At 34.6% G+C, this 230,686-nt stretch carries 212 protein-coding genes and 5 tRNA genes (2 of these 217 running past the window's edge); 105 read left to right on the top strand and 112 right to left on the bottom strand.

Annotated features, from left to right (window positions below; all coding sequences use genetic code 11):
• The 10 genes in view from murC to mraZ are tightly spaced (at most 56 nt apart) and all read right to left on the bottom strand, a layout consistent with a single transcriptional unit that may run on beyond the window.
• Window positions 1–365, bottom strand: the beginning of a protein-coding gene (gene murC / locus WHC90_RS09950; RefSeq protein ID WP_229664900.1) for a UDP-N-acetylmuramate--L-alanine ligase. Its footprint begins 982 nt before the window's first position; the window shows 365 of its 1,347 coding nt (coding positions 1–365); it begins with the start codon at window positions 363–365; its stop codon lies beyond the left edge, outside the window.
• Between the two features lie 33 nt (window positions 366–398).
• On the bottom strand, window positions 399–1,493 hold the full coding sequence (murG, locus tag WHC90_RS09945) for an undecaprenyldiphospho-muramoylpentapeptide beta-N-acetylglucosaminyltransferase (protein ID WP_188598321.1): 1,095 nt from the start codon (window positions 1,491–1,493) through the stop codon (window positions 399–401).
• Window positions 1,494–1,541: 48 nt separating this feature from the next.
• Window positions 1,542–2,729 (bottom strand): FtsW/RodA/SpoVE family cell cycle protein, encoded by a 1,188-nt coding sequence (locus WHC90_RS09940; protein WP_188598320.1) that lies wholly within the window; start codon window positions 2,727–2,729, stop codon window positions 1,542–1,544.
• 11 nt (window positions 2,730–2,740) lie between these two features.
• Window positions 2,741–4,078, bottom strand: a complete 1,338-nt coding sequence (murD, locus tag WHC90_RS09935) for a UDP-N-acetylmuramoyl-L-alanine--D-glutamate ligase (RefSeq protein WP_188598319.1) — start codon at window positions 4,076–4,078, stop codon at window positions 2,741–2,743.
• On the bottom strand, window positions 4,079–5,305 hold the full coding sequence (mraY, locus tag WHC90_RS09930) for a phospho-N-acetylmuramoyl-pentapeptide-transferase (RefSeq protein ID WP_188598318.1): 1,227 nt from the start codon (window positions 5,303–5,305) through the stop codon (window positions 4,079–4,081).
• Window position 5,306: 1 nt separating this feature from the next.
• Window positions 5,307–6,767 carry a UDP-N-acetylmuramoyl-L-alanyl-D-glutamate--2,6-diaminopimelate ligase gene (locus WHC90_RS09925; protein ID WP_188598317.1) on the bottom strand — a complete coding sequence of 487 codons (1,461 nt, stop codon included), beginning with the start codon at window positions 6,765–6,767 and terminating at the stop codon, window positions 5,307–5,309.
• A 5-nt stretch (window positions 6,768–6,772) separates the two neighbouring features.
• Entirely contained in the window at window positions 6,773–8,704 is a 1,932-nt protein-coding gene (locus WHC90_RS09920) for a penicillin-binding protein (RefSeq protein ID WP_188598606.1), read from the bottom strand.
• Window positions 8,705–8,760: 56 nt separating this feature from the next.
• Entirely contained in the window at window positions 8,761–9,093 is a 333-nt protein-coding gene (locus tag WHC90_RS09915) for an FtsL-like putative cell division protein (protein ID WP_188598316.1), read from the bottom strand.
• 1 nt (window position 9,094) lies between these two features.
• Window positions 9,095–9,991, bottom strand: a complete 897-nt coding sequence (gene rsmH, locus WHC90_RS09910) for a 16S rRNA (cytosine(1402)-N(4))-methyltransferase RsmH (protein ID WP_188598315.1) — start codon at window positions 9,989–9,991, stop codon at window positions 9,095–9,097.
• The gene (gene mraZ / locus WHC90_RS09905; RefSeq protein WP_188598605.1) at window positions 9,978–10,445 is read right to left on the bottom strand and encodes a division/cell wall cluster transcriptional repressor MraZ; all 468 of its coding nucleotides are present in this window, start codon (window positions 10,443–10,445) and stop codon (window positions 9,978–9,980) included. The genes rsmH and mraZ overlap by 14 nt, the downstream gene beginning before the upstream one ends.
• A gap of 206 nt (window positions 10,446–10,651) precedes the next feature.
• Here mraZ and WHC90_RS09900 point away from each other — a divergent pair, with 206 nt between their 5' ends.
• Genes WHC90_RS09900 through WHC90_RS09875 form a run of 6 tightly spaced genes read left to right on the top strand, consistent with a single transcriptional unit; the run spans window position 10,652 to window position 15,912 of the window.
• The gene (locus WHC90_RS09900) at window positions 10,652–11,416 is read left to right on the top strand and encodes an alpha/beta fold hydrolase (protein ID WP_188598314.1); all 765 of its coding nucleotides are present in this window, start codon (window positions 10,652–10,654) and stop codon (window positions 11,414–11,416) included.
• A 2-nt stretch (window positions 11,417–11,418) separates the two neighbouring features.
• On the top strand, window positions 11,419–12,030 hold the full coding sequence (gene yihA, locus WHC90_RS09895; protein WP_188598313.1) for a ribosome biogenesis GTP-binding protein YihA/YsxC: 612 nt from the start codon (window positions 11,419–11,421) through the stop codon (window positions 12,028–12,030).
• Between the two features lie 6 nt (window positions 12,031–12,036).
• On the top strand, window positions 12,037–12,723 hold the full coding sequence (locus tag WHC90_RS09890) for an RluA family pseudouridine synthase (RefSeq protein ID WP_188598312.1): 687 nt from the start codon (window positions 12,037–12,039) through the stop codon (window positions 12,721–12,723).
• A gap of 33 nt (window positions 12,724–12,756) precedes the next feature.
• Window positions 12,757–13,788, top strand: a complete 1,032-nt coding sequence (locus WHC90_RS09885; protein WP_188598311.1) for an alkane 1-monooxygenase — start codon at window positions 12,757–12,759, stop codon at window positions 13,786–13,788.
• A gap of 3 nt (window positions 13,789–13,791) precedes the next feature.
• Complete coding sequence (locus WHC90_RS09880) at window positions 13,792–15,168, top strand: aldehyde dehydrogenase (RefSeq protein ID WP_188598310.1); 1,377 nt, start codon at window positions 13,792–13,794, stop codon at window positions 15,166–15,168.
• 9 nt (window positions 15,169–15,177) lie between these two features.
• Complete coding sequence (locus WHC90_RS09875) at window positions 15,178–15,912, top strand: nitroreductase family protein (protein ID WP_188598309.1); 735 nt, start codon at window positions 15,178–15,180, stop codon at window positions 15,910–15,912.
• An 8-nt stretch (window positions 15,913–15,920) separates the two neighbouring features.
• Here WHC90_RS09875 and WHC90_RS09870 read toward each other — a convergent pair whose 3' ends face one another.
• Window positions 15,921–18,302, bottom strand: a complete 2,382-nt coding sequence (locus WHC90_RS09870) for a penicillin acylase family protein (RefSeq protein WP_188598308.1) — start codon at window positions 18,300–18,302, stop codon at window positions 15,921–15,923.
• Between the two features lie 74 nt (window positions 18,303–18,376).
• Between WHC90_RS09870 and WHC90_RS09865 the strand changes: the two genes are divergently transcribed.
• From WHC90_RS09865 to WHC90_RS09850, 4 genes are all read left to right on the top strand, one after another.
• Window positions 18,377–19,525 carry a DegT/DnrJ/EryC1/StrS family aminotransferase gene (locus WHC90_RS09865; RefSeq protein ID WP_188598307.1) on the top strand — a complete coding sequence of 383 codons (1,149 nt, stop codon included), beginning with the start codon at window positions 18,377–18,379 and terminating at the stop codon, window positions 19,523–19,525.
• 11 nt (window positions 19,526–19,536) lie between these two features.
• Entirely contained in the window at window positions 19,537–20,550 is a 1,014-nt protein-coding gene (gene galE, locus WHC90_RS09860) for a UDP-glucose 4-epimerase GalE (protein ID WP_188598306.1), read from the top strand.
• 78 nt (window positions 20,551–20,628) lie between these two features.
• Complete coding sequence (gene corA / locus WHC90_RS09855; RefSeq protein WP_188598305.1) at window positions 20,629–21,693, top strand: magnesium/cobalt transporter CorA; 1,065 nt, start codon at window positions 20,629–20,631, stop codon at window positions 21,691–21,693.
• Between the two features lie 275 nt (window positions 21,694–21,968).
• Window positions 21,969–22,163 carry a hypothetical protein gene (locus WHC90_RS09850; RefSeq protein ID WP_188598304.1) on the top strand — a complete coding sequence of 65 codons (195 nt, stop codon included), beginning with the start codon at window positions 21,969–21,971 and terminating at the stop codon, window positions 22,161–22,163.
• Window positions 22,164–22,211: 48 nt separating this feature from the next.
• On the opposite strand, the gene fabD is transcribed toward WHC90_RS09850, so the two are convergent.
• Window positions 22,212–23,093 carry an ACP S-malonyltransferase gene (gene fabD, locus WHC90_RS09845; protein ID WP_188598303.1) on the bottom strand — a complete coding sequence of 294 codons (882 nt, stop codon included), beginning with the start codon at window positions 23,091–23,093 and terminating at the stop codon, window positions 22,212–22,214.
• 78 nt (window positions 23,094–23,171) lie between these two features.
• On the opposite strand from fabD, the gene WHC90_RS09840 reads away from it, so the two are divergent.
• From WHC90_RS09840 to WHC90_RS09810, 7 genes are all read left to right on the top strand, one after another.
• Window positions 23,172–23,873 carry a queuosine precursor transporter gene (locus WHC90_RS09840; RefSeq protein ID WP_188598302.1) on the top strand — a complete coding sequence of 234 codons (702 nt, stop codon included), beginning with the start codon at window positions 23,172–23,174 and terminating at the stop codon, window positions 23,871–23,873.
• Between the two features lie 152 nt (window positions 23,874–24,025).
• Window positions 24,026–24,361 carry an arsenosugar biosynthesis-associated peroxidase-like protein gene (locus WHC90_RS09835; protein WP_188598301.1) on the top strand — a complete coding sequence of 112 codons (336 nt, stop codon included), beginning with the start codon at window positions 24,026–24,028 and terminating at the stop codon, window positions 24,359–24,361.
• Between the two features lie 132 nt (window positions 24,362–24,493).
• Window positions 24,494–25,543 (top strand): arsenosugar biosynthesis radical SAM (seleno)protein ArsS, encoded by a 1,050-nt coding sequence (gene arsS, locus WHC90_RS09830; protein ID WP_188598300.1) that lies wholly within the window; start codon window positions 24,494–24,496, stop codon window positions 25,541–25,543.
• 1 nt (window position 25,544) lies between these two features.
• Complete coding sequence (locus WHC90_RS09825; protein WP_188598299.1) at window positions 25,545–26,165, top strand: TIGR04282 family arsenosugar biosynthesis glycosyltransferase; 621 nt, start codon at window positions 25,545–25,547, stop codon at window positions 26,163–26,165.
• 7 nt (window positions 26,166–26,172) lie between these two features.
• Window positions 26,173–26,991, top strand: coding sequence for a purine-nucleoside phosphorylase (locus WHC90_RS09820; RefSeq protein WP_188598298.1), 819 nt, complete (start codon window positions 26,173–26,175; stop codon window positions 26,989–26,991).
• Between the two features lie 38 nt (window positions 26,992–27,029).
• Window positions 27,030–27,998: an arsenosugar biosynthesis arsenite methyltransferase ArsM gene (arsM, locus tag WHC90_RS09815; protein WP_188598297.1), complete on the top strand. Its 969-nt coding sequence runs from the start codon at window positions 27,030–27,032 to the stop codon at window positions 27,996–27,998.
• Between the two features lie 10 nt (window positions 27,999–28,008).
• Window positions 28,009–28,896: a sterol desaturase family protein gene (locus WHC90_RS09810; RefSeq protein ID WP_188598296.1), complete on the top strand. Its 888-nt coding sequence runs from the start codon at window positions 28,009–28,011 to the stop codon at window positions 28,894–28,896.
• On the opposite strand, the gene WHC90_RS09805 is transcribed toward WHC90_RS09810, so the two are convergent.
• A complete protein-coding gene (locus WHC90_RS09805; RefSeq protein WP_188598295.1) occupies window positions 28,893–29,903 on the bottom strand; it encodes a glycoside hydrolase family 113 in 1,011 nt (336 codons plus the stop codon). The two genes, WHC90_RS09810 and WHC90_RS09805, sit on opposite strands and share 4 nt — an antisense overlap.
• A gap of 151 nt (window positions 29,904–30,054) precedes the next feature.
• Between WHC90_RS09805 and WHC90_RS09800 the strand changes: the two genes are divergently transcribed.
• The 6 genes from WHC90_RS09800 (at window position 30,055) to WHC90_RS09775 (ending at window position 37,757) form a co-directional block, all read left to right on the top strand.
• On the top strand, window positions 30,055–31,398 hold the full coding sequence (locus WHC90_RS09800; RefSeq protein WP_188598294.1) for an NAD(P)/FAD-dependent oxidoreductase: 1,344 nt from the start codon (window positions 30,055–30,057) through the stop codon (window positions 31,396–31,398).
• A gap of 2 nt (window positions 31,399–31,400) precedes the next feature.
• Window positions 31,401–32,981: a 4Fe-4S binding protein gene (locus WHC90_RS09795; RefSeq protein WP_188598293.1), complete on the top strand. Its 1,581-nt coding sequence runs from the start codon at window positions 31,401–31,403 to the stop codon at window positions 32,979–32,981.
• Between the two features lie 124 nt (window positions 32,982–33,105).
• Entirely contained in the window at window positions 33,106–33,798 is a 693-nt protein-coding gene (locus WHC90_RS09790; RefSeq protein ID WP_188598292.1) for a glycosyltransferase family 2 protein, read from the top strand.
• Complete coding sequence (locus WHC90_RS09785; RefSeq protein WP_188598291.1) at window positions 33,798–35,297, top strand: cellulose synthase family protein; 1,500 nt, start codon at window positions 33,798–33,800, stop codon at window positions 35,295–35,297. The genes WHC90_RS09790 and WHC90_RS09785 overlap by 1 nt, the downstream gene beginning before the upstream one ends.
• Complete coding sequence (locus WHC90_RS09780; protein ID WP_188598290.1) at window positions 35,297–36,664, top strand: mannosyltransferase; 1,368 nt, start codon at window positions 35,297–35,299, stop codon at window positions 36,662–36,664. Before WHC90_RS09785 ends, WHC90_RS09780 begins: the two co-directional genes overlap by 1 nt.
• 70 nt (window positions 36,665–36,734) lie before the next feature.
• Complete coding sequence (locus tag WHC90_RS09775) at window positions 36,735–37,757, top strand: LacI family DNA-binding transcriptional regulator (protein ID WP_188598289.1); 1,023 nt, start codon at window positions 36,735–36,737, stop codon at window positions 37,755–37,757.
• Here WHC90_RS09775 and WHC90_RS09770 read toward each other — a convergent pair.
• Both WHC90_RS09770 and WHC90_RS09765 read right to left on the bottom strand, forming a co-directional pair.
• Window positions 37,754–38,710 carry a carbon-nitrogen hydrolase family protein gene (locus WHC90_RS09770; RefSeq protein WP_188598288.1) on the bottom strand — a complete coding sequence of 319 codons (957 nt, stop codon included), beginning with the start codon at window positions 38,708–38,710 and terminating at the stop codon, window positions 37,754–37,756. The genes WHC90_RS09775 and WHC90_RS09770 overlap by 4 nt on opposite strands.
• Before the next feature lie 58 nt (window positions 38,711–38,768).
• Window positions 38,769–39,569, bottom strand: coding sequence for a DUF2797 domain-containing protein (locus WHC90_RS09765; protein ID WP_188598287.1), 801 nt, complete (start codon window positions 39,567–39,569; stop codon window positions 38,769–38,771).
• A 111-nt stretch (window positions 39,570–39,680) separates the two neighbouring features.
• Here WHC90_RS09765 and WHC90_RS09760 point away from each other — a divergent pair, with 111 nt between their 5' ends.
• Window positions 39,681–41,189, top strand: a complete 1,509-nt coding sequence (locus WHC90_RS09760; protein WP_188598286.1) for a GH3 auxin-responsive promoter family protein — start codon at window positions 39,681–39,683, stop codon at window positions 41,187–41,189.
• Window positions 41,190–41,192: 3 nt separating this feature from the next.
• Here the strand turns inward: WHC90_RS09760 and WHC90_RS09755 are convergent, their stop codons facing one another.
• Entirely contained in the window at window positions 41,193–42,170 is a 978-nt protein-coding gene (locus tag WHC90_RS09755; protein ID WP_188598285.1) for a polyprenyl synthetase family protein, read from the bottom strand.
• An 82-nt stretch (window positions 42,171–42,252) separates the two neighbouring features.
• Here WHC90_RS09755 and WHC90_RS09750 point away from each other — a divergent pair, with 82 nt between their 5' ends.
• Window positions 42,253–42,768 carry a hypothetical protein gene (locus tag WHC90_RS09750; RefSeq protein ID WP_188598284.1) on the top strand — a complete coding sequence of 172 codons (516 nt, stop codon included), beginning with the start codon at window positions 42,253–42,255 and terminating at the stop codon, window positions 42,766–42,768.
• Here WHC90_RS09750 and WHC90_RS09745 read toward each other — a convergent pair.
• The 9 genes from WHC90_RS09745 to WHC90_RS09705 all read right to left on the bottom strand — a co-directional run bounded on the left by WHC90_RS09745 (window position 42,758) and on the right by WHC90_RS09705 (window position 49,762).
• A complete protein-coding gene (locus WHC90_RS09745) occupies window positions 42,758–43,498 on the bottom strand; it encodes a hypothetical protein (protein ID WP_340819141.1) in 741 nt (246 codons plus the stop codon). The two genes, WHC90_RS09750 and WHC90_RS09745, sit on opposite strands and share 11 nt — an antisense overlap.
• Before the next feature lie 7 nt (window positions 43,499–43,505).
• Complete coding sequence (gene rlmN / locus WHC90_RS09740; RefSeq protein ID WP_188598604.1) at window positions 43,506–44,546, bottom strand: 23S rRNA (adenine(2503)-C(2))-methyltransferase RlmN; 1,041 nt, start codon at window positions 44,544–44,546, stop codon at window positions 43,506–43,508.
• A gap of 105 nt (window positions 44,547–44,651) precedes the next feature.
• The gene (gene queA, locus WHC90_RS09735; protein ID WP_188598282.1) at window positions 44,652–45,701 is read right to left on the bottom strand and encodes a tRNA preQ1(34) S-adenosylmethionine ribosyltransferase-isomerase QueA; all 1,050 of its coding nucleotides are present in this window, start codon (window positions 45,699–45,701) and stop codon (window positions 44,652–44,654) included.
• A gap of 172 nt (window positions 45,702–45,873) precedes the next feature.
• Entirely contained in the window at window positions 45,874–47,100 is a 1,227-nt protein-coding gene (locus tag WHC90_RS09730; RefSeq protein ID WP_188598281.1) for a 3-phosphoshikimate 1-carboxyvinyltransferase, read from the bottom strand.
• Window positions 47,101–47,160: 60 nt separating this feature from the next.
• On the bottom strand, window positions 47,161–47,409 hold the full coding sequence (locus tag WHC90_RS09725; protein WP_188598280.1) for a hypothetical protein: 249 nt from the start codon (window positions 47,407–47,409) through the stop codon (window positions 47,161–47,163).
• A gap of 1 nt (window position 47,410) precedes the next feature.
• Complete coding sequence (locus WHC90_RS09720) at window positions 47,411–47,737, bottom strand: nucleotide pyrophosphohydrolase (protein WP_188598279.1); 327 nt, start codon at window positions 47,735–47,737, stop codon at window positions 47,411–47,413.
• A gap of 57 nt (window positions 47,738–47,794) precedes the next feature.
• Window positions 47,795–48,445 (bottom strand): leucyl/phenylalanyl-tRNA--protein transferase, encoded by a 651-nt coding sequence (gene aat, locus WHC90_RS09715; protein ID WP_188598278.1) that lies wholly within the window; start codon window positions 48,443–48,445, stop codon window positions 47,795–47,797.
• A gap of 78 nt (window positions 48,446–48,523) precedes the next feature.
• A complete protein-coding gene (locus tag WHC90_RS09710) occupies window positions 48,524–48,889 on the bottom strand; it encodes a DUF3127 domain-containing protein (RefSeq protein WP_188598277.1) in 366 nt (121 codons plus the stop codon).
• Between the two features lie 12 nt (window positions 48,890–48,901).
• Window positions 48,902–49,762, bottom strand: a complete 861-nt coding sequence (locus tag WHC90_RS09705; RefSeq protein WP_188598276.1) for a flavin reductase family protein — start codon at window positions 49,760–49,762, stop codon at window positions 48,902–48,904.
• An 82-nt stretch (window positions 49,763–49,844) separates the two neighbouring features.
• On the opposite strand from WHC90_RS09705, the gene WHC90_RS09700 reads away from it, so the two are divergent.
• Together WHC90_RS09700 and WHC90_RS09695 are read left to right on the top strand one after the other, a co-directional pair.
• The gene (locus tag WHC90_RS09700) at window positions 49,845–50,996 is read left to right on the top strand and encodes a sensor histidine kinase (RefSeq protein ID WP_188598275.1); all 1,152 of its coding nucleotides are present in this window, start codon (window positions 49,845–49,847) and stop codon (window positions 50,994–50,996) included.
• Between the two features lie 104 nt (window positions 50,997–51,100).
• The gene (locus tag WHC90_RS09695; RefSeq protein ID WP_188598274.1) at window positions 51,101–51,586 is read left to right on the top strand and encodes a hypothetical protein; all 486 of its coding nucleotides are present in this window, start codon (window positions 51,101–51,103) and stop codon (window positions 51,584–51,586) included.
• 80 nt (window positions 51,587–51,666) lie between these two features.
• Here the strand turns inward: WHC90_RS09695 and WHC90_RS09690 are convergent, their stop codons facing one another.
• From WHC90_RS09690 to greA, 4 genes are all read right to left on the bottom strand, one after another.
• Window positions 51,667–52,065, bottom strand: coding sequence for an HIT family protein (locus WHC90_RS09690; protein ID WP_188598273.1), 399 nt, complete (start codon window positions 52,063–52,065; stop codon window positions 51,667–51,669).
• Between the two features lie 97 nt (window positions 52,066–52,162).
• Window positions 52,163–52,888: an iron-sulfur cluster repair di-iron protein gene (gene ric / locus WHC90_RS09685; protein WP_188598272.1), complete on the bottom strand. Its 726-nt coding sequence runs from the start codon at window positions 52,886–52,888 to the stop codon at window positions 52,163–52,165.
• A 48-nt stretch (window positions 52,889–52,936) separates the two neighbouring features.
• The gene (locus WHC90_RS09680; RefSeq protein WP_308421290.1) at window positions 52,937–53,395 is read right to left on the bottom strand and encodes an Rrf2 family transcriptional regulator; all 459 of its coding nucleotides are present in this window, start codon (window positions 53,393–53,395) and stop codon (window positions 52,937–52,939) included.
• 107 nt (window positions 53,396–53,502) lie between these two features.
• Complete coding sequence (gene greA, locus WHC90_RS09675) at window positions 53,503–53,976, bottom strand: transcription elongation factor GreA (RefSeq protein WP_188598271.1); 474 nt, start codon at window positions 53,974–53,976, stop codon at window positions 53,503–53,505.
• Between the two features lie 113 nt (window positions 53,977–54,089).
• On the opposite strand from greA, the gene WHC90_RS09670 reads away from it, so the two are divergent.
• The 6 genes from WHC90_RS09670 (at window position 54,090) to WHC90_RS09645 (ending at window position 60,356) form a co-directional block, all read left to right on the top strand.
• Window positions 54,090–54,518, top strand: a complete 429-nt coding sequence (locus WHC90_RS09670; protein ID WP_188598270.1) for a Rieske 2Fe-2S domain-containing protein — start codon at window positions 54,090–54,092, stop codon at window positions 54,516–54,518.
• Window positions 54,519–54,567: 49 nt separating this feature from the next.
• A complete protein-coding gene (locus WHC90_RS09665) occupies window positions 54,568–55,728 on the top strand; it encodes a 5-(carboxyamino)imidazole ribonucleotide synthase (protein WP_188598269.1) in 1,161 nt (386 codons plus the stop codon).
• Between the two features lie 52 nt (window positions 55,729–55,780).
• Complete coding sequence (purE, locus tag WHC90_RS09660) at window positions 55,781–56,260, top strand: 5-(carboxyamino)imidazole ribonucleotide mutase (RefSeq protein ID WP_188598268.1); 480 nt, start codon at window positions 55,781–55,783, stop codon at window positions 56,258–56,260.
• Between the two features lie 77 nt (window positions 56,261–56,337).
• Window positions 56,338–58,353 carry a M3 family metallopeptidase gene (locus WHC90_RS09655; protein ID WP_188598267.1) on the top strand — a complete coding sequence of 672 codons (2,016 nt, stop codon included), beginning with the start codon at window positions 56,338–56,340 and terminating at the stop codon, window positions 58,351–58,353.
• A 78-nt stretch (window positions 58,354–58,431) separates the two neighbouring features.
• On the top strand, window positions 58,432–59,652 hold the full coding sequence (locus WHC90_RS09650; RefSeq protein ID WP_188598266.1) for a carboxypeptidase-like regulatory domain-containing protein: 1,221 nt from the start codon (window positions 58,432–58,434) through the stop codon (window positions 59,650–59,652).
• Between the two features lie 188 nt (window positions 59,653–59,840).
• Entirely contained in the window at window positions 59,841–60,356 is a 516-nt protein-coding gene (locus WHC90_RS09645; RefSeq protein WP_188598265.1) for a hypothetical protein, read from the top strand.
• Here WHC90_RS09645 and WHC90_RS09640 read toward each other — a convergent pair.
• Window positions 60,351–61,592 carry a glycosyltransferase gene (locus tag WHC90_RS09640; protein ID WP_229664899.1) on the bottom strand — a complete coding sequence of 414 codons (1,242 nt, stop codon included), beginning with the start codon at window positions 61,590–61,592 and terminating at the stop codon, window positions 60,351–60,353. The genes WHC90_RS09645 and WHC90_RS09640 overlap by 6 nt on opposite strands.
• Before the next feature lies 1 nt (window position 61,593).
• Window positions 61,594–62,067: a heme-binding domain-containing protein gene (locus WHC90_RS09635; RefSeq protein WP_188598264.1), complete on the bottom strand. Its 474-nt coding sequence runs from the start codon at window positions 62,065–62,067 to the stop codon at window positions 61,594–61,596.
• Window positions 62,068–62,215: 148 nt separating this feature from the next.
• Between WHC90_RS09635 and lpdA the strand changes: the two genes are divergently transcribed.
• Both lpdA and WHC90_RS09625 read left to right on the top strand, forming a co-directional pair.
• A complete protein-coding gene (gene lpdA, locus WHC90_RS09630) occupies window positions 62,216–63,616 on the top strand; it encodes a dihydrolipoyl dehydrogenase (protein WP_373284662.1) in 1,401 nt (466 codons plus the stop codon).
• 83 nt (window positions 63,617–63,699) lie between these two features.
• Window positions 63,700–64,914, top strand: coding sequence for a hypothetical protein (locus tag WHC90_RS09625; protein WP_188598263.1), 1,215 nt, complete (start codon window positions 63,700–63,702; stop codon window positions 64,912–64,914).
• Between the two features lie 10 nt (window positions 64,915–64,924).
• Here the strand turns inward: WHC90_RS09625 and WHC90_RS09620 are convergent, their stop codons facing one another.
• The gene (locus WHC90_RS09620) at window positions 64,925–66,745 is read right to left on the bottom strand and encodes a sodium:solute symporter family protein (RefSeq protein WP_188598262.1); all 1,821 of its coding nucleotides are present in this window, start codon (window positions 66,743–66,745) and stop codon (window positions 64,925–64,927) included.
• Between the two features lie 193 nt (window positions 66,746–66,938).
• Between WHC90_RS09620 and WHC90_RS09615 the strand changes: the two genes are divergently transcribed.
• The 8 genes from WHC90_RS09615 (at window position 66,939) to WHC90_RS09580 (ending at window position 77,055) form a co-directional block, all read left to right on the top strand.
• On the top strand, window positions 66,939–68,249 hold the full coding sequence (locus WHC90_RS09615; RefSeq protein ID WP_188598261.1) for an anthranilate synthase component I family protein: 1,311 nt from the start codon (window positions 66,939–66,941) through the stop codon (window positions 68,247–68,249).
• Window positions 68,249–68,497: a hypothetical protein gene (locus WHC90_RS09610; RefSeq protein ID WP_188598260.1), complete on the top strand. Its 249-nt coding sequence runs from the start codon at window positions 68,249–68,251 to the stop codon at window positions 68,495–68,497. Before WHC90_RS09615 ends, WHC90_RS09610 begins: the two co-directional genes overlap by 1 nt.
• Complete coding sequence (locus WHC90_RS09605) at window positions 68,497–69,804, top strand: serine hydrolase domain-containing protein (protein ID WP_188598259.1); 1,308 nt, start codon at window positions 68,497–68,499, stop codon at window positions 69,802–69,804. Before WHC90_RS09610 ends, WHC90_RS09605 begins: the two co-directional genes overlap by 1 nt.
• Window positions 69,805–69,829: 25 nt before the next feature.
• Window positions 69,830–70,669, top strand: coding sequence for an alpha/beta hydrolase (locus WHC90_RS09600; protein WP_188598258.1), 840 nt, complete (start codon window positions 69,830–69,832; stop codon window positions 70,667–70,669).
• The gene (gene tilS / locus WHC90_RS09595) at window positions 70,662–71,972 is read left to right on the top strand and encodes a tRNA lysidine(34) synthetase TilS (RefSeq protein ID WP_188598257.1); all 1,311 of its coding nucleotides are present in this window, start codon (window positions 70,662–70,664) and stop codon (window positions 71,970–71,972) included. Before WHC90_RS09600 ends, tilS begins: the two co-directional genes overlap by 8 nt.
• Window positions 71,973–72,078: 106 nt before the next feature.
• Window positions 72,079–73,455: a TlpA family protein disulfide reductase gene (locus WHC90_RS09590; protein ID WP_188598256.1), complete on the top strand. Its 1,377-nt coding sequence runs from the start codon at window positions 72,079–72,081 to the stop codon at window positions 73,453–73,455.
• Window positions 73,456–73,547: 92 nt separating this feature from the next.
• Complete coding sequence (locus WHC90_RS09585; RefSeq protein ID WP_188598255.1) at window positions 73,548–75,488, top strand: protein-disulfide reductase DsbD family protein; 1,941 nt, start codon at window positions 73,548–73,550, stop codon at window positions 75,486–75,488.
• A 79-nt stretch (window positions 75,489–75,567) separates the two neighbouring features.
• The gene (locus tag WHC90_RS09580) at window positions 75,568–77,055 is read left to right on the top strand and encodes a S10 family peptidase (protein ID WP_188598254.1); all 1,488 of its coding nucleotides are present in this window, start codon (window positions 75,568–75,570) and stop codon (window positions 77,053–77,055) included.
• A 62-nt stretch (window positions 77,056–77,117) separates the two neighbouring features.
• On the opposite strand, the gene WHC90_RS09575 is transcribed toward WHC90_RS09580, so the two are convergent.
• Window positions 77,118–79,874, bottom strand: coding sequence for an outer membrane beta-barrel protein (locus WHC90_RS09575; protein ID WP_188598253.1), 2,757 nt, complete (start codon window positions 79,872–79,874; stop codon window positions 77,118–77,120).
• Window positions 79,875–80,144: 270 nt separating this feature from the next.
• On the opposite strand from WHC90_RS09575, the gene WHC90_RS09570 reads away from it, so the two are divergent.
• Window positions 80,145–81,680, top strand: a complete 1,536-nt coding sequence (locus tag WHC90_RS09570) for a YifB family Mg chelatase-like AAA ATPase (protein WP_188598252.1) — start codon at window positions 80,145–80,147, stop codon at window positions 81,678–81,680.
• A 284-nt stretch (window positions 81,681–81,964) separates the two neighbouring features.
• On the opposite strand, the gene WHC90_RS09565 is transcribed toward WHC90_RS09570, so the two are convergent.
• On the bottom strand, window positions 81,965–82,453 hold the full coding sequence (locus WHC90_RS09565) for a thioredoxin family protein (RefSeq protein ID WP_188598251.1): 489 nt from the start codon (window positions 82,451–82,453) through the stop codon (window positions 81,965–81,967).
• Window positions 82,454–82,555: 102 nt separating this feature from the next.
• A complete protein-coding gene (gene ahcY, locus WHC90_RS09560) occupies window positions 82,556–83,872 on the bottom strand; it encodes an adenosylhomocysteinase (protein WP_188598250.1) in 1,317 nt (438 codons plus the stop codon).
• A gap of 63 nt (window positions 83,873–83,935) precedes the next feature.
• Here ahcY and WHC90_RS09555 point away from each other — a divergent pair, with 63 nt between their 5' ends.
• The 6 genes from WHC90_RS09555 to arfB all read left to right on the top strand — a co-directional run bounded on the left by WHC90_RS09555 (window position 83,936) and on the right by arfB (window position 87,241).
• A complete protein-coding gene (locus WHC90_RS09555; RefSeq protein ID WP_188598249.1) occupies window positions 83,936–84,565 on the top strand; it encodes a 4'-phosphopantetheinyl transferase family protein in 630 nt (209 codons plus the stop codon).
• 40 nt (window positions 84,566–84,605) lie between these two features.
• The gene (locus WHC90_RS09550; protein ID WP_188598248.1) at window positions 84,606–85,319 is read left to right on the top strand and encodes a geranylgeranylglyceryl/heptaprenylglyceryl phosphate synthase; all 714 of its coding nucleotides are present in this window, start codon (window positions 84,606–84,608) and stop codon (window positions 85,317–85,319) included.
• A gap of 71 nt (window positions 85,320–85,390) precedes the next feature.
• Window positions 85,391–85,651: a thiamine-binding protein gene (locus WHC90_RS09545; RefSeq protein WP_188598247.1), complete on the top strand. Its 261-nt coding sequence runs from the start codon at window positions 85,391–85,393 to the stop codon at window positions 85,649–85,651.
• Window positions 85,635–86,264, top strand: a complete 630-nt coding sequence (gene pnuC, locus WHC90_RS09540; RefSeq protein WP_188598246.1) for a nicotinamide riboside transporter PnuC — start codon at window positions 85,635–85,637, stop codon at window positions 86,262–86,264. Before WHC90_RS09545 ends, pnuC begins: the two co-directional genes overlap by 17 nt.
• Window positions 86,225–86,827, top strand: a complete 603-nt coding sequence (locus WHC90_RS09535) for an AAA family ATPase (RefSeq protein WP_188598245.1) — start codon at window positions 86,225–86,227, stop codon at window positions 86,825–86,827. The genes pnuC and WHC90_RS09535 overlap by 40 nt, the downstream gene beginning before the upstream one ends.
• Window positions 86,828–86,836: 9 nt before the next feature.
• Window positions 86,837–87,241 carry an alternative ribosome rescue aminoacyl-tRNA hydrolase ArfB gene (gene arfB, locus WHC90_RS09530; RefSeq protein ID WP_188598244.1) on the top strand — a complete coding sequence of 135 codons (405 nt, stop codon included), beginning with the start codon at window positions 86,837–86,839 and terminating at the stop codon, window positions 87,239–87,241.
• Between the two features lie 33 nt (window positions 87,242–87,274).
• On the opposite strand, the gene WHC90_RS09525 is transcribed toward arfB, so the two are convergent.
• Window positions 87,275–88,327, bottom strand: a complete 1,053-nt coding sequence (locus tag WHC90_RS09525) for a TlpA disulfide reductase family protein (RefSeq protein ID WP_188598243.1) — start codon at window positions 88,325–88,327, stop codon at window positions 87,275–87,277.
• A gap of 339 nt (window positions 88,328–88,666) precedes the next feature.
• Here WHC90_RS09525 and WHC90_RS09520 point away from each other — a divergent pair, with 339 nt between their 5' ends.
• A complete protein-coding gene (locus WHC90_RS09520) occupies window positions 88,667–91,027 on the top strand; it encodes a TonB-dependent receptor (protein ID WP_188598242.1) in 2,361 nt (786 codons plus the stop codon).
• Window positions 91,028–91,097: 70 nt separating this feature from the next.
• Here the strand turns inward: WHC90_RS09520 and WHC90_RS09515 are convergent, their stop codons facing one another.
• The 13 genes from WHC90_RS09515 to WHC90_RS09455 all read right to left on the bottom strand — a co-directional run bounded on the left by WHC90_RS09515 (window position 91,098) and on the right by WHC90_RS09455 (window position 107,260).
• The gene (locus WHC90_RS09515) at window positions 91,098–91,364 is read right to left on the bottom strand and encodes a heavy-metal-associated domain-containing protein (protein ID WP_188598241.1); all 267 of its coding nucleotides are present in this window, start codon (window positions 91,362–91,364) and stop codon (window positions 91,098–91,100) included.
• Window positions 91,364–91,759, bottom strand: coding sequence for a rhodanese-like domain-containing protein (locus WHC90_RS09510; protein ID WP_188598240.1), 396 nt, complete (start codon window positions 91,757–91,759; stop codon window positions 91,364–91,366). Before WHC90_RS09510 ends, WHC90_RS09515 begins: the two co-directional genes overlap by 1 nt.
• Before the next feature lie 7 nt (window positions 91,760–91,766).
• The gene (locus WHC90_RS09505) at window positions 91,767–93,179 is read right to left on the bottom strand and encodes an MBL fold metallo-hydrolase (RefSeq protein WP_188598239.1); all 1,413 of its coding nucleotides are present in this window, start codon (window positions 93,177–93,179) and stop codon (window positions 91,767–91,769) included.
• Window positions 93,180–93,201: 22 nt separating this feature from the next.
• On the bottom strand, window positions 93,202–94,929 hold the full coding sequence (locus WHC90_RS09500) for a SulP family inorganic anion transporter (RefSeq protein WP_188598238.1): 1,728 nt from the start codon (window positions 94,927–94,929) through the stop codon (window positions 93,202–93,204).
• 10 nt (window positions 94,930–94,939) lie between these two features.
• Complete coding sequence (ruvB, locus tag WHC90_RS09495) at window positions 94,940–95,962, bottom strand: Holliday junction branch migration DNA helicase RuvB (protein WP_188598237.1); 1,023 nt, start codon at window positions 95,960–95,962, stop codon at window positions 94,940–94,942.
• 135 nt (window positions 95,963–96,097) lie between these two features.
• The gene (locus tag WHC90_RS09490; RefSeq protein WP_188598236.1) at window positions 96,098–97,867 is read right to left on the bottom strand and encodes a cytochrome c oxidase subunit I; all 1,770 of its coding nucleotides are present in this window, start codon (window positions 97,865–97,867) and stop codon (window positions 96,098–96,100) included.
• A gap of 35 nt (window positions 97,868–97,902) precedes the next feature.
• Window positions 97,903–98,928, bottom strand: a complete 1,026-nt coding sequence (locus tag WHC90_RS09485; protein ID WP_188598235.1) for a cytochrome c oxidase subunit II — start codon at window positions 98,926–98,928, stop codon at window positions 97,903–97,905.
• Between the two features lie 25 nt (window positions 98,929–98,953).
• The gene (locus WHC90_RS09480; RefSeq protein WP_188598234.1) at window positions 98,954–100,366 is read right to left on the bottom strand and encodes a quinol:cytochrome C oxidoreductase; all 1,413 of its coding nucleotides are present in this window, start codon (window positions 100,364–100,366) and stop codon (window positions 98,954–98,956) included.
• A 26-nt stretch (window positions 100,367–100,392) separates the two neighbouring features.
• Window positions 100,393–100,941 carry a c-type cytochrome gene (locus WHC90_RS09475; RefSeq protein ID WP_188598233.1) on the bottom strand — a complete coding sequence of 183 codons (549 nt, stop codon included), beginning with the start codon at window positions 100,939–100,941 and terminating at the stop codon, window positions 100,393–100,395.
• Between the two features lie 10 nt (window positions 100,942–100,951).
• Window positions 100,952–101,476 (bottom strand): DUF3341 domain-containing protein, encoded by a 525-nt coding sequence (locus tag WHC90_RS09470; RefSeq protein ID WP_188598232.1) that lies wholly within the window; start codon window positions 101,474–101,476, stop codon window positions 100,952–100,954.
• Complete coding sequence (gene nrfD, locus WHC90_RS09465) at window positions 101,469–102,863, bottom strand: NrfD/PsrC family molybdoenzyme membrane anchor subunit (protein ID WP_188598231.1); 1,395 nt, start codon at window positions 102,861–102,863, stop codon at window positions 101,469–101,471. Before nrfD ends, WHC90_RS09470 begins: the two co-directional genes overlap by 8 nt.
• 22 nt (window positions 102,864–102,885) lie before the next feature.
• Window positions 102,886–105,939 carry a TAT-variant-translocated molybdopterin oxidoreductase gene (locus tag WHC90_RS09460; RefSeq protein ID WP_188598230.1) on the bottom strand — a complete coding sequence of 1,018 codons (3,054 nt, stop codon included), beginning with the start codon at window positions 105,937–105,939 and terminating at the stop codon, window positions 102,886–102,888.
• Between the two features lie 28 nt (window positions 105,940–105,967).
• On the bottom strand, window positions 105,968–107,260 hold the full coding sequence (locus WHC90_RS09455; RefSeq protein ID WP_188598229.1) for a c-type cytochrome: 1,293 nt from the start codon (window positions 107,258–107,260) through the stop codon (window positions 105,968–105,970).
• A gap of 218 nt (window positions 107,261–107,478) precedes the next feature.
• Here WHC90_RS09455 and WHC90_RS09450 point away from each other — a divergent pair, with 218 nt between their 5' ends.
• Complete coding sequence (locus tag WHC90_RS09450) at window positions 107,479–107,835, top strand: SPOR domain-containing protein (protein ID WP_188598228.1); 357 nt, start codon at window positions 107,479–107,481, stop codon at window positions 107,833–107,835.
• A gap of 99 nt (window positions 107,836–107,934) precedes the next feature.
• Here the strand turns inward: WHC90_RS09450 and infB are convergent, their stop codons facing one another.
• The 4 genes from infB to WHC90_RS09430 all read right to left on the bottom strand — a co-directional run bounded on the left by infB (window position 107,935) and on the right by WHC90_RS09430 (window position 112,837).
• Window positions 107,935–110,766, bottom strand: coding sequence for a translation initiation factor IF-2 (gene infB, locus WHC90_RS09445; protein ID WP_188598227.1), 2,832 nt, complete (start codon window positions 110,764–110,766; stop codon window positions 107,935–107,937).
• Between the two features lie 55 nt (window positions 110,767–110,821).
• Window positions 110,822–112,078, bottom strand: coding sequence for a transcription termination factor NusA (gene nusA, locus WHC90_RS09440; RefSeq protein ID WP_188598226.1), 1,257 nt, complete (start codon window positions 112,076–112,078; stop codon window positions 110,822–110,824).
• A gap of 12 nt (window positions 112,079–112,090) precedes the next feature.
• Window positions 112,091–112,552 (bottom strand): ribosome assembly cofactor RimP, encoded by a 462-nt coding sequence (rimP, locus tag WHC90_RS09435; protein WP_188598225.1) that lies wholly within the window; start codon window positions 112,550–112,552, stop codon window positions 112,091–112,093.
• Window positions 112,553–112,765: 213 nt separating this feature from the next.
• Window positions 112,766–112,837 (bottom strand) — tRNA-Gln (locus WHC90_RS09430).
• 166 nt (window positions 112,838–113,003) lie between these two features.
• Here WHC90_RS09430 and WHC90_RS09425 point away from each other — a divergent pair.
• Together WHC90_RS09425 and WHC90_RS09420 are read left to right on the top strand one after the other, a co-directional pair.
• The gene (locus tag WHC90_RS09425) at window positions 113,004–116,087 is read left to right on the top strand and encodes a DUF2723 domain-containing protein (protein ID WP_188598224.1); all 3,084 of its coding nucleotides are present in this window, start codon (window positions 113,004–113,006) and stop codon (window positions 116,085–116,087) included.
• A 2-nt stretch (window positions 116,088–116,089) separates the two neighbouring features.
• Window positions 116,090–116,734 carry a polysaccharide deacetylase family protein gene (locus WHC90_RS09420; protein WP_188598223.1) on the top strand — a complete coding sequence of 215 codons (645 nt, stop codon included), beginning with the start codon at window positions 116,090–116,092 and terminating at the stop codon, window positions 116,732–116,734.
• Between the two features lie 5 nt (window positions 116,735–116,739).
• Here WHC90_RS09420 and WHC90_RS09415 read toward each other — a convergent pair whose 3' ends face one another.
• Complete coding sequence (locus WHC90_RS09415; protein WP_188598222.1) at window positions 116,740–117,033, bottom strand: thioredoxin family protein; 294 nt, start codon at window positions 117,031–117,033, stop codon at window positions 116,740–116,742.
• A gap of 86 nt (window positions 117,034–117,119) precedes the next feature.
• Window positions 117,120–118,346, bottom strand: coding sequence for a metallophosphoesterase (locus WHC90_RS09410; RefSeq protein WP_188598221.1), 1,227 nt, complete (start codon window positions 118,344–118,346; stop codon window positions 117,120–117,122).
• A 102-nt stretch (window positions 118,347–118,448) separates the two neighbouring features.
• Between WHC90_RS09410 and polA the strand changes: the two genes are divergently transcribed.
• The 14 genes from polA (at window position 118,449) to WHC90_RS09340 (ending at window position 135,094) form a co-directional block, all read left to right on the top strand.
• The gene (gene polA, locus WHC90_RS09405; protein WP_188598220.1) at window positions 118,449–121,313 is read left to right on the top strand and encodes a DNA polymerase I; all 2,865 of its coding nucleotides are present in this window, start codon (window positions 118,449–118,451) and stop codon (window positions 121,311–121,313) included.
• Between the two features lie 183 nt (window positions 121,314–121,496).
• The gene (locus tag WHC90_RS09400) at window positions 121,497–122,135 is read left to right on the top strand and encodes a hypothetical protein (RefSeq protein WP_188598219.1); all 639 of its coding nucleotides are present in this window, start codon (window positions 121,497–121,499) and stop codon (window positions 122,133–122,135) included.
• A gap of 71 nt (window positions 122,136–122,206) precedes the next feature.
• A complete protein-coding gene (locus WHC90_RS09395; protein ID WP_188598218.1) occupies window positions 122,207–122,701 on the top strand; it encodes a hypothetical protein in 495 nt (164 codons plus the stop codon).
• Between the two features lie 143 nt (window positions 122,702–122,844).
• Window positions 122,845–124,512: an RluA family pseudouridine synthase gene (locus WHC90_RS09390; RefSeq protein ID WP_229664898.1), complete on the top strand. Its 1,668-nt coding sequence runs from the start codon at window positions 122,845–122,847 to the stop codon at window positions 124,510–124,512.
• A 188-nt stretch (window positions 124,513–124,700) separates the two neighbouring features.
• Window positions 124,701–125,156, top strand: a complete 456-nt coding sequence (rplM, locus tag WHC90_RS09385; protein ID WP_188598217.1) for a 50S ribosomal protein L13 — start codon at window positions 124,701–124,703, stop codon at window positions 125,154–125,156.
• Complete coding sequence (rpsI, locus tag WHC90_RS09380; protein WP_188598216.1) at window positions 125,156–125,542, top strand: 30S ribosomal protein S9; 387 nt, start codon at window positions 125,156–125,158, stop codon at window positions 125,540–125,542. The genes rplM and rpsI overlap by 1 nt, the downstream gene beginning before the upstream one ends.
• Window positions 125,543–125,684: 142 nt before the next feature.
• Window positions 125,685–126,449: a 30S ribosomal protein S2 gene (gene rpsB, locus WHC90_RS09375; protein WP_188598215.1), complete on the top strand. Its 765-nt coding sequence runs from the start codon at window positions 125,685–125,687 to the stop codon at window positions 126,447–126,449.
• Window positions 126,450–126,527: 78 nt separating this feature from the next.
• A complete protein-coding gene (gene tsf / locus WHC90_RS09370) occupies window positions 126,528–127,493 on the top strand; it encodes a translation elongation factor Ts (protein WP_188598214.1) in 966 nt (321 codons plus the stop codon).
• Window positions 127,494–127,663: 170 nt separating this feature from the next.
• Window positions 127,664–128,374 carry a UMP kinase gene (gene pyrH, locus WHC90_RS09365; RefSeq protein ID WP_188598213.1) on the top strand — a complete coding sequence of 237 codons (711 nt, stop codon included), beginning with the start codon at window positions 127,664–127,666 and terminating at the stop codon, window positions 128,372–128,374.
• A gap of 21 nt (window positions 128,375–128,395) precedes the next feature.
• On the top strand, window positions 128,396–128,950 hold the full coding sequence (gene frr / locus WHC90_RS09360) for a ribosome recycling factor (protein ID WP_188598212.1): 555 nt from the start codon (window positions 128,396–128,398) through the stop codon (window positions 128,948–128,950).
• 95 nt (window positions 128,951–129,045) lie between these two features.
• A complete protein-coding gene (locus tag WHC90_RS09355; RefSeq protein WP_188598211.1) occupies window positions 129,046–131,415 on the top strand; it encodes an efflux RND transporter permease subunit in 2,370 nt (789 codons plus the stop codon).
• A gap of 153 nt (window positions 131,416–131,568) precedes the next feature.
• Complete coding sequence (gene asnS, locus WHC90_RS09350; RefSeq protein WP_188598599.1) at window positions 131,569–133,002, top strand: asparagine--tRNA ligase; 1,434 nt, start codon at window positions 131,569–131,571, stop codon at window positions 133,000–133,002.
• 26 nt (window positions 133,003–133,028) lie between these two features.
• Window positions 133,029–134,489 (top strand): RNA polymerase factor sigma-54, encoded by a 1,461-nt coding sequence (rpoN, locus tag WHC90_RS09345; protein WP_188598210.1) that lies wholly within the window; start codon window positions 133,029–133,031, stop codon window positions 134,487–134,489.
• Between the two features lie 5 nt (window positions 134,490–134,494).
• The gene (locus tag WHC90_RS09340) at window positions 134,495–135,094 is read left to right on the top strand and encodes a hypothetical protein (RefSeq protein WP_188598209.1); all 600 of its coding nucleotides are present in this window, start codon (window positions 134,495–134,497) and stop codon (window positions 135,092–135,094) included.
• Here the strand turns inward: WHC90_RS09340 and WHC90_RS09335 are convergent.
• The 6 genes from WHC90_RS09335 to WHC90_RS09310 form a co-directional block, all read right to left on the bottom strand.
• A complete protein-coding gene (locus WHC90_RS09335) occupies window positions 135,089–135,760 on the bottom strand; it encodes a porin family protein (RefSeq protein ID WP_188598208.1) in 672 nt (223 codons plus the stop codon). The two genes, WHC90_RS09340 and WHC90_RS09335, sit on opposite strands and share 6 nt — an antisense overlap.
• 101 nt (window positions 135,761–135,861) lie before the next feature.
• Window positions 135,862–136,329 carry an ExbD/TolR family protein gene (locus WHC90_RS09330; protein WP_188598207.1) on the bottom strand — a complete coding sequence of 156 codons (468 nt, stop codon included), beginning with the start codon at window positions 136,327–136,329 and terminating at the stop codon, window positions 135,862–135,864.
• Between the two features lie 21 nt (window positions 136,330–136,350).
• Window positions 136,351–136,974 carry an ExbD/TolR family protein gene (locus tag WHC90_RS09325; protein ID WP_188598206.1) on the bottom strand — a complete coding sequence of 208 codons (624 nt, stop codon included), beginning with the start codon at window positions 136,972–136,974 and terminating at the stop codon, window positions 136,351–136,353.
• A gap of 6 nt (window positions 136,975–136,980) precedes the next feature.
• The gene (locus WHC90_RS09320; RefSeq protein ID WP_188598205.1) at window positions 136,981–137,454 is read right to left on the bottom strand and encodes a hypothetical protein; all 474 of its coding nucleotides are present in this window, start codon (window positions 137,452–137,454) and stop codon (window positions 136,981–136,983) included.
• A gap of 5 nt (window positions 137,455–137,459) precedes the next feature.
• A complete protein-coding gene (locus WHC90_RS09315; RefSeq protein WP_188598204.1) occupies window positions 137,460–138,176 on the bottom strand; it encodes a MotA/TolQ/ExbB proton channel family protein in 717 nt (238 codons plus the stop codon).
• 275 nt (window positions 138,177–138,451) lie between these two features.
• The gene (locus tag WHC90_RS09310) at window positions 138,452–139,489 is read right to left on the bottom strand and encodes an asparaginase (protein ID WP_188598203.1); all 1,038 of its coding nucleotides are present in this window, start codon (window positions 139,487–139,489) and stop codon (window positions 138,452–138,454) included.
• A gap of 87 nt (window positions 139,490–139,576) precedes the next feature.
• Here WHC90_RS09310 and WHC90_RS09305 point away from each other — a divergent pair, with 87 nt between their 5' ends.
• The gene (locus WHC90_RS09305) at window positions 139,577–140,275 is read left to right on the top strand and encodes a zinc metallopeptidase (protein WP_188598202.1); all 699 of its coding nucleotides are present in this window, start codon (window positions 139,577–139,579) and stop codon (window positions 140,273–140,275) included.
• Window positions 140,276–140,355: 80 nt separating this feature from the next.
• Here the strand turns inward: WHC90_RS09305 and lepA are convergent, their stop codons facing one another.
• The gene (gene lepA / locus WHC90_RS09300; protein WP_188598201.1) at window positions 140,356–142,152 is read right to left on the bottom strand and encodes a translation elongation factor 4; all 1,797 of its coding nucleotides are present in this window, start codon (window positions 142,150–142,152) and stop codon (window positions 140,356–140,358) included.
• Between the two features lie 180 nt (window positions 142,153–142,332).
• Window positions 142,333–143,439, bottom strand: a complete 1,107-nt coding sequence (locus WHC90_RS09295; protein WP_188598200.1) for a PD40 domain-containing protein — start codon at window positions 143,437–143,439, stop codon at window positions 142,333–142,335.
• Window positions 143,440–143,503: 64 nt separating this feature from the next.
• Here WHC90_RS09295 and WHC90_RS09290 point away from each other — a divergent pair, with 64 nt between their 5' ends.
• Together WHC90_RS09290 and dusB are read left to right on the top strand one after the other, a co-directional pair.
• Entirely contained in the window at window positions 143,504–144,727 is a 1,224-nt protein-coding gene (locus tag WHC90_RS09290) for a M28 family peptidase (RefSeq protein WP_188598199.1), read from the top strand.
• Between the two features lie 83 nt (window positions 144,728–144,810).
• The gene (dusB, locus tag WHC90_RS09285; protein WP_188598198.1) at window positions 144,811–145,812 is read left to right on the top strand and encodes a tRNA dihydrouridine synthase DusB; all 1,002 of its coding nucleotides are present in this window, start codon (window positions 144,811–144,813) and stop codon (window positions 145,810–145,812) included.
• 27 nt (window positions 145,813–145,839) lie between these two features.
• Here dusB and WHC90_RS09280 read toward each other — a convergent pair whose 3' ends face one another.
• The 5 genes from WHC90_RS09280 to WHC90_RS09260 all read right to left on the bottom strand — a co-directional run bounded on the left by WHC90_RS09280 (window position 145,840) and on the right by WHC90_RS09260 (window position 150,424).
• Window positions 145,840–146,937, bottom strand: coding sequence for a TlpA disulfide reductase family protein (locus WHC90_RS09280; RefSeq protein ID WP_188598197.1), 1,098 nt, complete (start codon window positions 146,935–146,937; stop codon window positions 145,840–145,842).
• Between the two features lie 77 nt (window positions 146,938–147,014).
• Window positions 147,015–147,209, bottom strand: a complete 195-nt coding sequence (locus tag WHC90_RS09275; RefSeq protein ID WP_188598196.1) for a hypothetical protein — start codon at window positions 147,207–147,209, stop codon at window positions 147,015–147,017.
• 85 nt (window positions 147,210–147,294) lie between these two features.
• Window positions 147,295–148,701: a TlpA family protein disulfide reductase gene (locus WHC90_RS09270; RefSeq protein ID WP_188598195.1), complete on the bottom strand. Its 1,407-nt coding sequence runs from the start codon at window positions 148,699–148,701 to the stop codon at window positions 147,295–147,297.
• 91 nt (window positions 148,702–148,792) lie between these two features.
• Entirely contained in the window at window positions 148,793–149,041 is a 249-nt protein-coding gene (locus WHC90_RS09265; protein WP_188598194.1) for a hypothetical protein, read from the bottom strand.
• Between the two features lie 87 nt (window positions 149,042–149,128).
• On the bottom strand, window positions 149,129–150,424 hold the full coding sequence (locus WHC90_RS09260; RefSeq protein WP_188598193.1) for a TlpA family protein disulfide reductase: 1,296 nt from the start codon (window positions 150,422–150,424) through the stop codon (window positions 149,129–149,131).
• A 294-nt stretch (window positions 150,425–150,718) separates the two neighbouring features.
• Between WHC90_RS09260 and WHC90_RS09255 the strand changes: the two genes are divergently transcribed.
• The gene (locus WHC90_RS09255) at window positions 150,719–152,356 is read left to right on the top strand and encodes a S8 family serine peptidase (protein ID WP_188598192.1); all 1,638 of its coding nucleotides are present in this window, start codon (window positions 150,719–150,721) and stop codon (window positions 152,354–152,356) included.
• 7 nt (window positions 152,357–152,363) lie between these two features.
• On the opposite strand, the gene WHC90_RS09250 is transcribed toward WHC90_RS09255, so the two are convergent.
• The 6 genes from WHC90_RS09250 to rbfA all read right to left on the bottom strand — a co-directional run bounded on the left by WHC90_RS09250 (window position 152,364) and on the right by rbfA (window position 158,521).
• On the bottom strand, window positions 152,364–155,030 hold the full coding sequence (locus WHC90_RS09250; RefSeq protein ID WP_188598191.1) for a TonB-dependent receptor: 2,667 nt from the start codon (window positions 155,028–155,030) through the stop codon (window positions 152,364–152,366).
• A gap of 40 nt (window positions 155,031–155,070) precedes the next feature.
• Window positions 155,071–155,835: a GLPGLI family protein gene (locus WHC90_RS09245; protein ID WP_188598190.1), complete on the bottom strand. Its 765-nt coding sequence runs from the start codon at window positions 155,833–155,835 to the stop codon at window positions 155,071–155,073.
• Window positions 155,836–155,913: 78 nt separating this feature from the next.
• Window positions 155,914–156,177, bottom strand: a complete 264-nt coding sequence (locus WHC90_RS09240) for a hypothetical protein (protein WP_188598189.1) — start codon at window positions 156,175–156,177, stop codon at window positions 155,914–155,916.
• A 10-nt stretch (window positions 156,178–156,187) separates the two neighbouring features.
• On the bottom strand, window positions 156,188–156,529 hold the full coding sequence (locus WHC90_RS09235) for a hypothetical protein (RefSeq protein WP_188598188.1): 342 nt from the start codon (window positions 156,527–156,529) through the stop codon (window positions 156,188–156,190).
• 343 nt (window positions 156,530–156,872) lie between these two features.
• The gene (locus WHC90_RS09230) at window positions 156,873–158,078 is read right to left on the bottom strand and encodes an ABC transporter permease (protein WP_188598187.1); all 1,206 of its coding nucleotides are present in this window, start codon (window positions 158,076–158,078) and stop codon (window positions 156,873–156,875) included.
• Between the two features lie 47 nt (window positions 158,079–158,125).
• Window positions 158,126–158,521 carry a 30S ribosome-binding factor RbfA gene (gene rbfA / locus WHC90_RS09225; protein ID WP_188598186.1) on the bottom strand — a complete coding sequence of 132 codons (396 nt, stop codon included), beginning with the start codon at window positions 158,519–158,521 and terminating at the stop codon, window positions 158,126–158,128.
• Window positions 158,522–158,582: 61 nt separating this feature from the next.
• On the opposite strand from rbfA, the gene mce reads away from it, so the two are divergent.
• The 5 genes from mce to truB all read left to right on the top strand — a co-directional run bounded on the left by mce (window position 158,583) and on the right by truB (window position 161,706).
• Window positions 158,583–158,984, top strand: coding sequence for a methylmalonyl-CoA epimerase (gene mce, locus WHC90_RS09220; RefSeq protein WP_188598185.1), 402 nt, complete (start codon window positions 158,583–158,585; stop codon window positions 158,982–158,984).
• An 83-nt stretch (window positions 158,985–159,067) separates the two neighbouring features.
• Window positions 159,068–159,946 carry a cell division protein FtsX gene (locus WHC90_RS09215; RefSeq protein WP_188598184.1) on the top strand — a complete coding sequence of 293 codons (879 nt, stop codon included), beginning with the start codon at window positions 159,068–159,070 and terminating at the stop codon, window positions 159,944–159,946.
• A gap of 4 nt (window positions 159,947–159,950) precedes the next feature.
• Window positions 159,951–160,196, top strand: a complete 246-nt coding sequence (locus WHC90_RS09210; protein WP_188598183.1) for a DUF3098 domain-containing protein — start codon at window positions 159,951–159,953, stop codon at window positions 160,194–160,196.
• Window positions 160,197–160,198: 2 nt separating this feature from the next.
• Window positions 160,199–160,993, top strand: coding sequence for an undecaprenyl-diphosphate phosphatase (locus tag WHC90_RS09205; protein WP_188598182.1), 795 nt, complete (start codon window positions 160,199–160,201; stop codon window positions 160,991–160,993).
• Window positions 160,994–161,004: 11 nt separating this feature from the next.
• On the top strand, window positions 161,005–161,706 hold the full coding sequence (truB, locus tag WHC90_RS09200) for a tRNA pseudouridine(55) synthase TruB (RefSeq protein ID WP_188598181.1): 702 nt from the start codon (window positions 161,005–161,007) through the stop codon (window positions 161,704–161,706).
• Window positions 161,707–161,713: 7 nt separating this feature from the next.
• Here the strand turns inward: truB and WHC90_RS09195 are convergent, their stop codons facing one another.
• The 3 genes from WHC90_RS09195 to WHC90_RS09185 all read right to left on the bottom strand — a co-directional run bounded on the left by WHC90_RS09195 (window position 161,714) and on the right by WHC90_RS09185 (window position 163,964).
• Window positions 161,714–162,202: an ABC transporter ATPase gene (locus WHC90_RS09195; protein ID WP_188598180.1), complete on the bottom strand. Its 489-nt coding sequence runs from the start codon at window positions 162,200–162,202 to the stop codon at window positions 161,714–161,716.
• 93 nt (window positions 162,203–162,295) lie between these two features.
• Complete coding sequence (locus tag WHC90_RS09190; RefSeq protein ID WP_188598179.1) at window positions 162,296–162,886, bottom strand: thioredoxin family protein; 591 nt, start codon at window positions 162,884–162,886, stop codon at window positions 162,296–162,298.
• Between the two features lie 139 nt (window positions 162,887–163,025).
• The gene (locus WHC90_RS09185) at window positions 163,026–163,964 is read right to left on the bottom strand and encodes an NAD-dependent epimerase/dehydratase family protein (RefSeq protein ID WP_188598178.1); all 939 of its coding nucleotides are present in this window, start codon (window positions 163,962–163,964) and stop codon (window positions 163,026–163,028) included.
• Window positions 163,965–164,150: 186 nt separating this feature from the next.
• Between WHC90_RS09185 and WHC90_RS09180 the strand changes: the two genes are divergently transcribed.
• Together WHC90_RS09180 and WHC90_RS09175 are read left to right on the top strand one after the other, a co-directional pair.
• Window positions 164,151–164,654 carry a hypothetical protein gene (locus WHC90_RS09180; RefSeq protein ID WP_188598177.1) on the top strand — a complete coding sequence of 168 codons (504 nt, stop codon included), beginning with the start codon at window positions 164,151–164,153 and terminating at the stop codon, window positions 164,652–164,654.
• 4 nt (window positions 164,655–164,658) lie between these two features.
• Complete coding sequence (locus WHC90_RS09175) at window positions 164,659–165,156, top strand: nuclear transport factor 2 family protein (protein ID WP_188598176.1); 498 nt, start codon at window positions 164,659–164,661, stop codon at window positions 165,154–165,156.
• On the opposite strand, the gene WHC90_RS09170 is transcribed toward WHC90_RS09175, so the two are convergent.
• The 5 genes from WHC90_RS09170 to WHC90_RS09150 form a co-directional block, all read right to left on the bottom strand.
• Window positions 165,153–165,638, bottom strand: coding sequence for a regulatory protein RecX (locus WHC90_RS09170; protein ID WP_188598175.1), 486 nt, complete (start codon window positions 165,636–165,638; stop codon window positions 165,153–165,155). The two genes, WHC90_RS09175 and WHC90_RS09170, sit on opposite strands and share 4 nt — an antisense overlap.
• 84 nt (window positions 165,639–165,722) lie before the next feature.
• Complete coding sequence (locus tag WHC90_RS09165) at window positions 165,723–169,190, bottom strand: efflux RND transporter permease subunit (protein ID WP_188598174.1); 3,468 nt, start codon at window positions 169,188–169,190, stop codon at window positions 165,723–165,725.
• An 8-nt stretch (window positions 169,191–169,198) separates the two neighbouring features.
• Window positions 169,199–170,371 (bottom strand): efflux RND transporter periplasmic adaptor subunit, encoded by a 1,173-nt coding sequence (locus tag WHC90_RS09160; protein ID WP_188598173.1) that lies wholly within the window; start codon window positions 170,369–170,371, stop codon window positions 169,199–169,201.
• Between the two features lie 9 nt (window positions 170,372–170,380).
• Window positions 170,381–171,727, bottom strand: coding sequence for a TolC family protein (locus tag WHC90_RS09155; protein ID WP_188598172.1), 1,347 nt, complete (start codon window positions 171,725–171,727; stop codon window positions 170,381–170,383).
• A 4-nt stretch (window positions 171,728–171,731) separates the two neighbouring features.
• A complete protein-coding gene (locus WHC90_RS09150) occupies window positions 171,732–172,334 on the bottom strand; it encodes a TetR/AcrR family transcriptional regulator (RefSeq protein ID WP_188598171.1) in 603 nt (200 codons plus the stop codon).
• A gap of 124 nt (window positions 172,335–172,458) precedes the next feature.
• On the opposite strand from WHC90_RS09150, the gene WHC90_RS09145 reads away from it, so the two are divergent.
• The 3 genes from WHC90_RS09145 (at window position 172,459) to WHC90_RS09135 (ending at window position 173,845) form a co-directional block, all read left to right on the top strand.
• Window positions 172,459–173,430, top strand: coding sequence for a polyprenyl synthetase family protein (locus tag WHC90_RS09145; protein ID WP_188598170.1), 972 nt, complete (start codon window positions 172,459–172,461; stop codon window positions 173,428–173,430).
• Between the two features lie 69 nt (window positions 173,431–173,499).
• Window positions 173,500–173,573 (top strand) — tRNA-Ile (locus WHC90_RS09140).
• Between the two features lie 95 nt (window positions 173,574–173,668).
• Entirely contained in the window at window positions 173,669–173,845 is a 177-nt protein-coding gene (locus WHC90_RS09135) for a PID-CTERM protein-sorting domain-containing protein (protein ID WP_188598169.1), read from the top strand.
• Between the two features lie 7 nt (window positions 173,846–173,852).
• Here WHC90_RS09135 and WHC90_RS09130 read toward each other — a convergent pair whose 3' ends face one another.
• Window positions 173,853–174,443 (bottom strand): riboflavin synthase, encoded by a 591-nt coding sequence (locus tag WHC90_RS09130; protein ID WP_188598168.1) that lies wholly within the window; start codon window positions 174,441–174,443, stop codon window positions 173,853–173,855.
• A gap of 64 nt (window positions 174,444–174,507) precedes the next feature.
• Here WHC90_RS09130 and pdxA point away from each other — a divergent pair, with 64 nt between their 5' ends.
• From pdxA to WHC90_RS09095, 7 genes are all read left to right on the top strand, one after another.
• Entirely contained in the window at window positions 174,508–175,542 is a 1,035-nt protein-coding gene (gene pdxA / locus WHC90_RS09125; protein WP_188598167.1) for a 4-hydroxythreonine-4-phosphate dehydrogenase PdxA, read from the top strand.
• An 82-nt stretch (window positions 175,543–175,624) separates the two neighbouring features.
• The gene (locus tag WHC90_RS09120; RefSeq protein ID WP_188598166.1) at window positions 175,625–176,161 is read left to right on the top strand and encodes a YceD family protein; all 537 of its coding nucleotides are present in this window, start codon (window positions 175,625–175,627) and stop codon (window positions 176,159–176,161) included.
• A gap of 1 nt (window position 176,162) precedes the next feature.
• On the top strand, window positions 176,163–176,357 hold the full coding sequence (gene rpmF, locus WHC90_RS09115; protein ID WP_188598165.1) for a 50S ribosomal protein L32: 195 nt from the start codon (window positions 176,163–176,165) through the stop codon (window positions 176,355–176,357).
• 173 nt (window positions 176,358–176,530) lie between these two features.
• On the top strand, window positions 176,531–177,526 hold the full coding sequence (locus tag WHC90_RS09110; protein WP_188598164.1) for a beta-ketoacyl-ACP synthase III: 996 nt from the start codon (window positions 176,531–176,533) through the stop codon (window positions 177,524–177,526).
• A gap of 27 nt (window positions 177,527–177,553) precedes the next feature.
• Complete coding sequence (gene accB / locus WHC90_RS09105) at window positions 177,554–178,042, top strand: acetyl-CoA carboxylase biotin carboxyl carrier protein (RefSeq protein ID WP_188598163.1); 489 nt, start codon at window positions 177,554–177,556, stop codon at window positions 178,040–178,042.
• Between the two features lie 87 nt (window positions 178,043–178,129).
• Complete coding sequence (gene accC, locus WHC90_RS09100) at window positions 178,130–179,470, top strand: acetyl-CoA carboxylase biotin carboxylase subunit (protein ID WP_188598162.1); 1,341 nt, start codon at window positions 178,130–178,132, stop codon at window positions 179,468–179,470.
• Between the two features lie 91 nt (window positions 179,471–179,561).
• A complete protein-coding gene (locus WHC90_RS09095) occupies window positions 179,562–180,020 on the top strand; it encodes an Lrp/AsnC ligand binding domain-containing protein (RefSeq protein WP_188598161.1) in 459 nt (152 codons plus the stop codon).
• 91 nt (window positions 180,021–180,111) lie between these two features.
• On the opposite strand, the gene WHC90_RS09090 is transcribed toward WHC90_RS09095, so the two are convergent.
• Window positions 180,112–180,185 (bottom strand) — tRNA-Asn (locus tag WHC90_RS09090).
• A 181-nt stretch (window positions 180,186–180,366) separates the two neighbouring features.
• Between WHC90_RS09090 and WHC90_RS09085 the strand changes: the two genes are divergently transcribed.
• From WHC90_RS09085 to WHC90_RS09065, 5 genes are all read left to right on the top strand, one after another.
• Window positions 180,367–183,102 (top strand): 2-oxoglutarate dehydrogenase E1 component, encoded by a 2,736-nt coding sequence (locus WHC90_RS09085; protein ID WP_188598160.1) that lies wholly within the window; start codon window positions 180,367–180,369, stop codon window positions 183,100–183,102.
• 34 nt (window positions 183,103–183,136) lie between these two features.
• Window positions 183,137–184,348 (top strand): 2-oxoglutarate dehydrogenase complex dihydrolipoyllysine-residue succinyltransferase, encoded by a 1,212-nt coding sequence (odhB, locus tag WHC90_RS09080; RefSeq protein WP_188598159.1) that lies wholly within the window; start codon window positions 183,137–183,139, stop codon window positions 184,346–184,348.
• A gap of 118 nt (window positions 184,349–184,466) precedes the next feature.
• On the top strand, window positions 184,467–185,342 hold the full coding sequence (locus tag WHC90_RS09075) for a bile acid:sodium symporter family protein (RefSeq protein ID WP_188598158.1): 876 nt from the start codon (window positions 184,467–184,469) through the stop codon (window positions 185,340–185,342).
• A 65-nt stretch (window positions 185,343–185,407) separates the two neighbouring features.
• Complete coding sequence (locus tag WHC90_RS09070; protein ID WP_188598157.1) at window positions 185,408–187,804, top strand: helix-turn-helix domain-containing protein; 2,397 nt, start codon at window positions 185,408–185,410, stop codon at window positions 187,802–187,804.
• A 64-nt stretch (window positions 187,805–187,868) separates the two neighbouring features.
• On the top strand, window positions 187,869–188,240 hold the full coding sequence (locus WHC90_RS09065; protein WP_188598156.1) for a VOC family protein: 372 nt from the start codon (window positions 187,869–187,871) through the stop codon (window positions 188,238–188,240).
• 34 nt (window positions 188,241–188,274) lie between these two features.
• Here WHC90_RS09065 and WHC90_RS09060 read toward each other — a convergent pair whose 3' ends face one another.
• Entirely contained in the window at window positions 188,275–190,539 is a 2,265-nt protein-coding gene (locus WHC90_RS09060; RefSeq protein WP_188598598.1) for an inorganic phosphate transporter, read from the bottom strand.
• A gap of 137 nt (window positions 190,540–190,676) precedes the next feature.
• Between WHC90_RS09060 and WHC90_RS09055 the strand changes: the two genes are divergently transcribed.
• The 5 genes from WHC90_RS09055 (at window position 190,677) to WHC90_RS09035 (ending at window position 195,936) form a co-directional block, all read left to right on the top strand.
• Window positions 190,677–191,900, top strand: a complete 1,224-nt coding sequence (locus WHC90_RS09055; RefSeq protein WP_188598155.1) for an OprO/OprP family phosphate-selective porin — start codon at window positions 190,677–190,679, stop codon at window positions 191,898–191,900.
• A 74-nt stretch (window positions 191,901–191,974) separates the two neighbouring features.
• Complete coding sequence (locus tag WHC90_RS09050) at window positions 191,975–194,017, top strand: thioredoxin domain-containing protein (protein WP_188598154.1); 2,043 nt, start codon at window positions 191,975–191,977, stop codon at window positions 194,015–194,017.
• A 3-nt stretch (window positions 194,018–194,020) separates the two neighbouring features.
• On the top strand, window positions 194,021–194,377 hold the full coding sequence (locus WHC90_RS09045; protein ID WP_188598153.1) for a DUF1304 domain-containing protein: 357 nt from the start codon (window positions 194,021–194,023) through the stop codon (window positions 194,375–194,377).
• 10 nt (window positions 194,378–194,387) lie between these two features.
• Window positions 194,388–195,188: a mechanosensitive ion channel family protein gene (locus tag WHC90_RS09040; RefSeq protein WP_188598152.1), complete on the top strand. Its 801-nt coding sequence runs from the start codon at window positions 194,388–194,390 to the stop codon at window positions 195,186–195,188.
• Window positions 195,189–195,258: 70 nt separating this feature from the next.
• Window positions 195,259–195,936, top strand: coding sequence for a hypothetical protein (locus WHC90_RS09035; protein WP_188598151.1), 678 nt, complete (start codon window positions 195,259–195,261; stop codon window positions 195,934–195,936).
• On the opposite strand, the gene tsaB is transcribed toward WHC90_RS09035, so the two are convergent.
• Complete coding sequence (gene tsaB, locus WHC90_RS09030; protein WP_188598150.1) at window positions 195,931–196,608, bottom strand: tRNA (adenosine(37)-N6)-threonylcarbamoyltransferase complex dimerization subunit type 1 TsaB; 678 nt, start codon at window positions 196,606–196,608, stop codon at window positions 195,931–195,933. The genes WHC90_RS09035 and tsaB overlap by 6 nt on opposite strands.
• 138 nt (window positions 196,609–196,746) lie before the next feature.
• Here tsaB and WHC90_RS09025 point away from each other — a divergent pair, with 138 nt between their 5' ends.
• Window positions 196,747–197,955 (top strand): serine hydrolase domain-containing protein, encoded by a 1,209-nt coding sequence (locus WHC90_RS09025; RefSeq protein ID WP_229664897.1) that lies wholly within the window; start codon window positions 196,747–196,749, stop codon window positions 197,953–197,955.
• A 56-nt stretch (window positions 197,956–198,011) separates the two neighbouring features.
• Here the strand turns inward: WHC90_RS09025 and WHC90_RS09020 are convergent, their stop codons facing one another.
• The 9 genes from WHC90_RS09020 to cyoE form a co-directional block, all read right to left on the bottom strand.
• Window positions 198,012–199,346 carry a TolC family protein gene (locus tag WHC90_RS09020; protein ID WP_188598148.1) on the bottom strand — a complete coding sequence of 445 codons (1,335 nt, stop codon included), beginning with the start codon at window positions 199,344–199,346 and terminating at the stop codon, window positions 198,012–198,014.
• A gap of 231 nt (window positions 199,347–199,577) precedes the next feature.
• Window positions 199,578–199,799, bottom strand: a complete 222-nt coding sequence (locus WHC90_RS09015) for a hypothetical protein (protein WP_188598147.1) — start codon at window positions 199,797–199,799, stop codon at window positions 199,578–199,580.
• On the bottom strand, window positions 199,792–200,337 hold the full coding sequence (locus WHC90_RS09010; protein ID WP_188598146.1) for a DUF420 domain-containing protein: 546 nt from the start codon (window positions 200,335–200,337) through the stop codon (window positions 199,792–199,794). Before WHC90_RS09010 ends, WHC90_RS09015 begins: the two co-directional genes overlap by 8 nt.
• Window positions 200,330–200,974: an SCO family protein gene (locus WHC90_RS09005; RefSeq protein WP_188598145.1), complete on the bottom strand. Its 645-nt coding sequence runs from the start codon at window positions 200,972–200,974 to the stop codon at window positions 200,330–200,332. The genes WHC90_RS09010 and WHC90_RS09005 overlap by 8 nt, the downstream gene beginning before the upstream one ends.
• Before the next feature lie 5 nt (window positions 200,975–200,979).
• Window positions 200,980–201,627 carry a hypothetical protein gene (locus WHC90_RS09000; protein WP_188598144.1) on the bottom strand — a complete coding sequence of 216 codons (648 nt, stop codon included), beginning with the start codon at window positions 201,625–201,627 and terminating at the stop codon, window positions 200,980–200,982.
• A gap of 49 nt (window positions 201,628–201,676) precedes the next feature.
• Complete coding sequence (locus WHC90_RS08995) at window positions 201,677–202,024, bottom strand: cytochrome C oxidase subunit IV family protein (RefSeq protein WP_188598143.1); 348 nt, start codon at window positions 202,022–202,024, stop codon at window positions 201,677–201,679.
• Between the two features lie 18 nt (window positions 202,025–202,042).
• A complete protein-coding gene (locus WHC90_RS08990) occupies window positions 202,043–203,023 on the bottom strand; it encodes a cytochrome c oxidase subunit 3 (RefSeq protein WP_188598142.1) in 981 nt (326 codons plus the stop codon).
• Window positions 203,024–203,078: 55 nt separating this feature from the next.
• On the bottom strand, window positions 203,079–203,663 hold the full coding sequence (locus WHC90_RS08985) for a cytochrome c oxidase subunit 3 (protein WP_188598141.1): 585 nt from the start codon (window positions 203,661–203,663) through the stop codon (window positions 203,079–203,081).
• Between the two features lie 5 nt (window positions 203,664–203,668).
• On the bottom strand, window positions 203,669–204,571 hold the full coding sequence (cyoE, locus tag WHC90_RS08980) for a heme o synthase (protein WP_188598140.1): 903 nt from the start codon (window positions 204,569–204,571) through the stop codon (window positions 203,669–203,671).
• 181 nt (window positions 204,572–204,752) lie between these two features.
• Between cyoE and WHC90_RS08975 the strand changes: the two genes are divergently transcribed.
• Window positions 204,753–204,824, top strand: a tRNA-Gly gene (locus tag WHC90_RS08975).
• Between the two features lie 126 nt (window positions 204,825–204,950).
• Window positions 204,951–205,036: transfer RNA gene (locus WHC90_RS08970), tRNA-Leu, on the top strand.
• 186 nt (window positions 205,037–205,222) lie between these two features.
• Here WHC90_RS08970 and WHC90_RS08965 read toward each other — a convergent pair.
• The 9 genes from WHC90_RS08965 to WHC90_RS08925 all read right to left on the bottom strand — a co-directional run bounded on the left by WHC90_RS08965 (window position 205,223) and on the right by WHC90_RS08925 (window position 220,322).
• Window positions 205,223–207,292 carry a gliding motility protein RemB gene (locus WHC90_RS08965; protein WP_188598139.1) on the bottom strand — a complete coding sequence of 690 codons (2,070 nt, stop codon included), beginning with the start codon at window positions 207,290–207,292 and terminating at the stop codon, window positions 205,223–205,225.
• Window positions 207,293–207,314: 22 nt separating this feature from the next.
• Window positions 207,315–207,890, bottom strand: coding sequence for an acyltransferase (locus tag WHC90_RS08960; RefSeq protein WP_188598138.1), 576 nt, complete (start codon window positions 207,888–207,890; stop codon window positions 207,315–207,317).
• Between the two features lie 3 nt (window positions 207,891–207,893).
• Window positions 207,894–208,637 (bottom strand): deoxyribose-phosphate aldolase, encoded by a 744-nt coding sequence (gene deoC / locus WHC90_RS08955; protein ID WP_188598137.1) that lies wholly within the window; start codon window positions 208,635–208,637, stop codon window positions 207,894–207,896.
• Window positions 208,638–208,793: 156 nt separating this feature from the next.
• Window positions 208,794–209,513, bottom strand: coding sequence for an energy transducer TonB (locus tag WHC90_RS08950; RefSeq protein WP_188598136.1), 720 nt, complete (start codon window positions 209,511–209,513; stop codon window positions 208,794–208,796).
• A gap of 73 nt (window positions 209,514–209,586) precedes the next feature.
• The gene (locus WHC90_RS08945) at window positions 209,587–209,964 is read right to left on the bottom strand and encodes a VanZ family protein (RefSeq protein ID WP_188598135.1); all 378 of its coding nucleotides are present in this window, start codon (window positions 209,962–209,964) and stop codon (window positions 209,587–209,589) included.
• Window positions 209,930–210,310 carry a glycine cleavage system protein GcvH gene (gene gcvH / locus WHC90_RS08940; RefSeq protein WP_188598134.1) on the bottom strand — a complete coding sequence of 127 codons (381 nt, stop codon included), beginning with the start codon at window positions 210,308–210,310 and terminating at the stop codon, window positions 209,930–209,932. The genes WHC90_RS08945 and gcvH overlap by 35 nt, the downstream gene beginning before the upstream one ends.
• 28 nt (window positions 210,311–210,338) lie before the next feature.
• Entirely contained in the window at window positions 210,339–217,442 is a 7,104-nt protein-coding gene (gene sprA, locus WHC90_RS08935; RefSeq protein WP_188598133.1) for a cell surface protein SprA, read from the bottom strand.
• Window positions 217,443–217,456: 14 nt separating this feature from the next.
• Window positions 217,457–218,038, bottom strand: coding sequence for a Holliday junction branch migration protein RuvA (gene ruvA / locus WHC90_RS08930; protein ID WP_188598597.1), 582 nt, complete (start codon window positions 218,036–218,038; stop codon window positions 217,457–217,459).
• Window positions 218,039–218,045: 7 nt separating this feature from the next.
• Complete coding sequence (locus WHC90_RS08925) at window positions 218,046–220,322, bottom strand: NADP-dependent malic enzyme (RefSeq protein ID WP_188598132.1); 2,277 nt, start codon at window positions 220,320–220,322, stop codon at window positions 218,046–218,048.
• 254 nt (window positions 220,323–220,576) lie between these two features.
• Here WHC90_RS08925 and WHC90_RS08920 point away from each other — a divergent pair, with 254 nt between their 5' ends.
• Together WHC90_RS08920 and WHC90_RS08915 are read left to right on the top strand one after the other, a co-directional pair.
• Complete coding sequence (locus tag WHC90_RS08920; protein ID WP_188598131.1) at window positions 220,577–223,045, top strand: DUF5686 and carboxypeptidase regulatory-like domain-containing protein; 2,469 nt, start codon at window positions 220,577–220,579, stop codon at window positions 223,043–223,045.
• A gap of 9 nt (window positions 223,046–223,054) precedes the next feature.
• Window positions 223,055–223,297, top strand: a complete 243-nt coding sequence (locus WHC90_RS08915) for a MoaD/ThiS family protein (protein ID WP_188598130.1) — start codon at window positions 223,055–223,057, stop codon at window positions 223,295–223,297.
• Here the strand turns inward: WHC90_RS08915 and WHC90_RS08910 are convergent.
• Complete coding sequence (locus WHC90_RS08910) at window positions 223,294–223,569, bottom strand: DUF3817 domain-containing protein (RefSeq protein ID WP_188598129.1); 276 nt, start codon at window positions 223,567–223,569, stop codon at window positions 223,294–223,296. The genes WHC90_RS08915 and WHC90_RS08910 overlap by 4 nt on opposite strands.
• 63 nt (window positions 223,570–223,632) lie before the next feature.
• On the opposite strand from WHC90_RS08910, the gene WHC90_RS08905 reads away from it, so the two are divergent.
• The gene (locus WHC90_RS08905; RefSeq protein ID WP_188598128.1) at window positions 223,633–224,055 is read left to right on the top strand and encodes a molybdenum cofactor biosynthesis protein MoaE; all 423 of its coding nucleotides are present in this window, start codon (window positions 223,633–223,635) and stop codon (window positions 224,053–224,055) included.
• 35 nt (window positions 224,056–224,090) lie between these two features.
• Here the strand turns inward: WHC90_RS08905 and WHC90_RS08900 are convergent, their stop codons facing one another.
• The 7 genes from WHC90_RS08900 to moaA form a co-directional block, all read right to left on the bottom strand.
• Window positions 224,091–225,863: a MutS-related protein gene (locus tag WHC90_RS08900; RefSeq protein ID WP_188598127.1), complete on the bottom strand. Its 1,773-nt coding sequence runs from the start codon at window positions 225,861–225,863 to the stop codon at window positions 224,091–224,093.
• Complete coding sequence (locus WHC90_RS08895) at window positions 225,864–226,952, bottom strand: HesA/MoeB/ThiF family protein (RefSeq protein ID WP_188598126.1); 1,089 nt, start codon at window positions 226,950–226,952, stop codon at window positions 225,864–225,866.
• Window positions 226,953–226,979: 27 nt separating this feature from the next.
• Window positions 226,980–228,083, bottom strand: coding sequence for an NTP transferase domain-containing protein (locus tag WHC90_RS08890; RefSeq protein WP_188598125.1), 1,104 nt, complete (start codon window positions 228,081–228,083; stop codon window positions 226,980–226,982).
• Window positions 228,076–228,552 (bottom strand): cyclic pyranopterin monophosphate synthase MoaC, encoded by a 477-nt coding sequence (gene moaC / locus WHC90_RS08885; protein WP_188598124.1) that lies wholly within the window; start codon window positions 228,550–228,552, stop codon window positions 228,076–228,078. Before moaC ends, WHC90_RS08890 begins: the two co-directional genes overlap by 8 nt.
• A gap of 210 nt (window positions 228,553–228,762) precedes the next feature.
• Window positions 228,763–229,950 (bottom strand): molybdopterin molybdotransferase MoeA, encoded by a 1,188-nt coding sequence (locus WHC90_RS08880; RefSeq protein ID WP_188598123.1) that lies wholly within the window; start codon window positions 229,948–229,950, stop codon window positions 228,763–228,765.
• Window positions 229,950–230,168, bottom strand: a complete 219-nt coding sequence (locus tag WHC90_RS08875) for a hypothetical protein (RefSeq protein WP_188598122.1) — start codon at window positions 230,166–230,168, stop codon at window positions 229,950–229,952. The genes WHC90_RS08880 and WHC90_RS08875 overlap by 1 nt, the downstream gene beginning before the upstream one ends.
• A gap of 1 nt (window position 230,169) precedes the next feature.
• Window positions 230,170–230,686: the 3' portion of a GTP 3',8-cyclase MoaA gene (moaA, locus tag WHC90_RS08870; protein WP_188598121.1), read on the bottom strand. 476 nt of this gene lie beyond the right edge of the window; only the last 517 of its 993 coding nucleotides appear in the window; its start codon lies beyond the right edge, outside the window; it ends in the stop codon at window positions 230,170–230,172.

Here is a 230,686-nt window from a genome sequence, read left to right as displayed (position 1 = left end):
CCGTGAGTCCCAGCTACAGCCAAACAAAATGAGTTCTTTGTAATAATCCCAAGGACTTCTGATCGCTTTAAAACAGCGTATCCCATCGACATAAAATAACCCAATTCAAGATTGTCTTTTGAAATTGCAGGCGTATACACTACCAAAGTTTCTTTGCTATCTAGAAAAGAAATTGGAATATTGGCTACTGCATCATCAAAATGGATTTTAACCCCTAAAAGCGCTAAAGATTCTGTGATTTCTGAACTTGTTTTATCATAACCCGCAACTTGTTTTCCCTGCGCAGCAAAATAACGAGCAAGGGCACTCATGCCAATGCCGCCTGCACCGATAAAATAAACATTATGGATGTTTTTTAAATTCATTTCTAACACTCTTAAGCCTATGAATAGCTCTTCTTATTTTTTAATTAATTTTTCAATTTCATTCACAATATCACTGGTCGCATTTGGCAAAGCCAGCTCATGAATATTTTCACTTAAACTCTCTTGCTTTCCTTTGTCTTTTAACAGCGTTTCAAAAACAATTGGAAAATTGCTCAATTCTGCTTCTTTAATTGTTATTGCCCCATGCTTGTCTTCTATTGCCTGAGCATTTTTAGTCTGATGATCCTCTGCCACATTTGGAGATGGAATAAAAATTGTAGGCTTCCCAACAATACACAATTCTGAAACAGAACTTGCTCCAGCCCTCGAAATGATAAAATCTGCTGCTGCATAAGCCAAATCCATTCTATTTAAATACGCGTGTACCTGCACAGATTTATTTTCATTGTATTTTTTATACTCATCCACATACAATTTACCACACTGCCAAAGAACTTGCACCTGCTGACTATCAAAAAAACTCAACTGACTCTCTATTAATTGATTGATTCTACGAGCCCCTAAACTGCCTCCCAAAACCAGGACTGTTTTTTGGCTATTGTTTAAATTAAAAAAGTCTTTTCCTTCTTCTTTTTTACTGTAAATTGACAGTAAATCTTGCCGAACAGGATTCCCCGTTTTAAGAATTTTGCTTGCTGGAAAAAAACGCTCTAAGTTATTGTAAGCAACACAGATTTTGTCTGCTTTTTTACCCAAGAGTTTATTGGTGATTCCTGGATATGAGTTCTGTTCTTGAATCAGCGTTGGAACTCCCATAAGTCGCGCCATATACAATGTCGGACCACTTGCAAAACCACCTGTCCCAATTGCAACGGTAGGTTTAAACTTTTTAATTAGCGTTCTCGCTCTAAACAAACTACTGATTAGCTTAAATGGAAACGATAGGTTTTGAAGTACTTTTTTGCGTTGGATTCCAGAGATCCACAAACCTTCAATAGCATAACCTGCCTGCGGAACTTTTTCCATTTCCATTTTATCTTTAGCTCCGACAAATAGAAAATTAGCTTCAGGATACCTCAACTTTAATTCATTGGCAATGGCAATTGCAGGATAGATATGTCCTCCTGTACCACCACCGCTAATCAAAATGTTAATTTGTTGTTCCATACAAATGATATTGATTCTAATATTCTTGTTTTTGCTACCTAATTTTCTTTATAGGGTTTCATGTAATATATTTAAAGGATTGTCATCCAAAATTGTTTCTTCTGTTTCATCTTTTGATGCACTTACACTTAGAATCATCCCCAAAGCAAAACAGGTCATCCAAATAGAGGTTCCCCCACTACTTATCAATGGCAAGGTTTGCCCAGTTACTGGAAATAAATTACTGGCCACAGCCATATTAATAATTGCCTGAAAAACGATCGGCAAACCCACTCCAATCACCAACAATGATGCAAAAATCGTCCTGGCTTTTTTTGCTGCTATCACAATTCTGAAGAGCAATAAAAAATAAATAAAAATCACGACAAATGCTCCTACAAGCCCAAATTCTTCAATGATAATTGCGTAAATAAAATCGGATGAAGATTGGGGTAAAAAGTTTTTTTGAACACTTTTTCCTGGTCCTAATCCAATTAAACCGCCAGTAGCAATGGCTATTTTTGCCTTTTTAACTTGATAGCCTTCTACACCATCAGCCTTTGAAAAGCTTTCAATTCTGTTTTCCCAAGTCTGAACTCGATTACTCATGGCATCTGGAAAGGCTTTTGCTATTAAGATAAATAACATCAGTCCGGCCAAGCCCATTCCAATAATATATCCTATGTATTTTAAAGGATACCCTCCAATAAAACACAAGAGCATAATCATACTAAAAATAATCGCTGTCGTAGAAAAATTGGCTGGCAAAATAAGCGCCAAAACCAAGGCTATCGGCAACCATAACTGCAACAAACTCTCTTTAAACACAATCTCTTTTTCTTTGTGTCTTGCTAAATATCTAGCTACATATACCATTAATATTAGCCCTGCCAAAGTTGATGTTTGAAAACCAATACCTACAAAAGGTATCTTAATCCATCTACTAGCATTTGCTCCTCCAATTGTAGTTCCTTGAGAAAGTGTAAAAATCAACAAGATTATAACCACAGGCAGCATCAAAACCGAGCCTCCACTAAAATATCGATAGGGTATTTTATGCACCCCATATATAATCACAAAGCCCATTAATAACAAGACCAAGTGTTTAATCAAATAACCAAAAGTAGACCCTGAGCCAACAACATAAACCAAGTTTGTACTTGCGCTGTAGACAGGCATAAAAGAAAAGATGGCTAGAATAGCCACGATAGACCAGATGGTCCTATCTCCTTTTATATGTTTAATTAATCCACCCATAGTTTTTAATCTTACAATAAGGTTCGAACTGCTTTTTTAAATTGTCTTCCTCTGTCTTCATAATTATCAAACAAATCAAAACTTGCACAAGCAGGCGACAATAAAACACTATCTCCTTTGCTGGCAATTTTAGCGGCCACTTTTACCGCTTCTTCTGCCCCAGCAGTTTCTACGATGACATCAACCACATTATTAAAAGTGCTTATGATTTTTTGATTATCAACACCTAAACAAACAATGGCTTTTACCTTTTCTCGTACCAATGGCAATAGATCAGTATAATCGTTTCCTTTATCCACTCCTCCAACGATCCAAACGGTTGGATTGTCCATGCATTCCAAAGCGTAAAAAGTTGCATTTACGTTGGTTGCTTTAGAATCATTAATATAGAGCACCTCTCTAACTTTTTGAACCGTCTCTAAACGATGTTCTGCCCCTTCAAAACTTGACATACTCTCCTTAATGGTTTGCTTTCTTACCTTAAGCAATTGAGCTGCCATTGCCGAAGCCATCGCGTTTTTTATATTGTGTTTTCCTTTTAATGTTAAGTTTGTTGTGCTCATTTTAAATTCTTCTGTATTTAAATGTATCTCTATAGTATCTCCGTTTAAAAACGCTCCATTTTCCAATTTTTGTTCAAGAGAAAATGGGACTCGTTTTGCTTTCGTTTTATTATTTTCTAACCATTCTTTAATGGCTATGTCATCTGCATCATAGATTAAATAATCTTCTTCAGTTTGATTTTCTGTAATTCTAAATTTTGACGCGATATACTTTTTATAATCATAATCATATCGATCTAAATGATCTGGACTTATGTTTGTTATAATCGCTATATGCGGAGCAAATTTCACAATGCCATCCAACTGAAAACTACTCAGTTCTAACACATAGACGTCATACTTATTTTCTGCCACTTGTTGCGCAAAACTATCACCGATATTTCCCGCAGCACCTACTGATAAATTTGCTGCTTTGAGAATATGATGACACAACAATGTGGTTGTGGTCTTTCCATTTGAACCTGTAACCCCAACGATGCTTGCCTTGGTATACCTAGCAGCAAATTCTATCTCTGATATTACAGAAATACCCTTTGTTAACAAGGCTTGAACCAAAGGAGCACTATCCGGAATCCCGGGGCTCTTCATTACCAAATTGGCACTCATTATTTTTTCTTCACTATGCCCATTTTCTTCAAAGGCAATTTCATTCTCTACAAGTACAGCTTTGTACTTGGTTTTTATTGCTGATTGATCAGAAACAAACACATCATAGCCCTTTTGCTTCCCCAATAAAGCGGTACCTACCCCACTTTCTCCACCGCCTAAAATGACCAATCTTTCCATCTATCTCAACTTCAGAGTTACAATAGTCAACACAGCTAATAAAATTCCAACAATCCAAAAGCGAGTCACAATTTTACTTTCATGATATCCCGATTTTTGATAGTGATGATGCAAAGGAGACATCTTAAATATACGTCGTCCTTCTCCATACTTTTTTCTTGTATATTTAAAATAGGATACCTGTAAAATCACTGAGAGATTTTCTATTACAAAAATTCCGGCAAGAATTACTAACAGTAATTCTTTTCTAATTGCAATTGCAATCACAGCGATAATACCACCGATGGTTAAACTTCCTGTATCACCCATAAATACTTGAGCTGGATAGGTATTGTACCATAAAAACCCTATCAATGCCCCTGCAAATGCCAATATAAATACAGTCATTTCTCCAGAATTAGGGATGTACATGACATCTAAATAATCAGCAAAAATGATATTTCCAGAGACCCATGCAAAAATTGCCAAGGTAATTACGATTATCGCCGAGGACCCTGCAGCCAATCCATCAATACCATCTGTTAAATTAGCTCCATTAGAAACCCCTGTAACGATAAACACAACAAAAAAGATAAAAACAACCCAGGCATATTTTTCATAACCATCACCTAAAAAACTCAAGGCCTTAGAGTAATCCAATTCATTGTCTTTTAAAAAAGGGATGGTTGTTTTTGTTGATTTGTGTGCTTCACCAAAAACTTGCTTCTTACCTGTTTCTTGCACAATTTGCTCGCTTATAGGCAACTGTTCTTTAATAGTCACTTCTGGATGAAAATACAGCATTGAGCCCACAATAATCCCTAGCCCTACTTGTCCTAAAATTTTAAATTTTCCTTTTAAACCTCCCTTATCTTTTTTAAATATTTTAATATAATCATCAACAAAGCCGATAAAGCCCATCCAAAGTGTGGTAATGATTAAAATAATGACATAAATATTTTCTAGCTTGGCCAATAATATAACAGGCAATAGGGTTGCCAAAATAATAATAATCCCTCCCATAGTTGGAGTCCCAGCTTTTTGAACTTGCCCTTCTAAACCCAAATCTCTAATGGTCTCACCAACTTGCTGACGCTGTAAATATTTGATGATTCTTTTTCCGAAAATGGTAGAAATCAACAAGGAAAACACAAAAGCCAAAGCTGCTCTAAATGTGATAAACTGAAACACACTCGCCCCAGTTAAATTAAATTGACTTTCTAAATATTCAAATAAATAATACAGCATATTAAGCTTGTTGTTGAGTTAAACATTCGGATACAATTTCAAAATCATCAAAATGCAAACGCTCTCCGTTAATTTCTTGATAGTTTTCATGCCCTTTCCCTGCAATTAAAATAATATCTCCTTTTTTAGCTAGCTTACAAGCGGTCTTAATTGCCTGTTTTCTATCTAATATTGACAGTGTTTTAAATAGTAAATCTTCTGATACTCCTCGCTCCATTTCATTGAGGATAACCTGTGGATCTTCTGTTCGTGGATTGTCTGAGGTAAGGATAACCTGATCACTTAATTGACTTGCAATCAACGCCATTTTAGGTCTTTTGGTTTTATCTCTATCACCTCCACAACCAACAACCGTAAACACTTGCTCTTTTCCCGTTCTGATTCCGCCAATGGTTTCGAGTACATTTTTTAAAGCATCTGGAGTATGCGCATAATCAACTATTGCGGTAACATCATTTTTTATAAGGTATTGAAAACGACCACTCACACTCTCCAATTCACTAAGCAATCGCAGCACTTCCATTTTCTCTAAACCACACAACTCGGCTGCACCAACTATGGCCAGTAAATTATAAACATTAAATGTTCCTATAAGCCTGGTCCAAACCTCGGTACCGCCAATTGACAATAGTGATCCTGACATGCTTTTTTCTAAAATCTTGGCCTTAAAATCAGCAATAGTTTTTAATGCATAGGTCTTTTTAATGGCCTTGGTGTTTTGCAACATCACAGCGCCATTTTTATCATCGAGGTTTACCAAGGCAAATGCAGTTGATGGAAGCTCGTCAAAAAAAGCTTTTTTAACATCTCTATAAGCTAAAAAAGTTTTGTGATAATCTAAATGATCATGACTTAGGTTGGTAAAAATACCTCCAAAAAACTGCAAACCATGTGTTCTTTTTTGATCAATCCCATGAGAACTAACCTCCATAAAACAATAGCGAACCCCTGTCTGCACCATTTGATCCAAATACCCATTAATGGTCATTGAATCTGGAGTGGTATGTGTCGTTTTATAGGCTTTGTCATCTACCAATACTTTTACAGTAGATAGGAGCCCTACTTTATAACCTGCTTTCTGAAACAACTGATACAACAAGGTTGCAATAGTCGTTTTTCCATTGGTACCTGTCACCCCAATTAGCTGTAATTTTGAAGATGGATTTTCATAATAATTTGAAGCCAAAACAGCCAATGCACTATGAGAATCCTTTACTTGTATATAGCTAATCTTTGGGTTTATTTCTTTTGGTAATTCTTCACAAACAACTGCCGTAGCTCCTAAATCAATGGCCTTTTCGATAAAAAGATGCCCATCTGACAAGGTTCCTTTGATGGCTACAAAAAGATCATCTTGCACAACTTTTCTCGAATCAAACACCACCTGATGTATGTTTCTATCCGTAGTCCCAAGAACTTCTTCTAAAGGTATTTTATACAATATGTCTTTTAAATTTTTCACTCCTTTTATGATAGTTTCAAAATAATTACTTCTCCTTTTTTAAAGGACTCTCCTTTTCTTTTAGATTGCTTAACAACTGAACCTGTTCCAGAAAACTTTACTTTTAATCCCATGTTTTCTAATAATGAAATTGCATCCATTCCAGACATTCCATAAACGTTCGGAACTTTAGTAACTTCGCCTAATTCTTTTTTATAATAAGAGTCATATGCTTCATTGATCTCTTTAAAGTTTGGCGTATCAGTTACTTGCTGAACATTAACTGGCGTGGTGGTGTAAATTTTTTGAGCAATCTCTTTAAATACTGGTGCTGCCACAGTTGCTCCGTAATAACCCTTTTCTTTCTTTGGTTCATGAATGACTACGATGCATGAATACTTTGGATTATCTGCAGGAAAAAACCCTGCAAAAGAAGCAACATAAAGTTGATTTGAATAGCCTCCGTTTACCGCTTTCTTGGCTGTTCCAGTTTTTCCTGCCATTGAAAAATTTGGAGAGTAGATATTGTCTGCTGTTCCTTTAATAACCACATTTTCTAATACCTTTCTTACCTTATCAATGGTTTCTTGGCTAGCTATCTTTTTAATCATCACCTCTTTCTCAAAAACCTCATCCGTTTTATTCTGCACTCTCAATTCTTTGATAAAACGCGGCTTCACCATTTCTCCATTATTGGCTACTGCATTGTAAAATGTTAGCATCTGTAATGGTGTAAATGAAACCCCATACCCCCATGCCATCCATTCTAATGAAATTTTATTCCATACTTTTTTATTGGCTGGTGAAGGAATAAAAGGTGCGCCTTCTCCTTGTATCGGCAATCCTATTTTACTTCCTAATCCAAAAGAATTTATTTTATCGATAAACTTTTGAGGATTCTCATCATAGTGTTCTCTTATTAACTTTACAATACCAACATTGGACGACACTTCAATAACTCGCCCTGCTGATATTTTTCCGTAACCACCTCGGTGAGAATCTTCAACTTTACTACCGTGTAGCATTAAAATACCTCGCTCTGTATCAACAACCGTAGAAGTGTCTATAACCTTATCTTCTAAAGCCACCATTAAACTAGCTAGTTTAAACGTTGAGCCTGGCTCTTGAGTTTCCCAAATGGCATAATTTCTCTTTTCATAATAAGTGCCTTCTGAGGTTCTCCCCAAATTTGCTATGGCTTTAATTTCTCCTGTAGCCGTCTCCATAACAATTGCACAACCGTGATCCGCCTCAAAATACTCCAACTGACGAAGTAAAGCATGATGGGTAATATCTTGAATATTAACATCTAGCGTCGTAATAACATCTCTCCCATCAATAGGCTCCTTTTCATTTCCGCTGTTAATAGGCTTCCATTGCCCCTTGGCAATTTTCTGCTTTAATCGCCAACCATTTTCACCTTCTAAATATTCAGCAAAAGCTCCTTCGATTCCTGCTCCCCCTCTATAATCATCATAGCCAATGGTTCTCTCTGCTATCTTTCCAATTGGCTTTACCCGAACTGTTTTTTGCTCAGTAATAAAACCTCCACGATAAGGACCCAACTTAAAAATTGGAAATTGCTTCATTTTTACATAATCGATATAGCCCAAATCTCTAGCAATGAGTAAGTACCTGTTTTTTTGTTTTCTTGCCAGTTGCAGTTTCTCTTTATAATAAGCTGGTGTTTTCCCTAAAAGATCGGCTAATGACTTTGCCAATCCTGACAAATCTCTATCGAATATTTTTTTCTGAACAGACATTAAATCCATTCGAACCGTATACTTATACATAGAAGTAGCCAACAAATTTCCATCCGCAGCATATACATTGCCTCGGTTAGAAAAAATAGTGTCATTCTTTATGGTATTTGCTTTCGATTCCCCGCGCAATTCATCCCCTTGAACATATTGTATATTAAAAACGCGGATAAATAAAACCACAAAAAAAAGCGTCATTAAAGCAGTGACTACGTATAGTTTGTTTAATATGCTTTTTTTCTGGGTTGACAAGGCTAATCTTTTTTATAGGTTATTTTTATTTTTTTTGGTGAGGTTTCTGAAGGCGCCAATCCTTTAAGCTTCACTTGCTGTCGGATATTAGACTCCATTTTCATCCGCATCAATATGGTTTTCGTATCAATATACTCTGCCCTAACTTCTCTTTGCTCTTTGTTTAAAGTTGCAATTTTTTGAACTTTTCCATCAACTCGATGGCCGCTAGAAATCATGATCAGCAAAAGCAGCACAACAAAGATGATTATCCGCCAGTTTTTAAAAGCAGACGCATCTGTAAGGAAACTCCCTCTCAAAATATCGTATACGTTCTTTTTGACTCTTACATTCATCTTACTTTGGCGTTGCAACTCTTAATTTAGCACTACGAGCCCTATTGTTCTGTTTAATTTCTACCAGGGTAGGCACGATCAACTTCCCAACTTTTTTCAAGGGAACAGTTATATTTCCAAAAAAATCTTTTTCGGGCTCGCCACTAAATAAACCAGTTTGAATAAATCTTTTAACCAACCTGTCTTCTAAAGAATGATAAGAAATTACACTTAACCTCCCGTCTTCCATTAACAAATCTGGCGTCTGTTCTAAAAACTCTTTTAAAACTTCCAATTCTTGATTTACTTCAATTCGCACAGCCTGAAAAATCTGCGCTAATATTTTATGTTCTTTTGCAGTAGGCAAATGCAATTTTAAAACAGCTTTCAATTGAGAACTGGTTAAAATCTCTTGCTCACTTCTCGCTTCAACAATGGTTCTTGCTAAGGCTCTTGCATTTCTTAATTCTCCATACTGAAATAAGATATCCGCAAGCCTATCTTCTGGATATTTATTGATGATTTTTTTTGCTGATAAGGTCGATTTCTGATCCATTCTCATATCCAAATCTGCATCAAACCGCGTCGAAAACCCTCTTTCTGCAACATCAAACTGATGAGAGGAAACCCCTAAATCAGCCAAAATACCGTCTACTTTTTTAACTTTATAGAACTTTAAAAAACGTGATATGTGACGAAAATTTTCTGCAATCAAAACAAAACGATCATCATCAATTTTATTCTCCCAAGCATCTGGATCCTGATCAAAAGCAAACAACTTCCCATTTGGTCCCAACTGACTTAAAATCTCTCTAGAGTGACCACCACCTCCAAACGTAACATCTACATAAATGCCATCAGGCTTAATAGCCAATGCATTTACACTCTCTTCTAACAATACTGGATTATGATAACTCATCTGCCTCGGTATTACCCATTACTTCTTCTGCCAATGCTGCAAAATCTAACGCTGCATCATCAATAACTTTTTCATAACTATCCTTATCCCAAATTTCAACAATGTTTACCGCAGAAGACAATACGATCTCTTTTTCTATCCCTGCAAAATGACATAAGTCTTTCGGAATTAGCAAACGACCAGATGCATCCAACTCTACTGTTTTTACACCTGCGGTAAATCTTCGAATAAAATCATTGTTCTTTTTTACAAATCGGTTAAGCTTGTTAATTTTTTCCATCATCAAATTCCACTCCGCCATTGGGTATAATTCTAAACATGGCTGAAACACACTTCGCTTTAACACAAAACCATCGGCCAAAACAGTTTGCAATTGCTTTTTGAGAGCTGATGAAATCATCAATCTCCCTTTAGCATCAGCCTTTGCTTCATATGTACCAATGAGGTTTATCAAAACGTTGTTTGTTATGGATTTGTTTTTCAAAAATATAAATTTTTTACCACTTTTTACCACTTTTTACCACTTTGTTGATAAGTTTTGTGTTTTCAGGTAAATGATTGACTATCTACCATCTAAATCCCTTGAAATTGAGAATTCATTAAAAATGGATATGTAACAAAAAAAAACTACATTTGCGCTTAAGTCAAATGAAATAGACAATGACGAAAACATTAAAAACAGAAGGCAACTTTACCTATGCAGAAGCCGGAGAGGGACAAGCAATAATTATTTTGCACGGTCTTATGGGCGCACTAAGTAATTTTGACAGCACCTTTGACCATTTTTCCGCAAAAGGATATAAGGTTTTAATCCCCGAACTCCCTTTGTATTCATTGCCTTTATTAAAAACAAACGTTAAAAATTTAACGAAATTTCTACACAGTTTTATCACCTATAAAAAACTAGATAAAGTTGTCTTATTGGGCAATTCTTTAGGAGGGCATATAGGCTTGTATTTTACCAAACACTACCCAGATAAAGTAGCTGCTTTGGTTTTAACAGGAAGCTCTGGTTTGTATGAAAACTCAATGGGAGATAGCTACCCTAAAAGAGGTGATCGCGGTTATGTAACCAAAAAAGCACAAGATGTTTTTTACGATCCTTCTATAGCAACAGAAGAACTTATTGACGATGTTTACGTGGTGATTAATGATCGAAATTCATTAATTAGAACTTTATCAATTGCCAAAAGCGCTATCCGTCATAATATGGCAAATGACCTGCCTACCATGCAGCAACCAACCTGTTTAATCTGGGGAAAACAAGACAAGGTAACCCCGCCAGAGGTTGCTATTGATTTTAACAAGCTTTTACCAGATTCTGATTTATTTTGGATTGATAAATGTGGTCATGCGGCCATGATGGAAACTCCAGAAAAATTTAACGAAATTCTAGAAAATTGGCTTAAGGAAAGAAACCTATAACCATGAAAATTAAATCGGCAGATTTTATCATCAGTAATACTGATGTGTACAAGTGTCCTACAGAAAGAATCCCAGAATACGCTTTTATAGGCAGATCTAACGTAGGGAAATCTTCGTTGATCAACATGTTGATGGAACGAAAAGACTTGGCTAAAATATCAGGAACACCCGGTAAAACCCAATTGATTAATCATTTTAAAATTAACGACAGTTGGTTTTTAGTGGATTTACCTGGGTATGGATACGCTAAAGTTTCTAAAAAAATGCGTGCTGGTTTTCAAAAATTTATTGAGGATTATTTTATTCAAAGAGAGCAATTGGTCTGCACCTTTGTTCTGGTAGATAGCAGACATGATCCGCAAAAAATCGATTTAGATTTTATGCGCTTTTTAGGAGAAAAGGGCATTCCTTTTTGCATCGTTTTTACCAAAGCAGACAAACTAGGAAGCTCAAAACTAAACAAGCAAATTGTCTCTTATAAAAAGAAATTATTAGCCACTTGGGAAACTGCACCCATGTCATTTCTCACCTCTTCATCAACAGGTCTTGGACGTAAAGAATTCTTAGATTTTATTGACGGTGTAAATGCAGACATGGCAGAAGAATTTAAATAAAAAGCCATGCAATCATCCAAAGAAAATTTACAAATTTTATTGGAAGACAATCACTTAATTATTATCAACAAACGCCCTGGAGACATCTCTCAAGGAGATAAAACTGGTGATACACCTCTAAGTGATGTTGTCAAGGCTTATATCAAAGACAAACACCAAAAGCCCGGCAATGTTTTTTTAGGCGTTGTACATCGCCTAGACAGACCCACCTCTGGCATTATTATTTTTGCAAAAACATCAAAAGCTTTAGAGCGACTTAACAAAATGCTTCGTGAAAAAAGCATACAAAAAACCTATTGGGCAGTTGTTAAAAACGCTCCAAAAAAGCAAGAAGACACACTCATTAATTTTCTGAAAAAGAACCCAAAAAATAACAAATCCACTGTTTACGGCAAAGAAATTGAAAGCAGCAAAAGAGCTGTTTTGCATTACAAATGCATTAAAAAATTAGATAATTACAGCCTTTTAGAAGTTGATTTAGAGACGGGAAGACATCATCAAATTAGAGCACAACTCTCTGCAATTGGATCTCCAATTAAGGGCGATTTAAAATACGGTTTTAACAGGAGTAATAAAGATGGAAGCATCCACTTACACGCTCGTAGAATTAATTTTACCCATCCTGTTAGCAAAGAACAAATAAGCCTAACAGCTCCTGTTCCTCAAGATGTCATCTGGAATTCTTGTCAATAATTTTTCGTACATTGAGACCTATTTGTTTCATTTATGAAAAGCATAAAATACCTTTCTTTTTTACTGTTACCTTTAAGTGTTGGCATTGCTTTTACCACAAATGGCTGGATTAGCTATTTACCTGTATTCCTTTTTTTTGGATTGCTTCCTATTTTAGAATACGCCTTTCCTCCGAATGCTAAAAATTTTGACAAAGAAACGGCTAGTAAAGAAAAAGAAAATAAAATCTACACCTACATACTATACCTAACCATCCCTATTCAGCTCTTTTTTTTAGCGTGGTTTTTTACCGTAATTCAAGAAACCCAACTAACAACAAGCACTTATATTGGCAGAGTTTTTGGCATGGGTTTAATGTGTGGAGTTCTCGGTATTAATGTGGGTCATGAATTAGGGCATCGCAACAATCGTTTTGATGAGTTTTTAGGAGAACTTTTACTGCTTACCTCTTTAAACACTCATTTCTTACCCTACCACAATGCAGGACATCACAATAATGTAGCCACTCCAAAAGACGCTGCCACTGCACGACTTAACGAGCCCTTATATCTTTTTTGGATTCGCTCACATACCACTAGTTATCTCCAAGCTTGGCAGCTAGAAAATGCCCGATTGCAAAATAGCGGACGCCACTGGTTTCACCCACAAAACAGAATGGTCATTTACACGCTCTGCTCAATAACCTTATTGAGCGCTATCTTTGCCTTTTACGGAACTTTTGTTTTAGCCGCTTTTATCTTGGCCAGTATGGTTGGCATACTTTTATTAGAAACAGTCAACTATATTGAGCATTACGGACTCTTGAGAAAGCAAAAAGAGAACGGTCGTTATGAGCGAGTAAAACGAACCCATTCTTGGAATTCAGATCATGTCTTAGGACGCCTGATGCTTTTTAATTTATCAAGACACTCTGACCATCACTATAATGGAAGCAAGCATTATCAATTATTAAACTCAGTTCCAGAAAGCCCACAAATGCCCACTGGCTACCCCGGAATGATGCTTTTAGCATTGATTCCGCCTTTATGGTTTAAATTTATGAACAAAAAAATACAAGCCTTTTAATCTATGGACATTCCTAAATTAGTACAAGAACAAAAGCATTTCTTTAAGAGTCAGCAAACAAAAAATCTGGACTTTAGAATCAGTCTCTTAAAAAAACTATTGGTCGCAGTTCAAGAAAAAGAGCAAGACATCATTTCTGCCCTTCATAAAGACTTTAAAAAGTCAGAGTACGAGAGTGTCATGACAGAAACTTCGATTGTGATATCGGAACTTAAATCAAGCATAAAAAACCTCCGTTCTTGGGCAAAACCAAAAAGAGTATTTCCCGCATTATTAAATTTTCCATCATCGAGTAAAATCTACAAAGAACCTTACGGAGCAGTCTTGGTTATTTCTCCTTGGAATTATCCATATCAACTAGCCTTAGTCCCTTTAATTGGAGCTATTGCTGCTGGGAACACAGTGGTATTAAAACCTTCTGAATTAACTCCTCACACCAGTAAAATAACCAAAGAAATTATCGAAGCTGTTTTTGCTTCCCAACTAGTTGCTGTGGTAGAAGGAGGTGTTGAAGTTTCTACAGCGCTGCTTGAAGAGCGTTGGGATTATATCTTTTTTACAGGAAGTGTACAGGTTGGTAAAATTATCGCCAAAGCTGCAGCTAAACACCTAACTCCTATCACACTTGAGTTAGGAGGTAAAAATCCATGTATTATAGATGACACAGCTGCCATTGCTTTAGCTGCTAAAAGAATCGTTTGGGGTAAATGTATTAATGCTGGTCAAACCTGTATCGCACCCGATTATTTAATCATACATAAAAAGGTTAAAGATGAGTTTGTACGTTGTTTTCAAGAAGAAGTTACCAAAGCTTACGGCCTAAACCCACAAGAATCTAAAGACTATCCAAGAATTGTAAACGAGAAGAATTTTGATCGTTTAGCCAATATGCTTAGCAATGAAAAAATACTAGTTGGAGGAAACACAGACAAAGAAACTTTATACATAGCCCCTACTTTAATTGACAACCCATCCATGGACAGTGAAGTAATGAAAGGGGAGATTTTCGGCCCAATATCACCCGTACTAACATACAAGGATGAGGCGGAATTGGAGGCTCTAATTCTTCGATATGAAAAACCATTAGCTCTTTACGTCTTTACAAAAAGAACTGCCTTCGCCAAACAAATCATTCGAAATTTTTCTTTTGGCGGTGGAACGATTAATGACACAACGGTACATTTTGCCAATTCGAGATTGCCTTTTGGAGGTGTCGGAGAAAGTGGTATTGGCAACTATCACGGCAAGCGTACTTTTGATTTATTTTCTCACCACAAGGGCATGGTTCATCGTTACAATTGGCTTGATGTTCCGGTAAGATACGCCCCATACAAAGGCAAAGTAGCCCTATTAAAAAAATTTATGAACTTGTTCTCATAAACACTCACCATGGAAGAAAAAACAGTTTCAGCAGCTATAGAATACAGACGATCTGTCCGGGTGTATGACCCTGAAAAACCACTAGACACTGCTCTTGTTAAAAAATGCATTCAACAGGCGAGTCTTGCTCCAACGAGTAGCAATCTCCAACTTTGGGAATTCTATCACATTACTTCTAAAAGTATGATAGAAAAAATAAGCCCTTTGTGCTTTAATCAAAATGCTGCAAAAACAGCGCAACAGCTCGTTGTCTTTGTGGCTAGAAAAGATCTATGGAGAAAACGAGCCAAAGCCAATCTAGCACATATAGACAGTCTCTACCCCAAAAGCCCTGGGAGTAAACCTAGCAGTAGAGAGCAGTTTGCAAAAAACTATTACAGCAAATTGATTCCGTTTACCTATGTAGATTTTTTTGGTCTCTTTGGATGGATTAAATACCTTATCATCTTGATTATTGGAATTTTTAAACCCATTTATAGAGAAGTGCGGCAAAAAGACATGCGCATCGTTGCTCATAAAACAGCAGGACTTGCTGCTCAAAATTTTATGATTAGCATGGCCGCAATCGGTTATGACACTTGCCCTATGGAAGGTTCTGATACTTGGCGTGTTAAGCGTTTATTGGGCTTGCCAAGAAGCGCAGAAATTACTATGATTGTATCCTGCGGAATCCGCAAACCAGAAGGAGTTTACGGAGAACGCTTTAGAATTCCATTTGAAGAGGTGTATCGAGAGGTTAAATAACTCTTTACTTACTCTTTTGGCTTAAAGAGCAACAAACTTCCAGAATCTTTAATTTCTTTTTGATTTAGTTTCATCGGCACAAACTTTCCTTCTAAGTACTTTTGTGCTTGATCCTTATAATGATCGCTAAAAATATTTCCAGATTGCCCAGTCGGAAGGATTCCTAAACTGTTTTCTACATCTGAAAAATCAATTACTCTTCGGGATGATGGACCTGCCGTTATTTGGTAAACACCGCTTGCATCCAAATTAAATATTTGATTGTTGATCACCTCATTACCTCCTCGAGTTTTAAAAGGCCCTACATTAAAAATTGATCGCAAGGCTGCCACCTTGCCCATCGGATGATTATACTCAACAGAAATTACACGATCCCAAGTCCAATCATCGATGTTTTCACCCAATTGTTTCTGTAAAAAAGCAATGGCTTGCTGAAAGGCTTTGGTAGTAATTTGCCCTTTGTTTTCTTTGGTGTTTTTAGTACTAATATCATCCCACCAAACTGACTTCTCTTTTGCTGCCAATAGCGCAACTGCCTTGTCCTGAAATGGCGTATTGATAAATTGATCAAAACTAACCCCCAACTCATCTTTGAAAGTCCCTACTAAAAACTCATATAAAAAACGGTTGTAAATTGTTGGCGCAAGACTGGATTTTCCATAAAACCCATCCCAATATTTTAAAATCTGTAAACTTTTTCGCTCACTCGCAGACAGAGAATTTTTATCAATCGATTTTTCTAAATCAGATATTAAAACAGGTGTGCTAGCAGAGGTCACATCATAAAGCATCGCTGCAACATCCTCTTTGGTAAAATCATTTTTTGCCTCAAGTAATTCAACAATTCTTTTTGCTCGATCCTCTGGCAAATAATATCCCGGATAGAAGCCGTTTTTTATACTGTCAGGCTGATTGTTAGCAGAATACACATAATTCCAACTTGGATTTATCGCCTGAGGATTTTCTTCAAAATCAAAATAACTGGTTATTTCATCCGTTCCAGATGCCCCATCTAAAATGGTCTTGGTATTCAGTTTTCTGCCATGCTCATACAATGCTCCTGAAGCAAACCAAGCAATATTGTCTTTGGCATCTCCGTACATAATATTTAAACCTGGCGCATGTAATTTACTAGCTCCCTCTTTAAAATCACTTAAAGATTCTGCATGAGACAACTCATAAGCTACCTCTAACAATTGATTGTTAATCTTGGTGTAAACCCATTGCATGGCCATAGGTCTTTCTTCATGAATAAAATCAATTAGATCATTCATAACAGGTCCGTGTTTACTCACTTTAATTTGATAGACCGTGTCTTTAGCGTCTTTAATTTTAATTTTTTTATCTAAGATGGCATATTTTTTATAACCATCTGCGGTTTTGTACTCTAAAGGATTGTTTGGATTGTTTTGTTCAAAATAAAAATCGATATCGTCATTTTCAAACATGGTCAACCCATAAGCATAACTTCTGTTGTGTCCTAATAACGGAAAAGGGGTCAAGGCCAAATTAAAACCATACATTTCATAGTCTGGAGTTTTTATATGTGATTGATACCAAACAGCAGGCTGTGCAAATCCAATATGTGGATCATTGGCAAAAATGACTTTTCCTTTTTTAGTTTTTTCAGCTCCAAGCACCCATGAATTACTACCGATAAATGGTGAAACTGGTAGTTTTTTATACATTTCCTGAAGTGAAGAAGCTAATTCAGAGGTGATTTCAGCATTTTTTTGATTGTGAATGAGTGTGGTATTTATCACTTTAGGACCGCTTATATCTTGTAAATAATCTTCTCCTAGTTTTTCTTTAATCTCAGTTAGCAATGGATCTATTTTATGAGCAGCAGCAAAACTAAAGGCCATATATCCAAACACATTGTATACATCTTTAATTGTGTATTGTTCTTTTTTTAACCCTACTAAGTAAAATTCTATTGGCGTTGGTCCTTCATTAATAAATTGATTGATTCCATTTAAATAAGCCATGGTTAATTGATATGCCTTAGAACTTGTATCGAGTTCTCTAATGGTTTTGGCTGCATTCTCTTCAATTCCCAAGCCCGAAAAAAACACATCGGTTTGCAATAAATCCTTACCAAATACTTCTGATAATCTACCTGCTGCGATTCTTCTTATCAGCTCCATTTGCCAAAGGCGATCTTGGGCATGAACATAACCTAATGCCGTATAAGCATCCTGTTGATTTTGAGCAGAAATATGCGGCACTCCTACTTCATCATAGTATACTTTTACCTCTTCGGAGATATTTTGAAGTTCTAAATTCCCTTCATATTTTGGATGTAACGTTCTGCTAAACAGCCAAAGCCCTAAAACGCTTAGAATTAAAAAAACAGCAACAATTTTTAGGATTTTCTTTAACAACTTCATGAATTTGTGTTTGATTTTCTTCAAAGATAACAGAAATTAAATTTGTATTTTTGTTGTTACGAAAATTCAATTTCATGAAAAAAATACAAATGGTTGACCTTCAAGGTCAATACCAACACATAAAAGAAACTGTTGATGCCTCAATCAAAGAAGTTTTAGACAGTTCTACATATATTAATGGACCATTGGTTCATGAGTTTCAAGCCGATTTAGAAAAATACCTCAATGTAAAACACGTAATACCATGTGCCAACGGTACCGATGCATTGCAGATAGCAATGATGGGCTTAAATTTAGAGCAAGGGGATGAAGTAATCACTGCAGATTTTACTTTTGCCGCTACCGTAGAAGTCATTGGTTTGTTAAAATTAACTCCGGTCTTGGTTGATGTAGAAATTGACAGCTTTAATATGGATATTGAAGCTTTAAAAAGGGCCATTACTTCAAAAACCAAAGCCATTGTTCCTGTACATTTATTTGGTCAATGTGCTAATATGGAAGCCATTTTAGAAATTGCCAAAGAACACAATTTATTTGTTATAGAAGACAATGCACAAGCAATTGGAGCCGATTACACTTTTTCTAACGGAACCAAAATGAAAGCTGGAACTATCGGAAATGTTGGGACTACTTCATTTTTCCCTTCTAAAAACCTTGGATGTTATGGTGATGGTGGCGCAATCTTCACCAACGACGATGCACTTGCTCATACGCTTAGAGGAATCGTAAATCACGGAATGTACACCCGTTATTACCATGATGTAGTTGGAGTAAATTCTCGTTTAGACAGCATTCAAGCAGGAGTGTTAAAAGCAAAATTACCTTTCTTAGATGCCTATTGCGAAGCACGTAGAACGGCTGCTAAATTCTACAATGAAGCTTTTTCTACAAATGAGCATATTATTACACCTAAATCATCGAGTTGTGGTGACATTTGCGACACCTGTAACTGCCATGTTTTCCATCAGTATACACTGAGAATTACAAATGGAAAAAGAGATGAATTGCACAAGCATTTGCTTGCAAAAAACATTCCAAATGCCATTTATTATCCTGTGCCTTTACACAAGCAAAAAGCCTATGTAGATGACCGTTATAATGAAAAAGACTTCCCTGTAACCAACCTGTTAATAGAAGAGGTCATCTCATTGCCAATGCACACAGAATTAGACAACGAGCAATTGGCATATATAACAGAAACTATTTTAGATTTCATTTCTTAACTTATTAAAAAATGGAAGTAAAAAAAATACTTGTAACCGGAGGACTTGGTTTTATAGGGTCGCATACCGTAGTTGAATTACAGCAATCAGGCTTTGAGGTGCTCATCATCGACAATTTATCAAATACTCGAATAGAGGTACTTGATCAGATAACTTCAATTACAGGAATTCGTCCACATTTTTTTCAAATTGATTTAAGAGACAAGGCTCAGGTTTCTGCTTTTTTTGAAATGAATAAGGTAGATGGAATAATTCATTTTGCTGCCTATAAAGCTGTTGGAGAAAGTGTTCAGGAGCCTTTGGCTTATTATGAAAACAATATCGGGTGTTTGGTCTATATTCTTCAAGAAATGAAACAAAAAGGGTTGGATTGCTTTATTTTTAGCTCTTCTTGTACAGTTTATGGACAAGCAGATGAATTACCTATTACTGAAAATGCTCCTAATAAGCCGGCAGAATCTCCTTATGGAAACACAAAGCAGATTGGTGAAGAAATCATTAAAGAAAGTTGTAGCGCATATGATTTAAACGCCATTGCACTGCGATATTTTAATCCTATTGGAGCACATCCAACTGCTAAAATTGGAGAATTACCGCTCGGAATTCCACAGAACTTAATCCCATTTATCACTCAAACTGCAGCTGGAATCAGAAAAGAATTATCGGTTTTCGGGAATGATTATCCAACACCTGATGGCACTGCAATTAGAGATTATATTCACGTAGTTGATCTTGCAAAAGCACATATTGCTGCTTTAGAACGCCTACTTGATAGGAGAAACAAAGAAAATTTTGAGTATTTTAATATTGGAACAGGAACTGGATCTTCTGTTTTAGAAGTCATTAAATCTTTTGAAAAAGTGAGCAATCAAAAGCTCAATTATAAGATTGTCGACAGACGTGAAGGAGATGTGATTTCTGCCTATGCAGATACCACACTTGCAAATGCAGAACTTCAATGGAAAACAGAGAAGAGCCTTGAAGAAGCACTTTCTTCTGCTTGGGCCTGGCAATTAAAACAATAAGATGACCGTTTTTTTTCATTAAAAAATACTATCTTTCAGCAAGCATCTTTAATCTTTTTTACTCGTTAAGCAGCACCTATGGCTAGATTTATTAGAAAACATCACCGTGAAATTGGTGCTTCTCCAGATGACTTTATATTTGTAGGAGATAAAAAAACTGATCATGTAACGCTTCGAATTATTGATTATGACAAAAATAATTTAGAAGAAATACAAATCAATACGGTAGAAGAAGCCATAGCTTATCAAGAAAAAAAAACAACCACATGGTTTAATGTTGATGGCTTAGACACTATTGATGTAATGCGTAAAATTGCAGGGGGCTTTGCGTTGGATAATTTTATTCTTGCCGATGTCATGGACACCCATGTAAGACCAAAGGTCCAAGAGTATGACAATTGCCTATTTGTCTCTCTTAAAATGCTTCAAGTTGATAATGAAAGTCACTTGATTTCTTTTGAAAACCTAAGCTTGATTCTTACCAAAACAGTACTTATTTCTTTTCAAGAAAAAAAAGGAGATGTCTTTGAACCCGTAAGAGATCGGATTCGAAAACAAAAAAAGCGCCTAATAACATCAGGACCTGATTATTTACTTTTTGCTTTACTTGATGTTGTGATTGACAACTATATTTACATTCTAAGTATTTTAGGAGAAAAAATAGAGAGCCTAGAAGACAACCTGCTTCACAATACAGAAAAAAGAATTATAGACAGTATTAATGTTCATAAAAGAGAATTAAATTTTTTACGAAAACACATACATCCTGTTAGAGAAATGCTGCTAACTCTAGCAAAAATTGATTCTGATTTTATCAATCCTAAGAACAGTGTCCATTTTAAAGAACTGCAGAACAATATTGATCATGCCTCAGAAATTTCTGATAGTTATCGCGAAATTTTATCGGATCAATTAAATATATATCACACAACAGTGAGTACCAAGTTGAATGAAATCATGAGGTTTTTAACTGTTTTTTCGGTGATTTTTATTCCGCTTACTTTTATTGCGGGCATCTACGGGACCAATTTTGATGTATTGCCAGAGCTTCATTATAAGTATAGCTACTTTATCATGCTGGGCGTAATGGTTTTAATTACCATCGTCATGCTTATTTACTTCAAAAAGAAAAAGTGGTTTTAAGAAAAAATCTAAAAAAGCGTCATTTTTGACAGTTTTTAAGCTTTTTTTGCATGTTTTTAATGATTTTTTGCAGTTTTTCATCAAAAAAAGCCGTTTTTTTGATTTTGATACTTCAACAGAAGCGCATTATTGTTGATATATTCGTAAAACATCTAGGTTGGTTTTTGCAATTTGACATTAATCCCTTGAAAAAAAAGGTTTTAACGTTTATAAATTGACATGAGCAGGTCATCTCCGTATCTTTGTAGCATATTAATTAAATGATACTAGACTCCATGAAACTGATTACAATTAAAAGAAAAACACGTTTAGAAAAAAGGTTTACTCCAAAAATGGGAGAACTTCACACCAATGTAACTTACATTAAAAAAACACTTCTAAACATTGTTCCTTTAGAAACTATTCACAAATACAGAGAAACTTATTACGGAAAAGTAAAAGACTGTGAAGACTGTGTTTTAACCAAATAAAAAAATCCCGCTAAGTTTAGCGGGATTTTTTTTATCGTATAGAAAAAATTAAATAGCTGCACCACTAGATGTCACGCTTCTATCAATTTTTCGCATTAAGCCTTGTAAAACCTTCCCCGGTCCAACTTCTACAAATTCTGTAGCTCCATCAGAAATCATCTGCTGAATAGATTGCGTCCATTTTACTGGAGCCGTTAATTGAATCATTAAGTTTTTCTTTATTTCTGCAGGATCAGTTACTGCACTGGCTGTAACATTTTGATATACTGGGCAAGTAGGCTCACTAAATACTGTTGCCTCAATAGCTGCTGCCAACTCTTCTCTTGCTGGCTCCATTAACGGTGAATGAAAGGCTCCACCTACTGGTAAAATGATTGCCATTTTAGCACCTTTTTCTTTTAAAATTTCACAAGCCTCTTCTACTGCTTTTAACTCACCAGAAATTACCAATTGCCCAGGGCAGTTGTAATTTGCAGCTACCACAACACCAGCAATCGATGCACAGGTTTCTTCTACCAAAGTATCCTCTAAACCGATTACCGCAGCCATTGTTGAAGCTTGTAATTCACAGGCCTTTTGCATAGCCATGGCTCTTTTAGAAACAAGTCTTAACCCGTCTTCAAAAGTAAGTACACCATTGGCAACCAAAGCAGACAGCTCTCCAAGTGAATGTCCCGCAACCATTTCGGGTTGAAATGAATCACCCAAGACTTTTGCTAAAATAACAGAATGCAAAAACACAGCTGGTTGAGTTACTTTGGTTTCTTTTAATTGCTCTGCAGTACCTTCAAACATGATGTCTGTAATCGCAAAGCCTAAAATTTTATTAGCCTGTTCAAATAGTTCTTGTGCAATGGTTGATTGTTCATACAAATCCAATCCCATTCCTGTAAATTGAGCTCCTTGTCCAGGAAAAATATATGCTTTCATTTATTTGTTTTTAATTCATTGTTTGTCTGCGCAAAGATACTAATTTTTAAAGTCAACAGAAATTACTAACTTCGTTTAATGACTGCTCAGCAAAAATCATCAGCCCAACTTATCTACTTAATTTTGGCTTCTCTTTTTATAGCCTCTTTGGTGACATCTAATCTAATTTTTCAAAAATTTTTTTACTGGTATCCCTTTGACATAACTCTTTTTGATGTAAAATTGTTTGAAATTTCTGTTGGCTTATTGCCCTACCCAATTACTTTTTTAATTACCGATATTCTATCAGAAATATACGGAAAGAAAAAAGCAAACCAAGTTGTAATCGCTGGTATTTTTGCCTCATTTTTCTCTTTGCTAATCATTTATGTCTCAAAAGCAGTCCCAGCAACACCTTGGTCACAAATTAACGACAATACCTTTGTTCAAGTTTTTGGCGCTGCTCCGCTAGCTGTCTTTGCCTCAATGCTCGCCTATTTATCAGCACAATTTATAGACATTAGAGTCTATCATTTTTGGAAAAACTACACCAAGGGCAAACACCTTTGGTTGCGCAATAACTTTTCTACCTTTAGCTCTCAAATTATAGACACACTTAGTGTGTTGTTATTGCTTTGTTCGTTTGGAATTATTGCTTGGGATAAATTCTTAGGGCTCTTTATTAGTGGAGTTATTTTTAAAATGATGATTGCCCTGATAGACACTCCTTTGCTCTACTTAGCTGTATATGCTTTCCGTAAAAAATTCAATCTTAAAATGGGAGAAGAAATAGCAGATTAAATGAACCAATCTTGTAAACTATCAACTTCTGTCTCGTCTAAATCAATAATCTGAGGATAATCGTAAAAAAATACTGTTCTTAGAACAAGGGTTCGCCTTTGTTTTAACTGGTAGAAACTGTACCTTTATTCTTTTAAAAATATCCAGAATATATGTCAAAACCTTATTATGATGCAGCCGATTTACGAAAATTTGGGAACATCACAGATTGGAGTAAAGAACTAGGAGAAAAGTTTTTTGATTATTACGCCAAAGTATTTGAAGAAGGTGCTCTAACAGCTCGTGAAAAAAGTTTGATTGCACTAGCCGTAGCACACACAGAACAATGTCCATACTGTATTGATGCCTATACAAAAGACGGATTAGAACGCGGGATCACCAAAGAAGAAATGATGGAAGCTGTTCATGTTGGCGCTGCCATAAAAAGCGGAGCGACTTTAGTTCATGGGGTACAGATGATGAATAAGGTAAACAAATTAGAAATGTAAGCAGAGAACCAATTTTGTTTTTACAAAATTGTGTGAATCGCTTATTCCCACGAAAGTAGGGATCTAGAATAGAAAAAAGAAGCTGAATTAAGTTTAGCTTAAAAAAAGAGACTGAAACAAGCTCAGCATAGAATGAAAAAATCACTATCAGCTACAAATAATAGTTTAGCAAATACAAAGCGTCAATTAGAAATTTTATCCAATGGAATTTTTAAAACAGAATTGCCAACATTTGCTCAAAAGATACAGGAAACACAGCAATTTCCAATCAAACCTAAAAAGCTTGAAATTCTACAAATAAACTTGGGGTATATGTGCAATCAGGTTTGCGCTCACTGCCATGTAGATGCTGGTCCAGACAGAAAAGAAATCATGACGGTTGAGACCATGAAACTATGCTTGGATCTGATCAAAAAAACGACCGTACATACATTAGACCTTACTGGAGGAGCTCCAGAAATGAACCCACATTTTAGATGGTTTGTAGAAGAGGCTGTCAAGTTTGGAGTTCAAGACATCATCGTTCGCTCTAACTTAACCATTCTTAGAGCCAATAAAAAATACCATGACCTGCCGCAATTTTTTAAAACTCATAAAATTCATTTAGTGAGTTCTATGCCACATTGGACAAGAGGCAAAACAGACAAACAAAGAGGTGAAGGTGTTTTTAACAAATCTATAGAAGCGCTGCAAGAACTTAATAAGGTTGGCTACGGCTTGCCTGGAAGTTCTTTAAAACTAGATCTAGTTTACAATCCATCAGGTGCTTTTTTACCAGGTAATCAAGAGGCTTTAGAAAAGGATTTTAAGAAGGCTTTTCAAGAAGATTTTGACATTCATTTTCATTCACTTTTTGCCATTACAAACTTGCCAATTAGTCGCTTTTTAGATTATTTAATCGCTTCAGAAAACTACGAGGACTATATGCACGCATTGGTAGACGCCTATAATCCAGAGGCTGTTGCTAATGTAATGTGTACAAATACGCTGTCTGTAAGTTGGGATGGTTATTTATACGATTGTGATTTTAACCAAATGTTAGAACTTAAGGTACAAAGCAGTAGTCAACACATCTCTGAATACAATGAAAAACTCTTAGAAAATAGAGAGATTCGAATTCATCAACATTGCTATGGATGTACTGCTGGCGCAGGAAGTAGCTGTCAAGGAGTCGTGGCTTAATATGAAAAAAAAACTCATCATAGTCTTTGTAAAAAACAGCTTAAAAGGGAAGGTTAAAACCAGACTGGCTAAGGTTATTGGAGATGAAAAAGCTCTAAAAGTATACGATCATTTACTCGGAATAACCGAAAGCGCCATAGCTCCATTAAAAATGGAGAAATGGATTTATTATTCTGATTTTTGTGTTGATGATCAATTTGAGAGCACAAAAAAATATCTGCAAAAAGGAACTGATCTTGGACAGCGAATGAAGCATGCTTTTGAAGAAGGCTTTGAACAAGACTTTGAACAGATTGTTTTGATTGGATCTGATTTGCCTGATATTTCGGCAGAAATACTGCAAAAAAGTTTTAAAGCTCTAAACACAAATGACTGTGTTTTTGGAAAGGCTGAGGACGGAGGCTACTATTTAATTGGACTCTCAAAAATAAATTCGAGTATTTTTGAGAATAAACCTTGGAGTCAATCAGAATTATTAAATGTAACTTTACAAGAGCTGAAAGAACAAAAGGCGCAAGTAGCCTTACTAGAATCGTTAAATGACATTGATACTTATGAAGATTTGATAGAATCAGCATTGTATAAAAACGACAAAAACTTACAGCGTTTGATCGCTAAATAAACATTATATGGAAAAACAAACACAGCTAAAAGAAAGCGTTGATTTTTTAAAATCAAAGGGCATCTTAGCCCCAGAGGTTGGAATTGTTCTTGGAACAGGACTTGGGAAATTTGTTCATGAAATAAATATCGAAGTTGAAATTGCTTATGCAGACATTCCTAATTTTCCGCAGGCAACTGTAGAATCACATTCTGGAAAATTGGTTTACGGAACCATATCAGGTAAAAAAGTAATCGCTATGGCTGGTCGATTTCATATGTACGAGGGCTATAATTTATGGGAAGTTACCTATGGAATTAGAACCATGCATGCTTTAGGAATTAAAAATTTACTAATTTCTAACGCTGCTGGCGCCATTAATTTATCATATAAAAAAGGAGATTTAATGCTTTTAGAAGATCACCTTAACCTTCAAGGAAACTCACCACTAGCCTTTAAAAAAGCAGGTGTTTTTGGCCCTATTTTTGCCGATATGCTAGCGCCTTACTCAGAAGCTTTGAATTCAAAAATTACTGCCATTGCTACCGAAAAACAAATTGATTTACACATTGGAGTTTATGCGAGTGTCTTAGGTCCTCAGTTAGAAACGAGAGCAGAATATAGAATGCTCCAAATTTTAGAGGTTGATGCTGTAGGAATGAGCACGGTTCCAGAAGTTATAGTTGCCAAACAATTAGACCTGCCTTGTGCGGCCATTTCTGTATTGACTGATGAATGTGACCCTAAAAACTTACAACCCGTTAATATTGCAGAAATCATTGCCATTGCAGAAAAAACTGAACCAAAATTAGTAAGCCTTTTTAAAGAATTGATTAAAGCATTATAAACAGTCATTGCTGTTTACAAAAGGACAAAAAAACAAACATGAGTTATTTAGACGCCACACATAAAGTATATAAAGAAGCTGCACTTACTCCAGATATTGGGCTTTGTTGCACAACCAATCCTATTTGGGAATTGCCTGGCTTAAAGATTCCTAAGATCATGCAAGAAATGAACTATGGTTGTGGGTCTACCGTTCATGCAAGAGATCTAAGCAATCAACCAAAAATGCTTTATGTAGGTGTTGGAGGCGGTATGGAATTGCTACAGTTTTCTTATTTCAACAGACAAGAAGCTGGTGTCATCGGGCTGGATGTTGTTGATGAAATGCTTGAAGCTTCTCGTCAAAACTTTATAGAAGCAGAAAAAACAAACCCTTGGTTTAAATCAAACTTTGTTGATCTTAGAAAAGGAGATGCTATGAACTTGCCTGTGGATGACAACAGTATTGATGTAGCAGCACAAAATTGTTTGTTTAATATTTTTAAATCAGACGACTTAAAAAAAGCCATTTCAGAAATGTATCGCGTGCTAAAACCACATGGTCGTTTGGTGATGAGTGATCCTGTTTGCGAGCAAGAAATGAATGAGGAACTCCGCAATGACGATCGCCTTAGAGCCTTGTGTTTAAGTGGAAGTCTTTCTGTAAATGACTATGTAAAGGCCTTGACAGATGCTGGTTTTGGAACCATAGAAATTAGAGCTCGAAAGCCTTATAGAATTCTCGATCCAAAAAATTACCCAACAGATGAGTTGATCTATATAGAATCAATAGAAGTAGCCGCCATTAAAGACCCAATGCCTTCAGACGGGCCCTGTGTGTTTACAGGGAAAGCTGCTATTTACTATGGTGATGATGATTATTTTGACGATGGTTTGGGGCATATTTTATATAAAAATCAACCCTTAGCAATCTGTGATAAAACGGCTGCTGCTTTGCAAAGCCTTAAAAGAAATGACATCTATTTTTCAGCCTCTACCTTTCATTATGACGGTGGTGGCTGTTGTTAATTTTTAAACGATGAACAAGTATTTAGACCTTATTAAAAACTCATATTCTGGTTATTGGAACTATATCAAACAATCAGTTTTGTTTGAATTAAACTGGGAAAATTATTTCTATGGACTCATTTTAATTTCATTGGTGGTTTGGGCTTTAGAATTGGCTTTTCCATGGCGTAAAAACCAGGCGGTATTTAGAAAAGACTTTTGGCTAGATACCTTTTATATGTTTTTTAATTTTTTCTTGTTAAATCTCATTGTTTTAATCGCTTTATCCAATACCACAGAACAGCTTCTAAACGATATTCTAAACTTAGTGGGACTCACGGTCCAAGACTTTCAACTCTTTGATATTAATAGCATGCCGTATTGGGCTCGACTTTTAATTTTCTTTGTAGTTATTGATTTTGTCCAGTGGTTTACCCATGTAACACTACACAAGTATCCCTTTTTATGGAACTTTCACAAAGTGCATCATTCTGTTAAAGAAATGGGCTTTGCCGCACACCTTCGTTATCACTGGATGGAGCCTGTGGTCTACAAATCATTTAAGTACATTCCGTTAGCTATTATGGGTGGTTTTACTGCACAAGATGTAGCCGTAGTACATTTTTTTAATATAGTGATTGGTCATTTAAATCACGCCAATATTGGCTGGGATTACGGTCCATTAAAATACATCCTAAACAACCCAAAAATGCATATTTGGCACCATGCAAAAGAGCTGCCAGAAGAGCGAAAAAGAGGTGTGAATTTTGGAATTACACTAAGTATTTGGGACTATCTTTTTAAGACAAACTACATCCCTCATAACGGCCGAGACATTGAGTTGGGCTTTGATGATGAAGATAGTTTTCCTAAAGATTTCATAGGACAAGAACTCTATCCGCTACATAAAAAAAATTAGCCCTTTTTCTGTAAATACAGCTGTTCTAATAGTTTTTCTGTTGCTTTGTTTTGAGGAGTAAATCGATTGTTTTTTTCTCCACCAGCTCTTTCGTGCTCATGAAACCACTTCCACAAAAAACCACCTGCAAACCAAGACTCGTTCCAAAATTGATTGTGAATTGCTTGGAGCGCATTTTGTTGAGCTTCTATATTAACCTTACCAGCTATTCGATCTGACTCCCAAGGCTTATCGCCTGTATAATCTACACTTCGATATCCATATTCAGTAAACAACACTGGCTTTCCTATTTGCCTTTGAAGCCTTGCAATTTCATTTTTATGAGTAGCCCAACCTTTTTCAAAATCTAAAACAGTTGGTGTTTGTTTGTCTGTTAAAGGAAAGTAAGCATCGATCCCTATAAAATCTAAATCCTTCCAAAAAGGCACACGTTTGTATTCATCCCAATTAGCTGCGTAAGTTAATTTTCCAGAATAAATTTTTCTAACCTTAGCAATTAGCTGACTCCAAAACAAGGGTCTGGCAAGTACAAATTTCTCTAGTTCTGTACCGATACAAAACATCGAAGCTTTTGCAGATTCAGCTGCAGCGGCATAGGTTAAAATAAACTGCTCATATGATTTTTCAAAAAGCTCCCATTCTGCATCACTCTTTAATTGAATAGCTCCTGTAAACACTCCTCTAGAAATCCAAAGCTGTGGCTTAACCATGCTTTCAATACTTGATTTTTTAAACTGAGAGGCCTCAAACTCTACTCCTTTTTTTGTCTCTCCAAACCACTGTCTTTTTGAGTTAAAAACAATTTCTGGGTTGTTTAATTCTCTAACAAATCCAAAAGGCATCAGAGCAACATGAGATGCATTGGTTTTTACCACTGGAGCCACATGAATGTCTCGAATAGAATCTCTAGAAGCCACAAAGCTTATCCCGTTTATTTTTTTTTCTTGCTTTGCACAACTAATAGATAGTAGTAGCAATAAAAACACTAAAACCAAATTTTGTTTCATCAGCCCAAAGTACAAAAAAATGAAACAGCTAATTGTTAAAAAAATAAGAATGAAATTTTATCAAGAACTATTATTTGTAATCATTTTAAATTGAAAGACTCTGTTAAGTTTGTAACTTTAGCTTCGACTGAGAAAACAGCTTTATAAAATTATGAAACATATTGTAATTATTGGAAACGGTATCGCGGGAATAACTGCAGCTAGACATATTCGAAAAAAATCTAGCGATCTGATTACGGTTATCTCTGGAGAATCAGAGGAGTTCTTTTCTAGAACGGCACTGATGTATGTCTATATGGGACACATGAAATTTGAACATACTCAGCCCTACGAATCTTGGTTTTGGGAAAAAAACAATATCAGCCTAAAAAAAGCTTGGGTTAGCAAAGTCCAAACCGAAAACAAAACACTTCTTTTTTCTGATGGTGATGAACTACAGTATGATCAATTAGTTATAGCAACAGGATCTATCCCAAATAAATTTGGTTGGCCTGGAGAAAATCTAAAAGGAGTTTTAGGCTTGTATCACAAGCAAGATCTTGAAGCTTTAGAAACCCTAGCCCCAAACAATACTGTATGTAAAAGAGCTGTAATTGTAGGTGGTGGCTTAATTGGAATTGAGTTGGCAGAAATGTTTCACAGCAGAAATATTCCGGTTACATTTTTAGTTAGAGAAGACAGTTTTTGGAACGGAGTATTGCCTGAGCAAGAATCTCAACTTATCAATACAGAAATTAAAGAAAAACATATAGATCTGAGACTTGGATCTAGTCTAAAAGAGATTACATCTGATGATAACGGTCAAGTAAAAGAAATAATTATCCAAGAAACTGGAGAAAGAATAGCCTGTTCTGTGGTGGGTTTAACCGCGGGAGTCCGACCAAATATTGATTTTTTAAAAGAATCAAATATTGCCACCAACAGAGGTGTTTTGGTCAATCGCTTTTTAGAAACCAACATCAAAGATGTTTTTGCCATTGGTGATTGTGCAGAACAGCAAGAAGCCATTGATCAGAGAAGACCCATAGAGGCTGTATGGTATACTGGAAGAATGATGGGCGAAACCTTGGCACAAACTTTAACTGGTACTAAAACAGCCTACAAACCGGGGCACTGGTTTAACTCAGCCAAGTTTTTTGATATAGAATACCAAACGTATGGTTGGGTATGGGCTCAACCCAAAGAAGATGAGGCGCGCTTTTATTGGGAACACAGCAGTGGTAAAAAATGCGTTCATTTTAATTACAACAAAGACAGTCTTCAGTTTATCGGAGTAAATACCTTAGGCATTAGATTAAGACATGAGTATTTTGATCGTGCACTAAGAGAAAAACAAACGATAATCGACGTTTTAAGCAATTTAAAAGCTGCTAATTTCGATCCAGAATTTTATGCAAAACACGAAGCAGAAGTGATTGAGAAATTCAATCGCGAAAACGAGATAAAGGTTCAACTAAAAAAGAAAAGCTGGTATCGTAAATACACAGAACTATAAGTATGAAAAAACTACAACAACTGGGTTTAATTCTTTTTTTTACAGGACTCAGCATTTTTATTGGAAGTCTCTTTTTAGGAAAAGTTTCTTTAAAAACTGATCAATTTAATGATTGGGCAAACTCAAAAGGCCTAAAAAGTCAATTGTTTATTTCTGAGGTTCAAAAAACAATCCTAGACAAGGAGTTTAGCTCTACTTTTGCTTTTTCATCAGCCTTAAGAACTGCATTAAACGCGGCAAACACCACCCATAAAGAAAAAAGTGAATGGGATCGTGTTATTTGGGACAAGCCACATAGTTTGTCTTTTGAGCTAATCAAAAAAGCAGCAACAGGCCCCGTAAAAGAAGCCAAGGTACTTTTCTGGTTTTTAACTTTTGGCTTGGCCATTCTTGGCTCTTTGCTTTTTATCATTCCTGGAGTAGTAACCTTAGGGTCTCCCGGAATAAAGAACAATGGCATTTATCACAACTCTGCAACCAACAGAGGCTGGATCGGCTGGATGGTCTTTGTTTTTTTAGTAAGCTTTTATATCCTGCTTTATTTTTTTCCAGATTATATCGTTAACTGGACGTATTTGGTTGACCCGATTAGTGAATCATTAAGCGGACATCCAGCCAGTCAATGGTTTTTATACGGATTTTTATATTGTACAGTAATGACGGTTATGGCTGTTAGAATGTACATCAAATACAGACATAATAAATATCAAGTTTTAAGAACCACATCGGTATTGTTTTTTCAAATCGTATTTGCATTTTTGATTCCAGAGATCTTAGTGAGATTTGAAAAACCTTGGGTTGATTTTAAGAATGCTTTTCCGCTAGATTATGATTTCTTTTTTAGCTGGAACCTTGACAGCCTAATTGCCAGCGGTGGCTTTGGTTTATTTGTTTTAGTTTGGGGTATTTTATTAACTGTGGTGATTGTACCTGTAATGGTTTACTTTTTTGGTAAACGCTGGTATTGCTCTTGGGTTTGCGGCTGTGGAGGACTTGCCGAAACACTCGGTGATCCTTATCGACAATTATCTGACAAATCCTTAAAAGCATGGAAACTTGAACGCTGGGTGGTTCACGGTGTATTGGTATTTTCACTTGTAATGACTGCTCTAAGTTTGTACACCTATTTCTCTGGAGCTCCAGAAGTTTTAGGAATTCAAACCCAAACCATTCAAGACATTTATGGCTTTTTAATAGGATCTATTTTTGCAGGTGTTATAGGCACCGGGTTTTATCCAATTTTCGGGAACCGTGTTTGGTGTCGTTTTGGCTGTCCACTGGCAGCATATTTGGGTATCATACAACGTTTTAAATCACGCTTTAGAATTACAACCAACGGCGGACAGTGTATTTCTTGTGGAAATTGCTCAACCTACTGTGAGCAAGGTATAGATGTTAGAGCTTATGCGCAAAAAGGAGAAAACATTGTAAGATCTAGCTGTGTAGGTTGTGGAGTTTGTTCTGCAGTGTGCCCAAGAGGTGTGTTAAAATTAGAAAATGGTCCAGAAAAAGGACGAATCAACCCAACAGAGATTTTATTAGGAAATGACGTAGATCTTATGGAATTACTAAACGACAAATAAATTTTTTCTCTTGCAGTTTTACATTGATGACATTCTAAAAAATCCCTTTTACAATCGCTTATTTCCAACAAAGTAATTGGTATTTTTGCAATTGCTAAACAAGTAAAAAACATCGAATTTCTGAATGAGTTCACATATAAAAGTTATTATTCCAGCGTACAATGAAGAAGATTCTATCGGAAAGGTTATCAAGGACATCCCTCTTTCTGTAAATGAAATCATTGTGGTGAGCAATAACTCAACAGATGACACCGAAAAAAACGCCAGAGCTGCGGGAGCAACAGTATTAACAGAGCCCCAAAAAGGCTATGGTTATGCCTGCTTAAAAGGAATGGATTATATTTCAAAAAGCACTGAAAAACCAGATATTATTGTTTTTTTAGATGGTGATTATTCTGATTATCCAGAACAACTTACAACACTCGTAGCTCCTATCTTAAATAAAGAAGTAGATTTTGTCTTAGGTGCACGGGTAAAAGAACAAAGAGAACTGGGTTCTATGACCCCTCAACAGATATTCGGCAATTGGCTAGCGACTACCTTAATGAAAATTATGTTTGGTGCAAAGTTTACAGATCTAGGCCCTTTTAGAGCAATAGAGTACAAAACCTTATTGGCTTTAGAAATGGAAGATAAAACCTATGGATGGACTGTAGAAATGCAATTAAAAGTATTGAAACAAAAAGTTAGTTACCTAGAAATACCTGTAAAATACAGAAATCGGATCGGCGTATCTAAAGTATCAGGGACTCTAAAAGGGAGTGTAATGGCTGGTGTTAAAATATTAGGTTGGATCTTTAAATACAGTTTTAAATAATGATTATTGCAAGCATCATCATAGTGGTTTATTCCATCGCTTTGTTGTTAATTTTTGTATTTGCATTGGCGCAATTAAATTTGTTGTTTAATTATTTAGCTGCAACCAATACAAAAAGCGAAACAGAAACAAGCTCGGCTAAAGACAGTGATGCTTCATTCGATTGGCCAATGGTTACCATTCAGCTACCTGTATACAATGAGCTCTATGTTATGGAGCGCTTACTAAACAATATCGTACAATTAAAATATCCTAAAGGCCTCCTAGAAATTCAAGTATTAGATGATTCTACCGATGAATCTGTCTTGAGCACCTCAGAACATATTATAGCCCTCCAAGAGCAGGGCTACAGCATAAAACACATCCGTAGAGAAAACAGAGAAGGCTTTAAAGCAGGAGCCTTAAAAGCAGGATTAGAAGAAGCTAAAGGAACTTTTATTGCCATTTTTGATGCTGATTTTTTACCTCATGAAGATTGGCTACTAGAAAGCATCCCACATTTTAGTGATCCTAACATTGGGGTAGTACAAACTCGCTGGGGGCACCTAAACAGAGATTATTCTTTGCTTACAAGAATACAAGCTTTTGCACTAGATGCTCACTTTACTTTAGAGCAGGTTGGCAGAAATAGCAAAGGGCATTTTATTAATTTTAATGGCACTGCTGGTATCTGGAGAAAAACCTGTATTTACGATGCTGGTAACTGGGAAGGAGATACTCTTACAGAAGATTTAGACCTGAGCTATAGAGCACAGCTTAAGAACTGGAAATTTAAATATCTAGAAAAAGTAGTTACACCGGCAGAATTGCCAATTGTAATTAGTGCAGCAAGATCTCAACAATTTCGATGGAATAAGGGAGGTGCTGAAAATTTTCAAAAGCTAGCCCTACGAGTTCTCAAAGACAAAAAACTTTCTATAAAAACAAAAATGCATGGCGTCTTGCACCTCTTAAACAGCACCATGTTTTTAAATGTTTTGATCGTGGCGGTCTTAAGTATTCCGATGCTATATATTAAAAATGAGTATGCGCATTTAAAAAATTACTTTTATATGATGAGCTTTTTTGTAATAAGCTCAGTCATCTTTTTTATATGTTATTGGTATATGTTTAAAAATTCCTACGGCGGAGGTTTTAAAAACTTCTTAAAATACATTGCCTCGTTTTTTTTATTTTTTTCAATAGCGATGGGTTTTTCCCTGCACAACTCTTTAGCGGTATTAGAAGGTCATTTTAGAATTAAAAGTGATTTTATTCGAACCCCGAAATTTAATGTCGGTGAGAAAAAAGACTCCTGGAAAAACAATAAATATCTTGCAAAAAACCTAAGCGGATCACTAATTATAGAAGGACTGTTAATGTTGTATTTTTTGTTTGGAATGTACAGTGCCTTTGTGGTTGGAAATGAAGGAGGAGACTTTGGTTTATTCCCTTTTCATCTAATGCTCTTTTTTGGTTTTGGCTATGTGTTTTTTAGTTCACTTTTTTCAAAATCATAATGAGTATCCTTACTAAATACAAACCTTGGGTACTCATCACGATAAGTTGTTTTTTGTATGTTTATTTGGGTTATTTTTTAGAGAGAACTCAGTTCTACACTCTACTAACGCTCTGGCTAGGCCTTTTTGGTTGCTACGGGATCTTATTAAAAAAGACAGCGCTTACTTTTAAAAATTTAATAGGACTTGTGGTTCTTTTTAGACTCATCTTGCTTTTTTCTACTCCAAATTTATCACAGGATTTTTATCGTTTTATTTGGGATGGTCGCTTACTTTTTGAAGGCATCAATCCCTACCTGAGCACTCCTGCTTCTTTTGTTGATAAAGGACAATTTCCGATTTCACAGGCCAAAGAATTAATTAGAGGAATGGGCTCATTAAGTGCGGGCCACTACACCAACTATCCACCACTCCATCAAGCAGCTTTTTGGTTGTCTAGCATCTTTGGGTCTCAAAGCATTCTGGGATCAATAATAGGCATGCGTGTTCTTATTATTTTAGCCGATTTAGGAATTCTTTTTGTCGGTAGCAAACTTTTAGGACTACTTAAACTACCAAAGCATTTGATCTTTTGGTACAGCCTAAATCCTTTTATCATCATTGAGTATACAGGAAACTTGCATTTTGAACCCTTAATGCTATTCTTTTTAATCACAAGTATCTATTTGTTATTCAAAAACAAATGGCTCTGGTCATCTGTGACGATGGCTTGTGCAGTCTCTGTAAAACTAATACCCTTATTGTTTATTCCATTACTGTATCAATGGTTTGTTAAACGGTCACTTCTTACAAAAGAAGGCTTAAGAGGATTGCTTAAACTAAGCACCTATACACTGATACTTCTCTTAGTAAACTTCATTCTTTTCGCGCCATTTTTATCGGCTACTATGCAACAGAACTACAGTGATTCTGTCGGTTTATGGTTTAGAGTATTTGAGTTTAACCCTAGTTTTTACTATATATTTAGAGAGATTGGCTATCTATTTAGAGGCTATAATGAAATAGCTGTCATCGGAAAAATAATTCCAATACTAACCATTGTCTTTTTAATTTCTATTAGTTTATTTAGAAAAAACAACAGCCCAATACAATTGATAACCGCCTTCTTATTTGGCTTGTCTTTTTATTATTTTACCAGTACCACTATTCATCCTTGGTACTTAGGAACCTTACTTTTATTAAGCATTTTTACCAAGTATCGTTTTCCTTTAATTTGGACCTGTGTTATTATACTAAGCTATGCTGCATACAGCTATGTTCCTTATCGAGAAAATCCTTGGTGGTTGCTTTTAGAATACAGCATCGTTTATGGAACTCTTTGTTATGAACTCTTTTTAAAACCAAAGCATCACAAAACAATTTCTTAACAGATTTGTTAATAGAATACCCCTTACAGTCTATATTTTTTTTTGTATTTTAGGGTCTTAATTCTTCTTGATGAATAGACTAACCATAAAAGACATTGCGGCTCATTTTAATGTTTCGATATCTACAGTTTCTAAGGCTTTAAATGACAGCTATGAGATTAGTAAAAGCACGAAGCTTAAGATTCAAGAATATGCAAAAGAGCACAATTATAAGCCCAATTTTAATGCGCTTAGTTTAAAAAAGAGGCAAACAAAAACAATTGGTGTCATCATCCCAAACATGCTCAATTATTTTTTTGCGCAAGTATTTAAAGGCGTAGAAAAAGAAGCAAATAAAAGTGGATATAAGGTAATTACCTGTATTTCTAATGAATCCTTTGACAAGGAAGTAGAGACCATAGAAATGCTATCAAACGGCAGTATAGACGGTTTTTTATTGTCAATAGCTGAACAAACCGAAGAACAAAATAATTTTGTGCATTTAACAAAAACACTTGAGCAAGGTTTGCCTATTGTAATGTTTGATAGAGTTGCTAAAGATGTGGATTGCGATAAGGTAATCACCAATGATTTTGAAGGAGCCATTAATGCTGTTGATCATCTTGCTAAAACAGGCTGTAAACACATTGCCTTTATTTCTACACAAAGTCATTTAAAAAGCGGCAAAGAGCGTGAACTAGGCTATCTTGAAGGCTTAAAAAAGCGAAATATGGAAATCAACCCTAACTTGGTCATTCATATTTTTGAAGAAGATTACAAACAATACGAGCGTATTTTATTGCCGTATTTTGAAGAAAACCACATAGACAGTGTCATCACAACAGATGAATCTTCGGCCATCGCTGCTATGAAAATTGCACAGCGAAAAGGCCATACAGTACCTGATGATTTTTCTGTAATCTCATTTTCAAATGGAATCATCGCCAGACACTCGAGTCCAAAATTAACAACAGTTAGTCAACATGGAGAAATCATGGGAGAAACTGCTGCCAAAATGCTGATTGATAAAATTGAAAATAAAAACACTAGTGAAGCTAGTGTTACCAAAGTAATTCAAACAGATTTGGTAGAACGAAACTCGACACGCATTTAAGAATCGGTATAAGAAACAGTACTTTGGCGCTCTCTATTCACCGCTAACTTTGTAATGTCTGGTCTAGAATAATGACCTACACAATCAAAATTTTGACGTTCTTCTAACACTCGATTAAAATCAATAGTTTGAATAATTAAGCCTTCCTTGTCTACTACTGGAGCTACCAACCACTCACCGTTTGGCGATGCAATACACGAGCCTCCATTTGCCAATACAGCAGGTGCTTTGTTCAGAATTTTATCTAAATGCGGCGTGTCTTTAGGAAAATCTGACGTTTGCATTAAGCTTGAGACAGAAATCACAAAAGACCGCGATTCTCTTGCGATAAACCGTGTAATATCTTTGGTATTATGATCACTTCCTGGCCAAACAGCTATATGCAAATTTTCTCCTAAACCATAGAGAGCCGCTCTGGGTAAAGGCATCCAGTTTTCCCAACAATTTAACCCACCCAATGTAAAGTCTTTTAGCGGATGAACCTGCAATCCATTTCCATCACCAGGCGCCCAAGCCAATCGCTCATCATAGGTTGGTTGCAATTTTCTGTGGACAGATTTTATCTCTCCTCGCTCATTGATATATACCAAAGAAGCGTAAACACTATGACCTCCTCGATTTTGTGCACGCTCAATAATCCCTAAATAAACAGCAATGCTATGCTTCTTTGCCAAATTACAAATGGATGTTAACTCTCCTTTTTCTATGCAAATTGAATTTCTAACATAATGCGCATACAGCTCTTTCTGAACGGATGAATCCCAAGCTGCACCATCTGTAAGCGAAATCCAAAAGGGATAACCAGGCAATAAACCTTCTCCAAAAACAATCAGCTCACAGGCTTCTTGAGCTGCCTCGATGATCGAGTTTTCAATTTTTTTAATCGTTTTTTCTTTGTTCAACCAAACAGGTGAAATTTGTGCTAAGGCAACTTTTAAAAGATTGTTTTTCATTTTGAATTCTTAGGTTGATTAATAAGGGCTATTTTAAGTTTACTAGAACTGATTTCAACTAACCAGACACTATAGAAAGAGAGACAAACAGCCCTTCATTGGCTCTGATATTAAAAACTGTTTCATCTTCAAAGATCAAATACTGCCCTTTGATTCCAACGAGTTTTCCTTGAAAACTTTGCGACTTTACCAAGTTCAAACTTTTGGGTTTTTTGGGATATTTATTTACTGGAAAATGCAATTCGGTTTCTTTTTGATTGTCAATAAAGTACGGAAGTGCCTCTTGAGGAATATGAGCTTTTAATTTTTGCCTCCAAGCTAAAAGATCAACATCCTCAATTTCATTTTTTAGCATGGTTCTCCAATTGGTTTTATCAGCAACAAATTCTTTTAAAGCGACTTCTGTAACTCCCGCTAAATATCGATTTGGAACCTCTACAATCTCTAAGGCTTCATGAGCACCTTGATCAATCCACCGAGTTGGTATTTGACTCTTCCTTGTGACTCCAACTTTAACATTGCTTGAGTTGGCTAGATACACAATATGCGGCTGCAATTGAACAGATTTTTCATAGTCTAAATCTCTATCAGCGATACCTAAATGTGCTGTACTCAATTCTGGTCTCATAATCCAATCTCCTGCGCTTGGTATATCAAAAAAACAAGACTTGCAAAAGCCCTGTCTGTAGATTTCTTTATCCAATCCGCAAGACAAACATTGGTAATGCACAAAATTTAATTCCAGGTTTTTTTCTAGTAACTGATTCATATTTAAGAAGTCTGAACCCAATTCTAAATAGTATTGGACAGTTTCTAAATTTTCGGTTGGCATTTTTTTTAAAACTCCTTGATAAATCATACAAAAGATTTTAGTATTTTTAACATCTATGCAGTGCACTGAAACAAACTTACTTTAAATATCTAAGTTTAAAAAACTTTGCAAAGATAACTTTAACCTCAAAAAACAAGAATGCCAATCACTATAGTAAACTCTATTATTTCTTGGTTTTTAAAGAAGCGTAAGCATCAAATTGAACTGTTTTTAAAATACCCTGTTGATGTTCAACAAGAATTGTTATTAAAACTGCTCAGTACCGCCAAGAATACAGAATTTGGAAAAAAGCACGAATTCGGATCTCTTAAAAATTATCAAGACTTTGCAGACAAAGTACCCATCCAACAATACGAAAGTATTGAACCACTTATAGAACGTTGTAGAAAAGGTGAGCAAAATCTATTTTGGCCTACAAATATCCGTTGGTTTGCAAAATCAAGCGGAACCACAAATGCCAAGAGTAAATTTATCCCTGTTAGTGATGAAGCCATTGAATACTGTCATCTTAAAGCAGGTAAAGACATGCTGTGCCTGTATATCAACAACAACGAAAACACGCAGCTGTTTACCGGAAAAGGACTGCGTTTAGGAGGCAGTTCAGCAGTGTATGAAGACAACAACTCCTATTTTGGAGACCTCTCTGCAATTATTATAGAAAACATGCCTTTTTGGGCTGATTTTAGTTCAGCTCCAAGACAAGAAACTGCTTTAATGAGTGAGTGGGAAGCCAAAATGGAAGCCATTATAGATGAAACCATCCAAGAGAATATTACCAGTTTGGTTGGGGTTCCATCGTGGATGCTGGTCTTATTAAATCGAGTTTTAGAAAAAACAGGTAAAAACAATATTCTAGAAGTTTGGCCAAATCTTGAAGTCTACTTTCATGGAGGTGTTAACTTTAACCCCTATAGAGAGCAGTATAAAAAATTGATTCCTAAAAAGGATTTTAAATACTACGAAACCTATAATGCATCAGAAGGTTTTTTTGCCATTCAAGACAGAAACAACTCTAAAGAACTGTTGCTTATGTTGGACTATGGTATTTTTTATGAGTTTATCCCGATGACCAAATACGATGGAGAGCAGTCAACTGCCATTCCATTGTCAAAAGTGAGAACAGGCGTAAATTACGCTGTGGTTATCACCACAAATGGTGGTTTGTGGCGCTATCTTATTGGAGATACCGTAAAGTTTACCTCAACAGAACCTTATCGCCTAAAGATTACCGGACGCACCAAGCATTTTATCAATGTTTTTGGTGAAGAATTAATTATAGAAAACACAGAAGAAGCCCTGCGCTTGGCCTGTGAAAAAACCAATGCTTCTGTAACAGACTATACCGTAGCTCCAATTTTTATGAAAGGAAAGAAAAGCGGTGGTCATGAATGGATTATTGAGTTTGCTAAAAAACCAGACCATTTAGATTATTTTAAAGAAGTTTTAGACAATGCTTTAAAATCTATCAACTCTGATTATGAGGCCAAACGCTACAACAATATGACTTTAGAAATGCCTGTGATTCACGTTGCAAAAAAAGGCTTGTTTTACAGTTGGTTAAAGCAAAGAGGTAAACTTGGAGGACAACACAAAGTTCCTCGTTTGTCTAACAATCGGAATTTTATTGAAGAATTATTAGCATTGTAATAATTAAACTTTACGCTCTACCACGTAATCAATCATATGAAGCAATGAATCTTTATAAGGAGATGATGGGTAATTCTCAAGAATTGACAAAGCTTTGTTCTTATAATTTGTCATTTTCTGAACGGTGTATTCTATCCCTCCGTGCTCTTTGACAAAAGCGATCACTTGTTTTACTCTTTTCTTGTCTGTATTGTGTTTCTTGACTGAGTTGATTAGCCATTTTTTATCTTTATCAGAACAAGAATTTAAGGTGTAAATTAAAGGCAAAGTCATTTTGCGTTCTTTAATATCTATCCCTGTAGGTTTGCCTATTTTATCTTCGGTATAATCAAATAAATCATCCTTTATTTGAAACGCGATTCCGATATACTCACCAAACTTTCGCATTTGCTGAACTGTGTCTTGATTAGCCCCAACGGATGCTGCACCGATTCCACAACAAGCAGCGATTAAGGTTGCCGTTTTTTGACGGATAATCTCAAAATAGACCTCTTCTGTGATGTCTAAATTTCTCGCTTTTTCTATTTGCAACAACTCACCCTCGCTCATTTCGCGAACGGCAATTGAAATTAATTTAAGCAAATCAAAATCTTCATTATCAATAGACAGTAATAGTCCTTTTGACAATAAGAAATCGCCAACCAATACCGCGATTTTGTTTTTCCAAAGTGCATTTACAGAGAAAAAACCTCTACGTCTATTGCTATCATCAACCACATCATCATGAACTAGTGTAGCCGTATGAATTAACTCTACAACAGAAGCGCCTCTATAGGTACGCTCATCAAAACCTCCATCAGAAACCATTTTTGCGACCAAAAAGATAAACATCGGACGCATTTGTTTTCCTTTTCTTCGAACGATATAATAGGTAATCCTGTTGAGTAAGGGAACCTTCGTCAACATAGAAGCCTTGAACTTTTCTTCAAAAAGTTCCATTTCGTTTTTTATAGGAAGTTGTATTAATTCTACAGCTTTCATCGTGCTGAATTAGAGTTGTGTTGGATGTTCAAAAATAACAAATTAATACGGAATCAGTATCTTTGATGAAACATATAATCCAATGAAAGCATTTTTGTATACTTTTTTACTTTTATTTATAGGCTCACAAGCTTTTTCTCAAAATACGGACCAAGCATTTCCAGAAAATTACTTAGGCAGTTATAAAGGAACTTTACTGATTGACTCTCCAAGTGGTCAACAAAAAATAGCTATGGAATTTCAATTAAAAAAAACAGACACCATTGATCGCTTTAAGTATGTTTTAGTCTATAACAATACTCCTAGAAATTATTCACTTGTCGTAAAGGATCGCGCTAAAGGAATTTATGAAGTAGATGAAAACAATGGAATTATTCTACCAGCCAAAGTGCTTAACAACACTTTATATAGTTTTTTTGAAGTTCAAGGAAATTTCTTGAGTACCCGAATGGAATTCTTTAAAGACAGTATGCTCTTTGAAATACTCTTTAGCCCCACCAAAAATAAAACAATCACTGGAGGATCATCAAATGAAATTCCAGAGGTTTTTGGCTTTCCAATTTCTGTCGTGCAAAAAGCTATTTTAATTAAGCAGTAATAGCCCTAATTCTTTTTAACCTAGCCCACGCTTCTTTATGTTTTCTTTTATAAATAGACATCGTTCCTCTATCTAGACCAAAGTAAAAAAAACAAATTCCGATTGGTGGATTTGCACTTGGCATAAAGGAAAACTTACCAAAAGCAATAGGAGGCCATTTCCAACACTCAAGAAATGTGCCTACTACCTCTGTGTACAATACAAAAACAAACATGGTTAAATAAAATAATTTTTCCTTTGGATAATTTCTTAAAAAGAAAAAGACGAGTAGGGTTAAGAGAAATCCAAACCAATCATTTTTAAAAATTAAAAAAAAGAAAGCAGTAAAAAAAATACTAATTGTAAAAACCTTCTCAATTGCTTTCCTGCGATTTTTAACTTCTGATTTTTTGGAAAAATTATATATAAAAATGAATACTATTCCATGTCCAAAAGGAATATAATGAGGAATATTTCCCAAACGATATGTATACATTCCCAAAAGTTTTGAAAACATATATTCGCCTACAATTGCTATAAGAGCTGCATATATTAAAAGTTCCTTACTACGCTTTGGAGATTGATGATAAACCCATATAAATAGAAAAACAACCAATATATTATTTATCCATTGTGCATCTTCAAAATAATTTACTGCTACATATTTACTATCTATGATAAGACCTATGAGCATAATAAACATTATGGCTCCTAAGGTCTGAATTGATTGAAAAAAAAATGATTTTAACAAAACAGTATTAAGATTTATTTGCCAACTGACCGCAGGCTGCATCAATATCTTTCCCTCTTGAGCGTCTTACATTGACTACAATATCGTGCATTTCTAAATTAGAAATATAATTATTGATAGCTTGTGGACTTGCTTGTTGAAACTCACCATCATCAATAGGATTGTATTCAATAAGATTTACCTTGCAAGGCACATAACTACAAAACTTAATCAGCGCATCTATGTCTTCTTTACGATCATTGATTCCTCCCCAAACAACATACTCATAAGTAATTGTACGTTGGGTTTTTTCGTACCAGTATTCTAAAGATTCTTTAAGATCTTTTAAAGGAAACGTTGCATTAAAAGGCATGATAGAAGTTCTAACCTCATCAATTGCCGAATGCAAAGAAACAGCCAAGTTAAATTTTACTTCATCATCAGCCATTTTTTTGATGATTTTTGGGACTCCAGAAGTAGAAACTGTAATTCTTTTTGGAGACATCCCCAAGCCTTCAGGAGATGTGATTTTTTCTATAGATTTGATAACGTTATTGTAGTTCATCAAGGGTTCTCCCATCCCCATAAAAACAATATTTGACAGCTTGTGATTGTGATACAACAAACTCTCTTTATTAATGGCTACTACTTGATCGTAAATCTCATCAGCGTTTAGATTTCTCATTCTTTTTAAACGAGAAGTTGCACAGAATCGACAATCTAAACTACAACCTACCTGGCTAGAAACACAGGCAGTAGTTCTGGTTTCTGTTGGGATTAGCACAGACTCTACTACCAAACCATCATGCAAGCGCACAGCGTTTTTTACAGTACCGTCTTTACTTCTTTGAATGTTATCTACCTGGATATGGTTGATCACAAAATTAGCCTCTAACATCGCTCTTGTCTCCTTCGATAAATTGGTCATGTCTTCAAAGGTGTGTAAGGCTTTGCCCCACAACCATTCATAAACTTGATTGCCTCGAAATGCTTTTTCGCCATTGTCGACAAAAAAATCTCGCAACTGTTCTTTACTTAGAGCTCGGATGTCTTTCTTTTTAATCAAAATTGTGTATTAAGACTGTTATAATTCACTACAAAAATATATAAAAAAACTGGTCCTTTATTTAAAGTTCCAGTTTCTATAAATTCTATTTAAAATGCTTGTTAGCATTTAGATAATTAACATCGCATCTCCATATGATGAAAAGCGATATTTTTCTTTTATAGCTTCTTTATATGCTTTCATAATTAAATCATAACCTCCAAAAGCAGCAACCTGCATCAATAAGGTTGATTTTGGTTTGTGAAAATTAGAAATCATACTATTAGCAACACTAAACTCATAAGGAGGGAAAATAAATTTATTGGTCCATCCTTCAAAGCTATTAATTCTACCATTTGATGATACAGAAGACTCAATGGTTCTCATTACCGTTGTCCCAACCGCACAAATTCTTCTCTTTTGAGTAATAGCATCATTGATTCTTTGTTCTGCTAAAAGAGGAATGTTTATTTTTTCTGAATCCATTTTGTGCTTAGAAAGATCTTCTACTTCTACAGGTGCAAAAGTCCCAAGACCAACATGCAGGGTTACTTCTGCAAAATCAACTCCTTTGATCTCTAAACGCTTCATTAAATGCTTAGAAAAGTGCAATCCTGCAGATGGTGCAGCTACCGCTCCTTCTTCTTTGGCATAAATGGTTTGGTAACGCTGTTCATCAGAAGCCTCTACCTCACGTTCTATTTCTTTTGGCAATGGAGTTTCTCCAAGCTCTAATAATTTTGCTCTAAATTCTTCATAAGACCCATCAAATAAAAAACGTAAAGTTCTTCCTCTAGATGTTGTATTGTCTATTACTTCTGCAACCAAACTATCATCTTCTCCAAAAAACAATTTGTTTCCAATTCTAATTTTTCTAGCAGGATCTACCAAAACATCCCACAATCTATTTTCTGCATTCAATTCTCTCAACAAAAACACTTCAATACGCGCTCCCGTTTTTTCTTTGTTTCCATACATACGAGCGGGGAAAACTTTGGTATTGTTAAGAATCATCACATCCCCTTCATCAAAATAAGAAATCACATCTTTAAACAACTTGTGCTCAATGGTTTGTTCTTTTCTGTTCACCACCATTAAACGTGATTCATCTCTGTGCTCTGCAGGGTGTTTTGCCAATAATTCCTCTGGCAAATCAAAATTAAAATGCGATAATTTCATAGGATAACTGTATAGGTTTTACGCTGTTAAATGCTCTTTTTCTGGCATAAAAAACCTCGTAATCAAGTACGAGAAATTTTAAAACTCTTAGAAGAACACTCTTTCTTTTTAAAAGAATAGGGCGCAAAGATACGACATCGGCATAGGCCTTGTCAAGTGTTTTGCTGTTTATTTATCCTTGGTTAAGTTGAAAACCAAGCTGTTGTAAATCTTTCCAAAAATTAGGATAGGATTTAGACACCACACCTGCTTCTAGTATGATGATAGGCACCTTTAAGGCCAGTGGGGCAAATGCCATGGCCATACGATGGTCTTTATAGGTTTCTATTGCGATGTTTTCTTTAATATGCTCTGAGCTTTTTAAATGCAAACTCTGATTAGTAATAGCAATGCTAGCACCCAATTTTGTCAATTCATTTTGCAGTGCCACCAATCGATCAGTCTCCTTAATTTTTAAGGTATGAAGGCCTGTTAAATCACAAGACATCCCCAAACCAAAACAAGTTACAACTATCGTCTGAGCAATATCAGGCGCATTTTTTAAATCAAGACTAAGGGTCTCTTTAAGTTGTACTGCTGTTTTTTTAAGGACGATCCCTTTTTCTGTAAAAAGAGTTTGTACTCCAAAATTCTCATAAATACTTGCCAAACAAGCATCTCCTTGTAGACTGTCTTTTTTGTAATGCTCTAAAGTAATTTCTGAGCCTATATTACTCAGCGCAATCAGAGAATAAAAATAAGATGCAGAACTCCAATCAGACTCTACAACTACGGTTATTGGTGATTCATTTTTTAAAGGCCAGACACGAATCTGATTTCCATTAAATGTTAACTGAACCCCTAGTTGTTTTAGCAGCGATAAGGTCATTTCTATATAAGGAACAGAAGTAAGCTCACCTGTTAAATTTATTTGCAAACCGTTTTCTAAACTTGGCGCGATTAACAAGAGTGCAGAAATATATTGACTGCTGACATTCCCTGCTATTTGAACCTGACTTTTGGTTAATTTTGATCCTTTTATTCTCAAAGGTGGATATCCTTCTTCTGCATCATAATGAATAGAAGCACCCAAACTCTGTAGCGCTTCGACTAAAATTTTTATAGGTCTTTCTTGCATTCTTTCTGAGCCAGTCAAGGTGCATTCTCTGCCAACTTGAGTAGCATAAAAAGCAGTTAAAAAACGCATAGCAGTACCCGCATGACCAATATCTACAAGCTCTTCATTGTTTTCTAAGGCAGCTTTTAAATGCTTAGAGTCATCAGAATCAGAACAGTTTTCTATCTGAATGTTTTTAAATAATTGCTGTAAGATTAGCAAGCGATTCGATTCACTTTTAGAGCCAGAAATAGCGATAGAAGCTTTTAAAAAAGTATTAGAGGTTGATACTGCTAATTTCAAAATAATATGTGTTTAAATTTTATAATTTTTTTAGAACTCAATCAGAAAGTAAAACATCGCTTAGCGCGTTTTTCTAATGGTAATCCAAAAACCATAAATAATACTAAACACTACTTTTATCCCAAAGAAATTTACCCACTTTCCATCAGTAAAATTAGCTTCTGCAACGGGCTTAAAATTAAATGAAGTCAAGTCGCTAAAATTGCTAACCAACAAACTAAAAATAACCAGTACTATAAAAAAAGGAATGGCTACTTTACAAAAATTTACAAAAAAATTGGGGCTTTGGATTTTCTCTAAAAAAGTCATGCTATTTTAATTTTTGATTGTTATGATGACGGTCGTGGTCTCGTTTTGTTTTAAGGTCTAATTTTTTATCAAAAGCAGCTTGTAAATCTACTCCTGTCTGATTGGCTAAACACAAAACTACAAACAACACATCAGCCAATTCTTCACCTAGGTCTTTGTTTTTATCGCTTTCTTTTTCGCTCTGTTCTCCATAGCGTCTGGCTATAATTCTAGCGACCTCGCCAACCTCTTCTGTTAATTGAGCCATGTTGGTAAGCTCATTAAAATAGCGAACACCATGGTTTTGAATCCATTCATCTACTTGTTGCTGTGTGCTTTTAATCCCCATAAAAAATGATTCTTTTAATGATTCAAAGATACAATTCTTTCTATATCTTTTATAGAATTAGCCTTTGAGTAAACTCAAAAATTTATCCCTAGAAATTTCTCGTGCACCCAAGCTTGCAAGATGCTCATTATATACCTGACAATCAATCAGTTTATAAGATAGCTGAGTAGCTAAATAAACAAAGGCCAATTTAGAGGTATTGCTTAGTTTGCTAAACATACTTTCTCCACAAAAAACACCATTTCCAAGATCAACTCCATAGAGCCCTCCAACCAATTCTCTTTGTTGTGAATCTTCAGTTGTAATTTTCCAAACTTCTATTGATTTTGCAACTCCTCGTAGATGCAGCTTTTTATAGGCCTCTTCCATATCATTGGTAATCCAAGTACCTTCTTCATCTTTTCTTTTGATTGATTTACATTGATGTATAACTTGATCAAAAGCTGTGTTCTCAGTGATACTAAAACTAGGATCTGCTACTACTTTTCGCATTGATTTTGAAATCTTAATCTCATTTGGATACAAGACCATTCGTTCTGGCGGGCAATACCAGACTATGGGATCATCTTGGCTAAACCATGGAAAAATACCATGCTGATAAGCATAAATAAGGCGCTCTTCAGACAGATCTCCTCCCAAGGCTATAATCCCATCTTGGGTAGCCGTTTCTGGAGCGGGGAATTCAATTTTTTCTGAAAGCCAAATCATAAAATCTACGTTTAAATCTAAGACAAAAATAAAAAAAGCAGCTCAAGGCTGCTTTTTTTTATAGGATATACTGCAATACTAGAACGGTAAATCGTCTGGTTCTGCATCACTGCTATTGCTTGCTGGTTGAAATTGATCTACTGGAGGTAAATTTTGAGGAGCACTTGCCTGAACAGCTTCAATTCTCCATCCTTGAATAGAGTTAAAATATTTTGCTTGTCCTTCTGGATTGATCCACTCTCTACCTCTTAAATTAATAGAAACTTTTACATCTTGTCCAACAGCATAACTGTTTAACAAATCACATTTGTCTTGCACAAATTCTATCATGATCATTTGTGGGTACTGCTCATCAGTAGTTACCACAAGTTCACGCTTTCTAAATCCACTAGCACCAAAAGTCTGTGTTTCGTTGATCAATTTAATTTTTCCAATAACTTCCATAATACTTGTATTCTAATTAATTAAAAGTACTTTCCAAGCACTTTCTACATCATTTATTTTTAAAAACTCTTTGGCAAATGTATGTTTTTTTACGATTTCTATCCCTATAAATTGCGGATTGACTTTTGCAAAGTTATCAACATCTTCTTGAGTAGGGAGCTGTTCTACGTTTCCTAACATCCCTAAATTATTCCCTGATAAAATTTCACTGTTTCTAATAACATCAGGAATGGCATCGATGCCGATCCCTAGTGTAGAAATGGGTTTTGGAATTTCAAAAAAACCATCTCTTGCTCTCGAGTAAAAACTACCTCCTGCTCTAGCTACTAAATCTATTTTGTGCTGATCAATTGCTCCATCTGCGTCTAAAACGGCTTCTTGGATATGCAGTTTAACCACCTCACAGATAATCAAGTTTCCTGCGCCACCTTCTTTTCCTAAATGGATAATCTCATTAATCTTACATTCAAATTGCACTGGTGATTCTGCTACTCTAAATGGCTTTACTTTGTCTGAAGGAAGCATGGTTAACCCAGCTTTAACAAACTCATTAACACCCTTAGGATATTCTGTACTACTTAATGACATTTGCTGAACCATATCGTAATTCACCACATTAATCACCACCTCTTTTGTGCTCATGGCATTCTCTAAAGTGTGTTTTGTGGTGTTCCCTCGAACTCTTCTCGCAGGAGAAAAAATAAGAATTGGCGGATTTGCACTAAATACATTAAAAAAACTAAATGGCGATAAATTAGGCTTACCATCAACGTCTATGGTGCTAGCAAAAGCAATAGGTCTAGGAGCAATCGCCCCTAATAAATAGCTGTGTAATTTACCTGTCGAAATATCTTTTGGATCTATAGAAAGCATTTATTTATTGTTTTTCTGAATTGTAAAGATACTATCATTTTATAAAATGAGTTATCTAGTAATATAGATTATATTTGTATTCATGAGCTTTTTTAGAAATACCGTTTTTACAAAACGCCTTGTTATTCTTGTACTCCTCGGAATCGTTTCTTTGATTTTATGGAACACCTATATCTTTTTTCAAAAATTTAAACAGGAAGAACGATTAAAGGTAGAAATTTTTGCAGCAGCCCTTAAAGAATTAGCCACCAATACTGATTTAAATGCCAGCATCAACCTAGAGACAAAAATAATTGAAACCAATACCAACATTCCATTAATACTCGTAAACGAAGATGGCAGCATTAAAGAGTGGAGGAATCTTGACTCTATCAAAGCCCAAGACCCCAACTATGTAGAGGCTCAGTTAGAAATTATGAAAAAAGAGAATGAGCCCATCCTCGTTCGGTATCTGAATATTAATGAAGCCATTTATTACAAGGATTCAGATTTACTAAATAAACTAACCTATTACCCGATTGCCTTAATCCTTATTCTCATTTTATTCTTAGCAGTCATTTATATGCTTTTCTCATCAAGTAAAATCGCTGAGCAAAATAAATTATGGACTGGGATGGCAAAAGAAACAGCCCATCAGATAGGAACTCCGCTGTCTTCTTTACTTGGGTGGATCGCAATTTTAAAAGAAGAAAAGGTAGGTGAAAAATACCTTGATGAAATAGAAAAAGACGTCCATCGTTTAAACACTATTGCAAACAGGTTTTCTAAAATTGGATCAGTTCCTGAGCTAAAAAAACAAGATGTTGTTGCGGTTACAAAAAGCACTTTTGAGTACTTAAAAAACAGAACTTCAAAACAAATCGATTTTAAATTTGATGCTCAAAAAGAGGTTCTCTACTCAAAAATAAATGTTGAATTGTTTGGTTGGGTCATAGAAAATTTAATAAAAAATGCCATTGATGCCATGAAGGGGAAAGGTCTGTTAACACTAGCAATAAGCCTCCAAGGAAAACGCATTGAGATTAGCATTTCTGATACCGGAAAAGGGATCCCAAAATCACAATTTAAGCAGATATTTAAACCTGGGTTCACCACAAAAAAACGCGGCTGGGGCCTGGGCTTATCCTTGTCTAAGCGCATCGTTGAAGAATACCACAACGGGAAAATCTTTGTGCAAAAATCAAATACTAAAACAGGAACAACCTTTAAAATTGTTTTACTGAGCGCTTTTTAAGCTAAGCATTTTACATGTAAATCAATGATTTTAAACAGATTACTTGATTATTATTATTATTATTATTATTATTGCTCCATACAATATAATTAAAACCTATCTCTATGAAAAAAACAATTTTACTACTCGCTTGTACACTTATTTTTTCGTGTACAAAAAACGACACTCCAAATTATGGAGGTGTAAATGAATCAGGTGCTTGGTTTTATGTAAAAGACAGCCAAGGAAATAATTTAGTTGATCCAAACACTCCAAATGCTTATAAAGAAAATGAAATTAAGATTTATCATATAATTAATGGAGTAGAGAAATTAATGTATGATTCTAATTTAGACAATCCTAAGTTTTTTACGATAACTCAAGAAGATGGCCTCTATAAATTTGGATTAGGAATGAGTTTAGACAGTTCAGTAGATTACCCAATTTCTTACATACAATGGAATGATACTGACAGAGACACAATAAAAACAGAATACCTTAGAGAACAAGGAAGCGTCATAAAACAAAAAATTTGGTTTAATGACCAACTCGTTTGGGAGCATGAATTTGGTAAAGATGATTATGATGAAACCATAAGCATTATTAAGTAGTACAAAAATTAAACTTTTAAAAAAAGCTAGCACCTACAACGGTGTTAGCTTTTTTTGTTTTTTAAAATTAAGCTAGAGTATTAGCTTTCAAAATTCCTTGAAATTTCTTTAGCCAATTTTACAAAATCTTCCTGCTGCATTGCTAGTTTCTTACTGGTAAAATTGATATCAGAAACTCGATTAATCGGAATTAGATGCACATGAGCATGTGGCACTTCTAAGCCAACCACAGTCATCCCAACTCTATTACAATCAATGGTTTTTTCTAAGGCTTTGGCTACCTTATGCGCAAACTGCATCAATCCTACATAGGTTTCAGCATCCAAATCAAAAAGCTTATCCACTTCTTTTTTAGGAATCACCAAGGTATGTCCTTTAGCATTGGGGTTAATGTCTAGAAACGCATAAAAACGCTCATCTTCTGCAATTTTGTAGGACGGAATTTCTCCCTTAATAATTTTGGTAAAAATACTACTCATAATGGCTTGTTACTTGTTGTTTTTAATCAAAGATATAAAAAAAGCAGCAACATAAATTTATGTTACTGTTCTTTCAAGTTGATAAGGGGATTACTATTTAGCCAGCTAGTTCTTGTTCTAATAAGATGCCTCTTTTAAACAAAATATTGTTTTCTAAATGAATGTGTTTGTGTAAATCTTCTTCAAATTCTTTGAGCATAGAAAAGGTTACTTTATAGGTGGTACAGGCATCTGCAGGCGGTGTATAATTAGCCGTCAGCTCTGCTATTTTTCTAAAACGCTCTCCTTCTACATCGTGTTCATGATGCATCATTGCTATTGGATTTTCTACCGTTTCAAAATGTGGTTTTTCATAGGCTCCGCCTTCTTTTTTTAGCTTTGCAAGCTTCTTAAAAAAAGGAAATAATATGAGCTCTTCTTTTTTCATATGCTTGGTCAACTCATCAGCACTTCCAAAAAACAACTCTCTAATTTCAAACAATTCTGGATGTCTATCACCGTGTACTTTACAGAGTTTATCAAGGTACTGCTTAATTGGGGGGATGCTTTTTTCTACATAAGAATGATGTGATTCTACCACATAGTCTGATAAAGCGCCAATGTTGAGTTTCTGAAACAAATCTGACTGATTTTCTCTGGTATCAACTTCAGCTGCCAGCGCTTCAATGATTTCTTCTAAAGGAATTCCTTTTTTCTCAATGACTTTGGCTAAACTTCTATTGCCATTACAGCAAAAATCAATGTTGTATTTGCTAAAAATGGCTGCTGTATTATAGTTCTTTGCTACAATATCGCTTACTAAGGTATCTGCTTGTATTTGCATTTTATTAAGTATTAAAAGATATTTTTGTCCTCTATTTTGTTAATTTTTTTATATTCTTTTTAGCCAAGTTTCCCCGTCATTTAATTGAGTTGCCAATTCAAGAACTTTGGTTGTTGTAAGCATTTGCTTAAGCTCTGTTCTCACTTTTAAAAACTCATTGTGCATTGGGCAAGGATATTGATCATCACATTGAGAAAGTCCCAAACCACAACCTTCAAAAACCTTGCTTCCATCCAAAGCTTCTACAACACTCGCCAGGCGTAGCTCATTGAGCTCTGTTTTAGAAATAAAAAACCCGCCTTGCGGACCTTTGCTTGATTCTATAAGTCCTGCTTTGGTTAATTGTTGTAAAATTTTTGCCGTAAAAGCAGACGGCGAATCTATTTCTTTGGCAATCTCTACCAAACCAACCTTGGTGTTATTGACTGAGTTTTTTGCAATAAAAAGGACTGCTCTAAGGCCGTACTCACATGATTTTGAAAACATCATTGGTGTATTTACCTTCAAAGATACGTCTTTTTCTAATAAAAGACAAAAAAGTCTTCTATTAAAAGTTACATAAAAAAAAGCTTCTAGGGGTCCCAGAAGCTTTTTGATAGTATATTGTTATTTTCTTATCTAGAAATCTCCATCACTTCAAATTTCATAATACCATTAGGCACCTGAATTTCTGCAATCTCCCCTACTTTTTTCCCTAACAATCCTTTTCCGATTGGAGAATTTACAGAAAGCTTACCGTTCTTAACATCTGACTCTGAATCAGCAACCAAGGTATAGGTAAACTCCATTTTATTTGCAGCGTTTTTAATTTTCACTACTGAGTGAATCAGAATTTTTGAGGTATCCAATTGAGATTCATCAATAATTCTAGCGCTTGCAACCACGTTTTTTAATTTTGCAATTTTAAATTCTAACAAAGATTGTTCTTCTTTTGCAGCATGATATTCAGCATTTTCACTTAGATCTCCCTTGTCTCTTGCATCTGCAATTTCTTGGGTAACCCTCGGACGCTCTACTTGCTCTAACTGATGCAATTCATCTTTCAATTTCTTTAGTCCTTCTTCTGTGTAATAAGATACTTCGCTCATAATCTTGATTTTATAAAATACAAAATCTCATTACCTTTTTATCAGAATGAGATTCACTCACAAATGTACAAAATATTTGTAACTTGCAATCGTTTTACAAAAACACTCTCAAGATGCAAAAAAAAATTATTCTAAGCTTGCTCTTTTTAACAGCACTCATTAGTTGCACTAAGAGTAGCATAGAAAACGATTTACTACCTAATATTACAGTAAACGAGACTGTTAATTTAAATCTTCCCAAATTTATTAATTTACAAGTTCCAGGAGGATCAGCCTATATCTCTGGAGGAGTAAATGGGATTGTAATTTACAAGCTCAACAACAATGAGTTTAAGGCTTTTGATAGAGCTTGCCCACATCTACCTGTTTCATCCTGCACACAAATGGTTATAAAAAATACCATTAAGCTAGTTTGCCCTTGTGACGATAGTGAGTTTAATATTTTAAACGGTTCTCCATTAACCGAAGGAATTACTCACTATGCTAGAGAGTATTTGGTAACTGTATTCAATGCGAATACTTTAAGAATCACTAATTTTTAAAAAATAGATTCTTACTTTTGCAAGAACAATATCCAAGCAAATTAAGACTGTGACCAATTATTTTTCTTCCGATTTTAAATTAGGTGTTTTAGGCGGTGGCCAATTAGGCAGAATGCTCTTAGCCGAAACACAAAAGTTTGACATTTATACAGCTATTTTAGACAGCTCTCCAGAGGCACCTTGTGCTCATATTTGTGAAGAATTTCATCTTGGAGATTTGATGAATTTTGACGATGTCTACAACTTTGGGAAACGCGTTGACGTGTTGACCATAGAAATTGAGCATGTTAATATTGCTGCTCTTTATAAGTTAGAAGAAGAAGGACTTAAAATTTACCCACAGCCTAAGGTTATAGAAACTATCCAGCACAAAGGGAGACAAAAAGACTTTTTTGTAAACCACAACATACCTACCTCACCACATCATCGATTTGAATCAAAAGACAGCTTAGTAAATGCCTTTGAACAGGAACTTTTTCAATTGCCTTTTGTTTGGAAATCTGCACAGTTTGGCTATGATGGAACTGGAGTGAAAATTGTAAAAACACAAGGAGATATTCAACAACTAGAAGATACAGATTGTATTGTTGAGCAGTTAATTCCTTTTAAAAATGAATTGGCGGTTATTGTGGCTAGAAACATGGACGGCGATGTTAAAACCTACCCTGTTGTAGAAATGGAATTTCATCCAGAAGCCAATCAAGTCGAATACGTTATTTGTCCAGCAAGAATTGATGAGAAAGTTGCTTTACTGGCGCGAGAAACTGCTTTAAAAGTTGCAGAAGCCTTTAAACATGTAGGTTTGTTGGCAGTAGAAATGTTTCAGACCAGTGATGATAGAATTTTAGTCAATGAAATTGCTCCGAGAACACATAATTCTGGGCATTATTCTATTGAAGCTAGTTATACCAATCAGTTTGAACAACACTTGAGAACAGTGTTAAATTTACCATTGGGCAATACAGACAGCAAACTTGCAGGCATCATGGTTAATTTGGTAGGAGAAGAAGGATATACTGGCAATGTTTGTTATAAAAATATAGAAAGCATACTAAAGATCGAAGGGGTAACACCTCATATCTATGGAAAAAAAATAACCAAACCATTTCGAAAAATGGGGCATGTGACTGTTGTCAACAAAGACATCAGCAAAGCCAGAGCGATTGCTCAACAAGTAAAAGAAACAATTAGAGTGATTAGCAACGAATAATTTTAAAAGTCATTTAGTAATTGAGTTTGAATTAAAAATAAAAAATACACTTATGGTAGGAATAATTATGGGAAGTGATTCAGATCTTCCAATCATGCAAGAGGCTATCGATATCTTAGAAAGTTTTGACATTCAAATAGAAGTCGATATCGTTTCTGCACACAGAACTCCAGAAAAATTAGTTGAGTATTCAAAAAACGCTCATCTACGCGGGATCAAAGTAATTATTGCTGGTGCAGGAGGCGCTGCTCATTTACCAGGAATGGTTGCATCTATGAGCCCATTACCTATTATCGGTGTCCCTGTAAAAAGCAGAAACTCTATAGATGGATGGGATTCTATCTTATCAATATTACAAATGCCTGGTGGTGTTCCTGTTGCAACCGTAGCTTTAGATGGAGCAAAAAACGCAGGGATTTTAGCAGCTCAAATTATTGGGGCATCTGATAAATGTGTCTTAGATAAAATTATAGCCTACAAAGAAGGCTTAAAGCTAAAAGTAGAGCAAGCTTCTGCCAAAGTAAAAAAATAAAAATGTAGAAAATTGTACCCAAACTTAGGGTACAAAAGCATCCTTATATATTAATTTTCAAAAGCACCCATTGAAAAATGAATCCATTATTGCAAGATTTTAATACGGCTCCCTTTTCTAAAATAAACCCTACTCATTTTAAACCTGCAATTAAGGAAGCCATCAAAATGGCTAAAAATGAAATTGATCTAATTGTTCAAAACCCAGAGGCTCCTAGCTTTGAAAACACAACAGTTGCCCTAGATTTTTCTGGAGAAAAACTACAAAGGATTAGCAGTATTTTTTTTAATCTCAACGCTGCAGAAACCTCTGACGAGATTCAAAAAATTGCAAAAGAAATAGCCCCTTGGCTTAGTGAATTTAGCAATGATATTATGCTAAATGCCGATTTGTTTAAACGTGTTAAAACAGTATATGATGATCGCAAAAACCTACAACTAACCCCAGAACAACAAACGCTTTTAGAAAAACAATACAAAGGATTTGCAAGAAACGGTGCCAATTTAAATGAAGAAGATAAAATAGGCCTTCGCAAAATTGACGCAAGCCTGTCTCAGCTTTCTTTACAGTTTGGTGAAAATGTTTTAGCAGAAACCAATGCTTTTGAATTGCAGCTTACCAATGAAGAAGATTTAGCAGGCCTTCCTGACAGTGTTAAAGAAGCCGCAGCTCAGTTAGCCGCCCAAGAAAAAAAAGAAGGTTGGATTTTTACCTTAGATTACCCTAGCTATATTCCCTTTTTAACCTATGCGGATAATAGAGAGCTACGAAAAAAAATGGCTATTGCTGCCGGAAAAAAAGGTTTTCAAGCAAACGAATACAATAATGAAAAAATTGTTTTAGAGCTTGTAAAACTAAGACAGCAAAGAGCCAATTTATTAGGCTACCAAAGTCATGCTCATTTTGTATTAGAAGAACGTATGGCAGAAACGCCAGAAAAGGTTTTTTCATTTTCGAATGATTTATTGGCCAAAGCAAAGCCAGCTGCCCAAAAAGAGTTTGATGACTTACAGGAGTATGCAAACAAATTGGATGGTATCCATCAGCTAGAAAAATGGGATGGAGCTTACTATTCTGAAAAACTTAAAAAAGAACTTTTTGATTTAGATCAAGAACTTTTAAAACCTTATTTCCAATTAGAGAATGTGATAGATGGTGTCTTTACCATTGCACATAAATTATATGATTTGGTTTTTGAAGAAGTCTTTGACATCGACAAATACCACCCTGATGTTAAAACATATAGGGTTACAGATACTAAAAATGAGCTTGTTGCTATTTTTTATGCAGATTTTCATCCCAGAAGAGGGAAGAGAAATGGGGCTTGGATGACCTCATACAAGTCACAATACATTAAAAATGGAATCAATGAAAGGCCTCATGTGTCAATCGTTTGTAATTTTACCAAGCCTACAGATACCAAACCATCATTGCTAACCTTTAATGAGGTTACCACCTTATTTCATGAATTTGGTCATGCCTTGCACGGAATGCTTGCAAACACAAGCTATACAAGTTTGTCTGGTACCTCAGTCCCTTGGGATTTTGTAGAGTTACCAAGTCAGGTTTTAGAAAACTGGTGCTATGAAAAAGAGGCACTTTCTCTGTTTGCTAAACACTATAAAACCGGTGAGTTAATACCGATGAATTATGTTAAAAAGATAAAAGAATCTGCAAGTTTTCATGAAGGCATGCAAACACTAAGACAATTGAGTTTTGGACTTCTTGATATGAAATGGCACAGTGAAGACCCATCAAATATAACCAGTGTAAAAGCATTAGAAAATAGCGCTTTTGCAGAAACTCAATTATATCCTGATGTAGCAGAGAATTGTATGAGCACAGCTTTTTCTCATATTTTCCAAGGAGGATATTCGGCAGGATACTACTCTTATAAATGGGCAGAAGTTTTGGACGCAGACGCATTTGAGTATTTTATAGAAAAAGGTATTTTTAACAAAGAAGTCGCTCAGAAATTTAAAGAGCATATTTTATCTAAGGGAGGTACAGAAAAACCCATGGAGCTCTACAAGCGTTTTAGAGGGAAAGAGCCTAAGCCTGATGCTTTGCTTAAAAGAGCTGGTTTACTCTAAATCACAAGTTTATGTTAAGACATAACGGTTGTTTTTGCAAAATGAAAGATTGTGTATACATTTAGAAAAAAATAACTCATGAGAAAAGCACTTTTTATTTCCTTGTTTTTTATATCGATCATTAGCTATGCACAAACCAGAATCTCTGGTAAAATTGTAGATAAAGAAAACACACCATTAGAAGGTGCCTCTGTTTATTTAAACAACACCACTGTTGGAGTTTCAACAAACACTGAAGGTGAGTTTTATTTTACTGTCGATGATGGAAGTTATGATCTTATCGTATCCTATTTGGGTTTTAAGACGATTCAATACAGCCTAGTGACAAGCTCCTACAAAGAAACTTTGCTTTTTAAACTCGAAGAATCAGACAATGTATTAAATGAGGTTGTTATCACAAAAACAAAATATGATGATACCTGGAGATTTAACCTAAATCAGTTTACTGAAAATTTCCTAGGAAGAACTCTAATTGCTGCGGATTGTGAACTCATGAACCCAAAAACACTTCATTTTGAGTTTGATCAAAAAACCAATACGCTAACTGCAGTGGCCAGAGAACCTCTTAAAATTAAAAATAAAGGTCTTGGTTATTTAATCACTTTTGATCTAGTACACTTTTCTTTAGGGCTTCATACAGTTAACTATTATGGTTACACCAAATATGAAAACCTAAAAGGCAGCAAAAGAAAGCAAAGAAAGTGGGATGAAAATAGAAAAAAGGCATATTTGGGTTCTAAAATGCATTTTGTTAGAAGTCTTATTGCTGGAAACACCAAAGAAGAAGGCTACAACATCAATCAGTTTAGACGTGAGCTAAACCCAGAAAGACCCACAGATCAAGAAATTGCCAAAGCTAGAGAGCTTATTAAACTCTCTAATATCAATACTTTTGACTATCGTTTTAAAACGGAGCCTGAGACAATGATAGACTCTGCAATGGTAGTGTTGCAAAAAGTTTCTTTACCAAAACACAAAAACTACTTATACAAACAAGGAGTACCTCTAAATGATATTAGACAGAAAGAAGGCAACAACATGATTCTTTCATTCGATAACTATTTATCGATCATTTACACCAAAGAGGCTGAGGAAAAAAATTACATAATGGGTCTTTTTGGAAAGAAAAGAGAACCTTTAAATGTACAAACCTCAGAAATGACTATGCTAGTAAAGAAGGCTATTTTAGACCCGAGTGGAGAAATTATAAACCCTCTAGATGTATTTTATGAAGGCTACTGGGCTTTTGAACAATTTGCCGATGCACTCCCGTTAAATTATACACTCCCTATAAAGTAACAGTAATCTTAATATTTGGTTAATTTTGAGCAGGTTAAATTACTCGGTAGACCTAAAAAGCTAAGCATACTGCTTAAATATTGATTTTTTAAGTCGTTTTTCTTGATTTAGTTTTGATTTAGTCAAAAGAATACAATACATTTATCCCAGATTACATATTATTAATTTTTTCATTAACCCCCCTATCTATGAAAAAAATATTTTTACTTTTAGTAGTGTTATTAAGCTGTTCATACAGTTACAGTCAGTCAAAGATCAACATAACCGTGCATCACGATGCAAAACTTTTACTTATTGGAGATGATAAAGGAAACGATGCCATCACCTTTAACATTTTAGTAAAAGCAGAGTTCCCAATCAAAGAATACATGTCAAGTACTTTATTTGCCTACCCTGTTATTGAGTATGCAGATTTAATTGGTGGAAACTACCAAAGATACGGAGCTGGAATTGGCTACAACATACACGATGTGTTTAGAAATTTTGATTTAGGAATTTCTGTAGATTACGGAAATTTAAAAAGAGGATCTGCCTATGATGGCTTTAGCGCAAACCTTAACGGAGAAGTTGCTTATAGCATTACCGATCGTTTAAAAGTAAGTTATGTATATCAAGTTGGAGAAAGACCAGATTTAAAAGCACTATACAATTCTAAGACTAGTTTTATCGGTAGTGGTTTTATCGGAGTAAAGTTTTCACTATAATTTGTTTTTTTCCTCTATCCACTTACTCATGTATTTAGCGCTTTTTAAGCTATGATGTTGCAAGAGGTTTCCTAAGAAATTTTGGATTCTATGGCTTTCTAAATTTTGAAAAAGCGAATCTAAATGATCCGAAAATAAGGCTGTCAATGATTCTTTTGTGTAATATTGGTTAATAATTTTCACTCCATTTTTTTGTGAAATTTGCCAGCTATTTTTATTCGTATACAATTTTACAGCCTCTTTGGCAAACAAATCAAAATTATCTTCTACAACACCACTCCAAGCTAAACCAGCAGACATTCCTTCTGCTCCAATACTAGTCGTAACACTTGGCGTACCACAAATCATGGCTTCGGTAAGTTTTCCCTTAATACCTGCTCCAAATCGCAAGGGAGCTAAAAGAACCCTTGCTTGGCCAACTACTTCTATAGCTACTGGAGCATGGCCTTTAATTATAAAACCTTCTTTTTTGTTATGTAGTTGTTGTATTTGCTGTGTGGTATATGCGCCGTAGATATGCAACTCAGCTTCTGGGAGCTGTCTTTTTATCTTGCTCCAAATCTGGCTTTTTAAAACTAAAACGGCATCAACATTTGGTGCATGCAAAAAATTACCAATAAACACAAACTGTTTTCGCTCTTCAAAAGAAGGCCACTTCAGTTGATCTTCTTCTGTTATAGTTGGAAATAAAAAAGGTAACTGATAGAGTATTGAAGGATCAATTTTAAAAACTGATTGTAAAAGATCCATTTCAAAACTTGAAATAATCAGGCTCAAATCACAGCGTAAAATTGTGGCAATTTCTCTCTTAGCCAACTCTGATTGCAACAACAAATCAGTCGTAAATGCTAGCCCCTTCTTAACAGCTTCTGTCCTTGTTTTTCGCAAACAATGCAGATCTTCTGTGTCTAAAATTCGCAATGAATTTGGGCTGTTCTCAAAGACACGCCAGCCAAACTGCTCTTCCATCATAAATCGATCAAAAAGAACAATCTGAGGTTGCAGTTCTTTAATGTAGGCATCAAAGCTAGAATGGTTTAAAACAATCGAAACTTCCTCTACATTTAAAAGAGTTAGATCCTGTTTTTGTGTTGTCTTTTGAGCCGGCGAGCCAAAGATTACCTTATAATTTAATTGAGTAAACAATTCAATCAATTGCAGCATTCTGCTTCCAGCTGCAGAAGAATTAGGCTCTACCCAAACATATCCAATAATAAAAACAGTTGGTTTGCTCAATTTACTCAGCCTGCATTTGTTGCTTGTACTTGGCTTGTGCTTCTTTTGCCCAGTTAACCACAGCATCAATTTGAGCTTGTGATAATCTGGCCTCAGTATGTGTCCATGTATAAGAGTCTAAAGGCATTTCTCCTTCTTCTACAAGCTCATAAACTTCTTCTAGTTTATGCTCTTTTCTCTTTAAAGTATAGTCACCCCATTTTGAAAAATTTAGTTTCTTCTTTCCAACCTTTACATGATCAGCTAACCAATAATTTAAAGGAGTTATACTATTATACCAAGGATATCGAGTTTTGTCTGAGTGACAATCAAAACAAGATTCTTTTAAAATTGTATGCACCTCAGCAGAAGGATTTGTTTCTGCAATCAATACACTAATAGAGGTTAAATCACCTTCGTTTTTCTCTGGGCCAAAAAATTGCGCAATCACCAAAGCAATTAGCAAAACCCAACCAATTCGTTTTAAAATTTTCATATGTTCAGTATTTTAAAAAATTAAAGATAGTAATTATCTGCTATTCTTCGGTTTTTCAACAATATTGTTTTATTTTTGTCATAGAAAAAATGTATGCAAAATGCATGCTTTATTAGCGTATTAAAGACATACTCAAATATATAATATCATGAAATACGATATCGTCGTTATTGGTTCTGGTCCTGGTGGATATATTGCCGCAATCAGAGCTTCTCAGTTAGGAAAAAAAGTAGCAATCATTGAAAAATACGCAACACTAGGGGGAACCTGTACAAATGTTGGATGTATTCCATCTAAAGCATTACTTGATTCTTCTCATCATTTTTATGATGCCGTAAATCATTTTGATGCACACGGGATTACTGTTGAAACACCTAAGGTAGATTTCTCAAAAATGGTTGAGCGTAAAGCTGGAATTGTAGAAACTACGACCGGAGGTATTAAATACTTAATGGACAAAAACAGTGTAGATGTTTTTGAAGGATTGGGATCATTTGTAGATGCTACACATGTAAAAATTACAAAAAATGATGGTTCAGAAGAAACCATTGAAGGAACAAATATTATTATTGCTACAGGATCTAAACCTGCTTCTTTACCGTTTATTTCTATAGATAAAGAACGTATTATCACTTCTACAGAAGCCTTAAAACTAAAAGAAATTCCAAAACATTTAATCGTAATTGGCGGTGGAGTAATTGGGCTTGAGCTAGGTTCTGTTTACAAGCGTTTAGGCGCAGATGTTACAGTGGTAGAATATGCCGATAAAATTACACCAACCATGGATGCTGATGTTTCTAAAGAGTTACAGAAAGTACTTAAGAAGCAAGGAATCAAATTTGCTGTGAGCCACGGTGTAACTGCTGTTGAAAGAAAGGGTAATGAAGTAATCGTTAAAGCTACCGATAAAAAAGACAGAGAAGTTGTGTTTACTGGAGACTATTGTTTGGTTGCTGTAGGAAGAAAACCTTTTACTCAAGGATTGGGCTTAGAAAACGTAGGCGTACAATTAAATAAAAGAAATCAGGTTGAAGTAAATGAGCATTTACAAACTTCTGTTTCTAATATTTATGCCATTGGCGATGTTATCACAGGAGCTATGCTAGCTCATAAAGCAGAAGAAGAAGGTGTTGTGGTTGCTGAGCATTTAGCAGGGCAAAAACCTCATATTGATTATAATTTAATTCCTGGAGTTGTGTATACTTGGCCAGAAGTTGCTGCTGTTGGAAAAACAGAAGATCAACTAAAAAGTGAGGGTATTACATACAAAACTGGTAAATTTTCTATGCGTGCTTTAGGAAGATCTAGAGCCAGTGGAGATATTGATGGATTTGTTAAAATTCTAGCTGATAAAAATACAGATGAAATCTTAGGGGTGCACATTGTTGGAGCACGTGCTGCAGATTTAATTATGGAAGCAGCAGTAGCGATGGAATACAAAGCTTCTGCAGAAGACTTGGCAAGAATCTGTCATGGACACCCAACCTATTCTGAAGCTATTAAAGAGGCGGCTAAAGCTGCTTGGGACGGTAAGCCTTTAAATGCTTAAAAAATAAATTTATCTAATTATTAAAAAAAGCAACTCAACTGAGTTGCTTTTTTATTTTTAAAACTTTAGCGTATTTTTATCAAATGCAAAAACTGTTTTTGTTTGTATTTTTTCTTACCTCACTCCTTTCTTTTTCACAAGAAAAAGACAGCTTGTATTTTAAAAATGGAATTGAGAACCCGAGTTTGTTAACCACACATCATTTTGGGATTTTTAGCGCAAGAATCAATCAAAATTTTAAATTAAAAGCTCCAACAAAAACTACTTTTACTTTTAGCTCAGAAAGTGGAAATACATTTCATCCATTTGTAGAAATGTATTTACCAAAAGATCCAAGCATTAGAGAAAGCTTTAGCAAACAAATTTGGTATAACAGACAGTTTGCCTTTACTGACCAAGCAACAACACCCGCAGAATATGCTAATATTAATATCGATGCTGTTATAAGAGGATTTCGATTGCAGATAGCCTTTCCTATTGGCAAAAAACACGAACTTGGTATTGCGCTACGCTCCTATTTAATTACTAAAGGAAATGATCCTTTTTCTTTGATTACCAGTGATGAAAGCATCGAGTGGTTTCACAGCAATATAGCTGGTGGAGAAGATCCTTATGGAAGAAGATATTACGGTCTAAATGAAGTGAATTTTAAATATACGGATCGTTATGGAAATGTTTTAGAGTTAGAAAACAATGATTTCTTTTTAGGCGGAATTGAATTCAATCATCATTATTACCCTCAATTTCTAATAAATAAAAAGCAACAGTTGTATGTCAATTTCGGAACACATATCGGAATCAATACCTCCAAATTTAATTCATCGGTAGATGTTGGGTTTTCTGCAAACCTGATTAAAAAGATTCAGCTAAAAAACAAAAACGAATTCAATATCGCAGCAGGTGGAAGTCTACTAAGAAAAAATCTCATCAACTTTAAAGAGGTGGTTGATTTAGGAAATAATCGCTTTTTAGGAAGCCTAGAAAGTGAAATAGAATTTACCAAGTACACAAAAAAAAAGAACTATCATTCCTTTGGGATTCATTACCAATTTCAAACAAGGTATAACAAACATGACGAAGTTAGCTATTATCATTTAAAAGGGAAGTGGCAAGAAATAAAAGCGGGTTGGCAACACGGATTTACAACCTTATACGAAGGACTGTCTGCTTGGACATTTTTGTATTCTTACGGAAGACCAAATTATAAAATCATCTTGTATTTAAAAGAAGATTTATTGGTCAATAATGCTCCCGATGCACAAACCGGGATTAGCATTCAAATCCCGATTTCTAAATAAGATTAAAAGCTTATAAAACTTTTGCTCTAATTTTAACCCAAACTCTTTTTAATAAATATCCACTAACAATGGCGGTAATTGTAATACTGATTGCCAAGGTGGTTTCTCCATAGATCCAATATCCGGTGGCAAACAAACAGCTGTAAATAAACACACAGCCCAACAACATTGCTAGAATTCCTGAAGGAACACTCCAGCCTTCTTTATCATTTACGATATCAATATTCTCTAATTTTGCATCGTCAATTACTTTTGCCCATCCTGGGCCTCCTGGTTGAATTTTTTGATAAAAATTACGCAATACATCTGTACGCTCTGGTTGGGTTAAAAATGTAACTAGCAACCAAATAATCGTCGTAATTAAAACAACTATTGGGAATCTTGACCAATCTGGTAAAACACCAGCAGCTGTCTTTGTGCCAAATAAAAATACTCCAACTGAAGTAAAATTGATAATGATAGAAATAATTCCTGATGAAAACATAGCAGCAATCTCACTCCATGCATTAATTCTCCACCAGAACCAACGCAAGATAAAAATCAATCCTGTTCCGGCTCCAAACATTAAAATAACATCGAACAATTGTAAGGCATTTTGTAAAACCAAGGCTAACAAGGCACTACAAATCATTAAAACAACCGTTGATAATCTTCCAACTGCCACTAACTTTTTTTCTGAAGCTCCTGGGTTAATTTGCTGTTTGTAAAAATCATTTACGATATAAGAAGAGCCCCAATTTAAATGGGTAGAAATTGTACTCATATAAGCAGCAACTAAAGAGGCTAATACCAATCCTAACAATCCACTAGGAAGCTTTGTTAACATGGCAGAATAGGCCAGATCATGACCTAATTTATCTGGTGATACATTTGGAAAAGCTTCTTGAATGCTTGCCAAATCTGGATACAAAACCAAAGAAGCCAAAGCAACAATTATCCACGGCCAAGGACGTAAAGCATAATGCATAATGTTAAAAAAGAAGGTGGCACCAATTGCATGATTTTCATCTTTTGCAGCCAACATTCTTTGGGCAATATAACCTCCTCCTCCAGGCTCTGCTCCAGGGTACCAAGCACTCCACCACTGAACCGCCAATGGAATTATCAATAAGGTTATCAATGCCGATTTATCATTAAAATCTGGCAAAAGCGATAATTTATCAGCCACATTTTCATTTGCAAACAACGCCTCTAAGCCTCCAACTTCTGGAATATTAACCAAATAATACGCAGCTCCGATAGCTCCAGCCATTGCCACAAAAAACAATAAAAAATCTGTATAAACTACGCCTTTAAACCCTCCAACAGCACTAAAAATTACGGTAATTACTCCTGCATAAATTACTGTTTCCCACGGCTCTAAGCCCAACATAATTTGCCCGATTTTTATCGCTGCCAAAGTAACAGCAGACATTGCTAAAATATTAAAGACAACGCCTAAATAAATCGCTCTAAACTTTCTTAAAAACTTTGCTGGCTTTCCACCGTAACGCAATTCGTAATATTCTATATCTGTATTTACTGCAGACTTTCTCCACAACTTTGCATAGACAAAAACAGTTAGTAAACCCGTAATTAAAAAGGCCCACCAAACCCAGTTTCCTGAAACACCATTATTACGAACGATATCTGTAACTAAATTTGGAGTATCGGTAGAAAAGGTTGTTGCCACCATTGATAAACCCAACAACCACCAAGGCATATTTCTTCCTGATAAGAAAAACTCAGAAGAGTTCTTGCCCGATTTCCTCGAGACATAGATTCCTATAAATAAAGTAATCGCAAAAAACGATATAATTAGTATATAATCAAGTGAACTTAAGCTAACCATAATGTTCTATATCTTTTAAGTGTAAAGGAGGTTTGTTTGTTTTTGAAAATTATCAAAGGTCTAAAACTAATTAAAAATTGAGAAACCACCACTGCTTTTAAAAATATTTACAAAATCTAGCGACTTTGTCTAGCAATAAGTCTTTAAAAAAAGAGCCAAAACCCTCAATTAAGATTTGTATTTTTGCAGTTCAATGCAAAGAACAGAGAAACACTTTAAACTAAAAAACAGTAAAGTCTTTAAGCAACAGCTTTTGGAGTGGGCTCAACAATTTGAAACCATTTCTTGGTTAGACTCTAATCAGTATACACAGCAGCATTCATCTTTTGATACCGTTTTAGCTGCAGAAGAATTTACTTCAATTAAAACTGATTTTAGTGCTGCTTTTGAAAAGCTAAATGAGTTTCAAAGTCTCACAAGAGATTATTTGTTTGGCTACCTCAGCTATGATTTAAAAAATGATGTGGAAACTCTAGAATCAAACAATTATGATGGTTTGGATTTTGCTGATTTGTTTTTTTACCAACCTCAACGCATTGTTTTTATCAAAGACAATTTGGTGACATTTAAGTACCTTAAATTTATCGAGGATGAGATTGAACAAGATTTTGAATCGATCAAAAATTTTAAAATTGCCAAAAAAGCAAGTTCAAAAAGCAGTAAAACCAACCCTATAAAATTGAGAATTCACAAAGATGATTATTATCAAAAAGTGAATACTATTTTACAGCACATCCATCGAGGAGATATCTATGAGGCTAATTTTTGTCAAGAGTTTTACTCAGAAAATGCACAGATAGACCCATTGGAAGTCTACCAACATTTAAATGCTATCTCAGAGCCTCCTTTTGCCACATTTTTTAAAATGGATGAGCAGTTTATCTTATCAGCTTCTCCAGAACGCTATTTAAAAAAAGATGGTACTACAGTAATTTCGCAACCCATTAAGGGGACAGCTAAAAGATTGAGAAGCAAAATAGATGATGATCAAATTGCTTTAGATTTGGCTAGAGATGAAAAAGAGCGCTCAGAAAATATCATGATTGTTGATTTGGTTAGAAATGACCTCTCTAAAACAGCTATAAAAGGCAGTGTAAAAGTGACCGAGTTGTGTAAAGTGTATAGTTTTAAGCAGGTTCATCAACTCATCTCAACCATCAGCTCTGAAGTTCCTGAAACCCTAAACCCTGTTCAGTTACTTAAAGATACGTTTCCGATGGGAAGCATGACAGGCGCACCAAAAGTTTCTGCCATGAAAATTATTGAAACACTAGAAGAAACCAAACGAGGGGTGTATTCTGGAGCCGTCGGATACTTTACTCCTGAAGGCGATTTTGATTTTAATGTGATTATTAGAAGCATTTTATACAATCGTGAAAACAAATACCTTTCTTTTTCTGTCGGAGGAGCAATTACGGCAAAATCCACTCCAGAAAAAGAATATGAAGAATGCTTACTAAAAGCCAAAGCAATGAAATATGTTCTTAAAAACGCAGTACAATAATGATCCCAGAACTAGAAAACAAATTAGAACTTCTTTGTGAACGTCTTGAAAAGCCCTACCAGGTGCAGGAATTATTTCATACTTTTATAAAGTCATACCCAGAAGATTGGAAACAACATAAAATTAATTACTCTAAATTTAACAGGAGCAAACAATTTGGCAGGACCATTCCTTTGCCAAAACCAGAGCAATCTTTAAAAAAGACTATCCAAGTTTGGTTATTAAAAAATAAGAAAAACGCACACTAATGCATACTGTAAAAGCACTTTTTTGGTTATTCTGTCTTTTGTGCAGCTCCCTAAGTGCTCAGAAATTACACCATGGAAATCCTTCAGAAGTTGGGATGGACTCTCTGTACATACACACAAAAGTAGATTCAATCCTAAATGATGCAATTGTAAAACAAGCCTTTCCTGGAGCTCAGGTTTTGGTGGCTAAAAATCATAAAATTATTTTTCACAAAGCCTATGGGTTTCACTCATACGACAGCCTTGTAAAAGTAAGTCTTAACGATGTCTATGACCTTGCCTCAGTAACAAAAATCCTAGGGCCTTTGCCCGCAATTATGAAATTGTATGATGAAGGAAAAATTGATTTAGACCTTCCTTTTAGCAAGTATTGGAAGCCTTGGAAAGGTCGAAGTGATAAAAAAAACCTTAGTCTTCGTGAAATTTTAGCACATCAAGCTGGTCTTGAACCTTATATTGTTTTTTTAAACGAAGTGCTAAAAAAAGACAAGACTGTTAAACCCCGTTTTATACAAAAAAAAGACAAAAACCGATTTACAAGTCAGGCTTATAAACAACTATTTGTCAAAGATCGTTTTAAAAACAAAATGTACCGACAGATTACGCGATCAAAGGTTTCAGAAGAAAAAAAATACACCTATTCTGGACTGGCTTTTTTGTTGTTTCCCAAACTAATTTCTGACATCACAAATGTTGATTATGCTTTATATCTTCAAGAGCAATTTTACACCCCTTTAGGTGCAAGTTCTTTGGGTTATTTGCCTGAGCATAGAAGCCTATCAAATGCAATTGTACCCACAGAGTATGATTCAGTATTTAGAAAAGAGCTTACTCAAAATTGGGTTCACGATGAAAATGCAGCGTTAATGGGCGGCATCTCTGGCAATGCAGGTTTGTTTGGTTCTGCTATGGACTTGGCAAAAATTATGCAGATGTATGCTAACTATGGCTATTACAATTACAAACAATACATTTCAAAACGCACACTGAAAGAATTTACCAAAGTACAGTATCCAGAAAACGACAATCGAAGAGGCTTAGGTTTTGACAAACCTTTGTTAGGAAATGATACTTTAGATATTACTCAGTCTTATCCTGCTCCAGAAGTAAGTCAAGAAAGCTTTGGTCATGGTGGATTTACAGGTACCTTTGTTTGGGCAGACCCAAAAAATGATCTCGTATTTATCTTTTTATCAAACAGAGTTTACCCGTCTAGAACACATCGAAACATTTATGAGCTAAATATTAGGCCTAAAGTACAGCAGGTTTTTTATCAAGCAATTAAAGAAATGAAAATAAACAAGTAGCTTTACAAAACAAACAATTGATTTTATGAAGCATCACGAATTTAACTTTACACTTTACAAGGAGTTGTTTTATGGCCAATATTGGCAATCAACAAATACCAAGGCTGTGGTAATTTTGGTTCATGGAATGGGAGAACACTCTAGTAGGTATGCAGAATTTGTCGTTCCAAGTCTAATCCAAAATGGGTTTTCGGTCGTTGCATTTGATCAATTTGGACATGGAAAAACTTCTGGAAAACGTGGCCACTGCCCTAGTTTTGAGGCTGTCTTAGAGAGTCTTGACCAGGTAATAGATAAAGCTAAGACTGTGTTTTCTGACTTGCCTTTGTTTTTGTACGGCCACTCTATGGGAGGAAATGTAGTTCTTAATTATGCGCTAAGAAAAGACAACAATCTAACTGGAATTATTGCTTCTAGTCCTTTCTTAAGATTGGCTTTTCAACCACCAAAATGGAAATTAACTTTAGGAAAATACCTGCAAAAAATTGCTCCTTCTTTAACGCTAAATAATGAGCTAGACCCTAAAGATATCTCTAGAGACCCAATAGAAGTTCAGAAATACATCAATGATCCTTTGGTTCACGATCGGATTAGCCCAAATTACTCATTAACTTTCATTGATACAGGAGCTTGGGCAATTGAAAATGCGCCTAATTTAAAAACGCCTACTTTAATTGTTCATGGAACCGGAGATCATATAATTGATTATCATGGCTCTGAAGAATTTGCTAGTAAAACCAAACTAGCAACTTTTAAAAGCTACCCAAATGGAGCTCATGAACTACATAATGATTTGTGTAAAGAAACACTATTAAAAGATATTACTCACTGGATAGATAACATGTTAACCCTTAAAAATGCTTAAAAAAGTAGAGACACATATTTCTCAAGAGCTTCCATTTTTAAAGAAGGCTTCATTGCTTATCGCTGTTTCAGGAGGAGTGGACAGTGTTGTTTTAACCCAAGTTTTACATCAACTAGATTACACCATTTCCATTGCACATTGCAATTTTAATTTACGAGGTATAGAAAGTGATTTGGATGAAACCTTTGTTTTAGAGCTAGGAAGTGCATTAAAAATTCAGACTCATCTTAAATCATTTGACACAGCTAAGATTGCAAAAAAGAACAGCAGTTCTATTCAGGTTACTGCCAGAGAATTGCGGTATGAATGGTTTCAAGAGCTGTTGCAAAACCATCAGTATGACTATGTTTTAACGGGACATCATTTAGATGATAATTTAGAGACTTTTCTTATTAATTTAAGCAGAGGAACTGGCCTGGAGGGACTTCTTGGAATCCCTACTGTAAATGATCATATCGCAAGACCTTTACTCCCATTTTCTAGAGCAGAAATAGAACAGTTTGCAATCTCAACAAAATTAAATTGGAGAGAAGATCAAAGCAATGCATCTACAAAATACCTTCGCAATAAAATCAGGCATCAAATTGTTCCCGTTTTAAAAGAACTAAACCCTAGCTTATTAGATTCCTTTCAGAAGACTACAACCTTTTTAAAACAAAGCCAAGATTTTATTGATGAAACCATCCAATCAATAAAACAACAAACTTGGACAGAAGAGCCAAATGGACTGATCAAAATAGACATAGAAAAACTTCAAAAAAGCAAAAACCCTAAAACTATTTTGTATCAGCTTTTAAAAGACTATCATTTTACAGCCTGGGAAGATGTCTATCATTTACTAGAGGCACAAACTGGAAAAATGGTCTTTTCAAAAACTCATCAATTGCTTAAAGACAGAGGTTTTTTACTTTTATCAGAAAAAAAAACCAGCAACTCTATTGAAGAAACTTTTTTTATTGAGAAAGATACTGCCAAAATTGAACAGCCCATTTCATTAAGTTTTACAGAAGTTTCAGAAACGGGTTCAAAAGAGAAAACACAAATTTATGTAGATCAAAAACTCATAAAATACCCATTGTGTCTGAGAAAATGGAAAAATGGAGATGTTTTTTACCCCTCTGGAATGAAAGGCAAAAAAAAACTTAGCAACTATTTTAAAGATGAAAAATACTCATTAATTGACAAAGAAAATACCTGGTTATTGTGTTCAGAAAATGAAATCGTTTGGGTTGTGGGTAAAAGACAGGATCGCAGATTTATGGTCAATAATAAAACGGCTAAAACGCTCTTAATTTCGCAATAATTTTATTAAAAAATTATCTTACACCTATTTATTTATATAAAAAAATATCATTTCTAATGGTTTTTTGTACATTTAGAGCCTAAATAATTCAAACAACAACAATATTATGAAAAAATTATGGTTATTTATCGCTGCTATCGCGATAGTATCATGTAAGAATGAACCTGTAGATTATGCACTAATCTCTGGACAAATTACAAATGCTACAACCAATGAGGTAACTCTTTATGGGACTACAGACAGAAGTTTTAAACAAGTAATTACTTTAGCAGAAGACGGAAGCTTTAACGATACGTTAAAAATTAAAGCGGGTGACTTTATGCTAGTACAAGAAAGAAACGTAACTCCATTAAATCTTAATACTGGGAATAACATTTCTGTTAACTACGATGCTAACGATTTAAAAAATTCTCTTAAGATTACAGGTGAAGGTTCAGCTATTAGCAATTATCTGGTTGCTAAATCAGCAAAAGGAGCTGAATTAATGGGTGCCGGAACTGAGGTTTACACCAAAGAAGAAGCTGACTATAAAGCTACAATGATGGCTATAAAAAATGCACAAGAAGACTTATTAATGAGTTCTGATGGCATTTCTGATGAATATAAGGCTTTAGAAAAAAGAAACTTGCATTATTCTTATTTAGAAAAATTAAACATGTACGGAGTGTACCATGCTTATTATGCTAAAAAAGAAGGTTTTAAACCAAGTGATGATTTCTTAAAAGAATTGGATGCTCTAGATTATAACAATGAAGCAGATTTTAATTTTTCTACCGCTTATAAAGGTTTAGTAAATGCGTACTACAACAACAAGGCTAAAGAAATCGCTGACGGAAATGAAGACACTGAAACTAGTATTGTAATGTTAGATGTTATAAAAGACATTAAAGCTGATGCAATTAGAAATACGCTAGCCTATGATGCTGTAAGTTTTAATATGACGTATTCTGATAGAGTTGAAGAATATTACAAAGGCTTTATGGCTGTATCTACAGATACTAAAAACAATGAACAGATTACAGAAATGTATGATGTCTTAAAAGAACTAGTTAAAGGGAGTCCATCTCCTAAATTTGTAGATTATGAAAACTACGCAGGAGGAACTACTTCTTTAGATGATTTAAAAGGTAAATATGTTTATATAGATGTATGGGCTACATGGTGTGGACCTTGTTTGGCTGAGATTCCTTCTTTAAAGAAAGTAGAAAAACAATATCACGGTAAAAACATTCAATTTTTAAGTGTTTCTATTGATGACGTTAAAGATCATGGAAAATGGAAAGACATGATTAAAGAAAAAGAACTAGGAGGCGTACAAGTTTTTGCAGATAACAATTGGAACTCTGCCTTTGTTGAAGGGTATTTAATCAAAGGAATTCCTAAGTTTATTTTGTTAGACCCTCAAGGAAATATTGTAACAGCAAATGCTCCTAGACCTTCTGATGAAAAATTAGTTGAATTATTCAACGAATTAAAAATATAAGTTTTTATATTTTAATAAAATAAAAAAGTCTCCATTATACTAATGGAGGTTTTTTTTTAAAAAAAAATTATTTTTTTTAAAACACAAAACAAATGAAAAAAATAGTATTAGCATTTATACTCCTCATCTCTGGATGGACAACAAATGCTCAAATTCAAGAGCCTGTTACATGGGACTCATCAATTAAAAAAATTAATGAACTAGAATACGATATTATTCTAACAGCAACCATAGAAAAGGAGTGGCATTTGTATTCTCAGTATTCCGCAGTTGGTGGAGCACTTGCTATGGTAATCTCTAAAGATGAGGCTGACAAAAATTTTGAGCTAGTGGGCAAGGCCATTGAAAGTGATACCATAAAAAAATTCAATGATATTTTTGGAGTAACCGAAACGTTTTTTAATGACAAAGCGGTATTAAAACAGCGAATTAAATTGGCTAACCCAGATGTGAGTATGGTTAGTATTAATTTGTTTGGTCAAGTGTGTAAACAGGTTTGTATTCAGCTTGATGAAGATTTTTCTTTTAAACTAAACTCAAACAACACAACCGCTCAAGCAAAGACCAAAAACAATAAAACGAACTCTGACTCATCAAACAATAGTCTGTTGAGTATTTTTATTATTGCTTTCTTTTCTGGCTTTGCAGCCTTGCTTACACCTTGTGTATTCCCGATGATTCCAATGACGGTGAGCTTCTTTACCAAGCAAAGTAAAACCAAGGCTAAAGGAATAAGAAATGCTATAATTTACGGCTTATCAATCATCGTAATTTACGTGTTGCTAGGAACCTTAGTAAGTTTGGTTTTTGGCGCAGATGCACTAAACGCACTTTCAACGAATGTTTGGTTTAATCTAATTTTCTTTTTGCTATTAATTGTTTTCGCAGTCTCTTTTTTAGGAGCTTTCGAAATAGTATTACCGAGTTCTTGGGGAACCAAAGTTGATGCACAAGCTGATAGAGGTGGCTTAATTGGTATTTTCTTTATGGCCCTAGCCTTGGCAATTGTATCTTTTTCTTGTACAGGACCTATTGTTGGCACCTTATTAGTAGAAGCAGCAGCTGGCGGAAGTCAGATTGGTCCTATTGTAGGTATGTTAGGATTTTCTTTAGCTATAGCAATTCCTTTTGCCTTATTTGCTGCCTTCCCAGGCTGGTTAAATTCATTGCCAAAATCTGGAGGTTGGCTAAATACCGTAAAGGTTGTTTTAGGGTTTTTAGAATTGGCATTAGCATTTAAATTCTTATCACAGGCAGACATGGTTTTACAATTGCATCTTTTAGAGCGTGAAGTATTTATTGCCATTTGGATTACCATTTTTGGAGCTTTGGCCTTCTATTTATTTGGTAAAATTAAATTACCTCACGATTCACCTTTAGAACATATTTCTGTCGGAAGATTGAGTTTAGGTTTAATTGTTATGTCATTTACTGTTTACATGATTCCTGGATTATGGGGCGCACCTTTAAATTTAATTAGCGCTTTTCCACCACCACAACATTATAGTGAATCTCCATATGGAGTAGGCTTTTCTAAAATCGGAAGCGGAGGAAACATATCAGATTCTGGAATTCCAGATGGAGCTCATTTAATGGCTCCTCATGATATCCTCGCTTTTAATGATTACGACAAAGGATTGGCCTACGCAAAAAAAGTAGGAAAACCTGTACTATTAGATTTCACAGGGTATGCCTGTGTAAACTGTAGAAAAATGGAACAAAACGTATGGGCTAAACCAAAGGTATTGAGTGTCTTAAAAGGTGATGTTGTCTTGATTTCTTTGTATGTTGATGACAAAAGAAAACTAAAAGACAATGAAATAGTTGAATCAAAATTAAAGCCAGGTAAAATGCTAAAAACCATTGGTAAAAAATGGAGTGAATTGCAAGCAATTAAATACAATACCAATGCACAGCCTTTTTATGTTTTGATGGATCACAATGAAAAAAACTTAAATAATCCTGTTGCATATACACCAGATGTAGAAGAATATTACAACTGGCTAAAAGACGGAATCAATAAATTTAAATAATAGCCTTTCTATAGAGAAGCTAAAAATAGGCCAAAAGGGTTCACGATAAAATTGTTACTTTTATAAAAAAAAGAAACAAATGACTAAAAAATCGTTAAGCCTTTTGGCTTTTATATGCAGTATTATTACACTAACTGCACAGAAAAGAACCATCCCCGCAGACACCACCGTGGTCACCACACACACTACAACCATTAACGGTGCAAAAATTAATTATACCGCAACAACAGGAACCCAACCCGTTTGGGATGAAGATGGGCTGCCCAAAGCAACCCTATTTTACACTTACTACAAAAGAACCAATACTTCAGATAAAAACAGGCCGTTGCTTTTGTCTTTTAACGGAGGACCAGGTTCTGCATCTGTCTGGATGCACTTGGCCTATACGGGGCCTTCTATTTTAAATATTGATGATGAAGGATATCCTGTTCAGCCTTATGGCTACCAATCAAACCCATATTCGATCTTAGATGTAGCTGACATTGTTTTTATCAACCCTGTAAACACAGGCTATTCTAGAATTGTAGAACGCGAAGGTAAAAAAGTAAACAGAGCAGATTTTTTTGGCGTGAATGCTGATATTAAGTATTTAGCAGAATGGCTCAATACTTTTGTTACCAGAAATAATCTTTGGTCTTCTCCTAAATATCTAATTGGAGAAAGTTACGGAGGAACAAGAGTTTCTGGTCTTGCCTTAGAATTGCAAAATAGTCAATGGATGTATTTAAACGGTGTTATTTTAGTTTCACCAGCGGATTATAATGCTAAAAATTCTGACCAAGCAGTTTCTTCATCTATTGATTTTCCATATTTTACTGCTGCTGCTTGGTATCATAAAATGCTAGATCCAGCACTACAAAATAAAGATTTAGATGCCATTCTGCCCGAGTCAGAGAATTTTGCTATTAATGTTTTAATGCCTGCGTTGGCAAAAGGTGGTTTTATCAACCAGCAAGAAAAAGAACGCATTGCAGAAAAAATGGCCTACTATACAGGCATCTCTAAGAAGGTGATATTACAACACAATTTAGAAATTCCGAATAGCTTTTTTTGGAAAGAATTGCTTAGAAACAAAACAGGACAAACTATTGGAAGGTTAGATTCTAGGTATTTAGGAATTGACAAGAAAGAAGCAGGTGTGTCTCCAGAGTACAACGCTGAATTAACCTCTTGGCTGCATTCTTTTACACCAGCAATCAATAAGTATATTCAGGAGTTTTTAAACTTTAAAACCGATATTAAATACAATATGTTTGGCCCTGTTCATCCTTGGAACTGGGACAACAACACAACAAGAGATGACCTGAGAAAAGCCATGACCGCAAACCCATATCTAAACCTTTTATTTCAGGCGGGTTATTACGATGGAGCCACCACTTATTTTAACACCAAATATACTATGTGGCAAATAGACCCAAGTGGTAAACTAAAAGATAGAATGAATTTTAAAGGGTATAGAAGTGGCCATATGATGTATTTAAGAAGAGCCGATTTAAAAACAGCTAATGATGATATTCGCACCTTTATTAAGAAAAGCGCTGCCAATGGAAAAGCTGCAAAATATTAATACACAACTTCTAAAATAAAAAAGGCTGGTATAATTACCAGCCTTTTTTTTATGTGTGTATTTTAATGCATTCGAACAGATCTAATCTGTCTACCTCCTCTTTGATTGCTTTTTCCTTTGTTACCGTTTAAGGTATAGGTTAAACTAACCATATAGTATGTTCCTAAAACTTCTTTAGTAGTTTCTTGGAAATAGTTATCAGAACTACTTCTGTCAAAACCTACGTTTTTGTTTAGCATGTCTAAAGCTGTAAGCATTAAACTTAAGTTTTTAGACTTTAAGAATGCGTAAGATAAAGAAGCATTCCAAATTGGCACAGCTTGTTCAGTTCCAAAACTGCTATCTGTATAGATATCGTATTTAAACTGAGTTGAGAAGTTAAATGTCTTTGTAATATTCCAGTCAGACTTTACAAAATATGTTTGTTGTAAGTAATCTCTATCAGAAGTTGTTCCTGAGAACGTTGTAAAACTTTTACTAAAAGTTGCACCAGTAGAAAGATCTACATTATCCTTGTCATTATTCTCTAAAGTAAGACCAAAGTTTATGTTTTTAGTGTTTGTCTTATTGTTTACAGAGTTGATAACAGATTGATAGTTACTAACTGATCCTCCTAAAGAAACATTATATCGCATTCCGACAGATTTCATACGTTTCCCCATGTTAAGAGATGCACTTACATTGTCTCTAGTACCTAAGTTTACATAACTACTTGTTCTTACACGAGTAGATACATCTGTGTTTTGAGTATTAACAATTGCATTATTAGTATAGCTATAGTTAAAGTTAGAAAAGATGTTGAATCCAGAAACAAAATCATACATACCATACATTAAAAAAGCGCTGTAGCTATCTTCTGCTGTTAGGTTTTGGTTACCTGTACTAATAAACAATGGATTGTAGTTGTTTACAACTGGAGAAACTTGATTTAAACTAGGCACATTCATTGACTTGTTTAAACGAGCAACGAACCAGCTTCCTTGTTTAGGTCTATATCTTAAATTAATAGAAGGATTTAAACTAGAATAGTTTTTATTAAATTCTGGAGCTCCCTCTAAACCAAAGTTTTGGTTTACATCTTGAAATCTTGCACTAAAAGTCAAGTTTAATTTATCATTGTTATACTTATAATCTAAATTCCCAGAAACAGTTTTTCTGTTTTCAAACAAATCTGCCATAAACGTAGAGCTCAAGTTGTTTGATCCATTTAAGGTTTGATTTTGATCAGTATACTCATTGTTATTTTTAAAATCTGCACCTACACCAACTTCTATGAAATTTCTGTCATTGATTATTGGCTCTGTATATTTAACTTCTAAACCAAAATCATTATTAGTCTCTTCTTGTTTCTGAGTACTAACAACCAACTCATCCACTCTTGTTGCATCTGTATAGTCCTTATCATTTCTGTTAGCACTTGTACTATTGCTTTTAGAGAAAGACATATCTAATTCTACTTCAATATTTCGAGTACTTTTTTCGCTAAATCTTGTAATATAATCAACGCTTAAACTTCCGTTTGTACTGTTGTTGTTACTTGTAGATACTCCGTTATTCTCTAAATCTTTTACTTTATTACCGTCAAAACCTACAAATGAATTTACGCTGCTTCCTTCAGTTTCACTTGTATTAACTCTACCACGCATATTAATGGTTCTTAAAGCACTTGATCTATCAATAAAGCTAAAGTTTGCCTTGTGATTGTTAGTAGTACTTACAGAATTACTTTCTGTTTCTGAATACAAAGTTTGATTTCCAACAAATTCTGTTTTCTTAGTCGAAACTTTACCAGACTCAGAATTTGAGTAGTTGTAAAAATAATCAGCGTTTAGGTTTTGCTTTGGTTTTAATTCATAACCTAAGTTAAGCCCTCCTACTCCAGTTGTAACGAAACCAGAAGAAGTTCCTCCACCTCCACCACGAGAGATTCTATAAGAGCCACCGCCTCCGCCGCCTCCGAAAGACATAATCTGAGAAATATCAGATCCAGAACTGTTGATGTTATTATAACGTGCTATTACAGATGCTTGAACTGTTGGGCTAAAACGATTGTAGTTAATACTAGTTAAAAAACGATCATCTGTACCGTATCCTCCTTGGAATTTACCAAAGTCATTTACTTTACGATCATCTTTTAATTTCAAGTTGATCACTTTAGATCTGCTTGAATCATTAACACCCGTTACTCTTGCTTTATCACTTTTTTCATCAATCAACTCAATACTTTTAATCGCATCAGCAGATAAGTTTTTTAAAGCAATTGTAGGGTCTCCACTAAAAAACTCTTTTCCATCTACATACACCTTTGAGACATCCTCACCTTGAGCTTTTACTTTTCCATCTGCATCTACTTCTACTCCAGGTAATTTTTTAAGCAAGTCTTCTACTGTATCATCAACACGAACTTTAAAAGCTTTGGTATTAAATGCAGTAGTATCCTTTTTAATAGTAATAGGAATCACAGCTGTAATTTGTATTTCATCTAAAGTATTTGATTTTTCTAAAAGGGTAACTGTTCCTATCTCAATAGGAGCTCCTTTTACATCAAGTACCTTTTGATATGTTGCAAAACCAACCAAGTTGATTTGAAAAATTCTTTTTCCGTCAGTTACCTGCGTTAATTTAAACGCTCCGTTTTTATCGGTAGTTGTATAACTTACCAAAGTTGAATCTGCAGCGTTAATAACAGCAACAGAAACAAATTCTAAAGGAGTCTTATCGCTGTCGATAACTTTCCCTGTGATAGTTTGCGCCCAACCTACCATCGGTGCAGCCAAGGCAAAAAATAATACGATTTGTAAAGTAATTTTTTTGGTCATTCTATTTTAATTTGATTGATTTTTTAAATTAATTGGTCAACTTTCTTGTTTCACAACACTTGCTTAGACATTAAGAAATGTATAAGGTTTAATCACTATTTCTTTTTTTTACTGATTTTAGTATTTCTTTAACATTTAAGCTACCAATATAAATCTTAGATGTTTGATTATTAAAGCGCAAAAGTAAAGATGTCTTCCAATTTTGCTTTGTTTTTAACACTATTTAACAAGGTTTTCATATTTTTTAGTATTTTTAAGAAAAGAAAAAAAATGCTAGTTAAAGTTTATGGCTCTGCCGTTTTCGGTATAGAGGCCACCACCGTCACTGTCGAAGTAAATATCGACAAGGGAGTCGGGTATCATTTGGTTGGGTTACCAGACAATGCTATCCGAGAGAGTTCCTATCGAATTTCTGCAGCCCTAAAGAACAATCAGTTTAAATTTCCTGGTAAAAAAATCACCATTAACATGGCTCCTGCCGATTTGAGGAAAGAAGGAGCTTCTTACGATTTAACATTAGCCATCGGCATCTTGGCCGCTTCAAACCAGATAAAAGCAGATGAGCTTGAGAAGTACCTTATTATGGGGGAACTCTCTTTAGATGGAAGTTTACTACCTATTAGAGGGGCCTTGCCCATTGCCTTAAATGCGCTTGATGATGATTTTCAATATTTAATTGTACCAAAAGCAAATGCAGAAGAGGCAGCCATTGTAAATCAAATAAAAGTACTTGGCGCAGAAACCATCCAAGAAGTCATTGATCATTTCAATTCAAAAACAAAAATTGAACCCACCTTTGTTGATATCAAAGCTATTTTTGAAAAAAAATTAGAATTACCTGAACACGATTTTTCGGATGTAAAAGGACAGGAATCTATTAAGCGCTGTATGGAGATAGCGGCAGCGGGTGGTCATAATATTATCTTAATAGGCCCTCCTGGCTCTGGAAAAACCATGCTCGCAAAGAGATTACCTTCTATTTTACCTCCTATGTCTTTACAAGAAGCCCTAGAAACTACAAAAATTCATTCGGTGGTTGGCAAAACCAAAAACAATGGTTTGCTCTGTCTTCGTCCATTTCGTTCTCCGCATCATACCATTTCTGATGTTGCTCTAGTGGGTGGTGGACAATATCCTCAACCTGGTGAAATTTCACTGTCTCACAACGGTGTTCTATTTTTAGATGAGCTTCCAGAGTTTAAACGGTCTGTCCTAGAGGTAATGCGTCAACCATTAGAAGATAGAGAGGTTACCATTTCTAGAGCGCGGTTTACAGTGACTTATCCTAGTAGTTTTATGTTAGTAGCAAGCATGAATCCGAGTCCATCTGGTTATTTTAATGACCCTAACGCGCCGATGACTTCATCGCCTGCAGAAATGCAACGCTATTTGGGTAAAATTTCTGGACCCTTATTAGATAGGATTGATATTCATATTGAGGTAACGCCTGTTCCTTTTGATAAACTTTCTGAAGAGCGAAGAGGTGAAGGGAGTGTCGCCATTAGAAAACGGGTAACTGCTGGACGAGAAATACAATCAAATCGGTTTAATGAATTTGAAAATGTACACTATAATGCACAGATGAATGTTAAACAGATTCGGAAATTTTGCAAATTATCAGAAGAAAGTACGTCATTATTAAAGAATGCAATGGAGAGGCTAAACCTTTCTGCAAGAGCTTATGATAGAATTTTAAAAGTAGCCCGTACCATTGCTGATTTGGATGCCTCTACCAATATTGAATCTAAGCACATCGCAGAAGCTATTCAATACAGGAGCTTAGACAGAGAGGGCTGGTTGAGTTAGGTTTTTTATAAAAAAACTTACCTTTGATACTATAAACTATGCTAAAGAAACAATATCTAACAAAAGAGTTTCTTATCAAATTTCAATGTACTATTAAAATATAAATTATGGATTTTAAACTTACTCTATGGCAAATGCTAAATTTTGTTTTATACGCACTAATTTTAGTTTGGGTACTTAAATATTTTTTTAAAAAAACTAAACAGCAATAAATAAAAGCAATTGAGACTGAAAATCTATTGACTGCATTCTTATTTAACAGACAACTCCTTTTTCCTAAAGAGTTATTTTTTTAGTTTTGGATTAACCGCAGATACCGTCCAATGTCTAAAAAATTCTAAAATCTTTGCTGTATTGTGTCCATTTCCTTCTTCTAAATAAGCAGAATTTTGGGTATGCAAACGTTTGCCATTTCCATCTAAAACAATAAAAACCGGAAAACCAAAACGCTCTGGGTATCCTAAACTTGCAAAAACAGCCTCGTTCTTATTTTCTTGAGAGTAATTTAAATGATACGAAACATAATTATCATTCATTGCCTTTTTTAAGACAGGATCGGCTTTTACTTTTTTATCAAATAAGATACACCAGCCACACCAGTTTCCTCCGGCCTGAATTAGCACATTTTTGCCTTCTTTTTTTGCCTTCGCAACAGCGTTTGCGATATCTGATTTAGCGTTTGCATTTGGATTGTACAAATCTACCTTCTCTGTTTGAGCACTTAAACTAAGTGTAAACAATCCTATGAATAGGACCATGATTATTTTTTTCATCTGAAATTATTTTTGTTGAATGTTAAAGGTAGCAGAATTTATAAGACCAAAAAAAAACCTTCGCATAAAATGCAAAGGTTTTTTAATATTTATTGTTTTGTACTAGTATCTGTAGTATTCTGGCTTAAATGGCCCTTCTACTGGAACTCCAATATAAGCTGCTTGATCATTTCTTAACTCTGTTAACTCAACACCAATTTTTGCAAGGTGTAACTTTGCTACTTTTTCATCAAGATGTTTTGGTAACATATATACATCATTCTTATAAGCCTCTGTATTGGTCCATAATTCAATTTGAGCCAATGTTTGGTTGGTAAATGAATTAGACATTACAAAACTTGGATGTCCTGTTGCACAACCTAAGTTTACCAAACGACCTTCGGCTAAAATTATAATATCTTTTCCGTTGATGGTATATTTATCAACCTGTGGCTTAATTTCTACTTTAGTTGAACCGTAGTTTTTATTCATCCATGCCATATCAATTTCATTATCAAAGTGCCCGATATTACACACAATCGTTTTGTCTTTCATTGCCTCAAAATGTTGAGACTGTATGATGTCTTTATTACCAGTAGTAGTAATGATGATGTCTGCATTTCCAACGACAGTTTCCAAGCGTTTTACTTCAAAACCATCCATTGCAGCTTGTAATGCACATATTGGATCTATTTCTGTAACTGTAACAATACTTCCTGCACCTTTAAAAGAAGCAGCTGTACCTTTACCAACATCACCATATCCACAAACCACAACACGTTTTCCTGCTAACATAATATCTGTTGCTCTACGAACAGCATCCACAGCAGATTCTTTACAACCGTATTTGTTATCAAACTTAGATTTGGTTACAGAATCATTTACATTAATTGCTGGCATAGGTAGCGTTCCGTTTTTTACACGCTCATATAATCTATGCACTCCAGTTGTAGTTTCTTCTGATAAACCTTTGATTCCTGCAGCTAATTCTGGATATCTATCTAAAACCATATTGGTTAAATCTCCACCATCATCCAAGATCATGTTTAATGGTTTTTTATCTTCTCCAAAAAACAAGGTTTGTTCTATACACCAGTCAAATTCTTCTTCGTTCATTCCTTTCCAAGCATACACAGGGATTCCTGCAGCAGCAATTGCAGCAGCAGCTTGATCTTGTGTAGAAAAAATATTACAAGAGCTCCAAGTAACCTCTGCACCTAATGCAATTAAAGTTTCAATAAGAACTGCTGTCTGGATAGTCATATGCAAACAACCTGCTATACGAGCTCCTTTAAGAGGTTGAGAATCTTTATACTCTTCTCTAAGACTCATTAATCCTGGCATTTCTGCCTCTGCTAATTCAATTTCTTTTCGACCCCAGTCGGCTAAGTTGATATCTTTTACTTTAAACGGTGTGTAGGTAGCTGTTTTTGTGCTCATATTCTTATCTTTGTTTAATAACCTTTTTTCGAACTGCAAAGTTACGGAATAACTTTTAAAATTATGCCTCTTTACAAAAGGATCCTTGTTAATGAAAGCTGTAAGCTTTATATCTGGAAGATTGAAGAATCTTTAGATAGCTTGATAGCTCCAATTATGTTGACAACCAACAGTCAACAGCGCTTAGACTCAATGAAATCTGACTTACATCAACGAGGCTTTGTAAGTATACGTCATTTGTTAAAAGAAGCTGGTTATAGTGATAGTGATTTGTATTATGATGAGCATGGTAAACCTTTTTTAAAGGACGGAAAACACATTTCTATTACCCACTCTTTTAACTTTACCGCAATTATCATTTCAGAAAATCAATATGTTGGTATTGATATTGAAAAGCAACGCGATAAGATTTTAACAATTGCACATAAGTTTACACCCGTAGAAGAGTATAAAACCATCGCAAACCATGCTGCTTTAATTAGCAAATTAACCATTGTTTGGGGAGCCAAAGAAAGCTTGTACAAGATCTACGGCAAAAAAAAGCTTCGCTTTTTAGAGCATATTTACATTTATGATTTTAACTTTGAAGAGTCATATACTAAGGGTGAAATTCGTTATCGTGGCGAGACCTACCCCTTTCATGTGCACTTTTTAGAATTTGAAGGTTTTACTTGCGTGTATGCATACTCCTAAAAACATATTTTTATATACAATCTTTTGAATTAGCCCCCCTGTGAATATTTATAAAAACATCCTTAGCGCAAAGACAGACCAAAAAAAACTTCTTGCGGTTTTATTAGATCCTGAAAAGGTAGACATAGAAAAGCTTCCTTCTTTCTTGGATAAAATTCACAAATCAATGGTTACTCATATTTTTGTAGGAGGTAGCACTGATGAAAATCAACAAATAGAAACCCTCGTAAATGCCTTAAAGAAACTGAGTAAATTACCAGTAATTCTTTTCCCAGGAAGTTCAGAGCAGGTAATAAATGCTGCAGACGGCTTGTTGTTTTTAAGCCTCGTTTCTGGAAGAAATTCAGAGTATTTAATTGGTCAACAAATAAAAGCTGCCCAGACTTTAAAAAGAAATAGCTTAGAAATAATTCCAACTGGATACTTGTTGATAGATGGAGGAACAGAAACAGCTGTCCAAAGAGTAAGTAAAACAACACCGCTTGCACAAGATCAACTAAAAGAAATTGTTTCTACTGCTTTAGCTAGTGAATATTTAGGTCAAAAACTCATTTATTTAGAGGCCGGATCTGGCGCAAAAAAACCAGTTTCGACTACGATAATCAAAGAGGTAAAAAAACAAATTTCAGTTCCATTAATTGTCGGTGGAGGAATCCGAAATAAACAGCAATTAGAACAAGCCTATATTGCAGGTGCTGATTTGGTAGTTATTGGAACCGCTTTTGAATTAAACCTCAATTTTTTTGATTCATAAAAAATAATTTGTTTTCATCGGTAAAACAGTCTTAGACTCATATAAAATTTTACTTTTACAAAAAAAACATCATGAATGTATCTATAGAATTAACCTTGCTACCTCTTAACAATGATTTTGAGACGGCTATTAAAGATTTTATTATTAGACTAAGAGCTTCAGAATTTACGCTATTAGAAAATCCGATGAGCACTCAAATTTACGGGGAGTATGACAGCCTGATGAACTTTTTAAACAAGGAAATTAAGTTAGCTTTTGATCAGCAAGAAAATATAGTTGTTAATTTAAAAATGGTCAAATCAGACAGAAGCAATTATGAACCAAATTTTTGATTTTTTTTTAGAGCCTTATCGCACAGCGAGCAGTTTAAATATTTTTCTAGAAATTTTAGCTGTAATCTTTGGTATTGCCAGTGTTTGGTTTGCTAAAAAAGAAAGTATTTGGGTTTATCCTACCGGGATTATAAGTACGGTAATTTATGTGTATATCTGCTACCAATTTACCTTGTACGGTGATCTAATTATCAATATCTACTATACAGGTATGAGCATCTTTGGATGGTATATGTGGACTCGCGTTGTTGGGAATTATCACTTAGAAATAAGCCGAACGACCAAGAAAGACAAACTAAAGGCACTTGGTATCTTTTTAATCACCGCGTTATTTGTAATTCTTGTATACATTTATTTTAACCGTTTTGATCGATTAACTGATTACTTTGACACTTTTACTACGGGTATCTTTTTTGCAGCAATGTGGTTAATGGCAAATAAAAAAATAGAACATTGGAGCTTGTGGATTATCGGAAACACAGTTTCTGTACCCTTGTATTTTATTAAAGGGCTCGGTTTTTCTGGGCTACAATTTACCATCTTTTTAATCTTAGCCTATCAAGGCTATTTGGCATGGAAAAAAAACTTAGACAGCAAAAAGCAAACATCGTAAAGGTTGTTTTATTTGGTCCTGAATCTACAGGAAAAACAACCCTTTCAAAACAATTGGCCAGACATTACAATACTGTTTGGGCACCAGAATACGCACGTGAATACTTACAGAAAAAATGGAATAACGAGCGTAAAACCTGTGAAGCCGATGATTTGATCCCTATTGCTGTTGGGCAAATGAAATTAGAAAACAAGTTGGCAAAAAAAGCAGACAGAGTACTCATTTGCGATACTGATTTATTAGAAACCAAGGTGTACTCAGAAGAATATTACGGTGGATTTGTAGATCCTTTATTAGACAAGGCAGCAAAAGAAAACACCTACAATTTGTATCTATTAACCTATATAGACACTCCTTGGGAAGAAGATGATTTAAGAGATCGTCCGGGGCAAAGAAAAGAGATGTTTGATGCTTTTGAATCTGCTTTAAAAAAATACAATCGTCCTTATGTTCTTTTAACGGGCAGTAAAGAAGCTAGATTGCAAATTGCCGTAAATGCTATAGATAAAATCATTGCAAACAAAAAGAACTTAGCCTCTTTCTCTAAAAGCTTAGAAAAATAAAAACTTATTTTGGACACAGAAAAACTCATCAAAGAACTCAATTTTAAAGCAACTAGAAGTAGTGGTGCTGGCGGACAACATGTAAATAAGGTTTCGTCTAAAATTGAATTGTTTTTTGATCTAGAAAACTCTCTTGAATTTTCTGAAGAAGAAAAATTGCTCTTGCTAAAAAACTTAGCAACCCGACTTACAAAAGAAAACGTCTTATTACTCACCTGTGATGAAAGTAGAAGTCAGCACAAGAATAAAGAATTGGTCATTCAACGTTTTCTTGAACTCATCAAGCTCAGTCTCATTATTCCTAAAAAACGAAGACCTACAAAGCCGAGTAAAGCTTCAATAAAAAGAAAAGCAGAAAACAAAAAGAAGACCTCTGTAAAGAAAGCTTTGCGTAAAAAACCGGGGTTGGAATAATAAGCAAAATATATTCATTTTCATGAATGTTCCTTAATTTTTGATAACTTCGTTAAGCTTTTTTTTCAATTCTTCAATCGTTGGATTTGCGAGAATCACCTGTCCATCAGGATCTATTAAATAACTTTTGGGGATTGAAGATATTGCGTCATATTTTGCCAGTATATCACTCATTGATTTTCTATCGTCAACTACATTATCCCAGGAAACACCATCTGCTTTAATCGCATTTTTCCACTTGGTTAAATCTGTATCTGTTGAAACGTTAAGTATGTGTAAGGGATGTTTTTTATATTTTGCATACACTTCTTTTAGCTCAATATTATCTTTTCTACAAGGTGCACACCATGAAGCCCAGAAATGAATGAACAAATACTTACCTCTATACTGAGTTGTGTTTATAAATGTTTTATCTGGAGTTGGTAATTGAAAATCAAAAATAACATTACCTACTGCTATTTTTTTAACAGGGTTAATATATTCTTGAATTCCATTTATACTCTCTTTAGACTGATACTCTAAATTTAGTTTAGAAAACAAGCTTTCTATTTCAGTAGGAGTCAATGTCTTTTTTAAAGCTAGACTGTATAGTTGATCTCCAAAAAATAGATTCTTGGGATTGATAGAAATCAAACTATCTAACCTTTCATATACTTTTTCTTTCCAATTATTTTGAGTTTTATTATTTGCTTTAAATCTCTCAAAATTAGCCTCTAATACTGAAAGATCATTTCCAAAAACGGTATCTATGTTTATAAAATTTACCTGAATATCATTTCCATTTTTTTGGTAAGTTTTTATGGTATTTGTTAATTTTATTTGAAGGTTACTATTGTCAATATAAAAAAACTTATTTATCGTAGAAACTCCAATTATATAAAAACTCGCTTGTGTTGGTTTTAAAACTTTACCTCTAAAAATAAAATTGTTGTTACGTATTAAAGCGCTGTCCTTTTTTTCATCATAAGACAAATAAATATACTTAGGCAGATCGCCAGAAATTGTTCCCTTTATGAGAAAAGTTTTTTCTTTTGTGCAACTCAAACAAACTGAGGCTAAGAAAAACAATATGAGTAGTTTTTTCAAAATAATATCTGTTTGCGATAAAGATATAAAATTAAGACGTTTAAACATAGCACAATAAAAACTAAGGGAATAAAAAAACGATTCTTGTTTCCCAATTCAAAAATCTATTTTACATTTGCCCCGTTCTCATAAAGGGGTGCTTTTTTTAGTTAAGAGTTGTAAATAACTCAAAACTTACACAAAGGCTGAGATCATACCCAAAGAACCTAGAACAGGTAATGCTGTTTAGGGAAATGAATGTTATTATTAGGAAATGTTCTGAAGTACTAACAACAATTAATTATTCACTATTATTCACAAGAATAATTACCTCTTTTTATTCGTTTTAAATTTTTTAAAATGAAAAAAATTACCATTTTTTTATTCTTGTTTACAAGCGCACTTGTAAACTCCCAAAGCTTTACCATTTCTGGTAAAATCTATGATGAAAACAACCAACCTTTAGCACAGGCCACTGTCTTCATTAAAAATGCCAACAAAGGAACTTCATCTGATTTTGAAGGAAAGTACCAACTGCAAGTTTCACCAGGAACTTATCAAGTAGAGGTTCGTTATATTGGCTACAAAACTCAGGTAAAACCAATAAGCATTGGTCGCCAAAACAAAGAGTTGTTCTTTTATTTAACTCCAGAAACCAATCTGTTGGACGAGGTTTTAGTTGCTGCAGTGAGAGTCAAATCAAACGCACCGGTAACCCACTCTAATTTGAGTAAAAAGCAGATTGAAAAACGCAATTTAGGGCAAGACATTCCGATGCTTCTTAACTATTTACCGTCTGTGGTATCATCTTCAGATGCTGGAGCTGGTGTTGGTTATACCTACATTAATGTGAGAGGTTCAAATGCAGAGCGCGTAAATGTGACGATTAACGGAATTCCTTATAACGATGCAGAAAGTCAAGGTACTTTTTGGGTTAATCTAGGAGATTTTGCTTCTTCTACACAAAGTTTGCAATTGCAACGTGGTGTTGGTACCTCTACTAACGGAACAGGTGCCTTTGGAGCCTCTTTAAATATTTTAACCGATGCTACTTCTGAGAATGCTTACGGTGAAATTGCCAATTCTTTTGGATCTTACAACACCAGAAAGCATACCGTAAAATTTAGTACTGGTAAAATTAACGAGCATGTAGAAATTGCTGGACGTCTGTCTAAAATTTATTCTGATGGCTATATTGATAGAGCCTTTACTGATTTAAAATCGTATTTTTTACAAGCTTCTTATACCGATGAAAACACTCTAATTAAAGCGGTTACTTTTGGTGGAAAAGAAAAAACCTATCAAGCTTGGTATGGTATTGACGCAACTCAATTAAAGGATAACAGAAGACAAAATCCATATACTTATGAAAACGAAGTAGATGATTACCAACAAGATCATTATCAGTTGCACTGGAATCAGAAACTTAACGATCATTGGTCTACCAACGTCGGATTAAACTTTACCAAAGGACAAGGTTTCTTTGAGCAGTTTAAAGAGGATGAAGATGTTGCAGATTTTAATGGTATCGTACTTGCTACCAACGGAAGTGGAGAAACAGATTTGATTGTTCGCAGATGGTTAGACAACAAATTTTATGTGGCTAATTTTAATGCAAACTACCAAGACGATCGATTAGAATTGATCAGTGGACTTTCTTACAGCAGCTATTCTAACGATCATTATGGAGAAGTTATTTGGGCCAAGCAGTTTGCTCCAAATGCAGCTATTAGAGATCGTTATTACTTTAGTGATGCTTCTAAAAATGATTTTTCTATATTTTCTAAAGCAACGTTTAAAGTTACAGATCGTTTTAGTGCTTATGTAGATTTGCAAGGACGTTTTGTAAACTATCAAACCAAAGGAATTACATCAGATATTGCTCCAATTGATGTAGACACCAACTTTAGTTTTTTCAATCCAAAGTTTGGAGCTAGCTTTAACATCAACAACCAACAACAGCTGTATGCATCGTTTGGTGTTGCCAATAAAGAGCCAAACAGAAATGATTTTGAAGGAGGGATTCGCGCTCATGAAAACTTACATGATTATGAATTGGGATGGCGTTTTAACAGCCAAAATATTACCATAAACTCAAATGTTTATTATATGCGTTATACCAATCAGTTAGTGCTTACTGGAGCGATTGACAATTCTGGGAACCCAATAAGAGCTACTAGTGGTAAGAGTTATCGCTTAGGACTTGAAGTTGATGCAGAAATTCGTTTCAATAAAAACTTCTCATTACGTCCAAACATCGCCATAAGCGACAATAAAAACCTAGATTTTAAAGCACCTATTAACGGGCAAATTGCTAACCTTGGAAAGACAAACCTTTCTTTTAGCCCGAATGTTGTTGCTGGGAATGCTTTGGTGTATCACCCAACAGAACAATTTCAAGTTGCTTTATTATCAAAATATGTTGGATCTCAATACATGAGCAATCTTAATAGCGCTGTTACTGAGAACGATGTTTTAGATGATTATTTTACAAGTGATTTTAACATCTCGTATGAGTGGAAAACCAATAAGGTTTTTAAATCTATTTTATTTACTGGATTGGTTAATAACCTATTCGGTAGAGAGTATGTAGATAGAGGATATTATTTTACCTATGATGATACCTGGTCTAACGCTAACCAAACGACCACTGTTGATGGCGCTGGGTATTACCCGCAAGCGACTCGAAATTTCTTAGTAGGTGTGACGCTTAAGTTTTAAGCGACACAACCTATTAAAAAGCAAAACGCCCCGATGAATATCATCGGGGCGTTTTATTTATAGTATTTGCTTAAGAGCTCATTTTGCCCGTTGCGCAACTAATATATGATTTGGTTTTGTGGATTAAATTGTTGTTGGCGCCAACCTCAGGGTAGCCCATACTAGACAACTTATCCTTAAGCTGTTCATCAAGAGCACTAGTGCTAGTAACATGAACAGTAGATGCATCTACATCAACAGCTACATCTGTTACGCCATCAATGTTTAGTAATCCTTTGCTAATGGTTGCTGCACAACCACCACACTTTAAATTCTCTATTTGTATAGTTGTTTTCATTATTTTATAGTTTTTAGTTTTTTAGCAGACCAAGCTCCGTAGCCGCCTACTAAATTATACACTTTTGTAAATCCTGCTTTTTTATATATTTCTGCAGCATTCGCGCTTCTACCACCTGATCTACAATATACATAAACAGGTTTGCTTTTGTCTAAAACTTTAAGAGATTGCTCCTCAAAATCTTTATCAAAAATATTGATCAGTTTTGCTTTTTCTAGATGTCCTGCTTTAAATTCAGTTGGGGTGCGAACATCAACCAGTTGAGTTCCTTTCTGAGCGATCATTTTATTAAACTCTTCTACAGATACATTTTGAACAACCTGGATGGGCTTTTTTTCTTGACTAGTACAAGAAACAAAAACGAAAAGCAAACTAAGTACGATATAATTCTTCATAAGTATTTTATTTTAAGGTTGAAGGGCAAACATAGGCTGTTTTTTCTATGTCTGTCAATTGAATTGAACTATAACCTTCAGCAACGTCTATAAGATTATGAATGCCTCTAGCTTTTAAAATTGAGGCCGCTATAACAGATCGATATCCACCTGCGCAATGAAGGTAAAATGTTTTGTCTGTTGGGAACTCAGAAATATAGTTATTTAAATAATCCAAAGGAGTATTAGTAGCATTAACTACATGCTCACTTTCATACTCTCCAGGTTTTCTGACATCAAAAACAGGAACTTGATGCTCCTTTACCTCTTGAGCTAAAGTGCCAGCAGAAACAGAAACTATACTGTCTGTTTCTTTTCCTGCTTTTACCCAAGCATCAAAACTTCCTTGCAAGTACCCCAGTGTATTATCAAAACCTACTCGAGATAAACGAATGATTACTTCTTCTTCTCTACCCTCTGGAGCAACTAATAAAATTGGTTGCTCAATGTCTTTAATAAGAGCACCTACCCAAGGTGCAAACCCACCATCAATACCAATAAAAATTGATTGAGGTATAAAACCTTTGATAAATTCTGATTGATGTCTTACATCTAAAATAAGAGCATTATGCTCATTGGCTATTTGCTCAAACTCTGCCGCGGATAAGCCAACTGCTCCTTTTTTGATCACAGCATCTATAGACTCATAACCTTCCTTATTTAATTTTACATTTAAAGGGAAATATGCTGGTGGTGGCAATAGGCCATCAGTAACTTCTTTTATAAACTCTTCTTTGGTCATATCTGCGCGTAAAGCATAATTGGTTTCCTTTTGATTGCCAATGGTCCCTACGGTTTCTTTGCTCAGGTTTTTTCCGCAAGCTGATCCTGCTCCATGAGCTGGGTATACAATAACATCATCAGCTAAGGTCATTACCTTAGTACGCAAGCTAGTATATAAAAAACCTGCAAGATCTGCTTCTGTTAATTCACCCATCTTTTGAGCCAAATCTGGTCGACCTACATCGCCTAAAAACAAGGTATCTCCACTAAACAATGCATACTCTTTTCCTTTGTTGTCTTTTAATAAATAGCAGCTACTCTCCATGGTATGGCCTGGCGTGTGCAACACCGTAAATGTGATATCTCCCAACTGAAAGACTTCGCCATCTTTTGCTGTATGTGAAGCAAAATTAGTTTCTGCATTTGGACCGTAAACAATGGTCGCTCCTGTTTTTTCTGCTAAAGTTACATGACCACTAACAAAATCGGCATGAAAATGCGTTTCAAAAATATATTTGATCTTAGCATTATCCTTTTTTGCTCTTTCAATATAGGGTGCAACTTCTCTTAATGGATCTATAATTGCAACTTCTCCATTGCTTTCTATATAGTAGGCACCTTGTGCCAAACAACCTGTGTAAATCTGCTCTATTTTCATAATTCTAACTTCGTTTATTCTATTATTTATAGGCTTGATGTATGTACTGAGCATACTTCAATTGATGTTCTCTATCTCCTGTTCTATAGTACTTAACTGCTGTGTAAATGTTCATAAAGAAATGATCAATACCAATCACATCTAGCAGTCCTGCTCTAAAAAGAGCATCTCTCACAGGTCCTTTTACACCTGCAAAATAAAAAGTGATATCTTTCTTTTTGTAGTATTTAATGCGTTCTATTAGCATATCAACTCCAGTACTATCTACTCGATTGATACTCTCTGAATCAATAACTATCAATTTTAGTGCCTTTCCTTTTTTTGCTGCCAATTCGTCTAAATTGTCTCTAAAATAACTTGCATTGGCAAAAAACAATTGGGCATCAAAACGAATTATCAAAACATCGTCTTCTACAATTACATTTTTAAATCGCTCACTGTTCTTATAAAAATCAGAATCTGGAACAGCACCTAAAACTGCAATATAGGGCTTTGAGGTTCTAAAGATTAAAACAACAATCGACAAACCTACACCTGCAAAAATCCCATATTCTATACCAAAAAACAGCGTAGCTATAAAGGTTGCAAATAGCAACCAAAAATCAAGGTTGTTTGTTCTCCATAAATGCTTGGCTTCTTTAATATTTACCAAATTAAAAACCGCGACAATAATAATTGCTGCAAGAATGGTTTTGGGTAGATAATAAAAAATAGGTGTCAAAAACAAGAGTGTTAAGACCACCATAATTACAGAAATAATGGCAGACATCCCTGTGGTACCTCCAGACTCTTGATTGATTGCAGATCGAGAAAAACTCGAAGCAGAAGGATAAGCTTTAAAAAGTGAGCCTACCATATTTGCCAAACCCAAAGCAACCAACTCTTGATTGGGTCTGATTCTGTATTCATCTTGTTTAGACTCCAAAGATTTACCAATTGAAATGGTTTCTAAAAAACCGACCAACACTAATGTTAATGCAATTGGAAGCAATTCTTTAATTTGATCAATATCAAACACCGGCATTGAAAAGCTTGGCAAACCAGATGGAATGTCTTTGATAATGGCGACTCCTTCAAAAGAGTTTCCAAAGAATTTAATTAGTAAAATCCCAAAGCCAACTACGACTAAAGAATTTGGTATTTTTTTATTTACTTTTCTCAGTGTAATAATAACTAGCATGGCTATTAGACCTATCACTGTAGTGCTTAGATGATATGAGTCTATTTGATTCCAAATGTCTTTGACTACATGTTGAATCTGGTTACTTCTTACAAAATCTACTCCCAATAAATTTCGGAATTGATTAAATCCGATTATTAGTGCAGCAGCCGATGTAAACCCAGAAATTACTGGTCTAGATAAAAAGTTTACTATAAAGCCCAATCTAAATAATCCCATGAGCAATTGGATAGCCCCAACGACAAATGCTAAAAGTATGGCTATACTTATATAACCTGTAGAGCCTGTCAATGCCAATGTAGATACTCCTGCTGCGACAATTAATGAATCCATAGCCACTGGACCGATAGCAACCTGTCTTGAAGATCCAAAAATAGCATACATTAATTGCGGAACCAGAGCAGAATACAAACCGTAAATTGGCGGCAATCCTGCAATCATTGCATAAGCGATCCCTTGAGGAATTAAAATAATACTCACAGTAATTCCAGCTACCAAATCGCCCTTAAAGCGACTGCTGGTATAGTTGGGCAACCATTCTAAAATTGGTATGAGTTTTTTTAAATTCATTCGTTATATACTAAAACAATTCTCCCTGATTTAATCCTCTTTCTTTGCCTAAATGTGTATAGGCTGCTTCGGTTACTTCTCTTCCTCTAGGCGTTCTAACGATAAAACCTTCTTGGATTAAAAAAGGCTCATATACTTCTTCTATGGTTTCTCCATTTTCACCTACCGCAGTTGCCAGTGTAGAAATACCTACTGGGCCTCCCTTAAATTTATCTATCAAAGTGGTTAAAATTTTGGTATCCATCTCATCCAATCCATGTGCATCAACTCGCAAAGCTTTTAAAGCATATTGAGCGATCTCTATAGTGATGGTTCCATCTCCTTTAATTTGTGCAAAATCTCTAACTCTACGCAATAGCGCGTTTGCAATTCTAGGAGTTCCTCTACTTCTACCTGCAATCTCAATAGCTGCCTCCATAGAAATGGGTACTTTTAAAATTTGAGAACTACGTTGAATGATGGTTGTTAGTAATTCTTTTTTGTAATAATTTAAGCGACTACTAATCCCAAATCGAGCACGCATTGGAGAAGTTAACAAGCCTGATCGGGTTGTTGCTCCAATAAGTGTAAATGGCTCTAAATGGATTTGAACTGTTCTGGCATTAGGGCCAGATTCTATCATAATATCAATCTTATAATCCTCCATTGCAGAATACAAATACTCTTCTACAATTGGACTTAATCGATGAATTTCATCAATAAACAAGACATCTCTCTCATCAAGGTTGGTTAGCAAACCTGCTAAGTCTCCAGGTTTGTCTAAAACAGGTCCTGAGGTAACTTTTATCCCTACACCTAACTCATTGGCTAGAATATGAGCCAAAGTAGTTTTACCCAATCCGGGAGGGCCGTGAAACAAAGTGTGATCTAACGCTTCGGCTCGTTGATTGGCTGCCTCTACAAAAACCTTCAAGTTGTCAATTGCCTGATCCTGACCTGTAAAATCGTCAAAACTAAGTGGACGCAATTTTTTTTCTACATCTAATTCCTCAGGTGTAAAGTTTGAATTGTCAGGATTTAAGTTTTCGTTCATAGTTACAAATATAATTGAATTTAGATGGTTTGTATGTGATATTTGTTACATTCTGAAAACCGATCTAAGCAGTTTTAAAAATAAAAAAACCTTTCCGAAATTTGGAAAGGTTTTTTTAATGAGTTTAATTTTTTCTTAAGAAGGATCTTCACCATCTTTTAGTGGAGTCGTTTGTAAAACAAAATCTTCTCCGTGAATGTAATCTCCATTTGCATCAACCTTACTATAGTCATAAGGCCAACGGAATATTTCTGGAATTTTTCCTGGCCAGTTTCCGTGAATATGCTCTACAGGAGTTGTCCATTCTAAAGTATTAGATCTCCATGGGTTTTGAGTCGCTTTTTGACCTCTATAGATAGAGATAAAGAAGTTGGCTAAGAAAATCAACTGAGACAGACCTCCTAAGATTGCAAAGATGGTAATTACCACATTGATATCTGCAACATCATCAAACATTGGGAAATTAGTATTGGTATAATATCTTCTTGGAAGACCTGCTAATCCGATAAAGTGCATTGGGAAAAACACCCCATAAGCAGCAATCATAGTTAACCAAAAATGCCAATATCCCATAGTTTTATTCATCATTCTTCCATACATTTTAGGGAACCAGTGATAAACTCCTGCAAACATCCCTAAGATGGCAGAAACTCCCATTACCAGGTGGAAATGCGCTACCACAAAGTACGTATCGTGTACGTTAATATCTAAAGCTGAATCTCCTAAAACCAATCCTGTTAAACCACCTGTTACGAAAGTAGAAACCAAACCAATAGAAAACAGCATGGCTGGATTTAATTGTAAGTTTCCTTTCCAGAGTGTGGTGACATAGTTAAATGCTTTTACCGCTGATGGGATTGCAATTAACAAAGTTGTAAATGTAAATACCGAACCTAAGAATGGATTCATTCCTGAAATAAACATATGGTGTCCCCAAACAATTGTAGACAAAAATGCAATAGCTATAATTGATCCAATCATTGCTCTATATCCAAAAATTGGTTTTCTAGAGTTGGTTGCGATAATCTCAGAGGTAATCCCCAAGGCTGGTAATAATACGATATATACTTCTGGGTGTCCTAAGAACCAGAATAAGTGTTCAAACAATACTGGCGAACCTCCTTGATAGTGCAATACTTCTCCACTGATAAAAATATCAGACAAAAAGAATGAAGTACCAAAACTACGGTCCATAATCAACAACAAAGCTGCCGATAATAAAACAGGGAAAGAAACAACACCAATTACAGCGGTGATAAAGAAAGCCCACATGGTTAGTGGCAATCTTGTCATTTTCATTCCTTTAGTACGCAAGTTAAAAATGGTAACTATATAATTTAATGAACCTATTAAAGACGATGCAATAAAAATAGCCATTGATGTTAACCATAAAGTCATTCCTAAACCAGATCCAGGTATTGCTTGTGGCAATGCACTTAATGGTGGGTAGATAGTCCAACCTGCAGAAGCTGGTCCTGTTTCTACAAACAGAGAAATTACCATGATTACACTAGAAATAAAGAACATCCAGTACGACACCATGTTTAAAAAACCTGAGGCCATATCTCTTGCTCCAATTTGCAATGGAATTAGTAAGTTAGAAAAAGTACCACTTAAACCTGCTGTTAAAACAAAGAATACCATGATGGTACCGTGGATAGTTACTAGGGCTAGGTACATATCTGGCTCCATAACTCCACCTGATTGATGAGTCCCTAAAAACGCTTCAATAATGGTAAATGATTTTTCTGGCCAAGCGATTTGCAAACGAAATAACATGGACATAAACACTCCAATGACTCCCATAAATATCCCAGTTATTAAAAACTGTTTTGAAATCATTTTGTGATCTTGACTAAATATGTATTTAGTAACAAATGTTTCTTTATGATGATGCTCTGACATATCTAATTTTTTATTGTATCCTTTTATAAAATATCTTAATTAATCGCTAATTCCTCACCTAATGTTGGTTGGTCTGCATACCATTTGTCAAACTCTTCTTGCTCAACAACAACAATCTTCATTTGCATATTGTAGTGAGAGGCTCCACAAATTTTATTACATAATAGTAGGTAATCAAACTCATAAGGATCTTCTCCTTTTTCTTGACGAATCTTATTAATACCTGCTGTTTTCTCAACCACCTCAGACTGTTGTCTCATTTCTTCTGTGGTATATTTTGGTGTAAAACCAAATTGAGTAACCATCCCTGGAACACAGTTCATCTGAGCTCTAAAGTGAGGCATATATGCAGAGTGAAGTACATCTTGTGATCTAAATTTAAAAATCACTTTACGTCCTTTTGGCAAATACATCACTGGATTAACCAATGGTAATTTCTTGTCGTCTTGTGCGTTTAGATCACCCATATCAACACCCATGGTATTGATTCCTTTAATGAAATTAACATTTCCTCTACCTAGCGTATTATCATCTCCGGCATAACGAGCTTCCCATTGAAACTGTTTTGCATAAACTTCTATAACAACTGGATTTTCTGCGTCAGATAAATCCATAACGTTGTTCCATTGCCACAATCCGTAACCAATCAACACAACCAAAACAACGGCTGGAGTAATTGTCCAAATTGCCTCTAATTTATGGCTATCAGCAAAGAATAAGGCTTTGTTTCCTTTTTTTCCTCTGTATTTATACGGAAGATATAAAATAAGAAACTGCATAAGAAATTGAACAATTCCAATTAATATAAAAGTGATGTTAAATAAATTATCATCGTGTTCTCCTTCTATTGATGCCGACTCTGGCAACATAATGACATTCATGAAAATCAAACAATAAATCATCATTGCATAAAGTCCTACCAAAAATATCAGGAACATTTTCCCTTGGGTGTTGTTATCTTTATCTGTAGCGATGACACTTCGAAGATTTAAAATTCTCGTGATTTGCCAAATGCTTACACCAATTGCAACAGCTATAAAAATATAAAATAAAGCTAGCATATTATCTGTCTTAATTATTTAATGATTAATGTTGATTTTCTTCTCCTTGATGTTCAATATTGTAATAGTGGAAATGCTCACTTTCATGTAAAAATGGATTTCCTTTTGCCAATGGTGATGCTTTAGCAAATGAGCTAAATACAGCGTAAATAAAGATTCCAAAGAATAAAAGCATAGCGCTAATTTCTGGAATTCCTATAAACCATTGGTCTCCAACCGTAGCTGGCATTACCATTACAAAAACATCGATATAATGTCCTGCTAAAATAACCAATCCTCCAATAACAACAAACCAAGGTCTGCTCTTAAAGTCACTGTTAACTAACAATAAAATTGGGAACACAAAGTTCATGACAACCATAGCTAAGAATGGTACTTTATAGTCATTAAAACGAGCAATAAAATACACTGTTTCTTCAGACATATCTGCATACCAGATAAGCATAAACTGTGCAAACCATAAGTAAGTCCAAAACACACTAAATCCAAACATAAATTTTGCTAAATCGTGAATATGACTATCATTTACAAATGGTAAATGTCCTTTTGCTCTCAAGTAAATAGTCACAAAAGCGATCACAGTCAAAGCACTTACCAAAAGGGTTGCTAAAACATACCAACCGAATAAAGTACTAAACCAGTGAGGGTCTAATCCCATAATCCAATCCCAAGACATCATCGATTCTGTAATCATAAAGAATACTAAAAAGATAATTGAAGCGTGGTAGTTTTTCTTATAAGTTTTATTTCCATCATTAGCAGTGTCTTCTGCAATTGAATTTTTTCTAATAATATAACGGTATATGTTCCACCCAAGTAAATATACAGCACTACGAATAGCCCATCCTGGAATGTTTAACCACCATTTCTTACCATCAACGATGGCATCATAGTTAGGACTGCTAGGATCAAAAGTTCCATCTGCCATCCAAACAAATAAATGATTAAAGTGTGTTGCAGATAACATAACCACAACAAACATAAGAATACTTGTTGGGACTAAGTTTGCAGTTATTGCTTCCATCACTCTAAACAACACCACTGACCATCCTGCTTGTGCTACACGTTGTGAAGCATAAAAAGCAAGTACTAACAATGTGATCCCTAAAGAAAAGAACAAAGCTACATAAGTTGCAGCCCATGGTCTGTTTTGCAATTGATGTAAAACATGCTCTGCATGTGCATCAGCATCTGCTTCTGAGTGACTTGATCCCTCTGCATGTGCCTCCTTCTTGCCTTCTTCATGTGCTGATGTTTCTTCTGCACCTGAATCATGAGTTGCTACAGCAGAACCGTGACTGTCATGCTGACTTGCCAAGATTTCTTTTGCGTCTTCAACTGTTTTTGGTGCGCTAAAAAAGCTATATCCTACACCCAAAGCTCCAATAATCATTAAAGCAATTGAGAATGTTTTTAATTTACCTGAGAATTGATACATATCTTTTAATTCTATCTTTTAAAGACTTAGTTTAATAAATCGTTTCTTAGTTTTTCTACATAACTAACAACTTGCCAACGCTCATCGTGAGTTAATTGAGATGCATGAGAACCCATCAAGTTTCTACCATACATAATCACATGATAAATACTTCCTTCTGTGATAGGTCTGTCTTTGTAACTAGGGATTCCGTTAAACTTATCTCTTTGAGAAAGTACACCGTTTCCGTCTCCTTTGTCTCCATGACAGGTAGCACAGTAAATTGCATACATGGCCTTACCGTTAGCTAAGTTTTTTTCTGTAGCTTCTAATGGTGATTTCAAATTATTTAAAGCAGCATCATATCCTTCGTTGGTATGAGGATACTCATAAGGGACTTGTCCTCTAGCAATAGTACCTGCTACTGGCTCTAAATTTGAAGCTTCTCCATTTATGCCTGTTGCAGAGTTTGCATCATAAGGAACCGATACATACATGTCTGGCATATACTGTACAGAACGTGTACGCTTGTCTCCACAAGAAACAATACTAATGATTGTTACAAACGCAATGATTATCTTGGTAATATTCTTCATGATCTCTTTATTAATGCTTTTCTACTACGTTAATTTCTACAGCGCCCGTTTCTTTTAACAATGAAGTCAATTCTTCTTCATTATTATGAACTGGAATCTCCATTAAGAAATGGTCATCCGTAGTTCTTGGATCTGGATTTTCAGCTTTTTTAAATGGCCAAATTCTGCTTCGCATATAAAAGGTAATTACCATTAAGTGGGCAGCAAAAAAGACTGTCAATTCAAACATAATTGGCACAAAGGCTGGCATGTTTAACCACCAAGAAAAGTTTGGTTTCCCTCCAATATCTTGAGGCCAATCTTGAATCATCATATAGTTGGTCATCCAAATGGCTACACCTAAACCGGTAACTCCGTACATAAATGCAGTAATTGCTAATCTAGTAGGTGCTAAACCTAAGGCCTTATCTAATCCATGGACTGGAAAAGGGCAAAATACTTCTTCAATATGATGGTTGGCTGATTTTACCTTCTTAACGGCGTCCATTAAGATATCATCATCATTATAAAATGCGTGTATAACTTTATTACTCATGATTTCCGTCTCTTAATTTTTTATAGTTCTCTCCTGAAGATTTCAAGATGGTTTTTACCTCTGCTTGTGCGATTACTGGGAATGTTCTTGCATACAATAAGAACAATACAAAGAAGAATCCAATGGTTCCGATAAAAATCCCAACATCTATAAATGTAGGCTCAAAACGCCACCATGTTGATGGTAAATGACCTTTACTCAATACAATTGCAATGATATCAAAACGCTCAAACCACATACCAATATTAATGGCAATAGAAATTAAGAAAGACCAAATAAAACTTCTTCTAACTTTTTTGAACCATAAAAATTGAGGTATGATAATGTTAAAGATGATCAGAGACCAAAATGCCCAAGCATAAGGTCCTGTTGCAGCTCCAACAGACATATATGTATAGTTTTCATAAGGAGAACCTGTATACCAAGCGATAAAAAACTCAGATGCATACGCAACAGCAACAATACCACCTGTTAAGATGATTACGATGTTCATGTACTCTACGTGCAAACGAGTAATATATGCTTCCATATTAGTCACTTTACGCATAATCCCTAATAAAGTTTGTACCATTGCAAATCCAGAAAAGATTGCTCCTGCTACGAAATATGGAGGGAAAATTGTCGAGTGCCATCCTGGGTTAATCGAAGTAGCAAAGTCCATCGATACAATAGTGTGTACAGAAAGTACAAGAGGTGTTGCCAATCCGGCTAATACCAATGATACTTCTTCAAAGCGTTGCCAATCTTTAGCTCTTCCTGACCATCCAAAAGACAATAACGAATAAATTTTCTTTTGAAAAGGCTTTACAGCTCTATCTCTAATCATTGCAAAATCTGGTAATAATCCTGTCCACCAGAAAACCAATGACACAGATAAATACGTAGAAATTGCGAATACATCCCACAATAACGGTGAGTTAAAGTTTACCCATAAAGATCCAAACTGGTTTGGAATTGGCAATACCCAATATCCGTTCCAAGGTCTACCCATGTGGATGATTGGAAACAATCCTGCCTGAAAAACGGCAAAGATTGTCATGGCCTCCGCAGAACGGTTGATAGCCATACGCCATTTTTGACGGAACAGTAATAATACAGCAGAAATCAAAGTACCCGCGTGACCGATACCTACCCACCATACAAAGTTGGTAATATCCCAAGCCCATCCAATGTTCTTGTTTAATCCCCAAACTCCAATACCTGTACCTACGGTATAAAAAATACATCCAAATCCCCAAAGCATTGCTGCTAAAGCGATGTAAAATGCTATATACCAATTTTTATTTGCCTTTCCTTCAATAGGTTTTGCAATATCAACCGTAATATCATGGTAACTCTTTTCTCCTAATATTAACGGCTCTCTAATGGGTGCTTCGTAATGAGACATATTTGTATATCTTAATTTTTAATTACGCTTCGTTTGTATTCTTAACTTTTACTTGATACACTACATTTGGTTTTGTACCAATATAGTCTAACACGTGGAAAGCTCTTTTATCTTCTTTTAAGTGTGCTACTTCGTCATCAGGATTGTTAACATCTCCAAAGACCATAGCACCAGTAGAACAAGCAGATGAACATGCTGTTTCAAACTCTCCTGCTTCAACTTTTCTACCTTCTTTTTTAGCTTTTAAAATAGTTGCTTGTGTCATTTGAATACACATAGAACATTTTTCCATAACTCCTCTAGAACGAACTACAACATCTGGATTTAAAACCATCTTACCGTATTCATCATTCATATTAAAGTCAAATTCATTGTTGTTGCTGTAATTAAACCAGTTAAAACGACGAACTCTATATGGACAGTTGTTTGCACAGTAACGAGTACCTACACAACGGTTATACGCCATTTGGTTTTGACCTTGACGACCGTGAGAAGTTGCTGCAACAGGACAAACTGTTTCACAAGGAGCTTGGTTACAGTGCTGACACATCATTGGTTGGAAAGCCACTGATGGGTTTTCTGCAACTGTTTCTATTGCTTCGTATAAATCACCTCCGCTTAAACCTTGAGCTTTTGCTTCATCTCTTGTTTCAATTTCTGAAGAATAGTAACGATCAATACGCAACCAGTGCATATCTCTACCTACTCGAACTTCATTTTTACCTACTACAGGAACATTGTTTTCTGCATGACAGGCAACCACACAAGCACCACAACCGGTACAAGATGTTAAATCAATTGATAGGTTAAAGTGATGACCTATCTCTCTGTTGTGTTCATCCCATAAATCAACAGAATTAGCTTCTATTTCTTTGTGGTTAAACGATGCCATTGCTGGCTTGTTCCAAGTGTGTTTTGGATCTATAGAATGATCAGTGATTTGAGCAAGGCTTGCTTGCTTTAAAATATCATGTCTACCTGCGATGGTTTTCTGCACTTGAGTACAGGCAAACTTATGAGTTCCACTAGTTTTTTCTAGGGTAACACCAGTTTGTATATGATTTGCATTAAAATACAATGGGTAAGCGTTTACTCCTACTTGCATTGCATCTTTTAAGTTTTGTTTTCTTCCATATCCTAAAGCAAGACCAATTGATCCTTTTGCTTGACCTGGTTGAATCATCACAGGCACATTAGATACTGTAACTCCATTTACGGTAATATTTGCATAATTTCCGTTAATAGCACCATTGTCTTGCACTGGATTAGAGAATCCTAATTCTCTAGCATCAGATATAGACATAGTAATATAATTATCCCAAGATGCTCTTGTTAATGGATCTGGCAACTCTTGTAACCAAGGATTATTAGCTTGTTTTCCATCTCCTAGAGCAGTCGAAGTAAACAAGTTTAATTCTAAGGTTGATGATTTAGTTGCTTTAAACAAGGTATTAGCTGCTTGTGAAACTGAAAAACTAGTTGCTGATGTAGTTTCTGCATTCTTTTTGTTAAAGACACCATCGTGTAAAGCTTGGTTCCATGATTGACCATCCAATACATTAGAAGCCCAATATGCTTTTAAATAATCGTAATAACTAGTTGTATTTCCTGTCCAGCTTAACAAAACGTCTTGAAACTGACGAGAGTTAAATAATGGTTGAATCGTTGGCTGCATCAAACCGTGAGTAGTTGATGTCATTTGAACATCTCCCCAAGATTCTAAATAATGTGATACTGGCAAAGCAAAAGCAGTTTCGCTAGTAGTCTCATCATTTTGAACTGATAATGCAACTGATAATTTTAAGTTTTTTAACCCTGCTTTTACATCATTAGCTGCTGCCAAAGAGTACAATGGGTTTACATTGTGAGTAATCAATCCTTTTAGTTTTCCAGATTTGATATCAGCAACAACTTGTGCAACATCGGCATCATTTCCTTGTCTAGTGTGATTGGTAGTATTAACATCCATCACTTCAGACTGCAATGCATCGTTAATTGCCATGGCAATTAATTGCGCATTTTTATCATTAAGGCCAGTAACTACAACTGCTTTAGATCCAGCTTGTTTTAATTGACTTGCCGCTTTTTTTATTTCAGCATCAGCAGGAGTAGACTTAGATGTTTCATTACTTCCTGTAATAGCATTGTATAAATTAATTAAGGCATATACCTGCTCACTTGGCTTAACATTAACACGCTTATCAGCATTTGCTCCTGTTAAAGACATGATTGATTCAAACTGAATATGGCGAGACATCTTCCCTGTTTCAGGTTTTCTTCCAGCGATATAGCTTTTATCATAACCTCCTTGCCAATCTCCTAAGAAATCTGCTCCAATAGAAACAATTACAGAAGCCTTATCAAAATGATAGGTAGGTAAGGCTCTTTTTCCGTAAACTGCTTCAAAAGCATCTAAGGCTCCTGACTCAGATACAGCATCATAAACAACGTGTTTTACGTTTGGATATACAGCGATAAATTCAGAGATAATTTTTTCAGTTGATGGACTTGCTAAAGTTCCTGTTAACAAAACAACAGGTTCATTAGCCTCTTTTAATTGGTTTAAAGTAGCTCCGATTTGCTTATCAGCATCTGCCCAAGAAATAGATTTTCCAGAAGCTTGAGGCTCTTTTAAACGCAATTGACTATCATATAAAGACAAAACAGAAGCTTGAACACGCGCATTGGTAGTTCCGTTTGCTTCTTTGTTTGGCATCACTAAAATAGGACGACCCTCTCTTGTTTTAACTAAGATGTTAGCGAAGTCATATCCATCAGACATGGTTGTTGCATACCAATCTGCTACACCTACGGTAATATCATTTGGTTTTACAACATAAGGAATTGATTTTCGCACTGGTCCTTCACAAGCTGCCAACGATGCTGCTGCAGTTGTAAATCCAACGTACTTTAAAAAATCTCTTCTCGATGTAGATGACGCTTCTAAAGTTTCTTTATCTCCTAAAAATTCATCAGTAGGTATTTCTTCTACAAATTCATTTTTACTCAGCGTTTCAACAATAGAACCTTCTTTAAGTTCTTCAACACTTTGCCAGTATTTTCTGCTTGAAGCCATGTATATCTGTGTTTTTACTTTCTAATTATTAATAGTGGCACTTACCACATTCCATACCACCCATTTGTGCTACAGTAACTTTTTCTACTCCGTACTTTTTAGATAATTCTTCGTGAACCTTTGTATAATACGGACTGCCTTTTAAATCAACACTAGTGTCTCTATGACAATCAATACACCAACCCATCGTTAATGGAGAGTATTGGAATACCTCATCCATGGTTTCAACTGGACCGTGACAAGTTTGACATTTTTGACCTCCAACAGTAACGTGTTGAGAGTGATTAAAATACACAAAATCTGCTAAGTTATGCACTCGTGTCCATTTAATTGGTTTGGTTTCACCTGTATATTCTAGGGTCTCAGTATCCCAACCTACAGCAGTATATAATTTTTGAATTTCTTTATCCAACTCAGCTTTTCCGTAAGTCATTCCATCAAACTCCATAGTGGTATCATCTGCTACTTCAGAGATATTCTTATGACAATTCATACACACGTTTCCTGAAGGAATACCAGAGGTCTTACTGTGTTTTGCTGATGAGTGACAATATTGACAATCAATTTTATTATCCCCTGCGTGAATTTTATGAGAAAAAGCAACCTCTTGTATTGGCATGTAACCTTCATCAACACCAATCTGGAATAGTGTCCCAAAAAGAACATATGCAGTTGTTAGAGCTAAAAAGATGGTTATTAAAACATGTAGAAATGAATTCTTTTTAAAACCAACCCAAAGGTCATCAATGTTTCCTGCTAAGCCTGGAGTTTTAGGAGCTCCTTTTAACTCACTGATTACTTTCAATAAATTGGCGATGATTAATACACCAACAACGATGATCGCAACCAAAATATAGGTTAACCAAGGTGATGATTGAGGCTCTTGACCTTCTGTAACAACAGCGGTTTGCGCCCCTGCTTTTACAGGCTCACCTACAGTTGTATAATAAATAATGTCTTCAATATTCTTATCCGTCAACTGAGGGAAAGGAGTCATTGGAGAGCCGTTGTATTCATCAAAAATAGCAATAGCGTCTGCATCTCCAGAAGCTCTTAAGGCTGCATTATCTTTAATCCAAGATTTTAACCAATCCATGTCTCTACGCTCTGAGATTCCCCCAAGCGCAGGTCCGATTAATTTTTTATCTAACTTGTGACAAGAAGCACAAAGAGATTTAAACAATTGTTTACCTTCTTTTTGCTGAGCCTCATCTACTGCATCTTGTGCTTGTAAAGAAAAACTTAACAAAAAAATTAAAAGAAAGGTAAAACTTTTTAGAATTAATCTGGTTAATTGACTGTGTTTATCCACACTTTTCATACTTTAAAATATAAATTTTGTATCTAGTTTGGTACATCGTAATTATTTAAAAAGCGCAAAAAACCCTTTTTAAACGATTGCAACAAAAGTACTACTTATCTATAAAATTTGAAATGCTAATATTATGTAAATATATAATTTATACCGATTCTAAATAAAGGCAAATACTAAACTATTCTAGAACAAGTTATTACTTTTGTAGAAAAGTAAGTTAGACCATGAAAATAAAACAAATAGCATTCATTTTTACAATCCTTTCTATGACTGGACTCCCAGAGATTTTCGCGCAAAATACTGATGGAGAACTGGTTAAACAATTGATTGCAAAAAAAAGAAATTATAACAAAGAAAAAGGGTACGGCTTTAGAATTCAATTATCAAATGGAAACGAAATTGACATCAAAAAAACTAGAGAGCTATTCGCATTAGAATACCCAACCATTGCCAGTTATATTTTATTTGAATCTCCAGAATGGAAAGTTCAAGTCGGTGATTTCAGGACTAATTTAGAAGCAGACAAAGCACTTAATATCTTTAGAAAAAAATTTAGAGGCGCTATCGTTGTCCCTAGATAAACAAGAAAAAAATATGCTTCTTTAAGAATGCACATCACTTAAATTCATAAAAAAAGGAACTGTAAAACAGTTCCTTTTTTTTATATAATATAGTTGATCTTATTTCAACTTCTTTTTTACTTCTACTTCTTGGTATGCTTCAATTACATCGCGCTCTTGAATATCGTTGTAGTTTTTAATTTGCAATCCACAATCATATCCTTTTGCTACTTCTTTAACATCGTCTTTAAAACGTTTTAATGAGCTCAACTCTCCTGTATGAACAACAATGCCATCTCTAATAATCCTAATCATAGAATTTCTGTAGATTTTACCACTTACAACCATACAACCAGCAATGTTTCCAACTTTCGAAATTTTATAGACTTCTCTAACTTCTACATTACCAGTAACCTCTTCTTTCATATCTGGAGATAACATTCCTTCCATGGCGTCTTTAAGGTCATTAATCGCATCGTAAATAATCGAGTAATTTCTGATATCAACCTCTTCTTTATCTGCAACCAATCTTGCATTTCCTTGTGGTCGAACATTAAATCCGATAATAATTGCGTCAGAAGCCGAAGCCAATAAAACATCTGATTCTGTAATTGCACCAACACCCTTGTGAATGATATTTACTTGAATCTCATCTGTAGATAATTTTTGGAAAGAATCTGTTAGAGCCTCTACAGAACCATCAACATCTCCTTTTAATATAATGTTTAATTCTTTAAAGTCACCTAAGGCAATTCTACGACCAATTTCATCTAAGGTCAATGTTTTTTGAGTTCTTACAGACTGCTCTCTTTGCAATTGTGAGCGCTTAGCGGCTATTTGCTTGGCTTCTCTTTCGTCTTCAAACACATTAAATTTATCCCCAGCTTGTGGTGCTCCATCCAGTCCTAAAATAGATACTGGAGTAGAAGGACCTGCTTCTGTTAAATTATTTCCTTTGTCATCAAACATGGCTTTTACTTTACCGCTGTTTTTACCAGCAAGCATATAATCACCAATTTTTAAAGTTCCTGCCTGAACCAAAATGGTTGTAACATAACCTCTACCTTTATCTAACAAAGCTTCAACAACAGCACCTGTTGCTAATTTGTTTGGATTCGCTTTTAGCTCTAACACCTCAGCCTCTAACAATACTTTTTCTAATAATTCTTCAACACCTTGTCCTGTTTTTGCAGAAATCTCTTGGGATTGAATTTTACCTCCCCAATCTTCTACCAAAAGATTCATGGTAGATAACTGTGTTTTAATATTATCTGGATTGGCGTTTGGCTTATCTATCTTATTGATTGCAAATATAATTGGAACACCGGCTGCTTGAGCATGCGAAATAGCTTCCTTTGTTTGTGGCATCACATCATCATCTGCTGCAACAACAATAATAACTAAATCTGTTACTTGAGCACCACGAGCACGCATGGCTGTAAAGGCCTCGTGACCTGGCGTATCTAAAAAGGCAATTTTTTGATCACCTACTTTTACAGAGTACGCTCCAATATGTTGCGTTATTCCACCTGACTCCCCTTCGATTACATTGGCTTTACGAATATAATCTAACAAAGATGTCTTACCGTGATCTACGTGACCCATCACCGTAATAATTGGCGCACGTCCAACTAAATCTTCTGGCTTATCTTCTTCTTCTGTGATTGCTTCCTCTACTTCTGCTCCTACGAACTCTACTTTATAGTTAAATTCTTCGGCAACAATAGCTAAAGTTTCAGCATCTAAACGCTGGTTCATGGTCACCATCATTCCTAATGACATACAAGCAGAGATAATTTCTATCACTGGTACATCCATCATGGTTGCAACTTCACTAACTGTTACAAACTCTGTAACTTTTAAAATTTTACTTTCTGCTGCAGCGATTTCTTGATCAATTTCTGTCTGCTGACGGTGTTGATCTCTCTTATCTCTACGGTATTTTGCCCCTTTTCCTTTAGAAGATTTTCCTTGTAATCTTTCTAAAGTTTCACGAACTTGTTTTTGAACTTCTGCTTCTGTTGGCTCTTCTTTTTTAACAGCAGGACGAGCAGGGCCTCTACCTCTAAATCCTCCACCATGTCTTGCGTTTGCAGCTGGACTTCTACCACCGCTAGTGTTGGCGCCAGGTCTATGGTTAGCTGGCTTAACAATACGTTTTCTTTTCTTTTTAGAATCGTTCGCACTGTCTTTTTTGTCATTCGCTTTAGTTGCTTCTGGCTTTTTCTTTTTAGGCTTTTCAAATTGTTTTAAATCAATTGTCTTACCTGTAAGTTTTGGACCGTCTAATTTCTTGTATTGAGTCGTTAACTTTTCTGCTGATTCTGCTAATATCTCTGGATCTACTTCGGCAGTTTTTGGTGACTCTTGCTTAGAAGTAACTTTTTTAGTTGCTTCTTTTTCGATTGCTGCTTTTTCAATTTTTGTCTTTGGCTTATCAGCCTTAACAACAGGCTTTTCTTCAACAACTGGAGTTTCTTCTTTGACGGTAGGCTTTTCAGTTTCGACAGAAGCTTCTTCTTTAATAACTGGTGCCTCTTCTTTAACAACAGGAGCTTCTTCTTTAACAACTGGTTCTTCTTTTTTACCGATAGGAGCATCGATATCAATTTTACCAACCGTTTTAATTTCTAGCTTTTCTGCTTTTGCTTTTAAAACTTCTTTTTTAGCCTCCTCCTCAACTCTCTTCTTTTCTAACTTAGCTTCAATTTCTAGACGTATGGCTTCTTTTTCTTTTCTTTTTTCTTCTCCTACTTCTTTTGAAGCTGCCTTTTTAGTTTTATCAGTCTGAAACCCATCAAGCAATACTTGATAGACATCTTCAGATATTTTGGTAGTAGGTCGTGCATCTATTTCATGCCCATTTTTTGATAAATGTTCTACTGCTCTATCTAAAGAAATATTCAATTCTCTTAAAACTTTATTAAGCCTCATTGTTTTGCCGTCAGCCATATAATTTTGTTGTTTAGCCTTTTTAATTTGTATTGATCCGATTGTTGACTAGCAACTAATCTTCAAATTCTTCTCTTAATATTTTCTGAACCTCTAAGATAGTTTCTTCTTCTAGGTCAGTTCTTTTTAATAACTCTGAAACGTCTTTTTCAAGCACGCTTCTCGCTGTATCCAATCCAATCTTTTTCAACTCATCGATAACCCAGTTTTCGATTTCATCTCCAAATTCTGTCAATTCTACATCCTCATCTTCGATACCTTCACGTTGTACATCAATCTCATAACCTGTCAATTGGCTTGCCAATCGAATGTTAACACCACCTTTTCCAATAGCTTTAGAAACCTCCTCTGGTTTTAAAAACACGTCAACACGTCCTTTTTTACCTTCTTTAGGATCTTCACTTGGATGAATAACCATAGAAACAATCTTTGCAGGGCTCAAAGCTCTTGCAATATACAATTGTTCGTTTTTAGTATAGTTAATTACATCAATATTTTCATTTCCAAGTTCTCTTACGATTCCATGAATACGAGAACCTTTCATTCCCACACAGGCTCCTACAGGGTCTATTCTATCATCATAAGAATCTACAGCAACTTTTGCTTTTTCTCCTGGAATTCTAGCAACACCTTCTATGGTAATTAAACCATCAAACACTTCTGGAATTTCTTGTTCAAATAATTTAACCAAAAACTCTGGTGAAGTTCTCGACAAAATAATTGCTGGCTTCGTTCCTCTTAACTCAACTGTTTTTACAACAGCTCTAACAGAATCTCCTTTTCTAAAAAAGTCAGATCTAATTTGCTCGCTTTTTGGAAGCACCAATTCATTTCCTTCATCATCCAATAAAATCACTGCATTGTGACGTATATGATGAACCTCTGCACTATATAACTCTCCTTCTAAGTCTTTAAATTGCTTAAAAATATTTGTACTATCGTGTTCTTGAATTTTAGAAATCAAGTTTTGACGCAACGCCAAAATAGCTCTTCTTCCTAAATCAATTAATTTTACCTCTTCAGAAACATCTTCTCCAATTTCAAAGTCAGGTTCTATTTTTCTTGCTTCACTAAGTTCTATTTCTTCATTGTCATCTTCAGACATACCATCAGCAACCACCACACGGTTTCTCCAAATCTCTAAATCTCCTTTATCTGGATTGATAATGATATCAAAATTATCATCTGACCCAAATTTTCTCTTTAGGGCAGCTCTAAAAACTTCTTCCAAAATAGACATTAAGGTTACTCTGTCTATACTTTTATTGTCTTTAAATTCTGAAAATGAATCAATTAAATCTATATTTTCCATTCAACTCTTTTGTTAAAAAATTATCTTCACTTTTGCTTCACTTATTTCTTTATGAGTAAGTGTAGCCGTCTTTTCTACTGTTACTTTTCCTTTTCCAATAGGTTTTGGCTCTCTGGCTTTCCACGCTAGGACAATATGGTCATCAGTCACTTCTTTTAAAACACCTTCAAAAGACTGATCATTTGCCTTTACATCTAAAGTTCTACCTAAGTTTTTAAGATACTGCCTATGAACCTTTAAGGGCTCAGAAATGTCTGGAGAAGAAACTTCTAAAGTAAAATCATCTAACTCCTCACCCATATTGTGATCAATATTTCTACTAATCCTCATGCATTCTTTTAGAGAAACACCTGAATCTCCATCAACCACCACCTTTATTTTATTCCCTGGTAAATAATCCAAACTAATAAGAAATAAGGATGGATTTTCGGCCAAGGCTTCTTCTAATAAAAACTCAACTTTTTTTGTATCCATTTATGGTATAAAAAGAGGGGACTAAGCGTCCCCTTCATTCTTCATTTGCGTTATTTTCGGGGCAAATATACTAACTTATTCATTAATACCCAAATAGCTTCGCTTTTAAATCAATGTCTAGCATCAACTAAAAAACCATCTAAGCTTCTTTAAACTTTAAATACAGTTTAATTAGTTGTATAAAAAAACCTCACTTAAAAAGTGAGGTTTTTGTTGGCCCACAAGGACTCGAACCTTGAATGTCGGTACCAAAAACCGGTGTGTTGCCAATTACACCATGGGCCAATTGCGGGTGCAAATTTAAATCAAACTTTCAATATTGCAAACATTTTTTTATATTTTTTTCATTTAACAATTCTTTAGCATCAAAAGCGCGCAGGAATCCTATTTTAGCAACTTATAATTTGATATAAAATTAGTAAATTCGCCTCATACTTTTTAAGACTCATATATGACAACAGATAGCTATAAAAAATGGAACAGCATTATAGGGTGGATTGTTTTTGCCATTGCTTTGCTAACCTACACACTTACCCTAGAGCCAACCGTTAGTGCTTGGGACTGTGGTGAATACATCTCTACTTCCGTAAAATTAGAAGTAGGCCACCCACCAGGAGCCCCGTTATTTCAAATGCTGGGTGCTTTTTTTGCACTGTTTACCAACGAGCTTACTGAGATTGCTAAAATGGTTAACTTTATGTCTGGACTAGCCAGTGCCTTTACCATTTTGTTTATGTTTTGGACCATCACCAATTTGGCTAAAAAATTAGTAAAATCAGATGAAGAATTTACCTTGCCTTCTGTAATTGCAGTCTTAGGAAGTGGAATTGTCGGCGCATTAGCCTATACGTATTCTGATAGTTTTTGGTTTAGTGCTGTAGAGGGAGAAGTGTACGCCATGTCTTCTTTTTTAATGGCTTTATTGTTCTGGTTAGGGCTAAAATGGGAAAGTGAAATGAAATCTCCACAAGGAAATAGATGGTTTATTGTCATTTGTTTTGTGGTAGGCCTTTCTTTTGGGGTCCACATCTTATCCTTGTTAGTAATTCCAGCGGTTGTTATGTTGTACTTTTTTAAAATGTACAAAAACATCACCGTTAAAACGACCGCAATTGCAACTGTAGTTGCCACTTTAATATTAGCTTTTGTTTTTAAATTCTTATTCCCTTTTACCCTGCAATTCTTCAGTAGTTCAGAGTTGTTTTTTGTAAATTCTTTAGGAATGCCTTTTAACAGTGGAAGCATCATAGCTGGTATCGTGTTGATTGCCTTATTTTACTACGGACTTAAAAGAACTCATAAAAAACAACAAATACTAGCCAATACTGTAATTTTAGGAATTTTGTTTATTATGATTGGTTTCTCTTCATGGATCATGCTACCGATTAGAGCCAATGCAAACACCACAATTAATGAAAACAATCCTTCTAGCGCCAGAGAATTATTAGCCTATTACAACAGAGAGCAGTATGGCGATGCCAATGTTTTTTATGACACTTACTACTCTATCACCTACGATCGACGTGACTTGGATAAAAACCAACCTTATAAAGATGGTAAACCCAAATACGAAAAAGACGAAGCTCTGGGAAAATACATCATTGTAAACGATTATAAGAACACCGTTCCTAATTATTCATCAAAACACAAAGGGTTTATTCCTAGAATGGTAGACCCCGATCGTGAGCAAAACTACAAATCCATAGTAGGCATACCCGCAAATTCTAAACGAAGACCCACCTTTGCTGAAAACATGAAGTTTATGTTTAGTTTTCAGTTTGGTTATATGTATGGACGCTATTTTATGTGGAATTTTGTTGGTCGTCAAAATGACAACCAAGGAGAGTTAGATATTTTTAACGGAAACTGGCTTAGCGGAATTGATTTTATAGACGAAGCTCGTTTGGGTTCTCAAAAAGACCTCCCTGACGATGTTAAAAACAACAAAGGTCGGAACACCTATTATTTCTTACCTCTTATATTAGGTTTAATTGGTTTGTTTTATCAAGTTAAGTTTGATAAAAAAAATTGGTATGCATTAGTCCTCTTTTTTGTCTTTACCGGATTTGCAGTCATTTTTTACACCAACCCAAAATCTTTTGAAGTTAGAGAACGGGATTATGCCATCGTTGGATCCTTCTATATTTTTGCAGTGTGGATCGGATTGGGTGTCTTTGCTTTGTTTGAATATCTCAAAAAATACGGCAACAGAAAAATAGTTGCCATCGCAGTTACAGTGGTTTCATTTTTAGCGGTCCCTACCTTAATGGCTTCAGAAAACTGGGATGATCACGATCGATCAAATCGCTATACGACGCATTTTAATGCCATGTCTTATCTAGAATCTTGTGATCCCAATGCCATTATGTTTACTATTGGTGACAATGATACCTTCCCGCTATGGTATCTTCAAGAGGTAGAAGGAGTTAGAAGAGACATTAAATTAATCAATAGCAGCTTATTTGCAACGGACTGGAATATTGACCAAATGAAAAAGGCAACCTATGAAGCACCTCCTATTCCATCGCAATTAACACATGATAAATATAAAGTTGGTTCTCTAGATGTGGCCTATCATTTGCCACATCCACAGTTTAAAGACAGTGTGATGAGCATTGAGAATTTTATGACATGGATGGAGAGCGACAATAAATTAACCTATTATACAGAAGGTGGGGAAATGCTAAAAACCTACCCAACCAATAAAATTAGAATACCTGTAAACAAAGAAAACGTACTTAAATCTGGTATCGTCAAAGCAGAAGACGCAGATAAGATTGTCGATTATATTGACATCACCATTGATCCGAATGCCATTGGTAAAAACCGAATCTTAATGTTAGATATTTTAGCCAACAATGATTGGAAACAACCGATCTATTTTACAGGTGGAGCTAATGATCCTGCAGAATATATTTGGCTAAAAGACTATTTACAATTGGATGGAGTAGCTTATAAACTAGTCCCTATTTTTACATCAAACGAAAATAAAACCATGTTTGACATGGGTAGAATAGACTCTGATAAATTGTATGATTATATTCAAAAATTGGATTGGAGAAATAGTAATGATAGTAAAATCTATATTGATGCGCAAACCAAAAAAGGAGCTATCTCTATCAGAAATAACATGCTTCGCTTAGCTGAGACACTGATTAATGAAAACAAGTTTAACAAGGCCAAAGAGATCTTAGACTTGTCATTGGATAAAATGCCATTAGATTTATATGAGTTTTATACCATTGTAATTGATTACCCGAGCTTGTATTATAAAATTGGGGAACGAGAAAAGGCTAGAGCTATAACTGCTCAGCTAATTGACATCTACCAACAAAAGTTGCGTTGGTACAGTACTTTTGATGCTTCGTTTTATGAAATTATCGGAGCCGAGATTGAAAATAATTTACAAATTTACAAACGCTGGATCTTAGACCCAGTGAGTAGAATGGATCCTGACACTACTTACACTCAAAAGTTAGAGGCTGGTTTTATGGAAACTGTTAAACTGTTTGAACACCTAATCTCAGAAGAATAGCAATGAGATTATATCTGACCAAAACGCCAAGGCTCATTCCTTATATTTTTAAAAAATATACTTGGCGTTTTGGAAATCAGAAGAAAGAAATATACCTCACTTTTGATGATGGACCTACTCCCAAAGTAACCTCTTTTGTACTAGATGAACTTCAAAAGTACAATGCCCAGGCTACCTTTTTTTGTATCGGTAAAAACACCGTAAAAAATCCATTGATTTTTAAGAGAATCTTAAATGAAAATCACGCGGTTGGCAACCACACCCACAATCATTTAAAAGGCTTTAAAAGCAACTGTAAGCAGTATATAGAAAATGTATTGATTGCAGAAAAAAATATGCAGCAACTAGACAAAACAGCCAATCAAAGCAAGCTTTTTAGACCTCCTTACGGAAAAATTAAAAAATCTCAAGCAAAGAAACTAATCAGCTTAGGATATCATATTATTATGTGGGATGTACTCAGCGCAGACTTTGACACTAAAATAGGTAAGGAAACTTGTTTACAAAATGTACTTAAAAACGCCAAAAACGGAAGTATTATCGTATTTCATGACAGTGATAAAGCTTCACAAAAACTTTACTATGCGTTACCAAAAGTATTGGCACACTACAGTCAGTTGGGCTATGAATTTAAAAAGGTAGGATAACAGTTTTAAACGTACTGTTGTACCAAACCGATTAGTGTATTGGCATCCTGATCTCCGGTTTGACGCCATTTCATTTCGCCATTCTTATAGATCATAAAAGTTGGATTCCCCTTAACACGCAAGGTGTCTGCAAGAATCTCGTTCTTCTTTATATCTATTTTAATAACCTTTGCTTTATCTCCAAGTGCAGCAGCTACATCCTTAAGTGTATCAAGGTTGTTTTCTTCTTCTGCCCAATCAAAATAAAAGTCAATCAAGACCGGCTTACTTATATTTATTAATTCTCCAAATTTTGTCATATTCCATTCGTTTTAGGAAAAAAACTGGTACAGCAATGTTACTGTTGTGGTACAAATATAGCATTTCTGTTTAAATTATCTGATTATCAAGCTTTTTTAAGTGTGATGACCGTAATTTCTGGCCAGATACCCACTCTCCCCGGAAAAGCATGAAAGCCAAAACCTCGATTTACATGGATGTATCTATCCGCTTCTTGATAGAGCCCAGCCCACTGTTTGTATACATATTTTGATGGACTCCATTTAAACCATCCAGGTATTTCTATACCCATTTGCAAACCATGTGTATGACCACTAAGTGTCAGATGGTAATTAAAGTCATTGTCTTTTACTTGGGCATCCCAATGACTTGGATCATGGCTCATTAAAATTTTGAATTCTTCTTTGCTAACTTTTTGAGTTGCTTTTTTTAGATCACCTTTTTTCTGAAAACCTCCCTTTCCCCAGTTTTCGACACCTACCAAGGCTATTTTTTCGCCATCCTTTTGCAAGTATCTGTGTTCATTACACAACAGGTCAAAACCAATTTTTTGATGAATCTCTTTTACTTTTTTAAAATTGTTTGCTTTATCAGCTGCCGATTCCCACTCATTATAATCGCCATAATCATGATTCCCTAAAATGGAATATTTGCCATCCTTAGCGTATAACTTGTCAAAAACATCGATCCAATTATCCATCTCTTCTGCCTTGTTATTCACAATATCACCTGTAAATAAAAGAAGATCAGATTGTTGTTTATTAATTAGACTGACCGCCTTTACAATCTTTTCTCTGTTGGTAAAACTCCCAGAATGAATATCAGATATTTGCGTAATGGTATAGCCTTCAAAAGCAGCTGGCAAATCTTTAAAACTCAATTCGTGCTTAAGAACTTTGTAGTTGTATTTTCCTTGAATAATTCCATAAATAAAAGCAACAAAAGGGATACCCGCCAAACCCAAAGCAAATTGCGAGATAAGCACTCGTCTACCAATCATTGATTTGGTTTCTGAATCAAAAAATACAGAAATCAACTTTAAAATGCCCCTAAACACATCTTCTCCAAATAAAACGATAAAAATAAACAGCTTAGGTAGTAAGACTGTAATAAGAAGCCCTACTGCCCATTGAAACTCTTTGGTCTGACCCTTAGCCCTTGAATAAGTTAATACTATGTAGAAAAAATATACATACACCGCTAGGCCAATAAATAGCCAACTAAAAAGGAAAATCTTGTTTGCTGTGATGGTTGTAATAGCCTGAAAGGCATAAAATTCAACTAAAAAAACGAGAACTACGACAATCAAAATCCGAACAACCCAACGAGACATAATACTTTTTAAAAATCAAACAAATATACCTGTTAATAAGCAAATGCATTTTAACATCCTGTTAAAGTTTCGTAGCTTTATCGGATCGAAGCAAAAGAACCTATGGCAAAACAAAAACGACTATTTTTATTAGATGCGTATGCATTAATTTTTAGAGGATATTACGCATTTATCAAAAACCCAAGAATTAATTCAAAAGGCTTAGATGTTTCTGCTATTTTGGGTTTTACCAATTCATTGCTTGATGTGATTAAAAGAGAAAACCCAGATCATTTGGCTGTGTGTTTTGATCGAGGTGGTAGTGTTGCAAGAACTGATGCTTTCCCAACCTACAAAGCAAACAGACAAGAAACTCCAGAGGCTATTAGACTTGCTGTCCCTTATATTGAGCGCATACTAGAAGCTATGAAAATCCCCGCCATTGTAAAGGAAGGATTTGAGGCTGATGATATTATTGGAACCTTAGCAAAGAAAGCCGAAAAAGAAGGTTACCAAACCTTTATGGTGACTCCTGATAAAGATTTTGCTCAGTTGGTCTCTGAAAACATATTTATGTACAGACCCAGAAGTTTTGGAGGAGGTTATGAAATTTGGGGTATCCCAGAAGTACAAGAAAAATTTGGCGTAGAAAGACCTGAGCAAGTCATAGACTTCTTAGGGATGATGGGAGACTCTGTAGACAATATCCCAGGCCTACCTGGAGTTGGAGAAAAAACTGCGAAAAAGTTTTTAGCCGCTTACGGGAGCATAGAAAACCTCTTGGCCAATACTGCCGATTTAAAAGGAAAAATGAAAGAGAAAGTAGAAGGAGCCAAAGAGCTTGGACTCTTATCTAAAGAACTTGCAACCATTATGCTTGATGTTCCAGTAGAGTTTCATGAAGAAAACTTTGAAATGTGTCAACCAGATATTGAAGCCACAAAAAACATTTTTAACGAGCTAGAATTTAGACGTTTAACGGAAAATTTCTTAAAGACTTTTGCCGCGATGGATGCCAAGAATACATCAAAAGCAGATCCAGAGATTACCGCGAACTCAAAACAAGCCGCTGAGACTCAAACTAGTGGACAATTTGATTTATTTGCAACTCCAGGAGGTGGAAACCTAACAGAAACAGAAAGCGAGTCAGGCTATAAAACCATCGAAAATACTGCGCATAATTATCAATTGGTAAACTCTCCGCTAGCTAGAAAATTATTATTAAAAAACTTACTTCAGCAAAAATCAGTCTGTTTTGATACAGAAACCACAGGTTTAAAAGCACTAGAAGTAAGCCTAATCGGAATTGCCTTTGCCTATGAGATTGGAAAAGGCTATTATGTGGCTTTTCCAGAAGATCAAGAAGAGACCGCTGCTATACTAGAAGAATTTAGACCCTTTTTTGAAAATGATACTATTGAAAAAATTGGCCACAATTTAAAATACGATATTAAAGTATTGTCTAATTATGGTATGGCAGTTAAAGGACCACTGTTTGATACGATGATTGCCCATTACTTGATCAATCCAGACATGCGTCACGGCATGGATGTTTTAGCGGAGACCTATTTAAACTATCAACCCATTTCTTTTACCGAATTGATTGGTAAACCTGCCCGCTCGGCAGGCGGGAAAGGAAAAAACCAATTGACTATGAGGTCTGTTGAACTGGATAAGCAAACAGAATATGCGGTTGAAGATGCAGATATTACTTTACAACTAAAAGTACATTTTGAAAAAGAAATGATTGCCGGCAATGTAAACAAACTTTGCAAAGAATTAGAAATGCCTTTGGTTTCTGTTTTAGCTGCCATGGAAATTGAAGGAATCAACATCGATGTGCCTTTCTTAAAAGAACTTTCTTCTGCTTTAGCCCAAGACATTCATCGATTAGAAGAAGCCATCTATCAAGAAGCAAATGAAACTTTTAATATTGCATCGCCTAAACAGTTAGGGATTGTTCTTTTTGAAAATCTAAAACTGGTAGACAAGCCTAAAAAAACCAAGACAGGACAGTACGCGACTTCAGAAGATATCCTTTCTTATTTGGCAAAAGACCATCAAATTATTAGAGATATTCTTGAGTATCGTCAATATAAAAAACTGCAAAGCACCTATGTAGATGCCTTGCCAAATGAAATAAATCCTAAAACTCAACGCATCCATACGGTTTATGCGCAAGCAGTAGCCGCAACTGGGAGACTGAGTTCTAACAATCCAAACTTGCAAAATATTCCGATCCGAACAGCTCGCGGTCGCGAAGTGAGAAAAGCATTTATCCCAAGAGATGAGAACTACTTATTGTTGGCAGCAGATTACAGTCAAATAGAACTGCGTATCATTGCAGCCTTGAGTGAAGAAACCACCATGATAGATGCTTTTAAAAACGGCGAGGACATTCATGCTTCTACAGCTTCTAAGGTTTTTAATGTACCGATTAACGAAGTTACAAGAGAGCAACGAAGCAATGCAAAAACAGTCAATTTTGGAATCATTTATGGAGTTTCGGCCTTTGGATTAAGCAATCAAACAGATCTTAGCAGATCTGAGGCCAAAGAGCTGATAGAAGCCTATTATGAAACCTACCCAAAACTAAAGAGTTATATTGCAAAACAGATTGATTTTGCAAGAGATCATGGCTATGTAGAAACTGTACTGCAAAGAAGACGCTATTTAAAAGATATCAACTCTAGAAATGCAATCGTTCGAAGTGCTGCAGAAAGAAATGCAGTCAATGCACCGATTCAGGGAAGTGCAGCTGATATTATTAAATTAGCCATGATTCATATTGATGAACGCTTTAAAAAGGAACAATTTAAATCAAAAATGTTATTGCAGGTACATGATGAGTTGGTTTTTGATGCACATAAAGATGAAATCGACTTAATCGTGCCTATTATCAAACAAGAAATGGAAAATGCCTTTACATTAACCGTTCCTCTAGATGTAGAAATTGACATGGGGAACAACTGGCTAGAAGCACATTAAACTCCAAAAATTAATCCGCAGGCTACAATTGGTTGTTGTGGATTAACCTAATCCAGCAAGCTGGGCTAAAAATAGACCAATAAAGCTCTTTAAATCTTAAAAGCTATGATTCAAAAATTTAGATTTTTTTTGTTAGTAATCACTAGTCTTTTCTGTTTAAATTGCAGTACAACCCAGGCTGTCATGGTTAAAAAAAAGATAGTGTTTCAAGATAATTTTGAGGATTTAGAAAATTTTAAAACTTATTGGGAAAACAACTCTTGGAAAAGCCCAAAATCATATGCGCTAGAAAATGGGCATTTAAAAATAAGCACTAGAGCCAACTCTTTAGATCGGGTTAAAGTTAGAACCAAAAGCAATAATTTTACCACAGGTACTTATCAGTGGAGAATTTTTATTCCAGAGTTTACCTTATATGAGCAATGTAGCATTGGAGCTTTTTTATATCACAATGACATAAAAGAATTTGAATTTGATTTTGAAATTGGTTCAGGAGCAAAAGAAGACAGAGACAAAATACATTTAAAAGAAGACGAGGCAATTGTTTACTGTGTTTCTCAATTTGAGCCATCTAACTCTAGTCATTTTGCAGTCAAAATGGGCGCTTACTCAGATTTTACTATAGAGCTTATTGATGTGGATGGCTTTTATTTGGTTAAATGGTTAATCAATAACAAACTGGTAAAAACCCTACAAACTAAGGTAAAATCTAACACTCCATTTAGGGTTCATGCCAGCTTAGAGAACTTACATTTTATGGGAGACATAAAAACAACCAAAGAAAATTATGTGCTTTTTGATTCTTTTAAATATCAAAACTAATATAATTTTACAAGCAATACTCACTTACATTTTTGGCATGTTTCTTGCGTTATTTTAAAAAAACACATCTAATGAATTCTTATCTAATCACAACTGCACTTTCAATAAGCCTTTTATTTGGTTTTAATACTTCTACAGACGATAAGCTAAAAAAAGAAGCATTAAAAGACAGTACACTAAATACTCAAAAAGAACGCTTATTTACTCAGCTAAATGACACTATTAGCAAAGACAGTATTAAAGAAAAAGTTGCGTATAAAGTGATTAGTAGAAACCCTACATTAAAGTTCACCATTCGAAAAATTGGAGAGCAAAAAAGAGTTATGCTCTCTATTAAAAACGGTTCAAAAAACATTCCAAAGATGAGCGTTATTAGATCTAGTGGAAACTCATTGGTAATGGGCAAGAAAAAAGGCTATGACAATGTTCAATTTCCTTTTTCTATATCGATGAATGCTCCTGGAAACTATGAAGTTAACCCGTTTAGCAACACTGCTTCTTTATTAAACAATTTCGAAATTGAAATTTATGAACCTGGTTATTGGGAAATTTCTTTTAACAGATAACCCCTAAAAAACTGCAATATTCTTTCTTTGTACCTACTTAGGTGTCAGTAAATAAATATGTATTTTTGCAGCAGCAAAATCCTTATTGTTAGCCACTCGCTAATCAGTAAAAAGACTGCGACACAAAACTATATTTATCTATTTTGGGAAATCATTTTCAGCATTTTACTTCTTCAATTACGGGCATTAAACTTCCTGAAAAATTTACCTACCCTTTTTATTATGACCCTCACCCTCTCTGTGAGTTGGCTGCTAAAGAGCTGCAAGATTACCTGACAAGTCAAACAGATTGGGAGCATAATTTTGGTCTGAATCCTCAAAAGGAAGGAACCCCACTTGGCAAAATGTTTGGCGTTTTGGTAGTGGAGAACCAAAACCAAGAGCTTGGCTATTTAGCAGCTGTTTCTGGAAAACTAGCAGCAACCAACGAACACCAAGTATTTGTACCTCCAGTATTTGACATGCTACATCAAGGAAGCTATTTTTTAAAAGAAGAAGAAAAGCTAAATCAGATTAATTTAGAGATTGAAACCCTAGAGCAAAATCAAACATATAAAAAACTGCAAGCGGCTTATAAAAAAGAGCTTATAGAAAGTCAAGAAGATATTGCAGCAAAAAGACTGCAAGGTAAAGAAGCCAAAATCAATAGAGATCAACGCAGACAGAAAGGCAAGCAACACTTAAGTACTGAAGCTCACCAAGAACTTTGTGAGGTATTGGCTAAAGAAAGTCTAGAGAGTAAATATTTTCTAAACAATGTCATTAGATATTGGGAGCACCGATTGGCTGCTGCTCAAAACGCTGTATCAGTTTATGATGATAGGCTAAACGAACTCAAAGCAGAACGCAAAGAAAAATCAGGAAACTTACAGAATTTTTTATTTGAACAATATCAGTTTTTAAACGCCGACGGCAAGGTTAAAAATTTACTTAATCTCTTTGAAAACCAAAAACCTCCTGCAGGTGCAGGAGAATGTGCTGTTCCAAAACTATTACAATACGCTTTTGAGAAAAAACTTAAACCTATAGCCATGGCTGAGTTTTGGTGGGGTCAATCTCCAAATACCGAAATTAGAAAACATCAGCATTTTTACCCCGCCTGCCAAGGAAAGTGCAAGCCTATTTTAACCCATATGCTCAAAGGCTTAGAGGTAGACACCAACCCCCTACTACAAAACCCTGCTGTAGGAAAAGAAATAGAAATTGTATTTGAAGACGATGTGATGCTGATTGTTAACAAGCCAGCAGAATTTTTATCAGTCCCAGGGATTGTGATCCAAGATTCAGTGTACAGTCGAATAAAAAAACAATACCCTGAGGCAACAGGCGCTTTAATTGTTCATCGCTTAGACATGTCTACCTCAGGACTTTTAATATTAGCAAAAACTAAAGAAGCCAATAAGCAGTTACAAGAGCAGTTTATTAGTAAAAGTATCAAAAAAAGATATGTCGCTGTCTTGGATGGTATGATAGAAGGCAACAAAGGGAAAATTTCTTTGCCCTTACGTGTAGATTTAGATGATAGACCCCGGCAGTTAGTCTGTTTTGAGCACGGAAAACCTGCCACAACCTATTGGGAAAAGATTGATGAAAAAGATGGAAAAACGAGAGTTTATCTTTATCCAATCAGCGGAAGAACACATCAATTGCGAATGCATACTTCTCATATTTTAGGGTTAAACACCGCAATCGTGGGAGATGACTTGTACGGTTCTAAAGCAGATAGACTTCATCTACATGCAGAATCTATTGAGTTTACCCATCCAACATCCTTAGAAAAAATGCGGATTAAAATAGCTCCAGAATTTTAAAAGCCAGTAGCATTCAAAACAAAAGTGCCATCTATCACACAATTAAGAAACAACAGAGAGGCGCTATCTAATATTCAATCAGTAAATTAAAGAAAAACTAGGCTTGTCTATTTAATATTTAATCGTACCTTTGCAGACCTTTTTTAAGGAAAAATTTTTATTTATTAATTGACAAAAACTAATAGTGTATGAACACATTAAGTTACAAAACAGTATCGGCAAACAAGAACACTGCTAATAAAGAGTGGTTGGTTGTTGATGCGGACGGACAAACCTTGGGTCGTCTTGCTTCTAAAATAGCAATGCTAATTAGAGGAAAATACAAAACCAACTTTACACCTCACGTAGATTGTGGTGATAATGTTGTAGTAATCAACGCAGAAAAAATCAACCTAACTGGTAAGAAGTGGACTGACAAGTCTTACATCCGTCACACTGGATATCCAGGAGGTCAAAGATCGCTTACTGCTACAGAAATGTTTGAGAAAGATCCTACAAGATTGATCGAGAAAGCAGTAAAAGGGATGTTACCTAAAAACAAATTAGGAAGTGCATTGTACAGAAATTTATATGTATATGCAGGAGCAGAGCACCAACATGCGGCTCAAAACCCAAAAGCTATTAACGTTAACGATCTTAGATAATGGAAACAGTACACAAAATAGGTAGAAGAAAAACCGCTGTTGCACGTATTTATCTTACTGAAGGTAAAGGTAATATTACAATCAACAAAAGAGAGTTTAAAAATTATTTTACAACATCAACGTTGCAATATAAAGTTATCCAACCTTTACAATTAACAGACAACTTAACGTCTTACGACATCAAAGTAAATGTTTTTGGAGGAGGAGTAACTGGACAAGCAGAAGCAATCCGTTTGGCAATTACCAGAGCATTGGTATCAATCAACGAAGAGCACAAAGCAGTCTTAAAACCAGAAGGATTATTGACTAGAGACCCTAGAATGGTTGAAAGAAAGAAATTCGGTCAAAAGAAAGCAAGAAAAAAGTTCCAATTCTCGAAACGTTAATCGCATACTCCGATTCTATTTGGAGTTGCTTTACAAACGTAGAAGTGAATTGTTCATTTATAATTAAATAACAGTTTAGCATCTAAATACCTAAGACTCTCAAAAGACTACTTAGGTATTGCTACATTAAAGAAAGTAAACAATGGCAAAAGTAAACATTAAAGAATTATTAGACAATGGTGTTCATTTTGGACACTTAACTAGAAAGTGGGATCCAAACATGGCTCCTTATATTTATACAGAGCGTAATGGTGTTCACATCATTGACTTGTATAAAACTGCAGCTAAAATAGAAGAAACTGCTGAAGCGCTACAAAAAATAGCAAACTCAGGACGTAAAATTCTTTTTGTTGCAACTAAAAAGCAAGCTAAAGATATCGTTGCAGAAAAAGCAAAGAACATCAATATGCCTTTCATTACAGAAAGATGGCCTGGTGGAATGTTAACCAACTTTATCACTATTAGAAAAGCAGTAAAGAAAATGTCATCTATTGACAGAATGAAATTAGATGGTTCTTTCGATGCTTTATCTAAAAGAGAAAAATTACAAATCAACCGTCAAAGAGAAAAATTAGAAAAGAATTTAGGTTCTATTACTGATATGACTCGTTTACCTGGTGCATTGTTTATCGTGGATGTTAAAAAAGAGCATATTGCAGTAGCAGAAGCTCAAAAATTAAACATTCCAATCTTTGCAATGGTAGATACAAACTCTGATCCAAGACCGATTGATTTTGTAATTCCTGCAAATGATGACGCTTCTAAATCTATCGATAAAGTATTAAGTTTTATTACTGATGCTATCGCTGAAGGTTTGGCAGAAAGAAAAGCTGGAAAAGAAAAAGCTCAACCAGAAGCTGCTGAAGCTCCAAAAGCAGAAGCTAAAACTACTGAAGAAGCTAAATAATTAACAAATCTATAAACTGTATAACAATTCTGATTTCACAAAAAATCAGAATTGTTTTTACAAAAAATACTAAGTGACATGACAAAAATAAGTGCTGCAGACGTAAAAAACTTAAGAGAAGCTACTGGTGCTGGAATGATGGATTGTAAAAATGCATTGGTTGAAGCAGAAGGAAACTTTGACAAAGCAATTGAAGTTTTACGTAAAAAAGGACAAAAAGTAGCTGCAAAAAGAGCTGATAGAGAATCTACAGAAGGAGTTGCAATTACAAGAATTAACGCTGATAACACTGCTGGAATAGCAATCGTATTGGCTTGTGAAACTGACTTTGTTGGTAAAAATGATTCATTCGTAGCATTGGCTGGTCAACTTGCAGACATCGCTTTAAACTTCAACACTAAAGAAGAATTTTTAGCTGCTGATTTTGATGGAATGACAGTTGCAGATAAATTAGTTGAACAAACTGGTGTTATTGGAGAGAAATTAGACATTACTGCTTTTGAAAGAATTGAAGCTGCTTATGTTGGTTCTTATACACATATCGGTAAAATTGCTGCTATCGTTGGTTTAACAAACGCAGTTGATAAAGCTGATGTTTTAACTAAAGACTTAGCAATGCAAATTGCTTCAATGGGAGCTACTACTTTATCTTATAAAGATTTTGACCCAGCTTATATTGCATCAGAAACTGAAGCGAGAATTGCTGTAATCGAAAAAGACAATATTGAGTTAGGTAGATTAGGGAAAACATTGAAAAATGTACCACAGTTTATTTCTATGGCTCAGTTAACTGAAGATGTTTTAGCAAAAGCTGAAGAAGCTGCAAAAGCTGAATTAAAAGCTGAAGGAAAACCAGAACAAATTTGGGACCGTATTTTACCTGGTAAAATGGAGCGTTTTATTTCTGATAATACAACCTTAGATCAAGAACAATGTTTATTGGATCAAGTGTTTATTAAAGACGAAAAGAAGAATGTTGCACAATACGTTAAAACGTATGGAGATGTTGCAGTAAGCGGATTTAAAAGAGTTACTTTAGGATAATCTTAAGTTCTCAAAAAACCATAATAAAAACCATCCAATACGGATGGTTTTTTTTTGCATAGAACTTCACTCTATTTATTAAAAACAAAAAATGCTTTGATGGAATTTCTTATATTTGCCAAACCTTTGTTCTCGTTTGAGCGAGAATTTTATTAAATACAAATCAATACATGCAATACAAAAGAATTCTTTTAAAATTAAGTGGCGAAGCTTTAATGGGTGACAGACAATACGGGATAGACCCAAAACGACTGTCTGAGTATGCCAAGGAAATTAAAGAAGTTGTAGAAAAAGGAATAGAAGTAGCCATTGTAATTGGAGGAGGAAACATCTTTAGAGGTGTTGCTGGAGCGAGTAACGGTATGGATAGAGTTCAAGGAGATCATATGGGGATGCTTGCAACCTGCATTAATGGTTTAGCGCTACAAAGTGCCCTTGAAGCAGAAGGTATTCAGACAAGACTCCAAACAGCTATTGAGATTAAAGAAATTGCAGAGCCTTATATTAAAAGGAGAGCCAATCGTCATCTAGAAAAAGGACGTGTTGTTATTTTTGGAGGAGGTACCGGAAATCCGTATTTTACTACAGATACAGCTGCTGTCTTAAGAGCCATAGAAATTAATGCAGATGCTATTTTAAAAGGGACTCGTGTAGATGGTATTTACAATTCTGATCCTGAGAAAAATAAAGATGCAATTAAATTTCAAAGCATTACTTTTAAAGAAGTCATAGAAAAAGGCTTAAAAGTAATGGACATGACTGCGTTTACATTAAGTGAAGAAAATAAGCTTCCAATTATTGTTTTTGATATGAACAAAAAAGGAAACTTCATGAAATTGGTTTCTGGAGAAAAAATTGGAACCATAGTTGATAATAAATAAGTAAAGTATAAATTTTAAGTGATGAACGAAGAGATTGAATTTATTTTAGACTCGGCCAAAGAACAAATGCAAAATGCCATAGCGCATTTAATTAAAGAATTGAGAAATATTCGAGCTGGTAGAGCAACTCCTGCTATGTTAGGTGGAATTCAAGTAGACTATTATGGCTCTCAAACACCTTTAAGTCAGATTGCCAATGTAAACACACCCGATGCACGTACCATTACTGTACAACCTTGGGAAAAAAACATGCTTCAAGAAATTGAAAAGGCAATTATGCTTGCCAATATTGGTTTTAACCCCATGAATAATGGAGAAAACATTATTATCAATGTTCCTGCATTAACAGAAGAAAGACGTTTAGGCTTGGCTAAACAAGCAAAAGCTGAGGCTGAAGATGCCAAAATCGGGATTAGAAATGCAAGAAAAGACGCCAACAACGAGATTAAAAAAGTAGACATTTCTGATGATATGAAAAAGATTGCAGAAGCTGATGTTCAAACTTTAACAGATGATTTTGTAAAACAAACAGAAGCACTTTTAGCGGTCAAAGAAAAAGAGATCTTGACCGTCTAATTGTAAATAAAAAATTAAAAAAAAGCGTTGACAAACGCTTTTTTTTATGCCAGCTATTTAAAGGGCATTTGTTACCTTTGCTAAAATTTTTTTAAATGAATTTCTGGACCAAAGCTGCAGGTTTAATCTTGAGAAACCGCTATGTAGTTCTACTTGTAATTGCAATCTGTACTGCTTTTTTAGCCAGTCAAATGAAGTATATGAAGTTTTCGTATTCTGAGGCGAACTTACTTCCAGAAAATCACGAAGCAAACATTCAATACAACCAATTTTTAAAAGTTTTTGGTGAAGAAGGAAATTTAATTCTGCTTGGAATTAAGGATACTACTTTATTTACTCCAAAAAAACTAGAAGCTTGGAATTCACTTACCAAAGAATTAGACAAGGCAGAAGAAATAGAATTTACCGTTTCTATAGCCGATGTTCAAAAGCTAGAAGTAGATAGAAAAAACAGAAAATTTGTTTTAGAACCCCTTATTGAACAATCACCAAAAACACAAAATGAAGTAGATAAAATTAGAAAGGATCTGTTTGAAAACCTTCCGTTTTATGACAATCTACTTTACAATAAGAATACTGGAACTGTACAGTCTGCTATTTACATTAAAAAGGATATTGTAAACACTCCGCAACGAAGAGATTATATTTTTGATGTACTTATCCCTACCATAGAAAAATTTGAGAAAGACAATGACTTAAACGTACGTGTTTCTGGAATGCCCTATATTAGAACCTTAAATTCTCAAAACATTCAAGATGAGATTTTATTATTTGTCTTAGGAGCTCTAGGAATCACCGCAATTATTTTTTACTTCTTTTTCCGCTCGTATAGAGCCACATTTATTACACTATCTGTAGTCATGATCGGTGTGGTTTGGGCCTTTGGATTTATTGGCTTATTCCAATATGAAATTACGGTCTTAACAGCATTAATTCCGCCATTAATCATTGTTATTGGTGTACCCAATGCCGTATTTTTAATTAACAAATACCAGCAAGAGGTTAAGAAGCATGGAAACCAGGCAAAATCATTGCAAAGAGTCATTTCTAAGGTCGGTAACGCTACTTTAATGACCAATATTACAACAGCTTCTGGATTTGCAACTTTTGTTTTTGTAAAGAGCCAACTGTTAAGAGAATTTGGAATTATTGCCTCGATCAACATCGTTTGTATATTTATTTTGGCTTTGATGATTATTCCAATCATCTATAGTTTTATGCCACTTCCTAAAAAGAAACATCTAAATCACTTAGAAAAAAAATGGATTGAAAATGTGGTAAACTGGATGGAAAAAATGGTGAGACACAATAGAATCACCATTTATATCTCTACTGTGATCATTATCATTTTTGGAATTATCGGCATCTATCAAATCCGCGTTTCTGGAAGCCTAATAGAAGACATGCCTAAAGGAAAAGACTTCTACAAAGACATTAAGTTTTTTGAAACCGAATTTGGAGGAATCATGCCTTTAGAAATATTGGTAAATACCAAAAAAGAAAATGGTGTCATGAAATTATCGACACTTAAAAAGATGGAAAAGATCAATGAAGTTATTGAGCAATTTCCTGAACTTTCTAAACCAATATCTGTAGTAAACCTTGTAAAATACTCAAAACAAGCCTACTACAAAGGGAACCCTAAATATTATCAGCTTCCTACCTCACAAGAACAGAGTCATATTTTTGCCTTTACCAAAAATTCTGATGGCAATGCCAAAATGCTTAATAATTTTGTAGATTCTACTGGTCAATATGCAAGAATCACCACCTTTATGAAGGATGTGGGCACTGACAAAATGGATGATATTCAAAATCGATTACAAGCCATTATAGACAAAGAGTTTGATGCAGATACTTATGAGGTAACCCTAACCGGAAAGGCCTTGGTCTTTTTAAAAGGGACTAATTACCTAATCAAAAACCTAATCATTTCTTTGTCATTAGCTATTTTACTAATTGCAATTTTTATGGCATGGATGTTTCGATCGTACCAAATGATCTTAATCTCAATTTTACCTAATATATTACCCCTACTAATTACAGCAGGATTGATGGGCTTTTTAGGCATCCCTATTAAACCGTCAACAATTTTGGTGTTTAGTATTGCCTTTGGTATATCTGTGGATGATACCATTCACTTTTTAGCAAAATACAGGCAAGAATTACAAGCCAACAACTGGAAAATTACTCGATCAGTATACAGCGCATTAAGAGAAACTGGTGTGAGTATGTTTTACACGTCCATTGTGTTATTTTTTGGTTTTCTAGTCTTTACTATTTCTAGTTTTGGAGGAACTATTGCTTTAGGAGGTCTGGTTTCTGTAACTCTTTTGTTTGCTATGGTATCTAACTTGTTATTACTACCTTCTTTGCTACTTTCTTTTGAAAAGAAAATCTCAAACCAGAAAGTATTCAAAGAACCAAGCATAAAGATTCTTCCTCCAAAAGAAGAAAAGCCATAATTACAGCGCTGAACAAACTAATTTTTTAACAATAGAAGCCTCAAAGCGAAGCTTAATTATTGATGCTTCTTTCATTGCTCGTTATCTCTTAAAAAAGTATCTTTGTAATTGCCAGAACAGATGGCAATCAATATAAATAAATATTTTAGAGAGATGATTAAAGGGACTGTTTCAGACTTATTAAAATCAGAACTTTTTTTACAAGAAGTTTCGTTAAAGGGTTGGGTTAGAACATTTAGAAGCAATCGATTTATTGCACTTAATGATGGCTCTACCATTCATAATATTCAATGTGTAATCGACTTTGAAAACACAGATGAAGAAACCTTAAAAAGAATCACAACTGGCGCTGCAATTGCCGTAAAAGGAACTTTGGTAGAAAGCCAAGGAAAAGGGCAATCGGTAGAAATTCAAGTAAGTGAAATCGAAATTTTGGGAGACTCAAACCCAGAAGAATACCCTATTCAGCCAAAAAAACACAGTCTAGAGTTTTTGCGTGAAAACGCACATTTACGCGTTAGAACAAACACCTTTAGTGCTGTTATGAGAGTGCGATCTAAACTGTCTTTTGCAGTACATAAGTACTTTCAAGATGAAGGTTTTAATTATGTTCACACACCTGTTATTACTGGATCTGATGCCGAAGGTGCTGGTGAAATGTTTAAAGTGACTTCTTTTGAAGCCAATAAGGCCCCTCTTACTGAAGCAGGTGACATTGACTACTCAAAAGATTTTTTTGGAAAAGAAACCAACCTGACAGTTTCAGGACAACTAGAAGCAGAAACCTATGCAATGGCATTGGGTAAAGTATATACGTTTGGTCCTACTTTTAGAGCTGAAAACTCAAATACTACTCGCCATTTGGCAGAGTTTTGGATGATAGAGCCAGAAGTGGCTTTTATGGATTTAGATGGCAATATGGACTTGGCAGAAGATTTTATCAAATCTGTTTTAGCCTATGTTTTAGAACATTGTCAAGATGATTTAGCATTCTTAGACCAACGATTAAGTCAAGAAGAAAAATCAAAACCACAAGCAGAAAGAAGTGAAATGAGCTTGCTAGAAAAGCTGCGTTTTATTACTGAAAATAATTTTAAACGAGTTAGCTATACAGAGGCGATCGATATATTGCGCAACTCAAAACCAAATAAAAAGAAGAAGTTTCAATTTCCTATCAACGAGTGGGGAGCTGATTTACAATCTGAACACGAACGTTATTTGGTTGAAAAACACTTTAAATGTCCGGTTATTTTATTTGATTATCCAGCAAACATTAAAGCCTTTTATATGCGCTTAAATGAAGATGGAAAAACAGTAAGAGCTATGGATGTTTTGTTTCCTGGAATTGGAGAAATTGTTGGAGGCGCACAACGTGAAGAGCGATTAGATGTTTTAAAAGAAAAAATGGCTGCTTTAGGAATTGATGAAAAAGAATTGTGGTGGTATTTGGACACTAGAAAATTTGGAACCGCAGTACATGCTGGTTTTGGACTAGGTTTTGAACGTTTGGTGCAATTTGCTACTGGAATGGCAAATATTAGAGACGTGATCCCTTTTCCAAGAACCCCACAAAACGCAGAATTTTAATTAATAAAATTTAGTAAGTATAGGCAATGTTAAAACAAAGTTTAAATTTTAAACTGTTACAGAAATTATCTCCTCAGCAAATTCAGTTGATGAAGTTAATTCAACTGCCTACGCAAGCTTTTGAGGAGCGCTTAAAACAAGAGATCGAAGAAAATCCTGCTCTAGATACTGGTAAAGACAATACGGATTCATCAGATGATGATTTTCAGAATGAATATGATGATGATAATGGTAACGAAAAAATTGACGCAGAAGATATCAATATTGACGAGTACCTTAGTGATGATGAAGTTCCTAGTTATAAAACTCAGGCAAATAATTACTCTTCGGATGATGAAGACAGAACCATGCCTTATGCTGCAGGCACCAGCTTTCATCAATCGTTGACCAATCAGTTAAACACCTTTCGGATGACTGAAGAAGAACGACTGATTGCAGAGTTCTTGGTGGGTAGTATTGATGACAGTGGTTATATTCGTCGAGAACTAGTTGATTTGGTAGATGATTTGGCTTTTACACAAAATGTATTTACCACAGAACAAAAGGTAACAGAAATGCTAACCAAAGTGGTTCATAAAATGGATCCTATTGGTGTTGGTGCTAGAAACCTTAAGGAGTGTTTAATTATACAATTAAAATCAAAGCCTTTAGAAAAAATAAGATCGTTAACCATTAACATCCTTGAAAACTCTTTTGATCTTTTTGTAAAGAAACATTATGCCAAATTAATGGAGCGCTACTCGATCTCAGAAGAAGATTTAAAGGCAGTTATTAAAGAGGTAGAAAAACTGAATCCTAAACCGGGTAGTTCTTATGCAGGTAATAATAAAATCGCGGAGCAAATTGTACCAGATTTTTCAATTCGTATTATTGATGGTGAATTAGACCTTACCCTAAATGCGAGAAATGCGCCCGAATTACATATTTCTAGGGATTATAGCAATATGCTGAAGGGCTACCAAGAATCTAAAGAAAAAAGTAAATCTCAAAAAGAAGCTGTTGGTTTTATCAAACAAAAATTAGATGCAGCAAAATGGTTTATTGATGCTATCATTCAGCGCCAGCAAACACTAATGATTACTATGAGTGCGATTATGCATTATCAGTATGACTATTTTTTGACTGGGGATGACAGAAAATTAAAACCCATGATTTTAAAAGATATTGCAGACACCATCAACATGGATATTTCTACAGTATCTCGTGTGGCTAATAGCAAATATGTCTCTACTCCTTACGGCACCAAGCTAATCAAAGAATTCTTTTCTGAGTCTATGAAAAATGACCAAGGAGAAGATGTATCTACCAGAGAAATTAAAACAATTTTAGAGACGGTTATAAAAAACGAAGACAAAAGAAAACCTTTAACCGATGATAAATTAGCTGCGGTTTTAAAAGAAAAAGGGTATCCGATTGCAAGGAGAACTATTGCAAAATACAGAGAGCAATTAGACATACCTGTGGCTCGATTACGCAAAGAGATTTAAGCTTAGTGAAGTTTTATAAATTCATATCTGTTATTTTACACCCTATCGTAATACCAACGATAGGAATCTTGCTTTTTTTATTATTAAATCCTAGCCCTATTAGCATTCAAAGGCAATATATTTTAATAAGTATTGTGTTTTTTGCAACCTATATCATTCCACTTACCTCACTTATCGTATTAAAACTTCTAGGCTATGTAGAAAGTTACCAAGTGCACAGTATTAAAGAACGAAAAATACCCTTATTTATCATGTTGGTTATTTTTAGTATCCTTGGAAAGCTTTTTGTAAACATTTCTGATTTTAGAGAGCTTGGATTGCTCTTTTACGGCACTGTAGCCGCTTTAATAGTAGTTTACCTCCTATTTGTACTAAAAATCAAAACGAGCTTGCATATACTCTCTATGAGTAGCGCTATTGCTTTTGTATTAATCTTTACTTCGGCAAACTCAGTAAGTGCATTGCCAATTATAGCTATCTTATTTGTTTTAACAGGTATTCTTGCAAGCGCGCGTTTGCATTTAAAAGCACATACTCCTTTAGAAATTTATCTTGGGTTTTTCCTTGGGTTTTGCAGTCAATTTGGACTTTATTATCTGTTATAGTATATAAAAGATTAAGCCCATCTTTATAACTTTTGTATTAATATCAGGGGTTCCTAAAGCAGATTCTTTAAGCAATGGCGTTAACCCATAATACACATGAAAATTAAAAGCGGCATAACCAGTAGAAAGTGTTAAGCCATATTGAAAATTATTAAACCGATCTACATTATTATAATCTATAACAGTTGTGCCATTATCGTAGCTAAATTGATTTTTAAGGTTATAACTCAATTTAATTCCAGCATAAACCCGCCAAAATTTAAATTTATTAGCAGTTGAAGTTCTCCAGCGAAATTCAAACGGAAGCTCTATCGTGTGGATTCTAAGTGGATTTGAGCTAACTTGGGCATCTACATCAAAGACAACTTGATTATTTTGTTCGGTTACTTTTAATCCGTGATTAAAAGAATCATAACCAAACCCTAGACCAGCACCAAAAGCTAAATGACCGCTTTTAACCAATGGAATATCTCTTATATACCCCATGCTAAAACCATAAGAAAAACCGCTCCCTCTTAACAAAGCAGGCTGGCTATACAATTGATTATAACTGATTGTTAGATATAACTGATCTTCTAAATAGCGATCACCAGTTCTAAGAGAATCCTTTTGAGAAAAGGCAAGACTGGTCATAAATAGTAAAACAAAAGTTAGCAGTTGTTTCATAAGATAGAAGTATAAACTTTAGAATGTTAAAGATAGTATATTTCAATAAAAAAAGGCAATCATATAATGATTGCCTTTTAGTATACTAAAGCATGTAATACTTATTGTTTAATCTCACTTCCTTTTTGTGTAGAAAGACTCAATTTTAAAGCATTTACATCTCTTAATTTTAATTTGATATCTGATATTGTACCAACACTAGATTTTTTATCAGCTTTGATAGAAACAGTCATAAATGGAATTTCTGCCTCACTCACTAAGGTTCTTTCATTTAAAATAAATGCTGGAACATCTTCTGCAGTTGCGATTTTGTCATTCAACTGAATCTTATCTCCTTTACCTTGTTTCTCTGTTTTAGCTTTACCAACATAGATAGTACTTACCAAACTCTTGTGTTCTAATTTCTTAACCTCTGTTGCACTAGGCAATTTTGGTGTTTGAATTTTAAGTTCAGTTTCTCTCATCGTAGTAGTCACCATAAAGAAAAACAATAACATAAATACAATATCTGGCAAGGCAGCAGTATTTACAGCTGGTAATCCTTTTTTCTTTTTTCCAAATTTAGACATAATTGTTACTTTTAATGATGATTAATTTGATTTCGGTTCTGTATCAGAAATAATTTGAGGATAACTTGTTCGGATATCTTCAACTTTTTTCTTCAAATCTTCGTTCTTTTTATCATCTAAATAAGCAGCTTCTAGAGCTTTAAAAGATATACCATAACGCTCATTTGACAATCTATCTCTAAGCTCAGAATACGCTTTTAATAGTTCGTTTTGAACGAGTACATATGTTTCATATTCTGTAACTCTATTTGTGTTTACAGAAATAACTGCTTTGTTTGGATGATCTGAAGAACTAGGGTCTTTTTCTCCTTTACAATACGTACAAGGACCTGTAGACACTCCGTCTTCAACTTTTCCTTCTCCTCCACCGTTATCAATAAATTTAATAGCTGCAGCTTTTAAGTCTTTCAACTTCATCGCTTCATTTTCTACCAACAATTCGTTGTTTCCATTGATATTTACTTCAAAAATGTTTCTCTCCTTAATAATTGGAGGAACAAAATCTTTTGGTGGTTTTTCAGATAACTTCTTAGAAATACCTGAATCAACATCCATAGTAGTAGTTACTAAGAAAAAGATAAGTAGCAAGAAAGCAATATCTGCCATTGAACCTGCATTAATTTCCGGGTTTTCTCTTCTTGCCATATCGTGTTATTTTATAAGTCCTTTTACAATGTCCACTACAAAAAGTCCTAAACCAATAGCACCTAAGACAACACTGTATCTGATTCCTGTATCAACCCATTTGCTAATAGAACCTGCTTCACCACTATCAATAGTAGCTTGCCAGTCTTTGTTTCCAACAGCATCTACTAAAGATGTGTCTTTAGAGAACATATAAGCTACAGCAAATATAACTGCTAACACAGCTAAGCTAAGTAGGGTCTTTTTTAAACTCTCAGGGTTTTTAACCATGTTAATCACCGAGAAAATCACTGCTGATGCGATGGCCAAAACCAAAACGATCACAGAAAACGTCACAAAAGGTGATATTGTACTTCCTTGAACATCAGGGTCGGATTTTATTGCATCCTCACCATAATTAAGAATCATGACAAAGTAATAAAAACCGATTACTGCGATAACCGCGGCAACACCTGTTAATATTTTAGATAATTTACTCATTTTTATTATTTTTTATATTTTACTAATAAGTCTACTAAAGAGATTGATGCATCTTCCATGCTATTTACAATAGCATCTACTTTAGAAACGATATAGTTATAAAAAATTTGTAAAATAATCGCAACGATCAAACCGAATACAGTTGTTAAAAGTGCAACTTTAATACCTCCTGCTACAACTCCTGGAGAGATGTCATTCGATTGCTCAATAGAATCAAAAGCAGAAATCATACCAATAACTGTTCCCATAAACCCTAACATCGGTGCTAAAGCAATGAACAATGATAACCATGAGATGTTTTTTTCTAAAAGTCCCATTTGAACTCCACCGTAACCAACAACTGCTTTTTCTGCAGCTTCTACGCCTTCATCCATTCTGTCTAAACCTTGATAAAAGATTGACGCAACAGGTCCTTTTGAATTTCTACAAACTTCTTTTGCAGCATCAACACCACCTGAATTTAACGCTTCGTCTACCTTAGCGACTAATTTCTTAGTATTGGTTGTTGCCATGTTTAAATAAATGATTCTCTCGATAGCAATTGCCAATCCTAAAATTAAGGCAACTAATACAATACCCATGAATGCTGGACCCCCTTCTATAAAACGAGTTTTCAATTCTTGGTGAAAAGTTTTTTCTGCTACTTCTTGCGCAACTGTTGATTGAATAGCTCCAAAAAACATGAATCCTGCTACTGTTAGGATATTTACTACTTTTTTCATCTTTGTTATAATTAATTTTTAATAGTTAACGGGTTAAAGATATTAATTTAAATTTCAATAAAGCAAAAAGTCTAAACCAGAATTTAAAAAACTACATCTATTAAACTCCTTAAAAAACTTTCTACAGTTTTGAGAGTGCCAATTAACAAAAAATTGTTGACTCAATAAAAAAAAATCAAGATTTTTATGGTAAAAAATACAAATAGCCTGATTTTTATGTAAAAAGGGCAATAATGTTAACGTTTTGTTAACAATAATGCAGTAGAATTAAGCCCTTAGGCATCTACCTCTCCTCTCAATGAACTTTCAAAAATTTCTTTAAATTGTTTTACTTCTTCTTTTTGGCCTAATAAATACATCAACTTAGCAATCGCTGATTCTGTGGTCATGTCCTTGCCGTTAATCACCCCTATGTTTTTCATTTCTACACTGGTTTCATAATGACCCATACTAACACTCCCACTTACACACTGAGTAATATTAACAATATGTATGCCACTTTTTATTGCTGTATCTAAAAGCTCTATAAACCAAGGGTAGGTTGGAGCGTTGCCAGATCCATAAGTTTCTAAGACTACTCCTTTTATAGTAGGGATTTCTAAAATGGATTTTACAACATGCTCTGTAATGCCTGGAAATAATTTTAAAATAACCACCTGCTCATTGAGCATTTTTCGGACAATCAGCTTTTGATTTCGCTTAGCGGGTTGGTGTAACAAACTTTCATTAAAATGCAAATGAACTCCACTCTCTGCTAATGGAGGATAGTTAAGAGAAGCAAAAGCTTCAAATTGTTCTGCATTTACTTTGGTTGTTCTGTTTGCTCGGTATAATTTGTATTCAAAATACAGGCAAACTTCAGAAATCATTGCAATTCCATTTTTGTCTTTTGCACAGGCAATCTCTATAGAGGTAATCAAGTTTTCTTTAGCATCAGTCCTTAAATGCCCTATGGGTAGTTGAGATCCGGTAAAAATAATAGGTTTTTCTAGGTTCTCAAGCATAAAACTCAAGGCCGATGAAGTATATGACATGGTATCTGACCCGGTTAAAACAACAAAACCATCAAAGTTGGCATACTTTTGCTCTATAACCTCTGCGATCATTCTATAATAATCAGGATTCATATTTGATGAATCAATAGGCTCATCAAAAGAATAGGTATCAATATGACAATCTAATTGCTGTAGTTCTGGAATCCTATCTAGCAACTTTTCAAAATTAAAAGCTTTAAGCGCATTGGTCTTATAGTCCTTAACCATACCAATGGTACCACCGGTATATATCAATAAAATCTTTGGAACGTTTGTCATTTTGGCATTATTTATTCAAAAAAGTAAATTTGGAATACTTTATGCTGTAAATTTATCAAGAATAATTGAATAATAAATACTTAATAGATGATAGGATTTTACATATTAATTGGAATCATTTCTTTGATCAGCTGGCTGATTAGCAATACACTAAAGAAAAAGTTTAAAACTTACGGAAAAATCCACTTACAAAATGGGATGAGTGGCGCCGAGATTGCAGAAAAAATGCTCTCCGATCACGGAATTACGGATGTCAAAGTTATCTCGACGGCCGGAATGCTAACCGATCATTATAACCCGGTTAATAAAACAGTAAATTTAAGTGAAGGTGTGTACAACCAAAGAAATGCCGCAGCTGCTGCCGTTGCAGCGCATGAGGTAGGTCACGCAGTACAACATGCAAAAGCTTACAAATGGCTAGGTATGCGATCAAAATTAGTGCCTATGGTAAACATTTCTTCTAAGTTTTCACAATGGATGGTCATTGGAGGTATTATACTTGGAGCTACTTCTGGAGATACTGGAATTGGTTTTATGATTGCCGTTGGAGGATTAGTCCTAATGGCAGTCGCTACCGTTTTTAGTTTTATCACCTTACCTGTAGAATACGATGCGAGTAATCGAGCTTTGGCTTGGTTAAGAAACAAAGAGATGCTAACGACTCAAGAGTTGGATGGCGCTAAAGATGCTTTAAAATGGGCGGCCAGAACCTATTTGGTTGCTGCTTTGGGATCACTAGCTATGTTATTGTATTGGGGATTGCAAATTTTAGGAAACAGAGATTAAGTAAACAAACAATAAAGAAAAATGCCTTTTTGATCACTCAAAAAGGCATTTTTTAATTTATATCATGGCGTTGTTATCGTTTAATCGTTCAACTTTAAAACGGCCATAAATGCTTCTTGTGGAATTTCTACGTTCCCTACCTGACGCATTCTTTTCTTACCTTTCTTTTGTTTTTCTAACAACTTACGCTTTCTAGAAATATCACCTCCATAACACTTAGCCGTAACATCTTTACGAAGTGCCTTGGTGGTTTCTCTGGCAATAATTTTTGCTCCAATTGCCGCCTGAATAGGAATATCAAATTGTTGACGAGGTATTAACTCCTTTAGTTTTTCACACATTTTTTTACCAATAGAATAGGCATTATCTGCGTGCAATAATGCAGAAAGTGCATCTACGGGTTGTGCGTTTAACAAGATATCAACACGTACCAACTTAGATGAACGCATACCTATCGGACTGTAATCAAAAGATGCATATCCTTTAGACACCGTCTTTAATCGATCGTAAAAATCAAATACAATCTCTGCCAATGGCATATCAAAAGTAAGTTCTACACGTTCTGTGGTTAAATAGGTTTGATTGGTAATTTCTCCTCGTTTTTCTATACACAAACTCATTACCTGCCCAACAAAATCAGACTTGGTAATTATGGATGCCTTGATAAAAGGTTCTTCTACACGATCTAAACTAGATGGATCTGGTAAATCTGTCGGGTTGTTTAAGATGATCGCTTCTGTTGGATTTTTCCTTGTATATGCATGATATGACACATTGGGTACCGTAGTAATCACTGTCATATTAAACTCGCGCTCTAAACGCTCTTGAATAATCTCCATATGCAGCATTCCTAAGAACCCACAACGAAAACCAAATCCTAAAGCTGCAGAACTTTCTGGAGCAAAGACTAAAGACGCATCGTTTAATTGCAATTTTTCCATAGAATAACGCAACTCTTCATAATCTTCTGTATCTACCGGATAGATCCCTGCAAAAACCATTGGCTTTACATCCTCAAAACCATCGATAATTTCTTGGGTTGGATTTACAGCATCGGTAATGGTATCTCCTACTTTTACTTCTTTTGCAGTTTTTATACCTGTAATCAAATACCCAACATCACCAGTTTTTACCGATTGTTTTACTACTTGACTCAATTTTAATGTACCAACCTCATCAGCAAAATACTCATTGTTGGTGGCCATAAATTTAATGCGTTGCCCTTTTTTAATTTCGCCATTCATCACTCTAAAGTAGGTTTCGATACCTCTATAAGAATTGTATACTGAATCAAAAATTAAGGCCTGAAGCGGCGCATCTGGATCTCCTTTTGGAGCAGGAATTCTATTGATAATTGCTTCTAAAATTTTATCGACTCCAAAGCCTGTTTTTCCACTAGCGTGAATCACATCTTCTGGATCACAGCCCAATAAATCTACAATATCATCTGTAACCTCATCTGGATTGGCACTTGGAAGGTCTACCTTATTAAGGATCGGAATAATTTCCAAATCATTTTCTAAAGCCAAATATAGGTTTGATATGGTTTGCGCCTGAATGCTTTGAGCAGCATCTACAATAAGCAAAGCACCCTCACAAGCCGCAATAGAACGAGAAACCTCGTACGAAAAATCTACATGGCCCGGTGTGTCAATTAAGTTTAATACATATTGAGTTCCTTCATGGATAAAATCCATTTGGACAGCATGTGACTTAATGGTTATCCCACGCTCACGCTCTAAATCCATGTTGTCTAGCAACTGATCTTTCTTTTCTCTATCGGTTACAGACCCGGTATAATCTAACAATCTATCTGCCAACGTACTTTTACCGTGATCGATATGAGCGATAATGCAAAAGTTTCTTATGTTCTTCATCTATAAATATTGATTATTAAAATCGTCTGCAAATATAGGTTTTTTGGGATTGAAAAATTGGAAACTTAAAAAGTTTCAAAGGAGCAGTAAATAAAAGGCCCCGAAGCGACTAAGTACTCGATACAAATTTATTGGCAGTTTATATATTTGTATCAAATTTGTATTGAAAAATCTAGTAAACTAGTCTTGCCATTCTGCAATAAACAGATTGGTATCATGCCCTCCTCCATTATTTCTGTTCGAAGAAAAAATCAATTTTTTTCCGTCGTTAGAAAATACTGGGAACGCATCAAAAGTTTCACCATGAGTAATGCGTTTTAAGTTTTTACCATCAAGGTCTATCATGTATAAGTTAAACGGAAAACCTCTTTCAGATTCAAAGTTTGAAGAGAATAAAATTTTCTCTCCAGAAGGATGAAAAAATGGACTCCAGTTGGCATTTCCAAGGTCTGTTAGCTGTCTAAGATCAGAACCATCAGCATTACAAATGTACAATTCCATCTCTGTTGGCATTACCAGACCTTCTTTTAATAAATCTTTGTATTCTTTAATCTCTTCGGGAGTTTTTGGTCTCGAAGAACGGAAAATTAGCTTGCTTCCGTCTGGTGAGAAAAAAGCACCTCCATCATACCCTAGCTCAGTGGTAATCTGCTTTACATCTGTACCATCAATATTCATCGTAAACAATTCCAAATCACCTGTTCTCATTGAGGTAAACACAATTTTATCCCCTTTAGGAGATACAGTTGCCTCTGCATCATAGCCCGGTTCATTAGTTAATTGTTTTGTGATGTTTCCATTTAAATCTGCTACAAAAATATCATAGCTTTCATAGATTGGCCACACGTATTTACCCTCTCTTCTCAAAGGTGCTGGTGGACATTCATTGCCTCCTAAATGGGTAGAACCATACACAAAGTGTTTGTTGTCTGGCAAGAAATAAGCACAGGTGGTTCTTCCTAAACCAGTAGAAATCATCGGTGGCTTGCTATCTTTAAATGTTTCATCAACATTCATTAAAAACATCTGATCACAGTTAACTCCCCAATTGGTATTGTTAGATTGAAAAATAATTTGCTCATCGTCAAAACTCCAATACGCCTCTGCATTATCTCCTCCAAAGGTAATTTGCTTGATGGATTTAAAGTGAACCTCTTCTGGGTATATAAGGGTATCTACCCATTTTTTTGTAGCTCCAGAAGCAGCATCTGTTTTCGATTTTTTATCTGTTTTACATGCAATAACACTTAAACTACACAGGGCGATAATGATGATTCGTATTTTCATTTTTTGAAATCTATTCAGTATTATGGTAATAATTCTTTAATTTTGACAAAAATAATATTATCTCATGAGAAACATTCTATTTTTACTCTTTTTATCTCTTGTAATTTCTTGCAAACAAGAAAACAAGCAAAAAGTTAGCATAGAAAGCGATGCCAACTTTTTAGCTTCTGATGCATTAGAAGGAAGACAAACCGGAACCGACGGCGAAAAAAAGGCCGTTGAATACATTCAAAAGCGTTTTAAAGATTTAGGTCTAGAAGGAAAAGGGACTGATGGCTTTTTACAAGCTTTTAGTTTTAAACCTAAGACACATCCACACGAAGAAATTAAATTTACCGAAAATGCAGATGGCACCATTACAGGAACCAATGTTGTTGGGTATTTAGACAACAAGGCCGAAAACACCATTGTTATTGGAGCACACTTTGATCACCTAGGGTATGGAGGTGATGGTTCTTTGTATAGAGATTCTATCAAAGCCATTCATAATGGAGCTGATGACAATGCAAGTGGTGTGGCAGTGATGCTAAATTTAATTGAAAAATTAAAAGGAAATCACAAAAACAACAATTACCTCTTTATGGCCTTTTCTGGTGAAGAAATGGGTTTGTTAGGGTCTAACTACTTTGTAAAAAACCCAACCATAGATCTTAAAAAGGTAAATTATATGATTAATATGGACATGGTGGGCCGTTTAAAGCAAGACAGTGCTCTTGCAGTATACGGAACTGGAACCTCTCCTATTTTTAAGCAGGTATTAAAATCGCATAACGACAATTTTAAATTGATTCAAAAAGAATCAGGTATTGGGCCAAGTGACCACACCAGTTTCTATTTGGCAGACATCCCTGTCTTGCATTTCTTTACCGGACAACACGAAGATTATCACAAGCCAGGAGATGATGCAGACAAATTAAACTACAAGGGTATGAGAACCATTGGATCTTATATCTACAACATTATTGGCGATCTAAATGACAATGGAAAACTGGCTTTTAGAACCACTAAAAATGAAAGTGAAGAAACACCTCGTTATAAAGTTAGTATGGGGGTCGTTCCTGATTATATGTATGATGGAAAGGGAATGAAAATTGATGGAGTTAGTGAAGGAAAACCAGCGAAAAAAGCAGGCGTTAAAAAGGGAGATGTTCTTGTAAAATTTGATGGTGAAAAAATTACAGATATGATGGGCTATATGAAAGCACTTGCAAAAACCAAAGAAGGTGATAAAAAAACAATCGTCGTAAATAGAAATGGCAAAGAAGTAAGCTTAACAATTGAGTTCTAAACTTAATTTAGCACACTACCATAGGCCTGTTAGAAATGATCTAGCAGGTCTTTTTTTTAAGATAAAATAAGTATTTTTGCGCAATGGTTAAAATTGGCGACATAGAATTAAATGATTTCCCTTTGCTCTTAGCACCTATGGAAGACGTGAGTGACCCTCCGTTTAGAGCTTTGTGTAAAGAACAAGGTGCAGATGTGGTGTATACCGAGTTTATTTCTTCGGAAGGTTTGATTAGAGATGCTGCTAAAAGCGTCATGAAATTAGACATCTACGAAAAAGAACGCCCTGTTGGCATTCAAATATTTGGAGCCAATTTAGAATCCATGCTTAGAACCGTAGAAATCGTAGAAAAATCAAAGCCAGACATTATTGATATTAATTTTGGCTGCCCTGTAAAAAAAGTGGTCTCTAAAGGTGCTGGTGCAGGGATTTTAAAAGACATCGACTTGATGGTTTCTCTAACAGAAGCCATGGCAAAGCACACCAACCTGCCCATCACCGTAAAAACCCGTTTGGGCTGGGATGAGGATTCTATCAGGATTGTTGAAGTTGCAGAACGCTTACAAGATGTGGGTTGTAAAGCCATTTCTATCCATGGAAGAACCCGTGCGCAGATGTACAAAGGTGATGCCAACTGGAAACCTATTGCCGAAGTAAAAAACAACCAACGTATGCACATTCCTGTTTTTGGAAACGGTGATGTTACCACGCCAGAAAGAGCTATGGAAATGCGTGATGTGTACGGTTTAGATGGAGCCATGATTGGGAGAGCTTCTATAGGATCTCCTTGGTTTTTTAATCAGGTAAAGCACTTTTTTAAAACAGGAGAACACTTGCCTTCTCCGAGTATTGCAGAGCGTGTAGAAATTGCTCGCAGACATTTGCAAATGGCCATCGATTGGAAAGGTGAAACTCTGGGCGTTTTAGAAACCAGAAGACACTACACCAACTATTTTAAAGGCATTCCTCATTTTAAAGAATACCGTATGAAAATGGTCACTTCTGATGATGCCAGTGATGTGTTTGCTGCCTTTGACGAGGTATATGAAAAGTTTGGGGATACAGTGATTCCAGATTTTTTATAAAAATTGATTGACTCAACTAAATTATAGTTATTCTTTTTTTGCAAATACTTTATCCAGTTCTTTTTCTAGATCATCATCATATTCTACGCGTTTTAATATTTTTCCGTCAGCACCAATAATAAAAGAAGTAGGTATTGTTATAGACAAACCATACTGTAGGGCTACTGGATCATTATTTATTTTAGTAAGTTTAGAAAAATTTGACCAACTTATTTCTAATTTATCACTTGCATCTTTCCATAATTTTTTGTCATGATCAAATGAATAACTTACAATCTGAAAATTTTTGTCTTTGTATTTTTCTATTAACTGAGGGAATTCTTCTTCCATTTGCTTGATACATGGAGAGCACCAACCTGCCCAAAAATCTAGTAAGATAATTTTACCTTTAAAATCACTTAACTTTACTTCTTCATCGTTTAAGTTTTTTCCGATAATATCTACAAAATAATCGCCTTCTTTTACAGGTTTTATATGTATAAAATCATCTAACAACTTTCCATAACTAGAGTTTTTTAGTTCTATAGGAAGTTGACTAAAGTATTCTTCTAGTTTTTCTTTTTTTAAATCAGTCCTGTAATCATAAATATTAGATAAAGAGAAATAATTATTAGGATTCTCAAATAGAAATTTTATTGAGATATTTGTAGTTGAATCTCTATACTCTTTATACTCTTCTTCAGAAATAAGATTTTTACTAAATTTTATATACGCTTTTCTTTGTCTATCCCTTAAGGGTTTTAACAGTTCATCATAACGAAGTGCAATTTTATTTGTTTCGCTTCCTATAATAATCTTATTAAAATCAATATCCTTTTCTAATAGTTGTTTTTTAGAAGCACTGATCTTAATTTTTTTGTTTTCTAACCAAAAACCAGTATAAATATCGTATTTAGAGATGCTAATAGACACAGGTGTTGGGTCTTTTAATTTTCCTTTAAAATTAAATTTATTGTTTACGATAATTGTAGAGTCTATATTTTTGTATGTATGACTATTAAATAAATAGACTTTTGTGCTGTCTTTTATACCTGAAATCTTTGCTTCAATTAGATAAGTGTCTGGTTGTTTTTTACAAGATGCTAAACAAAATAGGATGCATAAAATTAGGATACTGTTTTTCATTATTTTAATGTTTTTTTATTCTAAAATTAGGTGACAGAGATAAATTTATCCCTGATACCTTTATTAATATAGGTTTTTTAAGCACAAAAGCCAAAAGTGCCTGTACCATTACATACACCTGATGCACAATTCTCTGACTTAGATCTGAAACAAAGACAAACTGGAAACATGTGATAGTTTCCGCTACATGGGTGTTCTTCAGAACCTCCAAATACATTTCTTTGCTCCGCTTTACTTAAAGCCTTTCCTAAATTTAAAATTTGTTTTTTCATAATATATATTTATGATTTATAGTATGCCTTAATCGTTTTAAGACACTCAAGGTTAATTATATTTCTAGTATTCCTTTTTTTCAATTTACCAAAACTTAGCATTTCTTACATCCTTTAATTTTGGTAAAAATTGAGGATCATGAGGGGGCAAAAACGATTGATCTATTAAATTCATGTTTTTATCGATTAGAATGTATCTTGGTATGGAATTTAGTTCTATGAACTTCAAGAACTCTTTATTTTCCATAGCTTTTTCATCAATCAAATACGTAATTTTCTGAGCTAACTCTTTTGTTTTTAATTGCCATTTCTCTTTTACCGCTTCTTTATCAACACTTAAGCTAAGTACTTTTACATTTTTTGGAAAATTCATTTTTTTCATTTCTTTAATACCACTAATACAAGGAGCACACCAGGTAGCCCAAAAATCAATAAGATAGTAGGGAGAAGGATGTTTCTGTATGATTTTTGAAAGAGAGCTTTCTTTAAGAGCAACACTACTTAAACGAAGGTTTTTAATTTTTTCTTTAAACAAATCATTACTTAAATGTTGTATCTGTTTTTTGATATAGACAGAGTCTTTTTTATAAAATTCGGTTGTTTTTAGCCAATCTATTGCGGTTTTAAATTGCGGTTTCCCTTTATTTTCTCCCATTATTAAGAACTTGTATGTGTTCGCTGCTAAAAACTTCTTATAATCATCAGAATAGTCAAGTGAATTTATGTTTGGGTAATCCAATTCAGAAACTCGATTTTTTATATAAACATTACCTAAACCTGAGTCTATAAAAAGACTTCCAACAAGATCCAAATTAATTTCCTTTACATACGCATCAACAGTTTTATTTTTAGGGTACAAACTCTCAAACATCCTCATATATTGAATATCGTTTAACTGAAGATTGAACAATCTATTTTCGATTTGATACTTTTCTTGGTAATAGGTATAGAGACTGTCTAACTCTTTCTTGATTTTTATCTTAGAATTGTTTTTTAAGGCAATTATTTTATAAAAAATAGATTTGTAATCTTCTAAAATATCGGTTACTAAAACGGCGTCATTTTCAATTGGATATAGTTGATTATTTTTTAATTCAAAGTCTATTTTTTTTATCTTATCGTGAATTAAAAAATTTTGACTAATCATTTGTAACCCCCCTTCTTGTCTTTTCATGAAACCATACTTATATAGCTTAAGACTATGCACAACTGGTATCGTTCTTGAAACAATTGTATCTTTTTTAGAGGAGTTAACAAACTTTAATACTTCATTATCAAAATTTTTATTGGTAAAATTCAAAAATACCGACTCCTCCGTTTTTAATTTTACCGAAATTGTAAGTGAATCTAAATTATCCTTTTGAATATAAACCCGATTATCTCTTTCTTTTTCAAAATTCTTTGACTCACAGCTATATAAAATAAAAATAAGTATCAAAAGAGATAGTAACTTTTTGATTTTAAAAAAGTAATAGTTAATTGTTAATCCCATTTCTTTAGTTTTAGTATTAGATGAATATGTTTATTCTAATTTAAAATAATAAAAGCAGCAAACTTTTCAAGTTTGCTGCTTTCTTTAATAGTTAATCATCCCATTCACAATCATAAAAACATCTTGTAGCATCCATATTTGAAATCATGCCTACACAATCTTCATTTGCTTGATCAGAGCCAGCTTGTCCATCTGCGTACCCACCAGATGTTACAGTCTCCCACTGCCCAGTATATGTGCTTAGGTAAGTGAAAGTACACTCTTGTAGATACCCACCAAACACATTTCTTTGTTCCGCTTTACTTAAAGCTTTTCCTAAATTTAAAATTTGTTTTTTCATAATAAAAATATTTATGATTTATAAAATGCCTTGATCGTTTAAAGACACTCAAGGTTAATTATATTTCTAGTATTCCTTTTTTTCAATTTACCAAAACTTAGCATTTCTTACATCCCTTAATTTTGGTAAAAATTGAGGATCATGAGAGGGCAAAAACGATTGATCTATTAAATTCATGTTTTTATCGATTAGAATATATCTTGGTATGGAATTTAGTTCTATGAACTTTAAGAACTCTTTGTTTTCTTCTATCCTATTATCAATTAGGTAGGTAATTTTTTGTTTCAACTCTTTTGTTTTTAATTGCCATTTCTCTTTTACCTCTTCTTTATCAACACTTAAACTAAGTATTTTTACATTTTTTGGAAAATCCATTTTTTTCATTTCTTTAATGCCGCTAATACAAGGAGCACACCAGGTAGCCCAAAAATCAATAAGATAGTAGGGAGAAGGATGTTTCTGTATGATTTTTGAAAGGGAGCTTTCTTTTAGATCTACATCAGCTAAACTAAGATTTTTAATTTTTTCTTTAAACAAATTATTATTTAAAGGTTGTATCTGTTTTTTGATATAGACAGAGTCTTTTTTATAAAATTCGGTTGTTTTTAGCCAATCTCTTGATTCATGAAAGTTTTGGTCTCCTTTATTATCTTTATGTTTTAAAAATTTATAAATACTTAAAGCTATATATTTTAGATAAAAATCTGAATAATTATTTGAGTTCAATTTTTTATAATTTAAACTATTAATTCTATGTTTTACAAATTGATATCCTAAACCAGTAAATGAGCCGCATATAACATCAAAATTTACTTTTTGAATAAATAAATCAACTGCTTTATTTTTTGGAAATAAATGCTCTAATAAAATCATATAATTAAAATCATTCAATTGAATATGTAATAATTTGTTTGTGCTTTGATATTTTTTTTGGTATTTTTTATGTAGACTATCTAGCTCATTTTTTATTTCTAATTTAAAAGATCCTTTAGATTTATATATTTTACTATATAAGAGGTTGTAATCATTAATTAACTCAGAAACTAAAACATCATTGTTTGTTTTTAAAGGGAATAACTGGTTGTTTCTTAATTCAAAATTAATTTTTTTGATGCTTTTATCAATCAAAATATTTTGACTGGTTCTTTTAAAACCTGTGGTTAGATTTTGTATGTGTCCATAATTAAAAACTTGAGAATTGTATAGCCTAAGTATTTTACGAGTAACTATGGTGTCTCTGTTAATGTTATTTGTGAATTTAAGAGTGTTGTTTTCAAAATACTCATTATCGTAATTTAGTATTACAGATTCTTTAAACTTTAATTTCACAGAGATTGTAAGCGAATCTGTTTTTGATTTTGCTTTAATTTCTTTAGAAGTCATATCTATTGACTTCGTTTTTTTATTTTTATTATTACAAGAATTCAAAGAAAAAAAGACCAGAAACAATAGGCTATAAAAACCGCATTTTAATTTAAAAAACTTCTTTTTCATTTTTATGCTTTTTAAAAATCAATCAAAAATCGAGCCTAGTTTTTTTTGTAAGAATTTTTGGCTCGATTCACTAAGAAGATTAATAAGCTTCATATTTCTAGCCTTTTAACGCTTAAAACAACACCTTACTTGTAAAAAAACATATCTTAGCAACAACTTATCAGCCTTTGTAAAACTCATTCAATGAAAAAAAACAAATTGTTCTTTGCGTTTTTTATAGTATTAATTACTAGCTGCAAAAAAGAAAAAGCTTACACTCCTATTTCTGATCAAACGTTTGTGAAAGAGAAAAAGCTAGAGCTTACTGAATTTGAAACACAAAATTGGCACCTAAAAGATATTGAAATTGACTCTATTCCTGGAATTAGTCTACAAAGAGCTAAAGACAGTTTGTTAACTGGTAAAAAAGGGAAAGAAGTCATTGTCGCAATATTGGATTCTAAAATTGACATCAATCACGAAAGTTTAAAAGACTATATCTGGAAAAATCCGAAAGAAATTCCAAATAATGGAATTGATGATGACCAAAATGGCTATATCGATGATGTACATGGTTGGAATTTTTTAGGGAACCAAAAAGGAGAAAATACTAATTACACTAGTTATGAGTATACTAGAATATTAAAAAAGTACGATCACTTATTTAAGGATAAAAAAGAAGTAGATATCACTTCTAAAGATTCGCTATTGTTTAATTTATACACTAGAGCAAAAAAGGCGTATGATAAAAGGATGAAATATACTGAATCACAATTAAAATATGCAAATAATCTTTTAAAATATAGAGCAGATCTTGAAAAAGGCTTATTAAAATATTTTCCAAATAACCAGTATACCAAAAAAGATCTAGACAGTTTAAAAAAAATCTATCCAGATGATAAAGAATTACATAGGTATACTTTAATTTACACAAATTTCATGAAGCCTAAATACAGTCAAAAGAGCATGGAATTAGGAAAGTTAAAAGCTCAAGAAAGAATTGATAAGCTGTTGAACTTATCATATAATGAAAGAGAATTAATTGGTGATGATTTAGAAGATATTAATGAAACAAACTATGGGAATAATATTGTAGATGATTATTTAGGTTTATTTGTCCATGCAACAGAAGTATCAAGTGTAATTACGAGCTTTAAATTAGACAATGTTAAAATTATGCCTATTCCTATTTTTACCAATGGAGAGGTTACAGACAAAGATTTGGCATTGGCAATTAGATATGCGGTTGACAATGGAGCTAGCATAATTAACATGAGTTTTAGCAAGAGCTTATCGTTACATGAAAATTGGCTAGAAGATGCTTTTAAATACGCAGAAAATCACAATGTCCTTATTGTCACTTCTTCAGGAAACTCGTATATAAATTTAAATAATAGTGAAACAGTATACCCAACGGATTACTTTGACAATAAAGAAATATCAAATAATTTTTTAAAAATTGGAAGCACTTCACAAAAATTAACTAAAAACTTTGTTTCTTCATACTCTAATTATGGCAATAAACATGTAGATGTTTTTGCTCCCGGAGAAAATTTATACGTAGCATTTCCTAATAACAAGTATAAATATGATTCTGGCACATCACTTTCTTCTGCAACTGTAGCTGGTGTTGCTGCTTTAGTTTATTCATATTATCCAGATTTAACAGTTTCTCAAATTAAAGACATCATCATAAACTCAAGTGTTAAATACAATATCGATGTAGAAATTAAAGTTGGTAAAGAGAAAACCTTAGCTCCTTTTTCAAGCTTGTCAAAATCTGGAGGAATTGTAAACGCCTACAATGCACTAATCATGGCAGACAGTATTTCTAAAAATTAAGTTTTCATCAAAACCGATACCCTACTTGTAAAAGCACATATCTTGGCAACAACCTGTACACATTGGTAAAGCTCCCAATATCACTAACAGAAAACTCTTTAAACTCAGCTGTATTTAAAAGGTTTTTTCCTACTAAAGAAAAACTCAATCCTTGTTTTTTTAACTCATAACGCGCGCTTACATCTGCAAAGTAATATTCATGTTGTGTTTTGTTTCCATTTTTAAAGGCATAGCGCTCCGTCTGAAGGTCTATGGTTAGTTGGTCGTTTACCGCAAAGAAAAAATCTAAAAACATATTGTTGTTAGCATAAGATTCTTTAAAGCTTGTATAAATGAGATTGCGACTCCATGAGCTCCCAATATGGTAATTAAAGATTCCTAAAAATCCTGATCGCAGTTCAAACCCATAATTAAAGTTTTTAAGTGACACCTGCCTAAGGTTGCTGCTATTTACTCGGTTCATATACTGGGTATCCGTATAGCCAAAGCTTAGTTTTAGATTGGAAGAAATAGCCTTGAAATAGCGATCAACTTGACTGCTAATACTTAACAAACTCTTGTCTTTGATTAAGGTTTTTGTAGATTTTACATAGCTTGGATTCAGGAGCGCTGTGCTTGAGTAATAATCGTGCATTTTGGTATATAGCAGATTGGTGTTGGCAAAAAATTTATCTCCCCAATTACCAAACTGATAATTAAACATAAGGCTTGAGGTATTTAAGAGTTGGTTTTGACTAGTCCCTCTAGAAAAAGATCGAAACCCAGTTAAAATATAGGCATCGTATAACTCTGGCAATTGGGCATTGCTGCTTTTAAATGCGTACGAAGTTTCAAATTTGTGATTATTGTTTGGTTGGTATGCCAAGCCCAATTTGGGGTTTAGCACAAAAGGCTGGCTTTTTTGTTGGTTTAACTCTTTAAAATATTGATGTACTTGTAGTTTTCCTTTTATAGAAAACCGATTCAATTTAAAGGTATAATTGCTTTTAAAATACAAATCATGTATGCTGTATTTTTGTCTATTTTGATAGCCTTCTGGACTTAAAACGAGTTGTTGATCTTGAAACAGTTGGAACCCAGAAACCAACTGATCCTCTCTATATTGATTGCCCAATTGGATTTGAAACAAATTATCATCAGTTGATCTGTGTAAGTAATGCGCTTCAAAACCGCCATATTTCATGGTGTTATCTACTTTTTGAGACACATTGTTTACAGTGCTATTTGGAAAGTCTTCTTGGTAAAAAAAGTGGTCAATTGCATACTGCTCTGGGTTGGTTTGATAGATATATCTTCCTTTAATTAACAGCACTTTTCGCGCTGTTAGCTGATGGGTGTACTGCACCTTTTGATCAACAAAAGTCTGTTTGCTTTTTACAACTTCTCGGGTACTTAGGGTGTTAAAAATTAGATCTCCCAAATGCTGTTGATCTTTTTGAGAATACTTGCTAACAAGTTCAAGTGCCTTTACTTTTGAAAGTTGGTAATTCAGATCAAGTTTCCCAAAACCCAAAACAAAATTTTTAGCTAGACTGTAGTTTTCTGTGTTGGTAAACTGAGTGGTTCCCAGGTTATAGGCTGCAATTGACTTTTGATAAAAATTTCTATCATCCCAATTAAAAAACCCCAAGGTTTTAATCTTAAAATTTTTACTCGGGCTAAAAAGTGCGTTTAAAGAGACCAATTTGCTGTTGTTAAAGTTGGTTCTTGACGCTTTAAAGTTGGGCGAATTTGCTTCTAAGCCTAAAAAGGTTTCTACCTCTTGATTATCACCAATGCCAGAAACCTCGTCTGCGCTATACGGATTGATTAATTGAGAGAGGTCTCCAGTAGCATCATGCCCTATAGAATTTTGATTGGTTAAAAAGTAGTATTTGTTTTTTTTACCAAAATTCATCAAGTTTCCTAAAGCCGATGTTCTCTTTTCTGAATCAAGAGAAACACCTAAGTGTGCATTGCCAAACCACACCCGTTTGGCCTCTTCCTTTAGCCTTAAATTTAAGGCTATTTTATCGCTGTCCTCTATGCCTTTTAAAAGCTTGTTTTTAGAATAGCTCTCTATAAGTTCTACTTTGTCTATTGGATTGGGAGGCATGTTTTTGGTTAAAATCTTATACCCCTTTTCAAAAAGATCATCTCCCTCTACCAACACGCTTTCAATCTCTTTATTTCCTACTTTAATAGTCCCATCAGTTAAAACCTGTAGGCCTGGAATGTTCTTTAGCAAATCTTCTAAGACTTGCTCATTGCCTCTTAAAAAAGAAGCGACATTAAAAACAACCGTATCTTTTTTTCTTTCGATGGGTTTCACCGCATGCACAATAACTTCTTTGAGCTCAAAATTTTGCTCCTCTAAAACTATGGTTAAATTAGGGATGGTATTTCTATCTTTTATAGGAAGATTTTGGGTTTTAAAACCAAGAACAGAAAATGACAAAATCAAAGGTCTTTTATTGGGCAGCTTTAACTGAAACTGACCTTGTTCATTGCTATAGGTATAAGCAATAATTTTTGAACTAAGAGAATCTTTAAGCACCACGCTGGCAAACGCAAGGGCTTGTTTTTGTTGGTCTACAACGGTACCTTTTAGGAGTTCCTGACCAAAGCCCAAAAAAGTGACATTCATAAAAAACCAAAAGGCAAGAAAAGTTCTATGTTTTAAAAACAATTGCATCTAAACGATCTTAAAAAGATTTATTATAATTAGGCAAGACCTAATTACAACTTTTTTCTAACCACTTAGTTTCAACAGCTGTTATCTGAACACTGGCTCCTCTAGGTAATTTTGTTTGAATTTTCTTTTTTAGTTCATTGGTTTGGCTATTCTTTAATTTAAAGATGGCTTCGCAACTAATTGCCGCTTTTATATCTAAAGGTTTGTAGTCAATGGATTGCTTTTCTGTAGAAATAGCGGTCAAACTAAAATGAATAAAATTCTCAGCATCATAGGCTTCTACAATCATCCCTGGCAAGCCGTGTAGTTTCCAGGGACCAAAAAGCATAGGAACCTCTATAGTATACCAAGCAGTATACGTTCTTCCTTTAAAAAGAGCTGTTGCTTTTTTACAGGTATAGTTTCCAATTTTTTTTTCTTCTGTGCTTAAATCCCATTGAATTCCATTCATTTTTTCACGGACCACATATTGGGTATACTCACTGTTCTTAAAAACACGCTCACTAGAAAATACAGTTTGCGCTACTGCATCTGACTCTACATTTCCAAAAATGGTCTCTCCTGAGCTCAAGCTTATATTTTGAACGGTTTGACCATTAACAATTTCTTCTTTTTCGGTTGATGCTGGCGCCAAATCACGCTGATAAAAAAAGACACTTTGATTTCCTGTCTTATATAAAACACCATCTTTTTCGGTGCCGTTTTGAAAAACTTTGTAGCTTAGCGTTAATGTGGGCTGAAGTTGGGTCTGTGCCGTAGCTTGAACCACAAATAAGAACAGCAGTATTCTAAAAATAAATTTCATAATAAGGGGGTTTTAAAAATGTACCTAAGTAACTTATTACAAGCACTTAGGCACATAAATTTATAAAATATAAATCAATTAAAAATCTGAAGAGAAGAAATCGTATATCTTGATAGCTATACACTTCAGAAAATTCATCTCATCACCCGAAATCGTAACAACGCCTTCGATGATGGTACCGTCTTCTAGTTTTATACTAATGTTAATAGTACACTTACCAGCTTTTGATTCAATCAGTTGCTCATTTTGTAGTATTGACTCGCTTACAGCGATGGCTTTAGGTGCTGCAAAAGAGAGGTTTACCATGAGTAAACAGACCCATACGATGGTTTTGATTTTCATAACCAATGGTTTAATCATCAAAAACTTCCATTAGCTTATTCATTACTCTTCTTGCTTCTTTACAAGTGTTTGCAGTAATGGTAAACTCTAATTTAACTGAATCTCCTTCTTCTGTAGAGATGGTTACCTTTCCTTCTACAATACATTTGTCTACCGATTGATCTGCTGGTTTTGTCAGTTTGTTTACATTGACTTTTAGCAGCGCAGTCATCGGGTGACTAAATGACTTTGTTGGAATTAGCAAACTGGTTTTGGTGTTTGCTTTGTTGTTGATTGCTCCATCTGTTTCGTTAGATGCCGAAGCAATAGAAACGACTAGCAATAGGCTTAGTGTAAAAATGATCTTTTTCATAATGATACAATTTTTAAAGAATACCCACTACCTAAGAATGGGCATCCTTAGTGAATAAAACCTTGTAATTTTTTTAAAGTCAGTTACAAGCTTCCGACCGTCTTTGCGCAAAAAACTTTCTTTTTCATAGAATTTTCCAATCTACGAGGGGATAAATTCCATAACAAACCAAATAAAGAAAAAGCGGAAAAACAAACATCCTAGTTCTGCTTTTATAAAAACAGCAGTTTATTTTATGAATAAAGAATGCTTTATCAAAGAAGATGTAAAAAGAGGCTAACTATAAAGCTACATCATCGATTTAGTTTCTAGCTGATACCAAATGAGAGCGTTAAAAAAGAATTTACGACTCTATAAAGTTTTTAGAAATGCTGCTGCTGGCAATGCGAGCAGCGAGATAACCCAGAATTAAAATGGTTATGGCAACCAAAAAAACATTGTAAAAATTAAATGCTACTGGATACGGAATGGAGGTGGTAATCATAAAAAAAGAAAACTGCTTTTGGAGCAAGACTAAGGAGATTCCTAAAAACAAGCCTACAGACAAGCCAAATAAGGTGAGTAAAAAGCCTTGAAATACAAAAATTCGCTTGATCTCTTTTAGAGTAACACCAAGACTAAATAAGGTTTTTAGGTTTTCTTTTTTATCAATAATCATCATAATAATGGCTCCGATAACATTAAACAAGGCAATCATAATGATCAAGGTAAAAACCAAATATGATATAAGGCTTTCTGTATTGAGTACCTGATAGGTTAAGGCATTAAATTGAATCCTTGTTTCTACTTTTAACGAACTGCCTAATTGGCTTTGAAGTTTTTCTGCAAAATTTTCTGGGTCTACACCTTCTTTAATCTTAACCTCTATGGCAGTCAATTGATTTTCTGAATAGTTAAGTAGTTTTCTCGCCAAGCTCAAATCAACAAAAACATATTTATTTGCAAACTCTTCCAAGCCAGAGTACACGCCTACGATTTGTGCGCTTACCTCATTAAAAGCAGCTCTTTGACTGGTAATATAATTAGTTCCTGGTTTGGGTACTCTAATATATAAGGGTTCTCCAAAACTAAGCACACCCATAGAGAGTTTTTCAGAAATCCCATAACCGATCACTGCCGAATTTAAAAAATCAGGATCCAGCCATTGACCTACCGATAAGGTAGAATCTACACGGGTTACATCGGTATAATTTGTACCGACTCCTTTAATATATGAAATGTGATCTCGCTCTTTATACTGTAAAAAAACACGTTCTTCTACTACCTGAGTGCTGGCTAAAATTTCTGGTTGTTCTTTTAAAATTTGCGAAACCTGATCAGTGTAGAGAAAAGATTTTCCTTTCACTGCAGAAATTTTTATGTCTGGATCAGAGCTTTGAAGCATGGAGTTTGTAAACAGACGAAAACCAGAAAATCCCGACAAAATAATAAACAAGGCTAGTGTTCCTACGATAACACCAAACGAAGCAATAACAGTAATAATGTTGATGGCATTTTTACTGCTTTTGGCTACCAAATAGCGTTTTGCAATGTAGAGTGGAAAGTTCAAAAGTCCCTAAAATATTTTAAGGCAAGATACAGAAACAAATTCTAAAATTACCTTTTTTGTCGTCTTGGTAAAACCTCTGGGTTTTGAATCGGATTTGGATCTTCTCCTCGTAAGGATTTATCTATATTTTCTATATAGTCTAAAGAATCATCACCAAAAAAAGAAAGCTCAGGCATTCTTCTTAATTGATTTCTGGTTCTTTTAGCCAATTCATGTCTAATGAGTGAAGTATTGGATTGGATTCCCTTAACCAACTCATCTCTTTTTTCTGATGGAAAAACACTTAAATACACCTTAGCAATGCTCAAATCTGTAGTTACGGTTACCTTAGAAACCGAAATAATAGTCCCTTGCATTCCGTCTTGTGCTGCTTTCTGAAGCACATCTACCAAGTCTTTTTGAATGACTCCTGCGATTTTTTTCTGTCTGTTTGTTTCTTCCATGCTGCAAATTTACGGATAATTCCCAAAAGAATGTTTATTTTTGATTGATAGAACCCTAAGAATGGATAAAATAGAACATATTGGAATTGCCGTTAAAGATTTGGAGAAGTCTAACGGAGTTTTTGCAGCCTTATTTGGCAAAGCACATTACAAAACAGAAACTGTAGAAAGCGAAGGTGTTAAGACTTCGTTTTTTGAAGTAGGCCCTAATAAAATTGAGCTACTAGAGGCCACCAAACCCGATAGCCCAATTGCAAAATTTATAGATAAAAAAGGAGAAGGTATTCATCATATTGCCTTTGCTGTTTCTGATATACAGGCAGAAATGGATCGCCTACAAAAGGAAGGTTTTATCCTGTTAAATAAAGAACCAAAACTAGGAGCTGATAACAAATTGGTTGCTTTTTTACACCCAAAAAGCACAAATGGTGTGCTGATAGAATTGTGCCAAGAACGTCCATAATTTTAACAAAATTACTGCAAATAAGCAAGCTATGATTGCGCGTGATTTTTTGTATCTTGCCAACATAAAACGAATTTAGATCCATGGCTAGTTCTTTTGATAAATATCAAAAACGCAGATTGCGCTCTTCCTATTTTTCTGTAGTGATTAGTATCGCTTTGGTCTTGTTTATGGTGGGTGTTTTAGGGTTGGTATTGCTAAAATCTACCAGTGTTGCCAATCTCTTTAAAGAAAAAGTTGCCATGACTTTGTTTTTAAAAGACAAGGTGTCTAACAAGCAAATTGAAACACTAAAAGCTTCTTTGCAAAAAGAACCCTTTACTAGAAGAATCATTTATACCTCAAAAGCACAAGCTGCAAAAGCACATAGCAAAGAATTGGGAGAGGATTTTTTAACTTTTTTAGGGACAAATCCACTTAAAAATGGTCTTGAACTGTATTTAAACGCAGAATTTGTAACTCCAGAAAAAATGGCAGAAATTGAAAAGCGTTTTCAAAAGAATGCCTTTGTAGAAGAAGTATCTTATGACAAACCTCTAATTAGTTTATTGACAAAAAATATTCAAAAAATTAGTTTTTGGCTGCTCATTATCAGTGCTTTTTTTGGCTTGGTTTCTATGATTTTAATCAACAGTGCCATACGCCTTTCTGTATACTCAAAACGATTTAATATTAAAACCATGCAGATGGTTGGTGCCACAAAGAGCTTTATTAGAAAACCTTTTATTTGGCAAGCCATAAAACTTGGACTAATTGGTGCCCTTGTTGCCATTATTGGTTTAGGTCTTACCATTTACTACGCCAATCAATACATCCCGTCATTACATCTATTAAGTGATTACCTACTCCTAGCCTATTTATTTGGTGGTGTAGTTCTCGCTTCTTTTATTATAACTTGGTTAAGCACCTATTTGGCTACGCAACGCTTTTTAAATTTACAAACTGACGAATTATATTACTAAGCCTATGAATTCTAAAAACAACTCCGAGAAACCTGTTTTTCTTTTTGAAAAGAGAAACTACATCATTATGCTAATTGGCCTTGCTTTTATTGCTTTAGGATTTATCCTAATGGCTGGTGGCGGAAGTGATGATCCTGAGGTTTTTAATCCAGAAATATACAACTGGCAACGTATTCGATTGGCTCCAACACTAGTAATTGTTGGGTTGGGGATTCAGATTTATGCCATTTTTGCAAAACCTAAAAAATAAGCATGGATTATATCGAAGCAATTGTTCTTGGAATCATTCAAGGACTAACTGAGTTTTTACCCGTTTCTTCTAGTGGACATTTAGAGCTGGCAAAAGCTATTTTAGGCGATACTTCTGTGCCAGAAGAAAGTCTCACTTTTACGGTTGTTTTGCATTTTGCAACCGCCTTAAGCACCCTCGTTGTATTTAGAAAAGAGGTTGCAGAAATTTTTAAAGGCTTGTTCCAATTTAAATGGAATGATGAAACTGAATTTTCTTTAAAAATTATTGCTTCAATGATTCCTGCAGTGGTTATTGGTTTGCTTTTCGAAAAAGAATTGGAGTCCTTTTTTGGAGGACAGATATTACTGGTGGGTTTTATGTTGCTAGTAACTGCTCTTTTGTTATTATTGGCTGATAAGGCAAAAAAAACAGACAAAAAAGTATCTTTTACAAATGCAGTAATTATTGGTATTTCGCAAGCCATAGCAATGCTTCCAGGCATCTCTAGATCTGGGGCAACAATTTCTACCTCTGTATTATTAGGCGTTGATAGGAATAAGGCTGCACGTTTTTCTTTTTTAATGGTTGTACCCTTAATTGTCGGTAAAATTGCCAAAGATTTATTGAGTGGAGATATCAATTTTAAGAGTGCAGAAATTTTACCCATGTCCGTAGGGTTTTTAGCCGCATTTATTGCTGGTTTATTTGCCTGTACTTGGATGATTTCTTTAGTTAAAAAAAGTAAACTATCATATTTTGCAATCTATTGTGCCGTTGTTGGTGTTGTTGCAATTGGTTATTCTTTAATGAATTAGTCCCTGAATAAATGACTGGAGAAGATTATAAAAATGGCCAAATACTATTGATTGACAAACCACTAAATTGGACATCTTTTCAGGCTGTAAATAAAATTCGTTGGCATATCAGACAACGTTTTAACATCAAAAAAATAAAAGTTGGCCATGCAGGAACTTTAGATCCGCTTGCCACAGGCTTGTTGATTATTTGCACAGGCAAGCAGACCAAAAACATTAATGAGTATCAAGGTCAGGTAAAAGAATATACCGGAACCATCACTGTTGGTGCTACCACCCCAAGCTTTGATTTAGAAACCGAAATTAACCAACGTTTTGAGACTGCTCACATTACAGATGACTTAATTTATGATACCTGTAAAAAGTTTATTGGAATCATACAACAGCAACCTCCTATTTTTTCGGCCTTAAAAAAAGACGGAAAGCGCTTATATGAGCTAGCTAGAAAAGGTGAGACCACTGAGACTACAGAAATAGCAAGTAGATCTGTAGAAATATCAGAATTTGAAATTACCAAAAAAGCACTTCCTGAAATTGAATTTAGAGTGGTGTGTAGCAAAGGGACCTATATTCGTTCTTTGGCTTTTGACTTTGGGAAAGCACTCCAGTCTGGAGCACATTTAACCGCATTGCGAAGAACCAAAATAGGCGATTTTTCTGTAGATAAAGCCGAAAATATAGAGCAATTTATTAGCCGATTAGACGCTAATTAAGTCTGGTTTATTTTTTTAAAAAACGTCCATACCAACTCTCTTCAATCGAAATTTCCCAATGGTTCTCCAGATCGTGCTTGGTATTGATTAGATTATCAAAAACAATTGTTTTAGCAGTAACTGCTTTGTTTTTAAGTAGTTTTTTAAATTCTTTTAGCTCTTTGTATTGTACAAACTCGCCCTGTTTAAAACAGACGTTCATTTTGTCTAAAAGTTCTACGCCAAACTCTTCTTGAAGCGCAATGATAAATGCTACAGAAGCATCAATCTCAGAAATACTTAAGGGTGAATTTTCTGTATCTGCGACTAAAATGATAAATCGCTGATGGACAAACTTATAAGACGCCTTAAAGTTTTCATCGTCTGCTTTCCATCCTGCAATAAATTGCTGAATCTTTTCTTCGATAGGCTCAAGTTCTTTAGGATAAAATTTTCGGCTAGAAGGATACACCCAAACCTTGGCATCTTCAGAAATCTCACTATAATCTACAAACATCTATTTCTTTTAAGACCACAAAGATAGCACAAACTAAAAGCCCTTCCACATTTTTGTAAAAGGACTTTGCTATTAATACAATTGTTTGATTTTCTATTTTACAAATTCTATTAGATCTTGTTGTATAGAAACTCCTTTGTCTTTGTTATACCAAAGCTGTAACTCTTTTTTAAACGCAGCATCTAAACTTCCGTGTTTCGCTTTATAATCATTAACCATTTTAGTAGCCACTGAGGGTCTTGGCCCCCAAGAGTTGAGCAATGCACTACTCTTGTCTAAAACAATCATTTTTGGAATTGACATAGACCCATTGGTTAAAAACTGAGCCATCAACTCTGGATTCTCATCTCTTAGGACTATCCTAAGATCTATTTGATGGCTCATAGCACTCATAGCATTGATTACGGGTAATATCTGTGCTGCATCTCCACACCAACCTTCTGTAATCACTAACCAAGTCTGAGGCTCTTTCATAAATTTTAGGGCTTCTTCTGTCTCTGGAGTTAACCTAGTCTTCTGATCTAAACGATGCATTCTTGCATTGTTTAGTTTGCTGTAATTATACAAATCATCAGACTGAGTTGGCCCGGTAGATTTGCCTGCCTCTAACAAATCTAAAACCAATTTCCGATAGCTGGCATAGTCCATGCTCTTAGCTAAACTTTCTTTAAATAACTGTTTCATCAACTACTAATTTATTTGTTAGACGATACAAATTGTCAAACTTACAAGCTTTCATATTGCGATCTTTAGATCAAAAAAAACAAGAAAAAAAAGCCTAATTCTTTTTTAAGGATTAGGCTTTAAAATTAGATCATGAGTTTTAGCTCAAATTTTTTAACATGTCTTTGGTCATGGCATCCAAATCAAAGTGCTGTTGCCAACCCCAATCGTTTCTAGCATCACTGTCATCAATTATTTGCGGCCAGCTATCTGCTATTTGTTGCCTAAAATCTGCTTTATATGAAATTGTAAACTCTGGTATCTCCTTTTGTATGGCTGCTGCAATTTCTTTAGGAGTAAAACTCATCGCTGCTAAATTATAAGAGGTTCTATTTTTTATTTTCTCTGCATCTGCTTGCATAATCTGAATGGTCGCAGCAATGGCGTCTTGCATATACATCATCGGTAAACGAGTTTCCTCTGTTAAAAAACACTCGTATTTTTGTTCTTCTAGTGCTTTAAAGTAAATATCAACTGCGTAATCTGTAGTCCCTCCTCCTGGCTTGGTTTTCCAACTAATGATTCCTGGGTAACGTAAACTTCTAACATCAACCCCAAATTTTTCATGATAGTAATTACACCAGTGTTCTCCAGCTAACTTGCTGATTCCATAAACAGTGCTAGGTTCCATGATGGTTTTTTGTGGTGTTTGTACTTTTGGAGAAGTAGGTCCGAATGCTGCTATTGAGCTTGGCCAATAGACCTGTTTAATATGTTTTTCTTTGGCCAATTCTAAAACTGCTAAGAGAGAATTCATATTGAGCTCCCATGCTTTTTGAGGATGCTGTTCAGCCGTAGCAGAAAGCATTGCAGCCATTAAATAAACTTGTGTAACTTGGTGTTTTTGAACGGTTTTTAAGATTCCTTCTTTATCGGTAGCGTCTAGGATCTCAAAAGGACCTGAACGTTTCATCTCATCATTTCCTTCTCTTATATCCGAAGCGATTACCTGTTGATTTCCGTAGATTTCTCTTAGTTTTTGGGTCAATTCTGTTCCAATTTGCCCACAGGCACCGATAATTAAAATGGTGTCACTCATATTTTATGAAATTCAAAAAATTTATACAAACAAAGGTACTTAATTTAACTATTCGTAAAAAATAATCCGATTAAATATCAATCAATTATTTAAGAAGCAATTTATTTAGAAGTTTGAATTGAACATAATATCAGGATACTTCTCATAAAAAAACGTATTTTTAAGCCTTTAATTCATCGGTGTAAAATGAAAAAATTAGTCTTGTTATTGGTGCTTTGTTTTTGTGCCTGTAAAGAAAATTCACAACAAAACAAAGAGGTTCATAAACCCGCTGCACTTTCTGTGGTTCAAAAGCACACACTTTCTGTTGTTGTAGATAAACAGGTAAGAAAAGAAGTAGAGGACTGGGGAGCTTATTTAAATTTAGAGCAAAAAATTAAAGAATTTTCTTCAATTTCTGCAAATGAGGCCTTAAACAATGCTTTAGAGTTGGCAGACTTGGTTAAGAAGCTTAAAAGCAACACCAAACCCAAACCTCTAGAAACCCTCTCGTTTAAAACACGGATTAATGTTCTAGAAAATGAGACTTTGCGCCTAAAAGACATGACCTATATTGCCGCTGCACTCACTGCCAAAGAAGTCAATGATCAGGTAGATAAAGTAATGGATGCTTTTACTGCGACAAACTCAAAAATAAATGCCGTTTTTATCAAGTTAAGCATCGACAAAGAACTAGAACCTAGCAATTAAAACAATGAAAAAAACACTACTTTTTCTTATATGCTGCTTAAGCTTACTGGCTTGTCAGCAAAATAAAACAGTCAATTCTAGCCAAAAAGAATTGATTAAAAAGAATATAAAAACTGTCTTAGACGATTGGCATTTGGCTGCAGCAAACGCAAATTTCGAAGCCTATTTTGAGAGCTTAGACAGCTCTGCTGTGTACATCGGAACTGATGTTACAGAGGTCTGGACCAAAGAACAGTTTAGTAAATTTAGCAAACCCTATTTTGATAGAGGTTCTGCCTGGGCATTTAAAGCTGTTGAAAGGAACATTTATACAAACAATGACGCTACTGTGGTTTGGTTTGATGAAATATTAGACACCTGGATGGGTTTTTGTAGAGGCTCTGGCGTGTTAGAACAAGTTGCTGGTGAGTGGAAAATAAAACAGTATGTCCTTTCTATGACCGTTCCAAATGATGGAACTAATGAAATAATCAAAGTAAAAAAGAAAAAAGAAAAATACTAAGGTTTGCTATCATTTAAAAGCTCATCAACCACCTTAAAAATTAAATCATACTCATAGCCTTTCCTGATTAAGAAATCAACAAGCTTCTTTTTATGGGCATACCAATCTTTTTCTTTCCGTAGTTGATGGCGTTTTTCTGCAAGCTCATAGAGTGTTTTTAGGTAAGTCTCTTCATCAATTTCATTGAGAGCAGTTTTAATATTGTAGGCAGAAACTTCGCGCCTTTTTAATTCATTGACAATTATAGTTTTCCCCCATTTTTTTATATTGAATTTGCCCCTTGCAAAGCTTTTTGAAAAGCGTTCTTCATTTAAAAAATTATGCTCCAGTAAATGAAAAATAATTTGATCCCTTGCTTCTGGTATAAGTGTAAATTCACTGAGTTTCTTCTCTATCTCTTGATGACATCTATCTTGATATACACAATATCTTTCTAGTTTTCTAGTGATCTCTTCTATCGAAAAATATTTTTTTTGTTGCATATCTACCCCCTTTGATTACAAATCTACATATATAAAAAAAGCTGAGAAGTACTGCTCAGCTTTTTTTATATAGAAAATCACTATTTATGCTGTCATTTTCCCTCGCATCCATCTCTTAAATTGACTTACGAAGTAAAATAAAATTGGCACTACGATAAGTGTTAAAAAGGTAGCAATTAATAGACCGTAAATTACTGTCCAAGCTAATGGTCCCCAGAATACAACATTGTCACCTCCCATATAAATATGAGGGTCAAACTCGCTAAAAAGAGTAAAGAAATTAATATTCAATCCTATGGCCAAAGGCACCAAACCTAAAATGGTTGTGATGGCAGTTAACAATACAGGGCGCAAACGAGCCTTCCCCGCTTTTACGATACTTTCAAACAAATCATCGTCTTCTAAAAGATCTTTGTCTTCTAAACCTAGCTCTAGTTTTTTTCGATCAATGAGTAATTGTGCATAATCTAACAAAACAACTCCATTATTTACAACAATTCCGGCAAGAGAAATGATTCCCATCATGGTCATCATAATAACAAAAGCATCACCAGTAATTACCAGTCCTCCAAATACACCAATAAAACTCAAAAAGATTGCCAACATAATTATGGTCGGTCTTGACACAGAGTTAAACTGGAAAATCAAAATAAAGAAAATCAAGCCCAAACCTGTAATCAATGCACCCATTAAAAAGGACATTTGCTTATTCTGCTCTTCAATTTGCCCTGTGTAATCTATCTTGATATCTTTTGGTAAATTTGAAAATGCCTTCATTTCTTTTTGGATCTGATGCACTATAGCAGCCGCATCTGTATACCCTGGAGACAAGGCAGAGTAAACCGTCACTACACGCTTGGTATCATTGTGCTTTATGGCACTAAACCCAGAATTATTAGTGTGTTTTGCCAAAGTAGAAACAGGGATTTCTTTAACCTTACCTGTATTGTCTCTAAACGTAATTTTTTGATTAAAGATTGCACTGGTATTATACCTGTTTTCTTTGTTAAAACGAACATAGATATCAAAATCATCTCCATCTTCTTTGTAGACTCCTGCTTTAGACCCAAAGATGGACGTTCTAATTTGTTGGCCAACTTGTGATGTACTTACCCCCAGTTCTCCGGCTTTTTTTCTATCGACAACCACCTGCATTCCGGGCTTGTCTTTATTTACATCAATCTTTAATTCATCAATTCCGGCAATCCTTTTTGTATTGATAAAATCACGCATTCTCTCTGCTGTGGCAATCAACTCATTATAGTCACTCCCTTCAATTTCAATATTAATTGGTGATCCAGCTGGTGGGCCATTGGCATCCTTTTCTACTGAAATTAAAACTCCAGGATAGATTCCTACTAAGGCTTCTTGAACCTTTTGTCTTAATAATTCACTGTCTTGACCTCTTCTGTATTTAAATTGACGCATAGAAGCTGTAATCTTTCCTTTGTGTGGCATCTCTGCAGAAGAACCTCCATCTGTTTGTGGATTTCCTGCGCCTTCACCAACTTGCGAAACAGCACTCTCTACCATAAAATTGTAAGACCCGTCCATATATTGTTTATCATTTAAAACAGTATAAACCTTTGCTTCAATTTCTTTGGTAATTGCATTTGTCTTTTCAATATCAGTTCCTTGTGGATATTCTATATACACAATGATTTGGTTTGGTTTGTTATCTGGAAAAAACTCTACTTTGGTTCTTTGTGAACCCAAAGAAGCACCAAAAGCCATAAAAGCAACAATCAATAAGACAAACGTACTTCCAATTAACCAATAGGGAGTTCTGCCTCTTAATGCTTTACGCAGCATATTTTCATACCAGTTTTCTAGACGTGGTAAAGCTTTTGTTTGGAATGAATTTGCCCATTTTCTTAAAAACAATCGATATACCCAAAGCATGATCGCTGTAAAGATCATTAAGCTTCCCAAGGCTCTATATGTTCCTCCAAAAATCAAAATCAAGGTTCCGATAAGTGCAATAATACTTGTGGTTTTGATGATTTTTTTCAAAGGCATATCCTTGTCCTCTACACTCATAAAGTCAGAGACTAATACTGAGTTAAAAAAGATTGCTACCACCAAAGAAGATCCCAATACAGTAGACAGCGTAATAGGTAAGAGTTTCATAAATTCTCCCATCACCCCTGGCCAAAGACCTAAAGGTATAAATGCAGCTACAGTCGTTGCCGTAGAGATGATAATTGGAAAGGCGATCTCACCGATCCCTTTTTTGGCTGCTTCTGTCCTACTCATGCCTTCTTCATCCATTAGTCGATAGACGTTCTCAACGACTACGATCCCATTATCCACTAGCATCCCTAATCCCATAATTAATCCAAAGAGAATCATGGTGTTTAAGGTATAACCCAAACCATTCAGTAACATTAACGACATAAACATTGACATAGGAATTGCAAATCCAACAAAGACTGCGTTTTTAAATCCTAAGAAAAACATCAGTACGGTAACAACTAAAATGACTCCAAAAATAATATTGTTAACCAAATCATCAACTGCAGCAATTGTTGTTGCAGATTGATCATTAGCAATGGTTACTATTAAATCACTTGGAAAAATATCTTTTGTAGCATGAGCAACAATCAATTTTATCTGATCAGTTGCCGCAACCATATTAGTTCCTGCTCGTTTTTTAACATCGAGCATAATAACACGTTTACCAAACTCTCTTGCATAGGTGGTTCTGTCTTTTTCTTTAAAAGATACCTCTGCGATGTCTTTTAAATAAATAGGATTGTTATCTTCAGATTTTACCACAAAGTCTTCCAACTCTTTAGGATTGTTAATCTCTCCTAAAATTCGGATTGTTCGACGTTGCCCACTTGCGATTAAATTTCCAGCCGACATTGTTACATTACCTCCCTGAATGGTATTGATAACATCATTAAAGCTTACTTTGGCTGCCATCATCTTGTAGATATCGACAGCAATTTCTACCTCTTTTTCCTGAACCCCTCTAATATCAACCTGCTTGATTTCTTGCAAGTTTTCAATTTCATCTTGTAAGTATTCTCCAAACTCTATTAATTTTTCAACGGGATAATCACCAGAAATATTAATGTTTAAAATGGGCATTTCTTCACTCATGCTCAATGAAAACACATTAGGCTCTACCTTTGCATTGTTAAAGGTTGGCCAATCTTCTCCAGAGGTTTCTGAATCGATTTCATCCTTGATTTTCTGCTTGGCAAGTTCTACGGTAATATTTTCGTCAAACTCCACAATTACCATTGAGAAATCTTCTTGTGAAGTAGAAGTAATATCAACGACATTACTAACCGTTTTTAATTTGTCTTCTAAGGGATCTGTAATTAGTTTTTCTATATCCTCGGCAGTGTTTCCTGGATACACAGAACTAATATAAATTTTAGTTTCTTTTATTTCTGGAAAACTCTCACGAGGCATTTCAAAAAAGGCTGATATTCCCAAGTAAAAAATTACCAACATCACTACATACATAGTAGTTTTATTAGAAATCGCCCACGACGAAAAACCAAATTCCTTATTTACTTTTTTATTTTTATCTGACATGGTTCTTCTTAGTATTTAATGACCTTAACTGTTTGCCCTTCTTTAACGCTTCTTGCGCCCTCTTCTATAATTTGGGCATTGCTTCCAACTCCTTCAATAACTTCTATAATATCTCCTTGTGTTCTTCCTGTTTTAATTATCTGACGAGTTGCGGTTCCTTCATTTTTAGCATTGGTGTTTTTAACCAAATAAACATACTGCTCTCCATTGGCGTTCTCAGAAATAATACTCTGAGGAATCAAAATAGCCGACTTATTAGTATATTCGTTAATTTTTAATTTGGCAGTTAAATTGGGTTTGATCTGATTATCTTTATTGGGTACTGCAACTTCAATTTTAAAAGATCGATTGTTTGGGTTGATAAAATTGCTAACCTGTCTTACTACAGTATGTACAGTTTTTCCAAGTACAGGAAAGTATACCTCAACACTTTTTCCATTGGTAACATTACTAATATAACTCTCTGGAACTTCTGCTTCTATATACATCTTAGATAGGTTGATGATTCTAAAAACCTCAGCCCCAGGGCCTGGTGAGACCACACTCCCTTTTTCTTTAAAAACATTGTCAATTACACCATCAAAAGGAGCTTTAATTACGGTTTTTGACAACTGAATTTTTAACTGGGCAACCATGTTTTCTTGCGATTGATAGGTTGTTTTGGCTTGCAAGTATTGCATCTCTGAACCAATTTTTTGATCCCATAAACGCTGCTGTCTTTCAAAAGTTGTTTTTGCCAACATTAGTTGGGTTTCTGCTTGTGCCAATTGTTGGCTAAGCCCACCATCGTTAATTGTTGCCAATACATCTCCTTTTTTTACAGCCCTACCTTCTTTAACATTTACTGTTTCTAAAATCCCTGCCATTTCTGGATAGACAAGAATATTTTGCTTAGTACTAACATTTCCTTGTAATTCTAAATAATGATCAAAAACTGTGTTCTGTGTAACTAAAGTTGTTACCAAAGGCAATTTCTTAACAGTATCCAATTTAGAAATAGCAAAATTCAAAGAATCTAACTGATTTAATATTTCTTGTTGTCTAGTCTCAATTTCTGTCTTTTTTGCTCTAATTTCACTTAAGTCTCCTTTAGAAATAACAGCCTCAACAGTACTGCTTTTTTTAGATTCACAGGCCGCTAATACAATAGTGCTCACTAAAATTAAATATATTTTTCTCATGATATTTGGTTACTTTTTAATTGGAATATTTAATGCATTCTCTAATGCTGCTTTTTTAGCAATAACATCTAGCATTGATTGTATATAATTTTGTTGTTGGGTGTATAATTGATTTTGAGCTTGTGATAAATCAAAGCTAGAACCAACGCCTTCAAAAAACTTAATTTGTTGCTTCTTTTCTATACGTTGTGCCAACTCAAGATTTTTCTTAGCCGTACCGTAGTTCTCTACACTAAAAGTATAATCACTTTTAGCAGAAGCTACACCCAAATTTAACTCCTCTTTTATTTGATCTAATTTAAGATCAGCATTGTCCAGTTCTATTGTTGCTTGTTGTGTTCTTGAACGTCTTTGGAAGCTACTAAAGATTGGAATATTAAGACTAACACCTAACAATGATGAATTGTACCATTCTTGACTGCTATTAAAAAACGAAAAATCTTCAGCGTTTCCAGTATATCCATAATTTACAAATGCAGTTAAAGAAGGTAACGCTTTACTTTTTTCTAATTTTACCAACAAGGCTTTAGATGTTTTGTCATTTTCTGCAATCTTATAATCAATGTGCTCTTCTATATTAAAGGTTTTGCTAAGCAAGTTTAAATCAATATTTGCATTCATAACCTCTTCTAAGGTATCGGTTAAAGACAATGGACTTTCAAGGTTGTTTCCCATCGAAATATTTAACATTTTTAAGCCGATATCTCTTAATCGTTTGGTTTTATCTAACTGACTTTTTACGGTTGAATAGGTAATTTGAAGCTGCTCTACATCTTCCTCTTCATTAAATCCATTCTGAAAAATCTTTTTAGCATCTTCTAAATTCTTTTCTAAAACAAGCATGTTTTTTTTAAAAATTTCAATGCTTTTATCAGCGACTAAAACATTACCGTAGGCATTGATAACAGCTTCTCTTATACTCAAGGCTGTTTTCTCATTGGCTAGTTCAGAAATTTTTAAATAGGTTTTTGCCGACTGCAAACCAACTAAATACGACCCATCAAAAATCAATTGATTTAATGTGATGGCTGCATTGATATTTTGCTTAGTACCAAAAGTTACAGGCACATAAGTTCCAGGGGCTCCTCCAGTAATTTCTCCTGGCAACAAAGACACTTGTTGTTTAAGCCAATTTTGATAATCAACCTTCGCACTTACCTGAGGTAAACCAATGGTGGTAGTTTCCCATTTCTTTTGTTTTGCAGCTTCGATATTATTGGCTGCAGTTTTGGCGTTGTAATTGTTTTGCAAAGCATAATCTATGGCTTCTTGTAAAGAAAACTTAGTTTTCTTTTCTTGAGCAAAACTTATGCTTACAAAGCACAAAGCACTTAAAACAAGTAATTTATATTGCATTTTTTTATTTATTTTTTATGATTGTTTGATTCATTTTTTTAATTCCTTTATCTGTACAAATTCCTCTAAGATGATACTCTAGATAATGATCTAAAAGCGTATTCATAGAAAATTTTTGCAACGGAAACAATTTAATATCTTTAATCCCCATCATACCATGAAAATAGATTCTAGAAATAAAATCTACATCGATAGTATCTCTAAACATGCCAACCGCTATTCCTTTATTTAAATTTTTAACAACGCAGTCTTGCATCACTTCAAATTGTTTGTTTTTAAGATTAGCGTAAATTTTAGGATAGTATTTGTTTAATTGATGTTGAGGAGATGCTTTTTCATTTTTCAAATACTGCATAGTAAACCGTTTAATAGAATACAGCTCTTCTATTGGATTCTGATCTAAGCTACAAATCTGATCAATCCCTTTGCACACATTCTCAAATATATTGGTAGTAACCCCTTCTACTAAATCAGTTTTATTCTTAAAATGATTGTAGATGGTCTTTTTTGACACCCCTAATTCTTGAGCAATATCATCCATGGTTACACTTTTAAACCCAAGGGTTAAAAACAGTTCGGTGGATTTTTGTAAGATTTTTTCTTTCATAATGAGGTGCAAAGGTACAAAGGAAACTTTAAAAACCAATAAAGTTTCCAAAGTTTTTACGATTATTTAACTTTGGCTTCTTCTAAAGAAAATGTTTGTTACTTTTGCTACAAAATAACAACAAGTGGATTTACAGATATTTCAAGAAACTTTTTTAAGTTATCTAAAGGACCAGCGTCTTACAAAAGAGCCTAAAAACTTGTATGAACCTATTGAGTATATTTTGCAATTAGGTGGCAAAAGAATTCGCCCAATCTTAACCTTAATGGGAGCTTCTCTTTATGATCAAGATTTTAAAAAAGCATTGCCTGCTGCTTATGCAATAGAAATGTTTCACAATTTTACCTTGGTGCATGATGACATTATGGATGCTGCTCCGTTAAGAAGGGGCTTTGAAACCGTTCATAAAAAATGGAATCTCAACACAGGAATCCTCTCTGGTGATGCCATGTTGATTTTAGCCTATCAATATTTTGAAAATTACGAACCTGTAGTTTTCCAGCAATTAGCTAAATTGTTTAGCAAAACAGCCATAGAAGTTTGTGACGGACAGCAATTAGACATTGATTTTGAAACCAGAAATGATGTAACTATTCCAGAATACATTTATATGATTTCTTTAAAGACATCTGTATTGATTGGTGCTGCGTTAAAAATGGGGGCCATAGTTGGAGGAGCCACAGATACAGAAGCTCAAAAACTATATGATTTTGGGTTAAACCTCGGAATCGCTTTTCAATTACAGGACGATTATCTTGATACTTTTGGAGATCCAAAAACTTTTGGAAAACAAGTTGGGGGTGATATTATAGAAAATAAAAAAACCTATTTATACTTAAAGACTCTAGAGTTGTCATCTACAGAAGACCAACAAAAACTTCTTGCACTCTACAATACATCTGATGTTGATACAGATACAAAAATTGAAACAGCAAGGTTACTATTTGAAAAAAGTAAAAGTCCAGAGCATTTAAAAACCCAATTAGAACATTATACAAAAATTGCTTTTGAAATTGTAGAACAAATGAAAATCACAGATAGACAGAAAGAAAAATTACGTCTCTTTGGAGAAGGGCTTATGAACAGAACTTTCTAAAAACAAAACATAAATCAAAAAATAGTTTGACAGAATTCAAAAAAGTAGTAATTTTGCCAAACTTTTAAAGGACCCATAGCTCAGTTGGTTAGAGCATCTGACTCATAATCAGAGGGTCCCAGGTTCGAGCCCTGGTGGGTCCACAAAAAGTTTTATTTTATTTTGATACCAGTTTAAAATGAAGTAGCTTTGAATAAAAGGAGATCTTTTATATCTATAACAAACATTAAAACGCATCATGAAAAACAAAATTGTTTTTTCGCTTATTTTGTCATTAGCCTTTTCGACCTTAGTCGAGGCGCAAATGGTGCCCCCACCCAGAAGACCACCTAGACCTCCAGGACTCCCAATTGATGGAGGTGTTGCAATTTTATTAATTGCAGGTGTTGCATACGGCATGAAAAAATTAAAATAGTAGACTATTATTGCCTTAGGGCATTTAATCTACTTACATATTTCCCTATAACATCAAATTCCAGGTTGACAACATCGTTGATTTTTAAATTCTGGAAAGTTGTATGCGCCAGCGTATACGGTATAATCGCTACGCTAAATTCATTTTCTTTAGAACCTACAACAGTTAAGCTCACACCATTTACGGTAATTGAGCCTTTTTCTATGGTAATATTATTCATTTTAGAAGCATAAGAAAAACTAAAGATAGTACTTCCGTTTTGCTCAACGATGGCAGTGCAAACACCTGTCTCATCCACATGACCTTGAACGATATGACCGTCCAATCGATCTCCCAATCGCATAGCTCTTTCTAGATTGACAGCATCACCAACCTGATAAGATCCTATGGCTGTTTTTTGAATGGTTTCTTTAATCGCAGTAACCGTAAAACAATCCTTAGAAATTGCAACAACCGTTAAACAAATACCATTGTGAGCTACACTTTGATCTATCTGAAGTTCATCTGTAAAATTGGCCGATATCGTTAAATGAAGATTGTCCTTTTCTTTTGAAATATTTTTTATGATCCCCAAACCTTCTATAATTCCTGTAAACATGGATTCTAAATTTAAATTCGTTATTTTTGCAAGAATCAAAATTAACAATATCGAACCATAAAACATGGAGAAAAAAGAAAAAATAGTTGTTGGGATTTCTATTGGAGACTTAAATGGAATTGGTATCGAAGTGATTTTAAAAACATTTGAAGACAAAAGAATGTTGGATTTTTGCACTCCTGTTTTATTTGGCTCAACAAAAACTGTTTCCTACCATAAAAAACAATTAAATTCTGAGGTAAATATTCATGGAATTATGTCCATCAATCAATTAACCCACGGAAAAGTAAACTTATTAAATATTTGGAAAGAAGAAGTTCCTATTGAATTTGGCAAATCGACAAAAATTGCTGGAGAATATGCCCTAAAATCTTTAGAGGCAGCCACACAATGTCTAAAAGACCAAACCATAGACCTTCTTTTAACCGCACCAATAAATAAAGAAAATATTCAGTCAGAAGAATTTGCCTTTGCTGGACATACAGAATATCTAGAATCTAAACTTAAAGGAGAGAGTCTAATGATTCTTATGTCAGACTCACTAAGAGTCGGCCTTATTACAGGACATATTCCTGTTTCTGAGGTTGCAAACCACATAAATCACCAGCTAATTGAGCAAAAGGTAAACTTAATGCACAAATCATTGGTAGAAGATTTTGGAATTAGCAAACCTAAAATTGCTGTTTTAGGACTTAATCCACACTGTGGAGACAAGGGAGTAATTGGCAAAGAGGATGATGAAATTGTTAGACCGAGTATTGCTCAAATAAAGGAAACTGGTAAATTGGTTTTTGGTCCTTATGCAGCTGATGGCTTCTTTGGATCGGACACCTATCAACAATTTGACGGTATACTTGCCATGTACCACGATCAAGGACTTGCGCCTTTTAAGGCCATCTCATTTGGAAATGGAGTTAATTTTACGGCAGGGCTATCAGAAGTTAGATGCTCTCCAGACCACGGAACGGCTTATGAAATAGCAGGAAAAAACAAAGCAAATGAAACTTCTTTTAAAGAAGCATTGTTTAGCGGAATTGAAATATTTAAGAAAAGAAGTGAGTACAAAAAGCTAGTGCGTAATCGCCTTGCAGTGAAATAAATAGAAACTTTTACTTTTTTAGATAATAAGTATTAAATAAAACATTTTTTTATATCTTTGCACGCTCAAATTGATTTTATAGATGAAGGACTTGAAACAATTTACTATCCAATATATAGGATTAAAAGAAACAAGTCATCTCTTTGAATATCAAATTGACAACACGTTCTTTGAAGCATTTAATTTTGATGAATTTTATGATGCAAATATTAAGGTTGTACTAAATTTAGAAAAGAAGAGCACCTTATTAAATTTGCATTTTACGGCTACCGGAACCATCAAGGTTCAATGTGATGTTAGCGGTGAAGAGTTTGATCAAGAAATAAATGCAGCGCTTCCTTTATTGGTTAACTTTGGCGAAGAATTTAACGATGACAATGAAGAACTATTAATTCTTCCGTATACAGAGTTTCAAATAAATGTTGCTCAGTACATCTATGAAATGATTGTTTTATCGACTCCAAGTAAAAGAGTTCATCCAAAAGTATTAGATGGAACAATGGAATCAGAAGCATTAAAAAAATTAGAAGAACTAAGAGTAAAAAAAGAAAAAACTACAGATAATGTAGACCCTAGATGGGATAAATTAAAGAATATAATAACAGAAAAAAAGACATAAAATGGCACATCCTAAGAGAAAAATATCCAAAACTAGAAGAGATAAAAGAAGAACTCATTACAAAGCTAGTGTTCCTCAAATCGCTGTAGACCCTACTACTGGAGAGTCACATTTATACCATAGAGCTCACTGGCACGAAGGTAAACTATATTACAGAGGACAGGTAGTTTTAGAATCTGCAACTGCAGAAGCATAATTACACGTTTTTTTAACTTACAAAACTCTCTATTTTGAGAGTTTTTTTTTGTTTTTTTATCAAAAACAGATGTTTTTGATGTGTTTTGCATAAAAATATAAAATAAATTTCATTACTTTGGCCAATCGCTTTTAATGAAAAAACAACCTGTTTTTTACTAATAAGGTATCAATATGACAAAAATAACTGCAGCAATCACAGCAGTAGGAAAATATGTTCCAGACTATATACTAACAAATAAAGAGTTAGAAACTATGGTCGACACTAATGATGAATGGATCACTTCAAGAACCGGCATCAAAGAACGTAGAATTCTTAAAGAAAAAGGAAAAGGGACTTCTTATATGGCCATCAAAGCCTGTGAGGAATTATTAAAAAAATCACCTATTGAAGCTTCAGAAATTGACTTGGTTATTGTTGCCACAGCCACACCTGACCTTCCAGTAGCATCTACAGCTGCTTATGTAGCAACTCAGATTGGTGCCGTTAACGCATTTTCTTATGATTTGCAAGCCGCTTGTTCTAGCTTTCTCTACGGGATGTCAACAGCAGCCAGCTATATAGAATCAGGGAGGTATAAAAAGGTCTTATTAATAGGAGCTGATAAAATGTCTTCTATTATAGATTATACAGACAGAGCCACTTGTATCATCTTTGGAGATGGGGCCGGTGCCGTATTATTTGAGCCAAATACTGATGGGTTAGGCCTACAAGACGAATACTTAAGAAGTGATGGTAATGGAAGAGAATTTTTAAGAATCGAAGCTGGTGGATCTATCTTGCCAACTTCTGAGGAAACACTTAAAAACAATCAACACTCAGTACAGCAAGAAGGTAGAACTGTCTTTAAGTTTGCTGTGTCAAATATGGCAGATGTATCAGAAAAAATGCTAAGCAGAAATCATCTTACAAAAGATGATATACAATGGCTAGCACCACATCAGGCAAACAATAGAATTATTGAGGCCACAGCCAATAGAATTGGTTTGGAAAGTGATAAAGTAATGGTAAATATTCACAAATACGGAAACACAACTTCTGGTACTTTACCATTGTTATTAGCAGATTACGAACAACAACTTAAAAAAGGAGATAATATAATTTTTGCTGCTTTTGGTGGAGGCTTCACATGGGGAGCTATCTACTTAAAGTGGGCATATAACTCATAAAAACAAAAACAACTAAACAAAAGAATTATGGATATTAAAGAGATTCAAAATTTGATAAAATTTGTAGCAAAATCTGGTGCAAGCGAAGTAAAGTTAGAAATGGAAGATGTAAAAATCACCATTAAAACAGGTTCTTCAAACACAGAAACTACAATCATACAAGCAAACCCAATGGGAGGCATGCAACAAATGCAAGCGCCTGCAGCAGCGCCAGCAGCAGCACCTGTAACACCAGCGGCTGAAACTCCAGCAGCAGTTGTAGATGAAAATGCAGGATTTATTACCGTTAAATCTCCAATTATTGGTACTTTTTATAGAAAACCATCACCAGACAAACCTTCTTTTGTAGAAGTTGGTAGTACCATCAATGAAGGTGATACCGTTTGTGTAATTGAAGCGATGAAATTATTTAACGAGATTGAGTCTGAAATTTCTGGTAAGATCGTTAAAGTATTGGTAGATGATGCATCACCAGTAGAGTATGATCAACCTTTATTTTTGGTAGATCCATCATAATGCATTTTTAAAAACTCATATTTCTTAACACTAAAATTTCTACGCATTTTTTAGTTTTTGAGTTTTAAATTTTAAATACATAAAAAGATGTTTAAAAAAATATTAATTGCCAATAGAGGTGAGATTGCTTTACGTGTTATTAGAACATGTAAAGAAATGAACATTAAAACTGTGGCTGTTTATTCTACAGCAGATGCAGAAAGCTTACATGTTCGTTTTGCTGATGAAGCTGTTTGTATTGGCCCAGCACCAAGTAGTGAATCTTACTTAAAAATGTCCAATATTATTGCCGCTGCAGAAATTACAAATGCAGATGCAATCCATCCCGGATATGGATTCTTAGCTGAGAATGCAAAATTTTCAAATTTGTGTGAAGAACACGGTATTAAATTTATCGGTGCTTCTGGACAAATGATTGATCAAATGGGAGATAAAGCTTCTGCAAAAGCAACAATGATTGCCGCGGGAGTACCTTGTATTCCTGGTTCAGAAGGAATATTAGAGAGCTTTGAAGAGACAGAAAGATTAGCCAAAGAAATGGGCTACCCTGTAATGCTTAAAGCAACTGCCGGAGGTGGTGGTAAAGGAATGCGTGCCGTACTAACTGCCGATGCCTTAAGAGATGCTTGGGATTCTGCTAGACAAGAAGCGAAAGCTGCTTTTGGAAATGATGGAATGTACATGGAAAAACTAATCGAAGAGCCTCGACATATAGAAATTCAGGTGGTTGGTGACTCTTTTGGTAAAGCCTGTCATTTATCAGAAAGAGATTGTTCTATTCAGAGACGTCATCAAAAACTAACAGAAGAAACACCTTCTCCATTTATGACCGATGAACTTCGTGAAGCAATGGGACAAGCTGCTGTTAAAGCTTCTGAATTTATAAAATATGAAGGAGCTGGTACTGTTGAGTTCTTAGTAGACAAACACCGTAATTTTTATTTTATGGAAATGAATACTAGAATTCAAGTAGAGCATCCAATTACAGAACAAGTAATTGATTTTGATCTAATTAGAGAGCAAATCTTAGTTGCTGCTGGAGTTCCAATTTCTGGAAAAAACTATTTGCCTCAATTGCATTCTATCGAATGTAGAATTAATGCAGAAGATCCTTACAATAACTTTAGACCTGCGCCAGGAAAAATCACAACCTTTCATGCGCCAGGAGGTCATGGGGTTCGAATAGATACACATGTGTATGCTGGATACTCTATCCCACCTAATTATGACTCTATGATCGCTAAATTGATTACGACAGCTCAAACAAGAGAAGAAGCAATTAATAAGATGAAAAGAGCTTTGGATGAGTTTGTGATTGAAGGAGTAAAAACAACCATTCCTTTTCACAGACAATTAATGGATGATAAAGATTATTTATCTGGAAACTACACGACAAAATTTATGGAAGATTTTAAAATGAAATCATAAATTAAGTTTTAGTTATAAAATTTCTTAAAAAATCAACATATGGTATCATATGTTGATTTTTTTTTACATTTACATTTAAGATATAAAGCTTATGAGTACTATTAAACTTGACGGCGTAGACAAATGCATTATCAGGAGCCTGGTAGAAGACGCTAGAACACCTCTTTTAAGCATTGCTAAGGAAGTGGGTATTTCTGGCGCTGCAATTCATCAGAGGCTTAAAAAACTTGAACAGACTGAACTTATTGTTGGTTCAAAAATGGTCTTAAACCCAAAAGTTTTAGGCTACACCACAACTGCATTTGTAGGGATCTTCTTAGAATCTGCAAGCATGTATAAATCAGCAATAAAAAAACTCCAGGACATCCCAGAAGTAGTTGAAAGTCATTACACAACAGGAAATTATGGAATTTTCATTAAGATTTTATGCAAGAACAATGAAGATTTAATGCGCCTACTTAATGAAAGCATTCAATCCATTAAAGGAGTTGCCAGAACGGAAACCTTTATTTCTTTAGATCAACAAATTGATCGTCAAATTAAAATATAAGCTTGCTAAAGCTATCTAGATTAGGGTTTTAGAGCGATGATAATCAGAAACAAAAAAAAAGCATCTACACGATTGTAGATGCTTTTTTTAGCTCCCCCTCTTGGGCTCGAACCAAGGACCCTCTGATTAACAGTCAGATGCTCTAACCAACTGAGCTAAGGAGGAGTTTGCAAGACTATTTGTTTTGCGAGTGCAAATATAATCGTTTTTAAAAACCTGCCAAACTTTTTTAAAAAAAAATCAAAGTTTTATTTAACTAAATTTTTTAGAAAAAAAAGGACAGAATTTTTAAATGTTGTATTTTTGCCTTAGATAATTTTTTATACCTAAAGTACTTTAGATACCTATGGACAAATTTTCGTTCTTAAACGCAGCACATACTGGTTTTATTGCAGATTTATACGAGCAATACTTAACGAATCCTGATGCAATTGAACCGAGCTGGAGAAGCTTTTTTCAAGGTTATGATCTGGCCAATGAAAAATACACCTTAACCGATAAAGAAATTAGCGAAGAAATTCCTCAAGAAGTTCGAAAAGAATTTTTAGTGATTGACTTAATTAACGGCTACAGAACCCGAGGTCATTTATTTACGAAAACAAATCCAGTAAGAGAGCGTAGAAAATACGAGCCTACTTTAGCCTTGGAAAATTTTGGTCTTTCTGATGCAGATCTAAATACTCGTTTCTCCGCTGGTGAAATTTTAGGCTTAGGTAAAACAACCTTAACAGTAATTATCTCGCATTTACAAGCAATTTACTGTGACTCTATTGGTGTTGAGTATATGTATATGCGAAACCCAGAAAAATTAAAATGGTGGCAAGAGCGTTTAAACCAAAACGACAATCACCCAAATTATTCTGTAGACTCAAAAAAATATATTTTAAACAAACTAAACCAAGCTGTAACTTTCGAAAGCTTTTTGCAAACCAAATACGTGGGGCAAAAAAGATTTTCTTTAGAAGGAGGTGAAGCATTGATTCCTGGAATTAGCGTAGCCCTTAGAAATGCCTCTGAATCCTTTGGAGTTGAAGAGTGTGTGATTGGAATGGCACATAGAGGTCGTTTAAACACCTTGGTAAATATTTTCAAAAAACCCGTTCGTGATTTGTTTAGCGAATTTGAAGGAAAAGACTTTGAAGATGAAAACATTGATGGAGATGTAAAGTACCACTTAGGTTTAACATTGAGTAAAACCTATAGAGATGGTAAAAAAATCAAGATGAACTTGGTTCCAAATCCATCACATTTAGAGACCGTTGCTGCAGTTGCAGAAGGAATAACGAGAGCTAAAATTGATAGAAAATACAACGGAGACGAAAACAAAATTCTTCCGATTATAATCCATGGAGATGCAGCCATTGCTGGTCAAGGAATTGCCTATGAGGTAACTCAAATGGCCAAATTAAATGGTTATAAAACTGGTGGAACTATCCATATTGTGGTAAATAACCAGATTGGTTTTACCACCAATTATCTAGATGCAAGATCAAGTACCTATTGTACTGATGTTGCAAAAGTAACCCTATCGCCTGTCTTGCATGTTAATGCAGATGATATTGAAGCGGTTTGTCATGCTATGGAAATGGCACTTGAATACAGAATGAAATTTAAGTCTGATATCTTTATTGATTTATTAGGCTATCGAAAATACGGGCACAATGAAGGTGATGAACCTCGTTTTACCCAACCTAACCTTTACAAAGCAATCTCAAAACACAAAGATCCTAAGGATATTTATGTAGCGAAGTTGTTGGCAGAAGGCTCTATTGATGCTGCTCATATTGAGGGTATCACAGCAGAGTTTAAAGCCATGCTAGAAGATGAGTTTGAAAAATCTAAATTACAAGCGACTTCTAAGTTAAAAGAATTTATGCAGTCTACCTGGAAAGGTTTTGTTCGCCAACAGTTAGAAGCCATGCTAAAACCTATTGACACAACCTATTCTGCTGAGGCTTTAAAAGGCATCTCTAAAATTGTCTCTACAGTTCCAGAAAATGTAAAATTTGTTCGCAAAGCAGAGCGTATCTTACAAGGAAGAGCAAAAATGGTCTTCGAAGACGATAAATTAGACTGGGGAATGGCAGAAACTTTAGCTTACGGATCACTTCTAGAAGAAGGTTTCCATGTCCGAATTTCTGGTCAGGATGTAGAACGTGGAACTTTTTCACATAGACATGCAATTTTACGTGATGAAAACACAGAAGAGCGTATAAACTTACTCAACACCAACCCAAAGAATAAGGGTGAAATGACCATTTACAACTCATTATTATCAGAATACGGTGTGCTTGGGTTTGATTATGGATATGCAATGGCAAATCCAAATACTTTAACCATTTGGGAAGCACAATTTGGTGATTTCTCTAACGGAGCTCAGATTATGTTTGACCAGTACATTTCTGCTGCCGAAGACAAATGGAAAATGCAAAACGGTATCGTTGTTTTATTACCTCATGGATATGAAGGGCAAGGTTCTGAACATTCATCAGCAAGAATTGAGCGTTATTTACAATTATGTGCAGAAGACAATATGACTGTTGCCAACTGTACAACTCCTGCAAACTTCTATCATTTACTTAGAAGACAAATGAAACGCAATTACAGAAAACCATTAATTGTTTTTACACCAAAGAGTTTGTTGAGACATCCAAAGGTAGTCAGCTCTATGGATGATTTTTCAAAAGGAGAGTTTCAAGAGGTTATAGACGATGTAATCAACCCATCAAAAGTAACTAAACTGGTATTTTGTATGGGTAAATTCTATTATGATTTATTGGCAGAAAGAGAGAAATTAGAACGAGAGGATATAGCGTTGATTAGAATTGAACAATTATTTCCATTACATTTAGAGAAAATACAACAGGTAATCGATAGATATCCAAATGCAACTGATTATGTTTGGGCTCAAGAAGAACCTAGAAACATGGGAGCGTGGAGCTTTATGCTAGAGCGATTTGAATTGGTAAAATTACAAGTGTGTTCTTTAAAATACTATGCAGTTCCTGCGGCGGGTTCAAGTACCCGATTTAAAATTAGACACCAACGTGTAATCGATAGTGTTTTTGAAACAAAAGAATAAAAAGAATTTCAGATAAAAATAAAATTTAGTACTGATGATTTTAGAAATGAAAGTTCCTTCTCCGGGGGAATCAATTACAGAAGTAGAAATAGCAACTTGGTTAGTGGAAGACGGTGACTATGTTGAAAAAGATCAACCTATTGCAGAAGTAGATTCAGATAAGGCAACCTTAGAATTGCCAGCCGAAGAAAGTGGAATCATTACTTTAAAAGCAGAAGAAGGAGATGCTATCGCCGTTGGCGCTGTTGTCTGTTTAATAGACATGGACGCTCCTAAACCTGAAGGTGCAACTACAAAAGCTACTCCAAAAGAGGAAGCTCCAAAAGAGGCTACTCCTGCTCCACAAAAAGAAGCAGCTAAAACCTATGCTACTGGAACAGCTTCTCCTGCTGCTAAAAAGATTTTAGCAGAAAAAGGAATGGATACTTCTGCCATACAAGGAACCGGTAAAGATGGTAGAATCACCAAAGATGATGCTGTAAAAGCGACTCCTGCTATGGGAACGCAACCAGCAACGGGATCAAGAGGAACAGAACGTAAAAAAATGTCTATGTTGCGTAGAAAAGTAGCAGAACGCTTAGTAGCTGTAAAAAGCGAAACAGCTATGCTAACTACGTTTAACGAAGTAAACATGCAACCAATTTTTGATTTGCGTTCACAGTACAAAGAAGACTTTAAAGCAAAACACGGAGTTGGTTTAGGATTTATGTCTTTCTTTACTTTGGCTGTCGTAAGAGCTTTACAAATGTATCCAGATGTCAACTCAATGATTGATGGAGACTTCCAAATTAAAAACGATTTTCAAGATATTTCTATTGCAGTTTCTGGACCAAAAGGTTTAATGGTTCCTGTAATTAGAAATGCAGAAAACTTATCTTTTAGAGGTGTAGAATCAGAAGTAAAGCGTTTGGCATTAAGAGCTAGAGACGGGCAAATTACTGTAGATGAAATGACTGGTGGTACCTTTACCATTACCAATGGTGGTGTGTTTGGTTCTATGTTGTCTACACCAATTATCAATCCTCCACAAAGTGGAATTTTAGGAATGCACAACATCGTTAACAGACCTATGGCTGTTGATGGACAAGTGGTTATTCAGCCTATTATGTATGTAGCACTTTCTTATGACCATAGAATCATTGATGGTAGAGAATCTGTAGGTTTTTTAGTAGCCGTTAAAGAAGCTTTAGAAAACCCTGTTGATTTGTTAATGGACAACAACATCCAGAAAGCCTTAGAATTGTAAATTTAGTTTTAGAAATACATAATCCCGAGCAATATGCTCGGGATTTTTTTTGGGCTTCATTTTAGCAAAATTTATTTTTATTATCTTTCGATAATTATGAATGTAAATTATTGATTTTATGTCTTCTACCGAAATTATAAGTAAAGTGTTTTTACCCTTATCTCTCGCCATAATTATGTTTGGAATGGGAATGACTTTAGTACCTAAAGATTTTAGCAGAATTATAAAATTTCCAAAAGCGGTTTTAGTAGGACTGACTAATCAACTCATTTTTTTACCAATCATTGGTTTTTTATTGGCAATCACTTTTGACTTAAACCCTACGATGGCAGTCGGCTTAATGATATTAGCCACTTGCCCTGGAGGACCAACAAGTAATTTAATTACACAAGTTTGTAAAGGAAACATCGCTTTATCTGTAACACTTACTGCGATTACAAGCATTATAAGCATCCTTACAATTCCATTTATTTTGTCTTATGTATTAGATTATTTTGGAACAGAAACAAATGCAACCATTAAATTGCCTATTCTAGATACAATATTACAAATAATGGTCATCACTGTGATTCCTATTTCTATAGGAATGTTGGTTCGAAAATTCAAGACGAGCTTTGCAAAACGAATGGAAAGACCAATGAGACTTGCCTCAACCCTTATTTTTATTTTAGTTTTTATCGCGGTAATCGCAGCCAACTTTGAAATGATTGGGACAGGAATGAAAGAAGTAGGATTGGTTACTTTGGCCTTAAACATCTTAACGATGGGAATAGGATATTTAACTGCTAGACTCTTTCAATTAGATTTAAAAAATGCTATTTCAATTACCGTAGAAAGTGGTATTCAGAATGGAACCTTAGCATTTGTTATTGCAACTACCATATTAAAAAATGTAGAAATGGGAATTCCAATAGGCGCCTATTCTGTTTGGATGTTTGTAACTGGAGGAGTTTTAATGTGGCAACTTGGAAAGAGAAAAGAGGCAAAATCGTAAACTAATTTTGCTCATTTTTTATAAACTCATTTTATGATTGTTTATCTTGCATCAAAATTGCTACAATGCCTAGAAATCCTGAATTAGAACTTGCTTTACAGTTTATTGATCAGACAGATCGAAATTTGTTTATCACTGGAAAAGCAGGCACTGGGAAAACCACTTTTTTACATCAAATTAAAAAAGAATCATTAAAAAGAATGGTGGTTGTTGCCCCTACAGGAGTTGCTGCAATTAATGCAAAAGGGGTGACTATTCATTCTTTTTTTCAAATGCCCTTTGGCCCTATCCTACCCAATCAAATTGCTAATACTTCTAATCAGCAGCGTAAATTTAGCAGGACTAAAATTGATATTATTAAATCATTAGACCTAATAATCATTGATGAAATAAGTATGGTGAGAGCCGATCTATTAGACGGCATTGACCAAGTAATGCGCAGGTATAAAAACAAGAATAAAGTATTTGGTGGCGCTCAGGTATTAATGATTGGAGATTTACAACAACTGGCTCCTGTGGTAAAACCCAATGAGTGGAGTTTGTTGCAACAATTTTACAAAACCGTCTATTTTTTTAGCTCAAAAGCATACCAAGAAGCCAATGTAGTTTCTATAGAATTAAAGCATATCTACCGTCAAAAAAACGAACGCTTTATCAATATATTAAATGAAATAAGAAATGACTCTTTAAGCCCAAAATCAGCAGAAGTTTTAAACGAGCGTTTCGACCCTGATTTTTCACCAACTACTGACGATGGCTATATTACATTAACCACGCACAACAATAGAGCAACATTAATTAATAACACTGAGTTAAACAAACTTAAAGCTGAAACCATTTATTATACAGCCACCGTATCTGGAAAATTTAACGAGAACGCTTTTCCAAATGATGAAAAGCTAGCATTAAAAGTGGGCGCTCAAGTCATGTTTATTAAAAATGATTCTTCTGTAGATAAAAGGTATTACAACGGAAAAATTGGTGTCATCACGCAACTTTCAACAGAATCAGTTACGGTGCAATGCGCCAATGAGATAGATGAAATTGAAACAGAAAAAGAAACTTGGGAGAATATCAATTACTCCATTAACGAAGAAACAAAAGAAATTAAAGAAGACGTTTCTGGATCTTTTTCTCAGATTCCATTGCGTTTGGCCTGGGCAATCACCATCCATAAAAGCCAAGGTCTTACTTTTGATAAAGCAATTATAGATGCCGAAGCCTCTTTTGCACATGGGCAAACTTATGTTGCCTTAAGCCGGTGCACCTCTTTAGAAGGCATCGTCTTAAAAACAAAAATTAGCAGCAATGCAATTATCAATGATGCACAAGTTGGTTGGTTTACTAAAAGTGTTGAAGAAAATCATCCTGATGAAAATGATTTGATTAAATCCGAAAAACAGTTTCAACTCAATTTAATTTCAGAACTGTTCGATTATCAGCAGTTTTTATACCCAACAACACGATTGATTGATATTTATTATAAAAATAAGACCAGTATCAAAGGCGAGGTAATCGAGCCTTTACAAGTTATAAAAGATCAAGGAGTTGTTGCTTTATTAAAAATTGCAAATGGCTTTAAACAGCAATTAGCTGCACTAGCAGATACTGCTGTTCTACCAGAAAATAATTCAGCTGTTCAAGAGCGATTTGTAAAAGCCGTCGATTATTTTTTAACTCAGACCATTAAAAACATTGTTCAACCCTTGTCAAAAATTTCGTTTTCGTCAGACAACAAAGCAGTGAAAAAAGATTTTGATAAACAGTATGATCAACTTCACCAGCTGCTCAATGAAAAAGTCTTTGCGCTAAAAAAAATGACCGAGGGTTTTAAAACAAAAACATACTTACAAGTTAGAGCAAACGCTGTCTTACAAAAAACAGCACCCGCTAAAAAGAAAAAAGTTGCAAGCAAGCGCGATCCAATTTTAGCCTTAAAATTGCGAGAATTAAGAGATGATATTGCCAAGGCTGAACTGATTCCTCATTTTCAAATTTTTACTCAAGAAACCTTATATGCCATCTGTGATGCACTTCCTAAAAACAGCAAAGAACTCTTAAAAATAAAAGGAATGGGTAAGATACGAGTTCAAAAATATGGCGATGAAATCTTAGACTGCGTTAAGGAGTACACAGATTTACAGCCCAATAAAAAAGAACCAAAAACTGCTAAAATACCAAGCGCCCAAATTAGTTTAGCTCTTTTCAAAGAAGGCAATAGTTTAAAAGAAATTGCCACAAAAAGAGAATTGACCCTACAAACTATTGAAACACATTTAATGAGTTTTATTCCTACAGGTGAAGTTGATATCTTAGAATTAATGCCTCTAAAAAAACACAAAGAACTACTAGAAATAGTTACAAATACCACCTATGATAGCCTCTCTGAATTAAAAGAAAAAGTAGGAGATGCCTACAGTTATACTGATTTAAAAATGCTACTCTACTCACTAGAGCAATAACTAGCTTTCTTAGAGTTCTTTCTATTTGTGTATCTTTAAGAGGTATAACAAATAATTAAAACATATGAAATTAGGTGCATTCTCAGTAAGTTTGACAGTAAAAGACTTAACTGTTTCTAAAGAATTTTATGAAAAATTGGGGTTTCATATTTTTGGTGGAGACCTTAATCACAAATATCTGATCCTGAAAAATGAATCCTGTCTTATCGGTCTTTTTGAAGGCATGTTTGAAAAAAACATCTTAACCTTTAACCCTGGATGGGATGAAAATGCAACACCCATTGGTGATTTTGAAGATGTTAGAGAAATTCAACAAAAATTGTTAGATCAACAGATTCAGATTGAAAGCAAAGCAGATACAACCACAACAGGACCTGCTAGCATTTTACTTAAAGATCCGGATGGGAACCCTATCTTAATTGACCAACACCTATAAAAAAACCCGAGAAATTATTCTCGGGTTTTTTGTTTTACTTTAATTCTTCTTGCTGCTTGGTGCTCAAATGAAACTCTTCATAAGTTTGCAAGAGATTCATCAATGCAGAAATCAAATCTTTAGTTTCTAACAATATACTAAAGTACAAGGTTGTGTTCTTAGGACTTGTTTCATCTGTACGAATTCTATCAATCTGTTTTTCAATAGAGCTGGTAACATCGATTAACAATTCTTTCTTATCAACCAAGACCTCATCTAATTGCTCAAAAGTTCTATTCTGAAAAACAGCACTTACTTTATCTAAGATAGCCGTTAATTGATTATCAATAACTTTCAAATCTTTTAACTGACCTTTTTTAAGGTTTTTATGATTGTTGTTTACATGTTTATAGCTAGCTCTAGAAATATAACTAATAGATTGTGCTACATCTTGTAAATAACCTAACACAAGGATGTAAAATCTACTTGCCTGTACAGACGTGTCATCAAGTGATTTGATAAAGTAAAACACTCCATCTTTTAAGTCGTCTATTTCATCATTTAACTTTCCAACGTGCTTGTCAGTTTTTCTAAGCTTGTTTAAATCGTGTTTTGCTAAATCATCAACCACATTGGTGTACAATTTATTTACGCGATCAGCAACTTCAGATATATGATCAGAGCTCTCTTCAATTACCCCATTGATGGTGATCAATTCTGCTCTGTTAATTAGACGTTGCTTTTTAACTTCTTTGTTTTTCTTAGAATAAGAAATATAATTTTTCCCCATCAGAAAAACAACCAAAATTAACAGCATCGCAACAGCGGCTATACCTCCTAAACTAATTAAATATGCAAAGGTTGCTGCAGTTACAAAAGCGATAATGGCAGTTGCAAACCAACCTCCAATTACATTGATAACTCCTGCAACTCTATACACTGCACTCTCTCTTCCCCAAGCTCTATCAGCCAAAGAAGTACCCATAGCAACCATAAACGTTACATAGGTAGTAGAAAGTGGTAATTTTAAAGAGGTTCCAATAGAGATTAAGATTCCGGCTACAATCAAGTTTACAGAAGCTCTTACCATATCAAAAGCTGGCATTTCATAGGTTTTGTCCTTAGACAATTCTATTACCGGTTTTTGAAATTTATTATCGATAAACTTTAAGGTTTTTCCTGGGATTAAAGCACTAAAGGCATAATTAATACCCATAGCAGCTCTAACTACTATTCTTGACATTGGATTTGGTTGAAACTTTTCATGTCCTTCTCCTTGTCGAGATAAATTGATTCCTGTTTCTATAACTGTTTTTGCCTTTTTAGAGGTCCATAAAGTAATAACCATTACTCCTCCAGCAACTAAAAGCAACCAAACATTTGAAGGTACTTTTTGCGCTAAGACACCCATCGGAAAAGAATCTGCATCAACACCTGATGCTTGCCAAGCTTCATATGAGTTCCATGCGGCAACAGGCACTCCAATAAAGTTTACCAAATCGTTTCCAGAAAAAGCCATGGCTAAAGAAAAAGTTCCGATTCCAATAATCAGTTTTAAAACATTTATCTTAAAAAAGACTATAAGTACTTGAGAAAGTATGGTCCAAGCGATAAAACTCAAAAGAATAATCCAAACGGTTTTTCCTTCAATAAGATGCTCAATATCTCCATAGTAAGGAGTTCCTTTTAATCCTTTAATAAAGATAAAGTAGGTAATCGCAGTAATTGCAAAACCTCCAAAGATTGCACTTATATAACTGGCTCTTTGTTCAAAATTAAACGAATAGATTAATCGAGAAAAATATTGAACTATTGCCCCTACAGAGAATGCGACGACTACAGAAAGCAGAATACCAAAAATAATTTGTAAGGCTTTATCTGAATTGATGTATTGTCCAAGATTTGCAAAGGTTTGAGCGTCATTGGCAGAAATCTTAATCAAAGCCATTGCTACGGCTGCTCCCAACAATTCAAATACAATAGAAACCGTTGTTGATGTTGGCATTCCTAAAGAATTAAACACATCTAACAACAAAATGTCTGTAATCATTACAGCCATAAATATGTACATGATTTCATTGAAATAAAACTCGCTAGGCACAAAAATTCCTTTTCTAGCAACCTCCATCATTCCACTCGAAGACACGGCTCCAAAGAACACACCCAAACTGGCTATGATCATGATCTTTTTTACAGGAAGGGCTTTAGACCCAATTGCAGAATTTAAAAAGTTAACTGCATCATTACTCACACCAACTACCAAGTCAACTGAGGCTAATACAGCCAATGCAACAAGCATTAAAATATATGGATCTCCCATTATAATTTCTAAATTTAAGTTATGCAAAATTAGGAACTGTGTTGAATGTCAATGTTATTTTAACGTTAACAAATAGAAAAGTTGAAGTTATATCGCTAAGTAATTTATAATCTTTGCTTTTTATAAAAAAAGTGAAAATGGCGTTATTTAAAAATTATCTTTTTATCATTATTCTGTTAAGTACATCTGTAATTTTTGCACAACAACAAGAAAATCCATTTACAATTAAATGGGATAAAGGTTTAAAAGTAGAGAGCTTAGATAAGCAATTTAAAATGAAATTTGGTGGTAGAATAATGGTTGATCATGCCTTCTTTTCGCAAGATAAAAACCTAGATATTAACTTCAATCCTTTAACAACAACCTCTGGGACAGAATTGCGTAGAGCACGGATTTTTACTTCTGGGACCCTTTACGGAAATGTAGACTTTAAATTTTCTATTGATTTTTCTGGAAACTTAACCACAGTAAAAGATGCTTATATCTCAGTCAATGACATCCCTTATTTGGGAACTGTCCGAGCAGGTCATCTTAAAGAACCTTTTAGTTTAGAAGCACTTTCAAGTAGTAAATATTTAAGCTTTATGGAAAGGCCTTTTTCTGATGATTTTGTTCAACAAAGAAATAATGGAATCTTAGTTATGAATGACTTCTACAAGAAAAGACTTTCAGTTCAGGCTGGATACTTTTTTAACGAGGATAACTCATCTGATGATAAAGCAGCAAACGGAGGATACGCAATTACTGCTAGAGTTTCTGGCCTGCTAATAGACAATAAAAAAGAACGGAAAATACTACAAGTGGCAACTGCATACAGCTACAGAAAACCAAGTTCTAAAACCTACAGAATTGAATCGAGACCTGAGGCGCATTTGAGCCGCTTAAAATACATTTTTACTGGTCCAATTAGCAGTGTTCGAAATTTGAACTTGATTAATTTGGAGCTACTTTATATCAATAATTCTTTTAGTTTTCAATCTGAATACTTAAGCACAACCATTAACACCGGAATTAGCAATCCAACTGATACATATGGTTTTGCAACCTATTATGGCCAAGTTAGTTATTACGTAACTGGCGAATCTAAGCGATTAAAAAACTCATATGATGGAATGGATAGAATCAGCCCAAATAAAAACTATGGTAAAAGTGGTCCTGGCGCTCTAGAGCTTGCTTTAAGGTATTCTTCATCTGATTTAAACGATCAAGATATTTTTGGTGGTGAGCAACACGATATAACGATCGGGGTCAATTGGTATTTAAACCCTGCTACCAGGCTAATGGCAAACAACGTATTTGCAGATATCAGTGGAAAAGGAAAGGCTAATATATTTCAGCTTCGCTTTCAGATAGATTTCTAAATTTAGCAACATTTTTTTATATGAGCGATTTGACAACCATCAAATCGCTTTTTTTATCTTTGAGAAAAAAAGGCATGACCCAGCATCAGCACACCAACAAACTTATCAATGAAACCAGTCCTTATCTCTTGCAGCATGCTCACAATCCTGTAAACTGGCACCCTTGGAATGAAGCTACGCTGGCCTTAGCGAGAAAAGAGAAAAAACTACTTTTAATTTCTATAGGCTATGCCGCTTGTCACTGGTGCCATGTAATGGAGCACGAAAGTTTTGAAGATGAAACTGTTGCTGCAATAATGAATCATTATTTTATCAATATTAAAGTTGATCGTGAAGAACGACCTGATGTTGATCAACTCTATATGACTGCGGTACAATTAATGACTGGGAATGGTGGTTGGCCTTTAAACTGCATTGCCCTACCTAATGGAAAACCTGTGTGGGGTGGCATCTATTTTAAACCCGAAGAATGGAAAACTACTTTGACTCAAATTGGAGAATTGTATTTAAATGACCCAGAAAAAGTTCTTGAGTATGCAGAAAAATTAACAGAAGGCATTCATCAAACAAACTTGGTTCAGAGCAACGATGATGCTATAGATTTTAACACAGAGTTCTTAGAGCGTACGGTTAAAAAGTGGAGCTTGTATTTTGATGAAGATTTAGGGGGCTACCTAAAAGCACCTAAATTTCCGATGCCAAATAATTATCATTTTTTACTAAGATATGCCTATCAATTTCAAGACAAAAATATTGGTAATTATGTCCATACAACCTTAACTCAAATGGCTTTTGGCGGGCTTTTTGATCAAGTTGGTGGTGGTTTTTCTCGGTACTCGGTTGATGCAAAATGGCATATTCCTCATTTTGAAAAAATGCTTTATGACAACGGTCAATTGGTAAGCTTGTATGCCGATGCCTATCTTGCTAGCAAAGAAGAGCTTTACAAAGAGACCATTATCAGCACTTTAGAATTTGTAGAAAGAGAACTTTTAGATGACAACGGAGGTTTTTATGCCTCCTTAGATGCAGATAGCTTAACACAAGGCAACCAACTAAAAGAGGGTGCTTATTATGTATGGACTACAAAAGAGCTTCAGGAATGTTTACAAGAAGACTATATTCTTTTTGCGGCCTATTACAATGTAAATAGCTACGGATATTGGGAAGAAAACAACTACCATCTGATTAGAACGCTTTCTGACGATGCCTTTTCAAAAGCACACGATATTTCTATAGCTCAGTTAAAGCACAGCGTAAAAAAATGGAAAAAAATTCTCCTAGAGAGAAGAAATTTAAGATCTGCTCCTCGACTGGATGATAAAATTTTATGTTCGTGGAATGCACTTATGTTAAAGGGATATTTAGATGCATATAAAGCCCTGGAGGATCCACATTATTTAGAAATTGCTCTTCAAAACGCGCGCTTTATACAGCTAAAAATGATCAAAGAAGATGGCACTTTGTATCGAAATTACAAAGGTGAAAAAGCAAGTATTACAGCTTTTTTAGAAGATTATGCAACACTCATAGAGGCTTATATTTGCTTATATCAAGTTAGTCTTGATGAGCAATGGCTCTGGCTGTCAAAAAATCTAACAGATGTATGTTTTGACCAGTTTTATGATCAAGACTCTCAAATGTTTTATTTTACCTCTACCCAACAAGAGCCTTTAATTGCCAAAAATTTTGAAACGGAAGACAATGTTCTTCCTTCTTCAAATTCTATTATGGCTAAAAACCTCTTTGTTTTAAGCCATTATTTTAGCAACGCTTATTATTTAAAAGTCAGTCAGCAGATGCTACACACCATGACAAAATCTATAGAAAATTATGGCTCTGGTTATTCTAACTGGTTAGATTTATATGCTAATTTTACAGGTGATTATTTTGAAATTGCAATCAGTGGAGATCACGCTGAGCAAGAATTAAGAAAACTTCAGAAGGAGTATATTCCAAACAAACTGGTTTGTGCCAGTCGTATTAAAAGCCAATTAGACTTGCTAAAAAATAGATATGTAGCAGATAAAACTTATATTTACCTATGTCAAAACAACCGTTGTTCTTTGCCTACAGATTCTTTAGACAAGGTTTTTGAACAACTTAAAAAAGCATAAGATATGAGCCTTTTATTTAGCATTTTAGTACTCTTTGTTGCTCTTGAACATTTATACTTTTTGGTGCTCGAGATGTTTTTCTGGACCCAACCTAAAGGAATCAAAGCTTTTGGACTTAAAGACAAGGCCTTTGCCCAAGAGACTAAAGTATTAGCCGCCAATCAAGGCTTGTACAATGGGTTTTTAAGTGCTGGTTTGCTTTGGTCTGTTATTTCTAACAACACAGACAACAGCCTGTTCTTTTTATATTGTGTAATTGTTGCAGGAATCTACGGCGCCTACTCAACAAAAAAGATACGTCTCTTTTATTTTCAATCTATTCCCGCTATTTTTGCAGTAATTATTTATTATTTTATTTAAAACAAGCTATATGAACAAATACCTAGACAAAGCAACAGAACTTTTAGTTAAATACGCACCAGATGTCATTATGGCCTTGGCTATTTTACTGTTTGGCCTTTTCTTTATTAATCTCATTATCCGTTTGTCAAAAAAATTAATGACAAAAGCCAATGTGGATGTGACCTTAAAAAAGTTTTTAAGTGATTTGTTAGGTTGGATTTTAAAGGCTTTATTGATTATAACTGTTATTACAAAACTAGGTGTTCCTACAACTTCTTTTGTGGCTATCATTGGTGCTGCTGGTTTGGCAGTAGGCTTGGCTTTACAAGGCTCATTAGCTAACTTTGCTGGAGGTGCATTAATCATGATCTTTAAACCTTTTAAAATTGGTGATTATATCAAAGCTCAAGGAGAAGAAGGAGTTGTTAAGAGCATAGAAATTTTTACTACTAAGCTAAACACGGTAGACAATAAAGAAGTGATCATCCCGAATGGTGCTTTATCAAACAGTAGTATTGTAAATTATTCAACAGAAGAAAAAAGACGTGTTGATCTTAAATTTGGAGTGTCTTACGATGCCGATATTAAAGAAACCAAAGCAGTTTTTGCAGCAATCGTTAACAATCACCCATTAATTTTAAAAGACCCAGCTCCTGTAATTATCCTTACTGAATTGGCTGATAGCTCAATTAACTTTGCTGTGCGTTCTTGGACCAAAACAGCAAATTATTGGACGGTATATACAGAAGTACTTGAACAAACAAAAGAAGCACTAGATAAAGCAGGCATTGAAATTCCGTATCCTCATCAAGTTGAGATTAGGAAATAGTCTTGGTTAGGCCCTTTGCCTTTTAGGTTTCGGCATTATTTTTGAGTATATTTAACAAAAAAGAACACTGATGAAAACTATAATTAAGCTCTTTGTACTGTTTCAGGTTGGATTATTAATGGGTCAAGATATTGACAATTTTAATCATTTGACCAACACCAACTCGATCAAAACTTTTGCTAATTACGACACCACGATCAAAGGGTCTCCCTATATTCAGGACGATTATGAAAGAGGTAGTATTTCTAATTTTAAAGACGTAATACTTTCTATTAAATACAATGGGTATGGCGATTATATGGAGGTGCTTAGAAATGGAAAGGTTCAATATTTTTTACCTTCTAAAGAGTACCCATATGAAGTGCAATTATTAGGTTCTTCTAAACTTTATAAGGCCTTTCAATTTCGAAAAAAGAAAGAAGTCGTTTATGGTTTTTTTAGACTGCTTACCATCAATCAAAAATCAAACTTGTTAATTAGAGAAGAGGTTAGTAAAACAGAGGCTGTTAAACCAAAAACTGGTTATAGCACTTACACTCCTGCAAAATTTAAGAGAGAATCAGATGCTTTCTTTATTAATTTTGATGGCAGTGATCTTGCTCAAGAAGTTCCCAGAAGAAAAAAAGATTTTATCAAGCTATTTGGCGATGCTGCTAAAGACGTAGACAGCTATATTAAAAAAGAAAAATTAAACATCAAAAAAGAAAGAGATCTGCTTAGAATATTAAGCTTTTACAATCAATTATAATTTCTTTTTTTGAGGAACTGCAACAAAATCTTTTAAGTAAAAAGGTTCAAAATAAGCAACATCTTCAAAATCATTATTTTGATATTTAGCATATGATAAAGAACACATCTCTTTAGCTGACGGAAACTTGTCCTCTAGATATACTGCATTCTTATGAGTAAGTAAGTCCTTACATTTTGCCGCTCCATCACCTAAAAAATAGACCTTCCCTTTTTCAAAATAATCCTCAAAAGAATTTTCATCGATAATTTGCGCCTCAGTAGCTCTAACTTGTGAGTAATTAGAAGAAAATACGGCAGAATATACCTCCATTCTTCGAGCGTCCAGCATCGGAACAATGACACCTTCATCTAAAGTAATAGTACTAGCCAATGAACTTAGCGTTTCTATAGAAATTAATGGAATATCCTGCGAAAAGCACAACCCTTTGGCTGCTGAAACACCAATTCTCAGACCAGTGTATGAGCCAGGCCCTTTACTTACAGCAACGGCCTGAACTTGATCAATAGTTTTCCCTGCTTCTTCTAAAACTTCTTCTATAAATTTATGTAGAAGTTCTGCATGTGAATACCCGCCATTATTCATTTCTTTAATTGCGAGTGATTTTCCTTCAAAAGCAAGGCTTACCGAGCAGTTTTTAGTCGCTGTTTCTATGTTTAAGATATAGGCCAATGGATTCTTTTTTGCAAAGATACAGTATGTATTAAAAAGAACATAATGATTCGATTACAAGTCCTGTAAAGAAAAGGTTATGATAATTGAAAAAGTCTTTATACTTTTAAGACCATATTCTGATTTCGAAAACCCATTTTGAAAAATATTATTAAATACTTTTTTGGTTTCTGCTTGCTCCTTTTTAGCTTTTTTATGCTTAAAGGAACTCCAGCGGCGTCTCTAAATGATGTGGTAATAAAAGAAGAAAAAAAAGACTCCGTCGTAGAAGAAAAGGTATTCCGCATCGAAAGATTTTCTAGAAGTGAAACTGCTAAGCTAAAACACAAGTTAGACTCATTACTTAAGAGAATAAACAAGAGAAATGATTTTCATGGATCTATCTTAGTTGCAAAAAATGGAAAATTAGCCTATCAAAACCAAATAGGTTTTGCTGATTTTCAAAAAAAGAAACCCTTAACAGAAAATTCTGCTTTTCAATTGGCGTCTGTAAGCAAACAGTTTACTGCAGCTGCAATCATGATTTTAAAAGAGCGTAATCAACTACAACTAAACGATACTGTTACCAAATACTTTCCCAATTTTCCTTTCAAACAGATAACCATTAAAAACTTATTAAACCACACTGCTGGACTTCCTAAATATTTTTGGGTAGCAGAACATGAATGGGAAAAAGAAAAAGCACCCACCAACTTAGAAATGATGCAGCTGCTTGAGACCAGCTTAGCTACTAAATATTTTTCTCCAGGTCGACGATTTGATTATTCAAATACCGGTTATTTTGTTTTGGCTTCCATAATAGAAAAAGTGACAGATCTGCCTTTTGCCAACTTTATCAAATCCAGTATTTTTGACCCCTTACAAATGTCCAAGTCTTTTGTGTATAGTTTTGAAAATGATTCTATAAGATCTAATCAATTAACCGGGTATCGTTTGTATAAAGGCTGGAGACACCTTAAAATAAATGGAACGGTAAATGATGCTGTTGTAGGTGATAAAAACATCTATGCGACCACTGAAGACCTTTTAAAATGGATATTGGCACTTAATCAAGGAGCTATTATCTCAAAAGAATCTTTGGATTTAATGTATACCAAAGGAGAAACCAAGTACGGGAAAAAAATCCCTTATGGTTTTGGATTCCGTATTGATGAAAAAAATGACCAAAAAATAATCTATCACTACGGAAAATGGAATGGCTTTAGCACAGGGATTACTCAATACCCAGAAGATGATTTGGTGGTAATTATTTTAGAGCACACCAGCTACAGTGCTATTTCATACTTAGATAAAAAGATAAAAGACCTGGTCTTAGAAAACTTAAACAGCAATCAAATTAAGCCATAAAAAAACCTTGAGTTTGTAACTCAAGGTTTTTTTATAATATATGATGTTGCTTCAGATTAATCTAAAACTGATTCTCCATTGTAAAATTTAAGAACTTTGGTTTTAAATACATAATTGTATTTTTCTCTAATCAACGTTGATTCAGCGCTTACATATCTGTTGCGAACCTGATCAAAATCAAACAAAGTCATTGCTCCAAAATTATATCGCTCTTGTGCATTTTTAAACGCTTCTTCTTGAGCAATTAAAGATGATTTAGCTGCTTCATAACTTTTTAATGCTGCTTTAGCATCTAAAAAAGCTCTTTGTATAGACTGCTGTAAACTCAATTTAGCACTTTCTAATGAAAGCTCACTTTTCTCTTTGTTGATTTTAGCTTTGTTTACATTTACTTTGTTTTGGTATCTGTTAAAAATTGGAACATTTACAGAAAGTCCAATTCCATAACCAAAATTGTTATTTAGTTGATTAAAAAAGAAATCGTTTTGCTGCCCTTGAAAAAGGGTAAAACGATGACTGTAATTAGTTCCGGCACTAGCACTTGCTGATACAGATGGTAAAAAACCACTTTTTGCGATCTCAATGTTTAACTCAGAACGTTCGATATTGTACTTCTCTTTGATAATCTCTGGTCGGTTTAAAACAGCGTTTGCATAAATGTCATTTGGGCTGTTAAACATTAAAGCTGCAGTAGGCGCTCCCACCTCTATAGGTGCAATATCAAAATTATTAGGATCTATCTGAAGCAATTGAGCCAATTGCAATAGCGCTAAATTTAAAGTGTTTTCTGATGCAATCACATTTTGAATATCACTAGCATGTGTAGATTTTGCATTTAGCAACTCACCTTGAGGTTTAGCTCCAGCATCAACTTGACTAGTAACTACTTCAATTTGTTTTTTACTTATTTCTGCTTGAGTCTTAGCAACATCTAAATTTTCTTTCGCAAACAAAATGTTTAAATATGAGTTTACCACATTTAAAGAGGTATCGTCTTTAATTTGTTGCAAATCCAACTTACTTGCTTCTACTCCCAATTGAGAAAGCTTGTAAGAGTTTAGCAATCGGAATCCATTAAACACAGTTATACCACTGGATAGATTATAAGAAGAACTAAAGCTTGTAGAAGAAATTCTACCGTTACTAACTGGATCAATAGTAGATCCGAAATTTAGATTAGCTCCTGATGATGCATTTAAATTTGGGTAAAAACTCCATTTTGAGCCAACGACATCTTCTTTAAGAGATTCTAAATTTAATTGATTCTGTTTGATAGTTATATTATGCTCTAGTGCATAATTAACACTTTCTTGTAATGTCCACTGCTTTTGTGCATAATTAGCGAATGAAAAAGCAAAAAGACTTAAAATAACGGCAATGTTAGTTTTCATGAATAGATTTTAATTGTTCTATAGTATTTCATTTATTTATGATACAAGTTTTGTGCTAAAAACAAAAACAATCGCAAATGACTGTTTTACAAGTATTTAACTCAATATGTTTTGTATAAAACTGTCTGATTCCGAACACAATAGACTAAAAGTGAACATCAATTTGATAGACGTTTCTTATATGACGACCAAAAGTAGAATATGTTACAAGAAATGTTTCTTATTGAAATGTTAATTTTTGACACGCTTCTTATAACGATATAAAGAATAGGCTAGAATAGCAACCAATATGTATGGAAAAGCCATTAAATAAGTGATTCCAGAGTTAATTCCTTCTGCCATAGGTTCACCTCCATTTTCTACTACTGCTTTACACATAGCACACTGTGCATGTATAGGATCTAGTGTAAGAAACACAAGTAAAAAGAACAGCGTTTTTTTTATTTTATGCATAATACGGTGCTATTAAAAGATAAACAACAACTCCTGTAATGGCTACATAAAGCCAAAGAGGAAATGTAATTTTAGCTATTTTTTTATGGGCAGAAAACTTGCCGAGTTTAGCTCTAACAAAAGTAAGTAATACAAACGGTATTACAACTATTGACAAAATGATATGACTAATCAGAATAAAATAATAGACGTACTTAATAAGTCCTTCTCCGCCAAATTTTGTTGAATCTGATGTCATGTGATAGGCGATGTACATCAATAAAAAAAGTACAGAACAAACAATCGCGGTTGTATTAAAGCGCTCATGAGCCACCCGGTTCCCTTTTTTAATGGCAATCACTGCAGCAATCAGTAACAGAGCCGTAACACCATTAATTGTTGCGTAAATAGGTGGTAAAAATGATAGTGGCTCTACATCAAACCCCAAATCTCTTAAATTAACACCAAAAAGTGCAGCTACAGCTAAAGGAATAACAACAGACAATACACGTATGATTCTGTTGTATTTTTTTTCTTTTGCATTAACCAAATTACTCATCTAATAATAGTTTTATATCTTCTTTAAGTTCTTTTATTTGATCTGGAAAACCATTCTCTTCAAGTGCTCTATAGTACATAATAGGGTTTCCATGTTCGTCTTTTCTAGAACGAATAACACCATCCTTGTCAATTAAAGCAAACAAACCAGAATGCTCAAAACCTCCGTGATCCTCATCTCCTCTTCCTGCATATAATTTAAACCCTTGATTTGCCAAGGCATATACAATTTCTTCTGAGTTCCCTGTTAGTAAGTTCCAATTTTTACTTGTAATGTTATGGCTCTTAGCATATGCTGCTAAAACTTCTGGGCTATCAATATCTGGAGTAATAGAAAATGATGCGATACCAAATCCAGGGTTCCCATAAAAGGCATCTTGTATGGTAAGCATTTTTTCATTCATAATAGGGCAAATAGAAGGACAGGTTGTAAAGAAAAATTCTACAACATATACTTTTTCTTCATAATCCTTATTAGTAATGGTTTTACCATACTGATTGACAAATGAAAAATCAGGTACCTTATTAAAAGCGACTAAATCTGCTTTTTCAAAGCGTTTGACAACTTTTGGAACTACATATATTCCAAAAATTAAAATCACAAAAGAAATCCCTATGTAAGAATATTTTTTATTCATGATACTTATTTTTTACGTTGAAATCGTTGTTCTTTTTCTATAGATTTTTTGAGTTGGTAATAGATAATTTCCAAATCCTTTTTCATTTTATTTTTTAAATCTGCAACCTTGGTCATATTGTATCCGTAGAGTTTACCACCATCAGTATCTTCATCATCATTTCTTCCGCGCAAACGCAGCTCTCTATCAATAATAAAAACATAATCAGAACTCATTTGCTCATTTAATTGATAAGGAGAATCAAAACTGTTAAAAACTTCTTGAATCTCTTCATTCGTCATGGTAACAAATTTCCACTGACTAATATCTGTATAGGTTTTCAATTTCTTTTTTAAGGCTTCCACTTCGGCATCAGCACCCTGAGGAATGATCAATACAGCTTGAAAATATTTACTCGATTTAAAACGTTTGTAAATTACCTCGTTAAGATTAAACAAACCACTTTTTGAGTTGCTTGGATTGGCACCTAAAAAACTAACCACAGAAAAATGCCCCTTAAAAGTCTCGTTACCTTTTATATTTTCTACTTTGCTTGTTAGGATCGGTAAATTAGCATACTGATAAATCCCTAATGACAAAAAAATATAAAACAATAAAGGCCCTATAAATAAAGCTAATAAAACAATGGTTTTTTTGGTAAATATATTTTTCATAATGCAAAAAAAAAGGTGGTAAAAACCACCTTATATCTATAAATCTATATTAATAATTCCATTTTACCAAAGGCGACAATACATCAAAGATATATCCTCCTTCTAGTAATAATAAGGTAATTAAATAACATATTAAAAATACTGCTGTCCAAACGATTGAACGTCTAAACCATGTTTTCTCTCCTTCTAAGTGCATAAAAGTCCATGCAATTCCATAGGCTTTAACCAAGGTTAAAATGATAAAGAGCCAGTTTAACAGATTGGTTCCTAAAAAATTTGTAAAAACCAATGAATGAGGTCTAATAATACCAAATGCAACCTCGACTAAGGTAATTAATGATAAAAAACCAAAAACTTTCCAGATTCTCTTTGTATTTGATTCGTGAGCGTGTGCCATTTTTTATATTTTTTATAATTATACTAAGTAGAAGAATGTGAATACAAATACCCAAACTAAATCTACAAAGTGCCAATACAAACCTACTTTTTCTACCATTTCATAATGTCCTCTTCTTTCGTAAGTACCTAAAATAACATTAAAGAAAATAATGATATTGATAATTACCCCTGAGAATACGTGAAATCCGTGAAATCCTGTAATAAAGAAAAAGAAATCAGCAAAGATTGGATTTCCATATTCATTGAACTTTAAATTAGCTCCCTCAACAACTTGTTTTGCGTTGGCTAAATATCGAGCTCCTTCTTCTCTACTTAAAATTGTTTTTTTCTTGGTAGCAGGATCTATCAACTCTGTTCTGATTAAAATGTCTGAGTTATGAGTATAAGAACTTACTACTTGATCTAAAGAATAGTTAGGTAAAGCGCTTTCGCCCTCAAACCACAAACCATTTTCTCTAGTATGGGTAACTCGTTCTCCTGCATCCCCAACAACAAAATCTGCTAAAGCGATTTGATGTCCATCTTTTACAAATTGTAAAATTTTTCCATCTGTAGTTTGTACAGCTCCGTAAGAACCTCCAATAAAGTTTTTCCATTCCCAGGCTTGAGAACCTAAGAAGATTAAACCTCCAATAATGGTAAATAACATATACCAAGTTACTTGTTTTTTCTTCATTTGGTGACCAGCATCAACTGCCAATACCATGGTTACAGATGAAAAAATCAAAATAAATGTCATCAAAGCCACATAATACATTGGTGCATGTACACCATGTAAAAACGGGAAGTGAGTAAACACCTCATCCGCAATTGGCCAAGAATCGATAAATTTAAATCTTGTTAATCCGTAAGCGGCTAAAAATCCAGAAAAAGTTAAAGCATCAGATACGATAAAAAACCACATCATCATTTTTCCATAACTAGCTCCAAAAGGTTGAACTCCTCCTCCGCTCCAAGTTTCTTTGTTTTCAGAATTTACAGCAATCGTTGCTTCCATAAATCTCTATAGTTTGTTGTTGTTAATATAGTTTGCCAAAATTACATAATTTTCATCATCTAATGAAATAGAAAAAGAAAAATAGATAAATCCATAATACACCTACAAAGTGCCAAAATATAGCACCTAGCTCAAAACCAAGCATTTCCGTTGCATTGTACTTAGATTTAAAATGATTATAAATAACTACTAGCAGTACAATTATCCCTGCTAATAGGTGTAAAACGTGCATAAATGTGATTCCAATTATAAAAGATGTCGATACTGTACTATCTGGTCCAGTAAAAAACAAGCCAACACTTTTTAGCTGATTAAAGCCCTCATATTGATAATAAATAAAACCAATTCCCAAACCTAGAGTAGCTAAAATCAAAAGATTGCTTAAGCTTTTGTTATTCTTTTTAATAAATCGCTGAGTTAAAATCAAGGTAATACTACTTAATACAATTAAGATTGTACTGATAAAAAAAGAACTTGGTAAATCAAAAGTTACCCAATCTTCTCTTTTTTGACTTACAACATAAGCACTGGTTAAACCTGCAAAAAACATGGTCATACTAATCATTGAGACCCATAACATGGGTTTCGCTGATTTTCTTTTAGCTGTCGTTAACTCTGATTGTAACGTGTTTTCTTTCATCTTTGTTAATGTAAAAATTTATCTACAACATATATAATTTGAACAAGAGTAATATACAATACACTTGACAACATTAATTTTCTGGCCTCAGTATTTGACATAGTTTTATAGAGTTGTACTGCATAATACAACATTACAAACCCTGCCAAAGCAATAATTACAGCAGTAAGTGGGTAAATATAAAAAGTTCCCGTTACCTTTAATACAGGAGCAATAGAAACTAAAATCATTACGATGGTGTAAAAAATAATTTGCTTTATTGCACCCTTATCTTTTGTATTCATTGGCAGCATATTGAATCCTGCCTTTTTATATTCTTCAAATTGCAACCAGCCAATCGCCCAAAAATGTGGAAACTGCCAGAAGAATTGAATCAAAAATAAAAAACCTGCTTCGATTCCAAACTGTCCCGTCGCAGCAACCCAACCCAACATAAATGGAATGGCTCCTGGTATAGCTCCAACAAATACTGCTAAAGGTGTAACTGATTTTAAAGGAGTATAAGCACTGGTGTATAAAAAAATTGATATGGCTCCAAACAAAGCTGTTTTAGCATTAATTGAATAAAGTAGCCCGATACCAGCAATGGTAAAAATAATAGCAATTGTAAGTGCTGTGTTCACATGCATTCGTCCTGTAGGAAGAGGCCTGTTCATTGTTCTCTTCATCAAAGCATCTGTTTGCTTTTCTATTACTTGATTGAATGCGTTAGATGCACCAACCATAAAAAAACCACCTATAGAAAGAATTACTAAGATATTGAGCGATACAATATCGGCTGCAAGTAAGTAACCTGCAACAGAAGAAAAGACAACGCTAAGAGACAAACCTACTTTGGTAAGTTGCTTTAAATCTGTCAAAAAACTTTTTAAGGAAGATTTTTTCTCTATAGACGAAATAGCACTCATTTTTATCTGCTCAATTATTTTGCAAAGATATTTTATTATTCACGAATCTCTATGATTTTTAAGAGATAAATAACAACTGATTAATGATTTGATTTTTTTTTAAAAAAACCTTTGTCAATTCCTTTTTTGTATTAACTTTGCACCCGCATTGAAAGACATGCACGTTCATTCACGAATGACTGCGAAAGTAGCTCAGGGGTAGAGCATCACCTTGCCAAGGTGGGGGTCGCGGGTTCAAATCCCGTCTTTCGCTCTACTTACAAATAGAATTTCATTTAGAAATTTGTGTTTGGAATTAATAGAGCGACCAAGGTCGCGCCTGCCTGCCGGCAGGCAGGGGTTCAAATCCCGTCTTTCGCTCTATAGAATAGATACCAATGCTCAAGTGGTGGAATTGGTAGACACGCTGGACTTAAAATCCAGTGGACTGTAAGGTCCGTATGGGTTCAAATCCCATCTTGAGTACTAAAGAAGTCTTAACATTTTTGTTAAGACTTTTTTTTATGCCTAAATTTTGATCACAAAAAAAACCCACTCTTAAGAAAGAGTGGGAAAATTGCTATGAAAAAGAAAGTGGTTTTTACACCACGTAACAAATATACAAGTTTTTTGGATAAGTTATTCTTTTTAAGAAATTTTTATGATTTTATCTTAAAAATCAAAATACCAGTTAAACAAATCAGCCTTAATACCAAGTGTAAACCAAACATCGTTTGAGCTTTCAAAATTAGGTGTAGTTGTTTCTGCTGAAAATTTTCTGATTGTCAGGCCGGTAAACAAACTTAGATTATTTGAAGGGTTTAACAAATAACGAGCCTGTAAATCTGCAATAAAAATAGTTGCTTTATTCCCTTGACCTAACTCATTATTATTATCTCCTCTACGGGTATCATAGCTCTTATAAACGTCACCTCCGTAACTAATAGTATCATCTGGATCAAAGCCTTTTTGTCCTAAAATAAATTTTGCACTGGTAGTCCAACGATCAAACTTATAATTAGCAATTACTAGGGCTTCCCAGAAGTTTGCTCCCCAAGAATGACCAAGAGGCTGACTGTAATTTGCGTAATTTAAAACAGGGTCTTTATGCGCATAAGTATAGGGTCTCACTGTGTTAAACTCTGCCTGAAGATATAAGTCATCAACATCAAAAGCATTAAAGTATTTAGCACCTAATTGAACTCCAAATTTATTCCCCCAGTACCCTAAGTCACTGATTTTCCCAAAAGAAAATTCATCGACAATAAGCTGAGAATATAAGTGAATATTTTCTTTTAACTTGTATTTTGCCGTCAACCCAATCATGGCATTACCAGAGTCTTCTCCTCTATTAAACTCTATAGAACGGTAAAAAATAACGGGATTTAAATAGCCCACATCAAAGCCTTGATCCCCTTTAGAAACAGCGGTCTCAAATAAGCCAAGATTTAAACGATCCGTAATATTGATGCTCAAATAATGTATGGCTACATATTTTCTAGCGTGTTCATTGTTTACCACAACTGGTGCTCTAACATCTGTACCCCAAAGCCATAGATTGGTATAATTAAACTTCCAAATAGAAAAGTTCATTTTAAAATAGGTCATCGGTGCAGTAGCATCAGACAGCAATAAAGATCGATACCCATCTCCGATAAAGTTTTTTCCGTTCCCAAACTGAAACTGCAAGAATTTATTAGGCGTATAGGCCAAATACCCTTCTGCTACAGGATAATCATACGCATCAGAACCAAAACCCTTTGCCTTGCCTCTTCCTGGCACTAAACCTTCTGAAAAAGCTGGTTTAAAAGTATCTGAGCGATTGCTTATATAATCATTAATATAACCCGCAAATCTTCCTTGACTTTCATAATAAGTAGTTGAAAAAGAAAATTTATCTCCCAAACCTCCATTTACAGTTAAGACTCTTGTGTTGTTGTATGTAAATGTACTACCTCTATTTGCTTTTCCTAACTGAATATCAGCTAAGACATCCATATTTAACCAATAACCATCTCCCTCAATAGACAACAAATGTTCATTCCATAATTTTTTCCCTAACCACGTTTTTTTATTGGGCTTTAAAAATTTTTGCTTTTCCTGATCAAGATCAACATACGCATTAACAAAGCTATAAGTATAAGGTTTAAATGCTGTATGTGTTTCGGATGCTTTGTTAAGCTGATAATCGTAATCTATATATTTGATATGATTAAAAGGAATGTTTAATTGACTTCTATGTTCATTATATTCACTCGCATCACGAGCCTGAGCTATCACTTTTCTTAAATCACTTTTAGGCTGCTTAATTTTTGATTCAACAGCTTTTTTTGATTCACTAATTTTACCTCCATTTTCAGTAGGAAATTGCAAAGGAAGTTGAAAGCGCATTTCTACTTTATTGTTGTTGTACATTGCGGGCGCAACAGATTCCATCCTAAGAAAGCTTCTTTCTACCTCTTCTTTGAGTTCTATATAAGGTGAGTTGAGATAAATTAAGCGAAATTTCCCTTCGGTAGTTACCACAAAAGTAGCTGTGACTGCACCAGTAAAACGATCAGTTGTTAGAACGCTTGGCGTTTTAAATTCTTTAAAAAATGCTTTTTTTGTTTCTGCATAAAAACAATCCTCAAGAGATAAAGAATCTTGAGTTGTACAGCTTTTAAAAACGGGTAATTTCTCTACCTGTCCCATCAATAAAAACGGCAAAAACAAGCTTACTAATAGTATATTTTTTTTCATCTGTCTAAAGCAATTAAGAGGGCTATTTAATTTTTGTTACCTGATTATTTTTAAGTAGATACTTATCTCCACTTTCTGGGCATGCTGCCAAATTTTGTTCATCAAAAACGAGTCGGTGGCCATACTCACTAATCCAACCGATTTGCTTTGAAGGATTTCCAACGACTAAGGCATAAGGTAGCACTTCTTTTACAACAACTGCTCCCGCTCCAATAAAAGCATATTCTCCAATATCATGTCCACATACAATCGTTGCATTAGCGCCAATACTCGCTCCTTTTTTAACACGGGTCGCCACATATTCATTTTTTCTATTAATCGCACTCCTAGGATTGATCACATTGGTAAACACCATAGAGGGACCTAAAAAGACATCATCTTCACAAACAACACCTGTATAAATAGAAACATTATTCTGCACCTTAACGTTGCTTCCTAAAACAACCTTAGGAGACACTACTACATTCTGACCAATATTACAATTATTGCCAATAGTACACTCAGGCATGATATGACTAAAATGCCAAATTTTTGTTCCTTTACCAATGATACACCCTTTGTCTATCACTGCTGTTTCATGAGCAAAATATGAATCCATTTTTTAATAGTTTGAACTGTGCTTAGTTTCTTCTATCAGCTGCTTTGCTGATGAAGTCCCGATTCTATCGACCCCTAAAGTAATCATTTTTAATAGATCTCCTTTGGTTTTTATACCGCCCGCTGCTTTAATTTTAAGTGGTTTTGCGTTTTCTGCCATGGTTCTAATACTTGTAAACGTTGCACCATTTGGAACTCCATCAACAGTATGATAAAAACCTGTTGAGGATTTTACAAAAACACTTTCTACTGCTGCTAAAGAAAACTTTTCTAACACCAAATCTTTTATCAAACTAGAGATTTCTGCAATCTCACTTGTTGTCAAAGCAGCTACTTCTATAATCCATTTTATGACTTTACCACTCTCTAAAGCCAGGCGCGTACACTGAACAAGCTCATTACTAACCAATGCAATCTGATTATTTTTAAAGGCTTTGTAATTAACAACAACATCAACTTCATCTGCCCCTAGAGCTAATGCTTCTTTAATCTCTTTTAGTTTTTCATCAACAGTACAGTTGCCTTCATGAAAACAAACCACTGTTCCAACAAGTACCTTAGATTTGGCTTCTTGAATCAAATTTTTTGCCAAAGGAATAAATTGAGATCGAATCATCACCGCCTTAAATTGATACTCAATTGCTTCATTAACAAGAGCACTAACTAGATTTCGTGTTTCCTGAGAAGAAACACCTGCTTGACTCGATGTTTTTAAATAGGTAGAATCTATATAGTTGGCCAGTCTCATTATTTTGTTTTTGTACAACAAAAATACTAAATAAATACCGTTCTTTTTATTAAAACAGCTGAGCTTAACACTACTAAAAAACAGAATCTAATTTAACTGTTTTTAGAGCAAAAAAAAAGAGCAACCACGGTTGCTCTTTTTTTTGTGTATTTTTCTTTACTCTACGTTAAAAGAGATTGGCAAGGTGTATCTCATCCCTACTGGTTTCCCTCTTTGTTTACCTGGAGTCATTTTAGGTAGTGTTTTTGCTACTCTAATTGCTTCTTGTTTTAATCTAGGGTGTGGAGCTCTTGCGTTAATTTCTGTAATGTTTCCTTTAGGATCTATACGGAAAACAACATAAATTTTCTTTTTCCCTGGAGGCAAACCTAAATCTGCAGCCAATTCATTATTGAATTTTTTCAAAACATGACTTCTAATTTTTTCATTAAGACAGTCTGTTAGTTCTTGTTTTGATCCAGAACATCCTGGAAAAACTGGAACTTCTTCAATAATATTAAAAGGTACATCTTCTGGAATATCTTCCTCAATTTCTGCCTCTACAATATCTTCAACCTCAATTGCTTCAGTTTCATCAGTTTCAGTAGTTTCAATTACAGTTTCCTCAACTTCTTTTTCATCTTCAACAACTTCAATTTCTTCTGGTGCTGGTGGAGGTGTTGCTTTTGGAATTTCTGGCTCAACACGCTCTGTAATTGGAATATCCTCTTCTAAAAGATCTTCCATAGTTACATCACCTAACGATCCAACTTGCTTGTCGTAAGTTTTGTTTTCCATTGATACATACACCACAAAAAGTGCTAAAACCAAACCTAATTGAATAAACAATTTAGAGTAATTCTCAAGATTTGATTTTGGATTTTTTTTAATTTCCATCCTAGTTTGTTTTAAATAGTTCGCTAATTTAATTAAATTCTTATGACTTATGCAAGCCTTCTTACTATTTCGCTTAATTTTTTTTAAAAATTAACTTAAAAAGCAATAAAGCGATGCAAATTCCAACCACGTTTGCTACTACATCAAGGACGCTAGCAGTCCGATAACTTGTTGTGGTTTCTTGTAAGACTTCAATAAGTATGCCATAAATTACACAGGCGATTGCAATTAGATACCTAACTTTGAGATTTTGATGTGCTTTTTTAATTGCCAAAATCCAAGTAAAGCCCAGAGTACAATACGCAATTGCATGTTGAAACTTGTCTGCATGTGAAACCGAAATGGGGGCTTTACCCAATTGGATTAAACTTAAAAAAGCAATTAGACATGTAACAGCAATGGCTACATATATAAACCTATCCTTGTATAAGGTTTGTATAAGCTTCAGCATCTAATAAATCATCTAGTTGAGAAGCATCAGAAACAGTCACCTTAATCATCCATCCTGCTCCGTAGGGATCTTTGTTTACTAATTCTGGTTCATCTTCTAAACCTTCGTTAAACTCAGTAACCTCTCCAGTAACTGGCATAAATAAATCTGAAACTGTTTTTACAGCTTCTACAGATCCGAAAACTTCGTCTTTTTCTACAGTATCGTCTAATGTGTCAACATCTACATATACGATGTCCCCTAATTCACTTTGTGCAAAATCAGTAATTCCAATAGTTACTGTGTCGCCTTCTACTCTAACCCATTCGTGGTCTTTGGTGTACTTTAATTCTGATGGAATGTTCATTGTAATCTAATTTTATAATTGTTAATGTTTAGTTTCCTAAATTGTAAATTATGTTCAACCCTGCATTGATTGTCTGTCTCGGAAAGGTTGTTGAAATGGCATATTTCGAAGTATTGTGATTGTAATAAAACGAAGCCGTTAAACTAGTATTTAATTTATAATCTGCCGCAAATTTAATAGATAAAAGTTTTTGACCACCACTTATTTGATTATTTTCTACATCTAAAGAACGAATCATGGTTAAATTATCTCTAATTGAAAGATTTGCGCGCAGGTTGATATCACCTCTTAACTGTTGATTCTTTCCAATAAAGTTGGTTCTAAAGCCAACATTTGAGATCTTATAGCCCAAGCCAACGATAAATTCTGTCCCTTTTACATCTGTTAAAGTACTATTGTCAAAGTTTAGAGTTAGCGTTCTATCTCTTCTTATTTCACCCACAAAAGAAAATGAATTTCTCATTTTTACATCAATTTTAATTAGGGGAGAAAACTCATCAATTAAACTTAGAGAAGAAACCAACAACTCTGGTTGGTAATTACCCGAAGCATTTACTTGAGTTGGTTTACTAGCATCAAATTGAAGATTGTTGGTGTAATTTGCTACTGTGTAGGAAGATTTGTATCCGTTAGAAATTACAAAACTTGAAAAATTATCTTTAAACCAATCTAGATTCATCAAGCCTCTATATCGAAAAGTCCAGTTTGGAATCGGGAGGTTTTTAAAAACGCCAAGCCCAACCTTACTTGAACTCTCTCCAGAATAGGCGGCCACAAAAGCGGGTAATAAAACTTGTTGTCCACTTTCCTTAAAACCATTTAACGGAAGCCCTGATTGATCAGATAATCTTTGAGCAATCTCAGTTCTATTATTTAATAGATTTTGAAATAAAACATCTGAGTCTTTAAAAACGGTAGAAAGCATAGAATAACTAGTGCTAAAATTCCCGCTTTCAAAGAGTGGTGTCTCTGCCAAAGCTCCAAAAGTGCTACCATCATCTATAATATCGAGTTGCTGTGAAATGTTTTTAGTACGAATTTTATTTCCGAACAGCTCTACAGTTAAATCTTTTATTGGCTGAATAGAAACCGAGAGATCAAATTTATTATACGATGTGTTGCTATAAGTTTTATTATAATACTCTCCTGTATTTTGATTTCTTGGTGCTACTAGCCATCCTTTAGATAAAGCTGTGTTTCTGATATCTACCTGACTTCCAAAAACAAAACCTAAAGAAGGTGCTAATCCTCCGTTAATTTGATCAGTCCCCAAAAAGCCAGCAGTACCTGTATATCCAGGTAGTAAGGTCCCGTTGTTTGAAGCGTAACTCAGCTGCCCTGTTTTAACAATGGTAAGAAAATTGTACATCCCTAATAAAAATTTATCCTTAAAGGTTTCGGGGGGGGCTACATCATCTATAGTAGCTTTTCTGATACTAGGAAGTCTCGGGTTGCTGTTAATAGTCGGTTTTTTTGGCTTTGGAGCACGAACAAACAACTTTTTAAGCCCAAGATCTTGATACAATTTTGTAAAATTAAACTTACTATTAAAATTATGTGTGTTTGAGTTTTGTAATAGGTTTCCTATTTTATCTTGATAGGTCTGTGAACTCGCTTGCCAATCAAAAGTTGCATTGTAAGAGTACTGTGAATTGACAAAACCTAAAAAAGGAAATTTATCAAGAGGCAGTTTATAGGTTGCTTTTAAGTTTTGGTTATAATGATTAGGTCTACCAATGTTAAAGAAGCCAGTATAGATTCCGTCATCTTCCTTAAAATCTAAAACATCATTTATATAGTTGTTGTTTGCGTTAAAGTTTAATTCTAGAGATTTTGTCAAATCAAAAGCAACCGTATAATCCCAATCAAATAAAAATTTACGCTGAGTAAGCGTTGGCTGAGATGACAGACCTTCTATTAAGTTTCTTGATTTTTGTTGATTAAAACTACGAGTAATACGAGAATTTACCCCAAAACTTGTTGGCAATAGCTTAAGGTTTATATCTTTTATAAATTGAAAATACTTGCTTTTAGCAAACATTTTACTGTTTTTAAAAGGTTCTAAAAATTTTGATTGAATCTGAAAATTATAACTTGCTGAGGTTGTTAAATTTTTATTTAGGTACTTTTCTATCGTATAATCCTTGTGAAACTCTTCAGAAAAGGCATAAGAAAAAGACAGGTTTTCTACATCGTAGAATTTTGGTTTTTTGGTTGATTTTGGATTCTTTTTCTTTTTTACATTTATAAAACTAACACTCTTTCTAATGGTGTAATCTTGTGCATTAATACTATTTGGATTGCTGTCTTTGGCATCTGCAAACTTTACATCTTGATACTGTGGATCATATTTGGGGTCTTTAAACTCTTCTCCTATACTATAACTTAAAGGCAATTGGATGCCCCAATGTTGAGGAAGCATCTTTCCGAGTTTAATATTGGTTGAAAAATCGTATTGTTTTACTTCTTCTATACTCCTTTGATTTACACGATCCTCTACATTCCCAAAGCCCATGGTTTGCACTTTCCCGGTTAAGGACAAATCAATGACATCTGCAAAATTTGTATCAGCACTTATAACTGCTGCCCACCCTCCTTGATTGTCAAACCCTGCGGCGCGAAGCTCATTAAACCAAATTTCGGCACTTTTAGCTGTGGTAGCACTATTTTTAACCCCTAACATTAAGGTTCTAACCGATGCCAATGTGGGGTTCCCCTTAACCCGTAGGATTAACTCTTTAGGGTCAGAACCTGAAGGAAATGGGTATAATTTGTTTACCGCTACCGCTCCACCAGAGTTAAGAATATTAGCATCTCTTTGTAGTTTAAGCTGTCCTAATTTTTCTAAAGTCGCTTGTAAGTTATTGGCCTCGGGCCAAACACTTGTCGGGACCAGGCTTCCATTTTGAGAAATTTTTAAAGGGATTTCTAACTGGTAAAAATTTTCATCTAGATCTGTCCCTAATCTCACAATTGCCACCAAATCATCATCTGCAATACTTCCGGTTACCAAAGGTTCTGCGTGCAAGAACATCTGAAGTTCTTTATACATCCGCAAATCTACACTTACATTTTTATAAATAGCTCTAATTTCATTGGGTCCTAGATTTGAAACCTTGATAGAAACAGATTGTTCATTTTGCTGTTGTATGGTTGATGTTCCTTGTAATTGTTCTCTTATTATTCCTGGAGGAACCACATATCTACCTTCATTTTGTTCAATATTTACCACCCCGACTTCAAAATCATTTACCTGTTGTTGGGTTAACTCTTTTTGTGGACTAACAGAAGGATCTAAGGTTTTTGTATAACGTCTATAATCACTTCTAACCAACTCTAATTGACCAAAACGCAAAACTACCGGCATTTTAAATTTGGTTAAATACATTCTGATAAATCGAATGCTATTAAAATCTGTGATCCCATTAATAGGAACGCCACTTCTAACTGGAATTCGAAACTGATACCATTTGGTTCGTCTAGAACTACCATCAGGTAAGGTTACAGTTGTTTCTTTTTCATCAACTATATTATTGACTCCTTTTACCAAATTATTTTTATCGAGGGATATCTTGTATTCAAAATAACTCTCAACAGTGTTCATGGTTTGATCCTTATTAATGTCTTCTGTATCTGGATATGAACTTGCAGAAGTTGGATAGGGTTCTAAAGATTGGTTTGCTGTTGGTGAATTCCCTTCGGTATTGTTGAAGTTTTTATATCGAGTTAAAATAGTTGCATTCTTAGCATCTAAATCACTTCCTCTAAAATATTGAAAGTTATCAGAAGCAATATCTTTAGGGTTTAAATTGGCAATATTGATTCCCAAATTAGAGAAAAATGCTGCTTCATCTTCATTTTTAATTCCATCTAAACCAATATCTTGATTTTTTCGAGATAAATCATTCTCATCAAAAGCATAAACAATGGATTGATTTAAGGGTATATTACCCCAATTGGTTGGTATCGTATTTCTGGTTGATCCATCTGTAGGCAGCCCATTTTCATACATTTTACGATTGTCCTTTAAAATGTCCTCAGAGATGTTTCCCAAGTTAAAATACAAATCTCCAACCTGATTTAATGGATTCTTAGGATCTATTCCTATTGGAAGACCTTCTTCATTGGTGATGGAATAATCTTGATAGGGATCTTTAATCCAAAATTGAATGTACTCAACATTTGCTTGATCAAAATTATTGGTGGTTAAAGGTCTCATGATACCACCCCACCTAGTTTCTGGATTATTTAAAACAGTTCCATTTGCATTGGTATCATCCATATTATAAGTCCCTCTTTCTGAAGGAAAATATGCCAAATCTAAGGTTCTTACCAAGGTGTTTTGAGTAATGTCCAAATCAGTATTGGGAAACAATTCTGCATACCCAATTTGACGAACTTCACTTCTTGACAGTTCTACGTTGTCTATGTTTGCTGGTTTAGCACCATTTCCATAAAAAATTTGATCTACAGAATACCAAGATAATTTTGCCCGCTGATTGTTATAAGAAAGGTCATTTTTTTTATCACCATTAAAATTAGGAAAAGTTGGAGTATCAGGCGTGCTCGCCGTAAACCAACTTAAAGGCGACAGCAAATCAATTGGAATCTGTGAAGCTTCAAAATCATCAACATAGGTAGTGGCCTGTCCGTTGACATCTATCCCGCTAGGAGTCCCAGGTAATAAATAAGCCATATCTGCTCTAATGGACAAATTAGAAGGAACATCTGTACTTACAAAAGGGAGTTTATTAGCAAGTCTTGTAAAAAGCGGAACTTCTGTAGCATAATCCACATTTAAACCAAACATGGTATTGTTTATTGGATCTTGTCCGTAATTTGCTTTTTGAGTTACCGGTCGTTCATTGACATTTACCACCGTTGCTCCAACTATAAATTCATCAGAAAATTGATGCTCAATATCAAGACCTAAAAAAGTTTTACGTTGCTGATTAAAAACAGCATTATTTTCTGTTGATACATTAATTGGAATTCCAGATGCTTGTAGCCCTGCATCAATAATCTGTACTTTTCCAAATCGATAATCAACAGTATAATCCATTCCTTCTACCAGCTGTCTTCCTCCAGCTGTGACCTTTACAGAACCCTGAGGAACATTAAATGCATTTAAAGAAATACTGCCATTATTTTCTGTTTTGGCGTATCCTTTTAAAAGAAATTTGTCCTTGTTTTGAAAATTGTTTTTTGCCTGCGCTTTGGTATTGCTATACAACTCGCTAAAAACATAGCTGCTTTGATCACTTGCAGTTGTTAATACGCTTTTTAAGCCTGTTCCAAAAGGCTCTGTATCAGGAAAAATTACAAAACCCTTGCTTGAATTTACCGTAATGTTTTCTACAAAATCAAAGAAACCATCTCCATTGGGAACCGTGATCAAACTTTGATTTAATTGATCTAGATTAAGCACTTTCAACAATGGCTTTGTATTGATGTCTGGAGTACTCGCGTTCTGAAGTGTATTAGTTGAGATCCCTGTAAGGTCATCTCTGTATAAAACTTCAAATCTAAAACCATTAGGGTTGATCGGAAACACACCTAAAGCATACACGTTTTTCATCATCAATTTCCAAAGAGGAAACTGCTCTTCGACTCCAGCAACCGTTCTCTTTGTGGTGATGATTTCACTTCGCAATAATTTTACGGCCAAGTTTTCTGGTGCCACAATTCCGTCGTTGGTAAACTCTCCAACTTTATAAGACGATTTATCACTACCGACCACAGTGTACTCATAGGCAACTGCTAATACTTCTCCTTCATTTAGTTTTCTATTTAAAGAGATAAACCCCAGTTGTGAGTTAAATGTATACTCTGATTCATTTAATTTTCTTGCGTTCTGTAAAACTGAATAATCGGTTCCTTGTTTCATATTAAAACTAGAACTTAGGGCATCATCAACAGTTGATATATCTCTAATTGGGCTATTGAGTACTAAAAATGACGAGAGCTCATTTGCCTCATTTGCAGGGATATTTTTACCGAGAACTGTTGGTGGGCTCGTTGGGTTTATGTTTGAGTTAACAAACTCATTTGGTTCAGATTCTCCAAGATCTGCAAAGGCAACAATATTTCTAAAGTTTTCTGTATTGGCATTTTTATTAGTCACCCAAACTTCTAATCGGGTAATCTTAATTGGGCTACTAATTAGTGGGTAATTTTGTAAAGCTGTTTTGTATTGGGTTCTAAAATATTGAGCCAAGAAAAAATGACGATTGTCATCATAATCAGTTGCACGCAGTTCAAAAGGAGTAATATAGCCTCCTGTCTCAGAAACGATGTTCTTGCTTTCTGAATTCTGCTGAGAAATTACAGCAGTAACTTTGGTCTTTCCAAATTGCAATTCAGTTTTTGCTCCGAACAAACTCTGAGCACCATTGATCAGCGAATTTTTAATCGGCATTGAGATATTTCCTGCCTCAATTTTCCGAATAATATCATCTTCTGTTGGCGTGTATTCTAATTTAAAAAGGTTTTGAAAATCAAAAGAGGCCTGCGTATCATAATCTGCGGTAACTTTTAATCGTTCACCTATTTTAGCGGTGATGCTTGCTGTAATTTGCTGATCAAAATCAAAAGTAAAACTACTTCGGTTGTTTTCTGATATTTGAGGATTGTCTACATTCTGATAAATTCCACCAAATTTAAGAGAAATGCTACCTGTTGGAGTTACTTCTACACTATTGCTACCAAAAACAGATTCAAAAAATTTAGAATTGACATAGTAAGTAGGTAGAAGGTTCTTTTGCACATCGTCTACTCCTTTCTTTTTACTGTTTAAAGCATCAATCTTATTTTTAAAATAACTTTTTACATCATTTTTTAAGCGATATTCTTGATACTCTTTAAGTGATAAATATTTGGGGTTTCCAATTTTATAAGAACCAATTTTTTCTTGGATGATATACTTGTTTAAACCCTTATCAAACCTTACTTCTATGCTAGATGGTTTGTTTAAAAAGAGACTCCCTTGTTGAGAAGATTTAAAGGTATATCTAAGCGGAGAAACCGTGTCTTTAACAATGGAATCTCTAGCTGTGGTTTTGGTTTGTGAGTAGGAAGTCGCAGTTGCTAAAAATGCAATAATGGCACAGCATAAAAACCTATGAAACTTCACGTTTTTCAAATTTATTACAAACTTTTTAATGCCTTTTTTATTAAAAACTCTACCGTTGCATCACGGTGCTCTTTTAAAATGGTATTAACTACTTTATCTGATTGTTTTCTATTAAAGCCTAGTACTTCTAATGCAGATAACGCTTCTTCTTTGTTTGTATTGTTTTGTCCAACGGAAATTACGTCCATATCGAACGTTTTTAAAATTTTATCTTTTAGGTCTATAATGACTCTTTGGGCTGTTTTAGCTCCTATTCCTTTAACTCCTTGAATTACCGCTGTATTTTCTGAAGCTATGGCTTGTTGAATCTCATCGGTAGTCATAGAAGACAACATGGTTCTAGCGATGCTCGGTCCAACTCCCGAAACAGAAATTAGCAACCTAAAGATTTCACGCTCTGTCTTATCAATAAATCCGTAGAGCGTATGTGCATCTTCTTTTACAGAAAGATGCGTAAATAGGGTAATTGCTTCATGATCTGGAAGTGCAGAAAAAGTTTGCAATGAAATGTGTAGTAAATACCCCACACCATTACAGTCTATCACCACATAAGTGGGATTTTTCTCTACCAATCTACCTTTAATTTGAGTAATCATATCTGCTTTATTTATGCTTTCCTTTTTGTTGTGCATCTACTACTGCTACAGCAGCCATATTCACCATTTCATCAACACTTGCTCCTAACTGTAGAATATGAACCGGTTTTTTAAGTCCCATTAAAATAGGCCCTACAGACTCAATTTCATCAACTTGTTTCATTAGTTTGTAGGTAATGTTTGCCGCATCTAAATTTGGGAAAATTAGCACATTTACTTTTTGTCCATTCAATTTAGAAAATGGAAATTCTTTGGCAAGCATTTCTCTGTTTAAAGCAAAGTCTGCCTGAAGCTCTCCATCAATAACTACCTGAGGAAAATGTCTGTGAATATAAGCCACAGCTTCTCTAATTTTAACCGCTGATTCTGATTCTGATGAACCAAAATTAGAAAAAGACAGCATGGCTATATTGGGTTTTACTCCAAACATTCTAGCCAGTGAATAGGTTAATTGAGATATTTTTGCCAGGTCTTTAGCAGTAGGATTGATATTAATGGTTGTATCTGCTAAAAACAAGGGACCTTGTTTGGTTAACATTAAATTAGCCGCAGCAACTCGGGTAACTCCATTTGCTTTTTCTATCAGTTCTAGCATTGGTTTTACCACTGAAGGATATGATCTAGAGTACCCTGTAATTAATGAATCTGCCTCACCTGAATTAACCATCATGGCAGCAAAATAATTGCGCTCTCTCATTATTTTTCTAGCCTGAAAAAGTGTAGTTCCTTTGCGTTGTCTTGATTTCCAATAGATCTCTCCATAACGATTTCTACGCTCTTCTTCTTCATCGGTTTTAGGGTCAATGATAAGTACATCAGCATGAAAACCAATCTCTTCTTTTAACTCTAAAATAACTTCACGTCTACCCAATAAAATAGGGAAACCAATCTTTTCATCATGTACTCGCTGTGCAGCCTTTAATACATCTAAATGATCTGCCTCTGCAAAAACAATGCTCTTTGGGTTGTTTTTTGCTCTGTTGTGCAACAATCGGATTTCTTTACTACCTGTACCAGAACGATCCATCAGTTCTTCTTGGTATTTTACCCAATCAGTAATTGGCTCTAGAGCTACACCAGAATCAATGGCTGCTTTTGCAATTGCTGGAGGTATTTCATAAATCAATCTAGGGTCAAAAGGTTTTGGGATGATGTATTCTTTACCAAATGACAAACTAATTTCATCATATACAATATTCACTTGTTCTGGAACCGTTTTTTTGGCCAATTCAGCTAAGGCGTGCACTGCTGCCATTTTCATTTCTTCATTTATTTTAGTAGCCCTAACATCTAACGCTCCTCTAAAAATAAATGGAAATCCAAGAACATTATTTACCTGATTAGGGTGGTCAGAACGACCGGTAGCCATAATAATATCTTTTCTAGTTGCGACTGCAACATCATATGAAATTTCTGGAACTGGATTTGCCATTGCAAAAACTATTGGGTCTTTGGCCATAGATAATAACATCTCTGGACTCACAACATTTCCTTTAGACAAACCGATAAAAACATCTGCATTGTGCATGGCCTCTTCTAAAGTATGAATGTCTTTATTGGTCGCAAACTCTTGCTTTTGTTCGTTTAAGTTATCGCGATCTTTTCTAATGACACCTTTGCTATCACACATCACAACATTAGACACTTGTACGCCTAATTTTAAATATAATTTGGTACAAGAAATGGCTGCAGCACCTGCTCCATTAATTACAACTTGTATATCTTTTATATTTTTACCTGTAATTTCGATGGCATTTTTAAGCGCGGCTGCAGAAATTATAGCCGTTCCATGCTGGTCATCGTGCATTACGGGAATGTCTAATTCTTCTTTTAATCGTCTTTCTATTTCAAAGGCTTCTGGCGCCTTAATATCTTCTAAATTAATCCCTCCAAAAGTTGGAGCAATTGCCTTGACCGTTTCTATAAATTTATCAATATCAGTAGTGTCAACTTCTATATCAAACACATCTATGTCTGCAAAAATCTTAAAAAGCAATGCCTTTCCTTCCATTACTGGTTTGGATGCCAATGCCCCAATATTTCCGAGACCTAAAACAGCGGTTCCATTAGTAATTACAGCAACTAAATTACCCTTTGCTGTATACTTATAAGCATTGTTTGGGTCTTTTTCTATTTCTAAACAAGGTTCTGCAACTCCTGGTGAATAGGCCAATGATAAATCATGCTGAGTGGCATATTTTTTTGTCGGAACAACTTCTATTTTCCCTGGTTGTGGCTTTGCGTGGTATATTAAAGCTTCATGCCTTTTTCTAGAATCACTCATAGTTTTTGCTGTTTATAAGAACTTACAAATATACTCTTTTTTAACAAGGCCTATATTCATTTTAGAGGTCTTTATTCTTTGATCTATTCTGATTTTAAAGAAGTTTAGCAAGCAACCTTTTTATAATTAGAGGCGTCTCTTAACAAGAGACAGTAACATAGTTTTATGATAACTATAGTACTTCTTTAACAGCATTTAAACAACTTAGGCTGTTTTTAATCCTTAAGTTTGTTTATCGATCAAAACCAAACCCAATGAAAAAAGCTACCATTCTATTTTCTCTTTTTTTTACAACAATCCTTAGTGCTCAAATTAAAGGGAAAGTAGTGGACATAAAAAATGAACCCCTATCATCTGTGAGTGTCTATTTAGAAAACACGATTGCAGGGACTACAAGTAATGACAATGGTGAATATATATTGCCCTTAAAAAGTACTGGTAATTATACTGTGGTTTTTCAATTCTTAGGTTTTAAAACCATCAAAAAGAAAATTTCTGTAGTTAAATTACCCTATGTTTTAGACATCAAAATGATTGAAGAACAGTTTGAACTTGATGAGGTTGTGATTGATAGCAAAGAAAACTTAGCCGATAAGATTATTAGAAGTGTTATTCAAAACAAGAGTAAAAATCAGGAAAAACTAAAACAATACACTGCAGATTTTTACTCTAGAGGTTTGTATAAAGTTAAGAATGCACCCAAAAAAATATTAGGACAAGACTTAGGAGATCTTGGTGGAGGTTTAGATTCTACCAGAAGCGGAATCATTTATTTATCAGAAACTGTTTCAAAAATTGCTTTTAAACGACCTTCGAGCTTTAAAGAACACATTGTGGCTTCTAAGGTTAGTGGGAGCGATAATGGCGTGAGCTTTAACAGAGCAGAAGATGTAAACTTTAACCTGTATGAAAATACGATTGATTTTGGCGCCGAAGTAATTTCACCTTTAGCCAATTACGCCTTTAGCTATTATAACTTCAAATTAGTGGGAACCTTTTATGACAAACAAGGCAAACTGATTAATAAAATTGAGTTGACACCTAAAAGAAAAAATGATCGAGTTTTTAATGGCTTTATTTATATCGTAGAAGATGATTGGGCCATTTATGGTTCAGATATAACTATTACTGGGGCACAAATAAATCTGCCAATGGTAGACGTTCTTCGCTTTAAACAGGATTACAATTATGCAGCTTCAGAAGATCTTTGGGTGGTTATTTCTCAGATCATCGACTTTAAAATTGGGCTGTTTGGTTTTAATATTGATGGTCGATTTACCTCTGCTTATAACAATTATAATTTTTCTCCAATTTTTGACAGCAACACCTTTGGCAAAGAAATCTTATCTTTTGCCAAAGAAGCAACAGAAAAAGATTCAAGCTATTGGAAATCCTTAAGACCTGTTCCGTTAACCACAGAAGAAGTAACCGATTACATAATAAAAGACAGTATTCAACTAGTTAGAAACTCTAAACAATATCTAGACTCTATAGATCAAAAATCTAACAAGTTTTCTTTAGGAGATCTGCTCTCGGGATACCGCTTTCAAAATTCTTATAAAAACTGGTCTTTGTTTATAGACTCACCCCTATCAGATTTAAACTTTAATACGGTGCAAGGATGGAATACCGGAATGGGTATTTCTTTCTTTAATCAATTAAATGAGCAGGGAAAATGGGTTCGAGTTTCTACCAATTTTAAGTACGGTTTTTCTGATAAAAAAATACGCCCTACCGTTAATTTTACTTATAAATGGGATAATTTAAGCCGTCCAATGATCAGCTTTTCTGGAGGAAACACCACAGCACAATTTAATGGTAAAAACCCTATTTCTCAATTTATGAATACCATTAACTCAGCTTATTTTGAAAGAAACTATTTAAAGATTTATGAAAAAACTTTTGCAAACATTGGCTTTTCTAGAGAGCTAACAAATGGCGTCAATTTTTCTACCACTTTAGAATATGCTGACAGAAAACCCTTGGTAAATACTACAGATTATAGCGCAAGAAATATTGAGGATCGCAGTTATACGTCTAATGACCCACAAGATGCTACTAATTTTACTCCCTCATTTACACCACATCATTTATGGACTTGGAGCTTGGGAAGTACAATTAATTTTGGAACAAAATACCTCTCATATCCCGATAGTAAAATAACTGTTTACAATGACAAATACCCTTCACTGTATGTTGCTTACCGAAAAACTTTTGGTTCTGGAGATAGCGACTTACATTCAGATCTAATCGTTGGACAAGTAAGGCAACGTGCTTCTTTGGGGAATCTTGGTGCTTTTTCTTATAAAGTAAAAGGAGGGCTCTTTTTAGAGCAAAAGAACATCTCTTTTATTGATTACGAACATTTTAATGGAAACAAGCTTTCTGTATCGCCTTCTACCAACTATTTAAACCATTTTAATTTATTGGATTATTACGCATACAGCACCAACGATAAATTTGCAGAATTTCATGGAGAACATAATTTTAAAGGGTTTTTCTTAAACAAGATTCCGCTGATTAACCGATTAAATTTTCATTTAGTTGTAGGAGCTAAGGGCCTATTTACCGGAGATCGTAAACCCTATTCAGAAGCCTCTTTTGGACTTAGCAATATCGGTTGGGGAAAATGGCGTTTTTTACGTGTTGATTATGTCATCTCTAAAGGAGGAATCAATCAAAAGCAAAGTGGTTTTGTCTTTGGTTTGAGTTTGTTTAATTAACTTTGAAGTATGAACATACAGGTTTTACTTTTCGGGATTGCAACAGACCTACTTGAAACATCATCCCTAGAGATTGAGATCTCAGAAGATTGTACTGTAGCTACTTTTAAAAAAGAGCTTGCAAAACTATATCCAAAGTTGGAGAACATCAATTCATATGCTGTTGCAGTAAATGAAGCCTATGCTTCAGATCAAATCACAATACATAAAAATGATGTTGTAGCCATTATTCCACCAGTGAGTGGAGGCTAATTTTGTAAATATTTTTTATCTATATAAAAGGTTCCGAAAGGCAGAATAGATGCCACCAATACAATACCTAGTGTTTTACCACTCCATTTTTCTGGAGCTTTTAACATAATTGCTAAAATAATATAGACCATAAATAAAATTCCATGAGGCATTCCTAGCATTTTTACATAGCTTTCATCCTCTCCAAAATATTTTATAGGCGTTGCAATAAACAACAATAACAAGTAAGAAATTCCTTCTAAAAAACTGACAATTCTAAAGATACCCTTCATTTTATAAACTTCTAAAATTAGCAAGGCAAAGATACGTTTTGATTTGCTATTTTTGTAACAGATATGCCTAAAACATCGATAAAAATTACTTCAGAAAAACTCAACTTACAGCAGTGCTATGATTTTGTTAGCGATGATGGCTGTGGAGGTATTTCTGCTTTTATCGGAACGGTTAGAAATGACACAAAGGGAAAAGAAGTGCTACGATTAGATTTCTCTACCTACAAACCCATGGCCCTAAAAGAAATGGGAAAAATCGCACAACTAGCTTTGGAAAAATTTGACATTGTAAAAATTGCCATACACCATGCAGAAGGCATGTTACAAGTTGGCGAAATACCTGTAATTATTACAGCCTCTGCAAAACACAGAAAGGCTGCTTTTGATGCGTGTCAGTTTGCTATAGATACTCTAAAAGAAACAGTGCCTATCTGGAAAAAAGAATATTTTTCTGATGGAGAAGTTTGGGTAAATGCGCATCCTTAGACAGTGATTAAGAAAAATTTGACTGTAGAATTTCCCTAAATAATCTCCATTTTAGTCAATAAAAAAGAAGCATTCATATTGGTACAGACCCCTTTTTTTAAGGTATAATCAAAATACAATTCATCATCTTTTATCTGAGCGTCAAAGTAATAATTTTTGATGGTTGTATATTCTTCTTCCAAGACACACAAGCTTACATCATGGGTTGCAATAATACCGGTTGAATTGGACTTGTTTAATTTCTCAATAAATTTTTTAGACCCAATGGCTTTGTCTTTGCTGTTTGTTCCCTTTAAAATCTCATCTAAGATGATAAAATAAGGTTCTGACGCTATCTGATCAACAATAAATTTAAGTCGTTTTAACTCTGAATAAAAATACGATTCATCATCTGCTAAAGAATCAGAAGTTCGCATGCTTGTAATTAATTTTATCGGACTGTATGTTACCTTTTTCGCACAAACAGGCAAGCCAATATTGGCCATGAGTATGGTTAAAGATAGACTTCTTAAAAAAGTACTTTTTCCTGCCATGTTTGCTCCCGTTATAATAAAAAATTGTTCTTGGTCTATAGCAAAATCATTGTCAATTCTTTTGCTTGAATTTAATAATGGGTGTCCTAATTGCTCGACATCTAGTACGCGCTTTTCATTGCTAATTGTTGGGAGTACAAAAGCTGGATGATTAAAAGAAAAATTTGCCAATGTGTTTTGAGCATCAAAAAAGCTAATGACATCAAACCAATTTTCTGCGGTGTGTTTATACTGAGAAATCCAGTTTTCTACTTTTACAGCATTTTGAATATCCCAAAGAAATAAGGCATTTCCAAAAATAGCGATGACAATATTATTTCGTTGATCAAATGAATCTAAAATTCTAGAAAATTTTTGAAACACCGTCGATGCTTTTTCTTTTTCTGATTGTATCTCTTCTTGTTTTTTGACAAGTATTTTAGCAGCAAAAGTATGCTCTTCTATGGCTGCTAATAATTGGTAATACTGCTTAAATATTTCTTTTGCATTGCCAGAAATCGCATAAATAGTATTGGTCTTTTTAAGTTGTGATCCAGAGATAAACAATCCCATAAAAAACCAAATTACAATAGCTGAAAACGGCAAAATATTAAAAGACACCAAAGCGATTAACACAATGGATACCGCAGAAAAGACCTTCACCAAGTTTCCAAAGAAATTCGGCAAAACAGTTTCGTAATTTTTTATAGAATTTAAAATTGATTTTGCACTCAACTTTACATCAACCAAACTGGCAATCGCAGAAAAATGTTGACGCCATTTTGCCTCTCCAGCTAGTTCAATAATTGCTTTTTGTTTTTCCGTAATATCATTGATAGTATTGGCTGTTAAAATTGTTGCATAAGCCTTTGCGCCTTCTTGAGTAGCAGTTCTGTTTGAATATTGAAAAAAAGAACCTTTTCCAAACAAATCAATATCATTGCTATAAAAATGATGTGGATCTATAAATTCACTCCCATCTTTTAAGTCTTTAAAATTCCCTTCTAAGGCAGCTAATTCTATGGTGTTGATTTTTATTTTAGCAAGCAACATTTCTTTAGTTGATTGTAATTTTGAGTTTTTGACCAACAGAATGGCAAAAATTACAAAACCGACAAATCCAATAACAGTAGCAATGAGTCCATTGCCTATAAAAAAATAAATGCCAATACTTGATGCGATAAAAATTGCCAAGCGAAAAACACTAATCAGAGAAAGTGTTTTTTTTAAACTAGCCAATGCTGTTTCGAGTGCTAACTTTTCTTGGGTATAAAAATGGGTAGGATTTGTCGTCATTTAATAATTGTTGATTCCATCAGCTAAACTAAGTATTGTTGCTGTAGGAAAGCTTTCTTTTAATTTTATTGTTGCGCTGTAGCTGGTAATTCCTTTTTGACACACCAGTACATACTCTTTATTATTGTCTATCTTAAAATTTTCAATAGCTGCTGAAAAAAAAGGAATGGTCTGATCTACCTCAAATGGCGTTTTTAAATTTTCTAGTACAGCTATAATTTGAATGCTTTTTCTGCGCTCGGGATCTGAGATTAGTTGCTTCAATTTTTCTGCAGAAATTAACCAATCACTATTTTGTACTTGGCAACTAGCATCAAAGTAGGATTCTCTAAAAAATAGTTCTTCTATAGCTGCTTTTGAAACTTGGTTAGTAAGCTTCATTTTTAATTGTGAGTTTTGCAATGAATTATAAATCAACACTTGATTGACCAGTGGTTTTCCGATTTCTAAAACCAGTTTTAATACTTCGTTTACTTGTTGAGCTGCAATAAAGCTAACGATAGAATTTAAGGTTCCTGCTTCTTCACAATTAGGAACATCTGTTGCCATGGTAGGAAATGCATCTCGTAAATTGGCTGAATAGGCTCCTGCACCTTGTGCGATGTTAAAACTGGCAACATAGCCATCATACTTGTACAATGAGCCATACACAAGTGCTTTGTTTTTAAGTACACAGGCATCGTTTAATAAGTATTTTGTGGGCAATGAATCTGTACCGTCAACAACAATATCAGCCTCAGAAATCAAGTCAAAAACATTGCTTTTGGCAATGGGATCAAGCGTGTATTTTACCTGAGTAAACGGCGCTCTTTTTTCTATAAATTTTGCCAAAGTAGCAGCTTTGTATTTTCCTACATCCGCTAAAGAAAAATAGACCTGTCTATGCAAATTACTCAGATCAATGGTGTCAAAATCTATCAAGTGAAGTTTTCCAATGCCACTGGTGGCCAAATGCACAGCAATTGGACCTCCCAAGCCGCCACAGCCAACAACGACAACAGAAGCCTTTTGTAGTTTTTGCTGCCCAATCTCACCTATTTCTGATAAGGTAATTTGCCGTTTAAAAAGTTGATCTTTTGTGGGTTTCATTGTCTGCTGAACTGGTTTCAGTTTCTTTTATTGAAGCTCTTTTTTTGCTAATTCAAACTCTTCTGGTGTATTTACATTTCTAATAAAAGCAGCATCCACCTCAACTATTTCTACATCAGAGTTGATCAGCATTTTTCGAGGACATGAATAGCCCTGTGCTAAATACTGCAGCAATAGTGGATAAGCTTTGGGCTCGTAGATGGTAATTAACGGCTCTACAAACTGATTGCCCTTGCCTTTAATTGCTGTAGCAACTTTACTAGGGTTGCGTTTTTGCAACAATAATTGGATAAGCTTAGAATCTACAAAAGGAAGATCAGTCGCTAAGACCAACCAGGCTACATTTGGATTTTTTTGAAAGGCAGAACAGATGCCTCCAAAAGGGCCTAAATTTAAAAATGTGTCAGAAATTTCGTCTGCTTTATCTGTCTGTTTTTGTACAGAATAATACGTTTCTAAATTATTGCTTACTAAGAGTTCTTTTGCAGCCTGTTTTTGAGGCTTCCCAAAATAATCCAAGGTTGATTTATCTTTCCCCATTCTAGTGCTTTTACCACCAACCAATACCAGACCTTTTACTGGGGCTATTTTCTCTTGGATTAACTGATCTATTTGATGAGATATCTTATCTACCTCATCGATAGTATAACAGATTAAATTTTTAATTTTTGGGAATTTCTTTTCTAAAAAAGAAAAATACTCCGTGTCTTTATTAAGTTTTATCACAAATTGAATGCGATCTAATTGATCCAATCTTTTTAATACAGACGCCTCTTTTTGTGGGTCTAAAATTAGGATCTGCTTTGCCGCTTTATAATGATTCCCATTGATAAAAATACAATCAAATTGTGAAAATTGAAGTCGTTGCAAATAGGTGTTTACAGGGCTTGTGGTAGACACTTGTAAATTTCCACGATGGTGAAATACAAATTCTGATACGTTTGTCTCTTGAACATCTTTTGCATGAGAAGCATCAAAGTAGGCTAGCTTATACCTAGGTAACTTTTGAGAAATCGCTTTAACCAAATCAGAAATACTATTGCAATTTGCACCCACAAAAGAAATTTCATTGGGCGCAAAAAGATCGTTATCTCGTCTTTCTAAATTTGTATGTTTTGTGTGTTTAGTCATTCTTAATATCCGATTTTCCTCCCGTTTTTTCTAGCAGTTTCACTTCTTTAATCAGCATCTTTTGCGAAATGCTTTTACACATATCATAAATGGTTAAACAAGCAATATTTACGCCTGTTAGGGCTTCCATTTCTACACCAGTTTTTCCTTCAATAGTTACTTTGCAAAAAACTTCTATGTTCTCTTCATCCACAATTTCAACATCAATATCTACTCCGTTAATTAATAATGGATGACACATGGGTATTAGTTCTGAGGTTTTTTTAACACCTTGAATTCCAGCAATAATTGCCGTCTGAAAAACAGGCCCCTTCTTGGTGACTAACTCATCATCTGTAAAATGAGAAATGATTTCTGACCCTAAAAACATGCTTGCTTTTGCTGTGGCTGTTCTCTTGGTAATTTTCTTATCAGAAACGTTTACCATTTTAGGATTGTTCTTTTTATTTATATGTGTAAAGTCGCTCACGCTTGAAGTTATAAATGTTAAGTGCTTAATTTTTAGTTTAAGTGTTCTCGATACAAATTTGTTCGTTCCTCTCAAATTAACTCAAACTGACAGTGCGTATTGTTACTTCGAGTACTTCGAGTGATTTTCGATTTTATGAGAAAATTGTATCGAGAAGCTATTTAAACTTCTTCTTTGCTAAATTAGGAAGTTTTTCATAATCATCATTGATTAGCGATAGCGAATTATCTTAAAAACTTCTCCTTTTTTAAACTCATTCTGATTTGCTGGCAATTGGATAAATGCATCAGCCTTTACCAAACTTGCCAAATCGCCAGAACCATTTCCTGTAATTGGTGAGGCAATTAAATGCCCATAACGATAGCTTAATTGTACTTGCAAAAAGTATGCTAAATTTGGTTTAAAAGAAACGTCTTCTGATAAAATTGCATTCTCTTCTTGTAGTTCAACACCAATAGATTTGAAATACCAAGGATAAAAATACGCCAAACAATTGACAAAGGTAGAAATTGGGTTCCCCGGAAATGCAAAAACACTAGAGTTTTTAGTTTGTCCAAACCAAAAGGGTTTTCCTGGCCTTTGTGCTACTTTGTGAAAACTTTTAACCACTCCCAACTCTGCTAAAACTTCTGGTAAAAAATCAAATTTTCCTTTGCTTACCGCTCCGCTAAAAAGTAAAACATCGTAGGTTGCTAAAAAGGATTTTATTTTTTCTTTTAAGATGGGTTTATCATCTGTAAGATGTGCTGTTTCTGAAGGAATATGCAATTTTTCTAACAAAGAAACTAAAGTAAACACATTGCTTCTTCTAATTTGATGAGCTAAAGGAACATCATCAACAGCAACCAATTCATCACCCGTCGAAACAATCATCACTTTGGGTTGTTTGGCAACTTTTACTGTTGATTTTCCAACCGTTGCCAAGACGCCAATTTCTGCTGCAGAAATGATTGTGTTTTGTTTGATTAATACATCTCCTGCCTTTTCATCTTTTCCTTTTTGATGAATATTTTGTCCATCCGTAACAGCATCAATGCTAATTGTTGCTATTCCATTTTCGATGAAAACATCCTCATACCGAATAACTGCATCGCATTTGTTTGGCAACACAGCACCTGTCATTACTTCGATACAATTTTCTAAATTTTGCAAGCTAATTTGCTCACTTCCTGCCGCCTGAATTCCTTCAATTTTAAAACTTCTTTGTCCGTTTTTAAATGATGAATACGCAATGGCAATTCCGTCCATAGCAACTCTATTGAAAGGCGGGAAATCTCTATCAGCTTTTATCTGTTCTTTTAGGATTCTCCCAGCAGATTGGATAAACGGAATCTCTTCAACACCAAAATCTTGTGCTGAGTCTATAACAATTTGTAAAGCTTCTTCTACTGAAATCATTATACGTTTTTAAATATAAGATGTAATCCAAGAAATAGCATTAATAATAAAAAGAACCAATCTTTAAAAAAAGATTTTAATGTTATAAATTTTGAATTATCTGTGTCTGGCTTAACTAAAGTAATAATTTCAATAATTATTAATAATAAACAAAGAGCTACAATAAATATACCTGTTTCTGTTGCATGAATTTCAAAAATATTTTTTAAACGCTCCATACTACCCTCCAATTGTACTCATACTTTCAGAAACATTCCCTTTGGTTCTGTTTGCTTCTGCAACAAAACCATTTTCTGGCTTTTCTTTTACTAAACTTAAAAAAAGTTCTTTTAAATCTTGGTTAGAAGCACCATTTCTTATAAAATCTCTTAAATTAAAAACACCATCATCAAACAAACAGTTTTTAAAAGTGCCGGTTGATGTAATTCTAATTCTGTTACAATCGCCACAAATAGTCCTTGTAAATGCAGGAATAATTCCGATAGAACCTTTGTGATTTTCTATCAAAAAATTACGTGATGTTGATGATTTTTCGGATTTCATTTCTGTAACATCAAACTCAGATTTTATCTCGTTTAAGATCGTATTATAATTCCACGCTTCTTGCATTTCACGTTGCCCTTTTCCGTTAAAAGGCATTTCTTCGATAAATCGAACGGCGATGTCTTTGTCTTTTGTCAATCGAACAAAATCTGTAATTTCGTCGGTGTTAATCCCAGATTGTACAACCACATTT

Origin of the sequence: Polaribacter pacificus, assembly GCF_038024035.1 — a bacterium.
Taxonomy (GTDB): Bacteria; Bacteroidota; Bacteroidia; order Flavobacteriales; family Flavobacteriaceae; genus Polaribacter; species Polaribacter pacificus.
This window is presented reverse-complemented; position numbering and strand designations above follow the sequence as displayed.

What these genes read in the sequence shown, in the direction of transcription:
- WHC90_RS09485 (WP_188598235.1), bottom strand. Translation starts at nt 98,928, where the DNA reads ATGCTAGCTTTATTTTATATTTTTATAGCTGTTGCAATTGGTGTAAGC.
- WHC90_RS08915 (WP_188598130.1), top strand. Translation starts at nt 223,055, where the DNA reads ATGAACATACAGGTTTTACTTTTCGGGATTGCAACAGACCTACTTGAA.
- WHC90_RS09280 (WP_188598197.1), bottom strand. Translation starts at nt 146,937, where the DNA reads ATGAAAAACAGTATCCTAATTTTATGCATCCTATTTTGTTTAGCATCT.
- frr (WP_188598212.1), top strand. Translation starts at nt 128,396, where the DNA reads ATGAACGAAGAGATTGAATTTATTTTAGACTCGGCCAAAGAACAAATG.
- WHC90_RS09515 (WP_188598241.1), bottom strand. Translation starts at nt 91,364, where the DNA reads ATGAAAACAACTATACAAATAGAGAATTTAAAGTGTGGTGGTTGTGCA.
- WHC90_RS08960 (WP_188598138.1), bottom strand. Translation starts at nt 207,890, where the DNA reads ATGGATTCATATTTTGCTCATGAAACAGCAGTGATAGACAAAGGGTGT.
- WHC90_RS09305 (WP_188598202.1), top strand. Translation starts at nt 139,577, where the DNA reads ATGATAGGATTTTACATATTAATTGGAATCATTTCTTTGATCAGCTGG.
- asnS (WP_188598599.1), top strand. Translation starts at nt 131,569, where the DNA reads ATGATTAAAGGGACTGTTTCAGACTTATTAAAATCAGAACTTTTTTTA.
- WHC90_RS09825 (WP_188598299.1), top strand. Translation starts at nt 25,545, where the DNA reads ATGAAAAAAAAACTCATCATAGTCTTTGTAAAAAACAGCTTAAAAGGG.
- WHC90_RS09585 (WP_188598255.1), top strand. Translation starts at nt 73,548, where the DNA reads ATGAAAAAAATAGTATTAGCATTTATACTCCTCATCTCTGGATGGACA.
- WHC90_RS09510 (WP_188598240.1), bottom strand. Translation starts at nt 91,759, where the DNA reads ATGAAGAATTATATCGTACTTAGTTTGCTTTTCGTTTTTGTTTCTTGT.
- pdxA (WP_188598167.1), top strand. Translation starts at nt 174,508, where the DNA reads ATGGAGAAAAAAGAAAAAATAGTTGTTGGGATTTCTATTGGAGACTTA.
- queA (WP_188598282.1), bottom strand. Translation starts at nt 45,701, where the DNA reads ATGAAATTATCGCATTTTAATTTTGATTTGCCAGAGGAATTATTGGCA.
- WHC90_RS09190 (WP_188598179.1), bottom strand. Translation starts at nt 162,886, where the DNA reads ATGAAACAGTTATTTAAAGAAAGTTTAGCTAAGAGCATGGACTATGCC.
- WHC90_RS09480 (WP_188598234.1), bottom strand. Translation starts at nt 100,366, where the DNA reads ATGTATCAATTCTCAGGTAAATTAAAAACATTCTCAATTGCTTTAATG.
- WHC90_RS09655 (WP_188598267.1), top strand. Translation starts at nt 56,338, where the DNA reads ATGAATCCATTATTGCAAGATTTTAATACGGCTCCCTTTTCTAAAATA.
- WHC90_RS09095 (WP_188598161.1), top strand. Translation starts at nt 179,562, where the DNA reads ATGAGTACTATTAAACTTGACGGCGTAGACAAATGCATTATCAGGAGC.
- mraY (WP_188598318.1), bottom strand. Translation starts at nt 5,305, where the DNA reads ATGCTGTATTATTTATTTGAATATTTAGAAAGTCAATTTAATTTAACT.
- WHC90_RS09555 (WP_188598249.1), top strand. Translation starts at nt 83,936, where the DNA reads ATGCCTCTTTACAAAAGGATCCTTGTTAATGAAAGCTGTAAGCTTTAT.
- WHC90_RS09805 (WP_188598295.1), bottom strand. Translation starts at nt 29,903, where the DNA reads ATGAAACAAAATTTGGTTTTAGTGTTTTTATTGCTACTACTATCTATT.
- WHC90_RS09785 (WP_188598291.1), top strand. Translation starts at nt 33,798, where the DNA reads ATGATTATTGCAAGCATCATCATAGTGGTTTATTCCATCGCTTTGTTG.
- WHC90_RS09265 (WP_188598194.1), bottom strand. Translation starts at nt 149,041, where the DNA reads ATGAAAAAACAAATTTTAAATTTAGGAAAAGCTTTAAGTAAAGCGGAA.
- lepA (WP_188598201.1), bottom strand. Translation starts at nt 142,152, where the DNA reads ATGAAGAACATAAGAAACTTTTGCATTATCGCTCATATCGATCACGGT.
- WHC90_RS09570 (WP_188598252.1), top strand. Translation starts at nt 80,145, where the DNA reads ATGCTAGTTAAAGTTTATGGCTCTGCCGTTTTCGGTATAGAGGCCACC.
- WHC90_RS09535 (WP_188598245.1), top strand. Translation starts at nt 86,225, where the DNA reads ATGGAAAAAAAACTTAGACAGCAAAAAGCAAACATCGTAAAGGTTGTT.
- WHC90_RS09325 (WP_188598206.1), bottom strand. Translation starts at nt 136,974, where the DNA reads ATGGCAAGAAGAGAAAACCCGGAAATTAATGCAGGTTCAATGGCAGAT.
- WHC90_RS09775 (WP_188598289.1), top strand. Translation starts at nt 36,735, where the DNA reads ATGAATAGACTAACCATAAAAGACATTGCGGCTCATTTTAATGTTTCG.
- WHC90_RS09250 (WP_188598191.1), bottom strand. Translation starts at nt 155,030, where the DNA reads ATGCAATTGTTTTTAAAACATAGAACTTTTCTTGCCTTTTGGTTTTTT.
- WHC90_RS08945 (WP_188598135.1), bottom strand. Translation starts at nt 209,964, where the DNA reads ATGCTGAAGCTTATACAAACCTTATACAAGGATAGGTTTATATATGTA.
- WHC90_RS09940 (WP_188598320.1), bottom strand. Translation starts at nt 2,729, where the DNA reads ATGGGTGGATTAATTAAACATATAAAAGGAGATAGGACCATCTGGTCT.
- WHC90_RS09790 (WP_188598292.1), top strand. Translation starts at nt 33,106, where the DNA reads ATGAGTTCACATATAAAAGTTATTATTCCAGCGTACAATGAAGAAGAT.
- WHC90_RS09010 (WP_188598146.1), bottom strand. Translation starts at nt 200,337, where the DNA reads ATGAGTAATTTGGTTAATGCAAAAGAAAAAAAATACAACAGAATCATA.
- WHC90_RS09615 (WP_188598261.1), top strand. Translation starts at nt 66,939, where the DNA reads ATGCAAAGAACAGAGAAACACTTTAAACTAAAAAACAGTAAAGTCTTT.
- WHC90_RS09590 (WP_188598256.1), top strand. Translation starts at nt 72,079, where the DNA reads ATGAAAAAATTATGGTTATTTATCGCTGCTATCGCGATAGTATCATGT.
- WHC90_RS09645 (WP_188598265.1), top strand. Translation starts at nt 59,841, where the DNA reads ATGAAAAAAATATTTTTACTTTTAGTAGTGTTATTAAGCTGTTCATAC.
- WHC90_RS09875 (WP_188598309.1), top strand. Translation starts at nt 15,178, where the DNA reads ATGGAAGAAAAAACAGTTTCAGCAGCTATAGAATACAGACGATCTGTC.
- WHC90_RS09070 (WP_188598157.1), top strand. Translation starts at nt 185,408, where the DNA reads ATGCCTAGAAATCCTGAATTAGAACTTGCTTTACAGTTTATTGATCAG.
- ruvA (WP_188598597.1), bottom strand. Translation starts at nt 218,038, where the DNA reads ATGATTACTCAAATTAAAGGTAGATTGGTAGAGAAAAATCCCACTTAT.
- rplM (WP_188598217.1), top strand. Translation starts at nt 124,701, where the DNA reads ATGAACACATTAAGTTACAAAACAGTATCGGCAAACAAGAACACTGCT.
- corA (WP_188598305.1), top strand. Translation starts at nt 20,629, where the DNA reads ATGGCTAGATTTATTAGAAAACATCACCGTGAAATTGGTGCTTCTCCA.
- WHC90_RS09335 (WP_188598208.1), bottom strand. Translation starts at nt 135,760, where the DNA reads ATGAAACAACTGCTAACTTTTGTTTTACTATTTATGACCAGTCTTGCC.
- WHC90_RS09835 (WP_188598301.1), top strand. Translation starts at nt 24,026, where the DNA reads ATGTCAAAACCTTATTATGATGCAGCCGATTTACGAAAATTTGGGAAC.
- deoC (WP_188598137.1), bottom strand. Translation starts at nt 208,637, where the DNA reads ATGAGACTGGCCAACTATATAGATTCTACCTATTTAAAAACATCGAGT.
- greA (WP_188598271.1), bottom strand. Translation starts at nt 53,976, where the DNA reads ATGAGCGAAGTATCTTATTACACAGAAGAAGGACTAAAGAAATTGAAA.
- WHC90_RS09050 (WP_188598154.1), top strand. Translation starts at nt 191,975, where the DNA reads ATGACCCAGCATCAGCACACCAACAAACTTATCAATGAAACCAGTCCT.
- WHC90_RS09205 (WP_188598182.1), top strand. Translation starts at nt 160,199, where the DNA reads ATGGATTATATCGAAGCAATTGTTCTTGGAATCATTCAAGGACTAACT.
- pnuC (WP_188598246.1), top strand. Translation starts at nt 85,635, where the DNA reads ATGAACCAAATTTTTGATTTTTTTTTAGAGCCTTATCGCACAGCGAGC.
- WHC90_RS09690 (WP_188598273.1), bottom strand. Translation starts at nt 52,065, where the DNA reads ATGAGTAGTATTTTTACCAAAATTATTAAGGGAGAAATTCCGTCCTAC.
- WHC90_RS09880 (WP_188598310.1), top strand. Translation starts at nt 13,792, where the DNA reads ATGGACATTCCTAAATTAGTACAAGAACAAAAGCATTTCTTTAAGAGT.
- murD (WP_188598319.1), bottom strand. Translation starts at nt 4,078, where the DNA reads ATGGAAAGATTGGTCATTTTAGGCGGTGGAGAAAGTGGGGTAGGTACC.
- rpoN (WP_188598210.1), top strand. Translation starts at nt 133,029, where the DNA reads ATGTTAAAACAAAGTTTAAATTTTAAACTGTTACAGAAATTATCTCCT.
- WHC90_RS09175 (WP_188598176.1), top strand. Translation starts at nt 164,659, where the DNA reads ATGAAAAAAACACTACTTTTTCTTATATGCTGCTTAAGCTTACTGGCT.
- WHC90_RS09170 (WP_188598175.1), bottom strand. Translation starts at nt 165,638, where the DNA reads ATGCAACAAAAAAAATATTTTTCGATAGAAGAGATCACTAGAAAACTA.
- WHC90_RS09780 (WP_188598290.1), top strand. Translation starts at nt 35,297, where the DNA reads ATGAGTATCCTTACTAAATACAAACCTTGGGTACTCATCACGATAAGT.
- WHC90_RS09455 (WP_188598229.1), bottom strand. Translation starts at nt 107,260, where the DNA reads ATGAAAAGTGTGGATAAACACAGTCAATTAACCAGATTAATTCTAAAA.
- WHC90_RS08925 (WP_188598132.1), bottom strand. Translation starts at nt 220,322, where the DNA reads ATGAGTGATTCTAGAAAAAGGCATGAAGCTTTAATATACCACGCAAAG.
- WHC90_RS09055 (WP_188598155.1), top strand. Translation starts at nt 190,677, where the DNA reads ATGGCGTTATTTAAAAATTATCTTTTTATCATTATTCTGTTAAGTACA.
- WHC90_RS09075 (WP_188598158.1), top strand. Translation starts at nt 184,467, where the DNA reads ATGTCTTCTACCGAAATTATAAGTAAAGTGTTTTTACCCTTATCTCTC.
- WHC90_RS08985 (WP_188598141.1), bottom strand. Translation starts at nt 203,663, where the DNA reads ATGAAAGAAAACACGTTACAATCAGAGTTAACGACAGCTAAAAGAAAA.
- WHC90_RS09820 (WP_188598298.1), top strand. Translation starts at nt 26,173, where the DNA reads ATGGAAAAACAAACACAGCTAAAAGAAAGCGTTGATTTTTTAAAATCA.
- WHC90_RS09060 (WP_188598598.1), bottom strand. Translation starts at nt 190,539, where the DNA reads ATGGGAGATCCATATATTTTAATGCTTGTTGCATTGGCTGTATTAGCC.
- WHC90_RS09000 (WP_188598144.1), bottom strand. Translation starts at nt 201,627, where the DNA reads ATGAAAAATATATTTACCAAAAAAACCATTGTTTTATTAGCTTTATTT.
- WHC90_RS09890 (WP_188598312.1), top strand. Translation starts at nt 12,037, where the DNA reads ATGCAATCATCCAAAGAAAATTTACAAATTTTATTGGAAGACAATCAC.
- WHC90_RS09120 (WP_188598166.1), top strand. Translation starts at nt 175,625, where the DNA reads ATGAAGGACTTGAAACAATTTACTATCCAATATATAGGATTAAAAGAA.
- WHC90_RS09710 (WP_188598277.1), bottom strand. Translation starts at nt 48,889, where the DNA reads ATGGAAGTTATTGGAAAAATTAAATTGATCAACGAAACACAGACTTTT.
- WHC90_RS09850 (WP_188598304.1), top strand. Translation starts at nt 21,969, where the DNA reads ATGAAACTGATTACAATTAAAAGAAAAACACGTTTAGAAAAAAGGTTT.
- WHC90_RS09045 (WP_188598153.1), top strand. Translation starts at nt 194,021, where the DNA reads ATGAGCCTTTTATTTAGCATTTTAGTACTCTTTGTTGCTCTTGAACAT.
- WHC90_RS08895 (WP_188598126.1), bottom strand. Translation starts at nt 226,952, where the DNA reads ATGAAACCCACAAAAGATCAACTTTTTAAACGGCAAATTACCTTATCA.
- WHC90_RS09490 (WP_188598236.1), bottom strand. Translation starts at nt 97,867, where the DNA reads ATGTCAGAGCATCATCATAAAGAAACATTTGTTACTAAATACATATTT.
- WHC90_RS09410 (WP_188598221.1), bottom strand. Translation starts at nt 118,346, where the DNA reads ATGTCTCGTTGGGTTGTTCGGATTTTGATTGTCGTAGTTCTCGTTTTT.
- WHC90_RS09135 (WP_188598169.1), top strand. Translation starts at nt 173,669, where the DNA reads ATGAAAAACAAAATTGTTTTTTCGCTTATTTTGTCATTAGCCTTTTCG.
- WHC90_RS09610 (WP_188598260.1), top strand. Translation starts at nt 68,249, where the DNA reads ATGATCCCAGAACTAGAAAACAAATTAGAACTTCTTTGTGAACGTCTT.
- rpmF (WP_188598165.1), top strand. Translation starts at nt 176,163, where the DNA reads ATGGCACATCCTAAGAGAAAAATATCCAAAACTAGAAGAGATAAAAGA.
- WHC90_RS09620 (WP_188598262.1), bottom strand. Translation starts at nt 66,745, where the DNA reads ATGGTTAGCTTAAGTTCACTTGATTATATACTAATTATATCGTTTTTT.
- WHC90_RS08910 (WP_188598129.1), bottom strand. Translation starts at nt 223,569, where the DNA reads ATGAAGGGTATCTTTAGAATTGTCAGTTTTTTAGAAGGAATTTCTTAC.
- WHC90_RS09600 (WP_188598258.1), top strand. Translation starts at nt 69,830, where the DNA reads ATGAAGCATCACGAATTTAACTTTACACTTTACAAGGAGTTGTTTTAT.
- aat (WP_188598278.1), bottom strand. Translation starts at nt 48,445, where the DNA reads ATGATTTGGCTTTCAGAAAAAATTGAATTCCCCGCTCCAGAAACGGCT.
- ahcY (WP_188598250.1), bottom strand. Translation starts at nt 83,872, where the DNA reads ATGAGCACAAAAACAGCTACCTACACACCGTTTAAAGTAAAAGATATC.
- WHC90_RS09725 (WP_188598280.1), bottom strand. Translation starts at nt 47,409, where the DNA reads ATGACTTTTTTAGAGAAAATCCAAAGCCCCAATTTTTTTGTAAATTTT.
- WHC90_RS09810 (WP_188598296.1), top strand. Translation starts at nt 28,009, where the DNA reads ATGAACAAGTATTTAGACCTTATTAAAAACTCATATTCTGGTTATTGG.
- WHC90_RS09425 (WP_188598224.1), top strand. Translation starts at nt 113,004, where the DNA reads ATGACAACAGATAGCTATAAAAAATGGAACAGCATTATAGGGTGGATT.
- WHC90_RS09920 (WP_188598606.1), bottom strand. Translation starts at nt 8,704, where the DNA reads ATGACGCTTTTTTTTGTGGTTTTATTTATCCGCGTTTTTAATATACAA.
- WHC90_RS09470 (WP_188598232.1), bottom strand. Translation starts at nt 101,476, where the DNA reads ATGAGTAATAAAGTTATACACGCATTTTATAATGATGATGATATCTTA.
- WHC90_RS09260 (WP_188598193.1), bottom strand. Translation starts at nt 150,424, where the DNA reads ATGACTTCTAAAGAAATTAAAGCAAAATCAAAAACAGATTCGCTTACA.
- WHC90_RS09085 (WP_188598160.1), top strand. Translation starts at nt 180,367, where the DNA reads ATGGACAAATTTTCGTTCTTAAACGCAGCACATACTGGTTTTATTGCA.
- WHC90_RS09545 (WP_188598247.1), top strand. Translation starts at nt 85,391, where the DNA reads ATGAATGTATCTATAGAATTAACCTTGCTACCTCTTAACAATGATTTT.
- polA (WP_188598220.1), top strand. Translation starts at nt 118,449, where the DNA reads ATGGCAAAACAAAAACGACTATTTTTATTAGATGCGTATGCATTAATT.
- WHC90_RS09900 (WP_188598314.1), top strand. Translation starts at nt 10,652, where the DNA reads ATGACGAAAACATTAAAAACAGAAGGCAACTTTACCTATGCAGAAGCC.
- WHC90_RS09500 (WP_188598238.1), bottom strand. Translation starts at nt 94,929, where the DNA reads ATGAATTTAAAAAAACTCATACCAATTTTAGAATGGTTGCCCAACTAT.
- WHC90_RS09065 (WP_188598156.1), top strand. Translation starts at nt 187,869, where the DNA reads ATGAAATTAGGTGCATTCTCAGTAAGTTTGACAGTAAAAGACTTAACT.
- infB (WP_188598227.1), bottom strand. Translation starts at nt 110,766, where the DNA reads ATGGCTGACGGCAAAACAATGAGGCTTAATAAAGTTTTAAGAGAATTG.
- WHC90_RS09800 (WP_188598294.1), top strand. Translation starts at nt 30,055, where the DNA reads ATGAAACATATTGTAATTATTGGAAACGGTATCGCGGGAATAACTGCA.
- WHC90_RS09755 (WP_188598285.1), bottom strand. Translation starts at nt 42,170, where the DNA reads ATGAAAGCTGTAGAATTAATACAACTTCCTATAAAAAACGAAATGGAA.
- WHC90_RS09255 (WP_188598192.1), top strand. Translation starts at nt 150,719, where the DNA reads ATGAAAAAAAACAAATTGTTCTTTGCGTTTTTTATAGTATTAATTACT.
- rbfA (WP_188598186.1), bottom strand. Translation starts at nt 158,521, where the DNA reads ATGGAAGAAACAAACAGACAGAAAAAAATCGCAGGAGTCATTCAAAAA.
- WHC90_RS08965 (WP_188598139.1), bottom strand. Translation starts at nt 207,292, where the DNA reads ATGAAAAAAAATATACTATTAGTAAGCTTGTTTTTGCCGTTTTTATTG.
- nrfD (WP_188598231.1), bottom strand. Translation starts at nt 102,863, where the DNA reads ATGTCTCATTACGAAGCACCCATTAGAGAGCCGTTAATATTAGGAGAA.
- mce (WP_188598185.1), top strand. Translation starts at nt 158,583, where the DNA reads ATGGATAAAATAGAACATATTGGAATTGCCGTTAAAGATTTGGAGAAG.
- rpsI (WP_188598216.1), top strand. Translation starts at nt 125,156, where the DNA reads ATGGAAACAGTACACAAAATAGGTAGAAGAAAAACCGCTGTTGCACGT.
- WHC90_RS09235 (WP_188598188.1), bottom strand. Translation starts at nt 156,529, where the DNA reads ATGAAAAAGATCATTTTTACACTAAGCCTATTGCTAGTCGTTTCTATT.
- WHC90_RS09020 (WP_188598148.1), bottom strand. Translation starts at nt 199,346, where the DNA reads ATGAAAACTAACATTGCCGTTATTTTAAGTCTTTTTGCTTTTTCATTC.
- WHC90_RS09635 (WP_188598264.1), bottom strand. Translation starts at nt 62,067, where the DNA reads ATGAAAATTTTAAAACGAATTGGTTGGGTTTTGCTAATTGCTTTGGTG.
- WHC90_RS09450 (WP_188598228.1), top strand. Translation starts at nt 107,479, where the DNA reads ATGAAAATAAAACAAATAGCATTCATTTTTACAATCCTTTCTATGACT.
- WHC90_RS09290 (WP_188598199.1), top strand. Translation starts at nt 143,504, where the DNA reads ATGAGAAACATTCTATTTTTACTCTTTTTATCTCTTGTAATTTCTTGC.
- rsmH (WP_188598315.1), bottom strand. Translation starts at nt 9,991, where the DNA reads ATGAGTTATCATAATCCAGTATTGTTAGAAGAGAGTGTAAATGCATTG.
- dusB (WP_188598198.1), top strand. Translation starts at nt 144,811, where the DNA reads ATGGTTAAAATTGGCGACATAGAATTAAATGATTTCCCTTTGCTCTTA.
- accB (WP_188598163.1), top strand. Translation starts at nt 177,554, where the DNA reads ATGGATATTAAAGAGATTCAAAATTTGATAAAATTTGTAGCAAAATCT.
- WHC90_RS09575 (WP_188598253.1), bottom strand. Translation starts at nt 79,874, where the DNA reads ATGACCAAAAAAATTACTTTACAAATCGTATTATTTTTTGCCTTGGCT.
- WHC90_RS08995 (WP_188598143.1), bottom strand. Translation starts at nt 202,024, where the DNA reads ATGGCACACGCTCACGAATCAAATACAAAGAGAATCTGGAAAGTTTTT.
- WHC90_RS09165 (WP_188598174.1), bottom strand. Translation starts at nt 169,190, where the DNA reads ATGTCAGATAAAAATAAAAAAGTAAATAAGGAATTTGGTTTTTCGTCG.
- WHC90_RS09760 (WP_188598286.1), top strand. Translation starts at nt 39,681, where the DNA reads ATGCCAATCACTATAGTAAACTCTATTATTTCTTGGTTTTTAAAGAAG.
- WHC90_RS09195 (WP_188598180.1), bottom strand. Translation starts at nt 162,202, where the DNA reads ATGTTTGTAGATTATAGTGAGATTTCTGAAGATGCCAAGGTTTGGGTG.
- WHC90_RS09475 (WP_188598233.1), bottom strand. Translation starts at nt 100,941, where the DNA reads ATGAAGAATATTACCAAGATAATCATTGCGTTTGTAACAATCATTAGT.
- WHC90_RS09915 (WP_188598316.1), bottom strand. Translation starts at nt 9,093, where the DNA reads ATGAATGTAAGAGTCAAAAAGAACGTATACGATATTTTGAGAGGGAGT.
- fabD (WP_188598303.1), bottom strand. Translation starts at nt 23,093, where the DNA reads ATGAAAGCATATATTTTTCCTGGACAAGGAGCTCAATTTACAGGAATG.
- WHC90_RS08900 (WP_188598127.1), bottom strand. Translation starts at nt 225,863, where the DNA reads ATGACGACAAATCCTACCCATTTTTATACCCAAGAAAAGTTAGCACTC.
- WHC90_RS09520 (WP_188598242.1), top strand. Translation starts at nt 88,667, where the DNA reads ATGAAAAAAATTACCATTTTTTTATTCTTGTTTACAAGCGCACTTGTA.
- WHC90_RS09700 (WP_188598275.1), top strand. Translation starts at nt 49,845, where the DNA reads ATGAGCTTTTTTAGAAATACCGTTTTTACAAAACGCCTTGTTATTCTT.
- WHC90_RS09415 (WP_188598222.1), bottom strand. Translation starts at nt 117,033, where the DNA reads ATGACAAAATTTGGAGAATTAATAAATATAAGTAAGCCGGTCTTGATT.
- lpdA (WP_373284662.1), top strand. Translation starts at nt 62,216, where the DNA reads ATGAAATACGATATCGTCGTTATTGGTTCTGGTCCTGGTGGATATATT.
- WHC90_RS09870 (WP_188598308.1), bottom strand. Translation starts at nt 18,302, where the DNA reads ATGAAGTTGTTAAAGAAAATCCTAAAAATTGTTGCTGTTTTTTTAATT.
- cyoE (WP_188598140.1), bottom strand. Translation starts at nt 204,571, where the DNA reads ATGAGTGCTATTTCGTCTATAGAGAAAAAATCTTCCTTAAAAAGTTTT.
- WHC90_RS09110 (WP_188598164.1), top strand. Translation starts at nt 176,531, where the DNA reads ATGACAAAAATAACTGCAGCAATCACAGCAGTAGGAAAATATGTTCCA.
- galE (WP_188598306.1), top strand. Translation starts at nt 19,537, where the DNA reads ATGGAAGTAAAAAAAATACTTGTAACCGGAGGACTTGGTTTTATAGGG.
- gcvH (WP_188598134.1), bottom strand. Translation starts at nt 210,310, where the DNA reads ATGAACATTCCATCAGAATTAAAGTACACCAAAGACCACGAATGGGTT.
- ric (WP_188598272.1), bottom strand. Translation starts at nt 52,888, where the DNA reads ATGCAAATACAAGCAGATACCTTAGTAAGCGATATTGTAGCAAAGAAC.
- WHC90_RS09160 (WP_188598173.1), bottom strand. Translation starts at nt 170,371, where the DNA reads ATGAGAAAAATATATTTAATTTTAGTGAGCACTATTGTATTAGCGGCC.
- WHC90_RS09215 (WP_188598184.1), top strand. Translation starts at nt 159,068, where the DNA reads ATGGCTAGTTCTTTTGATAAATATCAAAAACGCAGATTGCGCTCTTCC.
- nusA (WP_188598226.1), bottom strand. Translation starts at nt 112,078, where the DNA reads ATGGAAAATATAGATTTAATTGATTCATTTTCAGAATTTAAAGACAAT.
- ruvB (WP_188598237.1), bottom strand. Translation starts at nt 95,962, where the DNA reads ATGAACGAAAACTTAAATCCTGACAATTCAAACTTTACACCTGAGGAA.
- WHC90_RS09765 (WP_188598287.1), bottom strand. Translation starts at nt 39,569, where the DNA reads ATGATTTATCAAGGAGTTTTAAAAAAAATGCCAACCGAAAATTTAGAA.
- WHC90_RS09795 (WP_188598293.1), top strand. Translation starts at nt 31,401, where the DNA reads ATGAAAAAACTACAACAACTGGGTTTAATTCTTTTTTTTACAGGACTC.
- WHC90_RS09015 (WP_188598147.1), bottom strand. Translation starts at nt 199,799, where the DNA reads ATGCATAAAATAAAAAAAACGCTGTTCTTTTTACTTGTGTTTCTTACA.
- WHC90_RS08950 (WP_188598136.1), bottom strand. Translation starts at nt 209,513, where the DNA reads ATGGAAATTAAAAAAAATCCAAAATCAAATCTTGAGAATTACTCTAAA.
- WHC90_RS09270 (WP_188598195.1), bottom strand. Translation starts at nt 148,701, where the DNA reads ATGGGATTAACAATTAACTATTACTTTTTTAAAATCAAAAAGTTACTA.
- WHC90_RS09180 (WP_188598177.1), top strand. Translation starts at nt 164,151, where the DNA reads ATGAAAAAATTAGTCTTGTTATTGGTGCTTTGTTTTTGTGCCTGTAAA.
- WHC90_RS09185 (WP_188598178.1), bottom strand. Translation starts at nt 163,964, where the DNA reads ATGAGTGACACCATTTTAATTATCGGTGCCTGTGGGCAAATTGGAACA.
- WHC90_RS08890 (WP_188598125.1), bottom strand. Translation starts at nt 228,083, where the DNA reads ATGACTAAACACACAAAACATACAAATTTAGAAAGACGAGATAACGAT.
- WHC90_RS09505 (WP_188598239.1), bottom strand. Translation starts at nt 93,179, where the DNA reads ATGAAAATAGAGCAGATTTACACAGGTTGTTTGGCACAAGGTGCCTAC.
- WHC90_RS09130 (WP_188598168.1), bottom strand. Translation starts at nt 174,443, where the DNA reads ATGTTTACAGGAATTATAGAAGGTTTGGGGATCATAAAAAATATTTCA.
- pyrH (WP_188598213.1), top strand. Translation starts at nt 127,664, where the DNA reads ATGCAATACAAAAGAATTCTTTTAAAATTAAGTGGCGAAGCTTTAATG.
- WHC90_RS09650 (WP_188598266.1), top strand. Translation starts at nt 58,432, where the DNA reads ATGAGAAAAGCACTTTTTATTTCCTTGTTTTTTATATCGATCATTAGC.
- WHC90_RS09210 (WP_188598183.1), top strand. Translation starts at nt 159,951, where the DNA reads ATGAATTCTAAAAACAACTCCGAGAAACCTGTTTTTCTTTTTGAAAAG.
- WHC90_RS09625 (WP_188598263.1), top strand. Translation starts at nt 63,700, where the DNA reads ATGCAAAAACTGTTTTTGTTTGTATTTTTTCTTACCTCACTCCTTTCT.
- WHC90_RS08920 (WP_188598131.1), top strand. Translation starts at nt 220,577, where the DNA reads ATGAAAAAAGCTACCATTCTATTTTCTCTTTTTTTTACAACAATCCTT.
- arsM (WP_188598297.1), top strand. Translation starts at nt 27,030, where the DNA reads ATGAGTTATTTAGACGCCACACATAAAGTATATAAAGAAGCTGCACTT.
- WHC90_RS09720 (WP_188598279.1), bottom strand. Translation starts at nt 47,737, where the DNA reads ATGGGGATTAAAAGCACACAGCAACAAGTAGATGAATGGATTCAAAAC.
- WHC90_RS09460 (WP_188598230.1), bottom strand. Translation starts at nt 105,939, where the DNA reads ATGGCTTCAAGCAGAAAATACTGGCAAAGTGTTGAAGAACTTAAAGAA.
- WHC90_RS09885 (WP_188598311.1), top strand. Translation starts at nt 12,757, where the DNA reads ATGAAAAGCATAAAATACCTTTCTTTTTTACTGTTACCTTTAAGTGTT.
- WHC90_RS08875 (WP_188598122.1), bottom strand. Translation starts at nt 230,168, where the DNA reads ATGGAGCGTTTAAAAAATATTTTTGAAATTCATGCAACAGAAACAGGT.
- WHC90_RS09420 (WP_188598223.1), top strand. Translation starts at nt 116,090, where the DNA reads ATGAGATTATATCTGACCAAAACGCCAAGGCTCATTCCTTATATTTTT.
- yihA (WP_188598313.1), top strand. Translation starts at nt 11,419, where the DNA reads ATGAAAATTAAATCGGCAGATTTTATCATCAGTAATACTGATGTGTAC.
- WHC90_RS09750 (WP_188598284.1), top strand. Translation starts at nt 42,253, where the DNA reads ATGAAAGCATTTTTGTATACTTTTTTACTTTTATTTATAGGCTCACAA.
- tilS (WP_188598257.1), top strand. Translation starts at nt 70,662, where the DNA reads ATGCTTAAAAAAGTAGAGACACATATTTCTCAAGAGCTTCCATTTTTA.
- WHC90_RS09320 (WP_188598205.1), bottom strand. Translation starts at nt 137,454, where the DNA reads ATGAGTAAATTATCTAAAATATTAACAGGTGTTGCCGCGGTTATCGCA.
- WHC90_RS09040 (WP_188598152.1), top strand. Translation starts at nt 194,388, where the DNA reads ATGAACAAATACCTAGACAAAGCAACAGAACTTTTAGTTAAATACGCA.
- WHC90_RS09310 (WP_188598203.1), bottom strand. Translation starts at nt 139,489, where the DNA reads ATGACAAACGTTCCAAAGATTTTATTGATATATACCGGTGGTACCATT.
- WHC90_RS09695 (WP_188598274.1), top strand. Translation starts at nt 51,101, where the DNA reads ATGAAAAAAACAATTTTACTACTCGCTTGTACACTTATTTTTTCGTGT.
- WHC90_RS09565 (WP_188598251.1), bottom strand. Translation starts at nt 82,453, where the DNA reads ATGAAAAAAATAATCATGGTCCTATTCATAGGATTGTTTACACTTAGT.
- murG (WP_188598321.1), bottom strand. Translation starts at nt 1,493, where the DNA reads ATGGAACAACAAATTAACATTTTGATTAGCGGTGGTGGTACAGGAGGA.
- WHC90_RS09035 (WP_188598151.1), top strand. Translation starts at nt 195,259, where the DNA reads ATGAAAACTATAATTAAGCTCTTTGTACTGTTTCAGGTTGGATTATTA.
- WHC90_RS09865 (WP_188598307.1), top strand. Translation starts at nt 18,377, where the DNA reads ATGAAAAAAATACAAATGGTTGACCTTCAAGGTCAATACCAACACATA.
- WHC90_RS09330 (WP_188598207.1), bottom strand. Translation starts at nt 136,329, where the DNA reads ATGTCTAAATTTGGAAAAAAGAAAAAAGGATTACCAGCTGTAAATACT.
- WHC90_RS09395 (WP_188598218.1), top strand. Translation starts at nt 122,207, where the DNA reads ATGAATTCTTATCTAATCACAACTGCACTTTCAATAAGCCTTTTATTT.
- WHC90_RS09840 (WP_188598302.1), top strand. Translation starts at nt 23,172, where the DNA reads ATGACTGCTCAGCAAAAATCATCAGCCCAACTTATCTACTTAATTTTG.
- WHC90_RS09275 (WP_188598196.1), bottom strand. Translation starts at nt 147,209, where the DNA reads ATGAAAAAACAAATTTTAAATTTAGGAAAGGCTTTAAGTAAAGCGGAG.
- WHC90_RS09400 (WP_188598219.1), top strand. Translation starts at nt 121,497, where the DNA reads ATGGTTAAAAAAAAGATAGTGTTTCAAGATAATTTTGAGGATTTAGAA.
- WHC90_RS09355 (WP_188598211.1), top strand. Translation starts at nt 129,046, where the DNA reads ATGAATTTCTGGACCAAAGCTGCAGGTTTAATCTTGAGAAACCGCTAT.
- odhB (WP_188598159.1), top strand. Translation starts at nt 183,137, where the DNA reads ATGATTTTAGAAATGAAAGTTCCTTCTCCGGGGGAATCAATTACAGAA.
- WHC90_RS09005 (WP_188598145.1), bottom strand. Translation starts at nt 200,974, where the DNA reads ATGAATAAAAAATATTCTTACATAGGGATTTCTTTTGTGATTTTAATT.
- rpsB (WP_188598215.1), top strand. Translation starts at nt 125,685, where the DNA reads ATGGCAAAAGTAAACATTAAAGAATTATTAGACAATGGTGTTCATTTT.
- WHC90_RS09295 (WP_188598200.1), bottom strand. Translation starts at nt 143,439, where the DNA reads ATGAAAATACGAATCATCATTATCGCCCTGTGTAGTTTAAGTGTTATT.
- WHC90_RS09245 (WP_188598190.1), bottom strand. Translation starts at nt 155,835, where the DNA reads ATGAAATTTATTTTTAGAATACTGCTGTTCTTATTTGTGGTTCAAGCT.
- WHC90_RS09670 (WP_188598270.1), top strand. Translation starts at nt 54,090, where the DNA reads ATGCAAAAAAAAATTATTCTAAGCTTGCTCTTTTTAACAGCACTCATT.
- rimP (WP_188598225.1), bottom strand. Translation starts at nt 112,552, where the DNA reads ATGGATACAAAAAAAGTTGAGTTTTTATTAGAAGAAGCCTTGGCCGAA.
- WHC90_RS09605 (WP_188598259.1), top strand. Translation starts at nt 68,497, where the DNA reads ATGCATACTGTAAAAGCACTTTTTTGGTTATTCTGTCTTTTGTGCAGC.
- WHC90_RS09580 (WP_188598254.1), top strand. Translation starts at nt 75,568, where the DNA reads ATGACTAAAAAATCGTTAAGCCTTTTGGCTTTTATATGCAGTATTATT.
- WHC90_RS09240 (WP_188598189.1), bottom strand. Translation starts at nt 156,177, where the DNA reads ATGAAAATCAAAACCATCGTATGGGTCTGTTTACTCATGGTAAACCTC.
- WHC90_RS08990 (WP_188598142.1), bottom strand. Translation starts at nt 203,023, where the DNA reads ATGGAAGCAACGATTGCTGTAAATTCTGAAAACAAAGAAACTTGGAGC.
- purE (WP_188598268.1), top strand. Translation starts at nt 55,781, where the DNA reads ATGGTAGGAATAATTATGGGAAGTGATTCAGATCTTCCAATCATGCAA.
- tsf (WP_188598214.1), top strand. Translation starts at nt 126,528, where the DNA reads ATGACAAAAATAAGTGCTGCAGACGTAAAAAACTTAAGAGAAGCTACT.
- WHC90_RS09315 (WP_188598204.1), bottom strand. Translation starts at nt 138,176, where the DNA reads ATGAAAAAAGTAGTAAATATCCTAACAGTAGCAGGATTCATGTTTTTT.
- WHC90_RS08880 (WP_188598123.1), bottom strand. Translation starts at nt 229,950, where the DNA reads ATGATTTCAGTAGAAGAAGCTTTACAAATTGTTATAGACTCAGCACAA.
- WHC90_RS08905 (WP_188598128.1), top strand. Translation starts at nt 223,633, where the DNA reads ATGCCTAAAACATCGATAAAAATTACTTCAGAAAAACTCAACTTACAG.
- truB (WP_188598181.1), top strand. Translation starts at nt 161,005, where the DNA reads ATGACTGGAGAAGATTATAAAAATGGCCAAATACTATTGATTGACAAA.
- accC (WP_188598162.1), top strand. Translation starts at nt 178,130, where the DNA reads ATGTTTAAAAAAATATTAATTGCCAATAGAGGTGAGATTGCTTTACGT.
- WHC90_RS09155 (WP_188598172.1), bottom strand. Translation starts at nt 171,727, where the DNA reads ATGCAATATAAATTACTTGTTTTAAGTGCTTTGTGCTTTGTAAGCATA.
- WHC90_RS09705 (WP_188598276.1), bottom strand. Translation starts at nt 49,762, where the DNA reads ATGCTTTCTATAGATCCAAAAGATATTTCGACAGGTAAATTACACAGC.
- WHC90_RS09770 (WP_188598288.1), bottom strand. Translation starts at nt 38,710, where the DNA reads ATGAAAAACAATCTTTTAAAAGTTGCCTTAGCACAAATTTCACCTGTT.
- WHC90_RS09150 (WP_188598171.1), bottom strand. Translation starts at nt 172,334, where the DNA reads ATGAAAGAAAAAATCTTACAAAAATCCACCGAACTGTTTTTAACCCTT.
- arsS (WP_188598300.1), top strand. Translation starts at nt 24,494, where the DNA reads ATGAAAAAATCACTATCAGCTACAAATAATAGTTTAGCAAATACAAAG.